Annotated in this window: 170 protein-coding genes and 1 pseudogene; 91 read left to right on the forward strand and 80 right to left on the reverse strand. The window is 71.1% G+C overall.

What is annotated here, in order from left to right; genetic code table 11:
• Nucleotides 1-165: 165 nt before the first annotated feature.
• The 3 genes from ABT004_RS02735 to ABT004_RS02745 are packed head-to-tail and all read right to left on the reverse strand — an operon-like array spanning nt 166 to nt 2,121.
• A complete protein-coding gene (locus tag ABT004_RS02735; protein ID WP_351331007.1) occupies nt 166-408 on the reverse strand; it encodes a CDGSH iron-sulfur domain-containing protein in 243 nt (80 codons plus the stop codon).
• Nucleotides 389-1,048, reverse strand: a complete 660-nt coding sequence (locus tag ABT004_RS02740; RefSeq protein WP_351331008.1) for a HemK2/MTQ2 family protein methyltransferase — start codon at nt 1,046-1,048, stop codon at nt 389-391. The genes ABT004_RS02735 and ABT004_RS02740 overlap by 20 nt, the downstream gene beginning before the upstream one ends.
• On the reverse strand, nt 1,045-2,121 hold the full coding sequence (locus ABT004_RS02745) for an iron-containing redox enzyme family protein (protein ID WP_351331009.1): 1,077 nt from the start codon (nt 2,119-2,121) through the stop codon (nt 1,045-1,047). The genes ABT004_RS02740 and ABT004_RS02745 overlap by 4 nt, the downstream gene beginning before the upstream one ends.
• A gap of 110 nt (nt 2,122-2,231) precedes the next feature.
• Between ABT004_RS02745 and ABT004_RS02750 the strand changes: the two genes are divergently transcribed.
• Together ABT004_RS02750 and ABT004_RS02755 are read left to right on the forward strand one after the other, a co-directional pair.
• Nucleotides 2,232-3,407 (forward strand): aromatic acid exporter family protein, encoded by a 1,176-nt coding sequence (locus tag ABT004_RS02750; RefSeq protein WP_351331010.1) that lies wholly within the window; start codon nt 2,232-2,234, stop codon nt 3,405-3,407.
• An 85-nt stretch (nt 3,408-3,492) separates the two neighbouring features.
• Nucleotides 3,493-5,019, forward strand: coding sequence for an FAD-dependent oxidoreductase (locus ABT004_RS02755; protein ID WP_351331011.1), 1,527 nt, complete (start codon nt 3,493-3,495; stop codon nt 5,017-5,019).
• Nucleotides 5,020-5,041: 22 nt separating this feature from the next.
• On the opposite strand, the gene ABT004_RS02760 is transcribed toward ABT004_RS02755, so the two are convergent.
• The 4 genes from ABT004_RS02760 to ABT004_RS02775 are packed head-to-tail and all read right to left on the reverse strand — an operon-like array spanning nt 5,042 to nt 9,846.
• Nucleotides 5,042-6,154, reverse strand: coding sequence for an XdhC family protein (locus ABT004_RS02760; RefSeq protein WP_351331012.1), 1,113 nt, complete (start codon nt 6,152-6,154; stop codon nt 5,042-5,044).
• Entirely contained in the window at nt 6,147-8,273 is a 2,127-nt protein-coding gene (locus ABT004_RS02765; RefSeq protein WP_351331013.1) for a xanthine dehydrogenase family protein molybdopterin-binding subunit, read from the reverse strand. Before ABT004_RS02765 ends, ABT004_RS02760 begins: the two co-directional genes overlap by 8 nt.
• Complete coding sequence (locus ABT004_RS02770) at nt 8,270-9,262, reverse strand: FAD binding domain-containing protein (protein WP_351331014.1); 993 nt, start codon at nt 9,260-9,262, stop codon at nt 8,270-8,272. The genes ABT004_RS02765 and ABT004_RS02770 overlap by 4 nt, the downstream gene beginning before the upstream one ends.
• Nucleotides 9,259-9,846: a 2Fe-2S iron-sulfur cluster-binding protein gene (locus tag ABT004_RS02775; RefSeq protein ID WP_351331015.1), complete on the reverse strand. Its 588-nt coding sequence runs from the start codon at nt 9,844-9,846 to the stop codon at nt 9,259-9,261. The genes ABT004_RS02770 and ABT004_RS02775 overlap by 4 nt, the downstream gene beginning before the upstream one ends.
• Nucleotides 9,847-10,060: 214 nt before the next feature.
• Between ABT004_RS02775 and ABT004_RS02780 the strand changes: the two genes are divergently transcribed.
• The gene (locus ABT004_RS02780) at nt 10,061-10,672 is read left to right on the forward strand and encodes a TetR/AcrR family transcriptional regulator (RefSeq protein WP_351331016.1); all 612 of its coding nucleotides are present in this window, start codon (nt 10,061-10,063) and stop codon (nt 10,670-10,672) included.
• A gap of 166 nt (nt 10,673-10,838) precedes the next feature.
• Here the strand turns inward: ABT004_RS02780 and ABT004_RS02785 are convergent, their stop codons facing one another.
• A complete protein-coding gene (locus tag ABT004_RS02785) occupies nt 10,839-11,618 on the reverse strand; it encodes a LysR substrate-binding domain-containing protein (RefSeq protein ID WP_351331017.1) in 780 nt (259 codons plus the stop codon).
• Between the two features lie 58 nt (nt 11,619-11,676).
• Here ABT004_RS02785 and ABT004_RS02790 point away from each other — a divergent pair, with 58 nt between their 5' ends.
• Nucleotides 11,677-12,081 carry a DUF5997 family protein gene (locus ABT004_RS02790; RefSeq protein WP_351331018.1) on the forward strand — a complete coding sequence of 135 codons (405 nt, stop codon included), beginning with the start codon at nt 11,677-11,679 and terminating at the stop codon, nt 12,079-12,081.
• Between the two features lie 160 nt (nt 12,082-12,241).
• Here ABT004_RS02790 and ABT004_RS02795 read toward each other — a convergent pair whose 3' ends face one another.
• Entirely contained in the window at nt 12,242-12,817 is a 576-nt protein-coding gene (locus ABT004_RS02795; protein ID WP_351331019.1) for a helix-turn-helix domain-containing protein, read from the reverse strand.
• Here ABT004_RS02795 and ABT004_RS02800 point away from each other — a divergent pair.
• Both ABT004_RS02800 and ABT004_RS02805 read left to right on the forward strand, forming a co-directional pair.
• Nucleotides 12,816-13,340 carry a GNAT family N-acetyltransferase gene (locus tag ABT004_RS02800; RefSeq protein ID WP_351331020.1) on the forward strand — a complete coding sequence of 175 codons (525 nt, stop codon included), beginning with the start codon at nt 12,816-12,818 and terminating at the stop codon, nt 13,338-13,340. The two genes, ABT004_RS02795 and ABT004_RS02800, sit on opposite strands and share 2 nt — an antisense overlap.
• Before the next feature lie 225 nt (nt 13,341-13,565).
• Complete coding sequence (locus ABT004_RS02805) at nt 13,566-15,929, forward strand: phosphoketolase family protein (RefSeq protein WP_351331021.1); 2,364 nt, start codon at nt 13,566-13,568, stop codon at nt 15,927-15,929.
• 24 nt (nt 15,930-15,953) lie between these two features.
• Here the strand turns inward: ABT004_RS02805 and ABT004_RS02810 are convergent, their stop codons facing one another.
• The 5 genes from ABT004_RS02810 to ABT004_RS02830 all read right to left on the reverse strand — a co-directional run bounded on the left by ABT004_RS02810 (nt 15,954) and on the right by ABT004_RS02830 (nt 21,531).
• Complete coding sequence (locus tag ABT004_RS02810) at nt 15,954-17,186, reverse strand: Gfo/Idh/MocA family protein (protein ID WP_351331022.1); 1,233 nt, start codon at nt 17,184-17,186, stop codon at nt 15,954-15,956.
• 6 nt (nt 17,187-17,192) lie between these two features.
• A complete protein-coding gene (locus ABT004_RS02815) occupies nt 17,193-18,026 on the reverse strand; it encodes a carbohydrate ABC transporter permease (RefSeq protein ID WP_351331023.1) in 834 nt (277 codons plus the stop codon).
• On the reverse strand, nt 18,019-19,008 hold the full coding sequence (locus tag ABT004_RS02820) for a carbohydrate ABC transporter permease (RefSeq protein ID WP_351331024.1): 990 nt from the start codon (nt 19,006-19,008) through the stop codon (nt 18,019-18,021). The genes ABT004_RS02815 and ABT004_RS02820 overlap by 8 nt, the downstream gene beginning before the upstream one ends.
• Nucleotides 19,008-20,306, reverse strand: a complete 1,299-nt coding sequence (locus tag ABT004_RS02825; protein WP_351331025.1) for an ABC transporter substrate-binding protein — start codon at nt 20,304-20,306, stop codon at nt 19,008-19,010. The genes ABT004_RS02820 and ABT004_RS02825 overlap by 1 nt, the downstream gene beginning before the upstream one ends.
• 175 nt (nt 20,307-20,481) lie before the next feature.
• Nucleotides 20,482-21,531, reverse strand: a complete 1,050-nt coding sequence (locus ABT004_RS02830; RefSeq protein WP_351331026.1) for a DUF2804 domain-containing protein — start codon at nt 21,529-21,531, stop codon at nt 20,482-20,484.
• Nucleotides 21,532-21,646: 115 nt separating this feature from the next.
• Here ABT004_RS02830 and ABT004_RS02835 point away from each other — a divergent pair, with 115 nt between their 5' ends.
• Nucleotides 21,647-22,456, forward strand: coding sequence for a YhjD/YihY/BrkB family envelope integrity protein (locus ABT004_RS02835; protein ID WP_351331027.1), 810 nt, complete (start codon nt 21,647-21,649; stop codon nt 22,454-22,456).
• On the opposite strand, the gene ABT004_RS02840 is transcribed toward ABT004_RS02835, so the two are convergent.
• A complete protein-coding gene (locus ABT004_RS02840) occupies nt 22,448-23,860 on the reverse strand; it encodes a DUF2252 domain-containing protein (protein WP_351331028.1) in 1,413 nt (470 codons plus the stop codon). The two genes, ABT004_RS02835 and ABT004_RS02840, sit on opposite strands and share 9 nt — an antisense overlap.
• Nucleotides 23,861-23,984: 124 nt before the next feature.
• Here ABT004_RS02840 and ABT004_RS02845 point away from each other — a divergent pair, with 124 nt between their 5' ends.
• Entirely contained in the window at nt 23,985-25,307 is a 1,323-nt protein-coding gene (locus ABT004_RS02845; protein WP_351331029.1) for a diacylglycerol/lipid kinase family protein, read from the forward strand.
• A 5-nt stretch (nt 25,308-25,312) separates the two neighbouring features.
• Here ABT004_RS02845 and ABT004_RS02850 read toward each other — a convergent pair whose 3' ends face one another.
• Nucleotides 25,313-25,735 (reverse strand): DUF7144 family membrane protein, encoded by a 423-nt coding sequence (locus ABT004_RS02850; protein ID WP_351331030.1) that lies wholly within the window; start codon nt 25,733-25,735, stop codon nt 25,313-25,315.
• A gap of 198 nt (nt 25,736-25,933) precedes the next feature.
• On the opposite strand from ABT004_RS02850, the gene ABT004_RS02855 reads away from it, so the two are divergent.
• Entirely contained in the window at nt 25,934-26,206 is a 273-nt protein-coding gene (locus ABT004_RS02855) for a DUF8691 family protein (protein WP_351331031.1), read from the forward strand.
• A 123-nt stretch (nt 26,207-26,329) separates the two neighbouring features.
• Nucleotides 26,330-26,791, forward strand: a complete 462-nt coding sequence (locus tag ABT004_RS02860) for a response regulator transcription factor (RefSeq protein WP_351331032.1) — start codon at nt 26,330-26,332, stop codon at nt 26,789-26,791.
• A gap of 22 nt (nt 26,792-26,813) precedes the next feature.
• Here the strand turns inward: ABT004_RS02860 and ABT004_RS02865 are convergent, their stop codons facing one another.
• The 3 genes from ABT004_RS02865 to ABT004_RS02875 form a co-directional block, all read right to left on the reverse strand.
• Complete coding sequence (locus tag ABT004_RS02865; RefSeq protein ID WP_351331033.1) at nt 26,814-29,096, reverse strand: winged helix-turn-helix domain-containing protein; 2,283 nt, start codon at nt 29,094-29,096, stop codon at nt 26,814-26,816.
• A 165-nt stretch (nt 29,097-29,261) separates the two neighbouring features.
• Complete coding sequence (locus tag ABT004_RS02870; protein WP_351331034.1) at nt 29,262-29,747, reverse strand: DUF1269 domain-containing protein; 486 nt, start codon at nt 29,745-29,747, stop codon at nt 29,262-29,264.
• Nucleotides 29,747-30,313, reverse strand: coding sequence for a DUF1269 domain-containing protein (locus tag ABT004_RS02875; RefSeq protein ID WP_351331035.1), 567 nt, complete (start codon nt 30,311-30,313; stop codon nt 29,747-29,749). The genes ABT004_RS02870 and ABT004_RS02875 overlap by 1 nt, the downstream gene beginning before the upstream one ends.
• A gap of 155 nt (nt 30,314-30,468) precedes the next feature.
• Here ABT004_RS02875 and ABT004_RS02880 point away from each other — a divergent pair, with 155 nt between their 5' ends.
• The 3 genes from ABT004_RS02880 to ABT004_RS02890 all read left to right on the forward strand — a co-directional run bounded on the left by ABT004_RS02880 (nt 30,469) and on the right by ABT004_RS02890 (nt 36,159).
• Entirely contained in the window at nt 30,469-31,932 is a 1,464-nt protein-coding gene (locus ABT004_RS02880) for a hypothetical protein (protein WP_351331036.1), read from the forward strand.
• A gap of 64 nt (nt 31,933-31,996) precedes the next feature.
• Entirely contained in the window at nt 31,997-34,678 is a 2,682-nt protein-coding gene (locus tag ABT004_RS02885) for an MGH1-like glycoside hydrolase domain-containing protein (RefSeq protein WP_351331037.1), read from the forward strand.
• Between the two features lie 5 nt (nt 34,679-34,683).
• Entirely contained in the window at nt 34,684-36,159 is a 1,476-nt protein-coding gene (locus tag ABT004_RS02890) for an alpha-amylase family protein (protein WP_351331038.1), read from the forward strand.
• 336 nt (nt 36,160-36,495) lie between these two features.
• Here ABT004_RS02890 and ABT004_RS02895 read toward each other — a convergent pair whose 3' ends face one another.
• The gene (locus tag ABT004_RS02895) at nt 36,496-36,918 is read right to left on the reverse strand and encodes a DUF7144 family membrane protein (protein WP_351331039.1); all 423 of its coding nucleotides are present in this window, start codon (nt 36,916-36,918) and stop codon (nt 36,496-36,498) included.
• Nucleotides 36,919-37,083: 165 nt separating this feature from the next.
• Here ABT004_RS02895 and ABT004_RS02900 point away from each other — a divergent pair, with 165 nt between their 5' ends.
• Complete coding sequence (locus ABT004_RS02900; RefSeq protein WP_451190433.1) at nt 37,084-38,541, forward strand: MFS transporter; 1,458 nt, start codon at nt 37,084-37,086, stop codon at nt 38,539-38,541.
• On the opposite strand, the gene ABT004_RS02905 is transcribed toward ABT004_RS02900, so the two are convergent.
• The 3 genes from ABT004_RS02905 to ABT004_RS02915 form a co-directional block, all read right to left on the reverse strand.
• On the reverse strand, nt 38,529-39,002 hold the full coding sequence (locus tag ABT004_RS02905; protein WP_351331040.1) for an RDD family protein: 474 nt from the start codon (nt 39,000-39,002) through the stop codon (nt 38,529-38,531). The genes ABT004_RS02900 and ABT004_RS02905 overlap by 13 nt on opposite strands.
• Nucleotides 38,999-39,808, reverse strand: a complete 810-nt coding sequence (locus tag ABT004_RS02910) for a hypothetical protein (RefSeq protein WP_351331041.1) — start codon at nt 39,806-39,808, stop codon at nt 38,999-39,001. The genes ABT004_RS02905 and ABT004_RS02910 overlap by 4 nt, the downstream gene beginning before the upstream one ends.
• A 104-nt stretch (nt 39,809-39,912) precedes the next feature.
• Complete coding sequence (locus ABT004_RS02915) at nt 39,913-40,248, reverse strand: STAS domain-containing protein (RefSeq protein ID WP_351331042.1); 336 nt, start codon at nt 40,246-40,248, stop codon at nt 39,913-39,915.
• A gap of 219 nt (nt 40,249-40,467) precedes the next feature.
• Between ABT004_RS02915 and ABT004_RS02920 the strand changes: the two genes are divergently transcribed.
• The 4 genes from ABT004_RS02920 to ABT004_RS02935 all read left to right on the forward strand — a co-directional run bounded on the left by ABT004_RS02920 (nt 40,468) and on the right by ABT004_RS02935 (nt 45,001).
• Nucleotides 40,468-42,726, forward strand: coding sequence for a penicillin acylase family protein (locus ABT004_RS02920; RefSeq protein ID WP_351331043.1), 2,259 nt, complete (start codon nt 40,468-40,470; stop codon nt 42,724-42,726).
• Between the two features lie 73 nt (nt 42,727-42,799).
• The gene (locus ABT004_RS02925; RefSeq protein WP_351331044.1) at nt 42,800-43,543 is read left to right on the forward strand and encodes a response regulator transcription factor; all 744 of its coding nucleotides are present in this window, start codon (nt 42,800-42,802) and stop codon (nt 43,541-43,543) included.
• A 158-nt stretch (nt 43,544-43,701) separates the two neighbouring features.
• On the forward strand, nt 43,702-44,754 hold the full coding sequence (locus ABT004_RS02930) for a glycosyltransferase family 2 protein (RefSeq protein WP_351331045.1): 1,053 nt from the start codon (nt 43,702-43,704) through the stop codon (nt 44,752-44,754).
• 52 nt (nt 44,755-44,806) lie between these two features.
• Entirely contained in the window at nt 44,807-45,001 is a 195-nt protein-coding gene (locus tag ABT004_RS02935) for a hypothetical protein (RefSeq protein WP_351331046.1), read from the forward strand.
• A 7-nt stretch (nt 45,002-45,008) separates the two neighbouring features.
• Here ABT004_RS02935 and ABT004_RS02940 read toward each other — a convergent pair whose 3' ends face one another.
• Entirely contained in the window at nt 45,009-45,200 is a 192-nt protein-coding gene (locus ABT004_RS02940) for a DUF397 domain-containing protein (protein ID WP_351331047.1), read from the reverse strand.
• A complete protein-coding gene (locus ABT004_RS02945) occupies nt 45,197-46,060 on the reverse strand; it encodes a helix-turn-helix domain-containing protein (protein ID WP_351331174.1) in 864 nt (287 codons plus the stop codon). Before ABT004_RS02945 ends, ABT004_RS02940 begins: the two co-directional genes overlap by 4 nt.
• 165 nt (nt 46,061-46,225) lie before the next feature.
• On the opposite strand from ABT004_RS02945, the gene ABT004_RS02950 reads away from it, so the two are divergent.
• From ABT004_RS02950 to ABT004_RS02980, 7 genes are all read left to right on the forward strand, one after another.
• A complete protein-coding gene (locus ABT004_RS02950; RefSeq protein WP_351331048.1) occupies nt 46,226-46,651 on the forward strand; it encodes an ATP-binding protein in 426 nt (141 codons plus the stop codon).
• An 82-nt stretch (nt 46,652-46,733) separates the two neighbouring features.
• Nucleotides 46,734-48,134 (forward strand): dihydroorotase, encoded by a 1,401-nt coding sequence (locus ABT004_RS02955; protein ID WP_351331049.1) that lies wholly within the window; start codon nt 46,734-46,736, stop codon nt 48,132-48,134.
• A gap of 11 nt (nt 48,135-48,145) precedes the next feature.
• Nucleotides 48,146-48,958 carry an IclR family transcriptional regulator gene (locus ABT004_RS02960; protein ID WP_351331050.1) on the forward strand — a complete coding sequence of 271 codons (813 nt, stop codon included), beginning with the start codon at nt 48,146-48,148 and terminating at the stop codon, nt 48,956-48,958.
• An 89-nt stretch (nt 48,959-49,047) separates the two neighbouring features.
• Nucleotides 49,048-50,328 (forward strand): N-carbamyl-l-glutamate amidohydrolase ErtE, encoded by a 1,281-nt coding sequence (ertE, locus tag ABT004_RS02965; protein ID WP_351331051.1) that lies wholly within the window; start codon nt 49,048-49,050, stop codon nt 50,326-50,328.
• Nucleotides 50,329-50,389: 61 nt separating this feature from the next.
• Entirely contained in the window at nt 50,390-51,742 is a 1,353-nt protein-coding gene (locus tag ABT004_RS02970) for an MFS transporter (RefSeq protein ID WP_351331052.1), read from the forward strand.
• Nucleotides 51,743-51,816: 74 nt separating this feature from the next.
• Complete coding sequence (gene aac(6'), locus ABT004_RS02975; RefSeq protein ID WP_351331053.1) at nt 51,817-52,290, forward strand: aminoglycoside 6'-N-acetyltransferase; 474 nt, start codon at nt 51,817-51,819, stop codon at nt 52,288-52,290.
• A gap of 138 nt (nt 52,291-52,428) precedes the next feature.
• The gene (locus tag ABT004_RS02980; protein ID WP_351331054.1) at nt 52,429-53,262 is read left to right on the forward strand and encodes a PIG-L family deacetylase; all 834 of its coding nucleotides are present in this window, start codon (nt 52,429-52,431) and stop codon (nt 53,260-53,262) included.
• Nucleotides 53,263-53,290: 28 nt separating this feature from the next.
• Here ABT004_RS02980 and ABT004_RS02985 read toward each other — a convergent pair whose 3' ends face one another.
• From ABT004_RS02985 to ABT004_RS03000, 4 genes are read right to left on the reverse strand one after another with little or no spacing between them, the layout of a single operon-like run.
• Nucleotides 53,291-54,658 (reverse strand): MFS transporter, encoded by a 1,368-nt coding sequence (locus ABT004_RS02985; protein ID WP_351331055.1) that lies wholly within the window; start codon nt 54,656-54,658, stop codon nt 53,291-53,293.
• Entirely contained in the window at nt 54,655-56,298 is a 1,644-nt protein-coding gene (locus ABT004_RS02990; protein WP_351331056.1) for an AMP-binding protein, read from the reverse strand. Before ABT004_RS02990 ends, ABT004_RS02985 begins: the two co-directional genes overlap by 4 nt.
• Nucleotides 56,299-56,308: 10 nt before the next feature.
• A complete protein-coding gene (locus tag ABT004_RS02995) occupies nt 56,309-57,190 on the reverse strand; it encodes an alpha/beta fold hydrolase (protein WP_351331057.1) in 882 nt (293 codons plus the stop codon).
• The gene (locus tag ABT004_RS03000; RefSeq protein WP_351331058.1) at nt 57,187-58,053 is read right to left on the reverse strand and encodes a MaoC/PaaZ C-terminal domain-containing protein; all 867 of its coding nucleotides are present in this window, start codon (nt 58,051-58,053) and stop codon (nt 57,187-57,189) included. The genes ABT004_RS02995 and ABT004_RS03000 overlap by 4 nt, the downstream gene beginning before the upstream one ends.
• Before the next feature lie 151 nt (nt 58,054-58,204).
• Between ABT004_RS03000 and ABT004_RS03005 the strand changes: the two genes are divergently transcribed.
• Nucleotides 58,205-58,831, forward strand: a complete 627-nt coding sequence (locus ABT004_RS03005; RefSeq protein WP_351331059.1) for a TetR/AcrR family transcriptional regulator — start codon at nt 58,205-58,207, stop codon at nt 58,829-58,831.
• A 13-nt stretch (nt 58,832-58,844) separates the two neighbouring features.
• Here ABT004_RS03005 and ABT004_RS03010 read toward each other — a convergent pair whose 3' ends face one another.
• Nucleotides 58,845-60,170: a deoxyguanosinetriphosphate triphosphohydrolase family protein gene (locus ABT004_RS03010; RefSeq protein ID WP_351331060.1), complete on the reverse strand. Its 1,326-nt coding sequence runs from the start codon at nt 60,168-60,170 to the stop codon at nt 58,845-58,847.
• Between the two features lie 128 nt (nt 60,171-60,298).
• Between ABT004_RS03010 and ABT004_RS03015 the strand changes: the two genes are divergently transcribed.
• Nucleotides 60,299-61,525 carry a metallophosphoesterase gene (locus ABT004_RS03015; RefSeq protein WP_351331061.1) on the forward strand — a complete coding sequence of 409 codons (1,227 nt, stop codon included), beginning with the start codon at nt 60,299-60,301 and terminating at the stop codon, nt 61,523-61,525.
• A 435-nt stretch (nt 61,526-61,960) separates the two neighbouring features.
• On the forward strand, nt 61,961-63,469 hold the full coding sequence (locus ABT004_RS03020; RefSeq protein ID WP_351331175.1) for an AMP-binding protein: 1,509 nt from the start codon (nt 61,961-61,963) through the stop codon (nt 63,467-63,469).
• Between the two features lie 28 nt (nt 63,470-63,497).
• On the opposite strand, the gene ABT004_RS03025 is transcribed toward ABT004_RS03020, so the two are convergent.
• From ABT004_RS03025 to ABT004_RS03050, 6 genes are read right to left on the reverse strand one after another with little or no spacing between them, the layout of a single operon-like run.
• Nucleotides 63,498-63,830 (reverse strand): hypothetical protein, encoded by a 333-nt coding sequence (locus ABT004_RS03025; protein WP_351331062.1) that lies wholly within the window; start codon nt 63,828-63,830, stop codon nt 63,498-63,500.
• Nucleotides 63,830-64,480 carry a vWA domain-containing protein gene (locus ABT004_RS03030; RefSeq protein WP_351331063.1) on the reverse strand — a complete coding sequence of 217 codons (651 nt, stop codon included), beginning with the start codon at nt 64,478-64,480 and terminating at the stop codon, nt 63,830-63,832. Before ABT004_RS03030 ends, ABT004_RS03025 begins: the two co-directional genes overlap by 1 nt.
• Before the next feature lie 14 nt (nt 64,481-64,494).
• Nucleotides 64,495-65,625, reverse strand: coding sequence for a hypothetical protein (locus ABT004_RS03035; protein ID WP_351331064.1), 1,131 nt, complete (start codon nt 65,623-65,625; stop codon nt 64,495-64,497).
• Nucleotides 65,622-66,830, reverse strand: a complete 1,209-nt coding sequence (locus tag ABT004_RS03040; protein ID WP_351331065.1) for a protein phosphatase 2C domain-containing protein — start codon at nt 66,828-66,830, stop codon at nt 65,622-65,624. The genes ABT004_RS03035 and ABT004_RS03040 overlap by 4 nt, the downstream gene beginning before the upstream one ends.
• On the reverse strand, nt 66,827-67,243 hold the full coding sequence (locus ABT004_RS03045; RefSeq protein ID WP_351331066.1) for a hypothetical protein: 417 nt from the start codon (nt 67,241-67,243) through the stop codon (nt 66,827-66,829). Before ABT004_RS03045 ends, ABT004_RS03040 begins: the two co-directional genes overlap by 4 nt.
• Before the next feature lie 9 nt (nt 67,244-67,252).
• On the reverse strand, nt 67,253-68,041 hold the full coding sequence (locus ABT004_RS03050) for a hypothetical protein (protein WP_351331067.1): 789 nt from the start codon (nt 68,039-68,041) through the stop codon (nt 67,253-67,255).
• A 172-nt stretch (nt 68,042-68,213) separates the two neighbouring features.
• On the opposite strand from ABT004_RS03050, the gene ABT004_RS03055 reads away from it, so the two are divergent.
• The 3 genes from ABT004_RS03055 (at nt 68,214) to ABT004_RS03065 (ending at nt 71,806) form a co-directional block, all read left to right on the forward strand.
• Complete coding sequence (locus ABT004_RS03055) at nt 68,214-68,921, forward strand: Crp/Fnr family transcriptional regulator (protein WP_351331068.1); 708 nt, start codon at nt 68,214-68,216, stop codon at nt 68,919-68,921.
• A gap of 162 nt (nt 68,922-69,083) precedes the next feature.
• On the forward strand, nt 69,084-71,522 hold the full coding sequence (locus tag ABT004_RS03060) for an ATP-binding protein (RefSeq protein WP_351331069.1): 2,439 nt from the start codon (nt 69,084-69,086) through the stop codon (nt 71,520-71,522).
• Between the two features lie 32 nt (nt 71,523-71,554).
• Complete coding sequence (locus ABT004_RS03065) at nt 71,555-71,806, forward strand: hypothetical protein (protein WP_351331070.1); 252 nt, start codon at nt 71,555-71,557, stop codon at nt 71,804-71,806.
• A 61-nt stretch (nt 71,807-71,867) separates the two neighbouring features.
• Here the strand turns inward: ABT004_RS03065 and ABT004_RS03070 are convergent, their stop codons facing one another.
• A complete protein-coding gene (locus ABT004_RS03070; RefSeq protein ID WP_351331071.1) occupies nt 71,868-72,662 on the reverse strand; it encodes an FHA domain-containing protein in 795 nt (264 codons plus the stop codon).
• A gap of 172 nt (nt 72,663-72,834) precedes the next feature.
• Here ABT004_RS03070 and ABT004_RS03075 point away from each other — a divergent pair, with 172 nt between their 5' ends.
• Both ABT004_RS03075 and ABT004_RS03080 read left to right on the forward strand, forming a co-directional pair.
• Nucleotides 72,835-74,466, forward strand: coding sequence for a serine/threonine-protein kinase (locus ABT004_RS03075; protein WP_351331072.1), 1,632 nt, complete (start codon nt 72,835-72,837; stop codon nt 74,464-74,466).
• Between the two features lie 114 nt (nt 74,467-74,580).
• The gene (locus tag ABT004_RS03080) at nt 74,581-75,363 is read left to right on the forward strand and encodes an SDR family NAD(P)-dependent oxidoreductase (RefSeq protein WP_351331073.1); all 783 of its coding nucleotides are present in this window, start codon (nt 74,581-74,583) and stop codon (nt 75,361-75,363) included.
• Nucleotides 75,364-75,413: 50 nt separating this feature from the next.
• Here the strand turns inward: ABT004_RS03080 and ABT004_RS03085 are convergent, their stop codons facing one another.
• Nucleotides 75,414-75,839, reverse strand: a complete 426-nt coding sequence (locus tag ABT004_RS03085; protein WP_351331074.1) for a YjbQ family protein — start codon at nt 75,837-75,839, stop codon at nt 75,414-75,416.
• A gap of 137 nt (nt 75,840-75,976) precedes the next feature.
• On the opposite strand from ABT004_RS03085, the gene ABT004_RS03090 reads away from it, so the two are divergent.
• The 5 genes from ABT004_RS03090 (at nt 75,977) to ABT004_RS03110 (ending at nt 80,127) form a co-directional block, all read left to right on the forward strand.
• Nucleotides 75,977-76,045 carry a putative leader peptide gene (locus tag ABT004_RS03090; protein WP_351331176.1) on the forward strand — a complete coding sequence of 23 codons (69 nt, stop codon included), beginning with the start codon at nt 75,977-75,979 and terminating at the stop codon, nt 76,043-76,045.
• Nucleotides 76,046-76,173: 128 nt separating this feature from the next.
• The gene (locus tag ABT004_RS03095) at nt 76,174-77,067 is read left to right on the forward strand and encodes an ABC transporter permease (protein ID WP_351331075.1); all 894 of its coding nucleotides are present in this window, start codon (nt 76,174-76,176) and stop codon (nt 77,065-77,067) included.
• Nucleotides 77,040-77,807, forward strand: a complete 768-nt coding sequence (locus ABT004_RS03100) for an ABC transporter ATP-binding protein (protein WP_351331076.1) — start codon at nt 77,040-77,042, stop codon at nt 77,805-77,807. The genes ABT004_RS03095 and ABT004_RS03100 overlap by 28 nt, the downstream gene beginning before the upstream one ends.
• 84 nt (nt 77,808-77,891) lie before the next feature.
• A complete protein-coding gene (locus ABT004_RS03105; RefSeq protein WP_351331077.1) occupies nt 77,892-78,941 on the forward strand; it encodes an ABC transporter substrate-binding protein in 1,050 nt (349 codons plus the stop codon).
• A gap of 73 nt (nt 78,942-79,014) precedes the next feature.
• Entirely contained in the window at nt 79,015-80,127 is a 1,113-nt protein-coding gene (locus ABT004_RS03110) for an NAD(P)-binding domain-containing protein (protein WP_351331078.1), read from the forward strand.
• Nucleotides 80,128-80,215: 88 nt separating this feature from the next.
• Here the strand turns inward: ABT004_RS03110 and mltG are convergent, their stop codons facing one another.
• Nucleotides 80,216-81,049 carry an endolytic transglycosylase MltG gene (mltG, locus tag ABT004_RS03115; protein ID WP_351331079.1) on the reverse strand — a complete coding sequence of 278 codons (834 nt, stop codon included), beginning with the start codon at nt 81,047-81,049 and terminating at the stop codon, nt 80,216-80,218.
• Between the two features lie 118 nt (nt 81,050-81,167).
• Nucleotides 81,168-82,991: an ABC transporter ATP-binding protein gene (locus ABT004_RS03120; RefSeq protein ID WP_351331080.1), complete on the reverse strand. Its 1,824-nt coding sequence runs from the start codon at nt 82,989-82,991 to the stop codon at nt 81,168-81,170.
• 94 nt (nt 82,992-83,085) lie between these two features.
• On the opposite strand from ABT004_RS03120, the gene ABT004_RS03125 reads away from it, so the two are divergent.
• From ABT004_RS03125 to ABT004_RS03135, 3 genes are all read left to right on the forward strand, one after another.
• On the forward strand, nt 83,086-83,529 hold the full coding sequence (locus ABT004_RS03125; protein WP_351331081.1) for a MarR family winged helix-turn-helix transcriptional regulator: 444 nt from the start codon (nt 83,086-83,088) through the stop codon (nt 83,527-83,529).
• Nucleotides 83,530-83,565: 36 nt separating this feature from the next.
• A complete protein-coding gene (locus ABT004_RS03130) occupies nt 83,566-86,484 on the forward strand; it encodes an FAD-binding and (Fe-S)-binding domain-containing protein (RefSeq protein WP_351331082.1) in 2,919 nt (972 codons plus the stop codon).
• A 163-nt stretch (nt 86,485-86,647) separates the two neighbouring features.
• The gene (locus ABT004_RS03135; protein ID WP_351331083.1) at nt 86,648-88,078 is read left to right on the forward strand and encodes a Gfo/Idh/MocA family oxidoreductase; all 1,431 of its coding nucleotides are present in this window, start codon (nt 86,648-86,650) and stop codon (nt 88,076-88,078) included.
• A gap of 45 nt (nt 88,079-88,123) precedes the next feature.
• Here ABT004_RS03135 and ABT004_RS03140 read toward each other — a convergent pair whose 3' ends face one another.
• Nucleotides 88,124-88,885: a L,D-transpeptidase family protein gene (locus ABT004_RS03140; protein WP_351331084.1), complete on the reverse strand. Its 762-nt coding sequence runs from the start codon at nt 88,883-88,885 to the stop codon at nt 88,124-88,126.
• 181 nt (nt 88,886-89,066) lie between these two features.
• On the opposite strand from ABT004_RS03140, the gene ABT004_RS03145 reads away from it, so the two are divergent.
• Together ABT004_RS03145 and ABT004_RS03150 are read left to right on the forward strand one after the other, a co-directional pair.
• Nucleotides 89,067-90,947, forward strand: coding sequence for an ABC transporter transmembrane domain-containing protein (locus tag ABT004_RS03145; RefSeq protein WP_351331085.1), 1,881 nt, complete (start codon nt 89,067-89,069; stop codon nt 90,945-90,947).
• Nucleotides 90,944-92,743: an ABC transporter ATP-binding protein gene (locus tag ABT004_RS03150; RefSeq protein ID WP_351331086.1), complete on the forward strand. Its 1,800-nt coding sequence runs from the start codon at nt 90,944-90,946 to the stop codon at nt 92,741-92,743. Before ABT004_RS03145 ends, ABT004_RS03150 begins: the two co-directional genes overlap by 4 nt.
• 302 nt (nt 92,744-93,045) lie before the next feature.
• Here ABT004_RS03150 and ABT004_RS03155 read toward each other — a convergent pair whose 3' ends face one another.
• The gene (locus ABT004_RS03155; protein WP_351331087.1) at nt 93,046-93,840 is read right to left on the reverse strand and encodes a metal-dependent hydrolase; all 795 of its coding nucleotides are present in this window, start codon (nt 93,838-93,840) and stop codon (nt 93,046-93,048) included.
• Nucleotides 93,841-93,892: 52 nt separating this feature from the next.
• On the opposite strand from ABT004_RS03155, the gene ABT004_RS03160 reads away from it, so the two are divergent.
• Together ABT004_RS03160 and ABT004_RS03165 are read left to right on the forward strand one after the other, a co-directional pair.
• Nucleotides 93,893-96,547, forward strand: a complete 2,655-nt coding sequence (locus tag ABT004_RS03160; RefSeq protein ID WP_351331088.1) for a DEAD/DEAH box helicase — start codon at nt 93,893-93,895, stop codon at nt 96,545-96,547.
• 82 nt (nt 96,548-96,629) lie between these two features.
• Nucleotides 96,630-97,502 carry an acyl-CoA thioesterase gene (locus tag ABT004_RS03165; protein ID WP_351331089.1) on the forward strand — a complete coding sequence of 291 codons (873 nt, stop codon included), beginning with the start codon at nt 96,630-96,632 and terminating at the stop codon, nt 97,500-97,502.
• Between the two features lie 62 nt (nt 97,503-97,564).
• Here ABT004_RS03165 and ABT004_RS03170 read toward each other — a convergent pair whose 3' ends face one another.
• Entirely contained in the window at nt 97,565-98,428 is an 864-nt protein-coding gene (locus tag ABT004_RS03170; protein WP_351331090.1) for a DUF6397 family protein, read from the reverse strand.
• Nucleotides 98,429-98,571: 143 nt separating this feature from the next.
• Entirely contained in the window at nt 98,572-98,988 is a 417-nt protein-coding gene (locus tag ABT004_RS03175) for a roadblock/LC7 domain-containing protein (RefSeq protein ID WP_351331091.1), read from the reverse strand.
• Nucleotides 98,989-99,107: 119 nt separating this feature from the next.
• On the opposite strand from ABT004_RS03175, the gene ABT004_RS03180 reads away from it, so the two are divergent.
• Nucleotides 99,108-99,536, forward strand: coding sequence for a PPOX class F420-dependent oxidoreductase (locus ABT004_RS03180; RefSeq protein WP_351331092.1), 429 nt, complete (start codon nt 99,108-99,110; stop codon nt 99,534-99,536).
• A gap of 18 nt (nt 99,537-99,554) precedes the next feature.
• Here ABT004_RS03180 and ABT004_RS03185 read toward each other — a convergent pair whose 3' ends face one another.
• The 5 genes from ABT004_RS03185 to ABT004_RS03205 form a co-directional block, all read right to left on the reverse strand.
• Entirely contained in the window at nt 99,555-100,163 is a 609-nt protein-coding gene (locus ABT004_RS03185) for a GTP-binding protein (RefSeq protein WP_351331093.1), read from the reverse strand.
• Nucleotides 100,144-100,539 carry a DUF742 domain-containing protein gene (locus tag ABT004_RS03190; protein WP_351331094.1) on the reverse strand — a complete coding sequence of 132 codons (396 nt, stop codon included), beginning with the start codon at nt 100,537-100,539 and terminating at the stop codon, nt 100,144-100,146. Before ABT004_RS03190 ends, ABT004_RS03185 begins: the two co-directional genes overlap by 20 nt.
• 17 nt (nt 100,540-100,556) lie before the next feature.
• A complete protein-coding gene (locus tag ABT004_RS03195) occupies nt 100,557-100,997 on the reverse strand; it encodes a roadblock/LC7 domain-containing protein (RefSeq protein WP_351331095.1) in 441 nt (146 codons plus the stop codon).
• Nucleotides 100,994-103,519: a sensor histidine kinase gene (locus tag ABT004_RS03200; RefSeq protein ID WP_351331096.1), complete on the reverse strand. Its 2,526-nt coding sequence runs from the start codon at nt 103,517-103,519 to the stop codon at nt 100,994-100,996. The genes ABT004_RS03195 and ABT004_RS03200 overlap by 4 nt, the downstream gene beginning before the upstream one ends.
• Nucleotides 103,520-103,585: 66 nt before the next feature.
• The gene (locus ABT004_RS03205; RefSeq protein ID WP_351331097.1) at nt 103,586-104,359 is read right to left on the reverse strand and encodes an MHYT domain-containing protein; all 774 of its coding nucleotides are present in this window, start codon (nt 104,357-104,359) and stop codon (nt 103,586-103,588) included.
• Between the two features lie 230 nt (nt 104,360-104,589).
• On the opposite strand from ABT004_RS03205, the gene ABT004_RS03210 reads away from it, so the two are divergent.
• The 3 genes from ABT004_RS03210 to ABT004_RS03220 all read left to right on the forward strand — a co-directional run bounded on the left by ABT004_RS03210 (nt 104,590) and on the right by ABT004_RS03220 (nt 106,676).
• Nucleotides 104,590-105,192, forward strand: a complete 603-nt coding sequence (locus ABT004_RS03210) for a class I SAM-dependent methyltransferase (protein ID WP_351331098.1) — start codon at nt 104,590-104,592, stop codon at nt 105,190-105,192.
• Between the two features lie 154 nt (nt 105,193-105,346).
• Nucleotides 105,347-105,634, forward strand: a complete 288-nt coding sequence (locus tag ABT004_RS03215; protein ID WP_351331099.1) for a hypothetical protein — start codon at nt 105,347-105,349, stop codon at nt 105,632-105,634.
• A gap of 202 nt (nt 105,635-105,836) precedes the next feature.
• Nucleotides 105,837-106,676: a hypothetical protein gene (locus ABT004_RS03220; protein ID WP_351331100.1), complete on the forward strand. Its 840-nt coding sequence runs from the start codon at nt 105,837-105,839 to the stop codon at nt 106,674-106,676.
• Nucleotides 106,677-106,736: 60 nt separating this feature from the next.
• Here the strand turns inward: ABT004_RS03220 and ABT004_RS03225 are convergent, their stop codons facing one another.
• Entirely contained in the window at nt 106,737-106,919 is a 183-nt protein-coding gene (locus ABT004_RS03225; protein ID WP_326020142.1) for a tail-anchor membrane protein, read from the reverse strand.
• Nucleotides 106,920-107,067: 148 nt separating this feature from the next.
• On the reverse strand, nt 107,068-108,123 hold the full coding sequence (locus tag ABT004_RS03230) for a fatty acid desaturase family protein (RefSeq protein WP_351331101.1): 1,056 nt from the start codon (nt 108,121-108,123) through the stop codon (nt 107,068-107,070).
• 276 nt (nt 108,124-108,399) lie between these two features.
• Between ABT004_RS03230 and ABT004_RS03235 the strand changes: the two genes are divergently transcribed.
• Nucleotides 108,400-111,288 (forward strand): SCO1167/SCO6262 family helicase, encoded by a 2,889-nt coding sequence (locus ABT004_RS03235; protein ID WP_502966953.1) that lies wholly within the window; start codon nt 108,400-108,402, stop codon nt 111,286-111,288.
• On the forward strand, nt 111,285-112,556 hold the full coding sequence (locus ABT004_RS03240) for an SWIM zinc finger family protein (RefSeq protein ID WP_351331103.1): 1,272 nt from the start codon (nt 111,285-111,287) through the stop codon (nt 112,554-112,556). Before ABT004_RS03235 ends, ABT004_RS03240 begins: the two co-directional genes overlap by 4 nt.
• A 30-nt stretch (nt 112,557-112,586) precedes the next feature.
• Here ABT004_RS03240 and ABT004_RS03245 read toward each other — a convergent pair whose 3' ends face one another.
• Nucleotides 112,587-113,813, reverse strand: coding sequence for an acyl-CoA dehydrogenase family protein (locus ABT004_RS03245; RefSeq protein WP_351331104.1), 1,227 nt, complete (start codon nt 113,811-113,813; stop codon nt 112,587-112,589).
• 161 nt (nt 113,814-113,974) lie between these two features.
• On the opposite strand from ABT004_RS03245, the gene ABT004_RS03250 reads away from it, so the two are divergent.
• Complete coding sequence (locus ABT004_RS03250; protein ID WP_351331105.1) at nt 113,975-114,628, forward strand: TetR/AcrR family transcriptional regulator; 654 nt, start codon at nt 113,975-113,977, stop codon at nt 114,626-114,628.
• Between the two features lie 105 nt (nt 114,629-114,733).
• On the opposite strand, the gene def is transcribed toward ABT004_RS03250, so the two are convergent.
• A complete protein-coding gene (gene def / locus ABT004_RS03255; protein WP_351331106.1) occupies nt 114,734-115,273 on the reverse strand; it encodes a peptide deformylase in 540 nt (179 codons plus the stop codon).
• 141 nt (nt 115,274-115,414) lie between these two features.
• Between def and ABT004_RS03260 the strand changes: the two genes are divergently transcribed.
• The 5 genes from ABT004_RS03260 to ABT004_RS03280 all read left to right on the forward strand — a co-directional run bounded on the left by ABT004_RS03260 (nt 115,415) and on the right by ABT004_RS03280 (nt 119,942).
• Nucleotides 115,415-116,653 (forward strand): Mur ligase family protein, encoded by a 1,239-nt coding sequence (locus tag ABT004_RS03260; protein ID WP_351331107.1) that lies wholly within the window; start codon nt 115,415-115,417, stop codon nt 116,651-116,653.
• A gap of 40 nt (nt 116,654-116,693) precedes the next feature.
• Nucleotides 116,694-117,425, forward strand: a complete 732-nt coding sequence (locus ABT004_RS03265) for a type 1 glutamine amidotransferase (protein WP_351331108.1) — start codon at nt 116,694-116,696, stop codon at nt 117,423-117,425.
• Nucleotides 117,426-117,592: 167 nt separating this feature from the next.
• Nucleotides 117,593-118,618, forward strand: a complete 1,026-nt coding sequence (locus tag ABT004_RS03270) for a 6-phosphofructokinase (protein WP_351331109.1) — start codon at nt 117,593-117,595, stop codon at nt 118,616-118,618.
• Between the two features lie 111 nt (nt 118,619-118,729).
• Nucleotides 118,730-119,683 carry a cytochrome c oxidase assembly protein gene (locus tag ABT004_RS03275; protein ID WP_351331110.1) on the forward strand — a complete coding sequence of 318 codons (954 nt, stop codon included), beginning with the start codon at nt 118,730-118,732 and terminating at the stop codon, nt 119,681-119,683.
• 100 nt (nt 119,684-119,783) lie between these two features.
• Nucleotides 119,784-119,942, forward strand: a complete 159-nt coding sequence (locus tag ABT004_RS03280) for a hypothetical protein (protein ID WP_326020160.1) — start codon at nt 119,784-119,786, stop codon at nt 119,940-119,942.
• Between the two features lie 26 nt (nt 119,943-119,968).
• Here ABT004_RS03280 and ABT004_RS03285 read toward each other — a convergent pair whose 3' ends face one another.
• The gene (locus ABT004_RS03285; protein WP_351331111.1) at nt 119,969-120,361 is read right to left on the reverse strand and encodes an SSI family serine proteinase inhibitor; all 393 of its coding nucleotides are present in this window, start codon (nt 120,359-120,361) and stop codon (nt 119,969-119,971) included.
• 208 nt (nt 120,362-120,569) lie between these two features.
• Between ABT004_RS03285 and ABT004_RS03290 the strand changes: the two genes are divergently transcribed.
• Nucleotides 120,570-121,286, forward strand: coding sequence for a lysophospholipid acyltransferase family protein (locus ABT004_RS03290; RefSeq protein WP_351331177.1), 717 nt, complete (start codon nt 120,570-120,572; stop codon nt 121,284-121,286).
• 87 nt (nt 121,287-121,373) lie between these two features.
• On the forward strand, nt 121,374-122,411 hold the full coding sequence (locus tag ABT004_RS03295) for an NAD-dependent epimerase/dehydratase family protein (protein WP_351331112.1): 1,038 nt from the start codon (nt 121,374-121,376) through the stop codon (nt 122,409-122,411).
• A gap of 22 nt (nt 122,412-122,433) precedes the next feature.
• Here ABT004_RS03295 and ABT004_RS03300 read toward each other — a convergent pair whose 3' ends face one another.
• From ABT004_RS03300 to ABT004_RS03335, 8 genes are all read right to left on the reverse strand, one after another.
• Entirely contained in the window at nt 122,434-124,050 is a 1,617-nt protein-coding gene (locus ABT004_RS03300; protein WP_351331113.1) for an alpha/beta hydrolase, read from the reverse strand.
• Nucleotides 124,051-124,200: 150 nt separating this feature from the next.
• Nucleotides 124,201-124,974, reverse strand: coding sequence for an urease accessory protein UreD (locus ABT004_RS03305; protein WP_351331114.1), 774 nt, complete (start codon nt 124,972-124,974; stop codon nt 124,201-124,203).
• A complete protein-coding gene (gene ureG, locus ABT004_RS03310) occupies nt 124,962-125,639 on the reverse strand; it encodes an urease accessory protein UreG (protein ID WP_351331115.1) in 678 nt (225 codons plus the stop codon). Before ureG ends, ABT004_RS03305 begins: the two co-directional genes overlap by 13 nt.
• Before the next feature lie 182 nt (nt 125,640-125,821).
• Entirely contained in the window at nt 125,822-126,496 is a 675-nt protein-coding gene (locus tag ABT004_RS03315; protein WP_351331116.1) for an urease accessory protein UreF, read from the reverse strand.
• A 31-nt stretch (nt 126,497-126,527) separates the two neighbouring features.
• Nucleotides 126,528-128,249 carry an urease subunit alpha gene (locus ABT004_RS03320; RefSeq protein ID WP_351331117.1) on the reverse strand — a complete coding sequence of 574 codons (1,722 nt, stop codon included), beginning with the start codon at nt 128,247-128,249 and terminating at the stop codon, nt 126,528-126,530.
• Complete coding sequence (locus ABT004_RS03325; protein WP_351331118.1) at nt 128,242-128,553, reverse strand: urease subunit beta; 312 nt, start codon at nt 128,551-128,553, stop codon at nt 128,242-128,244. The genes ABT004_RS03320 and ABT004_RS03325 overlap by 8 nt, the downstream gene beginning before the upstream one ends.
• Nucleotides 128,554-128,569: 16 nt before the next feature.
• The gene (locus ABT004_RS03330) at nt 128,570-128,872 is read right to left on the reverse strand and encodes an urease subunit gamma (protein ID WP_351331119.1); all 303 of its coding nucleotides are present in this window, start codon (nt 128,870-128,872) and stop codon (nt 128,570-128,572) included.
• Between the two features lie 211 nt (nt 128,873-129,083).
• The gene (locus tag ABT004_RS03335) at nt 129,084-129,374 is read right to left on the reverse strand and encodes a type II toxin-antitoxin system Phd/YefM family antitoxin (protein WP_351331120.1); all 291 of its coding nucleotides are present in this window, start codon (nt 129,372-129,374) and stop codon (nt 129,084-129,086) included.
• Between the two features lie 78 nt (nt 129,375-129,452).
• On the opposite strand from ABT004_RS03335, the gene ABT004_RS03340 reads away from it, so the two are divergent.
• From ABT004_RS03340 to ABT004_RS03355, 4 genes are all read left to right on the forward strand, one after another.
• The gene (locus tag ABT004_RS03340; protein WP_351331121.1) at nt 129,453-130,088 is read left to right on the forward strand and encodes an ATP-dependent Clp protease proteolytic subunit; all 636 of its coding nucleotides are present in this window, start codon (nt 129,453-129,455) and stop codon (nt 130,086-130,088) included.
• A gap of 7 nt (nt 130,089-130,095) precedes the next feature.
• Nucleotides 130,096-130,404, forward strand: coding sequence for a hypothetical protein (locus ABT004_RS03345; RefSeq protein WP_351331122.1), 309 nt, complete (start codon nt 130,096-130,098; stop codon nt 130,402-130,404).
• A gap of 540 nt (nt 130,405-130,944) precedes the next feature.
• Nucleotides 130,945-131,418 (forward strand): C40 family peptidase, encoded by a 474-nt coding sequence (locus ABT004_RS03350; protein WP_351331123.1) that lies wholly within the window; start codon nt 130,945-130,947, stop codon nt 131,416-131,418.
• A gap of 48 nt (nt 131,419-131,466) precedes the next feature.
• Nucleotides 131,467-131,940: a DUF6328 family protein gene (locus ABT004_RS03355; RefSeq protein ID WP_351331124.1), complete on the forward strand. Its 474-nt coding sequence runs from the start codon at nt 131,467-131,469 to the stop codon at nt 131,938-131,940.
• On the opposite strand, the gene ABT004_RS03360 is transcribed toward ABT004_RS03355, so the two are convergent.
• The gene (locus ABT004_RS03360; RefSeq protein ID WP_351331125.1) at nt 131,924-132,361 is read right to left on the reverse strand and encodes an ATP-binding protein; all 438 of its coding nucleotides are present in this window, start codon (nt 132,359-132,361) and stop codon (nt 131,924-131,926) included. The genes ABT004_RS03355 and ABT004_RS03360 overlap by 17 nt on opposite strands.
• 284 nt (nt 132,362-132,645) lie before the next feature.
• On the opposite strand from ABT004_RS03360, the gene ABT004_RS03365 reads away from it, so the two are divergent.
• Together ABT004_RS03365 and ABT004_RS03370 are read left to right on the forward strand one after the other, a co-directional pair.
• Nucleotides 132,646-133,503, forward strand: coding sequence for a helix-turn-helix domain-containing protein (locus ABT004_RS03365; RefSeq protein ID WP_351331126.1), 858 nt, complete (start codon nt 132,646-132,648; stop codon nt 133,501-133,503).
• Nucleotides 133,504-133,553: 50 nt separating this feature from the next.
• Complete coding sequence (locus tag ABT004_RS03370) at nt 133,554-133,763, forward strand: DUF397 domain-containing protein (protein WP_351331127.1); 210 nt, start codon at nt 133,554-133,556, stop codon at nt 133,761-133,763.
• Here ABT004_RS03370 and ABT004_RS03375 read toward each other — a convergent pair.
• Nucleotides 133,747-134,916: an 8-amino-7-oxononanoate synthase gene (locus ABT004_RS03375; protein WP_351331128.1), complete on the reverse strand. Its 1,170-nt coding sequence runs from the start codon at nt 134,914-134,916 to the stop codon at nt 133,747-133,749. The genes ABT004_RS03370 and ABT004_RS03375 overlap by 17 nt on opposite strands.
• A gap of 209 nt (nt 134,917-135,125) precedes the next feature.
• Between ABT004_RS03375 and bioB the strand changes: the two genes are divergently transcribed.
• Genes bioB through bioD form a run of 3 tightly spaced genes read left to right on the forward strand, consistent with a single transcriptional unit; the run spans nt 135,126 to nt 138,266 of the window.
• Complete coding sequence (gene bioB / locus ABT004_RS03380) at nt 135,126-136,268, forward strand: biotin synthase BioB (RefSeq protein WP_351331129.1); 1,143 nt, start codon at nt 135,126-135,128, stop codon at nt 136,266-136,268.
• Nucleotides 136,261-137,559 carry an adenosylmethionine--8-amino-7-oxononanoate transaminase gene (locus ABT004_RS03385; protein ID WP_351331130.1) on the forward strand — a complete coding sequence of 433 codons (1,299 nt, stop codon included), beginning with the start codon at nt 136,261-136,263 and terminating at the stop codon, nt 137,557-137,559. Before bioB ends, ABT004_RS03385 begins: the two co-directional genes overlap by 8 nt.
• Before the next feature lie 8 nt (nt 137,560-137,567).
• Complete coding sequence (gene bioD, locus ABT004_RS03390; protein WP_351331131.1) at nt 137,568-138,266, forward strand: dethiobiotin synthase; 699 nt, start codon at nt 137,568-137,570, stop codon at nt 138,264-138,266.
• Nucleotides 138,267-138,418: 152 nt separating this feature from the next.
• Here the strand turns inward: bioD and ABT004_RS03395 are convergent, their stop codons facing one another.
• Together ABT004_RS03395 and ABT004_RS03400 are read right to left on the reverse strand one after the other, a co-directional pair.
• Nucleotides 138,419-138,757 carry a fic family toxin-antitoxin system, toxin component gene (locus ABT004_RS03395; protein WP_351331178.1) on the reverse strand — a complete coding sequence of 113 codons (339 nt, stop codon included), beginning with the start codon at nt 138,755-138,757 and terminating at the stop codon, nt 138,419-138,421.
• 64 nt (nt 138,758-138,821) lie between these two features.
• Nucleotides 138,822-139,061 carry a toxin-antitoxin system HicB family antitoxin gene (locus ABT004_RS03400; protein ID WP_351331132.1) on the reverse strand — a complete coding sequence of 80 codons (240 nt, stop codon included), beginning with the start codon at nt 139,059-139,061 and terminating at the stop codon, nt 138,822-138,824.
• A gap of 153 nt (nt 139,062-139,214) precedes the next feature.
• On the opposite strand from ABT004_RS03400, the gene ABT004_RS03405 reads away from it, so the two are divergent.
• The 6 genes from ABT004_RS03405 to ABT004_RS03430 all read left to right on the forward strand — a co-directional run bounded on the left by ABT004_RS03405 (nt 139,215) and on the right by ABT004_RS03430 (nt 146,718).
• Nucleotides 139,215-140,015 (forward strand): ABC transporter ATP-binding protein, encoded by an 801-nt coding sequence (locus ABT004_RS03405; protein WP_451190384.1) that lies wholly within the window; start codon nt 139,215-139,217, stop codon nt 140,013-140,015.
• 2 nt (nt 140,016-140,017) lie between these two features.
• On the forward strand, nt 140,018-142,582 hold the full coding sequence (locus ABT004_RS03410) for an ABC transporter permease (RefSeq protein WP_351331134.1): 2,565 nt from the start codon (nt 140,018-140,020) through the stop codon (nt 142,580-142,582).
• Nucleotides 142,583-142,636: 54 nt separating this feature from the next.
• The gene (locus tag ABT004_RS03415) at nt 142,637-143,527 is read left to right on the forward strand and encodes an LLM class F420-dependent oxidoreductase (protein ID WP_351331135.1); all 891 of its coding nucleotides are present in this window, start codon (nt 142,637-142,639) and stop codon (nt 143,525-143,527) included.
• Nucleotides 143,528-143,608: 81 nt separating this feature from the next.
• Nucleotides 143,609-144,034, forward strand: a complete 426-nt coding sequence (locus tag ABT004_RS03420; RefSeq protein WP_351331136.1) for a GNAT family N-acetyltransferase — start codon at nt 143,609-143,611, stop codon at nt 144,032-144,034.
• A gap of 189 nt (nt 144,035-144,223) precedes the next feature.
• Entirely contained in the window at nt 144,224-145,708 is a 1,485-nt protein-coding gene (locus ABT004_RS03425) for a hemolysin family protein (protein WP_351331137.1), read from the forward strand.
• A complete protein-coding gene (locus tag ABT004_RS03430; protein ID WP_351331138.1) occupies nt 145,705-146,718 on the forward strand; it encodes a hemolysin family protein in 1,014 nt (337 codons plus the stop codon). Before ABT004_RS03425 ends, ABT004_RS03430 begins: the two co-directional genes overlap by 4 nt.
• Nucleotides 146,719-146,730: 12 nt before the next feature.
• Here the strand turns inward: ABT004_RS03430 and ABT004_RS03435 are convergent, their stop codons facing one another.
• Nucleotides 146,731-147,003 carry a holin gene (locus tag ABT004_RS03435; RefSeq protein ID WP_351331139.1) on the reverse strand — a complete coding sequence of 91 codons (273 nt, stop codon included), beginning with the start codon at nt 147,001-147,003 and terminating at the stop codon, nt 146,731-146,733.
• Between the two features lie 123 nt (nt 147,004-147,126).
• Between ABT004_RS03435 and ABT004_RS03440 the strand changes: the two genes are divergently transcribed.
• The gene (locus tag ABT004_RS03440) at nt 147,127-147,924 is read left to right on the forward strand and encodes an SGNH/GDSL hydrolase family protein (RefSeq protein WP_351331140.1); all 798 of its coding nucleotides are present in this window, start codon (nt 147,127-147,129) and stop codon (nt 147,922-147,924) included.
• 38 nt (nt 147,925-147,962) lie between these two features.
• On the opposite strand, the gene ABT004_RS03445 is transcribed toward ABT004_RS03440, so the two are convergent.
• On the reverse strand, nt 147,963-148,889 hold the full coding sequence (locus ABT004_RS03445) for an NADP-dependent oxidoreductase (RefSeq protein WP_351331141.1): 927 nt from the start codon (nt 148,887-148,889) through the stop codon (nt 147,963-147,965).
• Nucleotides 148,890-149,022: 133 nt separating this feature from the next.
• Between ABT004_RS03445 and ABT004_RS03450 the strand changes: the two genes are divergently transcribed.
• The gene (locus tag ABT004_RS03450) at nt 149,023-149,853 is read left to right on the forward strand and encodes an aldo/keto reductase (protein ID WP_351331142.1); all 831 of its coding nucleotides are present in this window, start codon (nt 149,023-149,025) and stop codon (nt 149,851-149,853) included.
• On the opposite strand, the gene ABT004_RS03455 is transcribed toward ABT004_RS03450, so the two are convergent.
• Nucleotides 149,850-151,337, reverse strand: a complete 1,488-nt coding sequence (locus ABT004_RS03455) for a long-chain-fatty-acid--CoA ligase (RefSeq protein ID WP_351331143.1) — start codon at nt 151,335-151,337, stop codon at nt 149,850-149,852. The two genes, ABT004_RS03450 and ABT004_RS03455, sit on opposite strands and share 4 nt — an antisense overlap.
• Nucleotides 151,338-151,535: 198 nt before the next feature.
• Here ABT004_RS03455 and ABT004_RS03460 point away from each other — a divergent pair, with 198 nt between their 5' ends.
• From ABT004_RS03460 to ABT004_RS03485, 6 genes are all read left to right on the forward strand, one after another.
• Nucleotides 151,536-152,594 carry an AraC family transcriptional regulator gene (locus tag ABT004_RS03460; RefSeq protein WP_351331144.1) on the forward strand — a complete coding sequence of 353 codons (1,059 nt, stop codon included), beginning with the start codon at nt 151,536-151,538 and terminating at the stop codon, nt 152,592-152,594.
• A gap of 94 nt (nt 152,595-152,688) precedes the next feature.
• Entirely contained in the window at nt 152,689-153,759 is a 1,071-nt protein-coding gene (locus ABT004_RS03465) for a beta-keto acid cleavage family enzyme (RefSeq protein ID WP_351331145.1), read from the forward strand.
• Entirely contained in the window at nt 153,759-154,730 is a 972-nt protein-coding gene (locus ABT004_RS03470; protein ID WP_351331146.1) for a quinone oxidoreductase family protein, read from the forward strand. The genes ABT004_RS03465 and ABT004_RS03470 overlap by 1 nt, the downstream gene beginning before the upstream one ends.
• A gap of 28 nt (nt 154,731-154,758) precedes the next feature.
• Nucleotides 154,759-155,625: a TauD/TfdA dioxygenase family protein gene (locus tag ABT004_RS03475; RefSeq protein ID WP_351331147.1), complete on the forward strand. Its 867-nt coding sequence runs from the start codon at nt 154,759-154,761 to the stop codon at nt 155,623-155,625.
• Nucleotides 155,625-156,917 (forward strand): MFS transporter, encoded by a 1,293-nt coding sequence (locus ABT004_RS03480; RefSeq protein ID WP_351331148.1) that lies wholly within the window; start codon nt 155,625-155,627, stop codon nt 156,915-156,917. The genes ABT004_RS03475 and ABT004_RS03480 overlap by 1 nt, the downstream gene beginning before the upstream one ends.
• Nucleotides 156,914-157,513 carry an RBBP9/YdeN family alpha/beta hydrolase gene (locus ABT004_RS03485; RefSeq protein ID WP_351331149.1) on the forward strand — a complete coding sequence of 200 codons (600 nt, stop codon included), beginning with the start codon at nt 156,914-156,916 and terminating at the stop codon, nt 157,511-157,513. Before ABT004_RS03480 ends, ABT004_RS03485 begins: the two co-directional genes overlap by 4 nt.
• 6 nt (nt 157,514-157,519) lie before the next feature.
• Here the strand turns inward: ABT004_RS03485 and ABT004_RS03490 are convergent, their stop codons facing one another.
• From ABT004_RS03490 to ABT004_RS03510, 5 genes are all read right to left on the reverse strand, one after another.
• Nucleotides 157,520-158,878 (reverse strand): MFS transporter, encoded by a 1,359-nt coding sequence (locus ABT004_RS03490; RefSeq protein ID WP_351331150.1) that lies wholly within the window; start codon nt 158,876-158,878, stop codon nt 157,520-157,522.
• Nucleotides 158,879-158,920: 42 nt separating this feature from the next.
• Nucleotides 158,921-160,240, reverse strand: coding sequence for a histidinol dehydrogenase (gene hisD, locus ABT004_RS03495; RefSeq protein ID WP_351331151.1), 1,320 nt, complete (start codon nt 160,238-160,240; stop codon nt 158,921-158,923).
• Between the two features lie 98 nt (nt 160,241-160,338).
• Nucleotides 160,339-161,334: a LacI family DNA-binding transcriptional regulator gene (locus ABT004_RS03500; protein ID WP_351331152.1), complete on the reverse strand. Its 996-nt coding sequence runs from the start codon at nt 161,332-161,334 to the stop codon at nt 160,339-160,341.
• A 96-nt stretch (nt 161,335-161,430) separates the two neighbouring features.
• Entirely contained in the window at nt 161,431-161,850 is a 420-nt protein-coding gene (locus ABT004_RS03505) for an SRPBCC family protein (RefSeq protein ID WP_351331153.1), read from the reverse strand.
• 48 nt (nt 161,851-161,898) lie between these two features.
• Complete coding sequence (locus tag ABT004_RS03510) at nt 161,899-162,909, reverse strand: aldo/keto reductase (RefSeq protein ID WP_351331154.1); 1,011 nt, start codon at nt 162,907-162,909, stop codon at nt 161,899-161,901.
• Between the two features lie 180 nt (nt 162,910-163,089).
• Here ABT004_RS03510 and ABT004_RS03515 point away from each other — a divergent pair, with 180 nt between their 5' ends.
• The 3 genes from ABT004_RS03515 to mug all read left to right on the forward strand — a co-directional run bounded on the left by ABT004_RS03515 (nt 163,090) and on the right by mug (nt 166,031).
• Nucleotides 163,090-163,986, forward strand: a complete 897-nt coding sequence (locus ABT004_RS03515) for a LysR substrate-binding domain-containing protein (protein ID WP_351331155.1) — start codon at nt 163,090-163,092, stop codon at nt 163,984-163,986.
• Between the two features lie 66 nt (nt 163,987-164,052).
• Entirely contained in the window at nt 164,053-165,492 is a 1,440-nt protein-coding gene (purB, locus tag ABT004_RS03520; RefSeq protein ID WP_351331156.1) for an adenylosuccinate lyase, read from the forward strand.
• A 5-nt stretch (nt 165,493-165,497) separates the two neighbouring features.
• A complete protein-coding gene (mug, locus tag ABT004_RS03525; RefSeq protein WP_351331157.1) occupies nt 165,498-166,031 on the forward strand; it encodes a G/U mismatch-specific DNA glycosylase in 534 nt (177 codons plus the stop codon).
• A gap of 16 nt (nt 166,032-166,047) precedes the next feature.
• Here the strand turns inward: mug and ABT004_RS03530 are convergent, their stop codons facing one another.
• The 3 genes from ABT004_RS03530 to ABT004_RS03540 form a co-directional block, all read right to left on the reverse strand.
• Nucleotides 166,048-166,845 (reverse strand): SAM-dependent methyltransferase, encoded by a 798-nt coding sequence (locus ABT004_RS03530; RefSeq protein ID WP_351331158.1) that lies wholly within the window; start codon nt 166,843-166,845, stop codon nt 166,048-166,050.
• A 116-nt stretch (nt 166,846-166,961) separates the two neighbouring features.
• Nucleotides 166,962-167,696 (reverse strand): ABC transporter permease, encoded by a 735-nt coding sequence (locus ABT004_RS03535; protein ID WP_351331179.1) that lies wholly within the window; start codon nt 167,694-167,696, stop codon nt 166,962-166,964.
• A 12-nt stretch (nt 167,697-167,708) separates the two neighbouring features.
• Entirely contained in the window at nt 167,709-168,632 is a 924-nt protein-coding gene (locus tag ABT004_RS03540) for an ABC transporter ATP-binding protein (RefSeq protein ID WP_351331159.1), read from the reverse strand.
• A 108-nt stretch (nt 168,633-168,740) separates the two neighbouring features.
• Here ABT004_RS03540 and ABT004_RS03545 point away from each other — a divergent pair, with 108 nt between their 5' ends.
• From ABT004_RS03545 to ABT004_RS03555, 3 genes are all read left to right on the forward strand, one after another.
• On the forward strand, nt 168,741-169,958 hold the full coding sequence (locus ABT004_RS03545; RefSeq protein ID WP_351331160.1) for a sensor histidine kinase: 1,218 nt from the start codon (nt 168,741-168,743) through the stop codon (nt 169,956-169,958).
• Nucleotides 169,959-169,982: 24 nt separating this feature from the next.
• A complete protein-coding gene (locus tag ABT004_RS03550) occupies nt 169,983-170,633 on the forward strand; it encodes a response regulator (protein WP_351331161.1) in 651 nt (216 codons plus the stop codon).
• A 133-nt stretch (nt 170,634-170,766) separates the two neighbouring features.
• Complete coding sequence (locus tag ABT004_RS03555) at nt 170,767-171,924, forward strand: ROK family protein (protein ID WP_351331162.1); 1,158 nt, start codon at nt 170,767-170,769, stop codon at nt 171,922-171,924.
• A 254-nt stretch (nt 171,925-172,178) separates the two neighbouring features.
• On the opposite strand, the gene ABT004_RS03560 is transcribed toward ABT004_RS03555, so the two are convergent.
• Nucleotides 172,179-172,940 (reverse strand): GntR family transcriptional regulator, encoded by a 762-nt coding sequence (locus ABT004_RS03560; protein ID WP_351331163.1) that lies wholly within the window; start codon nt 172,938-172,940, stop codon nt 172,179-172,181.
• A 205-nt stretch (nt 172,941-173,145) separates the two neighbouring features.
• Nucleotides 173,146-174,027 (reverse strand): RNA polymerase sigma factor SigJ, encoded by an 882-nt coding sequence (gene sigJ / locus ABT004_RS03565; RefSeq protein WP_351331164.1) that lies wholly within the window; start codon nt 174,025-174,027, stop codon nt 173,146-173,148.
• A gap of 223 nt (nt 174,028-174,250) precedes the next feature.
• On the opposite strand from sigJ, the gene ABT004_RS03570 reads away from it, so the two are divergent.
• The gene (locus ABT004_RS03570) at nt 174,251-175,081 is read left to right on the forward strand and encodes an alpha/beta fold hydrolase (protein ID WP_351331165.1); all 831 of its coding nucleotides are present in this window, start codon (nt 174,251-174,253) and stop codon (nt 175,079-175,081) included.
• A 36-nt stretch (nt 175,082-175,117) separates the two neighbouring features.
• Here the strand turns inward: ABT004_RS03570 and ABT004_RS03575 are convergent.
• Nucleotides 175,118-175,954 (reverse strand): annotated as a pseudogene (locus ABT004_RS03575) (EamA family transporter); the annotation flags it as partial.
• Nucleotides 175,955-176,065: 111 nt separating this feature from the next.
• On the opposite strand from ABT004_RS03575, the gene pdxR reads away from it, so the two are divergent.
• On the forward strand, nt 176,066-177,505 hold the full coding sequence (pdxR, locus tag ABT004_RS03580) for a MocR-like pyridoxine biosynthesis transcription factor PdxR (RefSeq protein ID WP_351331166.1): 1,440 nt from the start codon (nt 176,066-176,068) through the stop codon (nt 177,503-177,505).
• A gap of 240 nt (nt 177,506-177,745) precedes the next feature.
• Nucleotides 177,746-178,463 (forward strand): transposase (locus ABT004_RS03585; RefSeq protein ID WP_351331167.1); only part of this gene is annotated, 718 nt, incomplete at its 3' end.

The raw sequence follows: 178,463 nt of genomic DNA on the forward strand, positions 1-178,463 counted from the left end.
GGCAGAGCCCCAGATCAAGCCCCGCCGGCGACTAAGGCGCGGGGTCCAGGGCAGAGCCCCAGATCAAGCCCCGCCGGCGACTAAGGCGCGGGGTCCAGGGCAGAGCCCCAGATCAAGCCCCGCCGGCGACTAAGGCGCGGGGTCCGGGGCGGAGCCCCGTGTCCGTCACGCCGGTTCGGCGGAGTCGGACGCCTGCCGGGGCCCACGCCGGTGGCTCGTGTCGCACCACGGGTACCGGCGGCTGCGACGGCACGTGCACAGCGCGACCTTGAACCGGTCGGACCGCACCGTCGTACCGTCGTCGAGGGTGACTTCGACGGGCCCCTCGACGAGAAGCGGACCGGTGCGCTCGGCACTGATACGGGTGACGTCGCGGCGCGGCGTCACCTCAGTCGGTTCGTGCGGCACGGATGACCACCAGCCCTTCCCTCGACGCGTCATCGGCGACCAACTTGCGCCGCCGCAACCACTGTTGGCGCTCCTCCAGGACCGGCCCGAAGGGGATCGACCGGCGGCCCACCACTTCGGCGCGAAGCCCGCGCGAACGCAGCAGGTCGAGCGTGCGATCGGCGTCACTGAGTGCCGACTGGACGATGAGCAGCGTGCCGCCGGGGCTCAGCAGCGGTGGCACGCCGCGGCAGATCCGGTCCAGCACGAGACGCCCGTCCCGGCCCGCGTCCCAGGCCCGTGCCGCACCGCGCCGCGGCACGGCGGCCGAGGGGGCGGGAACGTAGGGCGGGTTGGCGACGACGAGGTCGAAGCGGCGGCCCGCGACGGGTGCGAGCAGGTCGCCGCGGAGCACCCGCAGCTGCAACCCGTTGAGCCGGGCGTTCAGCCGCGCGGTGAGCACGGCACGCCACGAGACGTCGACGGCCGTCACCTGTGCGCCACGACCGGCGGCGAAGAGCGCGACGGCCCCCGTCCCGGTGCCGACGTCGAGCACCTCGGCGCCGCGCGCCAGCGGCTCCCGCAGCAGCGCGTCGGCGAGCATCCAGGTGTCGTCCTGCGGCGCGTAGACGCCGGGGAAGCTGAGCAGTGGGCTGGTCATGCCGGGCTCCCGAGGTGCGAGGGCGACACGGCGCGCAGGGACGACACGGTGCGCAGGGACGACTCCCCCGCCTCCCATGCGGCCCACAGTGTCCCTCCGAAGCGGTCCTCCAGGTACCCGGTGGCGTCGACGCCGAAGGCGATGTCCGCGTCGAGACCGGGGTCCTGGGCCAGGAGGCCGTCCACGACCTCGTGCCGTACGACCTGTTCGTGCACCGCGTCGGCCTCGACGTGCTCGTCGTAGAAGAACACCGCGCGCTCGCCCGCGCCGACGCGGCGCAGCGCGTGCGCGAGGCGCCGGGAGCCGGGCGACGAGGTCGTCTCGACGGTGGCGAAGTGGCCGACCAGTGCGCCGCGCAGCGAGCGGTGCAGGCCGAACAGGGACATCTGGTTGACGAGGGCCAGCGCCTCGGCCGATGCCGCGTCGAGGTAGTGCCCGTAGTCGGTGACGAGGCCCAGGTCCGCCATCAGGTCGGCGAAGAGGCGCGCGTGGATGCGGTCGGCGCGGCCACCGCCGAACTCGTCGAACTCGATCGCGGCCATCCCCGCCTTGGGCCGCCCGTGCAGCCGGGGCAGCACCCAGGCGTGCGGGTCCGCCTCCTTGAGGTGGTAGATCGAGCGGTGGGCCGCGTACTCGCGCAGCTGCCACAGCTCACCCTTCTCGCTGAGGAGATGGCTGAGTCCTTCGCCGTCCGCCGGTTCCATCAGCAGCTCGTCGAGGGCGTCGTGCGCGTGGGCGTGCCGGGTCGCGTGGGCGCGCAGGTCGGCCAGCATGTGCTGTTCCAGGCCGCCTCGTACGCGCAGGAGGTCCGGGTCCCATTCCAGGGTGTCGGGGACTTCGGCGAAACCCCGGTAGTGGAGTTCGTAGCAGAGGTACAGGGCGAGCTGGACGTCGTCGCCGAGCGGGGGCGCCGCGGCGATCGCCTCCGGTCCTGGCAGCGGGTGGCGCGCGCCGCGCAGATACGCGAGCACGGCGGCCGACAGCGGTCCGCGCGGGGGCGGCAGCTCCGGGGCCCGTTCCGCCGTGGGGCCGGGCGCCGGCACTGCCGCCCCGCGGTCGTTCGTGAGGGTCATGGCACCCGAGTACCCCTGCTCACCCACACCACTCCCGGCCTGCGGTGTTTCGCCCGACCCACGCCGGGGAACCCGGCCGACCACTCCCCCACCCCTTGGAGGACGCACCCATGCCGCGACACATGCCAGGGCGCATGATCGTGGACGAGTTCCGGGCCATCGGGGGTTCCGCACGCCGCGCCGTGTCGGTTCCCGGCCCCGAGCGGACCACAGCCGTGCAGGCGCTGAAGGCGGCCGCCGCGGCGATCGTGGCGTGGGCGCTCGCCGGCACATGGTGGAACGCGCCGATGGCGCTGCTCGCGCCGTGGACCGCGGTGGTCCTGGTGCACAGCACCGTGTACCGCTCGGTGCGCTCGGCCGCGCAGCAGTTCCTGGTCGTCGCGGCGGGCACGCTCATCGCGTCCGGGGCCATGGCACTCACCGAGAACGTGATGATCGGGATGGCGATCGCGCTTCCGCTCACCGTGCTCATCGGCTCGTACGGGCGCTTCGGCGACCAGGGCTGGTACGCGCCGAGCGCGGCCCTCTTCGTCCTGACGTACGGCTCGTACGGCCCCGCGGAGATCGGCCACCGGCTCATGGAGACCGTGCTGGGCGCGGTCGTCGGCGTCCTCGTCAACGCGCTCGTGCTGCCGCCCGTGCACACCAGCGACGTGCGGCGGCTGCGGGCCCAGGTGCCGGCGGACTGCGCCCGGCTGCTGCGGGAGATCGCGGACGGCATCGAGGACGGGTACGGCGCGGCCGACGCCGAGGAGTGGCACGGGCGGGCGCTGCGGCTCGGTGCCACGGTCGCCGAACTGCGTACCGCGCGGCACCGTGCGGACGAGAGCCGCCGGCTGAACCCCGGCCGCAGGCTGCGCCGCGGGCCGCCCGCCCCGCCGTCCCACGACATCCACTGGGAGCGGATCGCGGACCATCTCGCGGAGGCCCTGCGTTCACTGACGGAGGCGGCGCACGACACACCACCGTTCGCAGCACCTCCGCCGCAGGCGCTGCACGAGCTGGCCACGCTGCTGCGCTCGGCCGGTGAGGCGTGTGCCACGGACGCCGACCGGATCGGCCGTCCGGGCGGCGAGCAGGCCGCGGACGCGCTCGCCGAGGCGCGGGCGGCGGGCGACCGCATCGCCTCGCACCTGGCCGACCCGGCCGGCCGCGGCTTCGCCTCACTCGGCGAACTGACCACGGCGACGACCCGCCTCCTGAACGACCTGTCGGCGGCGACGGATCACTCCGCCCAGGCCCCGGACGCCCTCTCCGGCACCGCGAAGTCGGTCAACACCCCGTAGTGATCACTGGCCTGAACCCCGTCGACCGGCTCGACGAGAAACCGCTCGCACGCTTGAGCAGCCCGTTCAGGGGGACTCGTGGGCCATGACCGAGAGTGCATCCGTCCAAGGTTCGTACTGGATCGAGTCCGCGCCGGGGCCGCGCTTCCCGCCGCTGGAGCGGGACGTGAACGTGGACGTCGCGGTGATCGGCGCGGGGATCGCCGGGCTGAGCACCGCGTGGGAGTTGACGCGGGCCGGGCTGAGTGTGGCGGTCCTGGAGGCGGGCCGGATCGCCGAGGGGGTCACCGGGCACACGTCGGCCAAGCTGTCCGCGCTGCACACGCTGACCTACGAACGGTTGCGGCGCACGCGGGGCGTCGAGGCCACCCGGTTGTACGCGCGCTCCCAGTCCGAGGCCGTGGAGCACGCCTTCGAGGTGGCCGAACTCCTCGGCATCGACTGCGAGTTGGAGCGCCGCGACGCCTACACCTATGCGACCGAGGGACAGCATCTGTCCGCGGTGCGGGCCGAGGCCGGGGCGGCGCAGGCCGCGGGGCTTCCCGCGTCGTTCGTGACGGAGACCGGCCTTCCGTTCCGCGTCGCGGGGGCGGTACGCGTCACGGGGCAGGCCCAGTTCCATCCGCGCAAATACCTGCTCGGGCTCGCCGAGGACCTGCGGGCGCGCGGCGCGCTGCTGCACGAGCACACGTCGGTGTTCGGCCTGGAGGAGGACGGTGCCTGCCACCTGACGGCCGAGACCGGGGCCCGGGTCACCGCGCGCGACGTGGTCGTCGCGACCCACTACCCCATCTTCGACCGGGCCCTGCTGTTCGCCCGGCTCGCGCCCCGCCGGGAGCTGGTGGTGGCGGCGCCGATCGACGCGGAGCGCGACCCGGACGGCATGTACATCACGCCGGAGGAGAACACCCGCTCAGTGCGCACCGCGCCCTACAAGGACGGGCAGCGGCTGCTCATCGTCACCGGCGAGAAGTTCACCCCCGGCACCGGGAACACCCCGCAGCGCCTGGAGCGCCTCGTGACCTGGGCCGAGAACCACTTCCCCGGCATCGAACCCGCCTACGGGTGGGCCACGCAGGACACGTTCCCCTGTGACACGACAGCGCTCGTGGGCCGCCTCCACCCGGCGGCCAAGCACACGTACGTCGCCACTGGCTTCGGCGGCTGGGGGCTGAGCGGCGGCATCATGGCCGGCCGGCTGCTCACCGCGCTCATCACGGGCCGTGAGGAACCCGAGTGGACGGGCCTCTACGATCCGCGCCGGGTGCGCTCGGTGCTGCGCGAGGCGCCCCGTTTCCTGAAGCACCAGGCGGACGTCGCCTACCACTTCGTGGGCGACCGGGTGCGGCCCCCGAGCGCGGGATCCGTCGACGAGCTGCAACCGGACTCCGGGGCGGTGCTGCGCACCAAGGGCGGGCGCGCGGCCGTCTACCGGGACGCCGACGGCAAGCTGCACGCCGTGTCCGCGCGCTGCACCCACCTGGGCTGCCTGGTCGCGTTCAACGCGACGGAGCGCGCCTGGGAGTGCCCCTGCCACGGCTCCCGCTTCGCCACGGACGGACAGGTCGTACAGGGCCCGGCCACCCGCGGCCTCGAGCAGCGCGACATCTGAACCCCCAGGCAACAAGGACGGGTCACCCCGTATGGATCGCCCCGTCACCGCCCCGTAGCGGCAATCCACTGCCACCCCGCCGCGCCGAAACGATTTCCGCTCCGATCGAGACCGCCGTCTCCTCCGGCGTACGGCCACCGATGTCGAGCCCTATCGGGGAGTGCAGGCGACCCAACTCGACCTCGCCCAGCCCGACTTCACGCAGCTTCGCCAACCGGTCCTCGTGCGTGCGCCGCGACCCCATCGCCCCGACATACGCGACCGGCAACCGCAACGCCACCTCCAGCAACGGCACATCGAACTTCGCGTCGTGCGTCAGCACACACAGCACGGTGCGCTCATCCGTGTCGGTCGAGCGGAGGTAGCGGTCCGGCCACTCCACGACCACCTCGTCCGCCTCCGGGAACCGCGCGGACGTGGCGAAGACACCGCGCGCGTCGCACAGCGTGACGTGGAAGCCGAGCAGCTTGCCGACCTTGACCAGCGCGCCCGCGAAGTCCACCGCACCGAACACGATCATCCGCGCGGGCGGCACACTCGACTCCACGAACAACGTGACGTCGCCCTCGCAGCGCGCCTTGCTCTCCGGCACCTCGCACAGCCCGGTACGGCCGAGGTCGAGGTAGGCGCGGGCCTGCGCCGCGAGCCCCGAGTCGTCGCCCTGCGTGAGACGCCCCTCGTGCGAGCCGTCGGGGCGGATCATCAACAGGCCGCCGGTGGACGGAAGTTCGCCCGGACCGTCGAGAATTCGCGCCAGCGCCACCGCCTCGCCGCGCGCCGCGACGGTGAGCGCCGTGACCACCGCCTCCCGCGACGGCGAGTCGAGCCGTACCGGTTCGACGTGCACCTCGACCTCGCCGCCGCAGGTCAGCCCCACCGCGAACGCGTCGTCGTCGCTGTAGCCGAACCGCTCACGCGCGGGCGCCCCGTCCGCCAGGGCCTGCACGCACAGTTCGTACACCGCACCCTCGACGCAGCCGCCGGACACCGAGCCGATGACCTCGCCCGCCGCGTCGACGGCGAGGGCCGCGCCGGGCGGCCGGGGCGCGCTGCCGCTCACCGAGACGACGGTGGCGACAGCGAACTCCCGGCCCTGCGCGGCCCATTCGCTCAGTTCGGCGGCCAGGTCAAGCATTGCGCTCCGTCTCGGCGAGCAGCACCCGATCCGGCCGCAGCGGCAGATCGCGGTGGCGTACCCCGGTCGCGTGCCACACGGCGTTGCCGATCGCGGCGGCCGTGCCGACGATGCCGATCTCACCGACGCCCTTGATGCCGACGGGGTCGTCCGGGTCGTTGTCGTCGACCCAGTGCGCCTCGATGGCCGGCACGTCCGCGTTGGCGGCGACGTGGTAGCCCGCGAAGTCGGCGCCGACGTGCCCGCCGTCCGCCGCGTCCCGCACGGCCTCCTCGTGCAGCGCCATGGAGATGCCCCACGTCATGCCGCCCACCAACTGGCTGCGCGCGGTGAGCGGGTTGATGATGCGGCCCGCGGAGAAGACACCGAGGAGGCGCCGCACGCGGACCTCGCCGCTCGCCACGTCCACGGCGACCTCGGCGAACTGCGCGCCGTAGGAGTAGCGCTCCTTCTGTGCGAGGGCGCCGACCAGTTCGGTGGTGTCGGTGCGGACCGTGAGGCCCTCGGTCGGAACCGCGGCGGTCGGCGACAGCCGGTCGCGCAGTTCGCGACTGGCCGCCATCACGGCCCAGCCCCACGAGCGCGTGCCCATCGAGCCGCCCGACAGCCACGCCTGCCCGAAGTCGCTGTCGGCGATCCGTACCCGCACCAGGCCCTGGTCGACGCCGAGTTCGTCGGCGGCGATCTGGGTCAGCGCGGTGCGGGCTCCCGTACCGACGTCCGCTGCCGTGATCCGGACCGTGAACGTACCGTCGTGCTCGGCGGTGACGGATGCCGTGGACGGGGCAACACCGGACGGGAACGAGCAGGCGGCGACGCCCGTGCCGAGCAGCCAGCGGCCCTCGCGGCGCACGCGCGGTCGCGGGTCGCGGCCCTCCCAGCCGAAGCGGCGCGCGCCGTCCTCGTAGCAGCCGAGGAGGTTGCGGCTGCTGAAGGGCAGCCCCGAGACGGGACCGACATCCGGCTCGTTGCGCACGCGCAGCGCGACCGGGTCCATGCCGAGCTTCTCGGCGAGTTCGTCGAGCGCCGACTCCACGGCGTACGAGCCGGGGGCCTCGCCGGGCGCCCGGACGAACGTCGGGGTCGGCAGGTCCACGGGCACCACGCGGTTCACGGAGAGGTGTGCTTCGGACGCGTACATCACGCGCCCGTATCCGGCGCTCGCCTCGACGAACTCGCGGATGTTCGACGTCAGCGACTGCGCGTCGTGTCCGAACGCGCGAAGGCGTCCGTCGGCGTCGGCGCCGAGCCGCATCCGCTGCGTGGTGGGGCTGCGGTAGCCGGTGAGCGCGAAGACCTGACGGCGCGTCATGGTGAGCCGGACGGGGCGCTGGAGTTCGGTCGCGGCCATCACGGCGGCGATGTGGTGCGCCGCCACGAGCTTGCCGCCGAAGGCGCCGCCGACGTGTTCCGAGCGGACGTGCACGGCGGACGGGTCGAGCGAGAAGGTCTGCGCGAGCTGGTCGGCGACCGCCCTGCTGCCCTGGTTGGCATCGTGCACCTCCAGGCGCCCGTCCTCCCAGCGCACGGTCACCGCGTGCGGCTCCATGGCCGTGTGGTGCGCTTCGGGGGTGGTGTACCGCTCGTCCACGACGGCGGCGGACGCGGCGAGTTCGGCCTCCAGGTCGCCCTTGGCGGCCTCCGAACCCTCGGGGGTGTAGGTGCCGGGCCGGTCGGCCTCGAAGGCTATGTCGTGCGGCTCGACGTCGTACTCGACGACGAGCGCCTCCGCGGCCTCCCGGGCCTGCTCGGGCGTCTCGGCGACGACGAGAGCGACGGGCCATCCGGCGTGCAGCACCTGGTCGTGCTGGAAGACGTGCAGGATGCCGTCGGGCGGCCCCATCAGGGTGAGGTAGTCGGTGTTGATGCGCGGCGCGTTGCCGTGGTGCATGACGGCGAGGACGCCGGGCATGGCACGCACGGCCTCTTCACCGACCGAACGGACCCGGCCGCGCGCCACGGTGGACAGCACGAGCCAGCCGTGCGCGAGGTCGGTGAACGGGAACTCGCCCGCGTACCGGGCGGCTCCCGTGACCTTCTCGCGCCCCTCGACGCGGCTGCGTCCGACACCCACCGACTCCGATTTCGTCGTGCCGGCCGCTGTGGTGGTGGTCGTCATCGGGTGGCCTCCGAGGCGAGTTCGGTGAGCAGCGCAACGATCAGATTGCGCATCAGGGGCACCTTGTACGTGCTGTCGGGCAGCGGCTTCGCCGCGGCGAGTTCCGCGTCGGCGGCGGCCGCGAACGTCGCGCCCTCGGCGGGCTGTCCGATCAGCGCCGCCTCGGCGGCACGGGCCCGCCAGGGCCGCGAGGCGACCGCGCCGAGCGCGATCCGCGCGTCCCGTACGACACCGTCCTGTACGTCGACGGCCGCGGCGACCGAGCCGATGGCGAAGGCGTACGAGGCGCGCTCGCGGACCTTGCGGTACGTCGAGTTGGCGGCGACGGGCGCGGGCGGCAGGGCGACCGCGGTGATGAGCGCGCCGGCCGGGAGTCCGGTCTCCAGGTGCGGAGTGTCACCGACGGGCCGATAGAAGTCGGCGAGCGCCAACTCCCCCTTCCCCTCGGCGGTTTCGTACTCGACGACGGCGTCGAACGCGGCGAGCGCGACACCCATGTCGGACGGGTGCACGGCGACGCAGTGCTCGCTCGCGCCGAGGATGGCGTGATTGCGGTGCTCACCCTCGATGGCCGGGCAACCGCTGCCGGGCTCCCGCTTGTTGCACGGCTTGCTGACGTCGGTGAAGTAGCCGCAACGGGTGCGCTGCAGCAGATTCCCGCCGACGGTGGCCATGTTGCGCAGCTGCCCGGAGGCACCGGCGAGCACGGCCTGCGCCAACGCCGGGTAGCGGAGCCGCACTTCGGGGTGGGCGGCGAGGTCACTGTTGGTGACGGTGGCACCGATCCGAAGCCCACCGCCAGCGGTCAACTCAACGCGATCCAGCGGAAGTTCCCGTACGTCGACGAGGCGCGCGGGGCGCTCCACGCCGATCTTCATCAGGTCGACGAGGTTGGTGCCGCCGCCGAGGAAGCGTGCCTCGGGGTCGGCGCCGAGCACCGCGACCGCGCCCGACACATCGGACGCCCGCTCATATCCGAACTCCCTCACGCCACGGTCTCCTTCGCGTCGTCGGCGGCGTGCGCGGCCGCGTGGGCGACCGCTTGCACGATCGACACGTAGGCGCCGCAGCGGCACAGGTTTCCGCTCATCCGTTCCCTGATCTCTTCGGGGGTCAGCGGCTTCGGGACGACCCCGGGCCGCACGTCGCCGGTGGCCGCGGACGGCCAGCCCGCGGCGTGCTCTTCGATGACGGCGATGGCCGAACAGATCTGACCGGGTGTGCAGTAGCCGCACTGGTAGCCGTCGAGCTCGACGAACGCCTCCTGCACCGGGTGCAGTTCACCGTCCGGGCCCGCGACGCCCTCGATGGTGGTGATCTCGCGGTCCTCCGAGGCGACCGCGAGCTGCAGACAGGCCACGGTCCTGCGCCCGTCGACGAGCACCGTGCAGGCGCCGCACTGCCCCTGGTCGCAGCCCTTCTTCGTGCCGGTCAGATCGAGCCGCTCGCGCAGGGCGTCGAGCAGTGTGGTGCGGTGATCGACGGGAAGCGTGTGCTTCTCCCCGTTGATGTTCAAGGTGACGACGCTGGACGTAGCGGACACGGTCGTGCCGCCGATGTCAGCTGGGGGCATGTGTGCAGCCTTCTTTCGCGTGTCTGATGCGTGGAGAATCGGCGCTGTACGCAAGGTGGGACGCGGACCGGGCATGGGTGCGGTGGGAGCCCGCACCCACTATGGTGTGGACTCTAACCGGACAACTGTCCGCTCTACGGGACACGAACGTAGTGGACAACTGTCCGCCCAGCAAGCACTATTCCCCGCCACGGCCGAAGAGAGGAGAATTCGCGTGGGGCACGCCAAGAAGCCTGCCGCGCTGCGCTCGGACGCGCAGCGCAATCGCGACCGCATCCTCGAGGTGGCCCTGGCCGAGCTGACGCGCTCCGCGGACACGCCGCTCAGCGCGATCGCGAAGAAGGCGGGCGTCGGGCAGGGCACGTTCTACCGCAACTTCCCGAGCCGCGAGGCGCTGGTCCTCGAGGTGTACCGCTACGAGGTGGAGCAGGTCGCCGACGCGGCCTGCGAGTTGCTGTGCTGCCGGCCGCCGGAGCGGGCCCTGCGCGAGTGGATGGACCGGCTCGCCCAGTACGCGATGGCCAAGGCGGGCCTCGCGGACGCGCTCCGCGAGGCGACGAGCGCGCGCGGCACGATGAAGCAACTGGCCCACGGCCCCCTGACCCAGGCGGTGACCCACCTCCTGGAAGCAAACGAGCAGGCAGGCACCATCCGCCCCGGCATCACCCCGGACGATTTCATGCTGGCCATCGCAGGCCTCTGGCTGATCGACCCACACGGGGCGTGGCAGGAACGGGCGGGCCGCCTACTGGACCTGGTGATGGACGGCCTTCGGGCAGGAGCACCATCACACCCATGCCCCCATTCAAGCCCCCGCGGCGATTGAGCCATTCAAGCCCCGCCGCCGCCTGAGCCTTTCAACCCTGCCGCCGTCTGAGCCTTTCAGCCCCGCCGGCGCTTGAGCCCATTCAAGCCCCGCCGGCGATTGAGGCGCGGGGTCCGGGGCGGAGCCCCGCGACCGGAGGACGGTCCACCGCACACGGCCCGGTGACTCAGGACCGCTTCCGCGGCTTGTTCTTCGCCGGCTTATTCGCACTCCGCTTCGACTGCGGCCTACCGTCCTGCCGGATGCGCCCCGGCTTCACGTAGGGCTTCTTCCCCGGCTGCTGCTTCTTCTTCTCGGACCTCTCCGGCTCCGCCTGCGCACGCCCCCGCGTACTGTTCACGGTCCGCCCCCGCACGATGCCGATGAAGTCCTCGACCCGCCCCGTGGTCCGCTCCTCGGGCCAGGCCAGCACCACGCTCGACTCCGGCGCATCCGTGACCGTGCGATACGTGAGGTCACGGCGGTGGTGCAGACGGGCAAGCGACATCGGGACGACGAGCACGCCCACACCCGCCGCGACCAGCTCGACGGCGTCGGCCGTCGTGGCGGGTCGCTCGAAGGCCGGCTGCCCGGGCGGCCGCTCCCAGCCGAGCACGTCGTCCAGCGGATGCTGCACGATCTCGTCGGCGAGGTCGGCGAGGGTGACCTCGTCCGCGGCGGTCACGAGATGGTCCTTGGGGACCACGACCACGGTCTGCTCGGTGTAGAGCGGGATCGCGCTGAAGTACTCGCGGTCGACGGGCGGCCGCAACAGACCCGCGTCGGCATCCCCGCGGCGCAGCACGTCGGCCACCTCGGCCGCGGCCACCTGCACGAGGTCGAGCGAGACGTCGGGCAGGCGCTCACGCCAGATCCGCACCCACTTGGCGGGGGTGGCCCCGGGAACGTAGGCCAGGCGGAAGCCGGGCTCTGCGGGCGGTTCGGGGGCTTCTTGCGTGCCGGTCACGGGGCAAGGCTACCCGTCGTGGTCGGCGGGCCCCGTCGCGCTCGATACCCTTGACCTCATGAGTTCGCATCAGAACGCCCAGACCATGAAGCCCGCGACCGCGGCCAAGAAGCTGGGTGTGTACCTCGAGGCCACGCCCGCCGAGTTCCAGGAGGGCGTCGTCTCGCGCGCCGAGCTGTCCGCGCTGCAGGCCGAGCCGCCGCAGTGGCTCGCCGATCTGCGTGAGAGTGGCCCGCACCCGCGTCCCGTGGTGGCGCAGAAGCTGGGTGTCTCCATCGCGGGTCTGGCCCGTGGCGGTGTCACGGAGGCGCTGACCACGGAGCAGATCGAGGCGATCAAGGCCGAGAACCCGGAGTGGTTGCAGGTGGAGCGGGCCACGCAGGCGGATGTCCGCAAGGAGAATGTGCGGGTCAAGAAGCTTCACGCCGAGCAGGCGGAGCAGCGGGCGCGGCGCGAGTCCTGATCCCGGCGGGGGCGTTGCGGTCACCGTTCGGCCCGCGCCCCACCGCACGGGGCTGCGCCCCGGACCCCGCGCCTCAAACGCCGGCGGGGCTGGAAAGATCGGGGCTCTGCCCCGTACCCCGCTGCTCAATCGCCGCAGGGGCTTAAATTCCCCACTCAGCTCACGGCGCCCCGTCGCGTACGAGGACCACGGCGTAACGGCAGTCGTGCGTCGCGGAGTTGGCGAAGACGCAGGGCGCGGGTGGGCCCAGTTCGACCGTGTCGCCCGGGTCGAGTTCGTGCACCACGTCGCCCTCGCGGAACGTGAGGTGTCCTTCGAGGACCCAGATGATCTGGCGGTGGAACGCGAACGCCGCGGCCGGATACGGGACCTCGGCCCCGGCCGGCAGCCGGACCTCCGCCACCTCCGCGGGGAAGGCGGGCCCGGACACCTGCCGTCGTACGTACCCGGTCTCCGGGTCGTGCCACCGCGGCGCCTCCTGCGCACGCCGGACCCGCTCCCCGGAGGGCACCGGCTCCGGGTCGAGCAGCATCGCCACGCTCAGCCGGAACGCCGCCGACAGCTTCCCGAGGATCACGGCGCTCGGACTGCTCTCGCCGCGCTCGATCCGGTGGATCATCGCCCGCGACACCCCGGACTCCCCGGCCAGCTCCGCCAGGGTCCAATGACGCCGGTCCCGCTCCACGCGAATCCGGGCGCCGATGCGCTCCACCAGGGGGTCTACGATATTGGACATGGTTCTACGATACGAGACGCCGGCCCCGGCGGTGAAGGTCCGCCCGGCCCACGAGGACGACCTGTACACCGTCCTCGCCATCCGCAACCACGCCATCGAGCACGGCACGGCGCTGTGGACGGACACCCCGCAGTCCCGCGAGGAGGGCGCGGCCTGGCTGGGCGCGCACCTTGAGCGCGGTTCGGCGTACGTGGCGGAGCTCGGCGGCGCGGTCGTCGGGTTCGGTGTCTACGGGCCCTGGAAGGCGTACTCCGGGTTCCGGCACACCGTGGAGAACTCGGTGTACGTCACCGGGGGCCACCAGGGAGCCGGTATCGGCTCCGCCCTCCTGACGACGCTCGTCGACTCGGCCACCGCCGCGGGCCTGCACGTCATGATCGCCGGGATCGAGTCGGGCAACGCGGCCTCGATCCGTCTGCACGAACGGCACGGCTTCGAGCACGCGGGAACGGTGCGCGAGGTGGGCACCAAGTTCGGCCGCTGGCTCGACCTGACCCTCATGCGGCGACAGCTGAGCAGCTGAGCCGACCGGCCACGGCTGCTGCCCAAAGCGGACACGACGCCGGCTCTGCCGTCACGTCGACCGCCCGCTCACCCTGTAGCCACACGTCACCCGACTCGCCCCTCGTGTTTGGGGTGGGTCGGCCCGGCGACCCGGCACGATGGCCACAAGGGCTCTTCGTGCGCGGCCGGACCGGGCGACAGACTGGCGGCGCCCGAGCACACTGCCGCTACTGATGGAGCTGCCATGGCGAAGGATCTGTCCAAGCACCAGGCCGCCGCGCTCGACGCACACTGGCGGGCCGCCAACTATCTCGCGGCGGCCCAGATCTACCTCCTCGACAACCCTCTGCTCACCGAGCCGCTCACCCCCGAGCACATCAAACCGCGCCTTCTCGGCCACTGGGGCACCTCCCCGGGCCTCAACCTCGTGCACACCCACCTCAACCGTGTCATCAAGGAGCGCGACCTCGACGCCCTGTGCGTCTGGGGTCCGGGACACGGCGGGCCCGCCGTGCTCGCCAATTCCTGGCTGGAAGGGTCGTACTCGCAGACGTATCCGGACGTCTCGCGGGACGCCGCAGGGATGGGGCGGCTGTTCAAGCAGTTCTCCTTCCCCGGCGGGGTGCCGAGCCATGTCGCGCCCGAGACGCCCGGCTCGATCCACGAGGGCGGCGAGCTCGGCTACTCCCTCGCGCACGCCTACGGCGCCGCCCTCGACAACCCGGACCTGCTCGTCGCCTGTGTGATCGGCGACGGCGAGGCGGAGACCGGGCCGCTCGCGACGTCCTGGCACGCGAACAAGTTCCTCGACCCGGCGCACGACGGGGCCGTACTGCCGATCCTGCACCTCAACGGCTACAAGATCGCCAACCCGACCGTGCTCGCCCGCATCCCCGACGCCGAGCTCGACGAGCTGCTGCGCGGGTACGGGCACGAGCCTCTGCACGTGACCGGCGACGATCCGCTGCGCGTGCACCGCGACCTGGCCCGCACCATGGACCAGGCCCTTGACCGCATCGCCCGCATCCAGCGCGAGGCCCGCGAGGGGAAGACGAAGGAGCGCCCGCGCTGGCCGATGATCGTGCTGCGCACGCCGAAGGGCTGGACGGGCCCGAAGGACGTGGACGGCGAACCCGTCGAGGGCACGTGGCGCTCCCACCAGGTGCCGCTGCCCGGCGTCCGCGAGAACCCGGACCACCTGCGGCAGTTGGAGGAGTGGCTGCGCTCCTACCGCCCCGAGGAACTCTTCGACGCCGAGGGCCGCCCCACCCGGCAGGTCCTCGACTGCGTGCCCGAGGGCACCCGGCGCCTGGGTGCCACGCCGCACGCCAACGGCGGGCTGCTCACCCGCAAGCTGCCGCTCGCCCCGCTGGAGCGCTTCGCGGTGCCCGTCGACAAGCCGGGCACCGCGCTCCACGAGCCCACCCGTGTGCTCGGCGACCTGCTGGCCCAGGTCATGCGGGACACCGCGGACCGCCGCGACTTCCGCATCGTCGGCCCCGACGAGACCGCGTCCAACCGCCTCGAAGCCGTCTACGACGCCACCGGTAAGGCCTGGCAGGCGGGAACGCTCGACACGGACGAGCACCTGGCGCGCGACGGCCGGGTCATGGAGGTGCTGTCGGAACACCTGTGCCAGGGCTGGCTGGAGGGCTACAACCTCACCGGCAGGCACGGCCTGTTCTCCTGCTACGAGGCGTTCGTGCACATCGTCGACTCGATGGTCAACCAGCACATCAAGTGGCTGAAGACATCAAGGGAGTTGTCCTGGAGGGCGCCGCTGCCCTCACTCAACTACCTGTTGACCTCACACGTGTGGCGCCAGGACCACAACGGTTTCTCGCACCAGGACCCCGGCTTCGTCGACCACGTCCTCAACAAGAGCCCCGACGTCGTACGGGTGTATCTGCCGCCGGACGCGAACACGCTGCTTTCGGTCGCCGAGCACGTGCTGCACAGCCGGGACTACGTCAATGTCGTGGTGGCCGGGAAGCAGCCGACCTTCGACTGGCTGTCGCTCGACGATGCCCGCGCCCACTGCGCGCGCGGCGCCGGGGTGTGGGAGTGGGCGGGCACCGAGGACGGCAGCCGCGAGCCCGATGTCGTCCTGGCGTGCGCGGGAGACGTGCCGACGCAGGAAGTCCTCGCGGCGGCGGGCCTGTTGCGCACGCATCTGCCGGAGCTCGCGGTGCGTGTCGTCAACGTCGTCGACATGACGCGGCTGCTGCCCAAGGGTGAACACCCGCACGGCATGCCGGACTCCGAGTACGACGCGCTGTTCACGGCCGACAAGCCGGTGATCTTCGCGTACCACGGCTACCCGTGGCTGATCCACCGCCTCGCGTACCGCCGCACCGGCCATGCCCACCTGCACGTACGCGGCTACAAGGAGTCGGGCACCACGACCACGCCGTTCGACATGGTCGTGCGCAACGACCTGGACCGCTACCGCCTGGTCATGGACGTCATCGACCGGGTGCCGGGGCTCGCCGTGCGGGCCGCGGCGGTGCGCCAGACGATGGCCGACACCCGCACGCGGCACCACGCGTGGATCCGCGAGCACGGCACGGACCTCCCCGAGGTCGCGAACTGGTCGTGGACGGGATGAGGGCCAGCAGAATCCCTGGGGCCCTCAACTCTGGTCGTTCGTAAACCAGTTGGCGAGTTCGGGCGACACGCGCGGCACCGTCACCGGCTGCCCGTCCGCCCGCAGGGACTCGGTGGCGGCGACGCCCGCCGCCACCGCCTCGCGGGCCGCCACGGGGCTGGTGTCGGTGGCGCCGCCCTCGCGCACGAAGCGCAGGAACTCGGCGACGAGCAGCGGGTCGGAGCCGCCGTGCCCGCCCTCGCCGGGTGCGGGCATCGGGACGACGAGGTCGGCTTCGGCGCGGTAGCCGCTGCGCCGCTTCCAGACGCGGACCTCCGCGGTCTCGCCGTGGTCGCCGAAGTTCTCCAGGCGGCCCTCGGTGCCGATGACGGTGTAGTTGCGCCAGTAGTCGGGTGTGTAGTGGCACTGCTGGTAGCTGGCGTGGATGCCGCCTTCGAGGCGCATCACCATCATGGAGAGGTCCTCGACGTCGACGACCGGGTTGAGGCCGGTGAGGGACTTCGGGGGCCAGTTGTTCTCGGGGTCGTACCAGTCGGGCATGGTGGCGCCGGGCGCCTGCCCCGAGCGGTCGGCGATGTCCCCGTACACGGTGAGGCCGCCGAGCGCGGTGACCCGCTCCGTGTAGGCGCCGGCCAGCCAGTGGATGACGTCGAGGTCGTGGGCGCCCTTCTGGAGGAGGAGTCCTGTGGTGTTGCGGCGGTCGGCGTGCCAGTCCTTGAAGTAGAAGTCGCCGCCGTGGCCCACGAAGTGGCGGCACCACACGGCCTTGACCTCGCCGATCTCGCCGCGCTCGATGAGTTCGCGCATGACGCGGACCACGGGCATGTGCCGCATGTTGTGACCCACGTAGAGCCGGGAGCCGGAGGTGCGGGCGGCCTCAAGGACGCGGTCGCAGCCCTCGGTGGTGATGGCGAGGGGCTTCTCGACGAAGACGGCGACACCGGCTTCGAGGAGGTCGACCGCGAGTTCCTCGTGGGTGTGGTCCGGGGTGATGACGAAGACGGCGTCGAGGTCCTCGGCATCGAGCATGGCCCGGTGGCCCTCGTAGGTGTGCACGTCGGCGCCGAACCACTCGCGGGCCCGGTCGAACATGCCGGGCGCGGTGTCGGCGACGGCCACCACGGCGGAGCCCTCGCCGGGGTGGTGGGCTTCGCGGGCGACGGTGGCGCGCAGTCCGAGACCGATGACACCGAGGCGGAGTTCGCGGGTGTGTACGGGGGTGCCGTGCGTCTCTTGCGTACGGATGTCCGTGGTCATGTCTGGTCAGCCCTTCATGCCGGAGAAAGCGATGCCTTGGATGAACTGGCGCTGCATCGCGACGAACACCACGATCACCGGAAGCGTGGCGAGCAGGGACCCCGCCATCAGCACCGGGTACTCGGTGAGGTGGGCGCCCTGGAGCGAGGCGAGGCCCGCCGACAGCGGCATCTTGGCCGGGTCGGTGTTGACGATGAGCGGCCACATCAGGTCGTTCCAGGACCAGAGGAACGTGAGGATGCCGAGCGCGAGAAGCCCGGGGCGGGCGAGCGGCAGCGCGATGCGCCAGAAGACGGTGAAGGGGTTGGCACCGTCGAGCCGGGCCGCTTCCTCCACCTCCTCGGGCAGTCCCATGAAGAACTGGCGGAGCAGGAAGGTGCCGAACGCGGAGAACATGCCGGGGACGACGAGCGCCTGCATGGAGTCGAGCCAGCCGAGGCTCTGCATGATCTGGTACTGCGGCAGCAGGAAGAGCTGGCCGGGCACCATCAGGACGGCGAGGAAGCCCAGGAAGATCGGGCCGCGTCCGGGGAAGCGGATGCGGGCGAAGGCGTACGCGGCCATCGAGCACAGCAGGATCTGTGCGGCGGTCCGCAGCAGCGCCATGATCGTCGTGTTCACGAACTGCGTCCCGAACGGGACGCCGTCGAAGACCTTGACGTAGTTCGAGAAGTCCCAGTGCGCGGGCAGGATCGTCGGCGGTACGCGCACGGACTCGCCGAAGCTCTTGAACGAGGTCAGCAGCTCCCACAGCAGCGGGAACACGGTGATCACGGCGCCGAGCACGAGCAGGACGTGGGCGGGCCAGATCCGTCCCTGTCGGGTGTCCGTCTTACGCATAGTGGACCCACTTCTTCTGCAGCCGGAACTGGACGGCGGTCAGCGCCATGATGAGGACGAACAGGACGCACACGATGGCCGCGCCGTAGCCGCGCTGGTTGTCGAAGAACGCCTTCTGGAAGAAGAGCATCACCACTGTCTGACCCTCGCCGTAGGCCGGGTTCTGCAGCGCGTTCTGTGTGTTGGCGCCGAGCATCAGGTAGACGAGGTCGAAGACCTGGAGCGACTGGATCACCGAGAGCACGGTGGTGAAGAACAGTGTGGGGCTCATCAGCGGGAGGGTGACCGAGACGAACTGCCGTACGCGGCCCGCGCCGTCGAGGGCGGCGGCCTCGTAGTAGTCGCCGGGGATGGACTGCAACCCGGCGAGCAGCAGGATCATGTTGTAGCCGACGGTCATCCACACGCCGACGACGGCGACCGCGAAGCGGATGGTGCCCGGGTCGGACACCCAGTGGGTGCCGTCGATGCCGATCGTGGACAGCGCGTGGTTGAGGATGCCGGCGTCGCCGTTGTAGAGCCAGCGCCAGACGACGGCGACCGCGGCGGGCATCGTGACGACCGGGAGGAAGTAGAGGGTCCGGTAGATGCCGGTGCCGCGCAGCCCCTTCAGGTTGAGCAGCACGGCGATCACCATGGAGAGCGGGATGCCGAGGAGGACGAGTCCGGTGTAGATGGCGGTGTTGCCGAGGGACTGCCAGAACTCCGGGTCGCCGACGAGGGTGCGGTAGTTGGCGGCGCCGATCCAGGTCGTCCCGCCGAAGGGGCCCCATTCGGTGAGGCTGTAGTACACCGTCTGCACCACGGGCCACAGGTAGAAGACGGCGAGGCCGAGCCCGGCGGGGGCGATGAGGGCGTAGCCCCACCACTTGTCGCGGTGCTGGAACCGGCGCTCGCGGCGCTTCAACTCCTTGTTGTTCAACGGTTGTTGGTGGCTGCGTTGCGCGGGAACCGCCGCTTTCGGCTGCGTGTCGACGCTCATCAGGCCCTGCCCTTCCTCTCCTGCGCGAGCAGCTGGTTCATGGCGTCCGCGAGGGAGTCGGTGGCGGATTCGAGGCTCTCGACACCGCTCCACGCCTTGGCGAGCCACATCTGTTCCTTGTGCTGCCAGGCCGCGCTGTTGGCGGAGCTGGGATACAGCACCGCGTCGTCGAGCGCGTCCAGGTGCACCTGGAGGTTGAAGTGCGGCATTCCGGCGGCCCATGGCTGCGCGGTGCCGTTGCGGGCGGGGATCGCGGTGCCGTACTTGCCCTGGAGGAGGGAGATGCGTTCGGTGCCGAGGAAGCGGACGAAGTCGCGGGCGAGTTCGGGGTTGGGCGTGCGGGCGTAGACGACGTTGGCGAGGCCGTGCAGCACGCCTGCGCGGTGCTTCCCCTTGGGTATCGGCGCGACGTCGATCTTGGCCCGCAGCTCGCGGTCGGTGTGGAAGGTCGCGGCGTTGTAGGACGCCTCGTAGGTCATGGCCAGCGTGCCCGACTGGAACATCTGGGTGGGGTCGGTGTCGGCCATCTGCTGGAGGGTGGGCGAGCTGCGGTACCGGTGGATCAGGTCGATCCACAGCCGCAGCCCGTCGCGGGTCTTCTCGTCGGCGTATCCGGATTGCTGCTTGTCGGCGGAGATGACCCATCCGCCGGCCTGCGGGATGGAGTCGTAGTAGTTCTCCTGGGCGCGGACGGGCGCCCCCACCCCGTAGATCCCGCGCTTGCGGTCGGTGAGCCGCTGCGAGTTCTCGATGAGGTCCTGCCAGGTCCAGTGGGCGTCCGGATACGGCACCTTGGCCCGGTCGAAGAGCTCCTTGTTGTACCAGAGGGCGACGGTGTCGAAGTCCTTCGGAGCGCCGTACTGGGTGCCCTTCCAGCGGTACAGGGAGACCAGTTCGGACGGGAAGTCGTCGGTGCGGAGCACGGCGTCGTCGCCGCCGGTGTCCAGGGGGAGCAGCTGCCCTGCGTCGGCGTACATGCCGAAGTTGGGCCCGTTCATCCAGAACACGTCGGGTGCGGCGCCGCCGGTGCAGGCGGTGCGCAGCTTCGTCCAGTACGTCCCGTTCGGGGTCAGCTGGACGTCGACGCTCACGCCCGGCCGGGACCGCTCGAAGGCGCGGGCCGCGCGCTGCATGGCGGGCAGTTGGTAGACGTCCCAGACGCCGTACGTGAGGTGGCCGCGCCGCGAATCGCCGCCCTTGGCCATAGAGGCATTCGACGAGGAGGGACCGCAGCCGGACGTGAGCGGCGCTGCCGCGAGTGTCGTGGCGGCCGCGGCGAGGAGAGAGCGCCTGCGCACAGGGAGCCTTCCTGGTGAAGAGTCGACCGGAATGCAAGGACGCTATTTGCTCGAAGTTGATGGGTCAAGGCTTGTTTCGATCACCTTTACGCAAATGTGGGATCGGGCCAGGGGAATCCGGGCACGCGAAAGCCCCGCCCGGGTGGGGCGGGGCCCGTCTTCCGGTCCGGTTAGGTCACCAGCGCATGCGTACGTCCTCGGCCCAGCCCAGCAGTTCCCGCACGGCGATCTCGGTGCCGTCGTCGGTGCGCACGTGGCCGTCGTAATGGCCGAAGCGTTGGTCGGTGTGGTTGGCGAGCAGCCCGAGGTCCGTGTGGGAGGACCGGTTGTGGAACGGCGTGAACGTCAGGTCGACCTGCTCCGACGCGGTCGTGCGGATGCTCCAGGGAGCGAGCGGGTCGGTGGTCGACCAGCGCCAGTCCAGCTCCTCCCCGATCTTCGTGAGCCGGCCGTCCACGCACAGCCCGTTCTCGGTGGAGCCGGTGCCCGCGGTCCACCGGCCGCCGAATTGCAGGCCCAGCGTGTGTCCGTCCGAGCGTCCGGAGGCGGCGCCCCAGTTCCAGTCGACGGTGCGCGGCCAGCGCCCGCGCCCGTGGTCGAGCACGGCCCAGCTCTCGCCCTCGCCGAACTCCAGCCGCTCACCGCCGATCCGGACCCGTCCCGTCGCGGGCAGCGCGGTCTGCTTCGAGGTGTACTGGAACCGCCGCGCGCCCCACGGCACGACGACACTCAGCGACTCATGGTCCTTCGGCCGCGCGACCAGCAGGTCGATGTCGACCGGGAGCCGGTCGGGCGTGAGGCACCGGCCGCGCAGCCGGACGCCGCCCTCCTCGTCGCGGATCTCGATCCGCACCTTGCCGCCGGTCGGCCGGGCGGGCCCGACCACCACGTCCGGTACGCCCGGGGCCCCCGCCACCCGGTCCGGCAGCCGCACCCCGCGCCCGAGCGGAACGACGGCGGCGCGCTCGAACTCCCGCCCCTGCGCCCCGAATTCGAGCAGATAGACGGAGTTGAGGGCGATGAAGTCCAGGTCGCTCACGGTCAGCGCGACGAGATGCGTCGGCGTGGTCACGCACCAGTGCTCCCAGCGCTTGGTCCGCCCCCACCCGCGCAGATTGGCGCGGTGCACGGGCGTCCTCGACCAGCCGACCGCCGCCTGGTCGAGGCTGCCGTCGGGGTGGCACAGGTCCACCGGATCCACGATTTCCCGCTCGTGCGTCACCATCCGTGGAGCCTACATCCAGGTGGTGTGTCACCCGGCGCGGGCGACGTGCGTCCCGGCGCCCGGCCCGACAGTGCCCGGCAGGAGTGCGGGTCCCCCGCCCCGGGAGGGCGTTGTCATGACGATCACGGATGCCGCCCGGCCCCTGGCGGGCCGGATCGTGCAGCAGCTGGTGCACGTCACCATCCTGGACATGGCGACGCGGCTCGCCGCGCAGGCGTTCCTGGCCGCCCTGCCGATGCTCATCGCCCTCGCCTCGTTCTGTCCGCAGGTGGTACGGGATGAACTCCTGCGCTCGCTGCGTACGTTGACCGGGACGTCCGGGGCGGTGGCGCGGCAGGCCGAGGAGGTGACCGGGGGCGGTGATGCCGCGCTGCACAGTTGGGGCGCGGCCGGTGTGCTGGTGGCGCTGCTCTCCGCCACCGCGTTCACCCGGGCCCTGCAACGGCTGTGCGAGCGCGCCTGGGACGTGTCCCACTCCGGGGTCAGGTTGGTGGCGTGGCGGTGGGCGGTGTGGCTGCTCGTGTGGGTGGTGATGCTGATCGTGCAGGGCACGCTGCACCGGGCGTTCGGCGCGGGCGTGCTCCTCGGCTACCCCTTGCAGTTCGCGGCGGCCGCGCTGATGTGGTGGTGGACCCAGCATCTGCTGCTCGCCGGGCGGGTGCCGTGGCTGCCGCTGCTGCCGGGGGCGCTGCTGACCGCGGCGGGAGTCGTCGCGTTCTGTGGGGCGTCGGGGCTGTGGCTGCCGCATGCGCTGCGGATGAGTGTGGAGCGCTACGGGGCTCTCGGTTCGGTGTTCACGGTGCTGTCCTGGCTGATCCTGTTCTTCACCATGGTGGTGTTCGGCGTGGCCGTCGGACGCGTCTTGGCCGAGGAGGAGTTCCTGCGGCGCCGGCTCGGCGGCACGACGGTCACCGGGTCACGCTGACTCCACGGTCACCCTGCCGTCCCGCGCGGCGGCGGCGAGCGCCTTGTGGTCGCGCTCGTTCTGGTCGGCGTAGGCCTCCGCGAAGCGGGCGAGTGCCTGGTCGAAGCGGTCGGAGCGGCCCAGGTAGGCGGCGATGGCGACGCGGTCGCCCGAGCGGGCGTGGGCGCGGGCCAGCGTCGCGCCGCAGGCCCGGCCGAACAGGCCCATGACGCGCGGGGACATCAGATCCGCCTGCGGAATCACCTTCCAGTCCCTCAACTGCCGTACATAGAAGTCACGTTGGCGGCCGTCGAGGCCCTCCACCCGCTCCCAGCCGAGGAACATGTCGCCGGCCGCCTGCATGAGGCGCTGCCCGACGACGACGCGCTCGCCCTGGTTGGCGTGGGCGCCGGGCCCCGCGAACTCCGCGAGCACGGAGGGCCCCGCCTCCTTCGCCTGCAACAGCAGCGGATCGTTGACGTCTCTGCCGTCGCCGCCGAGCAGCAGAACGATCCAGCAGCGGGTGCCCACACTGCCCACGCCGACCACCTTGCGCGCCATGTCGACGACCCGGTACTGGCCGAGCAGCGCCCTGCGTTCGGCGCTGAGTGTGCGCGCGTACCGCTCGATCAGGTCGATCAACTGCGCCTCCAGCTGCTTGCGTTCGACACCGGGCAGCAGTTGGTCGAGCGGAGTGATCAGGGGCGGGTCGGCCGCGATGCGCGGTTCGCCTTCGACGACGTGGGCGAGCTTCTCCAGGGCCTGGAGGTGGTCACGGCCGCGGGCCTTTCCCAGGGCGTGCGACATGCGCCGCCGGGTGCGGCCGTCCAGCTTCCCGGACACGGCGGCGTACAGCTCCTCCGCTTCGATCCGCGAGTACCACACGTCGAGCGTGCGCATCCCGGCGAACCGCTCCATCGACTGCCGGTACGAGGCGGCCGTGGCCCGCACCGCGCGCTCGCGCTCCGGACGGCCGAAGCCGTTGCCGCGGCCCGCGATGACGAGGCTGGCGGCGAGCCGCTTGACGTCCCACTCCCACGGCCCGCGCAGCGTCTCGTCGAAGTCGTTGATGTCGAACATCAGGCGCCGCTCCGGGGAGGCGAGCAGCCGGAAGTTCAACAGGTGGGCGTCGCCGCAGAGTTGGGCCCGCAGGCCGGTGACGGGTGTGTGCGCCAGATCGGACGCCATGATCGCGGCGGCGCCCCGGAAGAAGCGGAACGGCGACTCCAGCATGCGGCCGTAGCGGATCGGTACGAGCTCCGGCAGCCTGGCCGCCGACTGCTTCTCCAGGATGTCGACGGGGTCGGGGCGGTCGGCGGCGGGGGCGTAGTCGGCGTGCCCGGAGCGCGGGGCGCGGGACCTCGCGGACCTGCCCGTGCTCACCCGTTCGCGCGCGCTGCGGCGACGGCTCGTCATCTCGGTCATGGCGGGCTCCTTCCTGGCTGTGCACACCGTGCGCCGGGCCGGGCGCCGCGACGTCACCCCGCCGGTGTGAGGTCGCCTCCCGGGGGTGAGTCCGCGCGGGCCTCCCGGTCGCAGACTGCCGGTCATGGAACCGACGACACAGGTACAGGGACCGGGGCAACGATGGCTGGCGCGTGGGTCGCTGGCCGCCGCGGCGGGCGCCGTGCTGGTCCTGGCCGCCTTCGCGGGGTTGCGGACCTTCGCGCTGCTCGGCGCGGGGATCCTGGGGACGGCGGTCACGGCCGCCGCCGTGTGGTGGGTGCTCAGCAGGCGGGGGCCCGCGCGGTATCTGGCGTTGCTTCTGGCCGTCGCGGCGCCGGTCTGGGTGCTCGTCGCGTACGCCCGCGCGCACCTGGTGTGGGTGGTGCTGGTGTCGGGCGGGCTCTGGCTGCTCGCCGCGGGTGCGGGGCGGGCGGCGCTGGGGCCGCGCTCGACCCCGGCCCCGGCGCCCGAGGAGACGGCAGCGCCCGCGTTCCACCGGCCGGTGCTGATCATGAACCCGCGCTCGGGCGGCGGCAAGGTCGACCGTTTCGACCTGCGCGCGAAGGCCGAGCAACTGGGCGCGGACGTCGTGCTGTTGGAGGGGCCCGAGACGATCGACGTGGCGGCGCTTGCCCGGGAGCGCGCCGCCGCCGGGGCGGATCTGCTCGGCGTCGCGGGCGGCGACGGCACACAGGCGCTCGTCGCGGACGTGGCCGCCGAACTCGGCCTGCCGTTCCTGGTGATCCCCGCGGGGACCCGCAACCACTTCGCCCTCGACCTGGGCCTGGACCGCGAGGACCCGTCGAAGGCGCTGGACGCGCTGGCCGACGGCGTGCAGCTGCGGGTCGACCTCGGCCGGGCGGGCGGCCACCCGTTCGTCAACAACGTCTCGTTCGGGGCGTACGCCGAGGTGGTGCAGAGCCCGGCCTACCGCGACGACAAGACCCGTACCACCCTCGATCTGCTGCCAGACCTACTGACCCGGCACAAGGGCGCGGAGCTCACCGCGCGGGTCGGCGAGCACGAAGTCGCGGAGCCACAGGCCCTGTTGGTGAGCAACAACCCCTATGGCGCCCATGACATCGCGGGCCTCGGCCGGCGCACCCGGCTCGACGGCGGGATCCTCGGCTGCGTCGCCGTGCGGGTCACGAGCGCCGCCCAGGCCGCCGGGCTGCTGCGCGGCAGCCGGTCCACCGGTGTGACGACACGGACCGCCGACTCGGTGGTCGTCGACGCCGACCAGGACTCGATCCCCGTCGGCCTCGACGGCGAGGCGGTGCGGATGGACGTCCCCGTACGCATCGACGTGCGCCCCGGCGCGCTGCGGGTGATCGTGCCGAGGCAGCGCCCGGGAACGTACCGCGAACGCCCGCCGCTGGACTGGCGCGGCATCACGGGCCTGGCCCTGACGGTACGGCGCCCGTGAGGGGTTCAGAGCGGCGCCCCGTAGACCTTGTGCGCCTCGCGGTGTCCGTACATGGCGAGGGACCAGATCACGAGGATGTCGAGGGCGATGAGGATCGCCGACCAGACGGGCTGGTACGGGGTGAAGAAGAAGTTCTCCAGCGCGCTCATCGCCGCGATGGTCATGACGACGATCCGCGCCCAGGTTCGGCCGCTGAAGAGGCTGACCGCCGCGGCGAAGACGATGACCCCGGTGATCATCTGCACCCAGCCGCGCGCGTTGACGTCAAAGTCGTACGCGTAGTCGTTCTGCGCCTGGGTGAAGTTGTCGTTGAGCACCGCGGCGAGGCCGGCGATGGCGTGAAAGGCGCCGATGATGCCCATCACGAACGCGGCGAAGACGACTCCGCCGACGGCGGCCGGACGGACACGGGGCTCTGGCTCGGCCATGTCGCAACCCTCCTCGATCTCGGTGGATCAGGACCCGATGGAACCGGAGCATGCGGCCCGCGCCACCAAAAACGGTTCACCCGCAGCGGATGAGCCTCGCCCCCACGCGCGGCTGTCACCCGTGCGAGGTGATGCCCCCGGCGGTGCGGTCGCCGGGAGAATGGCGTGCGGGACGACGCTCGCACGGGAGGTGGCGTCATGGGCGGTTCACACACGGGTCCGGGCCGCGAGCCGGCCGGAACGCCCTCCGGTGGCGGCGACTTCGAGATCCGTGTCAGGGGCAGGCTCGGCGAGGCCTTCCGGTCGGCGTTCGACGAGCTGACGGTCGTGCTGCGCCCCGCCGAAACGGTGCTGGTCGGCGCGGGGCTCGACCAGGCCGCCCTGTACGGGATCCTCGACCGCATCCAGGGCCTCGGCCTCGAACTTCTCGAGGTCCGCCGCCTCCCCGGGCCGCGCGAGGCACGCGGATAGCAGCCGGTCGGCCCCGGTAACGATTCGGACCTCCTCGAGAACGGCGCGTAAGCCCCCTTTCGCCGCGTGCCCGCGCACCGCACCGTGGTGGGGTGATGCCCTCCACATGGGGAGGTGAGGGGCATGCCCACAGCACAGTGCCCGCGCACGGTCGACGATCCGGGGAACACGGGGCGCGTCATGGCGCTCCGCCTCCAGCTGTGCCCGCTCCACGAGGAGAGCGCGGCGGCCGACGCCGCCCTGACGACCTGTCTGATGTGGGTGGCCGGTGTTCTCGTGGAGATCGCGGGGGACGTGGCGGATCCGCGGACCGCCGGTGCGCTCGTGCATCGGGCGTCGGCCGCGCTCGCCGCGGTGCCCGTCCCGCGGCAGAACGGCGCGCACCCGTCGCCGCAGCGGTTGACCGGCCGCCAGCTCGCCGTGCTCCGACAGTTGCAGGAGGAGGTTCCGCTGCGGCAGATCGCCGACGATCTCTACGTCTCGTACAACACGGTCAAGAGCCACACGCGCGCCGTGTACCGGAAGCTGGGCGCCCGCTCGCGCGCCGAAGCGCTCGTCAGGGCAAGGGAGTTGGGACTCGTCTGAGTCGCGGCCGGGGCCGGGGCGCTCACAGGATCTGGAGCTCCCGGGCCCTGCGGACCGCGGCCGAGCGGCGGGACACGGCCAGTTTGCGGTAGACGCTCTTGAGGTGTGTCTTCACCGTGTTGATCGACAGGTAGAGCTCATCGGCGATCTCCTCGGTGGTCATCATCTGCGCGAGCCGGTCGAGGACATCGCGTTCGCGTGCGCTGAGCCGCTCGGCGGGGACCTCCGCGAGCGGGTCCCGCTCGGGCGGCCCGGCGGCGTGGGTGCGGTGCGGCTGCGCCGGGCTCAGCAGCCGGGCGCAGGTGGGCGCGAGCGTCCGCTGCACCGTCTGCGGCAGCCGGGACACGGTCACCGCGTTCGCGACGGCCTCGGCGCCCCGGATCCCGCGCTCCATCGTGGCCGCGATCCGGGCGACGACGCCGCCGAGCTCGGCGAGGAACGGGTCGGAGACCTTCCCCAACACGCCGTCGCTATGGGCGAGTTCGTGCCGGGCCCGGCACGGCTCGCCGCGCGCCAGGGCGCCCCAGGCCCGTACGAGGTGCAGGGTGGCGCGCGAGGGCTCGCCCGCGGTCCACGGCGGCATCGGCGCCCTGACGGCCTGGGCGGTGAGCTCGTCCGCGGCCCGGAAGCGGCCGCGCAGCGCCTCCAGGAGCGCGAGTTCGACGAGGCAGTCCCGGCGCAGCGCGCCGTTCCCAGCGGCGCCCGCCGCCTTGAGTCCCCGGGTGAGGGACGCCTGCGCGGCCTTCAGGGCGCCGGCCCGCAGCTCTCCGCTGCCCCGTACGGTCAGGATGAGGGCCCCGATCTCGGGGCGCTCGGCCAGCAGGGTGTGAGGGACGTGCGGCGCCGCCGCCTCCGCGTCGGCCGCGGCGGTCCCGGCGCGCCGCGGATCGCGGCATCGCAGCCGTTCCATCCGGATCACGGCGTGGGCGAGCCGGCACCTCGCGAGTCGGTCGTCCTCCCCCGGCGGTATCCCGTCGAGGAGTTCGGTGGCCCGCTCCAGGTGCCTGGAGCACGCCTGGTCGTCGCGGCGGGTCCTGGCGACGGCCGCCGCGAGCAGCACGGACTCCGGTTCGTCGGCGGACGGTTCCCCGGCCGGCTGCCGTCCCGCGTCGACAGGCAGCCGGGTCCTGGCGAGGCCGAGCACCTGCCCGATCGCGAGGCGGCGCACGATGAGGCGGGCCGCCTCGTCCCAGTCGCCCGCGGCGAACAGGTGCCGCACGGCGTCGGCGAGCAGACCGTGCTCGGCGAGCCACGCGGCGGCGGTGCGGTGCAGTGGCGCCACGAGCCCGGGTGTCTCGTGCCGCAGGCAGGTCCGCAGCACGTCGGCGAACATCTGGTGGCAGCGGTACCAGCCCTGTCCCAGGGGCCGGAGGAAGGAGTTCTCCCGGACGAGTCCCGCGAACAGGGCGCCGTCGGTGTCGCCCGCGAGTTCGGCGGCCAGCTCGGCGTTCGCCCGGTCGAGGACGCTCGTCGTCAGGAGCAGTCGGCGCATGCCGGGCGACTGCTGGTCGAGCACCTCCTCGACCAGATAGCTGGAGATCGCCTCGTCGTCGCCCGCAAGCTCCGCGACGAACCGCTCGGGATCGCCGCACCGCTCCATGGACATCGCGGCGAGCCGCAGCCCCGCGGCCCAGCCGTCCGCGCGCCGCCGCAGCGTGCTCACCGTCTGCTTGGCCACGTCGATGCCGTGCTGGGCCAGGAGGGCCGCCGCCTCCCGGTCGTCGAAGGCGAGGTCCGCGGTGCGTAATTCGGCGACCTCGCTGGTGAGCCGCCCGCGGTGCAGGTGCAGGGGCGGGTCGCGGCGGGCGAGCACCACGAGCCGCAGCGCGTCGGGGGCGTGCCGGAGCAGGTGCGTGACGCCGCGGGCGATCGGTGAGTCGAGGGCGGGCTGGAAGTCGTCGAGGACGAGGACCGACGGCTCGCCGTGCCCGTTGAGACAGTCGGCGAGGGTCGCGACGAGCAGCGGACCGTCCTCGCTCGCGGCGGGCTCGGGCACCTCGACGCCCGCGGCCCGCAGCGCGCCGAACACCCGCTGCCAGAACACTCCGGGGTGCTCGGCGGGCCCGTCGCAGGTGACCCAGGCGAGCGGCCACGGCGGGCGCCGGGTGTGCGCCCATTCCAGGGCGAGGGCCGTCTTGCCCGCGCCCACGGGGCCGACGACCACGGTGAGGGGGCCGCGCACGCCCCTGGCCAGTTGGTCGGTCAGCCGGGGGCGCGGCACGATCCAGTCGGGCAGCGCGGGCACGGAGTCGGCCTGTTCCGCGCCGTGCTCGCGGTCCGGTGTGCGGTGTGACCACTCGGCCATGGTGACCCTCGCTCTCGCAGCGCCATGGACCCACACCCCCGTATGGGAGGCCAGTGTGGGGCCGGGGTCACCGCGTCCGGCACATGCCAGACGCCATCTCACCCGGGTGAAGTTCCCGGGTGGGACGGCGCGTTGGCATGGTGGGGCCCGTGGGCCGACCGGCGGTTACTTGGACTGGAGGGCCTCGACCAGTTCCTCCTCGCGGTCCTTGGTGAGAGAGGTGTGGATCACGGTGGGGCCGAAGGGGCGGAGCGCTTCCTGTACCCGGTCCGGTGTGGTGCGCCGGACGAGCGCGAAGACGGCGGCGCGGCCGGGTTCGAGGGCGTGGGCGGTCTCCTTGACGAAGGCGTCGTTGATGCCGATGTCGGTGAGCTTGCCTGCGGCGGCTCCGGTGGCCGCGCCCACGGCGGCGCCGAACACGGGCATCAGGAAGAGCATGCCGAACAGCGCGCCCCACAGGGCGCCGCCTGCCGCGCCCGCCCCAGTCGTGCTGTGCGTCTGGTGGACGTGCATCTTTCCGTCCATGGTGCGCCAGGCCACCACGGCGTCCTCGAGCTCCAGCAGTTCCTTCCGGGACAGCTCGCCGGCCAGGCGCAGCACCGATTCGGCCTTTTCCTTGTCCGAGAATCCGAGTACGACGAGTTCGGCCATCAGGTCCTCCTGGGACGGTTGCCGGGTTTGGGTACGGCAGTGGGTACGGGAGTGGGTTTGGGTACGACCGGGTCGCCCAACCGCTCGGTGGCAGCGGCGAGTTCGACGACCACGGGCTCCAGGGCCTCCTCGGTGAGGAACCCCTCGGCGACGGGCACCCCGCCGGCGTCCCTGACCGCCTTGCGCAGATGCTTCGCCCAGACGTGTTCGAGCAGGATGTACGCCGCCGATGTGCCCGGGTCCTGGGATTCGGCCATCTCCCTGATGTCGCCGGAGCTCAGCCCGAACGCGTTGCCCTCGGCCAGGCTTGGATACGTCTCCCGTACCGCACGCATCCGCTCCCGGGAGATTCCGAGCAGGGCGGCGACGGTCTCGCCCATCCCCTCCTGCTGGAAGTCGAGGGCGAACAGGCCGCCGGCGGGCTCCTTGCTGACGAAGAGCATGTCGAGGACGCGGATCTGTTCGTTCGCCTCAAGGATCGCCAGTTCCTCGACGATCCGCCCCTCGAACTTGGCGTCGGGCCCGAACTCGATGGTGAGCAGCTGCACCGGTCCGATGACCGCCATGGCGTCTCCCTCTGACTGTCTACCTGACTGTCTTTGGCTCGCTACGTGAAGCTCCACCGGCATCACAGCGGTGCCGCCCGCTCCGCGCGTCACCCGCCATAGGTGAGCAACGCGGCCCGGACCGCGGCGACGCTGACCGCGGGAGGTGCCACGCCATGAGCGATGAACAGCCCCCCGGCTCCGCCGAAGCCGCGCCCCGCCCTCCGTCCGCCACCGACGCGGAACTGGCACGGCTGCGCGCCGAGGTCGAGCTGCTGCGCGACCGCGCGGGCACCGAACGCCGCCGCCGGGCACGGACGTTCGTGGTGCGGCGCACGATCGCCGCGATCCTCGTCGCACTGGTCGCGGTGCTCGCGGTCACCTCCGTGGTCGGGGTGTGGGGTTCGCGGACGACTCTCAACACGGACCGCTGGATCTCCACGGTGGGCACGCTCCCCGAGGACCCGAAGGTGAACGCCGCGGTCTCGAAGTACCTCGCCAACGAGATCTTCGACCAACTCGACGTGGAACAGCGGCTGTCCGACGCGCTGCCGCCACGCGCCTCGTTCCTGGCGGGCCCGGTGACGGGGGCCGTGCACGACTTCATGCGCGAGAAGATCTCGCAACTGATCGCGGACGAGCGGTTCCAGGAGCTGTGGCGCACCACGAACCGGTTCGCGCACGAACGCATCGTCGCCCTGCTGGAGAAGCGCAACGAGAACGTCCAGGTGAAGGGCGACACGGTCACCCTCAACCTGCTCCCGGTGGTCAACAACCTGCTGGGCTCCCTGGAGACCGAACTCCCGTCCGTCTTCGGCAAGAAGATCGACCTGCCGACGCTGTCCTCCGGGGAGCTGCCGCCCGGCCTGCACCAGCGGATCGAGAAGGCGATCGGCAAGGACCTGCCCGAGAACTTCGCGCAGATCCGCCTCTACAACCGGAACACGCTCAGCCAACTCCAGGACGCGGTCGTGCTCTTCAAGCACGCGCTGGTGGGCCTGCTGATCGCCGTCCCGGTCCTGCTCGCCCTCTCCCTGTGGGTGTCGCCGAACCGGCGGCGCACCCTGCTCCAGCTCGGCCTGTGGCTGGTGGTGACGGTCACGATCCTGACGGCCGTCCTGCGCGGCGTGCGCGACCAGTTGCTCGGCCAACTCCCGGAGGGCGTCTACCGCGAAGGGGCGCGCTCGGCCCTGTGGACCATCTTCACGACGCTCCGCGAACGGGGCGACCAACTCCTGTGGCTCGGCGTCGCCGTCGCCGCCCTCTGCTACCTCGTCGGCCCTGGCCGCCTGCCGTCCGCCCTGCGCGGCTGGACCGCCCAGGGCGCCCGCGCCACCGGCCACGGCATCACGAAACTGGGCCAACACCTGGGCACGAACGGCCAGTTGCGCCCCTGGCTCACCCACCACGCGGACGTACTCCGCGTCGGCGGCGCGGCCGTCGCGGCCCTGATCTCCATCCTCCTGTCCTCGTGGACCGCCCTCCTCGTGATCGCGGTACTCCTCACCGCGTACGAGATCACAGTCACTTTCGCGGCCCGCGGGAACGGCTCACCCCCGGAAGGTGAGGCACCCCCGCGCCCCCCTGCCGAGACTGACGCACCTGGCCGAGCACCACTATCAAGCCCCGCCGGCGATTGAGGCGCGGGGTCCGGGGCAGAGCCCCGCGACCGCAACACCGGTGAACCGCAACATGGGAGGCCACATGAAGTCGCAGCCACGCATCGGCCCCACCACCGCCGGAGGCCCCCGGGCACGCCTCTGGGGCCCCTACCTCAGCGAACGTCAATGGGGCACCGTCCGCGAGGACTACAGCCCCGGCGGCGACGCCTGGTCGTACTTCCCCCACGACCACTCCCGCTCCCGCGCTTACCGCTGGGGCGAAGACGGCCTCGGCGGCATCTGCGACGAGAAGCAACGCCTCTGCCTCGCAGTCACGTTGTGGAACGGCCGCGACCCCATCCTCAAGGAACGCGCCTTCGGCCTGACCAACGCCGAGGGCAACCACGGCGAGGACGTCAAGGAGTACTACTTCTACCTCGACGCCACGCCCAGCCACTCCTACCTCAAGTACCTGTACAAGTACCCGCAGACCCCGTACCCGTACAACGACCTCGTCGCGGTCAACGGCTCACGTTCCCGCCAGGAGTTCGAGTACGAGCTCCTCGACACCGGCGCCTTCGCCGAGAACCGGTACTTCGACGTGACGGTGGAGTACGCCAAGGCGGATCACGACGACATCCTGATGCGGATCACCGTCGACAACCGGGGCCCGGACGAGTCGACACTGCACGTGCTGCCCACGCTGTGGTTCCGCAACACCTGGTCGTGGGGCGAGCACGCCGCCGCGACAGCCAAACCCGTACTGCGGGCGGCCGAGAGCCCCCGCTCCACCGGCACGATCCGCGCCGACCACCCGGAGCTCGGCAGCTACGACCTGCGCTGCTCCGCCTCGGCCGAGCTGCTGTTCACGGAGAACGAGACCGACAAGGCCCGCCTGTTCGGCACGGCGAGCGACGCCCCGTACGTCAAGGACGGCATCGGCCGCCACGTCGTCGAGGGCGAGCCGGACACCGTCAACCCGGCCCACGAGGGCACCAAGGCCGCCGCCCACCACACACTCACCGTGCCCGCCGGCGGGTCCGAGACGTTGCGGCTGCGACTCGGACCCGCCGGTGCCCAGCTCACCCTGGCCCGCGCCTTCGACTCGGTGTTCCGCGACCGGATCGCCGAAGCGGACGCGTTCTACCGGGAGTTGACGCCGAAGGGCGTGAGCGAGGACGAGGCGCGGGTGATGCGCCAGGCGCTCGCCGGAATGCTGTGGTCCAAGCAGTACTACGCGTTCGACCTGGAGACGTGGCTCGCCGAGCACGATGTGACGCCGTGGAGCGTGTCGCGGGACGGCGTGCGCAACCGCGAGTGGTTCCACATGGTCAGCGACGACATCGTGTCCATGCCGGACAAGTGGGAGTACCCGTGGTTCGCGGCCTGGGACCTCGCCTTCCACGCGGTGGCCCTGTCCGTCGTCGACACCGACTTCGCCAAGCAGCAGCTCGAACTCCTGCTGCGGGACTCCTTCCTGCACCCCAACGGGCAGATCCCGGCCTACGAGTGGAGCTTCGGCGACGTCAATCCGCCGGTGCACGCCTGGGCCGCGTACTTCGTCTACATGGTGGAGAAGGAGACGACCGGCCGCGCCGATCACGCGTTCCTGGAGCGCACCTTCCAAAAGCTCCTGACGAACTTCACATGGTGGGTCAACCGCAAGGACCCCAGCGGCCGCAACGTCTTCCAGGGCGGCTTCCTCGGCCTCGACAACATCGGCGTCTTCGACCGCAGCGCCCCACTGCCGACAGGGGGCTCCCTCGAACAGGCCGACGGCACGGCCTGGATGGCCCTGTACTGCCAGTCGATGCTGCAGATCGCGCTCGAACTCGTCGAGCGGAACGAGGCGTACGAGGATCTCGTCCTGAAGTTCGTCGAGCACTATCTGTGGATCTCCGCGTCCATGGACCGGCTCGGTGACCTCGGCGACGAACTCTGGGACGAGGAGGACGGGTTCTTCTACGACGTGCTGCGCCTTCCCGACGGGCAGGCGCAGCGCCTGAAGGTCCGCTCGATGGTCGGACTGCTCCCGCTGTGCGCGTCCACCGTCTTCCAGCCGCAGCAGTTGGAGCGCCTGTCCGGCCTCGGCGAGCGACTGCAACGCTTCGCCGCACGCCACCCCTCCCTTTCGGTGACGCTGGCGCAAGCCCAGGCGGGAAAGGCGGGCGGCCCGCGTCTGCTCTCCGTAGTCGACGAGAAGAAGCTGGTGCGCGTACTGTCCCGGCTGCTGTCGGAGGACGAGTTCCTCAGCCCGTACGGGATCAGGGCGCTGTCCCGGCAGCACGCGGAGCACCCGTACACGTTCTGGGTGCACGGCCAGGAGTACAAGGTCGGCTACCTGCCCGCCGAGTCCGACACCGGGATGTTCGGCGGCAACTCCAACTGGCGCGGCCCGGTGTGGCTGCCGATGAACGTCCTCGTCATCCGGGGCCTCATCAACCTGTACGGCTTCTACGGCGACGAGCTCACCGTGGAGTGCCCGACGGGGTCCGGGGTGCGCAAGAACCTGTTCGAGGTCGCCGAGGAGATCTCGACCCGACTCACCCGCATCTTCCTGCGCGACGAGGACGGACACCGCCCGGTCTACGGCGGCCAGCCGCTCTTCCGCGACGACCCGCACTGGCGGGACCTCGTCTCCTTCTACGAGTACTTCCACGGTGACAACGGCGCCGGCATCGGCGCCTCGCACCAGACGGGGTGGACGGGGCTCGTCGCCGCCCTGATGAAGATCTTCGGCACGCTCGGCCCCGACGCCTTCCGGCCGCGGACCACGAGGAGGTAACAGCGATGGCCGCTTTACCGGCACAGCCCGTGATCCACGAGGTCAACACCCGTGTGTGGCTGCGGGAGACGGGCCGCAGGCTCGGCCGCGAGGTCGGACTCGCGGACGTACCCAAGGACATCTGGGACGAGATCACGCCGTCCGGGGTCGATGTGGTCTGGCTGATGGGGGTGTGGGAGCGCAGCCCGCAGGGCCGCGCCATCGCCCTCCAGAACCCCGCCCTGCGGGCCGCGTTCGAGGCGGCCGTCCCCGGCATCGGCGAGCAGGACATCGCGGGATCCCCGTACTGCATCCGCCGCTACGAGGTGGACGGAACGCTGGGCGGGGCCGTCGGCCTCACCGCGGCGCGCACCGAACTCAACCGCAGGGGCGTCGGGTTGCTCCTCGACTACGTGCCGAACCATGTGGCCCCCGACAATCCGTGGGTGGGCGAGTACCCGCAGCTGTTCGTGCGCGGCGACGCCGAGGACCTGCGGCGGGACCCGGACGGCTTCCTCGACACGGGGCGCGCGGTGCTCGCGCGGGGGCGGGACCCGTACTTCCCGCCGTGGCCCGACGTCGTCCAACTCAACGCGTTCGCACCGGAGTTGCGACATGCGACCGTCGGGATCCTCGACCACATCGGGCGGTTCTGCGACGGGGTGCGCTGCGACATGGCGATGCTGATGACGAACGACGTCTTCGAGCGGACGTGGGGCGAGCGGGCCGGGAAGCGTCCCACGGAGGAGTTCTGGGTGGAGGTGATCGACGCGGTGCACCGCGAGCGCCCGGACATGCTGTTCGCGGCGGAGGCGTACTGGGACCTCGAATGGACGCTTCAGCAGCAGGGCTTCGACTTCTGCTACGACAAGCGCCTCTACGACCGGATCCTCGCGCACGACGCGGCGTCGGTCCGCGCCCACCTGCACGCGGACGAGACGTACCAGCGCCGACTCGTCCGCTTCCTGGAGAACCACGACGAGCCACGGGCCGCGCACACGCTGCCTCCGGCGAAGGAGCGAGCGGCAGCCACCCTCATCGCCACGCTGCCGGGCGCGACGCTGTGGCACGAGGGCGAGTTCACCGGCCGCCGCGTACACCTGCCGGTGTTCCTCGACCGTCGCCCCGACGAGCCGGCCGACGACGAGCTGCGCTCGTTCCACGAACTGCTGCTGTCGGCCGTACACAACAGCGGTATGCGCACGGGTAGTTGGCGCCTGCTGGACTGCGCAGGCTGGCCCGACAACGACTCGGCAGCGGCCCTCATCGCATCATGCTGGACGGGCCCGGCGGGCCACTTCCTCACGGTGATCAACCTCTCCGACCACCCGGCCCAGGGTCGAATCCACCTCCCCTGGCCCGACCTGGGCGCAGGCCCCTGGCAGTTGACGAGCCTCCTCGACACGACCCACTTCACCCGCTCCGGCGCGGAACTCCTGGACACGGGTCTGTACGTGGACCTCCCGGCCTGGGGAGTGCATCTGCTGGCCGTGGAGACGTGACGCGGCACGGCCGTCACGGCCTCGGGGCTCTGCCCCGGCCCCGCGCCTCAAGCGCCGGCGGGGCTCAATATGCCCACCCGCCAGAGCGGCCTGACGGGCCCACCCACCAGAACGGCTTGAAGTGCCCACCCGCCGGCGGAGCCCGATGTACCCACCCGTCAGCGAGACTTGAGCTGCCGATCGCCAGCGGACTTGAGCTACCAGTCGCCGGCGGGGCTTGAGTGTCAAGCCCCGCCGGTGATTGCATTTATAGCCCCTGCGGCGATTGAGCAGCGGGGTCCGGGGCAGAGCCCCGATCTTTTCAGCCCCGCCGGCGTCCGCCGCGGGTCCCGCCGGTCAGTACAGCGTGTCCCGCTTCACCGCGCACAGGCCCCAGATGACGAGCGCGTTGACCGCGATCAGCGTCAGGGACCAGAACGGGTAGTAGGGGATGGAGAGGAAGTTCCCGATCATGATCAGGGCGGCGAGGAGCACACCGAGCACCCTCGCCCACTTCACCGCGACGAACAGGCCGAAGCTGACGGCCACGGCGACCACGCCGAGGATCATGTGGATCCAGCCCCAGGCCGTGAGGTCGAACTCGAAGGTGTAGTCGGGCGTCCTGAGGAACACGTTGTCCTTCAGAACCGCCATCAGCCCGCGGCAGAAGCCCATGGTCCCCGCGATGAAGAGCATCACCGCCGCGAAGACGGTCAGTCCCCCGGCGGCCGCTTCCTTCGCGCTGCCCATGCCGTGCCGAGACGTGGTCGAGGTGGCCATCACAGACCCCCAAAGGTCGAGGCGGGTGCCCAGTGCCCCGCTGTGCCGCCGAGTGTCATGGCCCGGCGGAGCCGCGGTCGTCACCCTCCGGGGGTGACGACCCGACTGAGTCATACGCGGAGGCTGTCGGGAATCCGGCCCGCGAGCTGAAGCGAGGCGATGAGCGTGGCGAGCACTCCCGAGGCGGCCGACGGCCGAAGGCCGCCAGGACCCGACGACCGCCCCGGCGACGGCCCCGGCCAGGACCGTGGCCGGCTGCGCCGCGTTCTCGCGCCGCTCGCTCTGGCCCAGTTCATCTGCAGCTTCGCCGGCTCGAACATGAACGTGATGATCAAGGACATCAGCAAGGACCTGGACACCAGCGTGCAGGGCGTACAGACCGCGATCACCATCTTCCTGCTGGTCATGGCCGCGCTGATGATCCCCGGCGGGATCCTCGCCGACCGCTACGGCCGCAAGCGCTGCCTCGTCGTCGGCCTCTCGATCTACGGGGTCGGGGCGCTGCTCAGCGCGGCGGCGCCCGGCCTCGGCGTGCTGATCCTCGGCAACTCGATCCTGGAGGGCATCGGCACCGCCCTCCTCATCCCGCCGGTGTACATCCTCACCACCCTCCTCTTCACCGAAGTGACGGGCCGGGCGAAGGCGTTCGGCACGATCATGGCCTTCGCCGGCCTCGGCGCCGCCATGGGTCCGCTCCTCGGCGGACTGATCACGTCGGCGATCAGCTGGCGCGCGGCGTTCGTGTTCCAGGCGGTGGTGGTCGCCGCGATCATCCTGCTGAGCCGCGGGCTCCGCGACCCCCTTCCCCCGGACCACGAACGCGACTTCGACACGGTGGGCGCGCTCCTGTCGGCGACCGGACTCGTCCTCGTGGTCTCCGGGATCCTCGCGGCGGACGACAACGTGTGGCTCATGGGCGGGCTGCTCCTCGTCGGGGCGCTGATCCTGGTGGCGTTCTTCCGCTGGGTCCGCACGCGGGAGCGGGCCGGTGCCCAACCCCTGCTCCCCACCGAGCTGTTCCACAACCGGACGTCGAACCTCGGCCTGATCACGCAGCACACCCAGTGGCTGATGCTCATGGGTGTGTCGTTCGTGGCCGCCGCCTATCTCCAGGTCGTGCGCGGCTACAGCGCCATCGACACCGGTGTCATCTTCACGGCGTCGACCATGGGCCTGCTCGTCAGCTCGCTCGGCGCGGAGCGGTTCGCCAAGCGCCGCGAGCAACGCACCCTCATCATGGCCGGCTTCACCGTCACGGTGTGCGGCATCGGCGCGCTCCTGGCCGTCGCCCATGACTCCCCGAAGGCCTGGGCCTCCACGCCCGGCCTCTTCCTGATCGGCCTGGGCGTCGGCCTGATGCTCACCCCGTCGGTCAACATCGTGCAGTCCAGCTTCCCCGAGGACCTTCAGGGCGAGATCTCCGGCCTGTCCCGCAGCGTGTCCAACCTGGGTTCATCCGTGGGCACCGCGCTCGCCGGCACGATCCTCGTCGCCGACCCGGCCGTCGGCCCCTACGCCGTCGCGCTGGTGGTCCTCGCGATGATCGGACTCGGCGGCCTCTGGGCAGCGGCACTCCTGCCACGAACCCCGCCGACACCTTCGACAGCAGATCACCACTCGTAGCGACCACGTTCGTACGAAACCGTGGAACGCACCACGAGGTCCTGCAAGGCTGCCCGTCGCTTGCTGAACGCTATCCAGAACAGCCCCAGCGGGAAGCTCACCGCCACCGCGGCCCGCACGAACGCCCGCACCGTCCGCAGCCGCCGCCCCGCCCGGTCCGTCACGCGCAGCCCCAGCAACCGTGCTCCGGGCGTGGCCCCGACCATCACCCAGAAGCCCCCGAAATAGCACACGGCGAGTCCCCAACCGATCGGCCCGGCGGCCCAGTTGGACACATCCGGCACCTGAAAGGGCGGCCCACCGACCGCCAACCGCACACACCCGACACCGACCTCGACGCCCAGCCCGACCAAGGCGAGCACCACCACGTCAACCATCACGGCAAGGCCCCGCGAAACGATCCCGGCAGGCCGGGGACCACGATGGGCTCGGCGAGCGGGCTCACCGTGGGGCGCGGTCACGGGGAGCGCTCATCCGGCGACCCGGCACGCCGCAGCATCCTGTCGGCGAACCGGTTGACGCCCCGGTCCCCACGCTGCCCGAGCACCCGCACCGCCTCGACGGCCTCCACGGTGAGCCCTCCCCCGGTGTCCCGCACGATCCGCCCCAGATCGATCTCCCGCAACACCCCGCGCGTGATCCCCACCAGATCGAACCGCGCCAGCACGGCACCGACGTCGAGCCTCGCGGCGATACGGTCGATGTCCACGCGGCCCGCGACGCGATCGATATCCACGCGGGCGACGATGCGATCGACATCCACCCGCGCCGCAATCCGGTCGACGTCCACGCGCCCGGCGATCCGGTCCACGTCCACCCGCGCCGCAACCCGGTCCACATCCACCCGGTCGGCCACACCATCCACGTCGACCCGCCGGGCGACCCGGTCCACATCCACGCGCTCCGCGATCGCGTTGACGTCCACCCGCCCGGCAACCCGATCCACATTCACCCGATCCGCGACCCGGTTGACATCCACCCGGTCCGCCACACCATCCACATCCACGCGCCGCGCCACCCGATCCACATCCACCCGATCCGCAATCGCGTTCACATCCACACGCCCCGCGACCGCCGCCACATCCACCCGCGCCGCAACCGCGTTGACGTCCACGCGGGCGACCAGCTCGTCCAGGTCGAGGCAGTCGAGCAGCGCCCCGACCGACCGTCGGACGACCGCCCGCGGCACCCTCCCCAGCACGCCGAGCGCACCCCGCGCCACCCGGCCCGCCACCGCCACGGCGTCGCCCGCACTCACCTCGACCATGCCTCGACCGAAGCAGGCGGCGGCGCGCCCGGCATCCTCCGCGACGGGTGAGTGGCACACGCCGACGGGGCCGCACCCCCGTGCACGTAGAGCCCCACAAACCCTCAACCCGGGGGCAGTTCGGGCACGGGGCGGAGCTCACCCGCGAAGCCGAACGCCACGCCGCGCTGCGCGGCCAGCAGGCGCGCGAGCCGCAGCACACTGAGGCCGCTGACCCCCAGGTCACGCACGTGCCTCAGGTCGACCACGACCCCCGCGCCACCCGGCCGGATGGCCGCATGCAGCACCCGCCCGATCCGTGCCTCCGCCGCGGGGCCGATCGCCTCGCGCACCTCGATCACCAGACAGTCCGCGACCCGCCGCATCACCACGGGCGAGGCATCGGAACGCGGCGCCACAACCTTCGACCTGCGGGCGACGAGCGGAACATTCCATGCCATGAATAAGTCCCCCCGAGCGCGTCGGACTTGGGAGAACAGCATCGTCACGCCGAACGCCTCCGACATCGCTCCGCGAGGGTGAGCGCGCCGGGCGGGATCCGCAACGACGGGTCTCGGCCGCACTGTTGATCATCAACCGGGAGGTTCATAGTCTCGACCCCGTCGCACCGTGGACACGTCCCCACCCCCCACACGGCCCTGACGAAGGTGGAGCACCGCATGAGCCACGCACATCAGCAAGACCAGGCACCGCACAACGGCCCCAGCCGCCGCCGAGTGATCGGCACCGCCGCCACGCTGGCCGTCGCCGCGACAACGTTGCCCACCGGCCTCGCATCCGCCGCTACCCCCGCCCAGCCCTCCCCCGCCGACGTCGCCCGCTGGAAGAGACACGCGTCCCGGGTGACGGTCACCCGCGACGACTGGGGCATCCCGCACGTGGTGGGCAGGACGGACGCCGACGCGGTGTTCGGGATGATGTACACGCAGGCCGAGGACGACTTCAACCGCATCGAGCGCAACTACCTGGTCAGCCTCGGCCGCCTCGCCGAGTCCGAGGGCGAGAGCGCGCTCTGGCAGGACCTGCGCCAGCGCCTGTTCATCGACCCGGAGGCCCTGAAGCGGGAGTACGCAAAGTGCCCGTCCTGGCTTCGCGCCCTGATGCGCGCCTGGGCCGACGGCCTGAACCACTACTTGGCGACCCACCCCGACGTACACCCGCGAGTCATCACCCACTTCGAGCCGTGGATGCCGCTGAGCTTCTCCGAGGGCAGCATCGGAGGCGACATCGAATCGGTGGCGCTGAGCCAACTGGAAGCGTTCTACGCGGGACGCGAGGTCCCCCCGACGGAGGAGGAACGCGGCCTGACGTTCCGCGAACCGTCCGGCTCCAACGGCATGTCGATCGCCCCCAGCCGCACCCGCGACGGCAACGCCCTCCTCCTCATCAACCCCCACACCAGCTTCTTCTTCCGCGCGGAACAGCACGTGACGAGCGACGAGGGACTCGATGTCTACGGCGCCGCGACCTGGGGCCAGTTCTTCATCTACCAGGGCTTCAACGAGAACACCGGCTGGATGCACACATCGGCCGGCGTCGACAACATCGACGAGTTCGCGGAGACCGTCACCCGCGCCTCGGACGGCACACACACGTACCGCTACGGCAGCGCCAATCGCCCGGTCACGACACACGACATCACGCTGACCTGCCGTACGGAGAGCGGCGGAACGGAGCACCACACCTTCACGACGTACGCGACCCACCACGGCCCGATCGTCCGCGAGGCGGACGGCAAGTGGATCGCGTGCGCACTGATGAACAAGCCGGTGGAGGCCCTGAAGCAGAGCTACTTGCGGACGACGACCCGCGACTACGCCGAGTACATGAAGGTGGCGGAGCTGAAGGCCAACAGCTCCAACAACACCCTCTTCGCGGACTCGAAGGGTGACATCGCCTTCCTGATGCCGCAGTTCATGCCGGTCCGCGACGACCGCTTCGACTACATGAAGCCGGTCGACGGCAGCGACCCGGCCACCGACTGGCACGGTCTGCACACCCTGGACAGCATGCCGCAGGCGGTGAACCCGAAGAGCGGCTGGGCGTTCAACAGCAACAACTGGCCCTGGACGGCGGCCGGCGCGGACAGCCCGCACGCCTCCGACTACCCCCGCTACTTCGACAAGGCGGGCGAGAATCCGCGCGGCCCGCACGCGATCCGCGTCCTGACATCACGGGACGACTTCACCCCGCAGACCCTCATCGAGGGCGCCTTCGACCCGTACCTGACGGCGTTCGCCCGCCTCCTGCCCGGCCTGGTGAAGGCCTGGGACAAGCTCCCCGCCGGTAACGCCCAGAGGAAACAACTCGCGGACCCGGTAGCCCTGTTGGACGGCTGGGACCGCCGCTGGTCGGCGAAGTCGAAGGCCACTTCGCTGGCCGTGTTCTGGGGCGAGGCCCTCTGGGCCCTGGTGTCGAAGGCGGCAGCGGACGCGGGCCTCTCCGTCTGGGACTACATGGCCGACCGCGCCACGGACACGCAGCGCCTCACGGCCCTCGAATCGGCGGTGGACCGCCTGACGCAGGACTTCGGCGGCTGGCAGGTCCCGTGGTCCGAGATCAACCGCTACCAGCGCAACGACGGCGCCGTCACCCAGACCTTCGACGACTCCAAGCCCAGCTACCCGGTCCCCTTCACCTCCGCCCAATGGGGCTCCCTCGCCTCCTTCGGCGCGAAGCGCTACCCCGGCACGAAGCGCTACTACGGCACGAGCGGCAACAGCTTCGTGGCGGTCGTCGAATTCGGCCCCAAGCTCCGCGCGTGGGCCATCACGGCGGGCGGCGCCAGCGGCCACCCGGATTCCCCGCACTTCGGCGACCAGGTCAAGCGGTACGCGAGCGGTGACCTGCGGCCGGTGTACTTCTACCCGGAGGACCTGAAGGGCCACGTGGAGCGGAGGTACCACCCGGGGGTATAGCGCGGGTATCCCCCTCCCGGCACGGGCGGCGGTCCGGTCGACACGCACACCCCACGGCCCGACGATGTGGGATATGCAGGCATCCACGTCCTCTCGCGACCCGCGAGGTCGGGCGCTGCCGCTGCTCCTGGTGGCGGCGGCGCCCGACGTGCCCCTGGACTGGCTGGACGAGCTCGACGACCCCCGCTTCTCCTACCACCTCGCGCAGAGCGGCCACGAAGCCCTGCGCTGCCTGTACCGCTACCAACCCGATCTGTTCCTGCTCGGACTTCATGTGCGGGACCCGGGACCCTGGGAGGTGCTCCAGCGGGTCCGCGACATGACCGATGACCTCCGCGTCATGGTGACCGCCCGGCACTTCAACGCCGCGGACGCCCTGCGGGCCCTCGAAGCCGGCGCCGACGACGTGCTCTGGCGCGACATGCCCGAAGGGCTGGCCACGGCCCTGGTCATGGCCCGGCTGCGCCGCGCGACGCCCGTGTCGCCGTCCGACCAGCTCCTGGAGGACGGCTGCCTCCGGCTCGACCTCGCGACCCACGAGGTGACCATGGGCTGCCAGTACGTGCCACTGACCCCGCTGGAATTCGACCTGCTGCACTTCCTCGCCCGCAATCCCGGGCAGGTCCTCTCCCCGGAGCAGCTGCTGAACCGCGCATGGCGCAGCCGCCCCGGGGGCGACGGCGACGCGCACAAGGTCAAGTACGCCGTCCTGCGCCTGCGCCGCCGCATCGAGCGCGCCACCGGGGTCGATGCGCCCATCGAGACCGTGCGCGGCGTGGGCTACCGGTACGTTCCGCCCGTCTCGCACCTGCCGTAGGTCCCGGGCCGAAAGTCACCTCTTCCCCCCGCCCGACCCCCTGCAACCGTCGTGCAACCTTCCGACGACCTCGCTGCTCCCCCGTGCGCTCAGAGTCGGGGACGTCGCAGGGCGATCCGCCTGCGACAGTCCACGACAGAGCAAGGGACGGCTCGTCAATGACACTCGTCGCACTGATCCCCGCGCACAACGAAGAGGACCGCATCGTCGCCACGCTGGCGGGCCTGTACCGCCAGACGGTCCGCCCGGACCGCATCGTCGTCGTCGCGGACAACTGCACGGATCGCACCGCGCGCATCGCCGACCACTGCGGCGCCGAGGTCTTCGTGCCCACGGACAACAAGGACAAGAAGGCCGGCGCCCTCAACCAGGCCATGGCCCCCGTGATCGCCGACCTGGCCGACGACGACCTGGTGCTGGTCCAGGACGCCGACACCGTCCTCAACCCCGAGTTCGTGCGCTGTGCGGTGGAGGCGATGGAGGACGAGACCGTCGGCGCGGTCGGCGGCATCTTCTACGGCGAACCGGGCGGCGGCCTGCTCGGCCAGCTCCAGCGCATGGAGTACCAGCGCTACGCCCTGGAGATCCGCCGCAAGAAGAATGAGGCCGTCGTGCTCACCGGGACAGGCAGCATGTTCCGCGCGGGCGTCCTGCGCCAGGTGCGCCAAGCCCGCCTCGACGGGGTCATCGGCGGCGGCGAGGGCTACTACTCCCTCGCCTCCCTCACCGAGGACGACGAGATCACCAAGGCCGTCAAGACGCTCGGCCACCGCACCGTCTCGCCCGACGGCTGCTGGCTGGTCACCGAGGTGATGCCCTCGGTCGGCAAGCTCTGGCACCAGCGGCTGCGCTGGCAGCGCGGCGCCCTGGAGAACCTGCGCGACTACGGCTGGACGCCCGTCACCAGGAAGTACTTCGGGCAGCAGGTCATGCTCGGCTTCGGCGCCCTCGCACTCGGACTCTTCTTCCTGTACGCGGTCCTGAACCTCACCATCAACGGCTGGGGCGGACTGTCCCTCTTCTGGACATCGATCATGCTGATCTTCGTCGCCGAACGGACCCTGACCGTACGCCGCCTCGGCCCACGGGCCACGCTCCTCGCGCTGCCCCTCATACCCGAGTTGCTGTACGACGTCTTCCGGCAGGCGGTGTTCGTCCGCTCACTCATCGACCTGGCGCTGCGCCGCGAGGCGCACTGGGTCGCCACCTGACCAGCCCACCCCATCTCCCCAACTCACCCATCCGGCCAAGGAGTCGACCACCATGTACGCAAACCCCACCAGCGCCGCGGCACTCGGCGGCGCGGGCACCGGCGCCCTCGCCATGACCGGCGCCCTCGGCCCGCTCGCGATACTCGGCCTCGTCGTCGGCTGCCTCACACTGATAGCCGCGGGCCTCGCCCTGCGCACCCTCAGCCCGGTCATCGCGGGCAAGGACCGCGGCCCCGGCCCGCACTGAACCGCCCTCAGCCACCCGCCGCGAACCCCACGAACCGCCCCCAGCCCTCCGCCCCCACGGCGAAGGCCGGGCGGCGGACATCCTTGGAGTCCCGTACGTGGACGGCCTGTTCGGCGATGGCGACCTCCACGCAGTCGTCGCCCTGGCTGCCGCTGTAGCTGGACTTGAACCAGGCGAGTTCCGTCGTGACGCTGCTCATAGCTCTCCTCGCAGTCGCTCCAGCAGGGCCCGCGATTCCTTGGGGTTCAGGGCCTGCGAGCGCAGTGTGTCATAGCGACGGCAGAGCACACTCACCTCTTTCGGGCCAGAGATCATCCGCCCGTTCTCCTGCCCCTCCGAGTAGGCGAGCCGACCCCCCTCATCCGTCTCGAGAATTCGCACCGGCCCATCCAGGCAGGCATGCAACCCGCCCTCCAACGGCACCACTTGCAGCGTCACATTGCGCGGCGCGGTCAGCTCCAGCACATGGTCGAACGACTCGCGCATCGCGTCCGCGTCGCCGAACCGCCGCCGGAACACATGCTCCTCGACGATGAAGCCGAACGGCACGGTCGGCCGCTCCCGCATCATCGTCTGCCGCTCCATCCGCGCGGCGAACTGCGCCTCCAACTCCTCGTCGGTGCGCAGCGGAATGGTGCCCTCGAAGACCGCCCGCGCGTACGACCTGGACTGCAACAGCCCCGGCACCAGTCGGCATTCGTACGTGCACAGGCCCGCGGCCTCCCGCTCCAGGCGCGCCCACCGCCGGAACCACACCGCGAACCCCGCCTCGCCGCGCGTGAGATGACGCGCCGCCTTGCACAGCGCGCCGGTATTCCCGAGGGCCTCCTCGGCCCTGCGCACGAACGCCTCGTCCGGCATCCGCCGCCCCAACTCCACCGATTCCACGGTGTGTTTCGAGTACCGGACCCGCGTGCCCAGCTCCTCCCTGCTCAGCCCCGCGTGTTCGCGCAGGGCCTGGACGACCGCACCGAACGTACGCAGACTGTCAGACGGCTGGGGTTCCCGCTCCTGCTCCCCCAACAGCCCGCCGACCTCGATCTCCCCGACGCCGCCCATCCGCCGCCCCCTCTGCTCCGAGTCGCATCGCGCCGAGCTGCCGCGATCCATGCACCCAGAGTGACGACCACCCCCTCGTACTGTCCACCCCACGCGCCCGTACGCTGACTCCCCGTACGGGCCTCGCCCCTCGCCCCACCGGATCACGGGCACCACGCTGCCACCATGAACCACCACCCGGCACCCCAACTCACCACACCCGTACGCACGTTCACCCACCTCCTGCCCTCGACACCCCGCGGCGCCCGCCTGGCCCGACACCTGGCCGTCACCATGCTGCACTCCTGGGCCGCCCCGCCCGACCTCACGGAGCGTGCCGAACTCGTCGTCGCGGAACTCGCCGCGAACGCGGTCACCCACGGTCGCCTCCCGGGCCGCGACTTCCGCCTGGCACTCACGTACGACACGACCTCCCACCACCTCCGCATCGCAACCACCGACGCCCGCGGCGACCGCCTCCCCCACCACCCACCGACATCCGCCCCACTCCCCACGACCGGCCGCGGCCTGCTCCTCGTATCGGCCCTGTGCGACCACTGGGAAACCGTCCCCCACCCACCGGGCGGCAAGACGGTTGTGGCGCATCTGTAGGGGCGTGGCCGAAGCCGAGTCCTTTCTCATTCCGCGGGAATCCTCTGCCGGAGAGCTCGACGCCCTTCCTAGCCTGCTCGGCATGAGCGGTTCCGAGCACGCATTCCAGACGGCCGACACGATCGTGGCCGGTCTGGTGCAGACAGCCGAGGGCACCTTCGAACGAGGAAGGGTCCTCATCAGGGACGGCACGGTGAGTGCCGTCGTTCCCGACAGCGCGGTGCCCAGCGACACCGGCCACCCCGACGGCGTACGGGCCTTCGATGTCGGGGAGTCCTTCGTGCTCCCCGGGGCCGTCGACGCCCACGTGCACTCGTACTCGCACTCGGGCGAAGGCCTGCGCGCCGCCACCTCCGCGGCAGCGGCGGGTGGTGTGACCACCATCGTCGAAATGCCGTTCGACGGTGCGGGGCCCGTCAACTGCCGTGAGCGGCTCGAGGCGAAGCTGGAGAAGGTCGCCGACGAAGCGGTCGTCGATGTCGCACTCCTCGGCACACTCGCCCCGGGCGGCGGGTGGCGCAGGGCCGGCGAGCTGGTCGACGGCGGCGTGGTCGGATTCAAGGTTTCCCTCTTCGACACCGACCCGTTCCGCTTTCCGAGGATCGACGACGCCGAACTGCTCAATGTGGCCTCAGCTGTCGGCGAGGCCGGGTCCACGCTGTGTACGCACGCCGAGAACAACGAGATCATCAAGGCACTCCTCGCCGACGAGTCGAACCGGGCGTCCACCGACCCGCGCGTACACGCCCGCACGCGCCCGCCGGTGTCGGAAGCACTCGGGGTGCTGACGGCGATGGAGATCGCGGCCGACCGCGGCAACGCGCTCCACCTGTGTCACCTCTCCACGGGCCGGTCCGCCGACCTGGTGAGCTGGTACCGCGGCCAGGGCGTGGATGTCACCTTCGAGACCTGCCCGCACTACCTGCTCCTCACCGAGGAGGACATGGTGCGCCAGCGCGGCAGGTTGAAGATCAACCCACCGCTGCGCGGCCCGGCGGACCGCGAGGCCATGTGGCAGGCCGTGATCACCGGCGCCGCGTCCGTCATCTCCTCCGACCACGCACCATGGCCCAGCTCCCTCAAGGACCATGAGCGCATCCTCGACAACAGCTCCGGCACCCCGGGCACCCAGACCCTGGTCGCCACCACGCTCGGCGCCTGCCTCCGTCGATACGGTGCGGGCAAGGAGTTCTCCCGCACGGTGTCGGCCCTCACCGAGAACCCGGCCGACCGGTACGGCATCGGCGATCGCAAGGGTCGGCTCAAGCCTGGTTACGATGCTGACCTCATGGTTCTCACTCCTTCTCCCGACTGGCAGATCGAGGCGACGGCACAGTACTCGAACGCCGGCTGGAGCCCGTACGACGGGTACGTTCCGGGCGCCCGCGTCACCCTCACGCTCAGCCGCGGCGACGTCGTCTGGGATGCCGGCAAGGGGCTGCTCGCCGCGCCCGGCCGCGGTGCCCAGGTGCGCCGGGGCTGACCATGACGGCCATGGCCCAGGACCCCGAGCGGCCGGCGGGCGGACTCAGTTCGCTCGACCGGGGGCTGCGCGTGCTGACGTTCGTGCAGGACCGGGGCCAGGTCGTGGTCGCGGACATCGCCGCCGGCCTCGACATCCCCCTGTCGACCGCCTATCGGTACGCCCAGCGTCTCAAGCAGTCCGGGTTCCTGGTCGAGGTCGGGGACCGGCTGCTGCCCGGCGAACGACTCACCGACCGCGCCGCCGGGCACCCCGACCACCTGGTGGATGTCGCCCGGCCCTTCCTCGTCCAGCTGCGCGAGGCCACCGGGCTGAGCAGTGCGCTCTCCGTACGGGTGCACTCGGCGGCACTCTGCCTGGACTCGCGGCGCTGCGGTGTCGGCAGTGTGGCCTTCCACCGCGGTGAAGTGCACACCCTCTACTCCGGCGCGAGTGCCACCCCGCTGCTCGCGATGGCACCTGCGGCGGTTCGCCGCCAGGTGTTGGAGGGGCGTCTGCTCCGCTACACCGCGGCGACTCCCGACGCCGAACAGCTCCGCACGGAACTGGAGTCGATCCGCCGGCAGGGCCACCACGTCACCCGTGGCTGGCTCACCCCCGGCATGTCGGCGGTCGGGGTCCCGGTGATGGTCGGCGGGCGATGCCTGTGCGCACTGTCCGTCGTCGCGGCGGACGGAGCGCTCGCCGACCCCGCCCCCGTACTCCGGCTCCTGCGGCAGGCGGCGACGGGCCTCGCCTCCCGACTGCCCGTCGACCTTCCTGCTTCCTGGCTTCCGCCGGGTCCGTCGCCCGAGGAAGCCGACGGGCCGACGTCCGCCAAGTAGCAGCCCTCCGCCGCTCGTTCGGACCGATGCGCCGAACGCGTCGGCCTGCGTACCCGTTTCCCCTCCCGATCCGAGAACCGAGGAAAGCCATGACCACCCCTGTCGACCTGGACCGTCTCGCGCCGGAACCGGAGCGCCTGAGCCGGCGCCTCGAAGCGCTGGCGTCCTTCCACGACCCGGACCATCCCGGCTGGAGCCGCGAAGTGTTCTCGGAGCCGTACCGTGCGTCGCGGGAGTGGGTGCGCGCCCAGATGACGGAGGCCGGCCTGGAGACCGTGGTCGACCCGGCGGGGAACATCGTCGGGCGGCTTCGGGGCAAGGACTCCACCGCACCGGCGCTGGTCACCGGCTCACACACGGACACCGTGCGGCAGGGCGGGCGCTTCGACGGCATCGTCGGCGTCATCGGCGGCATCGAGGTCGCCGAGCGCCTGCGGGAGACCGGTACCCGGCTCGAACGCGATCTACTGGTGGTCGACTTCCTCGGCGAGGAGGCGAACGAGTTCGGCATCTCCTGCATCGGCTCGCGCTCCATCGCCGGCATCCTCGCCCCGGAGCACCTGGAGCGCACCGATGGCACGGGCCTCCGCCTCGGCGACGCCATGGAACGCTTCGGGCTCGCCCCCGGCGCCGCGCTCGGTTCCGGCTGGCGCTCCCAGGACGTCCACGGCTATGTCGAACTGCACGTCGAGCAGGGGCCGTTGCTGGAGCGCAGTGGCCACGGCATCGGAGTGGTCACGGCGATCGCCGGGATTGACCGGCTGCTGGTGCACTTCGCGGGACAGACCGGGCACGCCGGCACCACACCGATGGAGGACCGGCACGACGCCCTGGTCTCGGCGGCGGCCGCCGTCCTCACCGTCGAGCGCGTCGGCTGCGGGGCTCCGGTGCACGGGGTCGCCACACTCGGCAGCATCGACTCGTCGCCACGCTCGATGGGCGTGATCACCGACGAGGCCCGGCTGTGGGCGGAGATCCGCAGCGTCGACGGCAACTGGCTGCGCGGTGCGCAGAAGCAGATCGTCGACGAGATCGCCCGGGAAGCCCGGCAGCGCGGCGTGGACGTGGACTTCGAGTGGCTGACCGACCAGGACCCGGTGCCCACCGACATGTCGATGCAGGACCTGATCGCCGGTGCCGCCGACGGACTCGGCATGGACTGGAAGGCAGTCCCGTCCGGGGCCGGCCACGACGCCGCCCACCTGGCCCGGCTCGGCCCGATGGGCATGGTCTTCGTCCCGTCCGTCGGTGGTCGCAGCCACTGCCCGGAGGAACTGACCGAGGTCGCCGACATCGCCCGCGGCACACACGTACTCGCCGCCGCTCTCACCGGACTCGACGACCGTGCACAGCCCGCCGCAATCCGGTGACGGCCCGGCACACCGTCCGACGCGCCACCCGGCAGAGCATCACGAGGAGGAGACCCGCGCCATGATGACATCGCGCCCCACGACCAGCGCCCATCCGCCTGCCGCCCAGAGCGTCACCGAAGAGCGCGCGGTCGCCCGCCGCTCGGTGGCGGCGGCAGCCTTCGGCAATGCGATGGAGTGGTACGACTTCTCGGTCTATGCCTTCTTCGCGAGCTACATCGCCCACAACTTCTTCCGGGACAACAACGCGACCTCGGCGCTGATGAGCACGTTCGTCGTCTTCGGCGCCGGGTTCGTGGCCCGTCCCCTTGGCGCGGTGGTCGGCGGTGTGTACGCCGACCGGATCGGCCGCAAGGCCGCCCTGATGATGTCGATCGGGGCGATGGGCATCGGCACGTTCCTCATCGCGGTCGCGCCACCGGTCACCCTGATCGGCGTCGGCGCCCCCATCCTGCTGCTGATCGGCCGACTGTTCCAGGGATTCTCCACCGGCAGCGAGATCGGCGGAGCCGCGTCGTTCCTGATCGAGACCGCTCCCGCCGACCGCCGCGCGCTGTACTCGTCCTGGTTGCAGGCGTCGATGGGCATCTCCAATCTGCTCTCCGCCCTCGTCGGCTTCATCATCACTTCCGTCTTTCCGGAGTCGGCCCTGCAGGACTGGGCCTGGCGGATCCCGTTCCTCCTCGGCCTCCTGATCATTCCGGTCGGTGTGTACATCCGCCGTCAGTTGCCGGAGACCGAGGCCTTCACGGAACAGGACGGGACGGGGCAGGGCGCCGCCGACGAGCCGGGGCCACTGCGCGTACTCCTGTCGCAGCACCGGGCCGCGCTCGGTACCGCCCTGCTTGTCTCCATGCTGTGGACCATCAGCGTCTACGCCTTCTTGATCTACCTCCCGACGTACTACAAGCTGCCCGAGGCCGGTCTCGGCTTCACCGCACAGCAGACGTTCCTCGCCTCGCTCGTCGGCAACGTCGTCGTCCTCGCGGGCTGTCTGTCCGCCGGGCGCCTCGCCGACCGCGTGGGAACCAGGCCGCTGCTCACGGGGAGCGCGGTGGCGATGATCGTCCTGCCGACGCCCTGTCTGATGTGGCTGCATGCCCAGCCGCAGGTGCCGGTGCTTTTGGTGGTCCACATGGTGCTGTGTGGCGCCGTCGCGGGCTTCGCCGGTGTCGTCTCGTCGGTCCTGCCACGGGCCTTCCCCGTGCGCGTACGCTCTACCGGCTTGTCACTGAGCTACAACATCGCGGCCGTCTTCTTCGCCGGCACCACCCCGGTCCTGATGACCTGGGCGACCGGCGAACTCACGGTCTACGCCCCCACACTCTGGGTCGTCCTCGGCTCGGTGTGCTGCCTGGCGGTACTCCCCTCTTTGTACCGTCAGGTGCAGCGGGTGGCCGAGCAGGAGGCGTAAGCGGGCCGACGTGGGCTTGCCACGCCGGACAAATTCCGTTGAGGGACCCGCGCCCCCGAGGCAGGATGCCGCCCATGGAGCTGAACGGGGACAAGGTCCTCCTGCGACCCGTGGGCGACGGCGACAGCGAGATCCTCGCCAAGATCGTGAGCGAACCGGAGGTCGCGGCGTGGTGGTCGCCGCCGGACGGTTTCGAGGACATGCTCGCCGTCGTCTTCGAGGGCGAGATCATCGGCGCGATCCAGTTCGACGAGGAGAACGAGCCGGAGTTCCGGCACGCCGGCATCGACATCTTCCTGACCGCGCGGCGGCACGGGCAGGGGCTTGGGACCGACGCGGTGCGCACGCTGGCCGGGTGGCTCGTGCGGGAGCGCGGTCATCACCGGCTGACCATCGACCCGGCCGCGGCCAACACCGTCGCGATCCGCAGCTACACCAAGGTCGGCTTCAAGCCCGTGGGGATCATGCGGGCATACTGGCGCAACCATCGGACGGGCGTACCGGAGGACGGTCTGCTGATGGATCTGCTCGCCGGGGAACTGACCTGAGAGGAACTGGCCTGAGAGGAACTGACCTGATCGGTCGCCTCGGGAACAGCAGGCCCGTCCCGCGCGGTTGCATCTGCAGGGGCGCGGCGCATCCACCGCGCGCTCCGATCAGACATGTTTCCGCAGGAGGACCTCTTCATGACCGACCGACCCTTGACGCTCATGGCCGTGCACGCCCACCCCGACGACGAGGCCACCAGCACCGGAGGGGTCCTCGCGCGGTACGCGGCGGAAGGCATCCGCACGGTGCTCGTGACCTGTACCGACGGCGGTTGCGGTGACGGGCCGGGAGGCGTCAAGCCCGGCGAACCCGGCCACGATCCCGCAGCCGTCGTCAAAATGCGCCGCCAGGAACTGGAGACGAGCAGCGAGGTCCTGAAGATCAGCAACCTGGAGACGCTGGACTACGCCGACTCCGGGATGATCGGCTGGCCGAGCAACGAGGCCCCCGAATCCTTCTGGCAGACCCCCGTTGAGGTGGGCGCCGCCCGGCTCGCGGAGCTCATGCGCCACTACCGCCCCGACGTGGTCGTCACGTACGACGAGAACGGCTTCTACGGCCACCCCGACCACATCCAGGCCAACCGCATCACCATGGCGGCCCTGGAGATGATCGACTTCACGCCGAAGGTGTACTGGACGACGATGCCCCGCTCGGGTATGCAGCGGTTCGGCGAGATCTTGCGCGAGTTCCACCCGGACATGCCGGAGCCGGACCCCGCCGAGACCGCCGCGATGGCCGACATCGGCCTCCCGGACGACGAGATCACCACGTGGGTGGACACCACCGCGTTCAGCGACCAGAAGTTCGACTCGCTGGCCGCGCACGCCAGCCAGGGCGAGAACATCTTCTTCCTCAAGATGGGCAAGGAGCGGTTCGGCGAGTTCATGGGCCTGGAGACCTTCGTCCGCGTCAAGGACACCACGGGCGCGCCCACACCCGAGAACGACCTCTTCGCCGGGTTGCGCTGATCCGCCACGCGAGCTCCGCCCCGCGACCTCAGTCGAGGCGCAGGGCGGGCTCCGCCACGCGTTGCGACCCCGCCGCGTACAGGTCGCGGCGGAAGGACTCCCGGATCGTGTAGACCGAGACGAAGGTCAGGACCGAGAGCAGCAGGATGTACGCGGAGACCGACCAGGACGAGCCCGTCGCGGCCAGCATCGCGGTCATGAGGAACGGGGCGAGGCCGCCCGCGAGCACCGAGGCCGTCTGGTAGCCGAGGGAGGCGCCGGAGTAGCGCACCTCCGCCGGGAACATCTCTGCATACAGGGCGGCCTGCGGCCCGTACATGGTGGCGTGGATCGTGAAGCCGGTCAGCAGGGAGAGGAAGGTCAGCGGCGCCGATCCCGTGTCGATCAGCCAGAACAGCGGGAAGGCGAAGAGGCCCATGAGCGCCGCGCCGGTGAGGTAGAGCTTGCGGCGGGACCAGCGGTCGGAGAGCGCGCCGAAGAGCGGGATGGTGACGATCTGGGTGGCACCGGCGCCGAGGACGCAGAGCAGCGTGGTGGTGCGGGAGAGGCCGGCGTGCGTGGTGCCGTAGTCGAGCATGCCGCTGATCAGGATGTAGAACGTGGCGTTCACGACGAAGAAGGCGCCGGATGCCTGGAGGATGGCCCGCCAGTGGTGGCGCAGGGCCTGGCGCAGCGGAGACTTGCGGACCCCGGCGGTGTGCTCGGCCTGCGCGGACTGGTCGCGCATGGCCTGGAAGACCGGCGAGTCCTCGATCTTCAGCTGTACGTAGAGGCCGACGGCGACCAGGGCGAGGCCGGTGACGAAGGGGATCCGCCAGCCCCAGCTGGTGAACGCCGTGTCGGACAGGGTCGCGGTGAGCAGCAGGAACACGGCGTTGCCCGCGACCGCGCCGATGATGGCGCCGGTCTGGACGAGACTCCCGTAGAAGCCGCGGCGTTCCACGGGCGCGTGCTCGGTGAGGAGCAGCGCCGCGCCGCCCCACTGCGCGCCGACGCCGAGCCCCTGGATGAGGCGGAGGAGTACGAGCAGTACGGGTGCCCAGATGCCGACGGTGTCGTACGTGGGGAGCACACCGACGCCGAACGTCGCGATGCCCATCACCACGAGCGCCCCCACCAGTGGCGGTTTGCGCCCGAACCGGTCGCCGAGGTGGCCGGCGACGATCCCGCCGAGCGGCCTCGCGACGAAGCCCACGGCGAAGGTCGCGAAGGAGGCCAGGGTTCCTGCGATGTCGCTGAAGGAGGGGAAGAACAGGTCCCCGAGGACGAGTGCCGCGGCGGTGGCGTAGATGAGGAAGTCGAACCACTCCAGCGCCGTGGAGAGGACGGCCGCCCCCGCGAGCCGGCGCATTCCGTTGCCGTGCGTTCCGCTGTCGCGCGTTCCGCTGCTGGTCACCGCTGGTCGCCTCCTGTCGGGAGCTGCTGGTTCAGGAGCTGCTGGGCCTGTTCGCGGAGCGCGGCGGCCCGGATCTTCGTGCCGTTCGTGCCCGAGGTGGTGGGCATGCGGTCCAGTACGTGCACGGCCGCAGGGACCTTGAAGCGGGCCAGGCCCTGCGCGCACCACTCCCGCAGACCCTCGGGTTCGGTGGGTGTGTCGAGGACGACGAAGGCCACGGCCTGCGGCGCGCCGTCCGGGCCGCGCGCGCCGACGACCTTCGCGGTCCTTACGGCGGGGTGCGCGGCCAGCCGCTGCTCGATCTCCGCCGGGTCGACGAGGAAGCCGCGCAGCCGCAGCACGTCGCCCATCCGGCACACGTACTCGACGGCCCCGTCCTCGGCGATCGTCGCCAGATCCCCGGTGCGGAACCATCCGTCGGGGGTGAAGGCACGCTCGGCGGCCTCCGGATCGCCCAGGTAGGCGTCGACGACGTTGGGGCCGCGCAGCTGCAACTCGCCCTGGCCGCCGGGCCGTACGGGTTCTTCGGTCTCCGGTTCCACCACCCGTACGGCGATGTCCGGTGACACCGGATGGCCGCCGCCCGTCCAGCGGCGCGGCGCGGGTTCGGCGGTCGGCCAGCACAGGGCGAGGGCGAAGACCTCCGAGGAGCCGTACACACCGGAGGTGTGCGTACCGAACTCCTTCCGCGCCCACGCGGCGATGTCACGGGTCCGGCCGAGGAAGTCGGCCATGCCGAGCCAGCGCAGCCGTGAGAGGTCGCGCGGCTCGCGCCGCCAGGCGTCGACGAGCCGGGAGACCATGTCGTCGCCGCCCACGAGGTGGGTCGCCCCGTGCCGGGCGAGACCGGCGAGCGCCGTGTCCTCCTGGAAGACGGGTTCGAGCAGGCAGGCGGCGCCGCCCGCGATGGCGGCCATGGCGGTGGTGAAGCCGAAGGTGCCGGAGAGCGGCAGGATGCAGCCGACGACGTCGCCGTCCTCGATGCCGAGGGCTCGGGCGTCGGCCTGCGCGTGGGCGACGACGGCGGACTCGCGGTGCGCGGCGAGTTTGGGCCGGCCCGTGGAGCCGGAGGTGGTGAAGGCGACGGTGAGTTCGTCTCCGGTGTGCACGGGCGGGGCGGTGGTGCCTCCGGTGACGCTGCGGGGTGTCCAGGCACCGGAGCCCACGTCGTACGCGGAGGGGTCGGCCGGCGGGTCCGCGTCCGGGCCCGGGACGACGGCGACCACGGGGGTGGGCGCGGTGGTGCGGGGCAGGGCGCGGCGGAGGATGCCGGCCAGGTCGAGGCCGTGGAAGTCGTGCGCGAGGGCGATGACCTGCGGGCGGGCACGGTCGAGTACGTGCACCAACTCGTCCACGTTGTAACGGGTGTTGACCCCGATGACGTGGGCTCCGAGGCCGGCGGCGGCGAACTGCCAGACCAGTGCGGACGACCAGTTCGGCAGCCACACCGCGACACAGTCGCCTCGGCCGACTCCGGCGTCGGCGAGGTCCGCGTGCAGCCGTGCGACGTGCAGTTGGAACTCCCGGCGGGTGACGGTCGTGCCCTCGCCGGAACCGGAATCGGAGCCCGCGTCGATGGCGAGGACGGCGTCGGGGTCGCGGTCCACGAGCCCGGACAGCAGGTCGGTGAGCGTGGTCATCGGAGTCCTTTCACCGTGCGGTTGACGAGACGGCGCCCGCGCCGTGGGAGGGCCCGTCGGGCGCCTTCGCCCCGGACAGCTGCCCCAGCCAGCCGTGCAGCAGGCCCGCGAAGCCGTCGAGCTCCTCCATCGGATAGTGGCCGACGCCGGGCAGCAGCACGTGCCGCCCGTTCGGCAGCGCCTGGGCCGTCCGCCGCAGCCGTTCGGGGTCGAGCCACAAGTCATCGGCGCCCGCGACCAGTTGGACGGGGCAGCGCGTGTCTTCGAGCCCTTCCCGTACGTCGTGCGTTCCCCAGCCGATGAGGTCGGCGCTGGAGACGGCGGGGTCCTCGCGGCGGTGCATGGTGGCGATGAGTTCCGCCGTGGCGGGCGGCGCGGCGGAGCCGACGACCGCGAGGGTGCCCAGGTACGTCCGGTCGGAGCGGCTGGGCGCGGCCAGGTCCTGCAGTTCACGGCGGAGCCCCGCCACGTTGACCCGCCCGGGTCCGGCCTCGGCCGCCAGGACGACGGCACCGGCCAGCCCCTCCCCCGCCCGCACCGCCAGGTCGAGTGCGATCTTGCCACCGATGGAGCACCCGACGACGTACGGCCGCTCCAACTTAAGGGCAGCGATGAGGTGTTGACACCAGTCCGCGTACTGGGACAGGTCCTCGACCGGGCCTGAGCGGGCGGGCTCGGAGCGGCCGTGTCCCGGCAGATCCGGAACGATCACGCGGTAGCCGAACGCGGCCAGCTCGTCGGTGGTGCGGCGCCACTGCACACCACTCTGCCCGGCCGTGTGCAGGCAGAGCACGGGGGCGCCACCCTCCGCCCGCTCGGCGTACACCTCCTCTACGTAGCCGAGTACTCCGTCGATCTCCAGGTAGCGGGCTTCGTGCCGGATGCGGGTCATGCGCGCGCCTCCTCGGCCAGTGTCCGTGCCGCGTCCGTGATGAGGTGGAGGACCTTGGTCAGGCGCAGGTACTCGTACGCGTCGCCGGTGGCGTGGAACTGTCCGCGCATCATGCGCGCGACGAGGTCGTTGCGCTCCCCGGTGAGCAGTTCGGTCCAGGTCAGCTCGTCGGCGGCGAGGGTGAAGGTCGGCCCGTGCGGGGTGCGGCGGGCGACGTCGACGACGCGGCCGAGGTAGACGCGCAACTGCACCTCGCTGTCTCCCGACCGGAGCCCGATGGCGCCGTCCCACGTGGCGGTCACGGCGGCGAACCGCTCGTCCTGGGCGAGGAGTTCCGCGAGGGCGCTCCCCCACTCCACGGTTCCGGGCGCGAGGGCGGTCGGGTCGGGCCCCGCACCACGGGCGCCGACCAGGACCGCACTGGTGCCCTCCTGGACGCGCTCGCCGCGCTGGTTTTCGAGGACCACGTGCCGGTGGACCACGCCCTGGTGCGGGTCGGATGTGCGGCGGCAGCGGGTGATGGTGAGCGTGCACTGGAGGGTGTCACCGACGTACGAGGGCTTCAGGTAGCGCCAGTTGGTGTCCAGCAGGGCGATGACGGATTCACCCGCGAGGCCCATGTCGTGGAGGAACCCGAGAAACGCCGCGATGCCGAACGGCCCGTGCAGCACCGGCCGTTCGAAGCGCGTCCGCGCCGCCCACTCGGGGTCGGTGTGCAACGGGTGCCGATCACCGCTGAGTTCCGTGAATGCCACCAGATCGTCGGCGGTGATCCGGCGCGTGCCACTGGTCCAGCGTTGGCCGGGCCGGAAGTCCTCGAAGTACAAGGACTGCGTACGGGCCGCCGGTTGTGATGCTGCCACGCGCGACTCCATCCATCGTCACCCCTCTCTCATCCACTCCGACAAGAACGAACGCGACAAGAACGAACGTTCATGCGTAGAGAAGCAGCGCACAAGTCCGCCCGTCAATAGGTGCGTTGACCTTTCCAGGAGGGGCCCGTAGCCTCCCCGCATGAACGATCGTTCTCCCGTACCGGACCTGATCGGCGACTCCGGCCGGGGCAATGAGGCGGCCATCCTCCGCGCCGCGCTGCGGCTGTACGCGGAGCGCGGCTTCAACGGCGCCTCGATGCGGGACATCGCCCGCGCCGCGGGCACCAGCCTGTCCAACCTCTACAACTACTTCCCGTCCAAGGCCCGCCTTCTCGCGGAGCTCCTGAACCGCGCCAACGCGCTGCTGTCCGCGCAGGTGACATCGGCGGTGGACACCGCGGGCAAGGAAGTGGCCGAGCAACTGGGCGCGGCGGTACGCGCGTACGTGAGCTTTGTGGCGGACTACCAGACCGCCATGCTCATCGCGCTGAGCGAGGTGCGGCACCTGGAGGGCGAGGAGCGCGCCCAGGTGGTCGCCGAACGCGACCGCAACCAGGAGATCTTCGAGGAGCTGGTCGCCGCGGGCGCCGCGTCCGGCGCCTTCACCACCCCGTACCCACGGGACGCGGCGCGCAGCATCCTCGCGATGTGCTCCACCATCGCCACGTGGTACCGCCCGGAAGGCCGGCTGACCAAACAGGACCTGTGCGACCAGCACGCCCGCTACGCCCTGGCGCTCCTGGAGGGCGGGGTCGAGAACGACTGAACCGCGGTACGGGTCAGAGCCAGTCGCCGTCGGTCACGGATCCGAGGCCGACACCCGACAGGCGCCGGTGCAGGGAGACGGCCTGCCCCTCCGTCAGCGACGCGACGTGGTCGGCCGCGGCGCGCAGCGGGTCGCCGTGGAGGTCGAGTTCCTCGGCGCGGCCGGTGGGCAGCAGGTGCGGGGATTCGTGGGTCCAGCGCAGCAGTTGGGAGACGATGCGGCGCTTGCCGTGCTGCTGGGTGGCCAGGGCCGGACGGTCGATGACGTAGCACCAGACCAGTTCCTTGAGCAGTTCGCAGGCCGTCCGACGCTCGGTGGGGACGACGAGGCGGGCACCGTACCGGATCGCGGCCGCGCCGCCGACCTCCAGGTCTATGTCGCGGGTGAAGTGGTCGATCAGCTTGGCGGTGCGGGCGTTGAGGGCGACATCGTCCGCGTGGCGGCCACCGTGGGGCTTGGCGATCGACAGCGCCTTGGCGATGCCGGCCAGGATGTGGACCGCCTCGTCGCGGTCGAAACCGGCGCCCGCGCGGTGGCGCTTGGCCGAGACGTAGTCCAGGAAGCGCTGCGTCTCGCGCTCCGTGTCGCCGCCCGCGGCCCCGGGTGACGGAAACAGCGCGGCCAGCGGGATCAGCCCGGCGCGATAGAAGTCCTCCACGTCATGGCAGGCGTAGGTGACATCGTCGGCCCAGTCCATCAGCTGCTCCTCGATGGGCACCGAGTCGTCGTCGCGGCCCGCGCGCACCCACCTGAACGCCTCCCGGTCGACCGCGTAGACGCCCCATTTGGCGTGCCGCGCCGGGTCCACGTCGCGCGGGGCGCGCTCCCACGGGTACTTCGTGGCCGCGTCCAGGCAGGCCCGGGACAGGTGGAGTCCGCGATGGCCCGCGTACTTGTGGGCGGCCAGGAAGGTGAGGATGTGGAGGGTCTGGGCGTTGCCCTCGAAGCTGTCGAGGACGCCGTGTCCGGCGTGCAGTTCGTCCATCGTCGCGCGCAACGCCATCTCGCCGGCGTGGCCGAACGGCGGGTGCCCGATGTCGTGCGCCATGCAGGCCGCCTCGACGAGTGCGGGATTCGGTCCGCCGTAGCGGCGCTCCAGCCGTTCGGCCATGCGCCGCCCCAGCTGCGCGACCTTCATCGAGTGGGTGAGCCGCGTGTGGTAGGCGCCGAGTTCGCTGCTCGCGACGACCTGGCTCTTGCCCGCGAGCGCCCGCCACTGCGTCGAGTACAGGATGCGGTCCACATCGTGCTCGAACCCCGACCGCTGTCCGTCGTCCGCGACACGTCGGCGCAGGGAGTGCTGCTCCAGGTCCTCATCGGTGTATTCGGCAGGCCGCATGGGCGCGATGGTACTGGACCCGTTCGCGCCGACGGCTGGGCGGACGCCAGGACCGGGGCCCGAACACCGCCCGTTCCCCGACGGCGGACAATGAGCTCTCCAAGAAGCTCCGGAACTGGAGGGGAAGCGTGACCGAGACCAGCGACACCCGATCCGCCGCCGACGACAAAGGGCGAGGCGAGGCGCCACGGAGCCGGCTTCAGCGCCTGATGCGCTACATCCCCCTGATCGCCCCCGTCCTGCTGTGGGCGGTGCCGTGCTGGGTCCTTCTGTACGCCGGTCAGCACTGGCCGGCCCCCGTGACGCCGATCGGCACCGTGCTGCTCGCCCTCGGCATGATCGGGATGCCGCTCACGATGATGCGCGGCCACGGACGGCGCCAGCAGGACCGCGCGGCGATCGTCGGTGACACGCTGCTGGGCTCCATCTGGGTCCTGTTCACGTGGTCCGTGCTGCTCGGCGTTCTGCTGCGGCTCGCCCTGACCGTGGCCGGCGTCGGTGACGGTCAGGGCCGGGCGCGCATCGTCACGTGGGCCGTCCTCGGTGTGTCCGCCGTGCTGCTCGCCTGGGGGTACGCGGAGGCCAAGCGCGTGCCGCGCGTGCGACGGCTCGACGTACAACTCCCGCGCCTGGGCGCCGGGTTGGACGGCACCCGCGTCGTCCTGATCACCGACACCCACTACGGTCCTCTCGACCGCGCCCGCTGGTCGCAGCGGCTCTGCGAGACGGTGAACACCCTGGAGGCCGACCTGGTCTGCCACACCGGCGACATCGCGGACGGCACCGCCGAACGCCGCCGCGCGCAGGCCGCCCCGCTGGGCACCGTGCAGGCGACCCGCGCCCTCGTCTACGTCACCGGTAACCACGAGTACTACAGCGAGGCCCAGGGCTGGGTCGACCTGATGGACGAACTGGGCTGGGAGCCGCTGCGCAACCGCCATCTGCTGCTCGAACGCGGTGGTGACACCCTCGTGGTCGCCGGCGTCGACGACGTCACGGCCGAATCCTCCGGCCTTGCCGGCCACCGCGCCCACCTCGCCGGAGCCCTTGAGGGCGCCGACCCCGAACTCCCCGTGCTCCTCCTCGCCCACCAGCCCAAGTTCATCGACCGGGCGGCGGCCCACGGCGTCGACCTCCAGCTCTCCGGCCACACCCACGGCGGCCAGATCTGGCCCTTCCACCACCTGGTCCGCCTCGACCAGCCGGCCCTCGCCGGCCTCAGCCACCACGGCCCGCGCACCCTCCTCTACACCAGCCGCGGCGCCGGCTTCTGGGGCCCACCCTTCCGCGTCTTCGCGCCCAGCGAGATCACGCTGCTGGTGCTGCGCTCGCCGCAGGCCGCGACGTCGGCGTAGGGCCGCGAACTGCGGCACGTACCGACGGATACAGAGGTCAAATCCCGGAAGGGCAAAGGAAAAGAAGGAGTCAAGCGTGCGGATGCGGGCCATCCCGAGGCGCGTGCGGAAGGAGTGGGGAGTTAGCCTGGATCTTGGTTGTCCGGGGCAACCAATGTTCCTGGGCGGGTGCCATTCGCGCCGGGCTCGGTGTCATGCGCCGACGGCTCCGGACCGCCTCCCCCACGCCCAACAAAAGCACTACCACCGGCGCGTACGCAGACTGGCGGGCCGGTGGCCCCAGGAGGACGATCCATGCCTGCCGAGGCATCCGCACCCACCCCCACCCCCGCAACACCCCAGACATCCAAGGTCAGTTCGAACGACCCGGTGATATCTGACGCGGCGTCCGACACGTCGGGCCCCTTCCGCACCTTCGTCGAGAACAACCTCGACATGCTGGCGGCCCACCCCGACCGCGAGGTCCTGGTCCACGAGGACCGTCGGCTGACGGCAGGTCAATTCCGGTCGCTGGTATACCGCATGGCGCATGCGATCGCCGCTCAGGGCGTGACGCGCGACGCGACCGTCACCCTGCTCAGCGGCAACCTGCCGGAGACCGTCGCGGCCCGGTACGCCGCCAACCTCGTGGGCTGCCGGGTCAACCACCTCTACAACAAGCTGTCGGCCGACGTTCAGGCTGCGATCGTTCAGGACGTCGAGACCCAGGTACTGATCGTCGACCCGCACTACGCGGACCGCGCCGCGGAGATCACCGAGGCCGCGCCCGTACGGCACGTACTCGTACTGGGCGAGTCCAAGCGCGAGATCGGGCAGGATCTGCTGGCGCTCGCCACCGAGCAGCCCGACGAGCCGTTCGTGTCCCGCGCCCGCCCCGACGACATCTGCACCATCCGGCACACCGGTGGCACGACGGGCCACCCCAAGGGCATCGTCACCACCTTCGAGCAGGTCAACCGGATGCGTCGGATGGTGGCTCAAGCGACCCCTTCGGAGCAGGAGGCGCCGCGGCAGCTCGCCTGCACCACCCTCGCGCACGCCGCGGGCATGCTGGCGGACGGCGTCCTCCAGGCCGGCGGCACCGTCGTACTGCAAGACGACTTCGACGCGGGCGAGGTGCTCGCCACCATCGAGCGCGAGCGCATCACGCACCTGTTCCTGCTGCCGCCGCTCGTCTATCAGCTCCTCGACCACCCGGACTCCGAGCGCCGCGACCTCAGCAGCCTGCGCGGCCTGACGTACGGCGGCTGCCAGGCGTCGCCCGCGCGGATCTCGGACGCCGTGCGCCGCTTCGGGCCCGTACTCCTGCAGTTCTACGGGCAGAACGAGGCCGGTGGCATCAGCGTCCTCACCCCCGCGGACCACGACCTGGACCGGCCCGAGCGGATGCGCTCCGCGGGCAAGGTGCTGCCGAGCGTGGAGGTCGCCATCCGTGACACCGACGGCAAGGATCTGCCGGTCGGCGAACTGGGCGAGATCTGCATCCGGTCCGAGGGCACGATGACGGGCTACTGGAAGCAGCCGGAGCTGACCGCCGAGGTGCTGCGGAACGGGTGGCTGCACACCGGTGACATCGGCTTCCTCGACGAGGACAACTACATCACCGTCGTCGACCGGCTCAAGGACATGATCGTGGTCGTCGGCGGTCACGTGTACACCACCGAGCTGGAGGACCTGCTCAACTCGCACCCGAAGGTGTCGCAGAGCGCGGTCTTCGGCGTCCGGGACACCGACCGCATGGAGCAGGTGCACGCCGCGGTCGTAGCCGCGCCCGGCGTCGCGTTGGAGGCGGAGGAGCTGCGGGCCGCGGTGCGCGGGCAGCGCGGCCCGATGTACGAACCGGCCCACATCACCTTCGTGGACGCGCTGCCCCTGACGGACGCGGGCAAGCCCGACAAGAAGCTGCTGCGGCAGCGGGCGGAGGAGCCGGCCCAGGGCGTCTGACCGCATCTGACCTCTCTATCGCCCGTTTCTATCGCCCGTTCCACGGACCACTGGCAGCAGTGGGCGTGGGACTGGGCGGAAGGGAGGGCGCGGTCGGGAGTCGGCGGTCCGGCGGGGGCGAATGCGGCGGCGTGTGTGTCGGCTCGGCTGCGCGGGAGCGGGTGTGGCTCGGCTGCGCGGTCGTCGCCGGGCGCGGGCCGCTTCCGCTCCCGTTCCCACTCCCGTTGCCTGGGGTGTCGAGAAGGTGGCCCGTCGCCTCGACCGCGGCGCCGCAGACGAGCAGTGCCACGGCCAGCGCGGTGAGTCCGGTGGAGGCGCGCCGACGACGGGTCGCCGTGGCACGCGATTCGATGTCCGTCATCAGTCCACGTACTCCTGGGCGACCTCAACGTAGTTGAAGCCCTGGACGTTGGTGTCGATCCGCATGTGGCCACTCTGCGACGAGGCGATCAGGGTGTTCAGCAGACCGGTGATCGCCGCGCTGAGCGCGGACTCGGTGTCCGAACCGTCGGCGATGAACAGCGCCTTGGTGGCCACCTGTTCCAGTACGTCGCGCTGCGCGCCGCCGAAGCCGTAGGCGATCACATGCGGATGGCGCGGCCAGTCCCGGTTCACGAGTGTGCGGAACGGGTCCCGCCAGTGCGCGTCGGTGGGCACACCGTCGGTCAGGAAGAAGACCGTCGGCCGCAGCACGTCGAGGTTCTGCGTTCTCAGGTCGCTGACGTCCTGTTCGATGCACTCCCGCACCCGGTCGAAGGTCTTGCCGTACTCCGTGCGTCCGCCGCAGATCACCTCGGGCATGACCGGTACCTGCTCCATGTCCGACATCGGGATGACCACGTGCACATCGGTGGAGAAGGCGACCACGCAGACCCGGGCGAACTCCGAGACACGAGGATTCGTCGCCAGGTTGTAGTGCAGACGGGCAAGGGTCGCGTTGAGCACTGCCTCGTGCTGTTTCATCGACGATGACGCGTCGATCACGACGTAGGTGGGCAGGCAGAGTGACATGGTGCACCTCTGAGCTAGTGGTTGGCGGCGATCACGATCAGCAGGATCGCGGCGAGGACGAGGACGAGCACCCAGCCGACCTGGGTGGCGGTCTCGGATGGCTTCTGGGAACCCAACTCGGCTTCCTTCGCCGCCTGTTGAGAGACGGCGGGCGGTCGCGGAGCCGGGAGCTTCGTGGGCCGCGCAGGCAGCGGCGGCAGTTTGGTGCGTGTCGGGCGTGGTGTGGCCCTGAGATAGGGGCCGGCGTTCAGCGCCTGGTTCAGCTGGGCGGCCGAGGGGCGTCGCTCGCGGTCGGTCGCGAGCAGCATGTCGAGCAGCACTTCGGAGACGGCCGGCCGGCTCGGCCAGGGGGACGCGGCGACGGTGTGGAAGGTGTGCGCGTCACGCAGGCCCGTCATGCACTTGGCGACGAGCAGTCCGAGCCGGTAGCGGTCGGTGTACTCGTCCGCGTCGGTGCCCGGCGGTGTGAGTGGGTCGGCCCAGTTCGGCTGGTGGATGTCGGGCATCTTCGCCGGCTGACATCCGTCGACGTCGATGAGGTACACGGAGCTGCGGCCCGGACTCCAGAAGGCGTTGGAGAACGACCAGTCCGAATAGACCAGGCCCAGGCTCTCCAAGATGGCGGCGAGCCGCGTCAGTTGGCGACAGGCGTCCAGCCTGCCCGCGGCACCGGGGGACGGCAGGCCGACGCCCCGGATCGACTCGTCGGACTTCGCCAGCCAGTCGATCTCCACGAAGCGGCGCTCGCTGAACGCGCCGCGCCGCAGCTCGCACCGGTACTCCTCGGGCGCCATCGGGATCACGCAGCCGACGGCCGGGTTGCCGGGCTCCTCGATCCGGGCCGCGGGCCAGCACGTACCGGCGTACAGGAGCGCGCGCTCCTCCTCCGGCAGTGTGTCCGGGGCCGCGATCAGCAGGTCGAGCCGCTGGGCGTCCTCCGGGTGCTGGTCCGGCCGGTAGAGCTTGGCCAGCCAGCCCGGATGGTTCGTCAACGGCCGTACGGCGACGGCCTGGCCGTTGTGTTCGGAGATCGGCTCGGCCAGCGGGCCGAGATCGCCGACACTCACGGTGCGCGGCAACGCCAAGCCGCGTGGATCGGCCGCCGGACTGCCACCGGCACCGCTGGCGAGAGGGGATTCCGTCATGCCCGGCCCCCGTTCCACGCCACGACCGCCGTACGGTCGTCAAGGCACTGCGGCGCGTCGAAGCCGACGTCGGCGGTGAACCGGGTCGCCGGGACCGGCGCACGCCAGGCGTTCGCGAAGTACTCGTTGACGTTGCCCGCGGGGTCCGCCCACGCGTCGCCGATCCCGTCCGTGACCAGGGCGAGGGCGGCGCCGGGAGCCAGCGGGACGTAGACGTCCCCGACCAGTTGCGGGGTGTCGGGCAGTCGGCCGGCGACCTCGTTCGAGACCACGGCGGACGTACGGTCCTTGGCCTCGCCTGCCGCGAACCGCCACGACGGGACACGCGGGTCGAGCGTCCAGGCCGAACTGTCCCCCAGCCACGCGATCCAGGCCTGCGCGACGCCGTTCGCGTCCGGCTCGGCGAGCACCGCGGTGATCAGCACGGTGGCCAGCTCCGAGGTGTCGACGCCCCGGCCGCTCGCGTGCGCGGCGATCGACTGCGCGATCCGCCCGTACAGGTCCTTGGCGTCGAGCCCGCCGAATCCCACGGACTCGAGTTGCTCGCGCAACAGGGTGACGGCCTGGCTGGAGGCCGTGGTGGCCCCGGCGTCGGACCGGGACGCGCTCGACAGGCCGTCGGCCACGGCCACGATCGCGTACCGGCTGTCCCCGCTTCGTCCGATCCGGTAGGAGTCCTGGCGCGGCTCGGCGGGCTGGGCGCAGCGGTGGCCAGGACCGATGACGGAGGCCGCGCGGAGGGTGAAGGAACCGACCGTGGCCTCGTCGGCGGCGATCCCGTTCTGCACGGTGCGCTCCGGCAGCAGCCAGCGGTAGCCCTGGGCGCGGGCGCCGTCGCCGAAGCGGGGGACGCTCAGGTCGGTCGGCTGCTCGCGCAGGAAGGGCCGGGGCCTTGGGGGTTGGGGCTGGGGTTGGGGCGCCGCGGGCCCGGCGGCGTAGCGGCAGATCGGAAGTGTCGTGCCGGGGCGGGGTTCCTGGGCGGGTCGATCCCGCTGTTCGGCCGACCGTGCCGCGGGCGCGGAGCCCAGCACGGCCGCCGCGCCGATCACCCCCACGGCCGCGAGGGCCAAGGCGTCCACCAGCGGGCCGAACCGCCGGTGTTCCGCGCCGACTTCGAAGAAGGCGCCGATGACGACGGCCGCGAACAGCACCCACCGCAGCCGCCCGTCCATGAGTGCGCCGCGCCGGCCGTCGGCCCGGCTCACGGCCGTTCCCCGCGCTCGTGGGGCGTCGGCCCGGACGCGAAGTGCTGGCTGCCGTTCTGCACCGCGTACACCTCACCCGAATTGCTCGCGAAATTGAGCTGGGTCACGTTGTCAGGACCTTCCGGGGTGCGCAGCGAGGCCAGGGCACTGACGTCCTGGGCGAGACCCGGGTCCCCGTCGAGCAGCCGGGACAGGGCCTCGGTCCAGTAGTCCACGGCCCGGGCATCGACCGCTCCCCTCGTGGCGGTCGATGCCCGGTCCAGCGCGACAGTCAGCTCGTTGCTGCGGCTGCCGCGGGCCCGGGAGAGCACGCGGCTCATCAGCCGCTTGGCCTCCTGCCAGAGATCCGTGCCCATGGCGGAGACCAGTGCGGTGGCGCCGCTTGCGGCCAGCGCGGTGAGTTCCTCGTTCATCAGCGGGTATCAACCTCGGTCGTTGTGGCGGATGTACTGGTCGCCCCGGTGAGCGGCGAAGACCGTCGCGTGGCCCGTGGCCCGGACGAGTTGCTCGACGGAGGCGGTACGTGGCTCGGACGGTGCGGGACGTTCTGGTCGCGGCGCGGGCCGATCGACGGAGGCGGAGTCGGAGTCGCGGCCGGAGACCGGGTCGGAGCCGGCGCGTGGTCCGATGGGGCTGCCCGGGTACCAGAGCCAGGCGCGCGCGGCGTACTCCTTGACGCGCACGTCGGCGGCGGTGAAGGCGTCGGCGTCGAGCCCCTCGTGGCCGTGCCCGACGGTGTCGTCGTAGACGTGGTGCGACAGGATCGCGGCCAGCGGGGTGCCGCCGGTGCCGGTCAGGGTCGCGCGGCGGAGCGGGTCCGAGTCGAGCAGTCGGGCCAGCGCCTCGAAGGGGGCGCCGGAGACGGCGCCGTCCGGGTCGAGCCGGATCTCGCCCGCGTGCACCGCGACCCGCACCTGTAGCCGGGTGTCCGCGCCGGCCTGCCGGTTGTGCGCACGGATGCGTACGGCCAGCTCCGGGAGCAGCGGAGACAGCAGGGCCGCCTTGGGCAGTCGGGCCGGTGCGACGAGCCGGCAGCCGTCGCCGGTGTCGCCGTAGGTGAAGTCCCGTACGTCCAGGTCCACCGCGCCCAGGGCGTCGGCAAGGGCGGAACGCAGCGCGCCGCGGATCTCCTGCAACCGCCGCTCGCCGCGGCCCGCGGAGCCGGCGATGTCGCAGGCCAGCAGGGCTCGGTACTCGTATCTAGGAATCACTGCGCCTCCACGGTCACGGCGAACTCCGGCACATCGAGGTCGAGTTGCCGTCGTCCGGGACATCCGGTGTGGACAAGATGATTGACGAGACCGTAGAGGAGGGGTCCCCGGGCGGAACGGCTACTAATACGGCTTGTGCGGTTTCGGCCGCACCAAGAAGAGAGGTGGGGCGATGAGCACCACACGTGTTCGCGGGGTCGCGGCCTACTGGCCACCGGCCGGGCTGCTCGGCCGGCTCGACGAGGCCGACCGCACGATCCTCATGGGACTCGGCCACCGCGTGGCCTATCCGGCCGGACAGATCACCATCCGCGAGGCGGACACATCGGATTTCGCACTGCTCCTGCTCGGCGGCATGGTGAAGGTCACCGCGCTCGCACAGGACGGCCGCGAGGCACTCCTTGCGGTGCGGATGGCCGGGGACCTGGTCGGGGAGTTCGCCGGGATCGACGGCCGGCCACGCGTCGGCACCGTGACCGCGTGCGGCAGGGTGTTGGCCCGCTACATTCTGCGCTCCGAGTTGCTGGAGTGCACAAAGCAGCACCCTGCCATCGGGCTTGCGCTCAGCGCGAGCGTCGTGGCCAAGATGCGCACGGCGACCGGCCGGATCGTCGACTTCACCGGCTGCGACGTACTCGGACGCCTTGCCAGGATCCTGCACCACCTCGCCGTCACCTACGGGCGCCCCGGCCGACTCGATGCCCAACTTCCGCTGTCACAGCCGGAGATGGCCACCCTGGTCGGCGCGGCGGAGTCGTCCATCCACAAGGCCCTGCGGGCGCTGCGGGAGTCCGGCGCCATCACGACCGGCTACCGCAGGATCACCATCCACGACCTGGATCACCTCGCCCGGATCGCCGCGGCGGCCGGGCCCAGCTGATCGTCGGCGATCTCGCCGAATGCGACGACACACGTAGCCGAATGCGGCAGAACGCTTAGCCGAATGCGACAGAACACGTAAAAGCACCGGGTTCGCGCGAAGGGGCGGCGCCAGCCTGACCTGGTGCCGGGAACCTGGCGCGGAAGAGAACGAGGGAAGCACATGTCTCAGAACAACGGCGCTCCGGGCGGTTCCGGAGACATCCGGACCGGCGACGTGTCCGGAACGGTGGTCATCGGCGACAACAACACCGTGAGCATCCTGGGTGGAACGCCGCCGGACCCGGTCAAGCGCCCGTCGATCTCCCAGCTGCCGCGTTCCACCACCGAGCCGCTCATCGGCCGGGCACGGGATGCGCGGACACTCCAAGAAGCCATCACAGCAAGGCCGTTGGTGCAGATCTGGGGCGCGTCCGGAGTCGGCAAGAGCGCTTTGCTGCGCCATCTCGCCTGCTCGACGGAGCTCGGCCAGGACGGCGCCGCCTACATCGAGGCCGGCGGACGTACGGCCGATGACATCGCGCAGGCGATCTTCGACATCAGCTTCGACGCGCCGAACTACAAGCCGTCGTGGGAGGTGCTGAAGGAGCACCTGAAGACCCTGCGGCTGCGGATCTACCTGGACGACGCGGCGCTCGACCAGAAGGAGCTGCGCCGCCTCGTCGACATGGCCGCGCGGTCCACGTTCGTCTTCACCGCACAGGAACGGTCCACGGTCGACGGTGTGCACGCCATCGAGCTCAAGGGTCTTACGCCCGCGGCGGCAGCGGAGTTGGTGTCGGCGCTGCTCTCCCGCGAGCTGCGGCCCGACGAGGTGCCGATCGTGGACGCGCTGTGCGACACGGTGGACGGCAACCCGCTCCGGCTGCGGCGCATCGCCATGTCGGCCGCGACCGGCAAGGGCCTGCCGGGCATCGCCGATCTGCCCGAACTGCTTCCCGCGCTGCTCAACAAGGTCAGCCCCGAGGAACGCGACCTGCTGCACCTGCTCGGCTCACTGTCCGGCGCCGAACTGGCCCCCCGGCACCTCAATGAACTGCTCGACCGGACGGACAGCGGCGCACTCGCCGACGGCCTGGTGCGACACGGCCTGCTGCTCGCATCGGAGACCGGTTACAGCTGCCCCCAGGATGTCGCCGATTGCGTGCTGGACACGCGTCGGACGGAGTTCCCCGCCGACCGGCTCTGCCGGACACTCACCCTGTGGGTCGAGGCACGGGACACCACTCCGGACGATGTCGCGGTGCACTTCCAGGCCCTGGACGTCGCGGTGCTGCGGGCGGAGCGGAGCGGACACGCGCAGCTCGGCTCGGCGCTGGCACGTGCCGCCTCGCCGAAGCTGGCGTTGTCCCGGCAGTTCGACGCGTGGGGCAGCCTGCTCGGAGTCGGCTGGGCGGCGGCGCGGAGCGCGGGGCTCGCGGAGGACGAGAAGTTCTTCCTGCACGAGGCCCGCACCCGGCGGAAGGCGATCGGGCGGGGCGCGATGACGGCGGCCCTGGTACTCGAGTCGGGGGCGCTGTGGCATGAACTCGCGGCGCTGCATGGGCAGTCGGCGGCCCAGCAGATCGCCACCATGGGGCCGGCCGGGGGCGGGTCGGTCGCCCCGGCGCCCGGCCTGGCGCACGCGCCGGTTCTCCCGGACCCGACGCCTGCCACCGCGTCCGTCACCGCGAGTCACGGGCAGACGGCCGCGTCCGCGTCCGCCCACGGGGCGACGAGGCCGGTGGTCGACATGTCCTCCTCGCATGCCGCGCAGTCGTCGCACGCCGTACAGTCGCATGCCGCGCAGTCGCACGTCACCGCCCACGGGACCGGCGCACACTCGGCCACCGCCCACTCGGCCACCGCACCGACACCACCGCGGATCGACTTCTCGGGGTCACACGTTTCCGCGACCCACTCGACGCCTTCCGCGAGCACTACGACGTCCGCGGCCGGCACGGGCCACGCGCCGCATGTCGCCACTGTTGCGGCGGGGGCCAAGGGCGGAACACTCGCCGCAGCGTGCGCGATCGGCGTCGCTGCCGTACTGGGCGTAGGCGCCATCGTTTACGCGAACAACCAGCCGACCCCGTCACCGATCGCCGCGCCGAGCGCCGTCAGTTCGCCGAACCCGGGGTACGACACCGTGCCGGCCGACGACACCGTGCCCGACGACGACACGGTGCCCGACGAAACCCCGTCGCCCAGCTTCGATCCCGTGTGCGCGACCGCGATCCCCGACCTGTCCTCGGATCTCCAGCAGTACTCCACCGACGCGGCCATCGCCGCGGACTCGATCGACTCGTACAACAGCGCCATGAACTCCTACAACTCGGGCGCCGCGTCCACTCCTCCCGACGACAGCACGGTGCGTTCCCAGGTCGGCACCATCATCAGCGATCTTCAGTCCCTCGAGTCCACGTTGCAAGGGGCCATCTCCCAAGCCGAGGACAGCTCGGTGGAATCGGACCTCGACGACATGCTGACGGCCACTCAGCAACTCACGAGCGACTACGAGTCGTACGCGAGCGACCCGGAGAACTCGCAGGTCGACCCGTCGAGTGCGGCCTCGACGATGAACGCCGCGTCGGACAGCCTCCAGACCGACTGCGGCGCGTGACCCCGACACACACCCACCACGAAAGGCAGGCCATGCCCACGGAACCCACTCACGGAGACATCACCGCGGGGGACGTCTCCGGCACCTTCGTCGTAGGTGACAACAACAACGTGACGCAGACGACGCACCACACCGAGCCACTGCCGCCGCAGCCGGAGCCGGAGCCGGAGCCTCGGCAGCAGAGCTCGGCGCAGGATCAGGCGGCCGTCTTCGCTCAGCAACACGGCACGATGCATGTCACGTACCACGCCGCGGCCGAGCGGGAGCCGGGACCGGAGGCCTGAGAAACGGTGTGTGCCCCGGCCGCCCATCGGCCGGGGCACAGACACACACCGTGCACTCCACTCAGTCGTCGTCGGCCAGCAACTCCAGGTCCTGCGCGCTCAACGTCGCCGTCTTCAGCAGCTCCCGAATCAGGTTGACACTGAGCGTCGAGCCGACCGGCTCACCGACCTCGTCGCGCAACAGCCCGCGCACGCCCCGGCGGTGCAGCCGTTCGCGCACGTCCTCGACCGTGTTCGCCACCGTTTTGTGGTTCCAGGACTTGGTCGTGTACCGGGAGGCATTGGCAAGGCGGGCCGTTTCCTCCCAGGTCAGTGGGAGCGGAAAGGCATCGTGGCCCGCCAGGTAGCGCCGAGCGAGCGCGGTGAGCACCAGCCGCTCCAGCGGGGCGAGTTCATAGACCGTCTCGGGATCCACGGTCTCCGCACCGCTCGCGGAGCGCGGGTTGCGGTCGTCCTCGTCCACGACGCGCACCTCCACCAGATGGGAACGGCGCTTGGACGAGTTGATCACCAGCGGGGTGTATCCGGACTCGATGAGCCGCTTGTGGCCGGTCAGTATCAGCACACCGTCGGGCAGTTCGATGGGCAGATTCCCGGTGTTGACCAGCCACCAGTCGCTGTCGGTGGCCGTGCAGGTGAACACACCGTGGCGACGGCTGACGGTCGGGTCGTCGACACCGACCGGCACATGCACGTCCTCACGGTCCCGCCCGAACAGCAGCGTGTACCGGCGCGGCGGCACGGCATACCCGCCCTCCGGCCCCAGTACGAAGATGGTCCCTGGCGGCGCCGAGGGCACCCGGTCCGCGGGGCTGCCCGGTGGCAGCATCTGGGGCGGGAAAATTCCGTACGTCATGTCACATACCTCCGGCTCGGCTCGCGTCAGTGTACGAGCGCGCCGTGAGGACCGGTCCTCCCGAGAATGTGCACGCTGACCAAAGGGGCGTTTGCCGCCAACTCCTGTTGCCTTGCCCCGACTTGGTCGATAGCCTGCCCATCCGTGAGCACGAGCGGTCGGGGAACTGTTGATGACGGATGGCACGATCGCCGAACCGCTCGGCGCGGACGATCCGCAGGAGATCGGCAGCTTCCACATCATCGGCCTGCTCGGCATCGGCGGCATGGGCGAGGTCTACCTCGGGGCTTCCGACAAGGGCTACGCGGCCGTCAAGCGCGTCCGGCCACGGCTGGTCGCCGGCGAACGCTTCGAACGCGAGGTCGGCATCCTCTACCGGGTACCGGCCGGGGTGGGCCCGCGGGTGCTGGCGAGCGACGGCACCGCGGAGCGTCCCTGGTTCGCCACCGAGTACGTGCCCGGACTCACCGTGGACGAGGCGGTCCGGCTGCGCGGTCCGCTGCCCGCCGAGGCGCTGTGGCTGCTGCTGGCCGAGGCGGCCGGCGGCCTGGCGGCCGTGCACGCCCTGGAGATCGTGCACCGTGACATCAAGCCGGCCAACGTCATGCTGGTGCGGGACGGCGTGAAGCTGATCGACTTCGGTATCGCTCGCGCGGCGGACCAGGCGAGGCTGACCAGGAGCGGCGGCAGTTACGGCACGCAGGGATTCTCGGCACCGGAACAGCAAGCCGGGGACGAGAACGTGGACGCGCCCACGGACGTCTACTCGCTCGGGGCGCTGGCACTCTACGCGGCTTCGGGCCGAACGCCCGGTGTCATCCCCGACGTTGAGCCACTACGTGCCGCGGACGCGGACCTTGCCGCCATCATCGACTCCTGCCTCGCGACCGCCCCCGGGGACCGCCCCACCGCCGCCAAGGTGGCGGAGGCGGCCCGCGCACACCTACCCGTTCCGCCTCCCTCGTGGCCCTCCGAGGTCATGTCACGCATCACCTCGCGGCACGATTTCGCCACGACCCCGGTCAGCAAGCTGAAGACCGTCCCGCCGCCGGACCTGGATGCGGATCCGACACCGACACCGACACCCACTCCCCGGACCGCGCCCCCGGCACCACCCCGCCGCCCACGCACTCGCCGGCTCCTGCTCACGGCGGGCGCGGTGATCGTCCTGGGCGCGGTCGCGGCATTCGTACTCATCCCGTCGGGCTCCCGGGACGACGCCGGCGCCCATGGACCCACCACCCACGAGACCGTGGCCGGATCGACACGAACGTCCTCCGCGAGCCCGAACCACAAGACCTCGCCCACCGCGAAGTCCGGGCGCCCGGCCCCTGCCGCCCCGACCGACACACCCGCCACGGCCCCACCGAGCGCATCCATCTCGCGCTTACCGTCCCGGCCCTCCAAAACCGCCGCGTCCTCGGCACCAGCCGCCCCCCGCGTCACCTCGTCGTCCATCAGCGGCATCAACGGCAACGAAGACCCGGCACAGGTCAAGGGCTCCGAGGCGGACACGTCCTGGGTCGGCAACAACGCCACCTGCTCCGCCTGGCTGCGCGACAACGGCTCCGGTGAGCTCGCAGGTGTGCTCAACACCTCGATGAACCAGAGCTGCGGCGCCGCACTGCACCGCAGCGACGACCTCGCGTACACCTTCCACGCCTCGTGGGGCGCCGCGAAAACAAGCTCCGTCTCCAACATCGGCCACACGATGTGGATCTGCGTCTGGAACGCGAGCAACCGGTCCGACGAGCAGTGCTCCGCCCACTTCGCCATGAACGGCACGACCCCGGTCAAGCAGTAGCGGACCCTACGATCGCGGGTTGTCCCGGTTGGTGACCGCCGATCGATCGAAGATGCCGACTGCTCGAGGGGCGCCGTGACTAGTCTTGGTCAACTCGACAGGTACGGACGGCATATGACCGAGGTGAGCGGCAGACTCGACGGCATGCGCGCGCTGATTCTGGGAGGGGGTGGTGAGGGGATCGGTCGCGCGATCGTCCGCGCCTACGCCGCCGCCGGGGCGCACATGGTCGTGGCCGACGTGAACGCCGAGCGGGTGACCGAGGCTGCGGAGGAGGCGCAGAAGGCCGGGCACACGGCCCACGCGATCAGCGGCGACGTCCGCTCGCGTGAGCAGCTCGACGACATGGTCACCGGCGCTGCCGAGCGGCTCGGCGGTCTGGACACCCTGGTCACGGTCGTCGGCGGGCAGGTCGCGTTCATACCCGCGGTCAAACTCCACCAGATGAGGGACGAGGACTGGGACACCGTCTACGAGGTGAACCTGCGCTACGTGGTGCGTGCCGTACGGCGCGTACTCCAACTGTTCCTGGAACAAGGCACGGGCGGGAACATCGTCAGCATCGGTTCGGTCGCCGGGTTCATGGCCGCACCGGAGCAGGCCGGATACGGCGCCGCGAAGGCCGGTCTTTACAGCCTGGCGCGCACCGTTGCCGCCGAGTACGCGGCCGACGGCATCCGGATGAACATCGTCGCCGGCGGAGCCATCAACATCGCGGTCAACCAGGCCGGGCCGGCCGGTGACTGGGTCCCGGAGATCCCGGCCGGGCGCTACGGAACGCCGGAGGAAATGGCCGCGGCCGCCGTCTACCTGGCCTCGGACGCGGCACGCTACGTCACGGGGCAACAGATCGTCCTCGACGGAGGAGTGTCCGTACGCGGCCCGTTCCCCGAATAGCCGGCCGGCCGACGGCGACGGCGGCCCGAGTCGGTCCTGGGACGACAAACTCACCCACCAAAGAAGCTCAACCGAACGTGACGGTTGGCATTGTCCACGTTCGTATCCACCAGACACACCGACTGCCACGTCCCCAGCTCAAGACCACCCCCCACCACCGGCAACGTCGCATGCGGTGGCACGAGCGCCGGGAGGACGTGGTCGCGGCCGTGGCCCGGGGAGCCGTGGCTGTGCTGCCAGCGGTCGTCCGCGGGGAGGAGGGTGTGGAGGGCGGCGAGGAGGTCGTCGTCGCTGCCGGCGCCCGTCTCGATGATGGCGATGCCCGCCGTGGCGTGCGGGACGAAGAGGTTGAGGAGGCCGTCGCGGCCGTGGGCGACCTCGCGCAGGAAGGACTCGCAGTCGCGCGTCAGGTCGACGACGCGCTCGGTGGAGCCGGTGGCGAGGTCCAGGACTCGGGTCGTGAAGACGTCTGACATGGGTACATTGTCGCCCAGGAAGGCGGCCGGGCGCCCGGTGGGGACGAGCGGCGGCCGGGACGGCCGGTCCATGGGCTGAGACGTTGTTGACCATACGTCGACAACTGGATACGTTCTGCCGCATGTTGCGTTCAGCCATGCTCACCACGCGCGGTCACATCGACCTGCTGCGGGTGGCCTCTGCCGCGTGTCGACCCGGCTGCTGACGCCCTCTCCTCCCCTCTCGCTTTCCTCACCTTCTTTTTCGCTGCCGCTTCGGTGTTCGTCCGTGACGGTGCGCCGCTGACGCGCGCCCGCTGACACCGAGGCGTGCCCTCGCCTGCCATGGAGTGCCATGAGCATCAGTCATGCTCCGCCCGTTTCGCCTGCCGAAAAACCGGGCGCATCCGCCGACCCCGATTCGCCCGGTTCCCCGGCGTCGTCGCCCGAACTCGTCCCCCTCGTCCCCTCCTCCACCCGCCGCACCCGCGTCCCCCGTTGGCTGCGCCGCACCAGTGGGCCGCTGCTGCTGCTCGCACTGTGGCAAGTCCTCACGTCTGTAGGCGTGTTGACGCCCGAGGTGCTCGCGTCGCCCGGCACCATCGCGCGCGTCGGGGCGGACCTTGTCTCCGACGGGTCGCTGCCCGCGGCCATGGGTGTCTCGCTGCAACGCGTCGCCGTCGGGCTGCTGTGCGGTGTCGTCGTCGGGACCGGACTCGCGTTGTTGTCCGGTCTCTTCCGGGTCGGCGAGGATCTCGTCGACGCGAGCGTGCAGATGCTGCGCACCGTGCCGTTCGTCGGGCTGATCCCGCTGTTCATCATCTGGTTCGGCATCGGCGAGGCACCGAAGGTCGCCATCATCACCCTTGGTGTGTCCTTTCCGCTGTACCTGAATGTGTACGCCGGGATCCGTGGTGTAGACCCCCAACTCATCGAGGCCGGTGAGTCGTTGGGGCTCAGTCGATGGGGGCTCGTACGCCATGTGGTGCTGCCGGGTGCGCTGCCCGGGGCGATGACCGGTCTGCGGTACTCGCTCGGCATCGCGTGGCTGGCGCTCGTCTTCGCCGAGCAGATCAACGCCGACGCCGGCATCGGGTTCCTGATGGTGCAGGCCCGGGACTTCCTGCGTACCGACGTCATCGTCGTCTGCCTGATCGTCTACGCGTTCCTCGGCCTGCTCGCCGACTTCGTCGTCCGTTCCCTCGAAAGGCTGCTGCTGCAATGGCGACCGACGTTCACCGGCCGGTGACCACCGCCCCTGAGACCACTGTCGGCGCCGGTTCCGCCGTCCGCGTCGAAGGGCTTTCCCGCTCCTTCGACGGGCGCGCCGTCATCGATGACCTTCAACTCGATGTACGGCCAGGGGAGTTCGTTGCCCTGCTCGGACGCAGCGGATGCGGCAAGTCCACGCTGCTGCGCATCCTCGCCGGGCTCGACCGCGACATCGAGGGCACCGTACTCGTGCCGCGGCGCAAGGCCGTCGCGTTCCAGGCGCCGCGGCTCATGCCGTGGAAGCGGGTCTGGCGCAACGTACTGCTCGGCCTGCCGGGCAAGCCCGAACGGGCCGCGGCCGAGCGGGCGTTGGAGGAGGTGGGGCTCGGGCATCGTACGGACGCCTGGCCCAAGACGCTGTCCGGCGGCGAGGCCCAGCGTGCCTCGCTCGCCCGCGCCCTGGTGCGTGAGCCCGATCTACTGCTGCTCGACGAGCCGTTCGGCGCGCTCGACGCACTGACGCGAATCACGGCCCAACGCCTGGTCGGCGAGTTGTGGCAACGGCGGGGCTGCGCGGTCCTGTTGGTGACACACGATGTCGAGGAGGCCGTGCTGCTCGCCGACCGTGTGCTCGTCATGGACGACGGTGTCATCGCCCACGAGACCCGTATCGATCTGGACCGGCCGCGCGATCTCACCGATCCGCGCTTCGCCGAGCTGCGCGCCGAGCTGCTGAACCGACTGGGCGTGGACGGCTCGGAAGAGTCCTCCCACTGACCCAGACCGCCCGCTCGCCTCCACTCACCCCCGCTCACGCCCATCCCAACCCCCGCCCCCTACCCTCCCCTGATCGGACTTGTCATGCGACGTCCCCTCACAGCCGGCGCCCTCCTCGCTCCCCTCGCCCTCCTGCTCGCCGGCTGCTCCGGCGCCTCCACCGCCAGCACCTCCACCGGCAGCGGCGGAAGTGGCGGCGGCATCGACGGAAAGGGGTCACTCACCCTCAACGTCGGTGACCAGAAGGGTGGTTCGGAGGCGATACTCAGGGCTGCCGGTGAACTCGACGACCTGGACTACAAGATTCGCTGGTCCACGTTCACCTCGGGGCCGCCACTCCTCGAAGCCATCAACGCCAAGGCCGTGGACATCGGCGGCGTCGGCAACACACCCCCGGTCTTCGCGGCCGGCGCCGACTCGAAGATCAAGGTGGTGTCCGCCAGCCACGGAACCGCCAAGGGTGACACCATCCTGGTCCCGAAGGACTCCAAGCTGAAGAGTCCGGCGGGGCTCAAGGGCAGGTCGATCGCGGTGGCCCAGGGATCCTCGGCGCACTACCAGCTCGTCGCCTCGCTCAAGAAGGTCGGGCTCACGCTGAAGGACGTGAAGGTCAAGTACCTGCAGCCGGCCGACGCGCTGGCCGCGTTCACCGCGGGCAAGGTCGACGCGTGGGCCGTCTGGGACCCGTACACCTCGCAAGCGCTGCGCGCGAAGCTCGGTCGCGTGCTCACCGACGGCGACGGGGTCACCAACGGGCTCGCCTTCCAGGTCGCCTCCCCCATCGCGCTCGCCGACAAGAAGAAGTCCGCCGCCATCAAGGACTATCTCGACCGGCTGCGGCGCGCCCAGGACTGGGTCTACAAGCATCCGCAGGCCTGGGCGAAGGTGTGGGCCAAGGACACCGGACTGCCGTACGGGGCGGCGTACGACGCGGTGAAGCGTACGAACGGCACACGTGTCACGGTCGCCGTCGACAAGGGCGTCATCGCGTCCGAGCAGCAAATCGCCGACACCTTCACCCAGTTGAAGCTGATCCCGTCCAAGGTCGACTTCTCGAAGTACGTCGACACCCGCTTCAACGGCAAGCTGCCGCCCTCCACCACCGCTCCGCGCACCTACGACAAGGAGTCCTGATCTCGGAGTCCTGATCCTGGAGTCCTGATCCCCCGGCGGGAAGATCTCGCGCGCCGATGGAGTTAGTAGAAATGTGAACGACATCGGGGTACGAGACGACACCGCCACCACCTCGGCCCGCCCGGTCGACGTGGTGGTCATCGGCGCCGGACAGGCCGGTCTGTCCGCCGCCTACCACCTGCGCCGCGTGGGCTTCGAGCCCGAGCGGGACTTCGTCGTCCTCGACCACGCGCCCCGCCCCGGCGGCGCCTGGCAGTTCCGGTGGCCCTCACTCACGTACGGCAAGGTGCACGGCATGCACGCGCTGCCCGGCGTGGAGCTGACCGGCGCCGACCCCGCGCGCCCGTCCTCGGAGGTCATATCCGGGTACTTCTCTTCGTACGAGGAGGCCTTCGACCTGCGCGTACGGCGCCCGGTCGATGTGCGGGCGGTACGCGAAGGGGAGGAGGGGCGGCTGCTCGTCGAGACCTCGGACGGGGTGTGGTCCACGCGAGCCCTGATCAACGCGACGGGCACCTGGGACCGGCCGTTCTGGCCGCGCTACCCGGGACAGGAGACCTTCCGCGGGCGGCAGCTGCACACCGCGCAGTACCAGGGACCCGAGGAGTTCGCAGGTCAGCGCGGAGTGGTGGTGGGTGGCGGGGCCTCCGGGACGCAGCACCTGATGGAGATCGCTCCGTACGCCGCCGCGACGACCTGGGTGACCCGCCGGCCGCCCGTCTTCCGCGAGGGCCCCTTCGGCGAGGACCAGGGGCGGGCCGCCGTGGCGGCGGTCGAGGAGCGGGTACGCCAGGGGCTCGCGCCGCTGAGCGTGGTGTCGGTGACCGGGCTTCCGGTGAACGATGCGATCCGCGCGGCGCGTGCGAACGGTGTCCTCGACCGGCACCCCATGTTCGACCGGATCACGCCGACCGGCGTGGCCTGGGACGACGGGCACGAGGTGGCGGCCGACGTGATCCTCTGGGCCACCGGTTTCCGTGCGTCCATCGAGCATCTGGCGCCGCTGAAGCTGCGGGAAGCGGGCGGCGGGATCCGCGTCGAGGGCACCCATGCGGCCCTCGACCCCCGCATCCACCTGGTCGGCTACGGCCCGTCGGCAAGCACGATCGGCGCGAACCGCGCGGGGCGCGCCGCGGTCCGCGACATCCAGCGGCTACTCGACCGGAGGGCACCGGTCACGGCGTGAGGCGCCACACTCGGGCGCCCCGAACCGAACAAGTGGGTACCGCCCTGCTGCCCGACACCCCGGCGCCCCGGTACCCCGGTACGCCCCGTCAGTCCTTGTTCTTGGCCTTCGCCTGGATCTTGTTGAACTCCGTCACGTTCTTCTCCTGCACGGCCAGGTCCGCGGTGAAGCGTGTGTCCCCCGGCTTGACCGTCACGAAGTACAGCCAGTCGCCCGCCGTCGGACTGGACGCCGCCCGCATCGCCTGCTCCCCCGGGTTACCGATCGGGGTGGGCGGCAGCCCCTTGCGCGCGTAGGTGTTGTACGGGTTGTTGATCTTGGTGTCGGCGTGGGTGGTGTCCAACGTGGAGCGGCCGAGCGCGTAGTTGATGGTGGAGTCCATCTGCAACGGCATCCCGTGATCGAGCCGGTTGTATATGACGCGGGCGACCCTGCCCATGTCCTCCTGGTTGTCCGCCTCGGCCTGCACGATGCTCGCGATGATGACGCGCTGGTACGGGTTGACGGCGTTGCTCTCGGCGCCCGCGGTGGTGCCACTGCCGCCGAACCTCTTGTTGGCCGTGTGGACCATGTACGCAAGGACCGACTGCGGCGTCGACCTGTCGCTCAAGGGATACGTCGCCGGGAAGAGGTACCCCTCGGCGTTGCCACCCGCGTCGCCCGGAAGCTTGAGGTGCGCCTTGGGTGCGGCCTTCTTCGTGGTGCCGGACGGGACGTCGAGCGCCTTGTCGACGGCGTCGTACACCTGCCCCGAACGCCAGCCCTCCGGAATGGTCAGAACCTGGTCCGTCTCGTCCTCGCCCGATAGGACCAGTGGTACCGCGACGGCGGTAGCCGCCACGACGGCCCCCGTCACCGTCAGGGCGACGCGCCCTCGGCGCGTGATGCGCGTCGTGTTCCGTCGCGGAGTCTCCGTTTGCATGCCGGAACGGTAACCCGTGTGTCAGTACATCCCTGCCATATATCGGCGCTCCTTGGCTCCCTCACGGACTCTCCCCACTGTTCGCGCCGATGTCATGGTGGCTCGGGCAGGCCGCCCGTCACGCCGCCGCTTCCACGCGCGCGTCCCGCCGCACCAGCGCCGCGTAACGGCCCTCGCGGCCGAGCAATTCCTCGTGCGTGCCGCGCTCGGCTATGCGCCCGGAGTCCAGGACCACGATCTGCTCGGCGCCGCGGACCGTGGAGAGGCGGTGCGCGATCGTGAGCGTCGTGCGGTTGGCGGAGAGCGCGTCGATGGCCTCCTGCACGGCGTGCTCGGTGCGGGTGTCGAGCGCGCTGGTCGCCTCGTCGAGGATGAGCACGGGCGGGTCCCGCAGGATGGTGCGGGCGATGGCCAGGCGCTGCTTCTCGCCTCCGGAGAAGCGGTGGCCACGCTCGCCGACCACGGTGTCGTAGCCGTCCGGAAGCGCGGCTATGTGCTCGTGGATCTGGGCCGCCCGGGCCGCCGCGTGCATTTCCTCGTCGGTGGCGTCGGGCTTGGCGAACCGCAGGTTCTCGGCCACCGAGGCGTGGAACAGGTACGTCTCCTGGGAGACCACGCCGATCGCGCGCGCGAGGGTGTCGAAGTCCAGGTCGCGTACGTCCACGCCGTCGAGCGTGACGCGGCCGCCCGTGACGTCGTAGAGCCGCGGCACCAGATAGCTGAGCGTGGACTTGCCGGAACCGGTGGGTCCGACGACGGCGAGGCTGCCGCCCGCGGGGACGGTGAGGTCGATGCCGTCCAGGATCGCGTTCTGCCGCTCGTCAGCGGCGTCTTCGGTGGCATAGCGGAACTCGACGTTCTCGAAGCGGACCTCGCCCTTCACGGTGTCGAGGCGGATCGCGTCCGCACGCTCGGTGATGTCGACCGGGAGGTCCAGGTACTCGAAGATGCGCTGGAACAGGGCGAGCGAGGTCTGGAGCTGGACGCCGGTCTGGAGCAGGCTCACGGTCGGCCGGAACAGTCCCTGCTGCAGGGAGACGAACGCGACGAGTGTGCCGATGGAGACGGTGGGGCCACCGAAGTGCAGGGCGATGCCGGCCGCCCAGTAGATGACCGCGGGCATGGCGGCCATGACGATGCTGATGACGGCCATCCGCCAGCGCCCCGCCATGTTCGACCTGACCTCCAGGCCGACCAGTTCGTCCGACTCGTCGGCGAAGGACTTGGTGAGCGAGTCGGCGCGGCCCATGGTGCGGCCGAGCAGGATGCCGCTGACGGAGAGGGACTCGGTGACCGTGGCGGCCATTGCCGCCATCTGCTTCTGGCGCTGCGTGGCGATCTTCTTGCGCTCGCGGCCGACCCGGCGGCTGATCCACACGAAGACCGGCAGCAGAAGCAGGGAGACGATCGTCAGGCGCCAGTCGAGGGCGATCATCGCGACGACCGTGGCGACGACGCTCGTCAGGTTCGAGACGAGGGAGGTCGCGGTGGAGGTCACGGTCGCCTGCATGCCGCCGATGTCGTTGGCGATGCGGGACTGGACCTCGCCGGTGCGGGTCTTGGTGAAGAAGGCGAGGGACATGCTCTGCAACCGGCCGTAGACGGCGGTGCGCAGATCGTGCATGACGCGCTGGCCGACCGTCGTCGAGATCAGCGTCTGCAGGACGCCGAAGACGCTTGTCACGACGGCGCTGACGATCATGCCGAGGGCGAGCAGGCCGAGCAGGCCGGTGCGGCCCTGCGGGATGGCGACGTCGAGGATCTCCTTGAGCAGGAACGGCGTCGCGACCGTGACCAGGGACGCGGCTGCGACCAGCAGCCCGACGAGGGCGAGTCGGCCGCGGTAGGGGCGGAACAGGGACAGGATGCGGCGGACCTGGCGCGGCTGTCCCGATGCTTCGGCATCGGGAGGCGGCGTCCAGCGGATTTCGTCGCGGGGCATGGGCCTCCTAGAGACTTCAGAGATCGAACCTTGAGGAGCATAGTGCATTGTTACCTCTATTCACAATGCACGGGGTCCTGATAATGTTCCCGACATGAAGACACCGGACGCCGACGGTTTCCTCGCCGAGCAGCTACTGCGGCTGACGCGCCGCCTGCAGCGGATACAGCGCCGCCAGCTCGAGCCGGTGGGGATCACCCCCGCGCAGTCCCGGCTGCTGCGCACGCTGGTGCACTACGACACGCCGCCGCGCATGGCCGATCTCGCGCAGCGCCTCGAGGTGGTGCCGCGCGCCGTGACGACGACGGTGGACGGTCTGGAGGCGGCCGACATGGTGCGCCGTGCGCCGGATCCCACGAACCGCCGGGTCATCCGCATCGAGCTCACCGACAAGGGGCGGGCCGCCCTGCGGGAGCTGCGCAGCGCGCGCCGCGCCGCGGCAGAGGAGATCCTGGCACCGTTGGACAAGGAGCAGCGCGCGCAGCTGACGGTCTTGCTGAACGCACTGTTCGAGTCCCCGCGCGCGCCGGAGTGCTGACAGCGCCGGAACACTGACAGCGATCGAGGAGAGGCCATGCCGCTGCTGGAGCCGAAGCCGGAAGCCCTGCGCCCCGGAGCCCGACCGTCGGGCCCGGCGCCCGACCGGGTCGCGGACCGGCAGGCCGGGGGCACGCCCGAACCGCTCCGCTCGGAGCTGACGCGGCTGCTCGGCGCGGACAAGGTGCTCACCAAGATCTCGGACCTGGTGCGCTACGCGTCGGACGCCAGCCCGTACCGCTTCGTGCCGCAGGTCGTGGTGATCGCCGAGGACATCGACGACGTGTCGGCGGTACTCTCCTACGCGCACGGCAAGGGCCGCGAGGTCGTCTTCCGCGCGGCGGGCACGTCGCTGAACGGCCAGGCGCAGGGCGAGGACATCCTGGTCGACGTCCGCAAGTTCTGGGCGGGCATCGAGGTGCTCGGCGACGGTTCGCGCGCGCGGATCGGCCCCGGCACCACGATCGTGCGGGCGAACGCCACGCTCGCGCGGCACGGGCGCGTCCTCGGCCCCGACCCCGCGAGCGCGATCGCCTGCACGGTGGGCGGCGTGGTGGCGAACAACGCGTCGGGGATGACGGCGGGCACGACCCGGAACTCGTACAGGACGGTCTCCTCCCTCACCTTCGTACTGCCGTCGGGCACCGTCGTCGACACGGGCGACCCGCGCGCGGACGAGGATCTGGCGCATGCCGAACCGGCGCTCTGCGAGGCCCTGTTGGCGATCAAGCGGGAGATCGAGGAGGACGCGGAGCTCACCCGCAGGATCCGCGCCAAGTACGAGATCAAGAACACGAACGGGTACCGTCTCGACGCCTTCCTCGACGGTGGGACGCCGGTGGAGATCATGCGCGGCCTGATGGTGGGTTCGGAGGGCACCTTCGGGTTCATCTCCGAAGTCGTCTTCGACACCCTGCCGTTGGACCGGAAGGTGTCGACGGCGCTGCTGTTCTTCCCCTCCCTGCCCGCGGCCGCGGCGGCGGTACCGGTGTTCAACGAGGCGGGCGCCCTGGCCGTGGAGTTGATGGACGGCAATACACTGCGCGCCTCGGTCAGCGTGCAGGGTGTGCCGCAGGACTGGGCCGAGCTGCCCAAGGAGACGACGGCTCTGCTCGTCGAGTTCCGCGCCCCGGGCGAGACCGCGCAGGCCGCCTACGAGACGGCGGCGGCGAAGGCCCTCGAAGGACTCGAACTCGTCGCGCCCGTCGCCTCGGTGACCAATGAGTTCACACGGGACGCGAAGACCATCGCGGGCTACTGGAAGGCGCGCAAGGCGTTCGTGACGGCGGTCGGCGGCTCGCGCCCTTCGGGTACCACGCTCATCACGGAGGACTTCGCGGTGCCCCCCGCGCGGCTCGCGGAGGCCTGCGAGGCGCTGCTCGAACTGCAGACGCGGCACAGCTTCGATGCCGCGGTGGCGGGGCACGCGGCCCACGGCAATCTGCACTTCCTGCTGGCGTTCGACGCGGCGAAGCCCGCGGACGTGGAGCGGTACGCGGCGTTCATGGACGAGTTCTGCCGCCTCACGGTAGACAGGTTCGACGGCTCCCTGAAGGCGGAGCACGCGACGGGCCGCAACATCGCCCCCTTCCTGGAACTCGAATGGGGCGCCCGGGCCACGGAGTTGATGTGGCGTACCAAGCAGGTCATCGACCCGGACGGGGTGCTCGCACCGCGTATCGTCCTGGACCGCGACCCGAAAGCTCATCTGCGGGGCCTCAAGACGATCCCCAAGGTGGAGCTGATCGCCGACCCGTGCATCGAGTGCGGCTTCTGCGAACCCACGTGCCCCAGCGAGGACTTGACGACCACGCCGCGCCAGCGGATCGTGCTGCGCCGCGAGATGATGCGCCAGTCCGCCGGTTCACCGGTGGAGAGCGAGCTGATCGACGCCTACGGGTACGACGCCGTGGACACCTGCGCCGGTGACTCCACGTGCAAGCTGGCCTGCCCGGTCGGCATCGACACGGGGGCGTTCATGAAGGGCTTCCGGCACGCCCGTCACTCGCCGCGCGAGGAGCGGACGGCCGCGCTCACCGCGAAGAACTTCAAGGCGGTGGAGGCCTCGGCCCGGCTCGCGGTGGCGGCTGCGGACAAGATCGGCGACCGCCTCCTCACGGCCGTGACGGGCGCCGCGCGCAAGGCGATCCGGCCCGACCTGGTTCCCGAGTGGCTGCCGGAGGTACCTGCCGCGGCGGCCCGGAAGCTACCGCGTACCGCGCGCGTGGGGGCCACGGCCGTCTACTACCCGGCGTGCGTGAACCGCATTTTCGGCACCCCCGGAGACGTATCGCTGCCTCAGGCCGTTGTCGCGGTCTCCGCGCGCGCGGGCAAGCCGGTGTGGATCCCGGACAACGTGGCCGGGACGTGCTGCGCCACGATCTGGCACTCCAAGGGCTACGACGAGGGCAACAAGGTGATGGCGAACCGGATCGTCGAGGCGGCCTGGGCCTGGACCGGTGGCGGCCGGCTGCCCCTCGTGGTGGACGCCTCCTCGTGCACGCTGGGCATCGCGCACGAGGTGGTGCCGTATCTCACCGACGACAACCGGGAGTTGCACGCGGAGCTGACCATCGTGGACTCCCTGGTCTGGGCCGCGCAGGAGCTGCTGCCGCGCCTCACCATCGAGCGCACGATCGGCTCCGCCGTGCTGCACCCGACGTGCTCCATGGAACACCTGGGCGATGTGGACCAGTTGAGAGCCGTGGCCGAGGCCTGTGCCGACGAGGTGGTGCTGCCGGACGACGCGGGCTGCTGCGGCTTCGCGGGCGACCGCGGCATGCTCCACAAGGAGTTGACCGAGTCCGCCACGGCGAAGGAGGCCGCGGAGGTCACGGCCCGCGCGTACGACGCCCATCTGTCGGCGAACCGGATGTGCGAGGTCGGCATGGACCATGCGACGGGCCGCTCGTACTACTCCGTACTGGTGGAGCTGGAGCGCGCGACCCGGCCCTGATCTCCGACCGGTTTCCGAGGGCGGGTCTCCAAGGACGGGGCTCCAAGGGCGGGTAAAGGAAAGTCCAACTCCCCATCTCCTTCTGTCCCTTGCGCCCCGCCCTCACCCCCTCCAAGGTGGCTTGCGTTTGCCCGGCACCGCACCCACCAGCCTTGGAGGTCCGATGCACGACGACGACAACCAGCCCCTGGACGCCACCCCTTCCGACGGTCACTCGCGCCGCGACGTCCTGCGCACCGCGGGTGTCGCGGGGGCCGGCCTCGGCCTCTCCGCGTTCGGCACCGGCGCCGCCCACGCCGCCGAACCCTCCTCCGTACCCGCACAGGCGAGCGCTCCCGCACGGGAGGGCCGGACGATGGCCGGGGTGCCGTTCGAGCGGCGCTCCACGGTCCGGGTCGGCATCGTCGGCCTCGGCAACCGCGGCGGCAGCATGATCGACTTGTTCCTCGCGATGCCCGGGGTCCGGGTCGTGGCGCTGTGCGACCCGGTGAAGGACAAGACGCAGAAGGCGGCGGCCAAGGTGACGGCCGCGGGCCAGCCGGCCCCGGCGACGTACACCAAGGGCGATCACGACTTCGAGAACCTCTGCAAGCGCGGGGACATCGACTTCGTGTACGTGGCGACGCCGTGGGACTGGCACTTCGAGATGGCGAAGACGGCGATGCTGAACGGCAAGCACATCGGCGTCGAGTGTCCCATCGCGCTTCAACTCGACCAGTTGTGGGAGCTGGTGAACCTCTCCGAGCGCACCCGCAGACACTGCATGCAGTTGGAGAACTGCTGCTACGGCCGCAACGAGATGCGCGTCCTGCGGATGGCGCACGCGGGCAAGTTCGGCCAACTCCTGCACGGCGCAGGCGCGTACAACCACGACCTGCGCAGCCTGATGTTCGACCCGGACTACTACGAGGGCCCATGGCGCCGCCTGTGGCATACGCGGCTGCGCGGCGACCTGTACCCGAACCACGGCTTCGGACCGGTCGCCAACTACATGGACGTCAACCGCGGCGACCGCGTCACCCACATCTCCAGCTTCGGCACGCCCTCTCTGGGACTCGCCGAATACCGCGCGGCCAACATGCCCAAGGGCGACCCGAGTTGGAAGGAGTCGTACATCGAGTCGGACCGCACGATCAGCCTGGTCCAGACGGCGAAGGGGCGGGTGATCCGCCTGGAGCACGACGTCTCCACTCCGCACCCGTACTCGCGGATCAACCAACTCGGCGGCACCAAGGGCGTATTCGAGGACTACCCGGAGCGCATCTACATCGAGCCCGACCACAAGGACGACGCCTGGGGCGACTTCTCGGCGTACGCCGACCACGATCACTGGCTGTGGAAGGAGCACGCCAATCCGCCGGGCGGACACGGCGGCATGGACTACATCATGGTGTTCCGCCTGATGCAGACGATGCGCCTCGGGCTCGTCCCCGACTTCGATGTGTACGACGCCGCCACCTGGACGTCGCCGGTACCGCTGAGCCACCTCTCGATCAAGGCTAACGGTGCGCCGCAGCAGATCCCCGACTTCACGCGCGGCGAGTGGCGCAACAAGCGCGGCGGTGTGGACTCCGAGAAGCCGAACGAGGCCTGAGCGCGCGGTGGGGGTGCGGGCCGTACCCCCACCGACCGGCGCGGTTCACGCCTTGAGCTCGGCCTTGTCGCCCATCACGACCACCGGGTGCTGCTTCGGGTCGAGCGTCTTGAGCAGGTACTCCATGTCGCCCTTCGACTGGCTCACGCACGCCGAGGTGCCGCTGCCGTGGTCCATGTGCAGCCAGATGCTGCCGCCCTTGGACTGGCCCTGCGGCCGGGTCGGGTCGTTGGGCGACGTGCCCTTGGCGCGGTTGTAGTCGATGGCGACGACGTAATCGAAGTCGTGCCAGTGCGACTTCGACCAGTAGTGCGGGGCCTGGAACGACGCGGACCGCGTGTACGGCAGCTTGGCGCCCGGGTCGGCCAGGACGCCGCCGGCGTCGCTGAGCGTGAAGACACCGACGGGGCTGCGGTTGTCGCCCTCGTGGTGGCTCGTCGTCCAGCCCCTCTTGCCGTTGTGCCCGGACCAGCCGCGCTGCTTCTTCCACGTGTCGCCGGACTTGGTGTAGAGGGCCAGGGTGGAGCCCGCCGCGTCCTTGCCGTCGCCGTACACGGCGACGACCTGCCGAGCGTTCGCCGGGATCTGCTTCTGGTAGCGGTCGCCCACCCCCGGGATGCGCTTGAGGTCCGCCGCGCGCGCCTCGGCGCCTTGGGACTCGCCGCCCGAGGAGTTCGCCCCCTCCGTGGCCTTCTTCCCGCTGTCGCCGCCGTCGGCGCCGCAGGCGGCCACCGTCGTCAGCAGGACACCGCACGCCGCCATCGCGACGCCCGCCCTGATCACACACGCACTCCGCATGGGTTCCATGGTCGCACCACAGGTCGCGAACCGCGGGACCGACTCCGATCACGACGGGCGATCCGGTCCGATTCTTTGCCCGGCACCGGAAAACCGTTTGCCTCGTCTCGCCGAAAAACGCGAACCTTTCAAAGTTTGCTGCCTTTGAGTCCGCTTCTTCGATCCACCCCGCTTCGAGCCCTGGGACGTCATGCAGATCTCCGACCTTCCGTATCCAGACCCGGGTGTACCGGACGCACGCTCGGGCCCCCGGTTCCTGCTCTGGCTCGGCCGGAACCAGCTCGGTGGGCAGGCCAAGTCCCTTGCCTGGGGCCTGATCCACTTCGTCTCCGTCGCCGGCCTCGCCTACGGCGTCGGCTACGCGGTGCAGGCGGTCGTCGACCGCTCCGGCTCCGGTCTCGCCAAGGCCGGCGCACTGATCGTGCTGCTCGGCATCGGCGTCGCGGTCGGTGACACGATGCTGCACCGCACGTCCGTCACGAACTGGATCACCGCCGCCGCCCGCGTCCAGCAGCTCCTCGCCCACAAGACCGCGACGCTCGGCGCCGCCCTCACCCGGCGGGTCGCCGCGGGCGAGGTCGTCGCGGTGTCCACCGGTGACGTGGAGAAGATCGGCTGGTTCGTCGAGGCGCTGTCCCGCTTCACCGCCGCCGCGCTCACCATCGTCATCGCCGCCGTGGGCCTCCTGATCTACCAGCCCGCGCTCGGTGTCGTCGTCGCGCTCGGCATGCCGGTCCTGGCGCTCGCCGTGCTGCCCCTGCTCCCCCGCGCCACCCGGCGCGCGGACCATCAACGGGAGAAGGCGGGCCATGCCACCGAGCTCGCCTCGGACACCGTCGCGGGCCTGCGCGTGCTGCGCGGCATCGGCGGCGAGGAACTGTTCCTCGACCGCTACCGCCGCGCCTCGCAGGACGTGCGCCGGGCCGCCGTGCGCAGCGCGCGCATGTGGGCGCTGATCTCCGCGATCCAGGTCCTCCTTCCGGGCCTGCTGACGATCGTGCTGGTCTGGTACGGCGTCGCCCTCGCGCGCGAGGGCCGGATCACCGTCGGTGAACTGGTCACCGTCTACAGCGGGGTGATGCTCCTCAATTACCCGCTGCGGCACTTCGAGGAGATCGCCATGGCGTACTCGTTCTCCCGGCCGTCCGCGCAGCGCGCGTCCCGGGTGCTGTCGCTGGAGCGCGTCACCGAACCGGAGGGCGGGCTGCGCGAGGCGAAGGCGCCGACCGGCGACCTGTACGACCCCGCGACCGGCGTACTGGCTCCCGCGGGGCGGCTCACCGCCGTGGTCTGCGGCGACCCGGACCTGGCGGGGCGCCTCGCCGAGCGGCTCGGCGGGCACCCCGCTTCCGCCACCGACGACGGCGCGGGCGAGGTGGCACCGTCCGTCCTGCTCGACGGCGTGCCGCTCGACGAACTGCCGCTGGATGTCGCGCGGACGGCCGTGCTCGTCCAGGACAAGGACCCGGTGCTGCTCTCCGGCACCCTCGCCGAACTCCTCGACGTACCGGCCTCCGGAGGCGTCGCACCCGACGACGCGCTGGACGCCGCCCAGTGCTCGGACGTGCTGGCCGCCCTCACCCAGGGCGCCGGCGACGAGGACCCGATGGCCGCCCGCATCACCGAACGCGGCCGGTCCCTCTCCGGCGGCCAGCGCCAGCGCCTCGCGCTGGCCCGCTCGCTGGTCACGGACCCGGAGACGCTGGTGCTCGACGAGCCGACGTCCGCCGTCGACTCGCACACCGAGGCCCGGATCGCCCAGGGCGTGCGCGCGCTGCGGGGCGGTCGCACGACCGTGGTGCTGACCTCGTCGCCGCTGGTTCTCGACCGCGCCGACCGCGTGGTGTTCGTCCACGAGGGCGAGGTCGCCGCGGTCGGCGAACACCGCGAACTGGTGCGTACCGAGCCCCGGTACCGCGCGGTCGTCACCCGCGAGACCGACGAGGAGAAGGCACCCCCCGGAGCCGGGACCGGAATCAGGGCCGGAGCCGGAGCCGGGGCCGGGGCCGGAATCAGTACCGGGACCGGCATCCGGACCGATATCGAGATCAACATCGAGGAGACGGCATGATCGGCGTAGCGCCCCCGGCCTACGACCCGGCGGCCCCCACCACGGCGAACACCCTGCCCGTCGGCGCCCCGGCCACGGTCCGCGCCTACGTGCGCGAGCTGTACGAGCGCCACCGGCGCGAGTTCCTCCTGCTCATCGGCGTGAACACGGTCGCCGTCGTCGCGTCGATGGCCGGCCCGTACCTGCTCGGCGGACTGATCCAGGACGTCTCCGAGAACCCGGGCGGCGTCGACTCCCTCGAAGGGCCCCAACTGGCCCGCACCATCGGCCTGTTCGTACTCGCCCTGGTGATCCAGGCCGTGTTCATCCGACAGGTGCGGCTGCGCGGGGCGATGCTCGGCGAGCGGATGCTGGCGGATCTGCGGGAGGACTTCCTGGTGCGGTCCGTGGGCCTGCCTCCCGGCGTCCTGGAGCGGGCGGGCACGGGCGACCTGCTGTCCCGGATCACCACGGACATCGACCGGCTCGGGAACGCGATGCGGGAGGCGGTGCCACAGCTGTCCATCGGTGTCGTGTGGGCGGCGCTGCTCATCGGCGGTCTCGCGGTGACCGCGCCGCCGCTGGCTCCCGCGCTGCTCATCGCGGTGCCGGTCCTGGTGCTCGGCTGCCGCTGGTACTTCAAGCGGGCGCCGTCCGCGTACCGCTCGGAGGCCGCCGGGTACGCGGCCGTCGCCGCCGCGCTCGCCGAGACCGTGGACGCCGGGCGCACCATCGAGGCGCACCGGCTCGGTGACCGCCGCATTGAGCTGTCGGAGCAGCGCGTCAAGGAGTGGACCTCGTGGGAGCGCTACACCCTGTATCTGCGCTCCGTGCTCTTCCCGGTGATCAACACCGTGCACGTCCTGGTGCTGCTGTCGGTGCTCGTGGTCGGCGGTGTCTTCGTCCTCCAGGGCTGGATCGGCGTGGGGCAGCTGACCACGAGTGCGCTCATCGCGCAGATGCTGGTGGATCCGATCGGCCTGATCCTGCGCTGGTACGACGAGCTTCAGGTCGCTCAGGTGTCGCTGGCCCGGCTCGTCGGCGTACGGGACATCGAGCCGGAAGCGGGCGACGCCTCCGTCCGGCCCGACGGCCGCGCCGTCCAGGCCGACGCGGTGCACTTCGGCTACCGCGAGGGCGTCGACGTACTGCGCAAGGTGTCCCTCGAGGTCGCGCCCGGCACACGGCTCGCCCTGGTCGGCCCCTCGGGCGCGGGCAAGTCGACGCTCGGGCGGCTGCTCGCCGGGATCTACGCGCCGCGCACCGGGCAGGTCACGTTGGGCGGCGCGGAACTCTCCCGGATGCAGGCCGAACGGGTGCGCTCTCATGTGGCTCTGGTCAACCAGGAGCACCACGTCTTCGTGGGCTCCCTGCGCGACAACCTCCGGCTGGCCCGGACCGGCGCAGCGGACGCGGAGCTGTGGGCCGCCCTCGGCGCGGTCGACGCCGAGGGGTGGGCCGATGGCCTCGCCGACGGCCTCGACACGGAGGTCGGCTCCGGCGGGGTCGCCCTCACCCCGGCGCAGGCCCAGCAGATCGCGCTGGCCCGGCTGGTCCTTGCCGACCCGCACACGCTGGTCCTCGACGAGGCGACCTCGCTGCTCGACCCGCGCGCGGCCCGCAATCTGGAGCGCTCGCTCGGCCGGGTGCTCGACGGCCGCACGGTCGTGGCCATCGCGCACCGGCTGCACACCGCGCACGACGCGGACGTGATCGCCGTGGTCGAGGACGGCCGGATCCGCGAGCTCGGCAGCCACGACGACCTGGTCGCGGCCGACGGCGCGTACGCGGCACTGTGGCGGTCCTGGCACGGCTGACGTGCGGACGGCTGACGTGTGAGCGGCCGGCGTGTGGACGGTGGCGGTCGGGAGCCCTCTCTTCGGGATGGCTTCCGACCGGCGTCGCCTCAATAGCCGTTGCACGTGCCGGCTCCTGCTGAAGGACGGCTCCGTCCGCGACGCGGGCCACTGGTGGCTGCCGTCGTCCGAGCGGCCACCTGGATCGCCCACGGAGCGGCGAGCTCGATCGACCGGGTCGACCTGGTGGACGACTCCGGCCGGGTCTGGTCGTCCGCCGACCTGGGCGGCTGACGGCCGGCCGTGCGCGGGCCGGCCTTCGGTCAGATGAAGTTCAGCGCGGCCGCGCACCCCACGCCGCCGGCCAGCATGAACACCGGCATGAGCACCTTCAGCTCGATCCAGCTGCCGGCCCGGAACCGCATCAGCTTCGGCGGTCCGATGGGGTACCAGCGCTTGCGGCCGATCGGGATGGGCCACAGGATCGGGCAGCCCGAGACGGTGAGGGCGTCCCCGATGTCGTGCACCAGCGCACCGAGCACGATCGGCAGGCCCAGCCACAGGTACTCCTGGCCGGGGTCCGTGAACAGCCAGTCCGAACCGTTGCCGGGCTGGTCCAGGATCCCCGCGAGTATCCACGCGCTGGTCGCCGCGAGCAGCCATACGAGGATGTCGCTGCTGGAGCCGCGTGCCGCCCGCCACAGCAGTCCCTCGATGGCGAGCACCATGTGCACGAAGAGGATCCCGAGGACGGCCCAGCGGCCGCAGAAGATTGCCAGGGCCGAGGCGCCCGCCCCGATCAGGACCGCCCACAGCCACGTGTGGGTGAGCGTGCGGTGGCCGCCGGAGCGGCGCGGGTCGGCCGTCGACCGGGTGGCCTTGTAGACGCCGTACGAGAGTTTGTCGACGATTTCGCAGAGGGCGTGTGAGATCGGGCCGAAGGCGCGCGAAATGGTCGCCGACTTGTGGTCGAGGTCGGGCGCGAGCGCGGCGCCCGCGCAGATCAGCGCTCCGACGAGGAGGACCGGCCATGGCATCGGGTACCCGGCCGCCGTTGTGGCCGCCCCCACCCCCAGCCAGGCCGCCGCTCCTGACAGCGAGTGTGCCGGTCCCATCATGGCTGTGTTCCGCCCCTGTTTCTGTTGTGTCGGCCGCACGCGATGTGCCGACATGTCGCTTATTGCTGCGCCGAGTTGGCCCGTGAGGGCCCCGCGCGTGCTGACGCCCCGTCGGCGACCCAGCGTAGCCTTCGTGATCTTCGCTCGGACATCCGATTGCCGGATCGAGCCGGAAGGCAGGCAAGATGGTGCCGTGACCCTTATCGATCAGCTCCCGAAGACCCCGGACCCGGACGCCCTCTACGACGCCTTCGAGTCGTGGTCCCAGGAGCGTGGGCTCACCCTCTATCCCCACCAGGAAGAGGCGCTGATCGAGGTGGTGTCCGGCGCGAACGTGATCGTTTCGACGCCTACCGGGTCCGGCAAGTCCATGATCGCCGCCGGAGCGCACTTCGCCGCGCTCGCACGGGACGAGGTCACCTTCTACACGGCACCGATCAAGGCGCTGGTGTCGGAGAAGTTCTTCGAGCTGTGCAAGCTCTTCGGTACGGAGAACGTCGGCATGCTGACCGGCGACGCCTCCGTGAACGCGGACGCGCCCGTCATCTGCTGCACCGCCGAGGTCCTCGCCTCCATCGCGCTGCGCGACGGCGCGCAGGCCGACATCGGCCAGGTCGTGATGGACGAGTTCCACTTCTACGCGGAGGGGGACCGCGGCTGGGCCTGGCAGATTCCGCTGCTCGAGCTGCCGCAGGCGCAGTTCATCCTGATGTCGGCGACGCTCGGCGACGTCGCCATGTTCGAGAAGGACCTCACGCGCCGCACCGGCAGGACCACGTCCGTGGTCCGCTCGGCCACGCGCCCCGTGCCGCTCTCCTACGAGTACCGGCTCACGCCGATCACCGAGACGCTCACCGAGCTCCTGGAGACCAAACAGGCGCCCGTCTACATCGTGCACTTCACGCAGGCGCAGGCGGTCGAGCGCGCGCAGTCGCTGATGAGCATCAACATGTGCACGCGCGCGGAGAAGGACCAGATCGCCGAGCTGATCGGCAACTTCCGGTTCACCACCAAGTTCGGCCGCAACCTGTCCCGTTACGTACGCCATGGCATCGGTGTGCACCACGCCGGCATGCTGCCGAAGTACCGCCGCCTGGTGGAAAAGCTCGCCCAGGCTGGCCTGTTGAAGGTCATCTGCGGCACCGACACCCTCGGCGTCGGCGTCAACGTGCCCATCCGCACGGTGTTGTTCACCGCCCTCACCAAGTACGACGGCACGCGCGTGCGGACTCTGCGCGCACGGGAGTTCCACCAGATCGCGGGCCGTGCGGGCCGCGCCGGATTCGACACGGCCGGCCTCGTCGTGGCGCAGGCTCCGGAGCACGTCATCGAGAACGAGAAGGCCCTCGCGAAGGCGGGCGACGACGCCAAGAAGCGCCGCAAGGTCGTCCGTAAGAAGGCTCCCGATGGCTTCGTCGCCTGGTCGGAGAGCACCTTCGAGAAGCTGATCGGCTCCGAGCCGGAGCCGCTCATCTCGCGCTTCCGTGTCACGCACACGATGCTCCTGTCGGTCATCGCCCGTCCGGGCAATGCCTTCGACGCGATGCGCCACCTCCTCGAGGACAATCACGAGCCGCGCAAGGCGCAGCTGCGGCACATCCGCCGGGCCATCGCGATCTACCGCTCGCTTCTGGACGGCGGCATCGTCGAGAAGCTGGACACACCGGATCCGACCGGCCGCATCGTGCGCCTGACCGTCGACCTGCAGCAGGACTTCGCGCTCAACCAGCCGCTGTCGACGTTCGCCCTCGCCTCGTTCGACCTGCTCGACCAGGAGTCGCCCTCGTACGCCCTGGACATGGTGTCCGTCGTGGAGTCCACGCTCGACGACCCGCGGCAGATCCTGCACGCCCAGCAGAACAAGGCGCGCGGCGAGGCCGTGGCGCTGATGAAGGCGGACGGGGTCGAGTACGAGGACCGCATGGAGCGCCTCCAGGACATCTCGTACCCGAAGCCTCTGGAAGAGCTGCTCTTCCACGCCTACGACACGTACCGGCAGAGCCACCCGTGGGTCGGCGATCACCCGCTGTCGCCGAAGTCCGTGATCCGCGACATGTACGAACGCGCCATGACCTTCACGGAGTTCGTGTCCCACTACGAACTCGCCCGCGTCGAGGGGATCGTCCTGCGCTACCTGGCGAGCGCGTACAAGACGCTCGACCACACGGTGCCCGACGACCTGAAGTCGGAGGACCTGGAGGACCTGATCGCCTGGCTCGGCGAGATGGTGCGCCAGGTCGACTCCAGCCTTCTGGACGAGTGGGAGCAGCTCGCCAACCCGGGTGAGATGACCGCCGAGGAAGCCCAGGAGAAGGCCGACCAGGTCAAGCCGGTCACGGCGAACGGGCGCGCGTTCCGGGTCCTCGTCCGTAACGCCATGTTCCGCCGCGTCGAACTCGCGGCGCTCGACAACGTCGAGGAACTCGGCGAGTTGGACGGCGAATCGGGCTGGACCGCGGATGCCTGGGGCGACGCGATGGACAAGTACTGGGACGAGTACGAGGACCTCGGTACCGGCCCCGACGCGCGCGGCCCCAAGCTGCTCATGATCGAGGAGGACCCGGAGCACGGGCTGTGGAAGGTGCGCCAGACCTTCGCGGACCCCAACGGCGACCACGACTGGGGCATCAGCGCCGAGGTCGACCTCGCGGCCTCCGACGCCGAGGGCCGTGCCGTCGTCCGGGTCACGGACGTCGGCCAGTTGTAGATCCAAGGACGGTCGGACGGTAGGTTCCGGCCGCGCCCCTGCACCGGAGTCCTCCGGTCGCACACACGAGAGAGAACACCCCATGACGAATCCTGCGGAGAAGCTCGTCGACCTGCTCGACCTGGAGCAGATCGAGGTCAACATCTTCCGCGGACTCAGCCCGGACGAGTCCCTCCAGCGCGTCTTCGGCGGGCAGGTGGCGGGCCAGGCCCTGGTGGCTGCGGGACGCACCACCGAGGGCGACCGCCCCGTGCATTCGCTGCACGCGTACTTCATCCGTCCGGGCCGCCCCGGCGTGCCGATCGTGTACCAGGTCGAGCGGATGCGCGACGGGCGCTCGTTCACCACGCGACGTGTCACCGCCGTGCAGCAGGGCCGCACGATCTTCAATCTCACCGCCTCCTTCCACAAGCCCGAAGAGGGTGCCTTCGAGCACCAGTTGCCGCCGGCCCGGCAGGTGCCGGACCCGGATTCGCTGCCGACGATCGCCGACGAGGTGCGGGGCCATCTGGGCGCGCTGCCCGATGCCCTGGAGCGGATGGCCCGCCGGCAGCCCTTCGACATCCGCTATGTCGACCGGCTGCGCTGGTCGCCCGAGGACATCGAGGCGGCCGAGCCGCGCAGCGCGGTGTGGATGCGTGCCGTGGGCCCCCTCGGCGACGATCCGCTCGTGCACACCTGCGCGCTCACCTACGCGAGCGATATGACGCTGCTCGACGCGGTGCGTCTGCCGATCGAACCGCTGTGGGGCCCGCGCGGCTTCGACATGGCATCGCTCGACCACGCCATGTGGTTCCACCGTCCTTTCCGTGCCGATGAGTGGTTCCTGTACGACCAGGAGTCGCCGATCGCGACGGGCGGCCGCGGCCTTGCCCGTGGCCGCATCTACGACACGGAGGGCCGCCTGCTGGTCTCCGTGGTCCAGGAAGGGCTGTTCCGCAAGCTCGAGGGCTGACCGGAGGCGAGGCCGGCTCGGGTTCGTGCAGGGCGGTCGAACCGGCGGGGCCGCGCGGCGGTTCAGTCTCCTCTTCCGGTGAGGCGGGCCCACAGGCTCCGCGGCCTCGCCTCCGGGGGTTCGGCCATGGGCTCCGGCGACGTTTCCGGCAGGGCCGCCGGGGGCTCCATGTGGCCGGCGGGCCGTGGGGCCGGGCGCCGCCTGCGAGCCTCCTCCAGGTTGAGCAGCAGGTTCCCGCGCAGCCAACTGATCTCGTCCGGGTCGTCGGCGGTCAGGATGCGCTGGACGATCGCGGCGTTCGGCGACTCCGGTGCTCCGTACCAGAATTCGTCCGGCCGCAGCCGCTGCAGATGGGCCCGCTCGTACGGGCTCGCGACGAGTTCCGCGAGATGCGCCGGGTCCAGGAGTGTGGCGACGGCCGCCGCTCGTTCCCACGGGCCGTCGGCCTGCCCGAGCAGATACCCGGCGTGCCTGGCCCGCCAGTTCTTCGGCCGCAGATCGGCGCCGGCCCGCAGCCTGGCACGCACCCTGTCGGGCGCCCGCCCCGTCAGGAGCGGCCCGTTGACCTCGGCCCCCGCGAACTCCCGTAGCTCCTGGGCGAGGTACAGCCACACCACCGTCCGGTACCGGTTGACGTAGAACTTCGCGGGCGTCAGCATCCCGGCGCGAGCCAGCCTGGTGAAACGGGTCGACGGGATGTCCATGAGCTCGGCACCCTCTGTCGTGCCCACCACCCTGACCTGATCGAGCAGTGTGTTCGGGAATCCCTCGGCCGCACGGATGCGGTCGATCTCCTCGCGCGGGACGCGGCGTCGGCCGCCGCCCGGAGCCGGGACGGTTCGGATGCGGCCCAACCGGACGGCCAGGTCGAACTCGCCGCGTTTCAGCCCCAGTTCTCGCGCCGCGCTGCTCTGGGGCCTGGTCATGATGTCGCCTTGCACGATGGTTCTCCCCCGTCTGCGAATCAGACGCGGTCACTCTCCGTGACCGCTCGAGAGAACCGTAGCCCGGATCACCCGACCCCGTGCGAGCCTGTGGATAACCCCGCCGGACCGCGAGTTAACGCAGGTCAGAGGTCCGCGAGTGGACCCCGGTCCGGATTGCGCACGTCGACGGTGAGGTGTTCGCCGACCCGGTGCACCAACAGCGTCATTTCGTACGCGACCTGCCCGATGTCCGCCTCGGCCGCGCTGAGCACGCAGAGGCAGCTGCCCTCGCCCGCCGCGGTGACGAACAGCACCGCGTCGTCGAACTCGATCATCGTCTGGCGCACTCCGCCGGTGCCGAAGTACCGGCCGGAGCCCTTGGCGAGGCTGTGCAGTCCGGACGAGACAGCGGCGAGGTGCTCGGCGTCCTCGCGGCGCAGGCCCGTGCTCGCCCCTGTCACCAGGCCGTCGTTGGACAGGACCAGAGCGTGCCGCACATGTTCGACGCGCTGCGTCAGGTCGTCCAGCAGCCAACCCAGTCCTTCGTACTGCTGCCCCATGATCCCCTGTCCCCGCTTCCCTGTGGCTCCCCGCCCCGGAGGGGATCCGCTCCCCTGCCCGGAGGATCTCACTCGCAAGCCTTCCCCACCCTGGGCATCCGGGCAAGGAGGATGGGCGCATGGCACACAAGATGACCGATGAGCAATGGAAGGCCTTCGTCTCCGAGGGCACTCACACCGCCAAGTTGTCCACTGTGCGAGCCGACGGCAGCCCGCACATCGCGCCCGTCTGGTTCGTTCTCGACGGCGACGACATCGTGTTCAACACCAACAAGGACACGGTCAAGGGCCGCAATCTGGCCCGGGACGAGCGGGTCGCCCTCTGCGTCGACGACGAGCGGCCCCCGTTCTCGTTCGTGTCGATCCAGGGCCGCGCCGAACTCAGCGAGGACCCGGACGAACTGCTGGATTCGGCCACCAGGATCGGCGGCCGCTACATGGGTGCGGACCGCGCCGAGGAGTTCGGCCGGCGCAACGCGGTGCCGGGTGAACTCGTCGTCCGCGTACGGGTCGAGAAGGTCGTGGCGCTGGGCGACATGACCGGCTGAACGGGCCGGCCACGAGCCTCAGCCCACGGAGTCGAGCAGCCGGGCGGAGTGCATGCGCCCGGCGTACTCGACCAGTCTGATCAGTACCTCCTTCCCCGAGTCACGGTCACGCGCGTCGCACAGCACCACGGGGGTCCCGCGGTCGAGGTCCAGGGCGCGGGCCACGTCCTGCGCCCCGAAGGCCCTGCTGTCCGCGAAGCAGTTCACCGCCACGACGAACGGGATGTGCCGGTGCTCGAAGTAGTCCACGGCGGGGAAGCAGTCCTCGAGCCGCCGCGTGTCCGCGAGGACCACGGCGCCGAGCGCGCCCTGCGAGAGCTCGTCCCAGAGGAACCAGAAGCGGTCCTGGCCCGGCGTGCCGAACAGGTAGAGCGACAGGCCTGACCTGATGGTGATGCGGCCGAAGTCCATGGCGACGGTCGTGGTGGTTTTGCGTTCGACCGCCCCGGTGTCGTCCACGTGCTGGCCCAGTTCGCTCAGGCGCTCCTCGGTGCGCAGCGGCCTGATCTCGCTGACCGCGCCGACCAGGGTGGTCTTGCCCACTCCGAATCCGCCCGCGACCAGTATCTTCAGGGCCAGGGCGGCGGTGGGCCCTTCGGCCGTGGTGTCAGAGTGCTCTGAGTCCATCGATGACTTCTCTCAGGATCTTCTCGTCAGGTAGCTGTGCCGGCGGCACCGGCCTGCTGACCTTCACGCAGGCCAGTTCAAGCAGGTCGCCGAGGAGCACACGGACCACGCCCACGGGCACATCGGTGCCCGCGGCCAGTTCGGCGACCGTCTGGGTCTCCGTGCGGCACAGGTCGATGATCGACCTGTGCTCGGGACCGAGGCCGGTGTCTTCGTGGGCGCCTGGCGCCGCGGTGTCGAGCGTCACCAGGGCGATCAGGTCGAAGTGTGCTCCCTGTGGCCCCGGCGCGGTGCGTCCACCGGTCATCGCGTAGGGGCGGACCAGGGGCCCGGCCTCTTGGTCGAACCACTGGCTTCCGGGGTCGTTGTCGTTCATGTCGCCGACCGTGCCCGTCAACTCGCGGTGGGCGGCTGCCCGGCGGCTCTCGGGGCCGTGTAGAGGTGTTCGCCGACCCTCTTGACCAGGCGAGCCATCTCGTAGGCGACGAGGCCGATATCGGCGGTGCCGGTGCTCAGGACAGCGAGGCAGGAACCGTCGCCTGCGGCCGCAACGAAGAGGAAACCTTCATCCATCTCGACCATGGTCTGCCGCACCCCGCCCGCACCGAAGTGCCGCCCCGTGCCCTTGGCGAGACTGTTGAAGCCGGAGGCGACGGCCGAGAGGTGTTCGGCGTCCTCCCTGCGCAGGCCGCTGGAGGCGCCGACGGCGAGCCCGTCGTTGGAGAGGATCACGGCATGCCGCAGTTCGGGCACTCGAAGCACCAAGTCATCAAGGAGCCAGTCGAGTTCACCGGAACCATGGGCCGTGCCCGTGGTACTCGATTCCTTGATCATGCGGGATCTCCTTCATGGGTGTCGGGGCCGGGCGGGCGGCCACCGCCTCTGGCCCAGCCGTCCCGGAAGGAGGCCATCCGGGCCCGGACCTGTTCGGGGGTGCGCTCGTCCGGTGCGGGTACGCGCGCAGGGGGCGTCGGTTCGGTCGGCCGCTCGCGCAGTTGGGGCGCGAGGCTGGCCTGACGTATGCGGCGCGGGAGGCCGTCGGGGGGTGCGGCCGAATCGTTGCCGGGGTGTTCGGGATGTTCTGGATGCGCGGGCTCCGGCGGAGTGCGCAGGCGCAGCGCGGTGACGCCCGGCGGATGCCGGGGGCTCTCGGTCTCCGCCGAGGGGGCGAGCGCCGGGCGGGGCACCTGCGCGGGGACGGGGTGGCTGTCGTTCATCGGTGCCGCTTCGGGCTCGGGCACGCGCGCGTAGCGGCGCTCTTCCTGGGACAGTTGGTGCGCGTCTTGGGTGCTCGGCCCGATCTCGCCGTCCTTGTGCAGCAAGGGAGTGGGCAGGAGGACGACGGCGGTGGTGCCCCCGTATGGAGACGTTCGCAGGTGCACCTTGATGTCGTGGCGTTTGGCGAGTCTGCTGACCACGAAGAGGCCGAGCTGGTCGCTGTCGAACAGGTCGAGGGCTTCCGAGTGCCCGATGCGCTGATTGGCCTCGGCGAGGGTCTCCTTGCCCATGCCGAGGCCGCGGTCCTCGATCTCGATCGCGTACCCGTTACCGACGGGCTCGCCACTGATACGCACCTTGGTGTGCGGGGGCGAGAACTGGGCGGCGTTCTCGACGAGTTCGGCCACCAGGTGGGTGAGGTCCGCGACGGCGGCGCCGGACACTTGGGCGGCGGAGAGGTGGCGCACCTCCACGCGCGCGTAGTCCTCGATCTCGGAGACCGCGGCCCGTACGACGTTCGTCAGCGGGACGGGCTGTCGCCAGGCGCGACCCGGCGCCGCTCCGGAGAGGATGATCAGGCTCTCCGCGTGGCGGCGCATCCTTGTGGTGAGGTGATCGAGCCGGAACAGGTCGCCGAGTTCGCTCGGGTCGTCGGCGCGGCGCTCCATGCTGTCCAGGAGACCGAGTTGACGGTGGACGAGGACCTGGCTGCGGCGGGCGAGGTTGACGAAGACCCCGGAGATGCCGCTGGCGAGTTCGGCGCGCTCCACAGCGGCGTACAGGGCCGCGCGGTGCACGGTGGTGAGCGCCTCGGACACCTGGCCCGTCTCGTCCTCCGCGGGCGGACCCTCGGGGGCTTCGGCCGCCACGTCGATCTCGTCACCGGCCCGCAACCTGCGCATGGTGTCGGGCAGTTTGCGGCGGGCGATCTCCAGTGCGGTGTTGCGCAGGCTGACCAGTTCGACGACGAGGCCGCGGCCGATGCGCACGGAGATCACCAGTGAGGCCGCCACGGCGACGAGTCCGAGCAGGACGGCCGCTCCCGCCGGAGTGAGCAGTCCGCGGGTGAGCGGGTCCGCGCGGACCGCGGCGTCGCGTGCGGCGTCCGCCTCGATGGCACGCATGCGGCCCTGTACGGTCGCGTACGCCGTGTTCCAGGAGCCGGCGGACGCGGCGGCGAGCGCCTTCCCGCCCGGTTCCGCGATGAGGGTGCGGTCCTCGACGGCGCGCACGTCGCCGTAGGCGCGGCCTGCCGCCAGGCGCTTCCAGGCGGCTCGTTCGGGCCCGCGCAGGTCGCTCGCGGCCGTGCCGATCAGGTTCTTGCGGGTCTCCACCGCCCCGGTGAACAGCCGCAGGCGCTGGCCGTCCAGGGAACCGGCCAGGCGTGCGCCGACGAGCACCGCGTTCTCCCGGGCGAGCATCTCGCCGGAGCGGCCGAACTCCAGGAGCACGCGCGCGTCGGAGCCGAGTTCGGAGTCCTGGATGCCGGTGAGTGAACCGCTGACCGCGAAGGCGCTGTCGACGGTCCTGGTGTACTGCCCGTATGCGTCGTCCCAGCCGGTGCGCCGATCTCGCACGGCCTTGCGCACGCTACTTAGGTGCTCGACGCCGGCGACGAACGACTCCAGCCGGCCGGCCACCGCACGCGGGAGGTCCGCTCCGTCAGCGACCGTGCCGTCCTTGCCGATGCGCAGGGCCGAGACGGCGCGGTCCGTGGCGGCCGCACGCCTCGTGAAGTCGTCGCCGCGGCCCGCGGTGGGCTCGGTGGCGTAGGAGACGGCTGCGGTGCGTTCGGCCTGCAGGGCGGCCACGGACGCGCCCACGGGTGCGCGCACCGCCTCGTCGACCCGCTGCAACTGCCGCAGCCGCGCGATGTCCTGGGCGGTGCTCACGGTGGCGAAGCCCCACAGGGCGATCAGCGAGACGACGGGCACCATCAGGAGGCAGATGATTTTCGCCCGGACCGTACGCGGACGCAGATTCACGGTTCCCGCGCGCGCGGGGGGCGGCCTGCGGGGCTCCGGCTCCTCCAGGACGTCTTCGTTTGCGGGCAGCCCGGCGTGCGCACGCCGTCCGCGCGCGGGGGCCGAACTCTCGTGCACGGGGCCGGAGCCGGGGGTTCTGCGGGGCGGGCGCATGGCCTCCTCGATCGGGGTCGGGGCACCTTCGCGCTACTGGTGCCGGGCCGGTGGCGGTGCGGTGGGTCAGGGAGTCTGGTGCTCCAGCGGGCGCTGCGCCGACGTGGAAGCCTCCCTCTCGTCCGCGGTCGGGGACAGCGCGACGAACGCCGAGGTCAAGAAGAGGTAGGAGCCGAGCCCCACGGCCAGCGGGAAGATGAACTGCATCGGCGTGGCCCCGGCGATCTCCGCCGTGGAGGGGCTCACCCGCACGCTCACCGCCATCATCCCGGTGTAGTGCATGCTGCTCACGGCGCCGCCCATGACGAGGGAGGCGACCGCGACGGCGCCCGGCGACTTGATGTTGAGGGCGGCCCACAATGCGGCGGTCGCCGCGACGACGGCGATCACCACGGAGAGGGCGACCAGCAGCGGGTCGTAGCCGACCTGCCCGTGCAGGCGCAGGGCCGCCATCCCCAGGTAGTGCATGCTGGCCACGCCGAGGCCCGTCGTGAGGCCGCCCAGGACCAGCGCGCGCCCGCGCTCGCCGTGATGGCCGACCGCGAAGACGCCGACGCCGACGACGGTCACCGCGACGACCAGGCTGAGGATCGTCAGCGGAACGTTGTAGCGGATCTCGGTGCCGGTGACGGTGAAGCCGAGCATCGCCACGAAGTGCATGGTCCAGATGCCGGTGCCGATGGCGGAGGCGGCGGTGAGCAGCCAGTTGCGCCGAGCGCGCCCCGTGGTGTTCAGGGCACGCACGGTGCAGCGCAGTCCGAGCGCGGCGCCGATGCAGGCCATCGCGTACGACAGCACGGGGGTGAGCCAACCGAAGGTGGCGTGGTCCAGGTGTCCCATGGGTCAGGGACGCTATGCCGGTGGGGGCGTACAACAGGGGCGCAGTCCGAAAGGTTTTGGAATACGGAGGAGATGCGGTTCGGATCGGTCGCCGGAGAGTCGAACATGCGCACCGCACGTGCATGCGATGTCTCCGACGAAGAAGAGGACCTTTCGATCCCGTGTCCCCCACTCGTGTCACAGGACGTGCCTGGGCGCCGCTGTCAGTGCGCTGCGCAATCATGGAGCGCATGAGCGATGACGCCACGCGTGTGCAGGAGTTCTTCACGGCAAGGGCCGCCGGCTGGGACGCCCGTTTCCCCGACGACGGTCCGGCCTACGCGTCCGCGGTGGCCGCGTTGGGGCTGCGTCCCGGAGGCCGTGTGCTCGACGCGGGCTGCGGCACGGGGCGGGCGCTGTCGCCGCTGCGCGCGGCCGTGGGGCCCTCCGGAGTGGTCCTGGGCGCCGATCTGACAGCGGCCATGCTGGAGCGCGCCGTACGGGCGGGTAGGGACACCGAGGGGCAGTTGCTGCGCACGGACGTGGCCCGGCTGCCGCTGCGTACCGGCGTACTGGACGCGGTGTTCGGTGCCGGGCTCATCTCGCACTTGCCGCAACCGGCCGCGAATCTGCGGGAGTTGGCGCGTGTGGTGCGCCCCGGCGGGCTGCTCGCACTTTTCCACCCGATCGGCCGGGCCGCCCTCGCCGCCCGTCACGGCCGTGCGCTCACGCCGGACGACCTGCGCGCCGAGCCCAATCTGCGCCCGCTGCTGGCCGCCGCCGGCTGGCGCATGACCTCGTACGCCGACGAGGACGAGCGCTTCCTGGCACTCGCGGTACGGGAGGAGGACTGAGCGCGCTCATGTGACCGAGCGTCACGGTCAAAGGCCGGAAAACCGGGCCCACCGAGCACCACCGCGCGGGATCCGCTCCGCGGCCTGGTCTGTCACCATGGCCGCAACTGCGCGACACACGTTGGCGGTTACGGGCAGGGGGACGGTGGCGTCCATGATCGATCGGGTCCGCAAGGCGTGGAGGACATGGCGCGAGGACGGCGGCTCGCCGAGCAGGAGGGAGCGTGCGCACAATCTCTTCGAAGCGGCTGCCGCCTACGTGGTGGGGTGCGTCGAGGACGACCAGGAGCGTGCCGACGAGGCGGCGGGCTGGGTCGAGCCGAGTGCCCTGGCCTTCGGGGTCAACGAGTTGGCCTGCAGGGCCGTCATCGCCCTCGCACGGGAACGCGACGAGCCGCCACGAACCGTCGCCCGCGGCCTCCTTGGACTGCCCGCCGGCTGACCCCACACGCGCGAGGCACAGATGCCCCATGCTCGCGAGGCACACACGTCGGGCACGGGATGTCGACACTTTACTCACGGCAGGGCTACAGGAGCTGAACCGCTGCCGATTTTCCTGGTCATCGACCATGGACCCCCCTGTACGGCACCATCGGACACTGGCTAAGGTCTCGCCGGTGGAACGAAGTTCAGGGGAGGCTGGCGTGGCCGGAGTGGACGAAGCAGCGGTCGAAGGGGACGACGCGCTGTACGTGCTGACGGCGGTGTTGCTGACGCCTGCGAAGTTCCCGAGCGTGCTCGGGGACGACTACCCGGAGGCATGCGAGGTCCTGGGGCTCGCACCGTTGGCCGATGGGTACGGCCTGGTGCTCGGCCAGGACGGACAGGGCGCCCGCTGGACCGTCGTGGTCGACGACGTGTCGCTGGTCGCCGTCGCCATCGCGTCGTGGGACTGCGGCATGGAGTACGAACTCTCGCCCGATGAGGCCAGCATGGTCGCCGCGCTGCCGGGCTGGCCGCTCGCGCTCGCCGTCGCGGCCCCGGGCGTCCCCGCGCCGCACGATCCCGAGCCCGACCCCGAGTACGCCGACGCGCCGCCGCTGACGCCGCCCGACACGGAGACGTGGGGGCCGGCCCAACGACGTCTGGGGGCAGACGAGATAGCCCTTCAGTGGGCGGTGTGGCGGGAACAGCTCGACGACTCCCAGTTCGCCACGGAGGAGGACGCGGAGGCGCCTCAGGAGGGCGACGCGGCGGAGGCCGGGCCGAGCGGATCCCAGCCGGGCATCCGGCGAGTCCTCTCGGAGGTACGCGGGTACGTGGACGCGCCGCCGCCGCTGGGCCGCGTGCGCTCCTCGTTCGCCTCCGGCGACGCGCGGACGCTGCGCGCCGACGGTCCCGGCTGGTCGATGGTCGCGCGGACCGACGACATCGCCTTCGTGCTCCTCGACGACGAGCCGGGCGAGGTGCTGCCGGTCGGCCGCGGCCGGGAGCTGCCGAGCCTGCTCGAAGCACTCGACAAGATGGCCGTCCGCCCTACGTGAACCGCCGGAGCCGCACGGGACGCTCGCGCCCCGCACGGCTCCGACCGTCACAAGGTCCCCTCAGCGGCCCAGTTCCTTGCGCGAGACGCGGCGCAACCTGCGCCGCTGTGAGGGGTCCAGCATCAGGTACGCGGCGGCGGGCGCGCCCAGCACGATGAGCAGGGCCGCCCACCAGGGCAGCCAGATCAGCAGGATGATGCCGACCGCCACACCTCCCGCGGCGATCTTCGCGTTCTTCGACATGTGTGTGGCCTCCTTCGGGGCGGCCCGCCCTCGCCTGAGTGGAGCGGACCCGCCTCTGCTGTGAGAAACGGGCCCACGTCGCCCGCAGTTCCGTCGCCTGACCCTGAGACATCCCTGATTTCACGCCGTCGCACACGACGGGGGGTCCTCAGATGTCGGCCCGCAGCGGCTCTCCCACTTCATACATGTGGCGCAGTGCCTGGCGGTAGGAGTCGACAAGCCCTGTCTCCACGAAGGGGATGCCGAGCCCGCGGCAGTGGGCCTTCACCATGGGTTGGGCGAGGCGCAGGTGGGGGCGGGGCATGCTCGGGAACAGGTGGTGCTCGATCTGGTAGTTGAGGCCACCGAGGAACCAGTCGGTCAGTGGGCCGCCCTTGATGTTGCGCGAGGTAAGGACCTGGCGGCGCAGGTGGCCCCACTTGTCGCCGTCCGGGTCCGGCATCTCCATGCCCTTGTGGTTGGGGGCGAACGCCATACCCAGATGCAGCCCGAACAGGGCCTGGTGGAGCGCGGCGAAGACGAGTGCGTGGCCGATCGGCATGGTGGTGAGGAGCAGCGTGAGGTAGCCGACCACGTGCGCGATCAGGAACGCGCCCTCCACGAGACGTTCGCGGCCGCTCTGGCGGCGCAGGTCCTGGAATCCGGACACCTTGAGGGCGATGCCTTCGAGCAGGGTGAGCGGGAAGAAGAGCCAGGCCTGGTGGCGGGTGAGCCAGCCGCGGAACCCCGCGCGCGTGGCGGCCTGTTTGCTGGTGAAGACGAGTACGTCGGCGGCGACGTCGGGGTCCTTCTCGATGTGGTTCGGGTTGGCGTGGTGCCGGTTGTGCTTGTCGTTCCACCAGGAGTAGCTCATGCCGAGCAGGAGGTTGCCGTGGACCAGGCCGATCAGCCGACTCACCGAGCGGTTCCCGGTGATCTGGGCGTGGCCCGCGTCATGTCCGACGAAGGCGGTGCGTGCGCACAGCATCGCGAGGACCGGTGCGAGGGCGAGCACCCACCACGAGCCGCCGAGGAGGGCCATGCCCGTGACGACGGCGCCCAGGCAGAGGGCGTTGACCACGATGGTGCGCACGTACCAGCCGGTGCGTCGCTCCAGCAGGCCCTGCCCCTTGATGGCGCGCAGCAGGGGCGTGAACTCGCTTCCCCCTTCGGGGGAGGTCGGCCTGGTGGCGGGTTCCGGCAGGGTTCCGACGGCCGAGGGCATGACGGTCTCCGGTCTGTGGTGGGTGAGGTCGATGCGGCGGGCTATGCGTCGCCCGACCACTAGGAAACCTATGGATCACGTGCCTTGATCGGCCATGGCGCCACCACCCGAGTACCGACTGGGTTCCCCCCACCTCGGCAGGGGGGGGTAAGCCCCACCCTTAAGGGTCAGGTGATTCAGGTCACGACATATGGAGGCCCGTCCGACAGATCCGGGGGTGTACCCTCGGCGCCTCCAGGGTGAGTAGTCAAGTTTGATGAACACGAGGACGTCGCCATCTCCGAGCACACCCACACCGCTCCGCCCACCCCCTCCGAGATCACCGAACTCGCGCGCTGCGGCGTCGTGTTCACCCCCTCCGACCCGGCCCGCACGTCGACCGTCGCCTTCTGGCGCCCCGAAGGCGGCGAGCCGCCACTACCGGACGCGGGCACCCGCGGCGAGCTGCACCTCGCGCTGCCCGGCGAGGACTCCGTGGAGCGGGTGACCGTACCGGCCGTCACCCTGCCCGTGCGCGCCGCGCTGCCGGTGCTCACCCGCGCGCGTAACACCGCGGACGCCGACCCGACGGCGGCCTTCTGGGGAGCGGCCGGTTTCCTGGCGCTCCAACTCGTCGCCCGCGGCCTGCTGTTGCCGGGGGTGAGCCCCGAGGGGCACGACGCGTGGCGCGCAGGCCCGCTGGGGGCCGACGACCTCGACCGGGTCCGGGAGCTGGCCGCCGCGATGCCGCCCGAGGCGCACGCCGTGCCGCTGGACGGGAACGAGCCGCCGCGCCTGCACACCCCGGAGCGGCTGCTGCGCGCGTTCCTGGACGCGGTGACCGACGCCCTGCCGCGCTCCCCCGCCGCCGCGCACGCCGCCGGCGCACCCGCGTTCGCGGCACGGGAACCGCAACGGGTGCCCGAGCTGCGCCCGTGGGCGGGGGATGTCGCGGCGGGGCTCGACGCGGGGGTGCGGATCTCGCTGCGCGTGGAGGTCCCCGGACTCGAACAGATCGCGGACGACGAGCCCCGCGTCCCGTTCCGCGCGGTGCTTCAACTGCACAGCGTCAGCGATCCCACGCTGATCGCGGACGCTGCACAGGTGTGGGCCGGGTCCGGAACCTCGGGGCGGGCCTTCGGCGACCGGGCCCGTATGGACGCGTTGTTGGCGCTGCGCCGCGCCACGCGCGCGTGGACACCGCTCGCGCCCTTGCTCTCCGCGGCCGTGCCGGACGCCGTCGAACTGGCCGACGAGGAGGTCACGGAGCTGCTCGGCGAGGGCGCGCGGGCGTTGTCCGCGGCCGGCGTCGAGGTGCACTGGCCCAAGGAGCTGGCCCGCAAGCTGACGGCCCGCGCGGTGATCGGCCCGGTCGAGGGAGAGGCCGGAGACGAGGGCGAGGGCGCCGACGGCCTGTCCTCCGGCGCCCCGTCCTTCCTGTCGGCCGACGCGCTGCTGGCGTTCGACTGGCGGTTCGCCCTCGGCGGCCAGGAGTTGAGCCGCGCGGAGCTGGACGTGCTCGCCGAGGCGAACCGTCCCGTCGTACGGCTGCGCGACCAGTGGGTGCTGATCGATCCGGCGGAGGCCCGCCGCGCCCGCTCCCACCAGGACCGCAAGGTCACCCCGGTCGACGCGCTGAGCGCCGTTCTCACGGGCTCGGCGGAGGTCGAGGGTCGCCGGGTCGACGTGCGGCCCACGGGCTGGCTCACGGCCCTGCGGGACCGCCTCACCGACCCCGAGGGCATGGCGGCGGTCGGCCAACCGGCCGCGCTCGACGCCGACTTGCGCGACTACCAGCTGCGCGGGCTCAACTGGCTCGCCCACATGACTTCGTTGGGCCTCGGCGCCTGCCTCGCCGACGACATGGGCCTCGGCAAGACGATCACGCTGATCGCACTGCACCTGCACCGCCAGAGCGCCCCGGAGAGCGCCGGGCCGACGCTCGTGGTCTGCCCGACGTCCCTGATGGGCAACTGGCAGCGCGAGATCGAGAAGTTCGCGCCCGGCACCCCGGTACGCCGCTTCCACGGCGGTCGACGCTCCCTGGAGAAACTCGCGGACGGGGAGTTCGTGCTCACCACCTACGGCACGATGCGCCTCGACGCCGCCCAACTCGGCACCGCTGCCTGGGGGATGCTCGTCGCCGACGAGGCGCAGCACGTGAAGAACCCCTACTCCGCGACGGCCAAGGAGCTGCGCACCATCGGCGCACGCGCACGCGTGGCGCTCACCGGCACCCCGGTCGAGAACAACCTCTCCGAGCTGTGGGCCCTCCTCGACTGGACGACGCCCGGTCTCCTTGGCCGCCTCGGCACGTTCCGCACGCGCTACGCCCAGGCGATCGAGGGCGGCAAGGACCCGGCGGCCGCGGAGCGTCTGGCCAAACTCGTCGGGCCCTTCTTGTTGCGTCGGCGCAAATCCGATCCCGGCATCGCACCGGAGCTGCCGCCCAAGACCGAGACGGATCGTGCGGTGTCCCTCACCGCCGAACAGGCGGGCCTCTACGAAGCCGTGGTCCGCGAGACGCTCGCGGAGATCTCCGGGGCGGCGGGATTCGAACGGCGCGGACTCATCGTCAAGCTCCTCACCGGCCTCAAGCAGATCTGCAACCACCCGGCGCAGTACCTCAAGGAGGACAAGCCCCGCATCACCGGCCGCTCCGGAAAGCTGGAACTCCTCGACGAGCTCCTGGACACGATCCTGGCCGAGGACGCCGGCGTGCTGATCTTCACGCAGTACGTACAGATGGCCCGCCTTGTGGAGCGGCACCTGGCGGCCCGCGGCGTCCCGGTGATGTTCCTCCACGGAGGCACCCCGGTCGCGGAGCGCGAGGCCATGGTGCGGCGCTTCCAGGAGGGCGAGGTCCCCGTGTTCCTGCTCTCGTTGAAGGCCGCGGGGACGGGGCTCAACCTCACGCGCGCGGAGCACGTCGTGCACTACGACCGCTGGTGGAACCCGGCCGTGGAGGCGCAGGCCACCGACCGCGCGTACCGCATCGGGCAGACCAGGCCGGTGCAGGTGCACCGGCTGATCGCCGAGGGCACGATCGAGGACCGCATCGCGCAGATGCTGGTCCGCAAGCAGGAGTTGGCGGACGCGGTGCTCGGCTCCGGCGAGGCGGCGCTGACCGAACTCACCGACGCGGAACTGGCGGACCTGGTCGAGCTGCGAGGGGGCACCCGATGAGCCACATGGAAGACGAGATGCGCACGTTCGCGGCGCTGCCGCCCGCGCACGGGCGGGGCTTCGCGCACACCTGGTGGGGGCAGGCCTGGTTGAAGGCCCTGGAGGACACCGCACTCGACACCGCGCAGCTGAAGGCGGGGCGCCGCCTCGCGCGCGCGGGGGCGGTGGGCGCGGTGTCGGTCCTGCCGGGTCGCATCACCGCGGTGGTGGAGGACCGCGGCGGCGCCACACACCGCTCGGACGTGCTGCTGCAGTGCCTGGACGAGGACGAGTGGGACGGCTTCCTGACGATGGCGGCCGCGCGGGCCGGACACATCGCGGCGCTTCTGGACCGCGACATGCCGCCGCACCTGGTGGAGGACGCCTCGGCGTCGGGTGTGGAACTCCTGCCGGGGATCGGCGACTTGGAGCCGCGCTGCGACTGCGACGCCTGGGACCACTGCGCGCACACGGCGGCGCTGAGCTATCAGCTCGCCCGTCTGCTGGACCAGGACCCGTTCGTGCTGCTCCTGCTGCGCGGGCGCGGCGAGCGCGCGTTGCTCGACGAGCTTCAGGTGCGCAGCACCGTACGCGCCGCACCGGAAGCGCCGCGCGAGGACCGGGAGGCCGAGGGCGTGGACGCGGCCGAGGCGTACGCGTCGGCGATCGTGCTGCCGCCGCTGCCGGGGCCGCCACCGCTACCCGACGAGCCCGGCCTGCCGCCGTCGCTCGACACGGAGACACCGGCGCCCGCGGGCACGGACGTCGAGGCGCTCGGCTTCCTCGGCGCGCGGGCAGCTGCCGAGGCGCACCGGCTGCTCGCGGAGGCGCTGTCCCCGGGACACGAACAGCGCCTTTCGTCACCGGAGTTGACCGTGCCGCAGGACGCCGTACGCCTGGCCTCCGCGGCCCCCGTGCCGCACATCCGGGCACGGCTCGCCGAGGTCGGTGGCCGCGGCCGGGAGGGCCTGACGCTCGCCGTGCACGCCTGGGAGTACGGGGGCGCCGCCGCACTCGACGTACTGGACGAGGAGTGGGCGCCTGACGCGGAAGGCCTGGCACGCGCGCGTGCCGCGCTCGACGCTGCCTGGGACGACGACGAGCGCCCCGACCTCAAGGCCGCCCGCGGCCGCTGGAGCACCGCCGACGGGCAGGCCCAACTGCGGCTCGGCCGGGACGGGCGCTGGTGGCCGTACCGCAAGCAGCGCGGCCGCTGGGCCCCCGCCGGACCGGCGACGTCCGACCCCGCCTCCGCGCTGGCCGGCGTCCTGGGCACCACGGACGCGTAGGCGAAGACGGGCTGATCGAAACGACAGTCCCTAGCGGATCGGCATGCCCGAGAGGGTGCGGGCGATGACCAGGCGCTGGATCTCGCTCGTGCCCTCGAAGATCGTGTAGATCGCGGCGTCGCGGTGCATGCGCTCCACGGGGTACTCGCGCGTGAAGCCGTTGCCGCCGAGGATCTGGACGGCCTGGGCGCTGACCTTCTTCGCGGTCTCGCTCGCGAACAGCTTGGACATGGAGCCCTCGGCGTTCTCGAACTTCTTGCCCGTGGACGCCATCCAGGAGGCACGCCACACCAAGAGGCGCGCGGCGTCGATCTGGGTGCGCATGTCGGCGAGCTGGAAGGCTACGCCCTGGTTGTCGATGATCGGGCGGCCGAACTGCTCGCGCGTCTTCGCGTACTCCAGGGCCTCCTCGTAGGCGGCGCGGGCCGTGCCGACCGCCATGGCGCCGACGGCGGGACGCGAGGCCTCGAAGGTGGCCATCGCGGCGTTCTTCACGCGCTCGCCGCCCTTCTTGGCCTTCTCGCGCGAGCGGGCGAGACGCTCGTCGAGCTTGTCCTTGCCGCCGAGCAGGCAGGAGCCGGGAACGCGGACGTTCTCCAGGACGACCTCTGCGGTGTGCGAGGCGCGGATGCCGTGCTTCTTGAACTTCTGGCCCTGGGACAGGCCGGGGGTGTTCGGCGGCACGATGAACGAGGCGTGCCCCTTGGAGCCGAGCTCCGCGTCCACGGAGGCGACCACCACGTGGACATTGGCGATGCCGCCGTTCGTCGCCCACGTCTTGGTGCCGTTCAGGACCCACTCGTCCTTGGCCTCGTCATAGACGGCACGCGTGCGCATCGCGGCGACATCGGAGCCCGCATCCGGCTCGGAGGAGCAGAAGGCGGCCACCTTCACATCGTTCACGTCGCCGTACATCTGCGGAATCCAGGTGCCGATCTGCTCCTCGGTCCCGTTGGCGAGCACGCCCACCGCGGCGAGGCCCGTGCCGACGATGGACAGGCCAATGCCCGCGTCGCCCCAGAACAGCTCCTCCATGGCCATCGGGATGCCGAGGCCCGACGGGTCGAAGAACTGCTGCGCGTAGAAGTCCAGGGAGTAGATTCCGAGCTTGGCCGCTTCCTGGATGACCGGCCAGGGGGTCTCCTCGCGCTCGTCCCACTCGGCGGCCGCGGGGCGGATCACATCGGCGGCGAAGCCGTGCAGCCAGTCCCGCACTTCCTTCTGCTCGTCGTTGAGATCCATGGTGAACTCGGCCATAACCCCTCCAGGGCGCACGCAATACTGTGTTACTTAAGGTAACTCGAGTCTGTTACTGACGAGTAGCCTCTGTCAACCTCCGAGTACGCGTTCGATACCGGATGTCCGGTGGGTGTTACCTTTCGCGTGCGTCAGGCAATCGCACGGGGCGGGGAGATTTCATGGAGACCACACAGCGGACCGATCAGCGCGCGGACCAACGGTCCGCCGCCGAGCGTCGGCGGCGCGAGCTGCTGGAGGCCGCGGACCGCGTGGTTCTCCGAGAGGGACCCGGCGCCTCGATGAACGCGATCGCGGCGGAGGCCGGGATCACCAAGCCGATCCTGTACCGGCACTTCGGCGACAAGGGCGGCCTCTACGCCGCGCTCGCCACGCGCCACACGGACGCACTGCTCGCCTCGCTGCGGGCCGCCCTGGACGCGCCCGCGGAGCGGCGCGAGCGCGTGGAGGCGACGCTCGACACGTACTTGGCGGCGATCGAGGCCCGCCCCCAGGTCTACCGCTTCCTGATGCATCCGTCGGAGGGCTCCCCCGCCGAATCCGGGTTCGACGTCGGACAGCACTCGGCGCCGCTGCTACGCCGCATGGGCGAGGAGCTGGCCGAGGTCATCGAGGAGCGCGTGGACCTCGGCCCCGGCAGCCAGCAGCTCGCGCGCGTCTGGGGGCACGGGATCGTCGGCATGATGCACGCCGCGGGCGACTGGTGGCTCGGCGACCGCCCGTGCGAGCGCGCCGAGTTGGTGCGCGGCCTCGCCGACCTGCTGTGGGGGCGGCTCGCCGCGGCGGGCGACAAGGCGGGCGGCCCCGCTTTCTGACCGGCCCGACGCCCCGTCAGCAGCCCACGTGGCCGACGTCGGCTCAGCAGCCCACGTGGCCGGCGCCGGCTCAGCAGCCCACGTGGCCGGCGCCGGCTCAGCAGCTCACGTGGCCCACGGCGCCTTCGCCGCCTGACGCAGCACCTTCCTGCGCCGCCATCCGGTGACCCGCTCCGTGTACGTACGCCCCTCCAAGTGGTCGCACTCGTGCTGGAGGCAGCGGGCGAACCAGCCCGTTCCGTGGATCACCAGCGGTTCGCCGCCAAGGTCGTGGCCCTCCACGCGCGCGTGGTCGAAGCGGGGCGTGCCCGCCTCGAGGCCGGGGAGCGACAGACAGCCCTCGGGGCCGCGGATCATCTCGCCGTCGGCCTCGACCAGGCGTGGGTTCACGACGTGGCCGACGTGGCGCACATCGTCGTCATCCTCACAGTCGAAGACGAAGACCCGCAGTCCCTCGCCGACCTGGTTCGCGGCGAGGCCCACCCCTTGCGCCGCGTACATCGTGGCGAACAGGTCCTCCACCAGGCGCGCGAGGGCCGGGCCGAAGTCCGTGACCTGCGCGCAGGGTTGGTGCAGCACGGTTTCACCGAGCAGGGTCAGGGGTCGTACGCGCCCTGAGGCGCCCGGGATCGAGCCGTGTCGCATGCCGGTAAGGGTACGGTCCTGAGTGCACCACGAAGCGCTGGTGGTGCCGCTGTTCGGGCTTGTCAGAGGATCTCGATAGGCTGAGCCCATAAACGATGCCGGGGGCAGGCGCGGCGCCGTACGCAAGGAGGACCCAGGAAAATGGCAGGCAACTCGGAGCCGATGACTCCGCGCGCCAAGCTGGCCGTGACGGCCGGCCGGGCCGCGGCCGCGGTGTCGCGGGCGGCGGGCCGCGGCAGCGGATCGGTGATCGGCGGCAAGGTCGCGCTGCGGTTCGACCCCGAGCTGCTCGCGCGGGTCGCCCAGCACCTGGAAGTGGTGCTCGTCTCGGCCACGAACGGAAAGACGACGACCACGCGACTGCTCGCGGAGGCCCTGCGCGCCAGCGGCACCGTCGTGTCGAACGCACTGGGTGCGAACATGCCGGCGGGCATCACCTCCGCCCTGGCCGGCGGCGGCGACGCCAAGTACGGCGTGATCGAGGTCGACGAGAAGTACCTGGTCGGCGTCGCCCGCGACACCGACCCGAAGGCGATCGCGCTGCTCAACCTCTCGCGCGACCAGTTGGACCGCGCCGGTGAGACCCGCATGCTCGCCGAGAAGTGGCGCGAGGGCCTGTCCGGTTCGAAGGCCATCGTGATCGCGAACGCGGACGACCCGCTGATCGTCTGGGCCGCCTCCTCCTCGCCGAACGTGGTGTGGGTCGCCGCGGGCCAGGAGTGGAAGGACGACGCCTGGTCCTGCCCGGCGTGCGGCGGTGTGATGCAGCGCCCCGGTGACGACTGGTTCTGCGGCGAGTGCGGCTTCCGCCGCCCGCTCGCGAGCTGGGCGCTCCAGGGCGACCACGTCATCGACCCGCACGGCTCCGCCTGGCCGATCAACCTCCAGCTGCCGGGCCGCGCCAACAAGGCGAACGCGGCGACGTCCGCGGCCGTCGCCGCCTGCTTCGGGGTACCCCCGCAGGTCGCCCTGGAGCGCATGTACAAGGTGCAGGCGGTGGCGGGCCGCTACGACGTCGTGCAGTTCCAGGAGCGCGACCTGCGGCTGCTGCTCGCCAAGAACCCTGCGGGCTGGCTCGAAACGTTCACGCTGATCGACCCGCCGCCGACCCCGGTGATCCTCTCGGTGAACGCGCGGGGCGCCGACGGCACCGATACCTCCTGGCTGTGGGACGTCGACTACACGCGCCTGGCCGGCCACCCGATCTGCGTGATCGGCGACCGTCGGCTCGACCTCGCGGTCCGGCTCGAGGTCGCGGGACTGGACTTCCGGGTCTGCGAAACGCTCGACGAGGCCGTGCAGATGTCACCCCCGGGACGCATCGAGCTGATCGCCAACTACACCGCGTTCCAGGACGTCCGCCGCCGCGTGGGCAACTGACCGGGCCCCACGAAGAACGCGACAGCGAAGGATCATGAGCATGAGTGACAACAGCCTGCGCCTCGTGTGGGTCTACCCCGACCTCCTGAGCACCTACGGAGACCAGGGCAATGCTCTGGTGGTGGAGCGCCGCGCCCAGCAGCGCCGCCTCCAGGTCGAGCGCTACGACGTGCGCAGCGACCAGGCGGTGCCGACCTCCGGCGACATCTACCTCATCGGCGGCGGCGAGGACCGTCCGCAGCGCCTCGCGGCGGAGCGGCTGCGCCGCGACGGCGGCCTGCAGCGCGCGGTGGCCAACGGCGCGATCGTCTTCTCCGTGTGCGCCGGATACCAGATCCTCGGCCACGAGTTCGTGAACGACCTCGGTGAGCGCGAGCCCGGGCTCGGCCTGCTCGACGTCGTCTCGACGCGCGGCGAGGGCGAGCGCTGCGTCGGTGACGTACTGGGCGACATCGACCCGGAGTTGGGCCTGCCGGAGCTGACCGGCTTCGAGAACCACCAGGGCATCACGCACCTCGGTCCCACGGCGCGGGCCTTCGCCCGCACCCGGATCGGCAAGGGCAACGGGACGGGGGACGGCACCGAAGGCGCCTTCAACGACACCGTCTTCGGCACGTACATGCACGGGCCCGTGCTCGCGCGCAATCCGCAGATCGCCGACCTGCTGATCAAGCTGGCGCTCGACGTGAACGCGCTGCCGCCGGTGAACGACCACTGGTACGAGGAGCTCAGGAACGAGCGGATCTCGGCGGCCACGACGCAGCCGGCGTAGCCACGGCCGGCGGGCCCTTCGGTGCACGTCCGTGCCCATGTGAGCGGGCCGGTCCACCAGTCGGACGCCCGGTGCGGACGGGCCCCCGGACGCCGATAAGGTACGGGGGTCCAGCCGGACGACGCAGTCCGGCCATCGGCCCACGTTTGCAAAGGTAATCCGGGCTTATGCGTATTGGTGTCCTCACTTCCGGAGGCGACTGCCCCGGCCTGAACGCCGTGATCCGCTCGGTCGTGCACCGTGCCGTCGTCGATCACGGCGACGAGGTCATCGGCTTCCACGACGGGTGGAAGGGCCTGCTCGAGTGCGATTACCGCAAGCTGGACCTCGACGCGGTGGGCGGCATCCTCGCCCGCGGCGGCACCATCCTCGGCTCCTCCCGCGTACAGCCCGCGCATCTGCGCGACGGCATCGAGCGGGCCAAGGAGCACGTCGCGGACCTGGGCCTGGACGCGATCATTCCGATCGGCGGCGAGGGCACCCTGAAGGCGGCCCGCCTCCTCTCGGACAGCGGCCTCCCGATCGTCGGCGTACCGAAGACGATCGACAACGACATCGCTGTCACCGACGTGACCTTCGGCTTCGACACGGCCGTCGGCGTCGCCACCGAGGCGCTCGACCGCCTCAAGACCACCGCCGAGTCGCACCAGCGCGTGCTGATCGTCGAGGTCATGGGCCGGCACACCGGCTGGATCGCGCTGCACTCCGGCATGGCCGCGGGCGCGCACGCCGTCGTCGTCCCCGAGCGCCCCTTCGACGTCGAGGAGCTGGCCGCGAAGGTCGGTGAACGCTTCGAGGCGGGCAAGAAGTTCGCGATCGTCGTCGCCGCCGAGGGCGCCAAGCCGCGCGAGGGATCGATGGCGTTCGACGAGGGCGCCAAGGACGTCTACGGCCACGAGCGCTTCGCCGGCATCGCCCGGCAGCTCTCCGTGGAGCTGGAGCAGCGCCTCGGTAAGGAGGCCCGACCGGTGATCCTCGGCCATGTCCAGCGCGGCGGCACCCCCACCGCGTACGACCGGGTGCTCGCGACGCGGTTCGGCTGGCACGCCGTGGAGGCCGTGCACCGCGGCGAGTTCGGCAAGATGACCGCCCTGCGTGGCACCGACATCCTGATGGTGTCGCTGGCCGAGGCCGTGGAGACGCTGAAGACGGTGCCGGACGAGCGGTACGCCGAAGCCGAGTGCGTGCTCTGATCCACTCCCCGCCCGAACCGCACAGAACTGCCCCCGGCCGAAGCAGCGGCCGGGGGCAGTTCTAGTCTGGGTGCGCACAATCCGTACGAAACGAGCAACAGGAGCCGGCGGATGGATCACAGCGGGCACGGCATGAACATGGATCTGCCGCCGTTCACGCTGGGGCGTGGCCTTGAATGGTCGGCCGACCCCTTCTTCCTCGTCGGGTGCCTCCTCGCGCTCGCCCTGTACGGCTACGGCGTCGTGCGGCTGGCCCGGCGCGGTGACGCGTGGCCGGTGTCCCGGACGATCTCGTTCGTCGTGGGCGTGCTCACCATCGGTCTGGTGATGTGCACGAAGCTGAACGACTACGGCATGGTCATGTTCAGCGTGCACATGGTGCAGCACATGGTCATCAGCATGCTGTCGCCGATCCTGCTCCTGATGGGCGCCCCGATCACCCTCGCCCTGCGGGCGCTCCCGGTGTCCGCGAAGCGCGGCAGCAAGGGGCCCCGTGAGGTGCTCCTGTGGCTGCTGCACAGCCGCTACATGCGGATCATCACGCACGCCGCGTTCACGATCCCGCTGTTCATCGCGAGCCTGTACGCGCTCTACTTCACGCCGCTCTTCGACTTCCTCATGGGGTCCAAGGTCGGCCATCTCGCGATGATGGTGCACTTCCTCGCCGTCGGCCTGGTGTTCTTCTGGCCGATCATGGGCGTGGACCCGGGGCCGAACCGGCCCGGCTATGTGATGCGAATGCTGGAGCTGTTCGCGGGCATGCCGTTCCACGCCTTCTTCGGCATCGCGCTGATGATGGCGTCGACGACGATGGTCGGCACGTTCGAGAACCCGCCGGCCTCGCTGGGCATCGATCCGCTCTCCGACCAGACCGCCGCCGGCGGCATCGCCTGGGCGTTCAGCGAGGTGCCGTCGGTCCTGGTGCTGCTTGCCCTGCTCTTCCAGTGGAAGAAGTCGGACGACCGGCAGGCTCGCCGCAAGGACCGCGCCGCCGACCGGGACGGCGACAAGGAACTGGCGGCCTACAACGCCTATCTGGCTTCCCTCAACGCGCGCGGACAGTAGCGCCACGCGCGCGTGGCAGTAGCGCCGCTACCCCGTTACGGGTGAGTATGGCCTCCTGGTCGCGGTCGGACATGTCCGGCTGCTGGGAGGAGGGTGCGTTATGCCCGGTTCCACGAAGACGATGGGTGCGTTCACCGTGGGCGGCCTGGTGGCCGTGACCGCCTACACGGTGGCGCTCGGCAGCAACGGGTGGCTGTGGTTCGGCTGGGTGGTGCTCGGCCTGCTCACTGTGGCGATGGTGGCGTCCCGCAGCAGCTGAAAGCCGGTACCTCCGGGGAACGGGGGTCAGAAGCGGAAGACGTAGCCGGTCGAGGCTTCCATCGTGCAGGCGTTGCCGAAGGTCTTGTGCCAGGCGATTGCCTTGCCGCGGTACGTGCCGGTGGCCTCGACCGTGACCGGGTCGTACACCTGGGTGCACATCTGCTGCTCGACCGGCAGCGCGTCCAGGTCGCCACCGGCCGCATCGAGGGCCGCGCAGGCCTCCGCGGCGTGCGGGTGCTGCCCCGAGGGCCGCGGCACACAGTTCAGGTGGACACCCCGGACCCAGGTGTTCTCGGCGCCGGAGACGGTCAGGAACAGCTCGCGCGGCTGCTCGGGTCCGTTGGTCGCGGCGACAGCCGAAGGGGCCGCAGCGGCCAGGGACAGGAACACGGCAGCGGCCGCGAAGACGGAACGCATACGGAAAACCTCCGGTGCTGGGACGTCAGGGTGGGAACACAGCACCCGCCGGGGCCGCCACCGCCAAGCGGACGCGCCGATCAGGCCCCGGAGAGCACCCGATCGGGCTCTCGCGCCGACGCTCCCGATTGGTTACTGTGCGCAAGCACGCAGCGGTACACGCGGCAGTACAAGCGGTCCAAGTGGCATGTGGGGGAAGGCGATCGGGATGTTCTACCGGCTGCTCAAGTACGTGATCCTCGGGCCGCTGCTGCGGCTGCTCTTCCGGCCCCGGATCGAGGGCCTGGAGCACATACCGGAATCCGGCGCCGCGATCGTCGCGGGCAATCATCTGTCGTTCGCCGATCACTTCCTGATGCCCGCGATCATCAAGCGGCGGATCACGTTCCTGGCGAAGGCCGAGTACTTCACCGGGCCGGGCCTCAGGGGCCGCCTCACCGCGGCGTTCTTCCGCAGCGCGGGCCAGATCCCGGTCGACCGCTCGGGCAAGGAGGCCGGCCAGGCGGCGATCCGCGAGGGCCTGGGGGTGCTGCGCCGCGGGGAGCTGCTCGGCATCTACCCGGAGGGCACGCGCTCGCACGACGGACGCCTGTACAAGGGCAAGGTCGGCGTCGCCGCGATGGCGCTCAAGGGGCGGGCTCCGGTCGTGCCGTGCGCGATGATCGGCACGTTCGAGGCGCAGCCGCCCGGCCAGAAGATCCCGACGATGCGCCGGGTGACGATCCGGTTCGGCAAGCCGATCGACTTCTCGCGCTACGCCGGGATGGACGACGAGAAGGCGATCCTGCGGGCGGCCACCGACGAGATCATGTACGCGATCCTGGAGCTGTCCGGGCAGGAGTACGTGGACAAGTACGCGGCCCTGGTGAAGGCGGAGGCCGAGGAGGAGAAGGCCCGGAAGTTCCCGCGGCTGCCGCTGAGTTGACCTCACTTCGGTCGACCTCTGGGTTCCCCGCTCTGCGCTGAGCAGATTCCGGGGTGTGGGCGAGCCCCGCCGACGTACGGTCCGGTCATGAAGAAGGCATTGGTGATCGGTGCGGCAGGGCAGATCGGACGGCCCACGGTACGGGCGCTCGCGGAGGACGGCTGGGAGGTGACGGCGGCCTCGCGCGGTGGCGGGCGGGACGCGGAGTGGCCGGACGGGGTGCGGGCGGTGCGGCTGGACCGGGAGGACGACGCGGCGCTCGCGGAGCTGGTCGGGGACGGGGTCGACCTCGTCGTCGACATGGTGGCCTTCACGCGGGAGCACGGGCGGCAGCTCGCGGGGCTCTCCGGCCGGATCGGCTCGGCGGTGGTGATCTCCAGCGGCGCCGTCTACCAGGACGCGGAAGGCCGCAGTTTCGACACGCAGGGCGAGCCGGACGGCTGGCCGCGCTATGACGGCCCCGTAAAGGAGACCGACCGGACGCTCGCGCCGGGCGACGCGACGTACGGGACGCGCAAGGTGCGGTTGGAGCGGGATCTGCTGGCGCTCGGTGACGCGCTGCCGACGACCCTGCTGCGGCCGTCCGCGGTGCACGGACCGTACTGTCGCACGCCGCGCGAGCTGTACTTCGTGAAGCGGAACCTCGACGGGCGCCGCAGGCGTGTGCTCGCGTTCGACGGGGAGAGCCGCTTCAACCCGGCGAGCGCCAGGAACCTGGCGGAGCTGGTGCGGGTGGCCGCGGCGCGGCCGGGATCGCGGGTGCTGAACGCCGCCGACCCGGACTGCCCCACCGTCGCCGGGATCGGCACGATGATCGACGCGTTGATGGGGGTGGAGACGGAGACCGTGCTCGTGTCCGGGCCGCCGCCGGCTCCGACCGTCGGGGACACTCCGTGGTCGCTGCCCCACCCGCTCGTCCTCGACATGTCGGCCGCCGAGCGGGAGTTGGGGTACAAGCCGGTGACGACGTACGCTGACGCGCTCCCCGAGACGGTCGAGTGGCTGACCGCGCGGCTGCGGGAGCAGGACTGGGAGACCGGCTTCCCGAAAATGGTCGCGTCGTACACGACCGGTCTTTTCGACTACGCGGCCGAGGACGCCTGGCTGGCGTCATCGGCCGCGTAGGGCTAACGGATCTAACGGATCGCTACGGCTTGGGCGTGGCGTGCGGTGCGCACGTCACGTCCTTGGCGTCGGTCTCGCCGGTGAGCAGGTAGTTGTCGACCCGGTCGTTGATGCAGGGGTTGGTCAGACCGGTGACACCGTGCGAGCCCGCGTCCTTCTCGGTGATCAGGCGGGAGCCCTTGAAGCGCTTGTGCAGCTCGACGGCGCCTTCGTACGGGGTGGCGGCGTCACGCGTGGACTGCACGATGAGGACCTTCGGCAGGCCCTTGCCGGTCTTCACGTCCAGCGGCGTCTGCTGCTTGGTCTTCCAGGTGGCGCAGGGCAGGTTCATCCACGCGTTGGCCCACGTCATGAACGGGTACTGCTTGTCGAGCGCCGTGTTGTCCTTGTCCCACTTCGACCAGCTGGTGGGCCACTTGGCGTCGGCGCACTCGACCGCGGTGTAGACCGCGTTGCTGTTCTCCGATGCGGCGTTGCCCGCGGTGTCCGACATGTCGGGGGCGGCGGCGTCGACCAGGGCCTGGGTGTCGCCGGCGACGTACTTGCTCCAGGTCTGCGCGACCGGGACCCACGAGGAGTCGTAGTACGGCGCGCTCTGGAAGAAGGCGATCAGCTCGGCCGGGCCGAGGACCCCGCCGATGGGGCTCTTCTTCGCGGCGGCGCGCAGGGTCTCCCACTGCTGTTGGACCTTGGCGCGCGTGTCGCCGAGGTGGAAGGTTGCGTCGTTCGCGGCGACCCAGTCCTGCCAGTCCTTCCAGCGGCCCTCGAAGGCGATGTCCTGGTTCAGGTTCGCCTGGTACCAGATGTTGCTCTTGGCCGGATTGACGACGCTGTCGACAATCATGCGGCGGACGTGGCCCGGGAAGAGCGTGCCGTAGACAGCGCCCAGGTAGGTGCCATAGGAGACGCCGAGGTAGTTGAGCTTCTTGTCACCGAGGGCGGCACGGATGACGTCGAGGTCGCGCGCGGTGTTCGGCGTCGTCATCTGCGGCAGCATCTCGCCGCTCTTGTCGTAGCAGCCGTCCGCGTACTCCTTGGCGAGCTTGCGCTGGGCGAGCTTGTCCGCCTCGGAGTCGGGGACCGGGTCGGCCTTGGGCGCCTTGACGTACTCCTGCGGGTCGACGCAGGAGATCGGCGCGGAGTGGCCGACGCCGCGCGGGTCGAAGCCGACGAGGTCGTAGGCCTTCGCCATCTTCGCGTAGATCGGGTTCTTGGTGGTCACGCGCGTCGGGAAGCGCATGCCGGAGCCGCCCGGACCGCCCGGGTTGTAGACGAGGGAGCCCTGGCGCTCGCCCTTGGTGCCGGTGTTGCCGATGCGGTCCACGGCGAGCTTGATCTGCTTGCCGTGCGGCTTGGTGTAGTCGAGCGGCACGCTGACCCAGCCGCACTGGATGGGCTTGTCGAGGCCCCAGTCCGCGGGGCAGTCCTTCCAGTCGACGCCGGCCTTCGCGGCCTTGGCGGCGGCGAAGGCCGCGCCGCGCGCCTGGCGTTCGGCGGTACTGCTGCCGGACTTGGGTGCGTCGGCCTGGGCGACGGGGGCGGTGACCGCGCCCGCTATCAGCGCCGCCGCGGCGAACGCGCCCGCGGAGCCGATCACCGCCTTCCGGCTGCCGCGCGCTGTCTGTCTGGTCCGTCTCAAGTGAGGCCTCCCGCACATCGATTCGATCCGTACGTCGATCGTGTTGCTGATCGGTACGCGGATCCTGACGCGTGCGGGGCCCCTGGCAACAGAGACAGCGGGCGTTCTTTACCAATCCGATAAACGGTATAACTCGCCCCGGTGAGCGGTTCAGGCCAGTCGGTCCAGCGCCGCATCGAGCGTCCGGCGCAGCCGAAGGGCGTCCGGCGCGACCGCCGTGACCAGCACGGCGGGGCCCGCCAGGGGCGTGAGCGCGGCCGTTCCGGCCTCGTCGAGCAGGGCGGCGGACGGCTTGTCCGTCTCGAACTCCGGGCGTACGACGACGAGTTGACCGAGGGCCCGGTGACCGGCGAGGACGGCGGGACCGTCCCAGCCACCGGGCGCGCCCGGGCCGCAGGCCAGCTCCTGGTCGAGCAGCGGACGTCCGGCCCGGTACACGGTGAGGCGGCTGGTGAGCCGGCCCGGCTCCTCGGCCACGCGCCCGAGCACCTGCTCCTCGCGCAGCACGAGCCGCGCGCCCGGCGCGAGATCGGCGCGCGTGGCGACTCGCAGGTCGCTCCCGCCCGCCGAGATCAACTGCTCGGGCAGCCAGTCCAGTCGGGCCCCGTCGGCGACGTCGAGGCGTACGTCGTAGTGGGCCTCGTCCTTGGCCTGTCCCGGCAGGGCGATGGTCGCGGCGATGGAGCCCACGTGCAGGTGGGCGCCCTCCTCGGCGCGCGCCTCCACGGTGAGGTGGTCGCCGCCGAGCGGGCCGCTCATGGCGCCGACGAGCATGACGCGGGCCTCACCGGCGCTCGCGCCGCGCGTGCGGCGCAGCGCGAACGAGCCCTCGGCCTCCATGACGGGCAGCGCGGTGCCGCCCCGCCCGTCGCCGCGCGAGACGATCCGGGCGGTGGAGCGGACGCCCGCGCTCACGCGGTCCACGCGGCGAGCCGCTCCCGGGCCCAGGCCGCGACGTCCCCGACGCCGACCTCGGAGCGCAAGGACTGGAGCACGACGGGGAGTTCGGCCCGCGCCTCCTTGGCGTCGGCCTCCATCCTCGCCAGGTCGGAGCCGACGTACGGGGCGAGGTCGGTCTTGTTGATGACCAGCAGGTTCGCGGTGGTGACACCGGGGCCGCCCTTGCGCGGGATGTCGTCGCCGCCCGCGACGTCGATCACGAAGATCTGCGCGTCGATGAGGCCCTTGGAGAAGGTGGCGGTGAGGTTGTCGCCGCCGGACTCGATGAGGATCAGGTCGAGCGGGCCGACCTCGTCCTCCAGGTCCTCGACGGCCTCCAGGTTCGCGGAGATGTCGTCACGGATCGCGGTGTGCGGGCAGGCGCCCGTCTCCACGGCGGTGATCCGCTCGGGCGGCAGCACGGCCTCGCGCAGCAGGAACGCGGCGTCCTCCCGCGTGTAGATGTCGTTCGTGACGACGGCGAGCGAGAGCTCCTCGCGCAGCGCGCGGCAGAGCGCGGCGACGGTGGCGGTCTTCCCCGAACCGACGGGCCCACCGAGCCCGATCCGCAGCGCCCGCCGCGTCCCGTCGGGCCGCCGAGCATCGGCGGAAACGGCGGAGGCTTCGTCGTGAGAGTGCCCAAGGTGCATGCTGATCCACAACTCCAATCTTTCCGACCTCACGGTCGGCCCGGCCGGCTCTTCCAGCCCGTCCGGCGTTTGAGGACATCCGGCCGGCTCTATCCAGCCCGTCCGGCGTTTGAGGACAAGAGGGTCCGGGGGCGAAGCCCCCGGGGGTCGGGAATGGGAAGGGGCGGCGGGGGCGACTTCCGCTAGGACGCGAAGAGCCGCACGGGCCAAGCCGCATGCGCCTCCGCGCCAATCTCCAGAAGCGGCGCCGACCCCGCAGGAAGCGCATCAACCCCCACATCAACCACCCGCCGCGCCGCCTCCACGGCATCCGCCACCACCCGATCAACCTCAGGCGCAAGCCGCGCCAGCACCCCGGTCGCATCGAACGGATCAAGGCTCAACAACCGCACCACGGCAGTCGCCGCCCCACCCACCCCTTCATACGCGGAGCAATACGCGGCATCCTCCGCCCCAAGCCCCGCCGACCTCGCGGCAAGCCCGAGCACGACGGGCTGATGCGCCCCCTTGGGGAACTGCCGTGCCAGGGCGTCGAGTTCGGGGTGCGGCCAGGTGGCACGCGCGGCCCGCATCATCTGCCGCCCGAGCTTGCGCGCGACGGCCCGCAGCGCGACCGACGGCGTACGCGCGTCGGCAGCCTCGTCGAGCGCGGCGGGGTCAATGCCTAGCGCGGCGGCAGCGGCCAACGAAGCGGTCACGACCCCACTGGTGTGCAACCGCCCCCGGCAGAACGCCTCCAGGCTCGCCGCGTCGGTGATCCGGCCCGCCTTGACCGCGGCCTCCGCCCCACCGGAGTGCGCATGCCCTCCGGCGGGGAAGCGGCCGTCGGCCAGGACGAGCAGTGCGGCGCGGCTCATGACGTACGCACCCGGCTCACAAGAACCCGCATCAGAACAGGAAGTACCGCTGCGCGAGCGGCAGTTCGGCGGCCGGGGCGGGCTCGACGAGCTCGCCGTCGATGGTCACGGCGAACGAGTCGGCGGCGACCTCGACGCGCGGCAGGGCGTCGTTGTTGAGCATGTCGGACTTGCCGCGACCGCGGGTGGAGTGGATCGGCACGAACGACCGGCCGAGCCCGAGCCGCTCCGGCAGCCCGTCCTCGATCGCCCACTCGCTCGTGAAGTTCACCGAGTTGGACTGGGGCGCCCTGCCGTACGCGCCGTACATCGGGCGCGGCAGCATCGGCTGCGGCGTGGGGATGGACCCGTTGGCGTCGCCCATCTGCGCATACGCGATCTGCCCGCCCTTGACGACGAGTTGGGGCTTCGCGCCGAAGAACTTCGGGTCCCAGAGCACCAGGTCGGCGAGCTTGCCGGGCTCCACGGAGCCGACCTCGTGGTCGATGCCCTGCGAAACGGCCGCGTTGATCGTGTACTTGGCGACGTAGCGGCGGGCGCGGGCGTTGTCGGCGCGGGTGTCGCCGGGCAGGAAGCCGCGGCGTCGCTTCATGACGTGCGCGGTCTGCCAGGTCCGCATGATGACCTCGCCGACGCGGCCCATGGCCTGCGAGTCCGAGGACATGATCGAGATGGCGCCGAGGTCGTGCAGGATGTCCTCGGCCGCGATGGTGGTGGGCCGGATGCGGGACTCGGCGAAGGCCAGGTCCTCGGGCACCGCCGGGTTGAGGTGGTGGCAGACCATCAGCATGTCGAGGTGTTCCTCGACGGTGTTGACGGTGTGCGGCCGCGTCGGGTTGGTGGACGACGGCAGCATGTTGGGCAGCGACACCGCGGTGATCATGTCGGGCGCGTGCCCGCCGCCCGCGCCCTCGACGTGGAACGCGTGCAGCGTGCGCCCCGCGACCGCGTCGAAGGTGTCCTGGACGAAGCCGGACTCGTTCAACGTGTCGGAGTGGATGGCGAGTTGGACGCCGGACTCGTCACAGACGTCGAGACAGGCGTCGATCACGGCCGGTGTCGCGCCCCAGTCCTCGTGGATCTTGAAGCCGACGGCGCCGCCGCGCAGTTGGGCGCGCATGGACTCCTTCGACATGGTGTTGCCCTTGCCGAGGAAGCCGATGTTGACCGGGCTGCTCTCCATCGCCGCGAACATCCGGGCGAGGTGCCAGGAGCCGGGGGTGATGGTCGTCGCCTTGGAGCCCTCCGCGGGGCCCGTGCCGCCGCCGACCAGCGTGGTGACGCCGGAGGCGAGGGCCTCGTCGAACTGGGTCGGCGAGATGAAGTGGACGTGGGTGTCGATGCCGCCGGCGGTGACGATCTTGCCGTTGCCCGCGATGACTTCGGTGTCGGGGCCGAGGACGAGGTCGGGGTGGACGCCGTACATGGTGTCCGGGTTGCCGGACTTGCCGATCGCCGTGATGCGGCCGTCGCGGATGCCGATGTCGGCCTTGACGACGCCCCAGTGGTCGATGATCACGGCGCCGGTGATGACCGTGTCCGGGGTGCCGTCGGCGCGTGTGGCCCGTGACTGGCCCATGGACTCGCGGATGACCTTGCCGCCGCCGAAGACGGATTCGTCGCCGGAGAGGCCGGGTCCGCCGGAGCGATCCTCCTCGATCTCGACGAGCAGGTCGGTGTCGGCGAGCCGGATGCGGTCGCCGGTGGTGGGGCCGAACAGATCGGCGTACGCGGCGCGGGACAGCTCAGGCATCGAGGGCACCTCCGGTCTCGCCGCGCAGGCCGGTGACGATGCGATTGCCTGCGAGGGGTACGAGTTCGACGTCGACGGGGATGCCGGGCTCGAAGCGTACGGCGGTGCCCGCGGCTATGTTCAGCCGCTTGCCGCGGGCGGCGGCGCGGTCGAAGTCGAGGCCGGGGTTGGCCTCGTAGAAGTGGTAGTGGGAGCCCACCTGGATGGGACGGTCGGCGGCGTTGAGCACCGTCATACGTGTGACGTCGCGGCCCTCGTTGTATGCGACCGGCTCGTCGGCGAAGAGTATTTCTCCGGGAATCATGACTGCCGCTCCCCCGTCAGACGATCGGCTCGTGGACGGTCACGAGCTTGGTGCCGTCCGGGAAGGTCGCCTCGACCTGCACGTCGTGGATCATCTCGGAGATGCCGTCCATGACGTCGTCACGGGTGAGCAACTTGCGTCCGGAGGCCATGAGTTCGGCGACGGTGCGCCCGTCCCGGGCGCCTTCGAGAATGTGCGAGGTGATCAGTGCGACCGCCTCGGGGTGATTCAGTTTCAGACCCCGGGCCCGACGCTTCTCGGCGACGTCGGATGCCACATGGATGAGCAGTCTCTCCTGCTCGTGCGGGGTCAAATGCACGATCCACCTCACAAGTCCTTCATGCCGGACCGTGCGGGCCCGGCTGCCGCGGCCACCGCGACGGGTCTAGATGTAACACACAACAAAGGCGCTCATCCGTGCGGACCCTGCCGCGAAAAGCGGCCGATGACCTGGAGTTGGAGGCTAATTCAGCGGAGTTTCAACGGCGTTAACCGACGCTTGACCGTCTTATTGCTGAACGTCGACCGCGCTACCTCAGCTCGGGGCCGCGATGCTCGGCGGCAATACCGAACCTTTGCTGTTCGCCCGGAGCGGACGCCGCCGTACCAATTCGTGACACGGACGTGACCACCGGTTCATCCGCGACATCTCCGGCGTGGACCCCCATCGCCTCGAGTCGCTCCAGGTCGGCGGCCGAGACCAGGGCGACGAGCGGCTTGCCGTGCCGGGTGACGACCACGCGCTCGCTGCCGTACACGACGCGGTTGATCAGGTCGGCGAGCTCAGCCCTGGCTTGCGTCACCGGAATCTCATAGGCCATGCTCCTCATCGTACGTCATGTACGTCCTGTACATTTTTACCGGTACAGCGTTTTCGCAGGTCCAGAGGAGGAGGCACCATGACCCGTCCGTCCGGCCGCTACGTCCTGCCCGAGTTCACCGAGCGCACCAGCTCGGGTAGCCGCACCCTCGACCCGTATTCGAAGCTCCTGGAAGAGCGCATCGTCTTCCTCGGCACGCCGATCGACGACGTCTCGGCGAACGATGTGATGGCGCAGTTCATGCACCTCGAGTACCAGGCGCCCGACCAGGACATCTCCCTGTACATCAACTCCCCGGGCGGCTCGTTCAGCGCGATGACCGCGCTCTACGACACGATGCAGTACGTCAGTTGCGACGTGGCGACGACGTGTCTGGGGCAGTGCTCGTCCGTGGCCGCGGTGCTGCTCGCGGCGGGGGCGCCGGGGAAGCGGATGACGCTGCCCGGCGCGCGCGTGGTGATCGACCAGCCCTCGCTGCCCGAGCCGGCCCAGGGGCAGCCGAGCGACCTGGAGATCTACGCGAGCGAACTCACGCGCATGCGCGACCAGTTGGAGGAGCTGCTCGCCGAGCACAGCGGGCGCTCCAAGGAACAGGTCGGCGCGGACATCGAGCGGGACACCGTACTGACGGCCCAACAGGCCCTCGAATACGGCCTGGTGGACCACGTCGTGGAGAGCCGGACCACCACGCTGCGCTCCCCCGGCGCGAGGTGATCGGCCGATGTATCCGCCCGAGCTCCCGCCGCTGCCCGCGATGACCCGCGCCGAGTGCGAGCTCGTGGACCGCTATCTGGAGGTGGTCGACCTCATCGCGCGGATCAACCCGGCCCGGGGCGATGACACCTACAGCGGACTGCGCGCGGCGCAGGCGCTGGTGAGCCGGGCGGTCGAGCTGCGGGACGCGCTGAACCTGATGCACCAGAGGGGCGAGAGCCGGGTGCACGCGAGCACGCTCGCGCGGGCACTGCGCGTCCTGGACGGGGAGCGGCGCACCAATCGGGTCACGTTGCCGTCAGAAACGGTCGGTTGACGTCACGGACCGCTCACCGAACTTCCCGAACCACCACGCCGCAACCCAAACGACCCGTACGGGGTACCCCGTACGGCCCATCCTCCGGTACGCACATGAGCCCGCCAAAGTTGCGTACGCGCCGTAGTCCGTTGCCGGAATTCGACGTTCCGCCGCTGGTGCGGGGCTCGTCGGTGCTCGGCGGGCGGGGACGAAAGCCGCACCGTCCACCCGAACGGGCCAAGGGTGACGAGACTCACTTACCGCCGGTTCACCCCGGTTTTCGCCCCCGCCGTGCGTGAAGATCCGTTGCGACGACAAGCCCCCGCCACCGCGGCGGGGCGGTCCGCACGGACGCCGAGTCCTGCCGCCGTGCGGATGCCAGGTCGACAGGAGTGCATCGGCAGGAGTGGAGGACCCGAGCACGACGGGCCCCCGCCGCGCCTCGCCAGAGGCCGCGCCGGACGGTCCTTGGGGTGAAGCCGCAGCATGCGGCCGGGCAACTTCGCCGGCCCGAACCCGACAGGTCATCCTTCACAGGCGGTTGACGAAGGGTTGCGCATGACTGCGCTGAATCGTGTTCCGTCGCTGCTGACCCGGGCGGGTACCGCTTCCGCCCTCACCATCGCCGTCGCCGGCGCGGGGCTCACTGTCCCCGGCGCCGCTTCCGACGCATCAGCGGCCACGGCATCCGTCAAGGCACTGCACGTCGCCGCGTCCAAGAAGGGTGCGCCGTACAAGTGGGGCGCCGCCGGGCCGCACCGGTTCGACTGCTCGGGCCTCACGCTCTACTCGTTCAAGCGGGCGGGCAAGAAGCTGCCCCGTACCGCGGCCCAGCAGTACAACAGGACCAAGCACATCTCAAGGTCCCATCGCACCCGCGGTGACCTGGTGTTCTTCCGCTCCGGCCGAAGCATCTACCACGTCGGCATCTACGCCGGAAAGGGCCGTATCTGGCACTCCCCGAAGACCGGAGCCAAGGTGCGCCTTGAGCGGATCTGGACGAACAGCGTGCTGTACGGCCGGGTGCGGTGAGCCGCCGCGCTCGCGCTTGAGCGTGCCGCGAGCGGATACTCGTAGGCGATGGACGAGCGCAACGAGACGCCGTTGGAGCGCGCCGACCGGAACTTCGGAGAACTCCTTCAGGAGCTCCGGGTCATCCAGACCGGCGTGCAGTTCCTGTTCGCGTTCTTGTTGACCCTCGCGTTCACCTCGCGCTTTCCCGAGCTCGACACCGTCCAACGGGCCACGTATGTCACGACGTTGCTCCTCACGGTCATCGCGGCCGCGCTGTTCACGGCGCCGGCCGCGGTGCACCGGATGCTGTTCCAGCTGGGCGCGAAGCGGCTGATCGTGACGGTGTCCGCGCGGCTCGCCGCGTACGGGATGGTGGTGCTGGTGCTGGCGCTGAGCGGGTCCGTGCTGCTCGTGGTCGATGTGACGGTCGGCAGGGGCGGCGGGATCGCGGCCGGCGTCGGGACGTTCTGCGTCTGTGCGGGTCTGTGGGGGCTGCTGCCGTGGCTGCTGCGGCGAGCGATCCTCAGGCGGGACGGCTGACCGGGGCCACCCAGGGCAGCGTGATCAACACCGTCTTGCCCCCCTCGGGAGTCGGTCGCACGGTCAGCGTGCCGCCGCACTCCGCGGTGAGACAGCGGATGATGACCATGCCCCTGCCGTTGTCCTGCTGGACCGCGGCAGGCAGCCGCTTCGGATAGCGGGGGTGACTGTCCGTGACGCCGATGCGCAGCTGCTCGTCACGCTCCAGCTCCATGTCGACGGTGAACGTGGGTGACTGCCCGCGTGTGTGCTGCACCGCGTTCGTCGCGAGCTCGGAGACGATCAAGCGGATGGCGTCCGCCGCGTCGGTGCCCGACGCCATGCCCCACTCCCCGAGGATGGTGGCGACATACCTGCGGGCGGCGGAGACCGAGGCGGGATCGCTCGGCAGGGTGACGGATGCTTCCTGGTGATCTGCCATGGCGACGTGTCCCTTTCCCGCCGAGGTGGCTCGTCCGGCCGCACGGATCGCTCGCGTACGGCCCCCGGCAACTGCTTCGCGCCAGATTGCCACTTGGACGTCCCCCCGTGGTGCCGATCCCCCAAGATATGCATATATCTGTCGCTCGATGCGGTGAACTCTGGGACGGTGGAGTGCATTTGGGCCGAGGGCCGCTGTGTCCTCTACCGTCGGCTCAGATATGCGTCCCGTGCGGGCCGGGAGGGAGTCCGGCCGGGTGGCGCGAGGAGCCCGAGGAGTCCTCCATGAAATACGGTCCCGCGGTACGCCGCCGCAAGCTCGGTGCCGAATTGCGGACGCTGCGCGTCCGGGCCGGCCTGACGAGCGGAGAGGCGGCCAGGCTCGTCGGCTGGCACCAGTCGAAGGTGAGCAGGATCGAAACAGGGCGCAGCGGCGTGAAGCCTGCGGACGTGCTGCGGCTGCTCGACGCCTTCGAGGCCCGCGATCCCCGACTCCGCGAGCTGGTGGTCGCGCTGGCCGGCGGAGACGAGGCGGGCGGCGGCGGGCAGCACTGGTGGCACGCGTACCGGAGCCTGCTGCCGCCCGCGTACCGCGATTTCATCAGCCTGGAGTCCCAGGCGTGCCGCATCAGGACCCTGGAGACGAGCGTCGTGCCGGGGCTGCTGCAAACTCCCGAGTACGCGCACGCGGTGACACGTTCGGTATTGAACGGTGCGCCGGACCGGCACATCAACGCGCTGGTGGATGTGCGGCTCGCGCGGCAGGACGTGCTGCGCGCCGAGCCGCCGCTGCGGCTCACCGCCGTGCTCGACGAGGCGGTGCTGCGACGCGAGGTGGGCGGGAACGGAGTGCTGCGGCGGCAGTTGGCGCATCTGGCCGAGGCGGCATCAATGCCCCATGTCCGGATCCATGTGCTTCCGTTCTCGTCCGGAGGCCATATCGGCTTGACGGGACCTTTCGTTGTGTTCTCTTTTCCGAACACATCTGATCTGGATGTGGTTGTTCTCGACCATTTGACGAGTAGCCTCTACCTGGAACGGAAAGAAGACCTCAAGGCGTACACGGACGCCTTCGACGCTCTTCTGCTCCACGCCAGGTCACCCGAGGATTCACTGGAATTCATCGCAGCGATTGCCGGGTAAGCGAGGACGCCGACACCTCGTCGTGCGCCGGCACCGCGTGAGGAGGCATCATGGCCATTGCCCGCAGCACGTCGTTGAACGGTGTCCGATGGCGGCGCAGCAGCCGCAGCACGGGCGCCAACAACTGTGTGGAGACAGCCCCGCTGGGGACGGGCGCGACGGCCGAACTGCTGGCCGTCCGCGACTCCAAGCGCATGACGGGGCCCGCGCTCCTGTTCACGTCCGCGACATGGCGGGCATTCGTCACATCCCTGCGGTAGCCGCCCCGTTGGGTGCGGTGCGGCTGATCACCCGTACGGCCCGGTCGACTTCGGTCACCGTGAGGTCGGCGCGGGCGGTCAGCCGCAGCCGCGCGATACCGTCGGGCACGGACGGCGGCCTGAAGCACCCCACCGAGAGCCCGGCGTCCCGGCAGTCCGCGGCCCAGCGGACCGCCGCGTCGGGCGAGGGGGCGCGCACGGAGACGACCGCGGCGTCAGGGCGTACGGCCAACAGCCCTTCCTGCCGCAGGAGTTGATGCAGGGAGGTCGCCATGTCCCGCGACCGCGCCGCGCGTTCGGGCTCGCGGCGCAGGAGCCGTAGTGCCGCGAGGGCCGATCCGCACGCGGCCGGGGCGAGGCCCGTGTCGAAGATGAAGGTGCGGGCCGCGTTGACGAGGTGGTCGATGACGTGGGCCGGGCCGAGCACCGCGCCGCCCTGACTGCCGAGGGACTTGGAGAGGGTGACGGTGGTGACCGTGTCCGCGGCGCCCGCGAGGCCCTCCGCGTAGGGGACGCCCCGCCCGCCGGGGCCGACGACGCCGAGCCCGTGCGCGTCGTCGATGATCAGACCGGACCCGAACTCCCTTGCCGCACGCGCCAGTTCGGCGATCGGGGCCCGGTCGCCGTCGACCGAGAAGACCGAGTCGGTGACGACGACGGCCGACCCTTCATGCGTGCCGAGTGCCTTGCGGACGGCTTCAGGGTCCGCGTGCGGGGCCACTTGGGTAACCCCGCGGGCGAGGCGGCAGCCGTCGATCAGCGAGGCGTGGTTGCCCGCGTCCGACACGATCAGTGAGGCGTCTGGGGCGAGGGCCGTGACAGCCGCGAGGTTCGCCGCGTATCCGGAGGAGAACACGAGGGCCGCCTCGAAGCCGCAGAACTCGGCCAGTTCGCGCTCCAGTTGAGCGTGCAGTTCGGTGCTGCCCGTCACCAGGCGGGACCCGGTGGCCCCACCACCCCACCGGCGCGCGGCCCCGGCCGCACCCTCGACGACCTCGGGGTGCCGGGCGAGCCCCAGGTAGTCGTTGCTCGCGAGGTCGAGCACCGGGCTGCCCGCCGGGCGCGGGCGCAGCGTACGGACGAGTCCCGCGGCCTCGCGGGCGCGCCGCTGTGCGCCGATCCAGCCGAACGCGGGTGTGTGGGGCGTGGGCATGAGTCCCTCTGCGAGTCCGGCAATGGGTGAGCGGCGCATTGAGCGATGCGTTGGGCGCCGCTTTGGTTGAGCGCTGCTTTGTAGGTAATGCACAGACACTAGCGCCCGCGCCACTCGGGCAGGATGTGGCAATACCCACACGACGTACGCCGTCCTTTGTAGAGAGTCTCCTTTCCCCGGGGCTACGGGATAGGTAAGGATCAGGGCCCATGGACCTGCTGAACACGCTGGTGGACAAGGGGCTTCGGCGCGAACTGCCGAGCCGTGAAGAGGCGCTCGCGGTGCTCGCGACGTCGGACGACGAACTGCTCGACGTGGTGGCCGCGGCCGGCAAGGTGCGCCGCCAATGGTTCGGGCGGCGGGTGAAACTCAACTATCTGGTGAACCTCAAGTCGGGTCTGTGCCCGGAGGACTGCTTATACTGCTCGCAACGCCTCGGTTCGAAGGCGGAGATCCTCAAGTACACGTGGCTGAAGCCCGATGAGGCCTCCAAGGCAGCGGCCGCCGGGATCGCGGGCGGCGCAAAGCGGGTGTGCCTGGTGGCGAGCGGGCGCGGGCCGACGGACAAGGACGTGGACCGGGTCGCGCGGACCATCGACGCGATCAAGACCGAGAACGAGGGCGTGGAGGTGTGCGCCTGCCTCGGTCTGCTGAACGACGGGCAGGCGGAGCGGCTGCACGGCGCGGGTGCCGACGCGTACAACCACAACCTCAACACCTCCGAGGCGACGTACGGCGACATCACCACGACGCACACGTACGCGGACCGCGTCGACACCGTGAAGAAGGCGCACGAGGCGGGCCTTTCCGCCTGCTCCGGCCTGATCGCGGGCATGGGCGAGCGCGACGAGGACCTGGTCGACGTCGTCTACGGGCTGCGCGAACTCGACCCTGACTCGGTGCCGGTGAACTTCCTGATCCCGTTCGAGGGGACACCGCTGGCCAAGGAGTGGAACCTGACACCGCAGCGGTGTCTGCGGATCCTGGCCATGGTGCGGTTCGTGTGCCCGGACGTGGAGGTGCGGATCGCGGGCGGCCGCGAGGTGCACCTGCGGTCGATGCAGCCGCTCGCCCTGCACATCGCCAACTCCATTTTCCTGGGCGACTACTTGACGAGCGAGGGCCAGGCGGGAAAGACCGACCTGGACATGATCGCGGACGCCGGGTTCGAGGTGGAGGGCACGGAGCAGGTGACGCTGCCGGAGCACCGGGCGGTGGGTGGCTGCGGTTCGACCTGCGCCCCTTCAGCGGAGACCGGGACCGAGGCCGCCACCGAGGCCGGGGAGGCACGGACCGATCTCGTCGCCGTACGCCGCCGCGGCGCGGGGACGGATCTGGCGCCCAATGCCTGAGCTGAACGTGGCCGAACTGCTCGACCTGGACCGGCGCCACGTCTGGCACCCGTACGGTCCGATGCCCGGCACGCAGCAGCCCCTGGTCGTCGAGTCGGCGGCCGGGGCGCGGCTGCGGGTCGCGGGGCACGGCGAGCTGGTGGACGGCATGTCGTCATGGTGGTCGGCGATCCACGGCTATGGCCACCCGGTGCTCGACGAGGCGGCGCGCGGCCAGTTGGGGCGGATGAGCCACGTGATGTTCGGCGGCCTGACCCACGAGCCGGCGGTACGGCTCGTGGAACGCCTTGTCGACATGTCGCCGGAGGGCCTGGAGCACGTCTTCCTCGCGGACTCGGGGTCCGTGTCGGTCGAGGTCGCCCTGAAGATGTGTCTGCAGTACTGGCGCTCCCTGGGCCGGCCCGAGAAACGGCGCATGCTGACATGGCGCGGCGGTTACCACGGTGACACCTGGCAGCCGATGTCCGTGTGCGACCCGGAGGGCGGGATGCACGGCCTGTGGGCGGGTGTCCTCCAGGAGCAGATCTTCGTTGACGAGCCGCCGAGCGGCTTCGACGCGTACGAGGAGTCGTACGCGGAACAGCTGCGGGAGGCGATCGGCCGGCACGCGCACGAGGTGGCGGCCGTGATCGTGGAGCCGGTGGTGCAGGGCGCGGGCGGGATGCGGTTCCACTCCCCCGCGTATCTGCGGGTGCTCCGGGAGGCCTGCGACGCGCATGATGTGCTGCTGGTGTTCGACGAGATCGCCACGGGGTTCGGGCGGACCGGGGAGCTGTTCGCGGCCGGGCACGCGGGGGTGTCGCCCGATGTGATGTGTGTCGGGAAGGCGTTGACCGGTGGCTATCTGACGATGGCGGCGACGTTGTGCACGCCGCGGGTCGCCGAGGGGATCTCGCGGGGCGAGGTGCCGGTGCTCGCGCACGGGCCGACGTTCATGGGAAACCCGCTGGCGTCGGCGGTCGCGTGCGCGTCGATCGATCTGCTGCTTGAGCAGGACTGGCGCGGTGAGGTGAAGCGGATCGAAGCGGGGCTGAGTGATGCTCTGTCAGAGATGCGCGAGATGACCGGAGTTCGGGATGTACGCGTCCTGGGCGCCATCGGTGTCGTCCAGCTCGACCGTGAGATCGACATGGCCGCGGCGACGCGGGCGGCGGTCGCGGAGGGTGTGTGGCTGCGGCCGTTCCGGGACCTCGTCTACACGATGCCGCCGTACGTCACGAGCGACGAGGACGTGGCACGGATCGGTCGCGCGGTGTGCGCGGTCGCTGCCGCCGCGACACGGGAAGGGTGAGGGCCGAGATGGGTGTGCTGGTGGTGACCGGGACCGGGACCGACGTGGGCAAGACCGTGACGACGGCCGCGCTCGCGGCCGTCGCGGCGCGGGCCGGGCGCTCGGTGGCCGTGCTCAAACCGGCGCAGACGGGCGTCGCGCCCGGGGAGCCGGGAGACGTGGACGAGGTGCTGCGGCTCGCCGGGGACGCCGTGACGGGGGTCGAGCTGGCGCGGTATCCGGAGCCGCTCGCGCCGGGTACGGCTGCGGCGCGGGCCGGTCTCGCGCCGGTGCGGCCGTGGCAAGTCGCCGAAGCCGTGGGGAAGTTGGAGGCGTCGCACGACCTCGTGCTGGTGGAGGGCGCGGGCGGGCTGCTCGTGCGCTTCGACGAGGAGGGCGCGACGCTGGCGGATGTGGCGGGGCTGCTCGGGGCGCCGGTGCTCGTGGTCGCGGCGGCGGGGCTCGGGACGTTGAACTCCGTGCAGTTGACGGGTGAGGCCCTACGCGCGCGTGGCCTCCACCAGGCGGGCGTCGTCATCGGCAGCTGGCCCCGCGACCCGGGGCTCGCGGAACGCTGCAATGTGGCGGATCTGCCGGTGGCGGCGGAGGCGGAGCTGCTGGGCGCGGTGCCGGCGGGGGCCGGGGCACTGCCCTCCGGGGAGTTCCGGGCGGGAGCGCGGCGGTGGCTGGCGCCGTCGTTGGGCGGGGTGTGGGAGGGGCACGTTTGACCTAGCCGGGGTCGTTGTGGTCGAGCCGGGGCCGGGGCCAGGGGTTTCGTTGCGCGGCACCGGGGTGCCGCCTTGCCCACCCTGCCGCCCAAGGCGGCAGATTGCCCAAGGCGGCGCGGCACTATCGAGCCCCGCCGAGGGGCGGCTAAGCCTCACAAGCACCAGGTGCGGAGTTCCTTCTCGATGTCGTCGACCGTCGCCGTACCCGTCTTCACCAGGCGCGCCAGATCGCGGATCTGCTCCGGCGACGTGACGATCTTCAGCCCGCTGGCGACGAGGTACGCGTAGGCGACGGCCGTCGCGTACATCGCGTTCGAGCGCTCCAACGCCGGTACGTGGATGAGGAGTTGGAGGAGCGATGCGGCGCGCGCATGCGGCGAGTCGTAGACCGGCACGTCGAATATCGCGGCCCGATGCCGGGCGACGGCACCCACGAGGGCTCCCCAGTCGGTGACCTGCGGATCGCCAGGGGTCTTCCGCTCCGCGACCATCAGCAGCCAGGCGAGGTCGATGGAGAGATGCGGTGACGGTGACGGCCGCGACGACTGTGGCGGCTCACTCAACGGGACGACGCCGACCTTCGATGTCCGCGCCGAACTCCTCGGCGAACACCGACTCGTACTGCTTCATGAAGTCGGCGGCGGCGTCGACAAACGTCCGCCCCTGCTCGCCCGCGTCACGCCGCACCAGATCCTCGATGTACCGGTTCACGCTCACCCCTTGGGCGAGCGCGCGCTCACGGGCGGTGCGGGCGGTGCCCTCTTCCACCCTGACGTTCAGCTGCGTCTTGGCCATATCTCTACGCTAGCGCCATTGTGCTAGCAGCGGCAAGGTGCGGACGATCGATCGTCCGTCGAGGCTCGTTGTCAGTGCGAGCGGCTATTCTCGGATCCGATGTCGAGCCTTGCGGTCCGAAGCACAACTGGCTTACGGAGTAAGGGAGTTGGGGTGGGGGGAACGGGTGTGGTCAAGGAGGCCGCCGTTGCCGCGCGGGCCAGGGGCCTGACGAAGGCGTACGGCTCGGGCGAGACGCAGGTGCTCGCTCTCGACGCGGTGGACGTGGACATCGCGAGCGGCCGGTTCACGGCGGTGATGGGCCCTTCGGGCTCGGGCAAGTCCACGCTGATGCACTGCCTGGCGGGCCTCGACACGGTCTCGGCGGGACAGGTGTGGCTGGGCGAGACGGAGATCACGGGCCTGAAGGAGCGCGACCTGACGCGGCTGCGGCGCGACCGGGTGGGCTTTATGTTCCAGTCCTTCAACCTGATCCCGACGCTGAACGCGGCGGAGAACATCACGCTGCCGATGGACATCGCGGGCAAGTCACCGGACCCCAAGTGGCTGGAGCAGGTCGTCGACACGCTCGGCCTGCGGGACCGGCTGAAGCACCGCCCCGCTCAGCTGTCCGGCGGGCAGCAGCAGCGCGTCGCGTGCGCGCGGGCGCTCGCCGCGCGCCCCGAGCTGATCTTCGCGGACGAGCCGACGGGGAACCTGGACTCGCGGGCCGGGCTCGAAGTGCTCGGATTCCTGCGCCAGGCGGTCGACGAGCTGGGCCAGACCGTGGTCATGGTGACCCACGACCCGGGCGCCGCCGCCCACGCCGACCTGGTCCTCTTCCTCGGTGACGGCCGCCTCGTGGACGAGATGCGGGAGCCGACCGCCGAGGCCGTCCTGGAGCGCCTGAAGCGGTTCGACGTCGCGCGCCAGGTGGTCACCGAACATCCGGGCTCCCCGGGCTCCGGGTCGTAGCCGTGCTGAAGGCGACGTTACGGAGCTTCCTGGCGCACAAGGGGCGCCTCGTCCTGTCCGCGCTCGCCGTCGTCCTGTCGGTGGCGTTCGTCGCGGGCAGCCTGATCTTCTCGGACACCGTGTCGCGCACCTTCGACCGGCTCTTCGCGTCGACGTCGGCGGATGTGCGGGTGGCCCCCGCGGAGGACGACTTCGACGAGTCGGTGCCGTCGGGCACGGTGCGTACGGTGCCCGCCTCGCTGGCCGGGCGGATCGACCGGGTCGACGGCGTGGCCGCCACACACATCGACGCCGGGGTCGAGAACATCACCGTCGTCGACCGGCACAACAAGTCGGTCGGACCGACCACCGGCGCGCCCACGATCGCCACCAACTGGGAGCCCACGGACCGCAGTCCGGTGCGTCTGACCTCGGGGCACGCACCGCGCGGCGCCCGCCAGGCGCTGCTCGACGCGGACACCGCCGACAAGAAGCACGTGCGCATCGGGGACCCGCTCACCATCCTCGCCAAGCCCGGCTCGTTCAAGGTCGAGGTCGTGGGCATCGCCACGTTCCGTACGACGAACCCGGGCGCGGCCCTCGTCTTCCTCGACACCGGCACCGCACAGCGCAAGCTGCTCGGCGGCAGCGGCCGGGCGACGAGCATCGCGGTGGACGCGGCTCCGGGTGTCGCCGACGCGACGCTCAAGCGGCGGATCGGGCAGGAGCTGGGCGGGTCCTACGACGTGAAGACGGCCGCCGAGGACGCCAAGTCGGCCGCCGCGGACCTGGGCGGATTCCTCGACGTCATCAAGTACGTGATGCTCGGCTTCGCCGGGATCGCCGTCCTGGTCGGCGTGTTCCTCATCGTCAACACGTTCTCGATGCTGATCGCCCAGCGGACTCGGGAGTTGGGGCTGCTCCGCGCGCTCGGCGCGGACCGCCGGCAGGTGCGGCGCTCCGTCCTTACGGAGGCGGTGCTGCTCGGGCTCGTGGGCTCGGCGGCCGGGTTCGCGCTCGGCGTGGGGCTCGCGGTCGGGCTCATCAAGGTGATGGGCGTCTTCGGGATGAACCTCAAGTCCACGGAGATGGTGGTGGGTTGGGGCACGCCTGTCGTGTCGTTCGCGGTCGGCGTCGGGGTCACGTTCGTGGCCGCGTACCTGCCGTCGCGGCGCGCGGCCCGCGTCTCCCCGATGGCCGCGCTCGCCGACGCCGAGATCGCGGGCGTGGGGCGGCCGTTGAAGGTGCGGGCGGTGGTGGGCTCGGTGATCGGCGTGGCGGGCGCCGCGGCGCTGATCGGCTGCTGGACGGCGGACGAGACCGGGACCGCGGCCTCGCTGCTCGGCCTCGGCATCGTCCTCACGCTGCTCGCGACGGTCGTCGCGGGGCCCCTTCTCGTACGTCCCGTGATCCGGGTCCTCGGCGGCACGTTCCCCAGGGTGTTCGGCTCGATCGGCCGGATGAGCCAGCGCAACGCGCTGCGCAACCCGCGCAGGACGGGCGCGACGGCCGCCGCCCTGATGGTGGGCCTCGCCCTGGTGGCGGGGATGTCGGTGGCATCCGCCTCCATGAGCAAGTCGTTCGACCAGCAGATCGACGACACGCTGGGCGCCGACTTCACCGTGCAGAACGCCAACTTCATGCCGTTCCCACAGGAGGTCACGCGGAAGATTCGGGCGACGGACGGCGTGGGCCTGGTCGTGCGCCAGCGCTTCAGCGCGCTCGCCGTGCGCATGCCGGACGGAAAGCGCGTGAAGACGACGGCCTCCGGGTGGGACCGGCGCGTCGACGGCGTCGCGCATGTCACGTACGCGCGGGGCAGCAGCGCCACGGGCCTGGCGCCCCGGCATCTGCTGCTCCAGAAGGAGTTCGCCGACGAGCACGAAGCGCGGATCGGCAGCGTCCTGCCCGTGGAGTTCCCCGGCGGGAAGCGCACGAAGCTGACCGTGGGCGCCCTGACCGACCAGGAGGCGAACGACTTCGGCATGTCCGGTGGCTTCGCGATGGGCCTGGCCACGCTGGAGAGGTTCGCGCCGGGCGGCCAGGACTCGGCGGTGTACGTCAACGCCTCCTCCGGCACCTCGCCCGACGTGTTGCGCGAGCGCCTTGAGAAGACGCTCGACCCGTATCCGCAGGTGCAGGTGCGCGACCTCGCCGACTACAAGGAACTGATCCACGGGCAGATAGCGGTGCTGCTCTATCTGGTGTACGCGCTGCTCGGCCTGGCGATCGTCATCGCGGTCCTCGGGGTGGTCAACACCCTTGCCCTGTCGGTCGTGGAACGCACGCGGGAGATGGGCCTGCTGCGGGCGATCGGGCTCGCGCGACGCCAGTTGCGGCTCATGATCCGCCTGGAGTCGGTGGTGATCGCCGTGTTCGGGGCGGTGCTCGGGCTCGCGCTCGGCCTCATATGGGGCGTGGTCGCCCAGCGGGTGCTCTCCCTGGAGGGCATGAAGGCTCTGGCGATCCCGTGGTCGACGATCGTCGCGGTGGTGGTCGGCTCGGTGGTCGTGGGACTCGCGGCGGCGCTGCTGCCGGCGCTGCGGGCCTCGCGGCTGAACGTGCTGGCGGCGATCGCGCACGAATAGCGGGCCGGACGTAGGGTCGTTCCGAAGCAACTGTCCACGTTTCGAGGAGAGTTCATGAGTAGGGAAGGTCCGGCGACGGCGCGCCCGTTCCGTTTCGGCGTCAACCTGGTCACCCCGGCGCCGGACGACGCGTGGCGCGCCAAGTGCCGGCGGGCCGAGGAGCTCGGCTACGACGTGATCCTCGTACCCGACCATTTGGGCGCCCCGTCGCCGTTCCCCTCGCTCGTGGCGGCGGCCGACGCGACGAGCCGGCCGAAGGTGGGCACGTTCGTCCTCAACTGTGCGTTCTGGAACCCGGTGTTGCTCGCCCGCGAGATCACCACCACCGTCGCGCTCACCGGCGGCCGTCTCGAGCTCGGCCTCGGCACCGGCTACGTACGCGAGGAGTTCGAGCAGGCCGGCCTGGAGTGGGGCACGCCCGGCAGCCGGGTCGGGCATCTGAAGCACACCGTCACCGAGCTGGACCGGCTGCTCGCCGCCCCCGACCAGGGGCCCCGGCCCCCGCTCCTGATCGGCGCCAACGGCGACCGGATGCTGCGGATCACGGCCGAGCACGCCGACATCGCCGCGTTCAGCGGCGCCCGCGCACCCGCGGGGAACGCGGGCGGGCTCGAACCGCTGACCGGTGACGAGTTGGAGGAGCGGGTCGAGACGTACCGGAAGTTCGCCGCCGACCGCCCGGAGAGCGCCGAACTCAACCTGCTCGTACATCTGGTGGCGGTGACGGACGACCGGCCCGCCGCCGCCCGCCCCCTCCTCGAACATCTGCCGCGGCTCACCGAGGAGCAGGTCCTGGACTCACCGCTGCTGCTCGTCGGCACCGTCGAGCAGATCGTCGAGCAACTGCTGGCGCAGCGCGAGCGGTTCGGGTTCTCGTACATCACGGTCCTGGAGCCGTTCATGGAGGCACTCGCGCCGGTGATCGAACAACTGCGGGGCCGCTGATCGAAAGGCTGTGGAGGTCCACCGAGCGTCCGGCATGTGAAATCGGCGGCGGCCGGCGGGCCGCGGTGATGGGATCGGCGCATGAGCGATCTTCGTGTACGTGCCGCAGGACCCGCCGATCTCGACGCCGCGCTCGCGTTCTGGAAGGAGGCCGCGGAGGGCACCAGCATCAGCGACGACCGGACGGGCGTCGAGCGCCTGGTCGAGCGGGATCCCGAGGCCCTGCTGCTCGCCGAGCGCGACGGGGAGCTCGTGGGCACGGTCATCGCCGGGTTCGACGGCTGGCGCTGCCATCTGTACCGGCTCGCGGTGCATCCACAGGCGCGGCGTCAGGGCATCGGGAGCGCGCTGCTCGCGGCGGCGGAGGAGCGCTTCGTCGCGCTCGGCGGGCGCCGCGCAGACGCCATGGTCCTGGACCGGAACGAGCGGGCGCACCTCGCGTGGCAGGCGGCGGGGTACGCGCCGCAGCCGCAGTGGTCCCGGTGGGTCAAGCCGCTCACCGACTGACGGTTCCGGCAGCCGGAAATATCGCTTTGCTGGTCCTTTACCATGGATGGGTTACACGAACTCCTATGAAAGGTGTGAGCGTCCGCCCATGGGCGAGCCTCCCAGTCCCCGTTTCGTCCCCCCGCGCGGCCCCCACGAGCGCGCATCTGTCCCGGCCCTGGCCGATCATGGGACGGAGGTGACGTTCCGATGACCGAAGTACTGCTGCTCGCCGTCGCAGTCCTGCTCTCACTGGCCTGCGGCGCGTTCGTCGCGGCGGAGTTCTCGCTCACGACCGTCGAGCGCGCGGATCTCGAAGAGGCCGTGGAGCGCGGTGAGCACGGCGCGGCCGGCGCTCTGCGGGCCGTCAAGAACCTCACCTTCCAGCTCTCCGGCGCCCAGCTCGGCATCACCGTCACCAACCTGGTCGTCGGCATGCTCGCCGAGCCGTCCATCTCCAAGCTCCTGTCGGAGCCGCTGCAGTCCCTCGGCCTGTCCGAGGGGGCCTCCAGCTCGGTCGCCCTGGTGCTCGGCACCGCCCTGTCGACGGTGTTCCTGATGGTCGTCGGCGAGCTGGTACCGAAGAACTGGGCGATCTCGGCCCCGCTGGCCGTGGCGAAGAAGGTGGCGACGCCGCAGCGCTTGTTCAGCGCGGCGTTCCGCCCGTTCATCACGCACCTCAACAACACCGCGAACCGGCTCGTGCGCCGCTTCGGCATCGAGCCGACCGAGGAGCTGGCCTCCGCGCGCGGCCCGCAGGAGCTGATGGCGCTCGCCCGGCACTCGGCGAAGGAGGGCGCCCTGGAGGCGGACACCGCCGAGCTGTTCGTACGCACCCTGAACCTCGCCGACCTGACCGCGGAGAACGTGATGACGCCGCGCGTCCAGGTCATGGCCCTCGACCTGCAGGCCACCTGCGAGGACGTGGCGAATGCGACGCGGGCCACCGGCCTGTCCCGCTTCCCCGTCTACCGCGGCAGTCTCGACTCGGTCGTCGGCGTCGTGCACATCAAGGACGTCCTCGCCGTGCCCGACGAGCAGCGGTCCCGCAAGGGCGTCGCCGACCTGCTGCGCGAGCCGCTGCTCGTGCCGGAGACGCTGACCGTGGACCGGCTGCTCGACCGGCTCTCCGGCAAGCGGACGATGGCCGTGGTCATCGACGAGTACGGTGGCACGGCCGGTGTCGCCACCCTGGAGGACATCGTCGAGGAGGTCGTCGGCGAGGTCCGCGACGAGCACGACCCGCACGAGACCTCCGACATCGCGGCCGCCGGCACCGACCCGGAGGGCCGGGCGCTGTACTCCGCCGACGGCGCCGCCCGCACCGACCAGCTCGCCCGGGTCGGGCTGCGCGCGCCGGACGGGCCGTACGAGACGCTCGCCGGCCTCGTCGCGACGGAGCTGGGCCGGATCCCGGACATCGGCGACAGCGTCGAGGTCACCGGGTGGCGGCTCGACGTCGTCGACGCGCACGGGCACCGCGCGGCCCGCGTACTGCTGCACGCGCCGCCGACCCCGGACCCCGAGGACCGCGGGACGGCGGACGAGACGAAGCCCGGCCGGGTGACCGCCAGGTCCAGGGCGGCGAACAGGTCCGCCAAGGTCAACAGGTCCGCCAAAGCCAACAGGTCCGACAGCTCCGACAGCTCCGACAGCTCCGACAAGGCGTCTCAGGAGAAGGGGGCGGCCCGATGACCGCGATCCAATTGCTCATCGGCCTGGCGACACTCTTCGTCAACGCCTTCTTCGTGGGCGGCGAATTCGCGCTGATCTCGGTGCGCCGCAGCCAGATCGAGCCGTACGCGGAGGAGGGCGACCGGCGCGCGCGCAGCGTCATGTGGGGCCTTCAGCACGTGTCGGCGCTGCTCGCCGCGGCGCAGCTCGGCATCACGCTGTGCACGCTGGTGCTCGGCATCGTGGCCGAGCCGGCCATCGCGCATCTGCTGGAGCCCACGTTCGACGCGGTCGGCGTGCCGCACGGCCTGATCCATCCGATCTCGTTCGTGATCGCGCTGGCCGTGGCGACGTATCTGCACATGCTGCTCGGCGAGATGGTGCCGAAGAACATCGCGCTCGCCGAGCCGGTCCGCTCGGCGCTGCTGCTCGGCCCGCCCCTGGTCACCATCGCGCGCGCCCTGCGCCCGGTGATCTTCGCGATCAACGCCTTCGCGAACGGGCTGCTCAAGCTGCTCCGCGTGGAGGCGAAGGACGAGGTCACGGCGACATTCTCGGACGACGAGCTGGCCCGCATGGTCAAGGACTCCTCCGAGGCGGGCCTGATCGACGACCGCGCGCAGGAGCGTCTGCACGACGCGCTGGAACTGGGCCGCAGGCCCATCAAGGACGTCGTCCTGCCGATCGAAAGGGTCGTCTACGCGCGCGTGGGCGTCACGCCCGAGGGGCTGGAGCGGCTCTCCGCCGAGTCCGGTTTCTCGCGCTTCCCCGTGGTGGACGAGGGCCGGCGGATCGTCGGCTACCTCCACGTGAAGGACGCCCTGGACGCGATGCCGCGGGACCTGCCGTTCCGGGTGCCGGACATGCGGTCCATCGCGCGCGTGCGGGAGACGACGCCGCTGGACGACGTGCTGACCGCGATGCGCAGCAGCCGTACGCACGTCGCGGCGGTGCTCGGCGCGGACGGCCGGCTCGCCGGTCTGGTGACCATGGAGGACGTGCTGCGGGAGCTGTTCGGCCAGCCGGTGTGAGCCCGCGGGCCGTCAGGTGCGGGTGGCGGGCGGGTCGGGAGTGGCGGGCGTAGCGGGGGCCTGCGCAGGCGTTTCGAGCACGCCCGGCCCGTGCGCCCCGATGCCCGCGGTGCCGACCGCCGTGAGGACGGCAAGCAGTGCGGCGAGGCCCGCGGTGCCGAGTGCCGCGGCCCAGTCGACGTCCAGCAGATTCGTCGCGCCGGCGACCAGCACGGCCGCGAGGGCCTGCGCGAACGTCCGGATCGCGCGCTCGGCGGTGGCCTTCCAGAATCCGATGCTCCACATGACGTACTCCCCCGTTCGCGGTGCCGTTGGTGGCGCCCGCTCCTGGCATACCGCCGCCGGGCGCCGCTGCCCAGCCCCGCGGCGCCCACCACTTCGTTGCCTCGGGATACGATCTACGAAGCCATGCACACGAACACGAACCCCCAACACACCAGCCTCGTCGCGGTCGGCGACTCCTTCACCGAAGGCATGTCGGACCTGCTGCCGGACGGTTCCTACCGGGGATGGGCCGACCTCCTCGCCGCCCGGATGGCCGCGCACACCCCGGACTTCCGCTACGCGAACCTCGCCGTACGCGGCAAGCTCATCGGCCAGATCGTCGACGAGCAGATCGACGTCGCCGCGGCCATGAAGGCCAATGTGGTGACCCTGGTCGGCGGCCTCAATGACACCCTGCGCCCCAAGTGCGACATGGTCCGCGTCCGCGATCTGCTGACACGGGCCGTGGAGACGCTGGCCCCGTCCTGCGAGCAGCTCGTCCTGATGCGCAGCCCCGGCCGCAACGGCCCGGTGATGGAGCGCTTCCGGCCGCGCATGGAGGAGCTGTTCACCTGCATCGACGAGCTGGCGGCGAAGCACGACGCCCTCGTCGTCGACCTGTACGGCGCGCCGGTCCTCGGCGACCAGCGCCTGTGGGACGTGGACCGGCTGCACCTCACCGCGGAGGGCCACCGCCGGGTCGCCGAGGCGGTCTGGCAGGGCCTCGGTTACGAAGCGGAGTCCGACTGGCGCGCCGCGCTGCCGTTCGCGCTCCCGCCGAACTGGATGTCGCGCCGGGTGGCCGACGCCCGCTTCGCGAAGCAGCACCTGGCGCCGTGGATCGGACGCCGCCTGACAGGAAGGTCGTCGGGCGACGGCCGGGCGGCGAAGCGGACGGAGCTGGCCCCGTACGTGGACGGGTCGCGGGACCACTCCGCATAAACGCCCCGCAGGGGCTCACCGCGACACAGCGCAGCAGCTCAGTCCACGGACAGCACGAGCTTGCCCCGCGTGTGCCCCTCGGCGTTGAGCCGCCAGGCCTGTGCCGCCTCGGCGAGCGGCAGCACCTGCGTGACGGGCACGGTCAGCTTCCCCGCGTCGGCGAGGTCGGCGAGCGCCGTGAGATCGGCCGGGTCCGGGCGGACCCACACGTAGTGGCCGCCCTTCTCGGCGGCCTCCGCCTCGACGATGGACGCGAACCGGTCGGGCCGGTCGAGCAGCCGCAGCGAGGTCTCCACGGCTTCCGCGCCACCGACGAAGTCGAGCGCAGCACCGACGCCCTCGGGCGCCAGCTCCGCGACGCGGTCGGCGAGTCCGGGGCCGTAGGTCACGGGTCGCGCCCCCAACTCCCTTACGAAGTCGTGGTTGTGGGCGCTCGCCGTGCCGATCACGCGGGCCCCGAGCGCCACCGCGATCTGGACGGCGAACGAGCCGACGCCGCCCGCGGCCGCGTGCACCAGGACGGTGTCCCCCGCGCCGACACCCACGCGCTTGATGGCCTGGTAGGCCGTGAGCCCGGCGAGCGGCACGCCCGCGGCCTGCTCCCAGGAGAGCGCGGCGGGCTTGCGGGCCAGCATGCGCACGTGCGCGGAGACGTATTCGGCGTAGGCGCCGAGCTGGGCGGCGTCCTTACGGATGTAGCCGAAGACCTCGTCGCCGGGCGCGTACTCCTCGACGTCGAAGCCGACGCGCTCGACCACTCCGGCCACGTCCCAGCCGGGGACGAGGGGGAAGTGTGTCTCCATGATCGGGTCGAGGCCGCCCGCGGCGAGCTTCCAGTCGACCGGGTTGACCCCGGCGGCCCGGACCCGGATCAGCACCTCCCCAGGTGCGACCTTCGGGTCGGGGAGGTCGGTGAGCCGCAGCACGTCGGGGTCGCCGTATCCGTTCAGAGTGATCGCCTTCATCCGGCCAATGGTTGCACACGGCGGTAAATGCAAGCCCGCGATACGTGCGTTTGCAATTAACCCGCGCCTGCAATTACCGTCGGGCTGCGTAAGCACCCGTAGGGCCCGTACCACCTGAGAGGCCACCCAATCCATGGCACCGTCCACCATCCCCACCGTCACCCTCAACAACGGCGTCGAGATCCCTCAGCTGGGCTTCGGCGTCTTCCAGGTGCCGGACGACGAGACCACCGCGGCCGTGACCGCCGCGCTCGAGGCCGGTTACCGCAGCATCGACACCGCGGCGATCTACGGGAACGAGACCGGCGTCGGCCGCGCGCTCGCCACCTCCGGCATCGCCCGCGAGGACCTGTTCATCACGACCAAACTGTGGAACGCCGACCAGGGCTACGACGCCACTCTGGCGGCCTTCGAGGCCAGCCTGGCCAAGCTCGGCCTCGACCACGTCGACCTGTACCTCATCCACTGGCCGACCCCGGAACGCGACCTCTACCGCGAGACCTGGAAGGCCATCGAGAAGCTGGTCGCCGACGGCCGGATCCGCGCCGCGGGCGTCTCCAACTTCCAGCCCGCGCACATCGAGCGGCTCCTGGAGGACACGCGGCTCGTCCCCGCCGTGAACCAGGTCGAGTTGCACCCGGGCCTCCAGCAGAGCGAGCTGCGCGCCGTGCACGCCGACCTCGGCATCGCCACCGAGGCGTGGAGCCCGCTCGCGCAGGGCGCGGTCCTCGGCGACGAGGCGATCACCACCATCGCCGCCCGCCACGGCAAGTCGCCCGCCCAGGTCGTGCTGCGCTGGCACCTCCAGCTCGGCAACGTCGTGATCCCCAAGTCCGTGACGCCGGCACGCATCCGCGAGAACCTCGACGTCTTCGACTTCACGCTCACGGACGACGAGCTGGCCTCCATCGCCACCCTCGACCGCGACCTGCGCACGGGTCCGCACCCGGACGAGCTCAACTAGCCGTCGGCGAGCTCGCGCTTGAGGATCTTGCCGGTCGCCCCCTTCGGCAGGGCGGCCACGATCCGCACGCGGCGCGGGTACTTGTAGGCGGCGACCCGTTCCCGGACGAACTCGCGGATGGCCTCGGGCTCGGCGCGCTCGCCGACGCGCAGGCTCACGACGGCGACGACCTCCTCGCCGTGGGTCTCGTGCGGGACGCCGAGCACGGCGGCCTCCGCGACGGCGGGATGCTCGTGGAGCACTTCCTCGATCTCCCGCGGGTAGACGTTGTAGCCGGAGCGGATGATGAGGTCCTTCTTCCGGTCGACGACGTAGTAGTAGCCGTCGTCGTCGACGCGGGCGAGGTCCCCGGTCCGCAGCCAGCCGTCCGTGAAGGCCTCACGGGTCGCCGCCGCGCGGTTCCAGTAGCCCTTCATGACGTTGTCGCCGCGGATCACTATCTCGCCCACCTCGCCCACCTCGACGGGCTGCCCGGCGTCGTCGAGGAGGCGGAGCGCGACGCCGTCGACGGGCAGCCCGATCGAGCCGGGTCGGCGGGGTCCGTCCGGCGGATTGAACGTGGCGACCGGGGATGTCTCGGACAGCCCGTAGCCCTCCAGGATCGGCACCCCGTACGTGCGCTCGAAGGCGTGCAGCGTCTGGACCGGCAGGGAGGCGCCGCCCGAGACGGCGAGCCGCAGCCGTCCGGGCCGTATCCCCATCCCCACGCCTCCATGGAGCAGGGCGGCGTACATCGTCGGCACCCCGAGGAAGAGCGTGACTCCGTCGCGTGCCATGGTCTCCAGCGCCGCCCCGGCGTCGAACCGGGGCAGCAGGGTGAGCGTCGCGCCCGCGCTCACGGCGGCGTTGAGCGCGCAGGTCTGGCCGAACGCGTGGAACAGCGGGAGCCCGCCGAAGACCACGTCGTCCCGGTCGATCCGGAGGATGCCGCGCGCGACGGTGCGCGCGTTGGCGGCGAGATTGCGATGGGTGAGCTCGGCCCCTTTGGGCGCTCCTGTCGTCCCCGAGGTGTAGAGGATCACGGCGGTGTCGTGGTCGGCGCGCTCGACGATCGACCTCAACGGCTCGGCTTCACGCAGCAGTTGGGCGAACTCCTCCGTCCCCGCGGTCAGACAGGGCCTACCCGTCGGCGCGGCAGCGGCAGTGACCTCGCCCGCACACGAGGCCGCCGTCACCACGAAACGAGGCTCGCAGTCCCCCAGCACGTGGGCGAATTCCCGGGACTTCAGCAGCGGGTTCAGCGGGACCACCACGGCGCCCGCGGCGAGGATGCCGTAGTAGGCGACAGGGAAGTCGACGACATTGGGCACGGCCATGGCCACCCGGTCACCGGTCCGCACGCCCCGCTCCCCCAACAGCGAGGCGAACCGGGCACAGGCATCGCCGAGCCGCTCATACGTGAGACGGTCCCCGCCCTGTCGCACGGCCGGCCGGTCGCCGTGCTCCCGGGCGGCTGTGACGAGGAGGGTGGCAAGGTTGGTCATGCGGCTCCTTCGAGGGCTGATCTTCGGCCGGTGCCTTGTCAACGCGCTGTCCGGCCGGTTTCCTGGCGTTCGGTAACTCCGTGACCGGGTGGCCTCGGGGACCGTCGCGGCGCTGCCACGCTAGGTCGCGGTCCGGTCCCCCGCTTGCCCCCTCGTGACGTACGACTTATCCAACGGGGACAGGCAAGGAGCGTGCCCATGAAGCCCCGCGTCCGCAGCGCCGCGCTCAGCGGCTACGTCCCGCTCGCCCGCTCGCTCGGCATCGCCCCGGATCCGCTGCTGCGCGAGGTGGGCCTGCGCCCCGCCGAACTCTCCGTACAGGACCGGTGGATCCCCGGGCCCGCCGTGACCCGGCTGCTCGAACGGTCGGCCGCCGTGGCGGGCCGCGAGGACTTCGGGCTGCTGCTCGCCGGACGGCGGCGGTTCGCGAACCTGGGGCCGATCAGCCTGGTGGCGCGCGAGGAGCCGACCCTGCGCAGCGCGCTCGATCTGCTGATCCGCCACGAGGACGCGTACAACGAGATGCTGCACGGCCGGCTCGACGAGTCGGAGGGGCGGTCGGTGCTGAAGGTGTGGCTCGAATCCGGTGAGCCGGCGCCCACACGTCAGGCGACGGAGCTGGCCGTGGGCGTCTTCCACCACGTCGTACGGGAGATACTGGGCGACCGCTGCCGCCCTGCCGCCATCTGTTTCACCCACCCGGCGCCCACCGAACCCGGCACACACCACCGCCTGTTCGGCCCCGCCGTGGAGTTCGGCCGCGCGTTCAACGGCCTGGTGCTGCACGCGCGTGACCTCGACGCCCCCAATCCGCACTCGGATCCGCTCCTGCACGCCTACGCCCGCCAGTACTTCGACTCGGTCACCGAGCCGCGCGGGGCCGCCCTGGTCGATCAGGTGCGGGAGTTGATCGAGGCGCTGCTGCCGACGGGGCGCTGCTCCATCGAGGCGGTCGCGCACAGTCTCGGCGTGGACCGCAGGACGGTGCACCGTCATCTGGCATCGGCGGAGCACACGTTCTCCTCGCTGCTCAACGCCACCCGCGCCCGCCTCGCCGAGCAGTTGGTGGCGAATCCGCGCCATCCGCTGACCGAGGTCTCACTCCTCCTCGGCTTCTCCGCACCCAGCGGCTTCTCACGGTGGTTCCGCGACCAGTTCGGCTGTACGCCGCGGGCTTGGCGGGCCCAACGTACGGGGAGTTCGGAGACAGCGGAGAGATCGGGGACAGCGGGGAGATCAACCCCTGTCCCCAAGTGACAAGTTGGCTGTCCCTTTCGGTTAAGCGGGCCGCGTAACCCCTCCTTAACGTGGCGGTGGTAGGCGAGAAACCGCACCGAAGGGGAGCAAACCCATGCATTTCCACGACGATTCCCTCTACCCCGAGAACCAGCAGAAGCTGGTCATCCAGGCCGCGCCGTACGGCCCCGAGTGGCTGCCCGGCGACGCCGACGACCTGCCGATGACCATGGACGAGCATGTCCGGGCCGCCGTGGACTGCTACAACGCGGGCGCCACAGTGCTGCACATCCACGTACGCGAACCGGACGGGCACGGCTCGAAGCGCCTGTCGATGTTCAACGAGCTGATGGGCCGGCTGCGGGAGGCCGTGCCGGACATGGTGCTGCAGATCGGCGGCTCGATCTCCTTCGCGCCCGAGGACGAGGGCGGTGACGCGCAGTGGCTCAGCTACGACACCCGCCACATGCTCGCGGAGGTCTCGCCGGCACCCGACCAGGTCACCATCGCCATCAACACCAACCAGATGAACATCGTCGAGATCTTCGACGACGCCGACATCGAGGGCACGTCCATCGCCAAGCCGGGCTACTACAAGGCGTATCGGGACATGGTCGTCGAGGCGGGTCCCGAGTTCTACCTGGAGCACCTGAAGCGGTTGCGGGCGAACGGCATCCAGCCGCACTTCCAACTCGCCAACCTGTCCCAGCTGGAGACGGTCGAGCGCCTCGTCCGCAAGGGCGAGTACCACGGCCCGCTCGTCCTCAACTACGTGGCGATCGGCGGCGGGTTCGCGGGCCGGCACCCCGCCGACCTGGTCGAGTTCATCCGACGGGTTCCTGACGGCGCGGTGCTCACCATCGAGGCCTCGATGCGCGCGGTGGCTCCCATGAACGCGGTCGGGATCGCGCTCGGCGCACACGTCCGGGTCGGCAACGAGGACAACCTGTGGAGCCGCAAGGGCGAGCGGATGTCGTCGGTGCAGCAGGTCGAGCAGATGGTACGGATCGCCGACGCCGTCGGCCGCGAGGTGGCCTCCGGGCCCGAGGCGCGGGAGATCTACCGGCTCGGCGAGTGGTACGACACCACCGAAGAGACCCTCGCGCAGCTCGGCATGGTACCCAACCGCCGCCCCGGGCAACGCGGTTCGATGCTGCGTCCCGTCGCGACCGAGGGCAAGAACTGATGGCGTACGCGGTCCGTTTCCACGAGACGGGCGGCCCCGATGTGCTGCGCTGGGAACAGGTCGCCGTGGACGCCCCGGGCCCCGGCGAGGTGCGCATCCGGCATCAGGCGGTCGGCCTGAACTTCGCCGACACCTATTTCCGCACCGGCCTGTACCCGGCGCCCCTGCCAGCGGGGCTCGGCGTCGAGGGCTCAGGCGTGATCCTGGCCGTGGGACCGGGCGTGACGGAGTTCGCCGAGGGCGACCGGGTCACGTACACGGGAAGCCCGCTCGGCGCGTACAGCACCGAGCGCGTGATGCCCACAGGGTCCCTGATCAAGCTCCCGGACGCGATCGGCTTCGACACGGCCGCGGCCATGACGATGCGCGGCCTGACCTCCGCGTACCTGCTGCGCCGCATCCATCCGTTGAAGGCGGGCGACACGATCCTGCTGCACGCGGCGGCCGGTGGCGTCGGGCTGATCCTCACCCAGTGGGCGAAGCTGCTCGGCATCAGGGTCATCGGCACGGTCTCCACGGAGGAGAAGGCGGCCGTCGCCCGCGAGCACGGCTGCGACCACACCATCCTGTACCGGCGCGAGAACGTCCCGGAGCGGGTCCGTGAACTCACCGACGGGGAGGGCGTTCCGCTCGTCCTCGACAGCATCGGCAAGGACACGGTCGAGGCGTCGATGGCCTCGCTGCGCCGCCGCGGACTGCTGGTGTGCTTCGGCACGGCATCGGGTGTGCCACCGCTGGACGCCATGCAACTGGCCGTCCACGGCTCACTGTTCGTGACGCGGCCCGCGCTGGCCGACTACATCGCCGATCCGGCCGAACGGGCCGCCCTCGCCGGGGAGTTGTTCGGCCATGTGGCGGCCGGCCGGATCACGGTCCGGATCCCGCAGCGGTTCGCGCTGCCGGACGCGGTGGACGCGCACCGCGCCCTGGAGTCGGGCCGCACGACGGGCTCGTCCGTCTTCGTCCTCTGAACATCTCCGCGCTTCTCCGGGAGTACCCATGCCTGTCCGTACCGCCCTCACCGTCGAACCCCTGACCTGCACACTCGGCGCCGAGCTGCACGGGGTCCAGCTCAGCGACGCCGCCCGCGAGGAGGAGCTGTTCGCCGAGATCCGTCAACTCCTCCTCCAATACAAGGTGTTGTTCCTGCGCGACCAGAACATGTCGCGGGCCGAACACGTCACCTTCGCCTCCCGCTTCGGCCCGCTGGAGGACCATCCGGTGGCGGGCAGCGACCCCGAGCACCCCGGCCTCGTCCGCATCTACAAGGACCTCGACAGCAAGCCCGAGCACTACGAGAACGCCCTGCACTGCGACGCGACATGGCGCGAGTCCCCGCCGATGGGCGCGGTGCTGCGCTGCATCGAGGGCCCGCCGGTCGGCGGCGACACCATGTGGATCGACATGGCCGAGGCGTACCGGCGCCTGCCCGACCGGGTCAAGCAGCGCATCGAAGGGCTGCGCGCCCGGCACAGCATCGAGGCGACGTTCGGCGCGGCTCTGCCGACGGCGGAGCGGCACGCGCTCAAGGAGCGCTTCCCCGACGCGGAACACCCCGTGGTGCGCAGGCACCCCGAGACCGGCGAGAAGATCCTCTTCGTCAATGCGTTCACCACGCACTTCGTGAACTACCACCGTCCCGAGAACGTGCGCTTCGGCCAGGACTACGCGCCCGGCGCCGCCGACCTCCTGCGCTATCTGATCAGCCAGGCGGCCGTCCCCGAGTACCAGGTGCGCTGGCGCTGGAGCCCGGACTCCGTCGCGATCTGGGACAACCGCTCCACCCAGCACTACGCCGTCCAGGACTACTGGCCCGCCGTGCGCCGCATGGAGCGCGCCGGCATCACCGGCGACCGACCGTTCTGATGGCGGGGCCCGTCCTGACATCGGAGGCCGTGGACGCCCCTCCGATCGTGTCGCGGCGCTACGCGTGGCTGGTGTTCGCGCTGAGTTTCGCCCTGCTGCTGTCCGACTACATGTCCCGGCAGGTGCTCAACGCCGTCTTCCCGATACTCAAGGCCCAATGGCTGCTCTCCGATGGCCAGTTGGGCTCCCTGAGCGGTGTCGTCGCGCTCATGGTCGGCGTGCTGACCTTCCCGCTGTCCCTGCTCGCGGACCGCTGGGGGCGGGTGCGCATCCTGGTCGCGGCCGCCACGGTGTGGAGCCTGGCGACCCTGGGCTGCGCCGTCGCGGCGGGCTACGGCGAGATGTTCCTGGCCCGCTTCTTGGTCGGCATCGGGGAAGCGGCCTACGGCAGCGTCGGCATCGCGGTCGTTCTCAGCGTCTTCCCTGTGGCCTTGCGGGCGACACTGGCCGGTGCGTTCATGGCCGGGGGTTCGTTCGGGTCCGTCCTCGGTGTCTCGGTCGGCGGCATCGTGGCGCAGGCGCACGGCTGGCGCTGGGCGTTCGGCGTGATGGGCCTGTACGGGCTCGTGCTCGCGGTCGTCTACGGCCTCGTCGTCAAGGAACGACGGATCGGCGGCGCCGGGCGGCGCTCCGAGGGCACCCAACACCCATCGGTCCGCCCGCAGTTGCCCCACCTGTTCAACTCGGCCTCCGTCATCTGCGCCTACGTCGGCAGCGGACTGCAGATGTTCCTGGCGATGGCGCTGCTGACGTGGATGCCCAGCTATCTGGACCGGGCGTACGGGCTGCCGACGAGCAAGGCGGGCCTGGCGGCAGGGGTGTTCGCCCTCATCGGCGGGATCGGGATGATCGCCTGTGGCGCCGTCGCCGACCGGCTCAGCCGTGCGGCGCCGATCCGCAACTGGAGCGTGGCGATCGTCTGCAGCCTCGGCTCGCTGACCCTCCTGACCACCGGCTTCCTGCTGCCTACCGGACCGGCGCAGCTCGCTCTCGTCGGCCTCGGCACGCTGCTCGCGGGCGGCACGTCGGGCCCCGCGGCGGCGATGGTGGCGAGCCTGACGCCCGCTGCCATCGCGGCGACGGCGCTCGCCACGCTCACCCTCGCCAACAGCCTCATCGGCCTGGCGCCCGGCCCCGCCCTGACCGGGATGCTCGCCGACCAGCTGGGCCTGGCCGGGGCGCTGCGCGTGATCCCGCTGGTCGCACTCCTGGGTGCCACGGCCTTCGCCATCGGCAGAAGCACGTACGAGAAGGACCTGTGCCGACCGACCCCCTTGGAGCCCTCGCCATGATTGACAGGAACACCATGAACAACCCGGAACCGCCCACCGTGGTGATCGTCCCCGGCCTGCGGGACCACGTCCCGGACCACTGGCAGACCCACCTCGCCCACGAACTCCCCCACTCCCGCACCGTTCCACCCCTGGAGCGCGATCGCCTCAGCCGAGCCGGACAAGTGGAGTCACTGCAACGAGAGTTGAGTGACACACCCGGGCCAGTTCTCCTGGTGGCGCACAGCGCGGGCGTACTGACCACCGTCCACTGGGCGCGGCAGCACAGCGCACGCGTCGTCGGAGCGCTGCTCGCCGCCCCACCCGACTTCGACGCCGAACTGCCCGACGGCTACCCCTCCCGCAGGGAGTTGCGCGAGCACGGCTGGTCACCGGTCCCGCGCGAGCGGCTCCCCTTTCCCAGTGTCGTCGCCGCGAGCAGGAACGACCCCTTGGCGCCCTTCGACCGGGCGAGTGCCCTGGCCGCCTACTGGGGCAGCCGCCTCGTGGACCTCGGGCCGGTGGGCCACCTCAACCCCGCGTCCGGCTACGGCCGCTGGCCCCGCGCCATGGAACTGCTGAGTGAACTCGGCGCGACGCACCGGGCCTTCACGTAGGGCCGGTCAGTGCGCGGGCACGGCCTGCACGTCCCGCTCCTCCGTCGTCGCGCCGACCTCCGACAGCTCCCGGTCCCGCAGGTCCGGCGCGAACGCGATGGCGACCATCGCGATCACCGTCGTCACGATGGCGAACGCGATGACCATCCACAGACCGCCGTCGGCCCACAGCACCATCGCGCCGGCCAGCGCCGGGGTGAAGCTCGCCAGGAGGATCGACGCCATCTGGTAGCCGATGGAGATGCCCGAGTAGCGGACCGCCGTGGGGAACATCTCGCAGTACAGGGCGGGCAGCGGCGCGTACACCATGGCGTGGCCGAGGGCGAGGAACAGCACCACGCCCGCGACGATCGCCCACAGCTGCCCGGTGTGCACCAGCGCGAAGACCGGCCAGGTCGTGACCACGATCAGGGCGCCGCCGATGAGGAAGGTCCGGACGCGTCCGATGCGGTCGGAGACGGCTCCGAACACCGGGATCATCACGATGTTCACCGCGGCGCCGATCATCGAGGCCGTGAGGCCGTAGCTCTTCGGCGCGCCGAGGGTGCTGGTGACGTAGGACAGGATGAACGTCGTGAACAGGTAGTAGTTTCCGGCCTCGGCGAAGCGGCCGAAGATCGTGATCAGCAGGGCCTTGCGGTGGTCGCGGAAGACGACCGCCGCGGGCGCCTTGCGGCGCTCCAGTTCGGCGTCCATCTTGCGCTTCTCTTCGAGGAACGCCGGGCTCTCGGTGGCCCGCAGGCGGATGAAGAAGCCGACCGCGGCGAGGATCACGCTGAGCAGGAACGGCAGCCGCCAGCCCCACTCGTCGAAGGCGTCACCGGAGAGCCACGAGGCCAGCGACACCGCGGCCGTGCCAAGCAGCAACCCCGCCGAGACCCCGATCTGCGGCCACGCACCGAAGTAGCCGCGCCGCTTCTTCGGCGCGTTCTCGACGGCGACGATGGCCGCCCCGCCCCACTCGCCACCGACGGCGAACCCCTGCGCGAGCCGCAGCACGCACAGCAACAGCGGTGCCGCGACGCCGATCTGGTCGTAGGTCGGCACGAGCCCGATCGCCGCCGTGGCCACCGTCATGATCGAGAACGTGAGGATCAGCGTGGACTTGCGGCCGATCCGGTCCCCGAGGTGTCCGGCGACGAACGCGCCGATCGGCCGGGCCAGGAACCCCACGCCGAACGAGGCGAGCGAGACGATCTGGCCGATGCCGGGCGACAGGTTCGGGAAGAACAGGTGCCCGAACACCAGCGCCGCGGCGGTGCCGTAGATCGTGTACTCGTACCACTCGACGATCGCGCCGATGGTGCCGGACTGCAGTGACCGGCGCCGGAGTTGCTCCGGTGTCGGGGTGGCGGCGGTGGCCATGGGATCTCCGTTGATCAGGGTGAGCGGGGCGGGCCGGTGCGGTCAGGAGCGGGCGGACTCGTAGTGGTCGGTCCACGGCAGCGTGGCGCCGGCGTACTTGGCGGCGCGGACGTCACCGGAGCGGGCGTGCCCCTCGAACAGCTCGACGCGGGCCGCGCGGCCGCACAGCTCCCCGAGTTCGGCGGAGGACTTCTCCTCGCGCACCTCCTGGTACGTGACGGTGCGCAGGTACATGCCGACCCACAGGCCGCCGGTGTAGCGGGCGGCGCCGCGGGTGGGCAGCACGTGGTTGGTGCCGATCACCTTGTCGCCGTAGGAGACGCAGGTGCCCTCGCCGAGGAACAGGGCGCCGTAGGCGTGCATCTTGTCCAGGGCCTCGCGGGGGTTCCCGGTGAGGATCTGCACGTGCTCGTAGGCGAAGTCGTCGGCGCCGCGGTAGGCCTCGTCGAGGTCGTCGACCAGGATGATCTGGCCGTGGTCGCGCCAGGCCGGGCCCGCGATGTCGCCGGTCTGCATGCCGGGCAGGATCTCTTCGATGTGCCGCTGGACCTCGTCGGCGACCCGCCGGCTGGTGGTGATCAGGGCGGCGGGCGAGTCCGGTCCGTGCTCGGCCTGCGAGAGCAGGTCGACGGCGGCGACGAACGGGTCGGCCGCCTCGTCCGCGACGACCAGGATCTCGGTCGGCCCGGCGAACAGGTCGATGCCGACCTCGCCGAACAGCTGGCGTTTGGCCTCGGCGACGTAGGCGTTGCCGGGACCCGCGAGCATGTCGACCGGCTTGATGGTCTCCGTGCCGACGGCCATCGCGGCGACCGCCTGGACGCCACCGAGAACGTAGATCTCGTCCGCGCCCGCGAAGTGCATGGCGGCGATGGTCGCGGCGGGGATCTCGCCGCGGATCGGCGGGGTGCAGGCCACCACGCGCGGCACACCCGCGGCCTTGGCGGTCACGATCGTCATGTGCGCGGAGGCGGTCAGCGGGTAGCGGCCGCCGGGGATGTAGGCGCCGACGGACTGGACCGGCACGTGCCGGTGGCCGAGGAAGACGCCCGGCGCGGTCTCGATCTCGATCTCGGACATCGAGTCGCGCTGCGCCTCTGCGAACCGGCGGACGTTGGCCTGGACCGTCTTGATGTCCTCGATGACCTGCGGGTCGAGGGTGCCGATGATCTCGGCAAGGCGCTCGCCCTCCAGCCGGAAGGACTCCGGCTCCCAGCGGTCGAAGCGCGCCGACAGGGCGCGGACGGCTTCGTCGCCACGGCTGCGTACGTCGGCGATCAGCTCGCGGACAGCCTGCCCGACGGTGTCGTCACCGGACGGCGCGGTGGACGGGGTGGTGGCGGCCTTGATGGTGCGGGACACACCCAGCTCCTCACTGTGATGGATACGTATCCATTGGATACGTATCCATAGAATGGAAGACGGAGGCCGGAACGGTCAAGAGGGGTTTGCGAGGAGATTTACGCGGGTCCTGTGGTGGAGCGGCCGACGAACTCCACGGGCAGCACCTCGTGCCGGTGCGGCAGCTCGGGGTCCTCGAGCCGGCCGAGCAGCAGCTCGACGCCGACCTGCGCGATCCGCTCCAGCGGCTGGCGCACGGTCGTCAGGTCGATCCGCTCCCACGCGGAGAGCGGCACGTCGTCGCAGCCCACGATGCTCAACTCGCCCGGTACGTGCACGCCTTCGGCCGCGGCGGCGTTCAGCGCGGCGTATGCCATGACGTCGTTGTGGCAGTAGAGCGCCGTCGGCCGCTCGGGCGCGGCGAGCAACGCGCGCACCGCCGCGTAGGCGGTGGCGTAGTCGTAATCGCCGTCGATCTCGGTGAGGGTGGCCGCGCCGGCGGCCCGCACCCGGTCGCGGAAGCCGCGGCCGCGCTGCTGGGCCGTGCTCGACCGGGCCAGGCCGCACACCATCGCGATCCGGCGGTGCCCGAGGCCCAGCAGATGCTCGGCGGCGAGCTCGCCCGCGGTCGGGTTGTCGGCCTCGACCTGGTCGGCGGGAAAGTCCTCCAGGGTGCGGTGGACCAGCACGACGGGGATGCCGTGGCCCGCCATCCGGTGCGCCAACGGCTCGTCCTGCAACGCCGAGGTGAACACGACCCCGTCGACGCCCTCGCGGCGCAACTGCGCGAGCCCCTCCTCCGCGGTCATCACGTCCGTGACCAGCGTGAGGCGCATGCCCTGCTCGTGCAGGACGCGCTCCATCGCCTTGACCATGACCGGGTAGAACGGGTTCGTCAGATCGCGGATGACCACTCCGATCAGGTCGGAGCGGGAGCCCACGAGGCTGCGCGCGGCCTGGCTGGGCTGGAAGTCGTACTTGGCGACCACGTCGAGCACACGGCGGCGCGTCTCGGGCGCGACGCTCCCGCCGTTCAGGACGCGGGAGACGGTCGACTGCGCCACTCCGGCCTCGCGGGCGATCTGCACGCTGGTGACGGTCGGCCGCCGCGCCATATGTCCTTACCTCCGGGTCGGGTCGAGGCAAGGATACGGATCGCCGGGCGCCGGAGGCATTCCGCCTCCGGCACGCATCCGGGGTCGGCGGGTCGGTCAGGCCTGAACGGTCTTCAGGAGTGCCGCGAGCCCGTCGGCGTAGATGCCGTGGAAGAGCTCCTCGGCCTCGGTGTCGCTCACGCCGACCGGGGTGAACGAGCCCGACCACTCGACGCGGGAGGCGTCGGGGCTGCCGGGGACGGCGTGCACCGTGATGGTCGAGAGGTAGCCGGTGACCGGGAACGGGGCCTGTTCGATGGCGTAGCCGTAGTGGCGCTCGGCCTCGTTGAACTCGACGAGGCGCTCGACGATGACGCCGCCGTCCGCGTTCGTCAGATGGCGCACGCGGCCGCCCTCACCGAGCTCGCTCTTCGGGATGTACGGGAGCCAGTCCGGCAGCGAGCCGAAGCCGCCGATGAGCTGCCAGACGCGGTCGGGGCTCCGCGGGATGTCGAGGGATGCGGTGGTGGAAGCCATGGTGGGCCCCTCCTTTACGTACAACTGGGACGTGCAACTGGTGTGAGTTCAGGCGTTGTTGGGGAGCGGCGCGGCCGGGCTGACGAGGCCCTCGGCGCGCAGGTCGGTCCAGAACGCGGCCGGGATCTCCTCGGCGAGGGCGGCGGTGTCCTCGGCGATGCGGCTCGGGCGGGTGGCGCCGGGGATCACTGCGGCGGAGGCCGGGTGGGCCAGGGAGAACTGCAGGGCGGCGGACTTGATGCCGATGCCGTGCTTCTCGGTGAGCACCTTCAGTCGGGCGACGCGGTCGATGATCTCCTGCGGCGCCTCCTGGTACTCGAAGTGGGTGCCGCCCGCGAGGATGCCGGAGCTGTAGGGGCCGCCCGCGACCAGGTCGACGCCCTGTTCCTGAGCCATGGGCAGCAGACGCGTGAGGGCGTGGTCGTGGTCGAGGAGCGTGTAGCGGCCGGCGAGCAGGAAGCCGTCGGGCCGCGGCTCGTCGAGGGCGAGGGTCAGCTCGATGGGCTCGGTCTTGTTGACGCCGAGGCCCCAGGCCTTGATGACGCCCTCGTCCCGCAGCCGGGACAGGACACGGAAGGCTCCGGTGCGGGCCTCCTCGAACTTCTGGATCCACTGGTCGCCGTGGAAGTCCTGGGCGATGTCGTGGACCCAGACGATGTCGAGACGGTCGGTGCCGAGGCGCTTGAGGCTGCCCTCGATGGAGCGCTCGGTGGCGTCGGCGGTCCACTCGTGGAGGATCTTGTTCGGGTTGCCGTGCTCGAACAGGCCGCCCTTCTCCCCGAAGTCGGGGACGTCGCTCTCGTGCTCGTCGAGGATGACGCGGCCGACCTTGGTAGACAGGACGTAGGAGTCGCGCGGCTTGCTGGACAGGACCTCGCCCAGGCGCTCCTCGGCCAGTCCCGCGCCGTAGAAGGGGGCGGTGTCGAAGTAGCGGATTCCGTGGTCCCAGGCCGCCTCGACGGTGGCACGTGCCTCGCCGTCGGGGATCGCGCGGAACATGTTGCCGAGGGGTGCGGTGCCGAAACCGAGCCGGCCGGGGAGGAGGGACTTGAGGCCCATGGAGATCGTTCCTTGCCTTGGTGCTGTATGCCTGGTGCCGTACGCATGGTGCGCAGCGCGGCTTGAGGAGTTTTCCGCTGGTTTCTCCTGCTCCGCGGCTCTTGCTCCTCCGAGGCTAGGATCGACGGGTAAGACTGTCCAAGACTTGCTTGGACATACTTGAGTCCCCCGAGGTCCAACATGCTTGACCTGCGACAACTTCGCTATTTCGTGGCCGTGGCCGAGGAGGAGCACGTCGGCCGGGCCGCCGAGCGGCTGCACATCTCGCAGTCGCCGCTGAGCCGGCAGATCGCGCAGCTGGAGAAGAACCTGGGCCTGACCCTGTTCGAGCGCAGCCAGCAGCGCATCCGGCTCACCTCCGACGGCCGCGTCTTCCTCACCGAAGCGACGGCGCTGCTGCGGCACGCCGCCCGCCTGGAGAACCTCGGCCGCCGCCTGGGCCGCGGCGAGGAGGGCGGCCTGTGCGTCGGCTACGTCGGCGACGCCATGCACACCGGCCTGCTGCCCAAGGCGCTGCGCTCGCTCAACGAGGAGCGCCCCGGTATCCACGTCGCTCTCTACGACATGACCGCGCACGAGCAGTTCGAGGGTCTGCGCCAGCGCAGCCTCGACCTCGCCCTGGTCCGGGAGGCCCCGCCCGAGGACGATCCGGACCTGCGCGGCACGCTCCTCCTGGAGGACCCGCTGCTCCTGGCCGTCCCCAGCACCCACCCGCTGGCGGGCGCGGACGAGGTGCGGCCCGAGGACCTCGACGGCCTGCCGTGGATCGCCGTGGAGGATGCGCAGGACCACGTCTGGCGTGACGACTTCGTCGCGGCCTGCGCCGCCGCCGGGTTCACCCCGGACATCCGCTTCGAGGCCCCCGAACCACTCACGGCGGTGGGCCTGGTGGCGTCGGGGCTCGGTGCGGCGTTCGTCCAGCGGAGCATGCTGCCCGAACGCCGCACCGAGGGCGTCACCGTGCGCGAACTCCACTGGCTTGCCCGGTCCGTTCGCCTGTGGGCCGTCTGGCACCAGGTCGACCTGCGCCCTGTCGTGTCGTCGTTCCGTGCGACGGTGCTGGCCACCGGGGGGTGACCTGTACGTTCCTACATTCGGACGACGGTTCGGAGCCTGTAGGGACGCCCGGTAAACTCCGTACACGTGACTGCGCCTGCCAAGCCCCGTATCCCGAATGTTCTCGCCGGCCGCTATGCCTCCGTCGAGCTCGCCACTCTCTGGTCCCCCGAGGAGAAGGTGAAGCTGGAGCGACAGCTCTGGCTCGCCGTGCTGAAGGCTCAGAAGGACCTCGGGATCGACGTCCCGGACGCCGCGATCGCCGACTACGAGCGCGTGCTCGACCAGGTCGACCTGGCCTCCATCGCCGAGCGCGAGAAGGTCACGCGGCACGACGTGAAGGCCCGGATCGAGGAGTTCAACGCGCTCGCCGGGCACGAGCAGGTCCACAAGGGCATGACGTCCCGCGACCTGACGGAGAACGTCGAGCAGCTCCAGGTCCGGCTGTCGCTGGAGCTGGTCCGCGACCGTGCCGTCGCCGTCCTCGCCCGCCTCGGCAAGCTCTCCGGCGAGTACGGCGAGCTGGTCATGGCCGGCCGCTCGCACAACGTCGCGGCGCAGGCCACCACCCTCGGCAAGCGCTTCGCGACCGCCACCGACGAGCTGCTCGTCGCGTACGGCCGGGTCGAGGAGCTGCTGAACCGCTACCCGCTGCGCGGCATCAAGGGACCGGTCGGCACGGCGCAGGACATGCTCGACCTGCTCGGCGGCGACGCCGACAAGCTGGCCGACCTGGAGCAGCGGATCGCCCAGCACCTGGGCTTCTCGCAGGCCTTCACCTCCGTCGGCCAGGTCTACCCGCGCTCGCTCGACTACGAGGTCGTGACCGCGCTGGTGCAGCTGGCCGCCGCGCCTTCGTCCACGGCGAAGACGATCCGGCTGATGGCCGGGCACGAGCTGGTCACCGAGGGCTTCAAGCCGGGCCAGGTCGGCTCCTCCGCGATGCCGCACAAGATGAACACCCGCTCCTGCGAGCGCGTCAACGGCCTCATGGTCATCCTGCGCGGCTACGCGTCGATGACCGGCGAGCTGGCCGGCGACCAGTGGAACGAGGGCGATGTCTCGTGCTCGGTGGTGCGTCGCGTGGCGCTGCCGGACGCGTTCTTCGCGCTCGACGGTCTCCTTGAGACGTTCCTGACGGTGCTCGACGAGTTCGGCGCCTTCCCGGCCGTCGTCGCCCGTGAGCTGGACCGCTACCTGCCGTTCCTCGCCACCACGAAGGTGCTCATGGCCTCGGTGCGCGCGGGCGTCGGCCGCGAGGAGGCCCACGAGGCCATCAAGGAGAACGCGGTGGCCTCCGCCCTCGCGATGCGCGAGCAGGGCGCCGAGCGCAACGAGCTGCTCGACAAGCTGGCCGCCGACTCCCGGATCCCGCTGGACCGCGCGCAGCTCGACGGGCTGATGGCGGACAAGCTGTCGTTCACGGGCGCCGCAGCCGGCCAGGTCGCGCAGATCGTGGCCCGCGTCGAGGAGATCGCGAAGCAGCACCCGGAGGCCGCCGGGTACACGCCGGGAGCGATCCTCTGACCCGCTTGACACAGGCCGACCTGGAGGCCGCTCGCGACCGTCTCGTACCGGACGTCGTCGCGAGCGGCCTTCGGGTTCTGTTCTGCGGGATCAATCCCAGCCTCATGACGGCCGCGACCGGCCACCACTTCGCCCGCCCCGGCAACCGCTTCTGGCCGGTCCTCCACCTGTCCGGTTTCACGCCCCGGCAGCTGAAGCCGTCCGAGCAGCGGGAGCTTCTCTCGTACGGGCTCGGGATCACGAACGTCGTCGCGCGGGCCACGGCGCGGGCGGACGAGCTGAGCGCGGCGGAGTACCGGGAGGGCGGCCGGCTGCTGGAGGAGAAGGTGGCGCTCCTGCGGCCCGCGTGGCTCGCCGTGGTGGGCGTGACCGCGTACCGCTCGGCCTTCGGCGAACGCAAGGCGCGGATCGGCCCGCAGGAGCGGATGATCGGCGGCGCCAGGGTGTGGGCACTGCCCAACCCCAGCGGCCTCAACGCCCATTGGACGGCGGCGACGATGGCCGAGGAGTACGCGCGCCTGCGCGAAGCCGCCTCGTAGCCGTAGCCGGTTCAGATCACGGCTTGCGGGCCACCGCGCCGAACTGGGCGACCTGCGTGCCCTGCTCGTCGCGCCAGCGCGCGCACGAGACGAGGCCGGGCTCCACGAGGTCCAGGCCGTCGAGGAAAGCCGCCACCTCGGCGCCCGTGCGGGCGGTGATCGGCGGCTTCGCGTTCTCGTTCCAGAACTTCATGGCTTCCTCGTTGCCCTCGCCACCGAGTTCCAGGGTGGGGTGGGTGAGCACCACGTAGCTGCCGGAGGGCACGGCGTCGACGAGCTCGCGCACGATGGAGGCGGCCTTCTCCGTGTCGAGGACGAAGTTGAGGATGCCCAGGAGCATCACCGCGACCGGGCGGTCGAAGTCTAGGGTCTCGGAGGCCGCCTCGATGATCGCGCGCGGGTCGCGGGCGTCCGCGTCCACGTAGTTCGTCCGGCCCTCGGCGGAGCTGGTGAGCAGCGCGCGGGCGTGGGTGAGGACGATCGGGTCGTTGTCGACGTAGACGACGCGTGCGTCCGGCGCGATCCGCTGGGCGACCTCGTGCGTGTTGTCGACGGTCGGCAGGCCCGTGCCGACGTCGAGGAACTGGCGGACGCCCGCTTCCCCGGCGAGGAAGGTGACGACGCGGCCGAGGAACGCGCGGTCGGCGCGGGCCACCTCGCCGATGCTCGGGTACATGGACGTCACCATGTTGCCGACTTCCTCGTCGACCTCGTAGTGGTCCTTGCCGCCCAGCCAGTAGTTCCACACGCGCGCGTTGTGCGCGATGTGGCTGGAGATCCGTCCCTCCGGCCTGGACCCGTCGGCGTCACTCATGCGATCTCCCTCGTGCGTTACCCGGCTCTGCTCAAGATCCCATCTTGGCACGGGAGTTCGACGAAGCGCGCGACGGGCCCATCGCTCTATGTGTCCCTACGTGTCCCTACGTGTCCCTACGCGTCCCTGCGCCGTACGGCCCACCAGCCGGCGAGTACCGCGGCCGCCGCCCACAGCGCGGTGACGGCGAGCCCGGTCCACGGGCCGAGGGATCCCTCGGTGTGCTGGTGGAGGATCTGCTGACCGGCACGGTCGGGCAGGTAGTCGGCGGCCGAGCCCGCGATGTCCCCGACGACGAAGGACACGATCAGCAGGAACGGCACCAGGATGCTCAGCACGGCCACCGCACTGCGCAGCACGGCCGTGAGTCCCGCCGCGAGCAGGGCCATGAGCGCGAGATACACCCCGCCGCCGACGCAGGCCCGCAGCGCCCCCGGATCGCCGAGGCCGAGCGCGTACGGGCCCATGAACGCCTGACCCACGAGGAAGGAGGCGAAGCTCGTGACCATCGCGACGACGAGCGCGCTCGCGCCGACGACCGCCATCTTCGCGGCGTAGAAGCGGTTCCGGTTGGGCACGGCGGCGAGCGAGACGCGCAGCGCGTTGTTGAGGTATTCGGAGGAGACGGCGGTGGCGCCGAAGGCGAGCACCGCGATCTGGCCGAAGTTGAGGGCGTAGAAGGCCTCGAAGAGCAGGTCCCCGCCGTCGTCGGCCTCGGCCTGGCCGATCGTCGCGAACGCGAGGATCGTGACGGCGAGGGTGGCGATGAAGACGGCGAGCAGCGAGCCGAAGCTGCCGCGCAGCGATCTGACTTTGATCCACTCGGAGTGCAGTACGGCGGTGGGTGACATGGCGGACATGCGTCAGGCCTCCTGGAGGGGTGCGGCGGCGAACTCGGTCTCGTTCGCGGTGGGGGCGAGGTAGGCCTGCTCCAACGAGGCCTGTTCGTCGGCGAGTTCGAGGACGGGCACACCCTCGGCGGCGGCCAACGCGCCCACGTCGGCGGCGGTGACGTCCTCCACGTCGCAGCGGCCGTCGTCGGCGAGCGTGACCGTGTGCCCCGCGCGCACGAGCGCCGCTCTCAGGCGGGCGGGGTCCGTGGAGCGCACCCGTACGCGACGGGCGCTGTGCGCGGCGATGAAGTCCGGCATCGGGGTGTCGGCGAGGAGCCGACCGCGGCCGAGGACGACGAGGTGGTCGGCGAAGGTCGCGGTCTCGTTCATGAGGTGACTGGAGACCAGCACCGTGCGTCCCTCGCGCGCGAGGTCGCGCATCAACTCCCTGATCCAGATGATGCCTTCGGGGTCGAGGCCGTTCGACGGCTCGTCGAGCAGCACCACTTCGGGGTCGCCGAGGAGCGCCGCCGCGATGCCGAGCCGCTGCCGCATACCGAGCGAGAACGTCTTGACGCGCTTCTTCGTCACGGCGGCGATCCCGGCCCGCTCCAGCACCTCCTCGACCCGATGTGTCGGGATCCGGTTGCTGACGGCGAGCGCCCGCAGGTGATCGCGTGCGGTGCGGGAGCCGTGCGCCGCCTGCGCGTCGAGCAGGGCGCCCACGACGCGCAGCGGTTCGTCGTACGTGGCGTACGGGCGGCCTCCGATGAGCGCGGTCCCGGAGGTGGGGCGGTCGAGGCCGAGAGCGAGGCGCATCGTCGTCGACTTGCCGGCGCCGTTCGGGCCGAGGAAGCCGGTGACGCGGCCGGGCCCGACCTGGAAGGTCAGCCCGTCGACGGCGCGCGTCGTCCCGTACTCCTTGGTGAGGTCCTGGACGTCGATACTGGTCATGGCGTCAGCTTGGCCGCCGTCAGGGGCCTCGGGCCTCCCCCGCCCGTGGAGTTCGCCTCCCCCGCGCGGGGGAACCGTCGGGCGCGGGGCGGCTGGCACGATGGCGGCATGCCCCGCTTCCTGAGACCGCTCGCGCGCGCGGTGACGTACACCCGCTGGCTGCATCTGCTCTGCGCGTCGGTGATCGCCTTCGTGTTCGCGATGGTCTACCCGGGGCTGTCCTCTCCCTCCGTGGGCGCCTGGGTGCTCATCTACGTGATACCCGTGCCGCCGCTCCTGGCGCTCGGCACGATTCCGGTGATGCGGCGTTCGGAGGGGCTGCAGGCGCGGATGATGCTGTTTCCCGGGAAGCACGCGCGCGTGGCCGACACCGGCGCGGAGCGCGAGATCTCGGTCGCGCCCTCGGCGTCGTGGCGGGACCGCGGCAGGACGTCGGCCTGGCTGGTGTTCCGGCTGTTCCTGGGGCTCTCGGTCGCCCTGCTTTCGGGCCAAATGGCCGCGCTGGTCATGGAGTTGACGGGCGTTGCCATGGGTGAGCGGGTCGACGAACTGTCGGCACTGCCCTTGCCGCGGGCGCCCTGGTTGTGCGTGGTGGCGATCCCCTTCGCCCTGCTCTTCCTGGTGTACGTGGCGGCGGGCGCGGGGTGGCTGACGACCCGCACCGCCCAGGTGCTGCTCGGCCCGTCCGGAGCGGAGCGGATGGCGGCCCTGGAGGAGCGGACCGAGCAACTCCTGGAGCGCAATCGCATCGCCCGCGAGCTGCACGACTCCATCGGCCACGCGCTGACGGTCGCCGTCGTGCAGGCGGGCGCGGCGCGGGCGGCGGGCGATCCGGCGTTCACCGACCGGGCGTTGGGCGCCATCGAGGAGACGGGGCGGGCCGCCCTTGAGGAGCTGGAGCGGGTCCTCCTGGTGCTGCGCGAGGCGGAGCAGCCGGTGGGCAGCCGTCCCACGCTCCAGGAGGCGGACCGGCTGCTCGACTCGGCGCGGGCCTCCGGCACGAAGGTCGAGGTGACGGTGGCGGGACCGCTGGAGACGGTGCCGGGGCCGGTGTCCCGTGAGGGCTACCGCATCCTCCAGGAGGCGCTCACGAACGTGCTGCGGCACTGCGGAACCGTGCCGGTCACCGTCACCCTCCAGGTCGCGGACGAGCGCCTCGTCCTGGAGGTGCGCAATCCGCTGCCGACCGGACGCGCGTCCGGGCACGGCGGCACGGGCAGCGGGCTGCGCGGTGTACGGGAGCGGGCGGCGCTGCTCGGCGGGCGCGCCCGGACGGGCCCGCTCGGCGACGAGTGGCAGGTTCACGTCGAACTGCCCGTCGCGTGATCACGCGTGTTCTAGTCTGGCGGCGTGCCGCTCACTGTCCTGCTTGTCGATGACGAACCCCTGGTCCGCGCGGGGCTGCGCGCGGTGCTCGAAGCGCAGCCGGACATCACGGTGGTGGGTGAGGCCGCGGACGGCGCGGCGGTCGTCCCACTCGTCCGTGAGCTGCGACCCGACGTGGTCGCCATGGACGTCCGGATGCCGCTGCTCGACGGGATCGAGGCCACGCGCGCGGTGCTGCGCGGCGCGGAGCGGCCGCCGAAGATCCTCGTGATCACCACGTTCGAGAACGACGAGTACGTGTACGGGGCGCTGCGCGCGGGCGCCGACGGCTTCCTGCTGAAGCGGGCACGCCCCGAGGAGATCGTGCACGCGGTACGCCTCGTCGCGGCGGGCGAATCGCTCCTGTTCCCCGCGGCGGTCCGCAAGTTGGCTGCGGAGTACGGGAGTTCGGCGGCCCGTGCGGCCCTGGAGCGCGCGGCGCTGACCGAACGCGAGGGACAGGTGCTGCGGCTCATGGCGCGCGGCCTGTCGAACGCGGAGATCGCCGCGGATCTGGTCGTCGGCACCGAGACGGTCAAGTCGCACGTCAGCGCGGTGCTGACGAAGCTGGGCGCGCGGGACCGGACGCAGGCGGTGATCGCGGCGTACGAGTCGGGGTTCGTGGCGCCGGGGTGAGGTCCGACCAGCACCGTTTCGTCGGGGGCGGGCGGCTGAGCACCGTACGTCACAGAGGTGCACCCGACTCTCGCCGCCGTCCGAGGCTGCGGGTACGATCCGGCGGACACGCGCGACTGCGGGGAGGACGACGGTGGAGCGGCTGACCGGCGGGGATCCCTCTCTGCTCAGGCGGATCAATTCCGCGGTGGTGCTGCACGCACTGCGCTCCACCGATTTCGCGACGCTCACCGAGGTCACCCGCGTCACCGGTCTGTCGCGGCCCACCGTGGAGGGTGTCGTCGAGGGGCTGATCGTGGCCGGGCTCGTCGTGGAGACCACGGTTGAGGAGCCGGGTGCGCGGCGGCAGGGCCGGCCCGCGCGCAAGTTCCGCTTCCGGGCCGAGGCCGGGCATCTGCTCGGCCTGGAGATCGGCCCGCACCGGGTGGCCGCGGTGCTCTCCGCGCTCGACGGCAGGGTGCTCGGTTCGGCGTCCAAGGAGGTCGACGAGGCCGCGTCGGCGGACGAGCGGCTCGAGAAGCTGCGCGGCACCGTCGCCGATCTCCTGCGCCGCGCGGGCGTGGCCCGTGGCTCGCTGTGGGCGGTCGGCGTCGGCAGCCCGGGGATCGTGCAGGCGGACGGGACGGTGCGGCTCAGCACCGCGCTGCCGGGCTGGACCGGGCTTCCGCTGGGCGAGCGGCTGCGGCGCTCCTTCAAGTGCCCGGTCCTCGTGGAGAACGACGCGAACGCGGCGGCCGTGGCCGAGCACTGGAAGGGCGCGGGGGCGGAGACGGACGACATGGTGTTCGTCCTCGCGGGTCTCAGCCCCGGGGCCGGCGCCCTGATTGGCGGCCGCCTGCACCGCGGCTACGGGGGCGCCGCCGGGGAGATCGGCGCGCTGCACCTGCTGGGCCGCGAGGTGCGGCCCGAGACGCTGCTGTCCACCACGGGTGAGCCGCTGCATCCGCTGGACGAGCTGGCCGTGGCGCACGTGTTCACGCTGGCGCGCGAGGGCGACGACCGGGCGTCCGCCGCGGTCGAGCGGTTCCTTCAGCGACTCGTGCACGATGTCGCGGCGCTGGTGCTTGCGCTGGATCCGGAGCTGGTCGTGGTGGGCGGTTGGGCCGCGGGACTCGATGGGGTGCTCGAACCGTTGCGGCGGGAGCTGGAGCGGTACTGTCTGCGGCCGCCGCGGGTGGCGTTGTCGGTACTGGGTGAGGCGGCGGTGGCCACGGGGGCGTTGCGGCTGGCGCTTGACCATGTGGAGGAGGAGCTTTTCGCTACGGAGAGCACGGTGACGGCCCGCCGGTGAGCGGGTGGGTGGGGTGCCTCCGACGGCCTGTTTACGGTCACCCGGCGCACGGTGCGCGGTTCCTCGCGCCCCTGGTGGGCACGGTCGACCGACCCTTAGACGTCACCCCGTGGAGCGGTGCGCAGTTCCCCGCGCCCCTGATCGGACGGTCGCCGTCACCCGGCGCACGGTTCCTCGCGCCCCTGGTGGGCACGGTCGACCGACCCTTAGATGTCACCCGTCACCCGGTGCGCGGTTTTTCGCGGCGACAGGCGTCAGGACGCGCGTGTTTGGGGTGCGTGGTGGATGTGGACGGCTGGCGTGTCGCCGAAGGTGAGGCGGCAGGTGTCCGCGCGGTAGGTGGCCATCGAGACGGCGGCGGTCGTGCCGCGGCTGAAGTAGCGGGTCGTGACGACGAGGACCGGGGCGCCGGGCAGCCGGTCGAGTTCCTTCGCGTCGTCGGCGCGCGCCGAGCCCAGCTCGACCGCGCGGTCCTCCCCGTCGAGGCCGAGACGCTGCAGCTCCCGCACGACCGCACGCGCGCGTGCCGCACCGGACACGGCGTCGATGGCCGTCAGGTCGGGGGCCGAGCCCACGGGGACGTACAGCAGCTCGGCCGCGACCGGCTGGCCGTGCGAGACCCGGGTGCGGCGCAGGACGTGCACCTCGGTGCCCGGCGCGGTCTCCAGGGCCGCGGCGACGGCGCTCGGCGGCACCTCGACCGTCGCGTCGACGGCCTGCCACGCGTCCGCGCTGCCACCGGGCCAGTCCCGGTCGTTCGACGCGACGGCGACGCCCATGCGCGGCGGCGCGACCGTGGTGCCGACGCCGCGGCGGCGCTGCAGCCTGCCTTCCAGCTCCAGCTGCTCCAGGGCCTGGCGGAGCGTGGCGCGGGCGACGCCGAAGCGGGCCGCGAGGTCCCGCTCGTTCGGCAGGATCTCGCCCACCGCGAACTCGGAGTCGAGCGCATCGGTGAGCACGGTCTTCAGGTGCCAGTACTTCGGCTCCGGAGCCGCTTCCAACTGCGTGGTCCCCACCCTGTCCTCCGCAACAGCCGTGCCCTGGCAGCTTTTTATCGCCCTTGTTTATTAAAGGTTCCTGCCTTATCCCTGCGAGAGTAGGACCGTTCTCGGAACTTGGTCAATACCAATCGTCGGCCGGTTCTCACGTGGCGGAACGCCGGAAGGCCCGCTCCCGTATGTGCGACGGGAGCGGGCCTGAGGTGCAAGGGGCCGGGCGCGGCTACTCGAGCGAGCCGAGCTTGTCCGGGTTGCGCACGATGTAGATCTGCTGGATCCGGCCTTCGCGCAGGCCGAGTTGGAGGACGGAGTCCGGCTTCCCGCCCCCGGTGACGAGCACGCCGAGGACGCCGTTGAACTCCACGATGCGGAGCTCGAAGCCCTCGGAGCCCCCCTGCCGCACGGCGCCCTGCACGAACCGGCCCACCTTGTCGGCGGTCTCGATGACCCGCAGCGGCGCCCTCGCCTTGCCGCCGCTGTCGCCCACGAGCCGCGCGTCCGGGGCGAGCATGGCCATCAGCCCGTCGAGGTCGCCCTCGGACGCGGCGGCCAGGAAGCGCTCGGTGAGGTCGCGCTGCTGGACCGGGTCGACGTCGAAGCGGGGCCGGCGCTCGTCCACGTGCTTACGCGCGCGTGCGGCAAGTTGTCGCACGGCGGCCTCGCCGCGCTCCAGCGTGCCGGCGATCTCCGCGTAGGTCAGGCCGAACGCCTCCCGCAGCACGAACACCGCGCGCTCCAGCGGCGAGAGGGACTCCAGGACGACGAGTACCGCGAGCGACACGGAGTCGGCGAGCACGGCCTGCTCCGCGGTGTCGGGCACCCTGGGCCCGAAGTCGGTGACGAGCGGTTCGGGCAGCCACGGACCTACGTAGGACTCGCGGCGCGCCTGGGACTGGCGCAGCCGGTCGATGGCGAGCCGGGTGGTGACACGTACCAAGTAGGCGCGCGGTTCGCGGACGTCGGCCCGGTCCGCGCGGGACCAGCGCAGCCAGGCGTCCTGCACCACGTCCTCCGCGTCGGCGACCCGGCCCAGCATGCGGTAGGCCACGCCCATGAGGACGGGGCGGTGCTCTTCGAAGTCATCGATCTCTGTATCGGTGGCCACCCGTCCATCCCATAGGACGCATCGAGCGCTGTCCAGCGGGCGCCCTGCGACTTCGGCCACTGCTCCTCGGCCGACTCTCCTCGGCCGGCTCTCCTCGGCCGGCTCTCCTCGGCCGGCTCTCTTCGGCTGCGCCCCTTGAACTGAGGGCTACTGAGCGGTAATTGTTGCTGACAAGGAGTCTAAGGAGACCGTCGCGGCATGGCGGGGACAGGGAGCGAGCGACATGGCGACAGAGGCGTCCTTCAGCATCGAGAGCGCCGGCGGACCCCGCACCGTGCGCCTCGCGTACGAGCGCACGGGCACCGGTGAGCCGCTGCTCCTGCTGCACGGAATAGGTCACCACTGGGAGGCCTGGCAGCCCGTGCTGCCGATCCTCGCGGCGGAGCGGGACGTGATCGCGGTGGATCTGCCGGGGTTCGGGAAGTCGCCCGCGCTGCCGGACGGACTCGCGTACGACCTGGCCGGTGTGGTGCCCGTCCTCGACGCGTTCTGCCGCCATCTCGGGGTCGAGCGGCCGCATGTGGCGGGGAACTCGCTGGGCGGGCTGCTCGCCCTCGACCTCGGCCGGGAGAAGCTCGTACGGTCCGTCACGGCGCTCTCCCCCGCCGGGTTCTGGACCGGGGCGGAGCGGCGGTACGCCTTCGGGACGCTGCTCGCGATGCGGGCGGGCGCCCGGGCCATGCCCGTGCCGGTGATCGAGCGGCTCTCCCGCTCCGCGGCGGGCCGCGCGGCGCTCACGAGCACCATCTACGCGCGGCCCGGCCGCCGTTCAGCCGATGCGGTCGTCGCGGAGACGCTGGCCCTGCGGGAGGCCACCGGGTTCCGCGAGACGCTGGAGGCCGGCCGTTCGGTGCTGTTCCGGGACGACATTCAGGAGCTGCCGGTCACGATCGGCTGGGGTTCCAAGGACCGCCTCCTCGTGCGTCGCCAGGGCGTCCGCGCCAAGCACGTCATCCCGCAGGCCCGCCTGGTCAAGCTTCCCGGCTGCGGGCACGTTCCGATGAACGACGACCCGGCGCTCGTCGCCCGGGTGATCCTCGACGGCAGTCGCTGAGCGCCGCGCGAACACCCCCGAGCCCAGGGCGACCCCGGCGGCGACGAGCGCGCTGCCCGCGCCCTGGGCGATGCCGTACGTCCCCGAGCCGACCAGCGGCGCCGTGCAGGCCGCGGCGACGGGGATGAGCCCGGAGAACAGCGTGGCCCGGTCGGCGCCGATCCGCTGCATGCCCATGTACCAGCACACGAAGCCGACGACCGTGACGACCACGGCCTGCCACACCAGGGCCGCGGCCTCGGCGCCGTCGGGCATCCGCAACCAGGAGCCGCCGTCCACGACGAGCCCGACAACGGCCGCCTCCAGTGCGGCGATTCCGCACACCACGCAGGACAGCAGCCGGGGGCCGAGCGGGCGCAGCACCGGCACGGCGAGCACGGCGAAACCGACCTCGCCCGCCAGGGCGCATACGGAGAAGGCGATCCCGGCCGCGTCCGCACGTCCCCACCCCTGGACCGTGAAGGCCCCGGCGGCGACGAGCAACGCCCCGTAGAGCACGGCCCGTTGTGGCCGTGTCCCGCGCATCATCGGCACCAGTACGGCGACGACCACGGGCGCACATCCTACGAAGACGCCGGGTACCGCGGGTTCGGCGGAGCGTTCCGCGGCGAGGACCGCGAGGTTGAAGCCCACCATGCCGACGGCGGCGAGCAGGGCGAGCCGGCCCCACTGGCGCGGCGCGAGCCGCCGCAGCGGGCGCAGGCCGCCGCGGCCGAGCAGCGGCAGGAGCAGCAGGAACGCGATGGCGTAGCGGATGAACTGGCCGCCGGCGTACGGGTAGTGGCCCAGGACGCTGTTGGCGGTGAAGGAGCCGCCCACAAGGACGCAGGCGATCGTGGCGAGCAGGGAGCCTCGAAGTGAAGTGGCTTTCATGGAGGCGACGTTAAGGACGGCGGGTGGTCCGTCACGAGGTCCACTTGAGGATCCTCATCGGGGACCAATCAGCACGGCGCGGGCCCCACCGTCGGCCTTAAGGTCGTCGTCATGACCCAGCCGCCTGTTCCAGGAAGCCGCGAATCCTCGTCCCCCGCCTGGGAGTTGCTGCTGCCCGCGTCGTCCGCACCGGCACGCGCGCGTGGTCGTGCCTTGCAGTCCGCGCTGCGGGACGCGGTGCGTTCGGGGCGGCTCGTGTCCGACACGCGGTTGCCGTCGAGCCGGGATCTGGCGCGGGACCTCGGGGTGTCGCGGGGCCTGGTCACGGAGGCGTACGAGCAGTTGACCGCCGAGGGGTACCTGCGTGCCGGGCGGGGCTCCGGGACGTGGGTGGGCGAGGCGGCGCGGGCGGCCGCGCCGGGGGCGAGCGACCTGGCGCCGCGCCCGACGACCGGCGTGCGGGCCGACTTCGTGGCGGGCTCCCCCGACCTGTCGCTGTTCCCGCGTGCGGCGTGGTCGGCGGCGCAGCGGGCGGTGCTGGCCGACCTTCCGCACCACAGCCTCGGCTACCCGGACCCGCGCGGCCTGCCCCGCCTGCGCACGGCCCTCGCCGAGCTGCTCACCCGGAGGCGCGGCGTGGTGGCGGACCCGGAGCGGATCATCGTGTGCTCCGGGGTGACGCAGGCGGTGACGCTGCTCGGCATCGTGCTCCGCGCTCGGGGGCAGCACGAGGTCGGTGTGGAGAGCCCCGGCAGCCCGCAGTACGAGGACCTGTTCGCGACGGTGGGGTCACGGGCGGTGCGCCTCCCGATGGACGACGAGGGGCTCGCCATGGGGCCGCTGCTGGAGTCCGGGGTCCGCACGGCGGTCACCACCCCGTCGCACCACTTCCCTTCGGGCATCGCGTACTCGGCACACCGCAGGGCGCAACTCCTCTCCTGGGCACGGCGGGTGGGCGGCCTGATCGTGGAGGACGACTACGACGGGGACTTCCGCTACGACCGCGCCCCGGTGGGCGCGCTCCAGGGGCTCGACCCCGAACACGTCGCGTACACCGGGTCCGTGAGCAAGTCGCTGGCGCCGGGGCTGCGGCTCGGCTGGCTGATCGTGCCGGACGCGCTGACCGACGACGTCGTCGCGCGCAAGCGCTACATGGACCTCGGCAACCCGGCCGTCGACCAGGCGGTGCTCGCCCGTTTCGTCGAACGCGGCGATTACGACCGCCAGTTGCGCCGCTGCCAGCGCGCGTACAAGGAACGCCGCGACACCCTGGTGACGGCGCTGCACGAGCACCTGCCCGGCACCGAGGTCTCCGGCATCGCGGCGGGCCTGCACGCCATCGCCACGCTCCCCGGCCGCTTCGGCCCGCACCAGGCACTCCTGGACCGATGCGCGTCCGCCGGGGTGTCCGTCCGCTCACTCGGCCACTACGGAGGCGCCTCCGGCGACGGCGTGTCCCTGGTGATCGGCTACGCGCATCTGTCACCGACCCGCATCGCCGAAGGAGTACGCCTCTTGGCACACGCCGTCGCGCACGCCCGGTTCCCTTGACGGTGGGGACAGTTGTTCACCTGGTTCCGGCGAGGATGCCCCTGCGTTCACGCCGGGGAGGAATCTCCTCTGGACGGGGCGACGCGGAGCGTCGCCGTATCCCGTCGTGGTGGCGGAGTCGTCGCATGGCTGCTCGACGGAGTCGAGAAACGCAATCAGTTCCGAGGTGGTCCACCAGGACGGGTGAACACCGGGGAAGTCCTGGTCGGGCGTTCGCCCTTCGGACTATCGTCCGATGCCATGAAGCTGGTGGTGCAGGTGAAGCTGCTGCCGACGGCCGAGCAGGCGCCGGCGCTCGAGGCGACCCTGCACGCCTGCAACCGGGCCGCCACCTGGGTTGCGCAGGTCGCCTTCGAGCAGCAGGTGAAGGACCGCAACGGGCTCCAGAAGCTCCTCTACGCGGACGTGAAGGCGACGTTCGGGCTGTCGGCGAAGCCGTTCGACGACCGGTGCCTGTCCTGGCAGTACGACGCCCGCACGGTGTCGATCTGGACGGTTGACGGCCGCATGAAGAACGTCAGGTACACCGGTTCTGCCGACCAGTTGAAGACCTTGACGTCGTTCCGCAAGGGCGAGAGCGATCCGGTCCAGCGGCACGGCACGTGGTACCTGATCGCCACCTGCGACATCCCGGACCCGGACGTGCACGAGCCGGTGGACTGGATCGGGGTGGACCGCGGCATCGTGAACCTGGCGACCACCAGCGACGGCGCCAACTACCAGGGCCGCCGCCTGACCCGCTACCGGCGGTGGCAGGCCCGCAAACGCGCCGAACTCCAGAAGAAGCAGACCCGGTCGGCCACCCGCCGCCTCGCGCGGCGCAGCCGGAAGGAGCACCGGCATGCCACGTACATGAACCACAAGATCAGCAAGGAGATCGTGTCCGTCGCGCAACGCACCGGTCGCGGGATTGCCGTCGAACAACTCGACGGGATCCGGGACCGGGTACGGCTTCGAC

The organism is Streptomyces sp. NPDC002790 (genome assembly GCF_040295505.1).
In the GTDB taxonomy this organism is placed as follows: Bacteria; Actinomycetota; Actinomycetes; order Streptomycetales; family Streptomycetaceae; genus Streptomyces.

Bases quoted from the DNA above. Each gene is read 5' to 3' on its own strand.
- ABT004_RS02740 (WP_351331008.1), bottom strand. From the start codon at position 1,048: ATGACCAGCCCACTGCTCAGCTTCCCCGGCGTCTACGCGCCGCAGGAC.
- ABT004_RS02745 (WP_351331009.1), bottom strand. From the start codon at position 2,121: ATGACCCTCACGAACGACCGCGGGGCGGCAGTGCCGGCGCCCGGCCCC.
- ABT004_RS02750 (WP_351331010.1), top strand. From the start codon at position 2,232: ATGCCGCGACACATGCCAGGGCGCATGATCGTGGACGAGTTCCGGGCC.
- ABT004_RS02755 (WP_351331011.1), top strand. From the start codon at position 3,493: ATGACCGAGAGTGCATCCGTCCAAGGTTCGTACTGGATCGAGTCCGCG.
- ABT004_RS02760 (WP_351331012.1), bottom strand. From the start codon at position 6,154: ATGCTTGACCTGGCCGCCGAACTGAGCGAATGGGCCGCGCAGGGCCGG.
- ABT004_RS02765 (WP_351331013.1), bottom strand. From the start codon at position 8,273: ATGACGACCACCACCACAGCGGCCGGCACGACGAAATCGGAGTCGGTG.
- ABT004_RS02775 (WP_351331015.1), bottom strand. From the start codon at position 9,846: ATGCCCCCAGCTGACATCGGCGGCACGACCGTGTCCGCTACGTCCAGC.
- ABT004_RS02790 (WP_351331018.1), top strand. From the start codon at position 11,677: ATGAGTTCGCATCAGAACGCCCAGACCATGAAGCCCGCGACCGCGGCC.
- ABT004_RS02800 (WP_351331020.1), top strand. From the start codon at position 12,816: ATGGTTCTACGATACGAGACGCCGGCCCCGGCGGTGAAGGTCCGCCCG.
- ABT004_RS02795 (WP_351331019.1), bottom strand. From the start codon at position 12,817: ATGTCCAATATCGTAGACCCCCTGGTGGAGCGCATCGGCGCCCGGATT.
- ABT004_RS02805 (WP_351331021.1), top strand. From the start codon at position 13,566: ATGGCGAAGGATCTGTCCAAGCACCAGGCCGCCGCGCTCGACGCACAC.
- ABT004_RS02810 (WP_351331022.1), bottom strand. From the start codon at position 17,186: ATGACCACGGACATCCGTACGCAAGAGACGCACGGCACCCCCGTACAC.
- ABT004_RS02815 (WP_351331023.1), bottom strand. From the start codon at position 18,026: ATGCGTAAGACGGACACCCGACAGGGACGGATCTGGCCCGCCCACGTC.
- ABT004_RS02820 (WP_351331024.1), bottom strand. From the start codon at position 19,008: ATGAGCGTCGACACGCAGCCGAAAGCGGCGGTTCCCGCGCAACGCAGC.
- ABT004_RS02830 (WP_351331026.1), bottom strand. From the start codon at position 21,531: ATGGTGACGCACGAGCGGGAAATCGTGGATCCGGTGGACCTGTGCCAC.
- ABT004_RS02835 (WP_351331027.1), top strand. From the start codon at position 21,647: ATGACGATCACGGATGCCGCCCGGCCCCTGGCGGGCCGGATCGTGCAG.
- ABT004_RS02840 (WP_351331028.1), bottom strand. From the start codon at position 23,860: ATGACCGAGATGACGAGCCGTCGCCGCAGCGCGCGCGAACGGGTGAGC.
- ABT004_RS02845 (WP_351331029.1), top strand. From the start codon at position 23,985: ATGGAACCGACGACACAGGTACAGGGACCGGGGCAACGATGGCTGGCG.
- ABT004_RS02850 (WP_351331030.1), bottom strand. From the start codon at position 25,735: ATGGCCGAGCCAGAGCCCCGTGTCCGTCCGGCCGCCGTCGGCGGAGTC.
- ABT004_RS02855 (WP_351331031.1), top strand. From the start codon at position 25,934: ATGGGCGGTTCACACACGGGTCCGGGCCGCGAGCCGGCCGGAACGCCC.
- ABT004_RS02860 (WP_351331032.1), top strand. From the start codon at position 26,330: ATGCCCACAGCACAGTGCCCGCGCACGGTCGACGATCCGGGGAACACG.
- ABT004_RS02865 (WP_351331033.1), bottom strand. From the start codon at position 29,096: ATGGCCGAGTGGTCACACCGCACACCGGACCGCGAGCACGGCGCGGAA.
- ABT004_RS02870 (WP_351331034.1), bottom strand. From the start codon at position 29,747: ATGGCCGAACTCGTCGTACTCGGATTCTCGGACAAGGAAAAGGCCGAA.
- ABT004_RS02875 (WP_351331035.1), bottom strand. From the start codon at position 30,313: ATGGCGGTCATCGGACCGGTGCAGCTGCTCACCATCGAGTTCGGGCCC.
- ABT004_RS02880 (WP_351331036.1), top strand. From the start codon at position 30,469: ATGAGCGATGAACAGCCCCCCGGCTCCGCCGAAGCCGCGCCCCGCCCT.
- ABT004_RS02885 (WP_351331037.1), top strand. From the start codon at position 31,997: ATGAAGTCGCAGCCACGCATCGGCCCCACCACCGCCGGAGGCCCCCGG.
- ABT004_RS02890 (WP_351331038.1), top strand. From the start codon at position 34,684: ATGGCCGCTTTACCGGCACAGCCCGTGATCCACGAGGTCAACACCCGT.
- ABT004_RS02895 (WP_351331039.1), bottom strand. From the start codon at position 36,918: ATGGCCACCTCGACCACGTCTCGGCACGGCATGGGCAGCGCGAAGGAA.
- ABT004_RS02910 (WP_351331041.1), bottom strand. From the start codon at position 39,808: ATGGTCGAGGTGAGTGCGGGCGACGCCGTGGCGGTGGCGGGCCGGGTG.
- ABT004_RS02915 (WP_351331042.1), bottom strand. From the start codon at position 40,248: ATGGCATGGAATGTTCCGCTCGTCGCCCGCAGGTCGAAGGTTGTGGCG.
- ABT004_RS02920 (WP_351331043.1), top strand. From the start codon at position 40,468: ATGAGCCACGCACATCAGCAAGACCAGGCACCGCACAACGGCCCCAGC.
- ABT004_RS02925 (WP_351331044.1), top strand. From the start codon at position 42,800: ATGCAGGCATCCACGTCCTCTCGCGACCCGCGAGGTCGGGCGCTGCCG.
- ABT004_RS02930 (WP_351331045.1), top strand. From the start codon at position 43,702: ATGACACTCGTCGCACTGATCCCCGCGCACAACGAAGAGGACCGCATC.
- ABT004_RS02935 (WP_351331046.1), top strand. From the start codon at position 44,807: ATGTACGCAAACCCCACCAGCGCCGCGGCACTCGGCGGCGCGGGCACC.
- ABT004_RS02940 (WP_351331047.1), bottom strand. From the start codon at position 45,200: ATGAGCAGCGTCACGACGGAACTCGCCTGGTTCAAGTCCAGCTACAGC.
- ABT004_RS02945 (WP_351331174.1), bottom strand. From the start codon at position 46,060: ATGGGCGGCGTCGGGGAGATCGAGGTCGGCGGGCTGTTGGGGGAGCAG.
- ABT004_RS02950 (WP_351331048.1), top strand. From the start codon at position 46,226: ATGAACCACCACCCGGCACCCCAACTCACCACACCCGTACGCACGTTC.
- ABT004_RS02955 (WP_351331049.1), top strand. From the start codon at position 46,734: ATGAGCGGTTCCGAGCACGCATTCCAGACGGCCGACACGATCGTGGCC.
- ABT004_RS02960 (WP_351331050.1), top strand. From the start codon at position 48,146: ATGGCCCAGGACCCCGAGCGGCCGGCGGGCGGACTCAGTTCGCTCGAC.
- ertE (WP_351331051.1), top strand. From the start codon at position 49,048: ATGACCACCCCTGTCGACCTGGACCGTCTCGCGCCGGAACCGGAGCGC.
- ABT004_RS02970 (WP_351331052.1), top strand. From the start codon at position 50,390: ATGATGACATCGCGCCCCACGACCAGCGCCCATCCGCCTGCCGCCCAG.
- ABT004_RS02980 (WP_351331054.1), top strand. From the start codon at position 52,429: ATGACCGACCGACCCTTGACGCTCATGGCCGTGCACGCCCACCCCGAC.
- ABT004_RS02990 (WP_351331056.1), bottom strand. From the start codon at position 56,298: ATGACCACGCTCACCGACCTGCTGTCCGGGCTCGTGGACCGCGACCCC.
- ABT004_RS02995 (WP_351331057.1), bottom strand. From the start codon at position 57,190: ATGACCCGCATCCGGCACGAAGCCCGCTACCTGGAGATCGACGGAGTA.
- ABT004_RS03005 (WP_351331059.1), top strand. From the start codon at position 58,205: ATGAACGATCGTTCTCCCGTACCGGACCTGATCGGCGACTCCGGCCGG.
- ABT004_RS03010 (WP_351331060.1), bottom strand. From the start codon at position 60,170: ATGCGGCCTGCCGAATACACCGATGAGGACCTGGAGCAGCACTCCCTG.
- ABT004_RS03020 (WP_351331175.1), top strand. From the start codon at position 61,961: ATGCTGGCGGCCCACCCCGACCGCGAGGTCCTGGTCCACGAGGACCGT.
- ABT004_RS03025 (WP_351331062.1), bottom strand. From the start codon at position 63,830: ATGACGGACATCGAATCGCGTGCCACGGCGACCCGTCGTCGGCGCGCC.
- ABT004_RS03030 (WP_351331063.1), bottom strand. From the start codon at position 64,480: ATGTCACTCTGCCTGCCCACCTACGTCGTGATCGACGCGTCATCGTCG.
- ABT004_RS03035 (WP_351331064.1), bottom strand. From the start codon at position 65,625: ATGACGGAATCCCCTCTCGCCAGCGGTGCCGGTGGCAGTCCGGCGGCC.
- ABT004_RS03045 (WP_351331066.1), bottom strand. From the start codon at position 67,243: ATGAACGAGGAACTCACCGCGCTGGCCGCAAGCGGCGCCACCGCACTG.
- ABT004_RS03055 (WP_351331068.1), top strand. From the start codon at position 68,214: ATGAGCACCACACGTGTTCGCGGGGTCGCGGCCTACTGGCCACCGGCC.
- ABT004_RS03060 (WP_351331069.1), top strand. From the start codon at position 69,084: ATGTCTCAGAACAACGGCGCTCCGGGCGGTTCCGGAGACATCCGGACC.
- ABT004_RS03065 (WP_351331070.1), top strand. From the start codon at position 71,555: ATGCCCACGGAACCCACTCACGGAGACATCACCGCGGGGGACGTCTCC.
- ABT004_RS03070 (WP_351331071.1), bottom strand. From the start codon at position 72,662: ATGACGTACGGAATTTTCCCGCCCCAGATGCTGCCACCGGGCAGCCCC.
- ABT004_RS03075 (WP_351331072.1), top strand. From the start codon at position 72,835: ATGACGGATGGCACGATCGCCGAACCGCTCGGCGCGGACGATCCGCAG.
- ABT004_RS03080 (WP_351331073.1), top strand. From the start codon at position 74,581: ATGACCGAGGTGAGCGGCAGACTCGACGGCATGCGCGCGCTGATTCTG.
- ABT004_RS03085 (WP_351331074.1), bottom strand. From the start codon at position 75,839: ATGTCAGACGTCTTCACGACCCGAGTCCTGGACCTCGCCACCGGCTCC.
- ABT004_RS03095 (WP_351331075.1), top strand. From the start codon at position 76,174: ATGAGCATCAGTCATGCTCCGCCCGTTTCGCCTGCCGAAAAACCGGGC.
- ABT004_RS03100 (WP_351331076.1), top strand. From the start codon at position 77,040: ATGGCGACCGACGTTCACCGGCCGGTGACCACCGCCCCTGAGACCACT.
- ABT004_RS03105 (WP_351331077.1), top strand. From the start codon at position 77,892: ATGCGACGTCCCCTCACAGCCGGCGCCCTCCTCGCTCCCCTCGCCCTC.
- mltG (WP_351331079.1), bottom strand. From the start codon at position 81,049: ATGCAAACGGAGACTCCGCGACGGAACACGACGCGCATCACGCGCCGA.
- ABT004_RS03120 (WP_351331080.1), bottom strand. From the start codon at position 82,991: ATGCCCCGCGACGAAATCCGCTGGACGCCGCCTCCCGATGCCGAAGCA.
- ABT004_RS03125 (WP_351331081.1), top strand. From the start codon at position 83,086: ATGAAGACACCGGACGCCGACGGTTTCCTCGCCGAGCAGCTACTGCGG.
- ABT004_RS03130 (WP_351331082.1), top strand. From the start codon at position 83,566: ATGCCGCTGCTGGAGCCGAAGCCGGAAGCCCTGCGCCCCGGAGCCCGA.
- ABT004_RS03135 (WP_351331083.1), top strand. From the start codon at position 86,648: ATGCACGACGACGACAACCAGCCCCTGGACGCCACCCCTTCCGACGGT.
- ABT004_RS03140 (WP_351331084.1), bottom strand. From the start codon at position 88,885: ATGGAACCCATGCGGAGTGCGTGTGTGATCAGGGCGGGCGTCGCGATG.
- ABT004_RS03145 (WP_351331085.1), top strand. From the start codon at position 89,067: ATGCAGATCTCCGACCTTCCGTATCCAGACCCGGGTGTACCGGACGCA.
- ABT004_RS03150 (WP_351331086.1), top strand. From the start codon at position 90,944: ATGATCGGCGTAGCGCCCCCGGCCTACGACCCGGCGGCCCCCACCACG.
- ABT004_RS03155 (WP_351331087.1), bottom strand. From the start codon at position 93,840: ATGATGGGACCGGCACACTCGCTGTCAGGAGCGGCGGCCTGGCTGGGG.
- ABT004_RS03160 (WP_351331088.1), top strand. From the start codon at position 93,893: ATGTCGCTTATTGCTGCGCCGAGTTGGCCCGTGAGGGCCCCGCGCGTG.
- ABT004_RS03165 (WP_351331089.1), top strand. From the start codon at position 96,630: ATGACGAATCCTGCGGAGAAGCTCGTCGACCTGCTCGACCTGGAGCAG.
- ABT004_RS03170 (WP_351331090.1), bottom strand. From the start codon at position 98,428: ATGACCAGGCCCCAGAGCAGCGCGGCGCGAGAACTGGGGCTGAAACGC.
- ABT004_RS03175 (WP_351331091.1), bottom strand. From the start codon at position 98,988: ATGGGGCAGCAGTACGAAGGACTGGGTTGGCTGCTGGACGACCTGACG.
- ABT004_RS03180 (WP_351331092.1), top strand. From the start codon at position 99,108: ATGGCACACAAGATGACCGATGAGCAATGGAAGGCCTTCGTCTCCGAG.
- ABT004_RS03185 (WP_351331093.1), bottom strand. From the start codon at position 100,163: ATGGACTCAGAGCACTCTGACACCACGGCCGAAGGGCCCACCGCCGCC.
- ABT004_RS03190 (WP_351331094.1), bottom strand. From the start codon at position 100,539: ATGAACGACAACGACCCCGGAAGCCAGTGGTTCGACCAAGAGGCCGGG.
- ABT004_RS03195 (WP_351331095.1), bottom strand. From the start codon at position 100,997: ATGATCAAGGAATCGAGTACCACGGGCACGGCCCATGGTTCCGGTGAA.
- ABT004_RS03200 (WP_351331096.1), bottom strand. From the start codon at position 103,519: ATGCGCCCGCCCCGCAGAACCCCCGGCTCCGGCCCCGTGCACGAGAGT.
- ABT004_RS03205 (WP_351331097.1), bottom strand. From the start codon at position 104,359: ATGGGACACCTGGACCACGCCACCTTCGGTTGGCTCACCCCCGTGCTG.
- ABT004_RS03210 (WP_351331098.1), top strand. From the start codon at position 104,590: ATGAGCGATGACGCCACGCGTGTGCAGGAGTTCTTCACGGCAAGGGCC.
- ABT004_RS03215 (WP_351331099.1), top strand. From the start codon at position 105,347: ATGATCGATCGGGTCCGCAAGGCGTGGAGGACATGGCGCGAGGACGGC.
- ABT004_RS03225 (WP_326020142.1), bottom strand. From the start codon at position 106,919: ATGTCGAAGAACGCGAAGATCGCCGCGGGAGGTGTGGCGGTCGGCATC.
- ABT004_RS03230 (WP_351331101.1), bottom strand. From the start codon at position 108,123: ATGCCCTCGGCCGTCGGAACCCTGCCGGAACCCGCCACCAGGCCGACC.
- ABT004_RS03240 (WP_351331103.1), top strand. From the start codon at position 111,285: ATGAGCCACATGGAAGACGAGATGCGCACGTTCGCGGCGCTGCCGCCC.
- ABT004_RS03245 (WP_351331104.1), bottom strand. From the start codon at position 113,813: ATGGCCGAGTTCACCATGGATCTCAACGACGAGCAGAAGGAAGTGCGG.
- ABT004_RS03250 (WP_351331105.1), top strand. From the start codon at position 113,975: ATGGAGACCACACAGCGGACCGATCAGCGCGCGGACCAACGGTCCGCC.
- def (WP_351331106.1), bottom strand. From the start codon at position 115,273: ATGCGACACGGCTCGATCCCGGGCGCCTCAGGGCGCGTACGACCCCTG.
- ABT004_RS03260 (WP_351331107.1), top strand. From the start codon at position 115,415: ATGGCAGGCAACTCGGAGCCGATGACTCCGCGCGCCAAGCTGGCCGTG.
- ABT004_RS03265 (WP_351331108.1), top strand. From the start codon at position 116,694: ATGAGTGACAACAGCCTGCGCCTCGTGTGGGTCTACCCCGACCTCCTG.
- ABT004_RS03270 (WP_351331109.1), top strand. From the start codon at position 117,593: ATGCGTATTGGTGTCCTCACTTCCGGAGGCGACTGCCCCGGCCTGAAC.
- ABT004_RS03275 (WP_351331110.1), top strand. From the start codon at position 118,730: ATGGATCACAGCGGGCACGGCATGAACATGGATCTGCCGCCGTTCACG.
- ABT004_RS03280 (WP_326020160.1), top strand. From the start codon at position 119,784: ATGCCCGGTTCCACGAAGACGATGGGTGCGTTCACCGTGGGCGGCCTG.
- ABT004_RS03285 (WP_351331111.1), bottom strand. From the start codon at position 120,361: ATGCGTTCCGTCTTCGCGGCCGCTGCCGTGTTCCTGTCCCTGGCCGCT.
- ABT004_RS03290 (WP_351331177.1), top strand. From the start codon at position 120,570: ATGTTCTACCGGCTGCTCAAGTACGTGATCCTCGGGCCGCTGCTGCGG.
- ABT004_RS03295 (WP_351331112.1), top strand. From the start codon at position 121,374: ATGAAGAAGGCATTGGTGATCGGTGCGGCAGGGCAGATCGGACGGCCC.
- ureG (WP_351331115.1), bottom strand. From the start codon at position 125,639: ATGCACCTTGGGCACTCTCACGACGAAGCCTCCGCCGTTTCCGCCGAT.
- ABT004_RS03315 (WP_351331116.1), bottom strand. From the start codon at position 126,496: ATGAGCCGCGCCGCACTGCTCGTCCTGGCCGACGGCCGCTTCCCCGCC.
- ABT004_RS03320 (WP_351331117.1), bottom strand. From the start codon at position 128,249: ATGCCTGAGCTGTCCCGCGCCGCGTACGCCGATCTGTTCGGCCCCACC.
- ABT004_RS03325 (WP_351331118.1), bottom strand. From the start codon at position 128,553: ATGATTCCCGGAGAAATACTCTTCGCCGACGAGCCGGTCGCATACAAC.
- ABT004_RS03335 (WP_351331120.1), bottom strand. From the start codon at position 129,374: ATGGCCTATGAGATTCCGGTGACGCAAGCCAGGGCTGAGCTCGCCGAC.
- ABT004_RS03340 (WP_351331121.1), top strand. From the start codon at position 129,453: ATGACCCGTCCGTCCGGCCGCTACGTCCTGCCCGAGTTCACCGAGCGC.
- ABT004_RS03345 (WP_351331122.1), top strand. From the start codon at position 130,096: ATGTATCCGCCCGAGCTCCCGCCGCTGCCCGCGATGACCCGCGCCGAG.
- ABT004_RS03350 (WP_351331123.1), top strand. From the start codon at position 130,945: ATGACTGCGCTGAATCGTGTTCCGTCGCTGCTGACCCGGGCGGGTACC.
- ABT004_RS03355 (WP_351331124.1), top strand. From the start codon at position 131,467: ATGGACGAGCGCAACGAGACGCCGTTGGAGCGCGCCGACCGGAACTTC.
- ABT004_RS03360 (WP_351331125.1), bottom strand. From the start codon at position 132,361: ATGGCAGATCACCAGGAAGCATCCGTCACCCTGCCGAGCGATCCCGCC.
- ABT004_RS03365 (WP_351331126.1), top strand. From the start codon at position 132,646: ATGAAATACGGTCCCGCGGTACGCCGCCGCAAGCTCGGTGCCGAATTG.
- ABT004_RS03370 (WP_351331127.1), top strand. From the start codon at position 133,554: ATGGCCATTGCCCGCAGCACGTCGTTGAACGGTGTCCGATGGCGGCGC.
- ABT004_RS03375 (WP_351331128.1), bottom strand. From the start codon at position 134,916: ATGCCCACGCCCCACACACCCGCGTTCGGCTGGATCGGCGCACAGCGG.
- bioB (WP_351331129.1), top strand. From the start codon at position 135,126: ATGGACCTGCTGAACACGCTGGTGGACAAGGGGCTTCGGCGCGAACTG.
- ABT004_RS03385 (WP_351331130.1), top strand. From the start codon at position 136,261: ATGCCTGAGCTGAACGTGGCCGAACTGCTCGACCTGGACCGGCGCCAC.
- bioD (WP_351331131.1), top strand. From the start codon at position 137,568: ATGGGTGTGCTGGTGGTGACCGGGACCGGGACCGACGTGGGCAAGACC.
- ABT004_RS03395 (WP_351331178.1), bottom strand. From the start codon at position 138,757: ATGGTCGCGGAGCGGAAGACCCCTGGCGATCCGCAGGTCACCGACTGG.
- ABT004_RS03400 (WP_351331132.1), bottom strand. From the start codon at position 139,061: ATGGCCAAGACGCAGCTGAACGTCAGGGTGGAAGAGGGCACCGCCCGC.
- ABT004_RS03415 (WP_351331135.1), top strand. From the start codon at position 142,637: ATGAGTAGGGAAGGTCCGGCGACGGCGCGCCCGTTCCGTTTCGGCGTC.
- ABT004_RS03420 (WP_351331136.1), top strand. From the start codon at position 143,609: ATGAGCGATCTTCGTGTACGTGCCGCAGGACCCGCCGATCTCGACGCC.
- ABT004_RS03425 (WP_351331137.1), top strand. From the start codon at position 144,224: ATGACCGAAGTACTGCTGCTCGCCGTCGCAGTCCTGCTCTCACTGGCC.
- ABT004_RS03430 (WP_351331138.1), top strand. From the start codon at position 145,705: ATGACCGCGATCCAATTGCTCATCGGCCTGGCGACACTCTTCGTCAAC.
- ABT004_RS03435 (WP_351331139.1), bottom strand. From the start codon at position 147,003: ATGTGGAGCATCGGATTCTGGAAGGCCACCGCCGAGCGCGCGATCCGG.
- ABT004_RS03440 (WP_351331140.1), top strand. From the start codon at position 147,127: ATGCACACGAACACGAACCCCCAACACACCAGCCTCGTCGCGGTCGGC.
- ABT004_RS03445 (WP_351331141.1), bottom strand. From the start codon at position 148,889: ATGAAGGCGATCACTCTGAACGGATACGGCGACCCCGACGTGCTGCGG.
- ABT004_RS03450 (WP_351331142.1), top strand. From the start codon at position 149,023: ATGGCACCGTCCACCATCCCCACCGTCACCCTCAACAACGGCGTCGAG.
- ABT004_RS03455 (WP_351331143.1), bottom strand. From the start codon at position 151,337: ATGACCAACCTTGCCACCCTCCTCGTCACAGCCGCCCGGGAGCACGGC.
- ABT004_RS03460 (WP_351331144.1), top strand. From the start codon at position 151,536: ATGAAGCCCCGCGTCCGCAGCGCCGCGCTCAGCGGCTACGTCCCGCTC.
- ABT004_RS03465 (WP_351331145.1), top strand. From the start codon at position 152,689: ATGCATTTCCACGACGATTCCCTCTACCCCGAGAACCAGCAGAAGCTG.
- ABT004_RS03470 (WP_351331146.1), top strand. From the start codon at position 153,759: ATGGCGTACGCGGTCCGTTTCCACGAGACGGGCGGCCCCGATGTGCTG.
- ABT004_RS03475 (WP_351331147.1), top strand. From the start codon at position 154,759: ATGCCTGTCCGTACCGCCCTCACCGTCGAACCCCTGACCTGCACACTC.
- ABT004_RS03480 (WP_351331148.1), top strand. From the start codon at position 155,625: ATGGCGGGGCCCGTCCTGACATCGGAGGCCGTGGACGCCCCTCCGATC.
- ABT004_RS03485 (WP_351331149.1), top strand. From the start codon at position 156,914: ATGATTGACAGGAACACCATGAACAACCCGGAACCGCCCACCGTGGTG.
- ABT004_RS03490 (WP_351331150.1), bottom strand. From the start codon at position 158,878: ATGGCCACCGCCGCCACCCCGACACCGGAGCAACTCCGGCGCCGGTCA.
- ABT004_RS03500 (WP_351331152.1), bottom strand. From the start codon at position 161,334: ATGGCGCGGCGGCCGACCGTCACCAGCGTGCAGATCGCCCGCGAGGCC.
- ABT004_RS03505 (WP_351331153.1), bottom strand. From the start codon at position 161,850: ATGGCTTCCACCACCGCATCCCTCGACATCCCGCGGAGCCCCGACCGC.
- ABT004_RS03510 (WP_351331154.1), bottom strand. From the start codon at position 162,909: ATGGGCCTCAAGTCCCTCCTCCCCGGCCGGCTCGGTTTCGGCACCGCA.
- ABT004_RS03515 (WP_351331155.1), top strand. From the start codon at position 163,090: ATGCTTGACCTGCGACAACTTCGCTATTTCGTGGCCGTGGCCGAGGAG.
- ABT004_RS03530 (WP_351331158.1), bottom strand. From the start codon at position 166,845: ATGAGTGACGCCGACGGGTCCAGGCCGGAGGGACGGATCTCCAGCCAC.
- ABT004_RS03535 (WP_351331179.1), bottom strand. From the start codon at position 167,696: ATGTCACCCACCGCCGTACTGCACTCCGAGTGGATCAAAGTCAGATCG.
- ABT004_RS03540 (WP_351331159.1), bottom strand. From the start codon at position 168,632: ATGACCAGTATCGACGTCCAGGACCTCACCAAGGAGTACGGGACGACG.
- ABT004_RS03545 (WP_351331160.1), top strand. From the start codon at position 168,741: ATGCCCCGCTTCCTGAGACCGCTCGCGCGCGCGGTGACGTACACCCGC.
- ABT004_RS03570 (WP_351331165.1), top strand. From the start codon at position 174,251: ATGGCGACAGAGGCGTCCTTCAGCATCGAGAGCGCCGGCGGACCCCGC.
- pdxR (WP_351331166.1), top strand. From the start codon at position 176,066: ATGACCCAGCCGCCTGTTCCAGGAAGCCGCGAATCCTCGTCCCCCGCC.